Below are 204,901 nucleotides of genomic sequence, written 5' to 3'. Positions count from 1 at the left end.
ACACACTCCCGCCCGGCTCACCGCCCATCTTAGTGCATCGGGCCCCCAAGCCGGGCGCCCCCCACCGACTTCCAGACACCGGTAGGCCTCGTCCCGCGCCACCCGCTTCTCTCATTTCACGTCTTTGATGTGGTTCGTGATGCGCACGGTCGAGCAGCGGCGGCCCGCTTCGTCGGTGACGACGATCTCGTGGACCGCGAGGGTGCGACCGAGGTGGATCGGCGTGCAGACGCCGGTGACGACGCCGGAGGTCGCGGAGCGCGTGTGCGTCGCGTTGATGTCGACGCCGACCGCGAGCCGGCCCGGCCCCGCGTACAGGTTCGCCGCCATCGAGCCGAGCGACTCGCCCAGCACCACGTAGGCGCCGCCGTGCAGGAGGCCGACCGGCTGGGTGTTGCCCTCGACCGGCATCGTGGCCACGGCACGCTCGACGGAGAACTCGGTGAAGACGATCCCCATCTTCTCGGCGAGGGCCCCCATGCCGCGATTGGCAGCCCACGCGAGGCCGTCGACGGGGGAGGGGGAGTGCTCGGGCATGCGTCGCCTTCGGGGGATTCGGGGCGGGAGATCGGGTGTCGCCGGCCCTGACTAGGCTTGCAGGGTGACGGACTCCGCAAAGCCTACCCTTCTCGTCGTCGACGGCCATTCGCTGGCGTACCGGGCGTTCTACGCCCTCCCCGTCGACAACTTCTCGACGAAGGACGGCCAGCACACGAACGGGATCTACGGGTTCCTGGCGATGCTGATCAACCTGATCAAGGCAGAGAAGCCGACCCACCTCGCGGTCGCCTTCGACACCTCTCGGCAGTCCTTCCGCACCCGCGAGTACACCGAGTACAAGGCCAACCGCTCCGAGACCCCGTCCGAGTTCAAGGGGCAGATCCCGCTCCTGCAGGACTGCCTCGCGGCGATGAGCATCCAGGTGCTGCAGCAGGAAGACATCGAGGCCGACGACATCCTCGCGACGCTCGCGACGCAGGGCGCGTCGCAGGGGTTCCACGTGCTCGTGTGCTCCGGCGACCGCGACACGATCCAGCTCGTGAACGACGACGTCACGCTGCTTTATCCGAACGTGCAGGGCGTCTCGCAGCTCAAGCGCTACGACCGCGAGGCGGTCATCGAGCGCTACGGCGTGCCTCCCGAGCAGTACCCCGACATCGCCGCGCTCGTCGGCGAGACGAGCGACAACCTGCCGGGTGTGCCGAAGGTCGGAGAGAAGACCGCCGTCAAGTGGCTGGGCCAGTTCGGCTCGCTCGACGCGCTGCTCGAGGGCGCCGACTCCATCAAGGGCGTCGTCGGCGGCAACCTGCGCGAACACATCGAGGACGTGCGCCGCAACCGCCGCCTCAACCGGCTGCTCACCGACGTCGAGCTGCCTCTCGGCCCCGACGACCTCGAGGTGCAGCCCATGGACGCGCAGGCGGTGCGCGACATCTTCTCGCGCCTCGAATTCAAGACCCTCATCCCGCGCGTCGCCGAGCTCGCCGGCATTGAGCAGCAGATGGCGGCTGTCACCTCCGCCGCTGCCGAGCTCGCGCCTGTCGCGAGCGAGCTCGCACCGGCGGAGTTCGCTGCGTGGCTCGAGGGTGCCACGGGCGAACTCGGTGTGACGATCGCTGTCGAAGGCGGGCTCCCCGCCCGCATCGGGGCGGCGACGACGGATGCTGCGGCCGAGGCATCCTGGACCCCCGAGCTCGCCGCGGCCATCGGGCCGTGGCTGACCTCGGACGCCCCCAAGGTGCTGGCCGATGCGAAGCCGCAGGTGAAGGCGCTGCGACGGGCGGGTCTCCGCCTCGGCGGACTCGCGTTCGACGTGATCCTCGCCGGGTGGCTCCTGCGCCCGAGTTTCCCCGACAAGAACCTCGCTCACCTCGTCGACCGGTACCTCGACGAGAAGCTGCCCGAATCCGACCCGACCCAGCTCGTCCCCGAGACCGAGGGCGCGACGACCGGTCAGCTGTCGTGGTACCTGATGCGGGTCGCCGCGGCAGTGCGCGCCGAGCTCCCTGAGAGCGTGGCCGCCGTCCTCACCGACATCGAGCTGCCCACCCTGCACACGCTCGCCGACATGGAGCTCGCCGGCGTCGCGGTGTCGCACGAGACCCTGTCGCAGTTCTCGGGCGAGCTCGGCTCGCGCGCCGACGCCCTCGCGCAGGAGGCGTACGCCGCGATCGGTCGCGAGGTGAACCTCGGCTCGCCCAAGCAGCTGCAGGAGGTGCTGTTCGAAGAGCTGCAGCTGCCGAAGACCCGCAAGACCAAGACGGGCTACTCGACGGATGCCGCGGTCCTGGCCGATCTGCAGGAGACCAACCCGCATCCGTTCCTCGACCTGCTGCTGCAGCACCGCGAGGCGACGAAGCTGCGGCAGATCATCGAGTCGCTCGACAGCGCGATCGGCGGCGACCGCACGAGCGGCGCCGACGGCCGCATCCACACCACGTACGTGCAGACCGGCAGCCAGACCGGGCGCCTTTCGAGCACCGACCCGAACCTGCAGAACATCCCGATCCGCACGGAGGAGAGCCGCCGCATCCGGTCCGCGTTCACCGTCGGCGAGGGCTACGAGACGCTGCTGACGGCCGACTACTCGCAGATCGAGATGCGCATCATGGCGCACCTCTCCGAAGACCCGGGCCTCATCGAGGCGTTCAACTCCGGGGAAGACACGCACCGCTTCGTGGGCTCGCGCGTCTTCGGCGTCGCCCCCGAAGACGTGACCCCCGCGATGCGCACCAAGGTCAAGGCGATGTCGTACGGACTCGTCTACGGGCTCTCGGCGTTCGGCCTGTCGAAGCAGCTGCGCATCGAGCAGTCCGAGGCGAAGCAGCTCATGATGGAGTACTTCGCGCGCTTCGGCGCGGTGCGCGACTACCTGCGCTCGTCCGTCGAGCAGGCCCGCATCGACGGCTACACCGAGACGATCTTCGGCCGGCGGCGCCCGTTCCCCGATCTGGCGAGCCCCAACCGCGTACTCCGCGAGAACGCTGAGCGCGCCGCCCTCAACGCGCCGATCCAGGGCAGCGCGGCCGACATCATGAAGATCGCGCTCTTCCACATCCACGACGACTTCACCTCTCAGCAGCTCGGCTCGCGGGTGCTGCTGCAGATCCACGACGAGCTCGTGATCGAAGTGGCGCCGGGGGAGTGGGACACCGCCGAGCACATCGTGCGCACCCGCATGGGCGACGCGGCGCAGCTGTCGGTGCCCCTCGACGTGCAGATCGGCCGCGGCGACAACTGGGACGTCGCCGGTCACTGATCGGCGAACCGCCGGAAGGCGCCCCCACGGAACCGGGGTCCTTGTTTGTCGGCACCGCGTCCCATGCCTAGGCTCGATGCCATGACAGACGAAACCCGCACGCCCACGCAGATCGACAAGATCGCTGATGCGTGGGTCGACACCCTCGCCGAACTCGAGCCGACGCTCGCGACGTACATCGGTCGCTCCGAGTACAACGACCGGTTCGGCGACTACAGCCCGGCCGGCCAGGAGCGGCTGGTCGACGAGGGTCGCAAGACCCTCGCCGCGCTCGACGCCGCGACCGCCGACGACGACGTCGACGTCGTGACCAAGGAGGACCTCTCCCGCGAGATCCAGCTGGAGCTCGACCTGCACGACGCGAAGTGGCACCTCCGCGACATCAACGTGATCGCGTCGCACGCGCAGAACATCCGCTCCGCGTTCGACCTCATGCCCACCGCGACCGCGGACGACTGGTCGGTCATCGCGAAGCGCCTCGGCGCGGTGTCGGGCGCGGTCGGCGGCTACATCGAGACGCTCCGCGAGGGCATCTCGCAGGGCGTGGTGCCCGCTCGCCGGCAGGTCACCGAGGTGGCGACGCAGATCGCCCGCTACACCGCCGACAGCGGGTTCTTCGCGAGCTTCGCCGCCGACGCGGCTCCCGATGAGGGGCAGCTTCCGGCGTCGCTCGCCCGCGACCTGTCCGACAACGCCAACGCCGCGCGCGTCGCCTACGACGAGCTGGCCGCGTTCCTGACCAACGAGCTCGCCCCGGCCGCCACCGAGAAGGACGCCGTCGGCCGCGAGCTGTACGCACTGCACTCGCGGCGCTTCCTCGGCGCCACGATCGACCTCGACGAGACCTACGAGTGGGGCGTCGAGGAGCTTGCGCGCATGGTCGCCGAGCAGGAGGCGATCGCCGACGAGATCAAGGCCGGCGCCACCGTCGAAGAGGCGGTCGCGCTGCTCGAGCAGGACACCAGCCGCAAGCTCTACGGCACCGACGCGCTGCAGAAGTGGATGCAGGAGACCAGCGACCGCGCCGTCGCCGAGCTCGGCAAGACCCACTTCGACATCGCCGATCCGATCCGCAAGCTCGAGTGCATGATCGCGCCCACCAAGGAAGGCGGCATCTACTACACCGGCCCGACCGACGACTTCTCGCGTCCCGGCCGCATGTGGTGGTCGGTGCCCGAGGGCGTCGAGGACTTCGACACCTGGCGCGAGCTGACCACGGTGTATCACGAGGGCGTCCCGGGCCACCACCTCCAGATCGCGCAGGCCGTGTACAACCGCGCGCAGCTGAACACCTACCGTCGCCTGCTCGGCGGCACATCGGGTCATGCCGAGGGCTGGGCGCTGTACGCCGAGCGCCTGATGGAGCAGCTGGGCTACCTGTCCGACCCTGCCGACCGCCTGGGCATGCTCGACGGCCAGCGCATGCGCGCCGCCCGCGTCGTGCTCGACATCGGCGTGCACCTCGAGAAGCCGCGTCTGGACGGCCAGGGCACGTGGGACGCGGACTACGCGCTCGCCTTCATGCTGCGCAACGTCAACATGCCCGACGAGTTCGTGACCTTCGAGGTCAACCGCTACCTCGGGTGGCCGGGCCAGGCCCCGTCGTACAAGGTGGGCCAGCGCATCTGGGAGCAGCTGCGCGACGAGGTCGCCGAGCGCGAGGGCGACGCCTTCTCGATCAAGCAGTTCCACAAGCGCGCGCTCGACCTCGGCGGTGTCGGCCTCGACACCCTGCGGTCCGCGCTCTCGCGCTGATCACTCGCCGGGGTCGTGGCGCAGCAGCGCCACGACCTCGGCGTCGGTCGTCTGCCGGAAGTCGTCGTAGAACTGCCCCACCGCCCAGAAGTCGGCTTCACGGTTCGGGCAGACGAATTCGTCGACGGCGTCGGCCGGCGGCGCCCACTCCTCGGGGCAGACGGGCACGGCCAGCACGATCCGCGCCGGATCGCGGGCGCGCAGCGCGCGGCACGCCGCGACTGCGGTGGCGCCGGTCGCCACGCCGTCGTCGACGACGATCGCGACACGCCCCGGCAGCGCGACGGACGCCGAGCCGAAAGCATCCGTCCGCCGTGCCAGTTCGTCGCGCTCGGCCGCCTCGACGCGTGCCAGATCGCGCGGCGACATGCCCGCCCACCGCAGCGCGTCGGGCGTGACGATGCGCACGCCGTCGGCGATCGCCCCGACCGCGAACTCCTTGTGCCCTGCCGCGCCGAGCTTGCGCACGACGACGGTGCCGAGCTCGAGGCCGAGCGCCTCGGCGACCACGGCCGCGATGACGACGCCGCCTCTCGGGATGCCGAGGACCACGGCATCCGTTCCCCGCCATCGTTCGAGCTCTGCGGCGAGCTCGCGCCCGGCGGACCTGCGATCCGCGAACGGCACCATGCCACCACGCTACGCTCGCGGGGCGCGGTCGTCTCGGGAATGCCGCCGGCGCTCCACAGGTTCATGCAGATGCATAAAAGGAGAAGCACATGACCTCTGTCGACCCCGCCACGATCGAGCTCGGACTCGACACCTTCGGAGACGTGACGCGCGACGCCGCCGGCGAACTGCTCAGCGACGCGCAGACCATCCGCAACGTCGTCGAGCAGGCGGTGCTCGCCGATCGCGTCGGACTGTCGTTCTTCGGGGTGGGGGAGCACCACCGTCGCGAGTTCGCGGTGTCGAGCCCCGAGATCGTGCTCGCCGCCGCGGCGGCGCGCACCGAGCGCATCCACCTCGGGACCGCGGTCACCGTGCTCTCGAGCGACGATCCGGTGCGTGTGTTCGAGCGGTTCTCGACCCTGGACGCGGTCTCGAACGGGCGTGCCGAGGTCATCCTCGGCCGCGGATCGTTCATCGAGTCGTTCCCACTGTTCGGGTACGACTTGCGCGACTACGAGGCGCTGTTCGACGAGAAGCTCGATCTCTTCTCCCAGCTGCTGACCGAGAAGCCGGTGACATGGAGCGGGACGCTCCGCGCGTCCCTCGATGCGGCCGATGTCTTCCCGAAGACCGAGAACGGGCTGCGCGCGTGGGTGGGCGTGGGCGGCACGCCCGAGTCGGCGGTGCGCGCCGCGCGCTACGGGTACGGACTCATGCTCGCGATCATCGGCGGCCCGGCCGGGCGCTTCGCGCCTTTCGCGGAGCTGTACCGGCGGTCGCTCGACACCTTCGACCAGCCGCAGCTGCCCGTCGGAGTCCACTCGCCGGGTCACATCGCCGAGACCGACCAGCAGGCGTGGGACGAGGCGTACGAGGGCTTCGAGGCGATGAACAACTCGATCGGCCGCGAGCGCGGCTGGCCGACGTACAACCGGCTCCGCTTCCAGCACGACGTCGGCCCCGAGGGAGCCCTCTACGTCGGATCGCCCGAGACCGTCGCGCGCAAGATCGCCGCCACCGTGCAGACGCTCGGCGCCTCCCGCTTCGACATGAAGTTCTCGAACGGCACGCTCTCGCACGAGAGGATGATGCATTCCATCGAGCTCTTCGGCACCGAAGTCGTGCCTCGCGTGCGCGACATGCTGTCGTGAGCCCCGCGCGGGTCCCGGCATCCGTACCATGACGCTATGACGGATGCTGGAACCCGCGCGTCGTCGACGCTCTCGGGGCGCCTCGACTCTCTGCCGTTCACCCGCAAGCACCTGCGCGTGCTCACCGGCTCGGGGCTCGGATGGGCGCTGGACGCGATGGACGTGGGGCTCATCTCGTTCATCATCGCGGCGCTCGCTGCGCAGTGGAGCCTGACGCCGACCGAGGCGAGCTGGATCGCCTCGGTCGGGTTCGTGGGCATGGCGATCGGCGCGAGCGTCGGCGGCCTGCTGGCCGACCGCTTCGGACGTCGCCAGGTGTTCGCGCTCACGCTCCTCGTCTACGGGCTCGCGACCGGAGCCAGCGCGCTCGTCGGCGGGCTCGCCGCGCTCCTCGTGCTGCGATTCCTCGTCGGCCTCGGGCTCGGTGCCGAGCTTCCGGTCGCGAGCACGTACGTGAGCGAGTTCGCTCCGGCACGAATGCGCGGGCGCCTCATCGTGATCCTCGAGGCGTTCTGGGCCGTCGGGTGGACCCTCGCCGCGCTCATCGGGTACTTCGTGATCCCGGCCTCGGAGAACGGCTGGCGCTGGGCGTTCGCGCTGGGCGCCATCCCTGCCGCGTACGCGCTGATCGTGCGCTGGGGACTGCCCGAATCCGCGCGCTGGCTCGAGCGGCGCGGACGCTTCGGGCAGGCGGAGTCGGTCGTGCGTTCGTTCGAAGACGCCGCAGGCGCCACGGCGGTGCCCGCGTCAGGACGGCCGACCGTTCCGCCCGCGGCAGCCGTCTCGCTGGGGCAGCGGCTCGGCGCCCTGTGGTCCGCCGAGTTCCGCGTGCGCACGGCGTGCCTCTGGCTCGTGTGGTTCTGCGTCAACTTCTCGTACTACGGCGCGTTCATCTGGATCCCGTCGATCCTCGTCGCCCAGGGGTACGACCTCGTGCGGTCGTTCGGCTTCACGCTGATCATCACGCTCGCACAGCTGCCCGGGTACGCGGTGGCCGCGTGGCTCATCGAGGTGTGGGGGCGCCGCGCGACGCTGTCGGTGTTCCTCGTGGGCTCGGCGGTGTCGGCGATCTTCTTCGGCACCGCCTCCGGAGCGGGCGGGGTGATCGCGGCCGGCATGGCGCTGTCGTTCTTCAACCTCGGCGCGTGGGGCGCGCTGTACGCGGTGACCCCTGAGATGTACCCGACGTCGCTGCGCGCCACCGGCTCGGGATGGGCGGCCGGGGTCGGTCGCATCGCGTCGATCGTGGCGCCCCTGGTCGTGCCGCCGCTGCTCGTCGCCGGGGGCGCACCTGTGCTGTTCGTCGTGTTCGCGGTCTTCTTCGCGGTGGCTGCCGCGGCGGCGTGGGGGCTCGTGGACCGGCGCGGTGTCGCGCTCGACGACCGCTGAGCGTGGCAGGACGCGCGCCGCGCCGGTCGTAGGCTTGAGCTCGTGGCATCCGTTCGATACGTCGCGATCGGCGACTCCTTCACCGAGGGCGTCGGCGACGAGCTCCCTGACGGGCACGTGCGCGGCTGGGCCGATCTCGTGGCACAAGGGTGGGCGAATGCCACCGACGACCTCGTGGAGTATGCGAACCTCGCGATCCGCGGCAAGCTCGTGTGGCCGATCGTCGAGCAGCAGCTCGAACCGGCGCTGGCGCTGAAGCCGACGCATCTGTCGTTCAACGGGGGCGGCAACGACATGCTGCGCCCACGCACCAGCGTCGCGCACGTGCTCGCCGCCTTCGAGACGGTGCTGCGCCGCTGCGACGAGGAGGGCGTGCAGCTCATCGTGCTCTCGGGGGCGAACCCGACGGCCCAGCTGCCGCTGAAGCGCGTGATCCAGCGACGCGGCGATCTGCTGTCGCACGCGGTCGAGGCGCGCCTGGCGGCCCGGACCGACGTCGTCCAGGCGTACAACTGGTTCGACGAGGAGCTGGCGACGCCGCCGTACTGGTCCGAGGACCGCCTGCACATGAACGCGCGCGGACACCACCGCGTCGCCGCGCGGGTGCTGAGCTCGCTCGGCGTCGAGCCCGTGCCGGAGTGGTGGTCGCAGCCGCCCCTGCCCCCGATGGGCCCGCGTGGAGCGGCCTACTACCGCGAGCACGTCGGACCCTGGGTCAGGCGCCGGCTGACGGGGACGTCATCGGGCGACGGCCGCGAGCCGAAGTTCGGCCAGTGGACCGAGATCGCCCCGACCCTCGACTGACCCTCACTCCCCGGACGGCGCCTTCACGGTGTAGGTCAGCTCCGCGAAGGCACCGGCCTGCCGCACAGCGGTCAGCTCGAGCCGGTCGGCGCCGAGGACGCGGGGGAGGAGCGGCTTTCCCGACGGCAGCGTCGCCGGCGCGACAGAGACGCGGATCTCGTCGAGGAGACCCGCATCCGCGAACTGACCGGCGAGATCGCCGCCACCGACGATCCACACGTCGCCGTCACCCGCCGAGTCGCGGATCTCGGGCCACGCCTCGCGCACGTCACCGGAGACGAACCGCACGTCGACACCCGGCACGATCGGCTGCTCCCGGCTCGTGAACACCCACGTGGGACGTGAACCGTAATAGGCCGGCCACTTCTCGGGGTGCGCGACCAGGTCCTCGTGCTCGACGACCCACCGGTAGGTCGATGAGCCCTGGACGAGCACACCGATCCCCGACAGGAATTCCTGGAAGTCCTCGTCGCCGCCCTCTCCGCCGGGCGCGGCGAAGAGCCAGTCGAGCGAGTCGTGATCGTCGGCGATGAATCCGTTGAGTGTGGTGGCGGTGTAGAAGACGACGCGAGGCATGCCGTCACGGTAACGCGAACCTCGGACAAAGCTCTTGACACGGTATTCAACCGAGCGGTACAGTACCAATCAGTTGAACAGGAGGCGAGATGACCGATGCACTGAGCCGCACCTTCGCGGCACTCGCCGACCCGACGCGACGCGCGATGCTCGCGCGGCTGAGCGAAGGCGAGGCCACCGTGGGGGAGCTCGCCGAGCCGTTCGACATGACGTTCGCCGCCGTGTCGAAGCATCTCCGGGTCCTCGAGGGAGCGGGGCTCGTCACACGGGGCCGCAACGCGCAGTACCGCCCGGCGCGGCTCGACGCACGGCCGCTGGCTGCGGCATCCGATTGGATCGGCGGCTACGCCCAGTTCTGGGAAGACAGCCTCGGCGCCCTTGATCAGTACCTCAACGCCCTGCAGCAGCTCGGGGCGTCAAGCCCGGCACAGACGAAGACCGGCGGCACCGCCGCACCCATCGAGAAGGAGAACGACCATGACTGAGTACTTCACCGTCACGCGCACCCTGCAGGCTCCCCGCGAGCTGGTGTTCGAGACCCTCACGAAGCCGGAGCACTTCGCCGTGTGGTTCGGCACCGCCGCCGTCGAGGTGCCGCGGGACAGCCTCACGATGGACGTCCGCCCCGGCGGCGCCTTCCGTGCCGTCATGCTGCTGCCCGACGGCAACCGCATCGACTGGGCCGGCGAGTACAAGGCGGTCGAGCCGCCGTCGCACCTCGCGATGACGCTCACCGACCAGCCCGGCGACGACGCCGGACTGCCCGTCCTGTTCGACCTGGAGGAGTCCGACGGGGGCACCGTCCTCACGATCCGCCAGGACCGCAGCGACTTCTCGGACGAGCAGGTCGCCGCGACGATCGCCGGCTACAACTCGTTCATCGACGACATCGAGCGCGTGCTGGAGCGCCTGCAGACCGCCTGAGCGAACCCCGCTGTCACAGGGCGCCCGGCCGGCGCAGCGCGCTCATCGCGAGCACGCCGCCCGCCCGGGCGCTCTCGCGCGGGCCGGCACCCTCGAGCGCCGCCACGATGTAGCCCGCCGCGAAGGCGTCGCCCGCTCCGGTCGAGTCGAGCACGTCGGCCACCCGGTCGACGGGCACTTCGATCGTCTCACCGTGCACGGTGACCAGCACCGGCTCCGCGCCGCGCTTGATCACCTACACGCCGCCCGGCGCGAGCTCGAGCTCGCGCGCCGTCCGAGCCTCGTCCTCGTTCGCGAAGACCACGTCGGGACGAAGCTCCGCGAGCACGCGCCGCAGCCCTTCCTCGCCGAGCGCCCGCATCGTCGCGACGCTCGAGAGGTCGAGACTCACCCGGGCGCCCTCCGCAGCAGCCCGGGCCGCAGCATCCATCACCGCCCGCGCGGAGAGCGCCGACGCGAAGCCGTAGAGCGGCACATGCACCCAGTCGGCGCCTGCGATCCACGCGGGGTCGATGGCGTCGAGCTCGGCGGCGGCGCCGCGGTCGGTGATCATCGTGCGCTCGCCCACTGCGTCGACGAGCACGACGATCGAGCCGGTGCGGCCGTGCCGCTGCACCCTGACGTCGACGCCGGCGGCCTCGAGCTCGGCGACGAGGGCGCGCGCGAGCGTGTCGTCACCCACCCGGCCGATGAAGCGGGAGGGATGCTGCGCCCCGGCCGCCGTCGCCACGTTCGCGGCGCTGCCGCCCCGCGTGAGCCGCACCTCGGCGGGGTTGTCGGTGCCGCGCTCGAGCGTCGCACCGCCGAGGACGATGAGGTCGGCGACGAGATCGCCGATCACGACGAGCATCAGAGGTCGCCGGCCAGCGCCTGCGCGATGCGCGCGCCGAGGTCGACGTTGCCGCGGTACACGGCGACATTGACGTCGAGGCTCCGCCCGCCCGTCTCGCGCTGGAAGAAGTCGAGCAGGAACGGCGTCGTGTCGTGCCCTGAGACGCCCGCGGCGTCCGCCGCGGCGAGCGCCCGCGCGAGCACGTCGTCATGCAGCGCCGGATCGAGCTGTCGATCCGCGGCCACGGGATTGGCGACCAGCAGCGTCGACGAGATGCCCAGGGCGTCGCGTGTGCGGGCGATGGCGGCGATCTCGGCGGGGGAGTCCACCGCGTACTCGACGTCGTACCCGGAATCGCCGACGTAGAACCCGGGGTAGTCCGTCGTGCGATAGCCGACGACGGCGAGGTTCAAGGTCTCGAGGCGCTCGAGCGTCAGCGCGATGTCGAGGATCGACTTGACGCCGGCGCTCACCACCACCAGCGGCAGCCCGGCGAGGGTGGGGAGGTCGGCGGACTCGTCGAACGTCTGCGCGGCGCCCCGGTGCACCCCGCCGAGCCCGCCGGTCGAGAAGACCCGTACGCCCGCCCGCGCGGCGAGGTGCGCCGTGGCGGCGACCGTCGTGCCGGCGCTCAGCCCTTTGACCGCGGCGACGGGCACATCGCGCACACTCGCCTTCACGACGCCGTCGGCGGTGGAGAGGCGCTCGATCTCGTCGGGCGAGAGTCCGACGGTGGGCCGGCCGTCCACCAGGCCGATCGTCGCGGGCACGACACCCAGCGCCCGTACGCGAGCCTCGGCCTCGAGCGCCACCGCGAGATTGCGGGGGCGGGGCAGGCCGTGGGTGAAGATCGTGGACTCGAGGGCGAGCACGGGATCGCCCGCAGCGACCGCGTCGCGCACCTCGGGCGCGATGACGAGGGGATCGGACACGGGCATCCTTTCGACCCGGGCAGCTCATCCGGCCCGGATAGGGACACAGTATCGACCGGATGCCGCGTCCTGGGGCACGCCGACTCAGCGGCGCGGGCGGCGCGGGCGGCGCGGCGGGCGCGGCGGGTCGATTCCCATGCGGATGCGCGTGCGCCTGCGCTCGATGACGATGAACGTGCTGCCGAGCACCCAGAGCGGCACCTGGGTGAGGAACGCCAGACGGAAGGCATCGAGGTTGTAGGTCGTGGGCGTGCCGGCGCCCTGCAGATCGAGCGCGAGGCCGATGAGGAGGATCGCGACCAGCGCCGCGAGGAAGCCGCCCGCGTTCGTCACGCCGGTCGCGGTGCTGAGTCGATGCGACGGGTTGTGGGTGCGGGCGTGGTCGAACGCGATCATCGACGCGGGGCCGCCGGTCGCGAGGGCGACCGCGAGCGCGATCAGCAGCCAGAGCGGCGCGGGGCCGGGGTAGGCGATCACGGCCAGCCAGGCGACCGCCTGCACGGCGACCGTCGGGAGCACGAGGGCGCGGGACCGCAGGTGAGGGATGCGTCGCGACAGCTCCCCGATGATCGGACCGAGCACCATGCCCACGACCACGTACAGCGACATGAGGGACGCCGCCCCGGCCGTGCTAAGCCCTTCGCCGGCCGTGAGGAAGGGCATGCCCCACAGCAGCACGAACGCGGTCCCCGCGAACGGCGTCGCGAAGTGCGACCAGAACGCCAGACGCGTTCCGGGATGCGCCCACGCCGCACGGATGCCGACCCCGGTGTCGACGGCCGAGGTCACGACGCGGATCGCGCCGGTGTCGGTGTCGACCGACACATCCTCCTCGCGGTCAGCCGGGTGGTTGCGGATCAGGAGGAACACGAGGATCGCGAACAGCACGCCGAGCCCGGCGATGCTGCCGAACGTGATCGTCCAGCTCGTGGCGTGCAGCAGCGCTGCGAGCGGGATCAGCGCCACGAGCTGACCCGCCTGTCCCACGATGCCCGTGAACTGCACCATCAGCGGGCCGCGCTGCGCGGGGAACCAGGTCGCGATGAGGCGCAGCACACCCGGGAAGATCGCCGCGTCGCCCGCGCCCAGCAGCATGCGCGCGATGATCGCGACGCCGACGCTGGGGGAGAGGGCCATGGTGAGCTGCCCCACCGCCATCAGCAGCATCCCGACCGTCATGATGGGCCGTGCGCCGTAGCGGTCCAGCAGCACGCCGATCGGGATCTGCATGCCGCCGTAGACCGCCAGCTGCACGACGGCGAACAGCGACAGCGTGGCTGCGTCGGCGTCGAACCGCGCCGCGGCGTCGACGCCGACCGCGCTCAGGGACGAGCGGTTCGTGATCGCGAGGACATACCCGGCGACGCCGACCGTCCAAATCACCCAGGCGTACGCTCCCGGCCCCGTCGCACGGGGACGGGACAGACTCTGCACCATTCCACAGTAGTCACCGTGACGGATGCCTCGGCCGGGCGTTCCCGCCGGCCATCCGCGAGAAGGGTGGCCGCAGCATCCGCCTGCTGTCAACCCCCTCCCTCGCGTTCTCGGGCTCCACCAGGCTGAAATGCGGGACGATCCCGTCCCACGGGAGGGGAGGGTGCTCGCGCACCCCCGGAAAGGAGCTTCGCATGAGCATCGGCGCTGGAATCGTCCTGTTCGCGATCGGAGCCATCATCGCGTTCGCGCTCAACGTGCAGGTCGACTGGGTCAACCTCGACATGCTCGGCTACATCCTCATGGGCGCCGGCGTGGTCATCTTCCTCGTCGGTCTGGTGCTGATGATGCGCCGCCGGCGGTCGGACGTGATCACGCACACCGCTGTCGACCCCGCCTCCGACGCGCAGGTCACGCGGCGGACCACTCGCACCCCCGACGACACCGCCGGGCTGTGACGAACCCTCCGGCCGCGGGCGCTGCGGCGCCTGCGGCCGGAGTCATGCACACGGCCGTCGGGGTCTCGCGCTGAAGACGATTCAGCGGGACAATCACCCCGACGCCCCCGTCGCCAGACCCGCGGCAGGACGTCACCCGACACGTTCGTTCTCGGCGACGACGGCGCGATTCCGACCGGGCCTGCGACGCCGGAGGCTTCCTCTGGGGGTGGCCGCGATGGATGCACCCGCGACAGGTTCCGACGTCGGCGGCGAACTCGACGACCTGCGCCGGCGCGCCTACGGCCCGCATCCCGACATCGAGGATGACCCCGCGGCCCTCGCCCGCCTGATCGAGCTCGAGGCAGCGCAGCACCCGTCGCCCCGGCCCCGCGCGGTCGTGGCGGCTCCCCTCGCGGAGGTGACCCAGCCGGCGCCTGCTGCCGCCGTCATCCTCTCGGCGGAGAACCCGGCATCCTCGGCCGAGAACCCGCCGTTCCCACCCGGCGAAACGCGTCCTGCGCCGAGACGGCGATGGGCGCTCGGCGCGCTCATCGTCGGCACGGCGATCGCGCTGACCGGCGTCGTCATCGCCGGCGTCGTCGGGTTCCCGCGACCGCCGGACGCCGTCATGCGCCCGACCGGCGCCGAGCCCGACGACCAGCTGCTCACACTTCTCGCGGCGGAGGGCCAACCGCTCAGGCCGGACATCGAAGGCGCGTCCGAGATGCAGATCGACCTCTCGACGCTCCATGCGTTCGGCACCTACAGCGACATCGAAGTGTGGTCGGCGGTGAACACCTTCGGCTCGCCCTGTCTGATCGGCGTCCACCGGGCGACCGATGATGTCGTCGCGCGCCGGTGCATGCCGGCAGGCGCCGACCTGTTCATGGACATGCCCTGGGATGTCCTCCACGAGAACGCCGTACGGCGCGCCCTGCCGGAAGGCCAGGTCCTGCGCTTCTTCCTGCGACCAGACGCCGTGGACGTGCATGTGCTGGGCTCGGAGGGAGGCGCGCCATGACCGAGGCGAACGCCGGGCGCCGCACGCCCGCCCAGAAGCGAGGCGTGGTGCCGACGCGGTGGGGCCTGATCTGGATCGCCGCGGCGGTCGGACTCGCGACGGCGTACGGGATCGCCTGGCTCATGGGCCCCCATCCCGACACCACCCTGCAGCGCGAAGACGGCGTCGCGCGGTCGCCGATCACCAGCCTCCTGAACCACGCTCCCGTCGAGGTGGATCCCGCCACCCTCGAACCGTATGAGGTGTTCCGGGGGCTCCAGCCATGGACCGCCACGGACGCTCTGGGCAACCCGTGCCTCATCGTGGTCGAGCCTGCGACCAGCGGTGTGCACGGCGGCTCGTGCACCCCGCGGGAGGCCGACCTCATCGTCGATGTGGGCGCATGGCCGGCGTATCACGACAGGTTCGCCGAGGGGCTGCCGGACGGCACGGTCATCCGGTTCCAGCTCCGCGGGGATGCCATCGACGTCTCGGTGCATCGTCCGGCAGAGCCGGACGCTCGATAGGCGCTGACGGCCGGTCAGGAATCGACGGTCGCACCGATCGCCGCGCGGAACGCCTCGACGCCGCGCAGCTCGATCGGCGCGCCGAGAGCGGCGGCGTGATCGCCGCGCAGCGTCTCCCAGCGCTCGCGCGACATCGCGAAGCGGTTGTGGAGCACCGCGACCCCTTCGCGAGCGACATGGAATGCTCCGTCGGGCGCGTACCCCACCCGCCGTGACACCGCGTTCGAGGGACCGTTGTCGACGAAGGCGCCCGAGGTGGCCTCGCGCGCGCCGATTCCCTCGAACGCGAAGTGGAGCGCGAGCATGCGCATTCTCGTGCCGATGCCACGCCCTTGGTGGGCGTGCCCCAGCCACGACCCCGTCGTGACGCGACGCAGCACCGCCCACTCGTTCGCGGTGATGCCCTGAACACCGGCCACGACGCCGTCATGAAGGACGGCGAACTCGAGCGTGAATGCGTCGGGGGAGACGCGATTGCGGATGCCCCACTGGAACGCGAGAACGCTGCGGGCCACTTCATCCGGTGTGCCGCGCGACCAGGGGTGTTCGAACGGCATGGTCCCGGGATCATGGATGCCTCGTCCCGCAAGTTGCGCGATTTGCACGAGTAGTTCGTCGTCGATCCAGCGGAGTTCGAGGTCGCCGGCGCGCACCGACAGCGCGGAGGCGGGCCAGAGTCGGGCGAGCGCGTCGGTCTGGGACATGGCGGCAGTCTTCCAGACGGAGTGCGAGCAGGGCGACGCGCAGATCCGCCACGGGGAGTAGAGTGGGCAAGCGCCCACTCTAGGTGGGCGCTTGCCCATTAGGAGATCCGATGCCCACTGGCCACGCGATTCTCGGTGCTCGCGGCGTCTTGCTCGATGCGGGGCGCGGCGTCCTGGCTGCGCACGGGCCGACTGCGCTCACCAGCAGGTCGGTGACGGAGGCGTCCGGAGTTGCGAAAGGCGTGCTCCATCGCCACTTCGAGGATTTCGACTCGTACATCGCGGCGCTGGTCGCCGAGGAAGTCGCCCGCATCCGGGCGGTCGAGCCGCGCGCGGCGGCATCCGCGGTGACGGCGATCACGGACGTGATCGAGCAGACCTTCACACCGACGATGCTCGCACTCGTGAGCCTTGCGATCGGGCGAGACGGTGTGCGGCGGAGGCTGAGCGACCGCTCTCCGGGCATTCCGCTGCTCGGCGACGCGACGGCGGCGATCGCCGACATCCTCGCCGCGGGACGAGAAGTGGGCTGGGTCCGGAAGGACGCCGATGTCCCTGTGCTGGCGTTGGCGCTCGCGGGAAGCATCTATCTCCTGTCCGCGGGCACCTCGGGCGCCCTTCCGGCTCACGACGCCGTGCAGGAAGTCGTCGCGTCGATCCTCGCCGCGTCCGTCTGATCACGCGGGGGAGCGGCGCCGCGCTACTCCCGCTCGACCGACAGCCACAGCTCGCATGTCGCGGTGCTGAAGTCGGGCGAGCGGTCGAGGATCGCCACGATCGATGGCCCCGGCCGCAGGCGCCAGGGGTTGGACGGGAACCAATCGCTCGCGGTCGCCGCCCAGATCGACTGCAGAGCGGCGGGGTAGGGGCCATCTGTGCGGAAGACAGCCCACGCACCGGCCGGCACCTGGATGACGTCGAGATCTTGGGGTACGGACGCATGCTCGTGGACCGCGACACCGTGCAGGTACGTCAACTCGCCGCCTTCGGTGTAATCGGGGTCGACGTCGGCGCTCACCTGCAGCAGCCCGGCGGGCTCGGTGCTGCTGAGATCCTTGAGTCGGGCGTGCTCGGTGACGGGCAGAGCGGCGATGTGGGCCTGAATGTGCGGGTTGACTCCCTCGTGGATGAGGGGCACACGTGCGGCGTGGCCGACAAGCTGGAATGCGGGTCGGTCGGCGATACGAGTATCCATAGGTGTGTTCCCTTCGACTGTCAGGCGGAACCTGAGCTGTGGTTGTGAGCGAAGAGGGCCGCCGTCACGGCGCACGTCGGCGGGACTGACGCCGTGCACGGCCCGGAACGCGCGGCCGAACGCCTCGGTCGAGCCGTAGCCGTACCGCACGGCGATGTCGAGCATCTCGCCATCGCCGAGCAGGTCTGCTGCCGCGACGGTCATGCGCCGGCGACGGACGTACTCCGACAGCGGCATGCCCGCGAGCGACGAGAACATCCGGCGCACGTGGTACTCAGTGGTGCCGAAGCGTGCGGCGAGCCGCGCAAGGTCGATGTCTTCAGACAGGTCGGCTTCGACGAGCTCGATCACCCGGTTGAGAGTCGCGATCACGGTTCCTCCTTCGAGACCCAGCCTCGTCGGGCGCGCACCGCCGCACACGACTACCGCGGTTCGATTCGATCGTGCCGCACCGCGCTCTTGATCAGTCCCCGGAGCTGGCTGGCAGGACGTCGCGGTCCACCCTGACGGACGCGGTGTCCAGGCGCGCGTCGTTCCGGAGTTGACGGAAGACCGCTGGTTCGGCCGCCACGATCAGCGAGTCCGGGTAGAGGCGGCTGCCCCACGCCAGACGGCCATCCACGTCCCACGCGAACTCGGGGATCCGATGTCCTGCTTCCACGTCGCCCGGAACGAGGTCGGCATCGACGAACTCCTCACCGAACACCCGCGTCGTCGAATCGGTCTGCGGAGCGTCCGCGTAGCCGATCCACCGCAGGCATCGAAGCGAGATATCACCCATCGCCTCGCGTAGCGCATCCGCAGTGGCCGAATCGAGTACTCCCATGCACGAGACCAGGTCTCGAACGGCGGGCTCGTCTTCGGCGATCCGGCTCGTTGCTTCGAACCAGTCGAGCGACGCCGGGTGCTCCTCGACGTCTACGTAGCGGGACCAGCGCACGACGTCGTCGGCGCGGTTCCGGAACGGCAGATACACGCGCAACATGGGGAGTTCACGATGTGATTCGGGGACGAAGTCCCTCGCAGCGGTGTGCCATCCCGACTCGGCAAGCGCGGCGCTCCTGTGGGCCATGGGCTCCAAGGTAGTAGCTGGCCCTCCCGCTCGCTGTGGGACTCACATCGTCGGCGGGGGAGCGTGAGACCAGTTCTCGCTAGCTGGTGGGAACCGACTTGCGGCCGATGGCGAACCAGAGAATCAGTCCGAGCCACGGAAACAGCAACACGATCAGTACCCAGACCGCCTTGGCGGTTCCCGAGGCGACTCTGTTCCGGGCGATACTCACGACAGTGATGATGAACGGGATGAGCCAGATCGCGGAGAGGATGATCACGTGCCATCCATTGAGGTTTCCGAACACGCGCCTCAGTCTGGCACAAGGCACCATCGACGCCGGTCCTACGCCGCCCTGCACCAGCGAGACCGAGGGGAGCGGCCGACTCGCAGCAACTCGAACATGTCATCTCTGCTGGCAAAGCGCGTTACCCATTTCCTCACTAATGGGCTGTCGGCCGTTGATGGCCCGACTGGGAGCCCGCTATTTCGCGGAGGAGGTTTGTGATGTCGATCGGCTGGGTCGGCGGGAGGGTCACATCGCCGGGTCGTGGTTCGTACATCGCGCTCCTCAAACTTCCTTAGACGACTCGGCGAGGCCGGCGCCGGCCTCGGTGCGCCAGGTGACGCGAAGGACGTCGATGACTTCGTCGGGGGTTGCCCCGGCGGCTTCGGCTGCGGTCACAAGTTCGCGAATCTGCCGGGTGACTGCGAGGGGGAGGCGTGCTGCCGACTCGGCGACTCGCGTGCCGGCAGCGGTGCGGGTGACGACCAATCCGTCCTGCTCGAGCATCTTGTATGCCTTCGCGGCGGTACCGGGCGCGACGCCGAGGTCGCTGGCGGTCTGCCGTACGGTAGGAAGCCTCTCGTTGGCTCCCAGTTGCCCGGAGACGATGAGGCCACGGAGCTGCCGGTAGATGTCCAGCGTGGGGCTGCCGTCGTCTGCCGTCGACAGGACCGGGTGAGCGCTCATCGGCCCGCCGTCGCGGCGTCGACCCGCTCGTCGAGCTGCTCGTCCGGGGAAGGGGAAGGCCATTTCTGGCGAAGCCTGGCGGCGACGAGAAGCAAGAGTGTGAACGCGATCACCTCGAGGATGGGAGCCAGCCAGCCGGCGGCGGTTGCGAGTTCCGCATACCGCCATGCTGCTTCATACGGATCGCCCCCGTTCTGGCCTTCAATCCAGAGCTGCGTCGCCGTTCCTGCGCGGGCGATGAGCCGCCATGCGCCGGCTAGGGCCAGCAGCATCCCAGCCGTGGCCACGGCGACAGCGCCACCGGCAACTTCGGAGCGCAGTCCTCGTTCTGCTGCGACCGTCTCCGGTCGAATGAAGGGCCGTGCGGCGTTCACGCGTAGCGCGAGCGCGGTGGTGACGATCAGCGCGGCGAGGGCGATGAGGACCGGCACGCCGAATGCCCACCCGTAGTACCAGAGCCGGATCGGATCGATCTCGGCCTCGTTCGGAATCGGAATCTCGAGCCAGATGTACTGACCACGGCCGTCAGCGGCTGACGTGACGCCCGCCGCGATCGTCGTAGCGAGGAGCAGAAGAAGCACGACGCCGCAGAGGATGAGACCTCCGCGCGGCCCGAAGGTCGTCCACGTTCGCCGAGCCCCCGTCACGACCGGAGCCTCAGATGGTGCTGATCCTCGGAACGTGATCAAGGCGGCGAGGATGGCGATAGAGAGAGCGCTGGATGCGATGGGTGTGGCAAACCGCCACCACGAGACCGCATCGCCCAGATTGGTCACATAGCCGCGGATGATGTTCTCAGCCACGAAGACCACGACCACCGCGATGGCGGCGATCGCCAGGGCGCGGCGCTCGGGTGCGTACCGGTTCTTCACCGATCGTGCGGCGCCTTCGGACAACACCACGTGGGTGCTCGCACGCGACCCAACGAACGCGATGACTGCGCCAGAGACGACCACTGCAAGAAGAAGAGACGTGAGCGGCGTCGAGAACGCAGCCCCTACCCAGTCGAGCGGACTGAAATTCGCGGTCCTGAACCCATGCATAGTCTCTCCTTACGAGCTTGTGCCACAGTTCTAGCACAATTTGTATCTCCCACAAGGTACAACCTGCGGCATCCGCATCGGCGCCCGATCGATCACACTCCTGTCGGCACGCCACGCACCTCAAGCGCGCACTGCCCTCGCGCCGCCCCATCTGTGTGCAGGGGAGTGCCGATTGCGAAGTTCGCAAACGGGTACCGCGACTTCTGCTGGGGAACCCAGTTACCCGTTCTCTCACTAACGGCACTGTTCGGTGCCGTCGATGCGTACCCAGTCGACGTCGAGGATGCCCTCCTGGACGATCGCCCCGGCAGCATCAGAGACTCGGTATCCCATCAGCGCGGGGGAGTCGAGCAGTGTTGCGAGCCGATCGCGGGGCACGCGAAGTGGATCGGAAACGATGTGCAGCCGGTGAGCGCGAGGATCAGTGCGGTTGCCGCGATCGAAGCAGCGAGTCGTCGCATGGAGCCCAGTCTCGGGTCGGCCGGGCCTCACGCGAGGAGATCGTTATGAGCTTGCGACTCCGCCCACGCTCACGCCCGTCGGTTCGGACACCGCCTCGCGCCGGCTGCGGAGACGGAAAGCCACCCAGCGCGCGAACGCGGTGCACCCGCCGCAGACCGCGGCGAAGAACAGCGCGAGAAGCCGAATCGGCTCGGCGAACGACGACCAGCCGACGATCGCGAGAGCAAACGCGACCATGGCGCCCGCAACGAACCCGAGCAGGCCGAACGCGACCACGTGAACCCAGCAACGGCGAACGCTGCGCAGCGCCCACCCGAGCAGCCACGCGAAAGGCGCGCCAAGCCAAGTGAGGGCCAATGCGATGACCGCGTAAGCGACGACCGTGGCGCCGAGGAGAGGCAATGCCCCCGTGTCACGGAAAGTGTCCGGGTACCTGATGCAGCCGTATGCCGAGGAGAGCACCATGAACGTCGCCCAGACCGTCAGCGTGTAGAGCGTGACGTCAAGGAATGTGAATGGCGTCACATCTGGGGAGGTGGCGGGAGGTGCCATCGCCATCTAGCCCGTATTCTTCCTTCGAGTCCTGCGTTGCACGTTCGCAGCGCTACGGGCGCAAGACGAGAACGTCGCCGGGCTGGATTACTTTCGACCCAGAACGGTCGTTGTACGCTCCGACCGTGACGTAGTCGACGCAGAATCGCTCGCCGATGGCGATCAGCGAGTCGCCGCTCGCGACGGTGTACGTCTCGATCAGGCCGTCAGCGGTGTACCCCACCTCGCCGGACGCGTACTCAGTCACGCCCATATCGGTCAGCTCACCCGCCAGTCTCGCGCTGGGGTCGTGAGCACCATAGGGATGGATCGCTGCGTTCGTTGCACAGTCGCCTGGACCCTCCGCCGAGAACCAGGTGCCGTTACCCGCAGAGATCAGGGCTTCCCCCTTAGGGGCGACGACGTCCTCAGCCTGCGCGGCAGGTGCAGGCTGGGTGTTCTCACTCGGGCTGAACAGTGTCCATTCTGACAACGCGCTAGTGGCTGTCGCGACGGCGGGTGTGGCGACGGCGACGAGTCCGGCGACGACGAGCACGGAGATTCCAGCAGCGATCTTCGCGTCGCGGTCCATGTGGACGACCTTAGTGGACTGCGTGTTCCAAGGTCAGCGGCGCTTTCGATCACGCGTTGAAGCGTTCCAGCGATCCGAGACGCCCGCGAGCGGTCGGCCGATGAATGAGCTTGTACGCGCCTTTGCAATCGAGGTCGAGGGGAGCGGCCTATTCGCGTTAGGCGCAAAAGATGTCGAGTTCGGCTGGGGAATCGCCTGCCCCGGTTTCTGGGCAATGACGGCTCAGCAGTTCATGGGTGCTAGCTTCGCTCGCGCTTGAGGTCGATGTAGTCGCTCATGCGCGCGCCCGTCTGGGCGGCGTGCCGCGCGATGACGGCCGGGCTGTAGCCGAGCAGGTTGATGAGGGAGCGGGCATCGACGTCGTGGACCAGGTCCGGGGCGTGGCGTTGAGCGTCGATCCCTAGAACAACCAGCGGCGCTGCGATGAGCGCTATCAAGTGGAAGACATTCCCTGGTCCGCTGTTCTTTCAGGGGAGGGCGCCGAGGGGGTACCCGTTTCTGCAGTAATTGCGAATCTCGCAAACAGTGGAAGGTCGAGTTGACATAATGTGCATTATCGGCGTAGCTATAAGGCGCCCGCACGAACCCCTTCTGACCCCTTCTCGCCCCAGAAGGGGCTACGCAGAAGGGTGCCTAAAGAAGGATCACCAGCGAGGCGTCGATCGCACGAACGCGCACGGTGCCACGCGAACTGATGACCGAGTCAACCAGATGACTTTCCCTGACCGAGTTACACCGGCGTAGTTCACACGACCCAGTCGCCGTCGCGCATGAGCACCCGGCCGGCCAGCTCGTTCGACTCGCGCCACGCCTGGATCCGCGTCGGCCGCAGCACCAGGAACACGTAGCCGGCGAGGCCCCGCGGGTCCCAGTCGGCCTGTGCCGCGTACGCGGCTCCGAGCGTCGCGTCGTCGTCCACGCCGGCGGACCGCTCGAGGACGACGTCGATCATCGCGACGTCGCGCGTCGGTCCGACGGCCAGCCGTGCGACCCCGGACGCCACGATGTTGCGCGCGGTCACCGAACCGTCTTCGAGCGCGATGACGGCGCGTTCCCCGATCCAGGCGAGCGACAGCGGCACCAGGTGCGGCGCGGCCTGCGGCGACGCCGTGGCCACCCAGACGTCGGCGGCCGGAGCCGCGAGCGCCGCGAGCAAATCGGTCTTGCGGGTCACACGGTCTCGGCAGTGCGGCCTATCCCGCCCCGGTGATCCTCATGCAGCTGCTGGTGTTCACCCCGATCACGATGGCGATCCTGGATGCTGTGACCACCGCCCGCGCATCGCTCTGGCGCGCCGTGGCCCGTGTGGCGACGAACCCGATCGTGGTCGGCTCGGTGCTCGGGACACTCGTCTCGGTGCTGGGGATCGAGCTGCCGCCCGTCGTGATGCAGCCGGCGATGCTCATCGCGAACGCGTGCGTGCCGATCCTCCTGATCGCCTACGGCATCTCGCTGCACGGGCAGCGTGTGCTCGGCGCGTCGGGCCGGCGGCGCGACATCGTCCTCGCCACGACGCTCAAGCTCGTCGCGATGCCCGTAATCGCCTGTGCGGTCGCCGAGCTCGTCTTCGGCCTGTCGCCGCACGACGTGCTCATCGTGACGGTGCTCGCAGCTCTCCCCACAGCCCAGAACGTCTTCAACTACTCGCAGCGCTACGACGTCGGCGAGACGATCTCGCGCGACACCGTGTTCCTCACGACGATCGGATGCGTGCCCGTGCTGATCCTCGTGACGCTGCTGCTCGGCTGACGCGGGCTCAGCCGGTCACTGCCGCACGATCTCGTGCAGCACGCCGAGCACGAGCCGCACCTGTTCTCCCTCCCGGAGCACCGTGAAGAGCGTGTGGGTGCAGGCTCGGCACCGGACGATCGCTGCCATCTCGTCCAGTTCGACGACGGCCTCCGCCAGCGGCGAGGCGTCGCCACACCCGCCGCACACGCCGACCAGCGCGGTGACGTCCGCGCCGAACACATCCCACAGCATCCCTGCCGCGGCGTTGCCGTCGACGACGCTCTCAGCGTTCTCGGCACGCATCATGCACCTCCGAAGCGTTCGGTCCTGATCCGGGCGGCAGGATGCCCCAACCCGACGAGCGCGTCGGCGACGTGCTCGACGAACCCCGTGGGCCCGCAGACATACACGATCGGCTCGCGCCCCGGTTCCCACACCGCCGCGCGCAGCGCGTCATCGTCGATCCGCCCGACCGGTCCTGTCCAGCCGTCGGGCGCCGCGCGAGTGTACCGCCAGCTCAGCCCCACTCCCCCGTCACCGGACAGTTCCGCGAGCTCATCGCGATATATCGCGTCTTCGGCGGTGCGGACGGAGTAGAGCAGGCGGACCGATGCTGAGTCCCCCGCATCCGTCGCGGCACGCACCATCGCCATCAAAGGCACGATTCCCGACCCTCCGGCGATGAGCTGCACCGGCGCCGCTCCCCCGGCTCGCCACACGAAGTAGGCGCCGATCGGCCCCTTCACCTCGAGCTCGTCGCCGGGCCGCACGTCTTCGACGAGATACGGCGACACCTCTCCGTCGGGGATCTCGTCCACCGCGAGCTCGATCGTCTCAGCGGTGCCGTACGAGCCGAGCGAGTACGACCGCACCGCCTGGTAGCCGTCCTCGGCGGTGAGCCGGATGTCGACGTGCTGCCCCGCGTCGTTGCCCGGCCAGCCCGGTACCTGTAGCCGGAGGATGCGCGCCGAGGGCGTCGCGGGCACCGCCTCGACGACCCGCCCGGGTCGCCAGTCGCCGACCGTCACCAATACCGTTCCTCGGTCCAGGGGTCGCCATGCATGTTGTACCCGTTCTGCTCCCAGAAGCCCGGCTCGTCGTCTGCCATGAGTGTGAGCCCGCGCACCCACTTCGCGCTCTTCCAGAAGTAGAGGTGCGGCACCAGCAGCCGCGCCGGCCCACCGTGCTCGGGGTCGAGCGGCTCGCCCTCGAACTCGAACGCGACCCAGGCCTTGCCGCCGAGCAGATCCTCCATCGGCACATTGGTCGTGTAACCGCCGTACGAGTGCGCCATCGCGTACTCGGCGTCGGTCTCGACCGTGTCGATCAGCGTGTCGAGCGACACCCCGCGCCACGACGTGCCGAGCTTGGACCACCGCGTCACGCAGTGGATGTCGGTGTGGACGTCCTCGATGGGCAGCGCCATGAACTCGTCCCATGTCCACGAGACCGCCTCACCGCCCTCGGTGCGGATGCCGAAGCGCCAGTCCTCCTGCTCGATCCGCGGAGTCGGCCCCGCCGACAGCACGGGGAAGTCCTCGGTCAGGTACTGACCGGGCGGCAGCCGCGGATCGCTCTCACGGCGACGCGCTCCGAACCCTCTCGACACGACGGCCATCGACACCCTCCTCTTGCGCGCCGCCCCGGGCACGCACGCTCGCGGTAACGGTCACGCACACGCTAGCGCGGTGTGGGCCGTCCAGGCGACGGGCATCGGGCAACACACGTTCATGGTCGCTTGCATGTTCGATCTGGGGTCTAAGCTTTAGCCGCATCACGTACAGGGAACTCTCAGAAAGGCCCCTCATGTCCACTGCATCCGAAGCCGAGAAGTCGGCCGTCAACGGAATCCGCACGGCGCTCGGCGTCGGCGGCGTCCTCGCACTCATCGTCGGCATCCTGATCCTGGTCTGGCCGGGCAAGACCGCCGCCGTCGTCACCGCGATCATCGCGATCTACGCGATCGCCGCAGGCCTCGTCTACGCCGGTCTCGGGATCTTCTCGAAGACCAAAGGCGGCTGGGCTCGCGTCGGCCACATCCTGCTCGGCGTGCTGTTCATCATCGCCGGCGTCGTGGCGCTGTTCAACCTCGCGCAGACCACCGCGTGGCTCGCGCTGTTCCTCGGCATCCTCGTCGGCATCATGTGGATCGTCGAGGGCATCGTCGCGCTGTCGACGCTCGGCGACGCCGCGTCGAAGGGCTGGTCGATCTTCTTCGCGATCCTGAGCATCATCGCCGGTATCATCCTGCTCTTCTCGCCGCTGTACGTCTTCGCGCTGTGGTGGATCCTGGGCATCGCGCTGGTCGTGCTCGGTATCGTCAACATCGTCCGCGCCTTCACGTTCAAGGGCGACATCTGATCCGCGCCTGAACCGACGACGGCCCCCGGAAGCGAACGCTTCCGGGGCCGCCTCCTGTCCCGGGCGGATCAGCCGACCGGCAGGTGCCGGCTCCACCAGTCGAGCACGGCATCGAAGCGCTGCACGCGGTGCCGCGGCTGACCCGCGCGCGTGAGCTCGTGGTTCTCGCCGGGGAAGACCAGCATCTCGGCCTCGGTGCCCTGGCGCTTGAGCGCCGAGTAGTACCGCGTCGCCTGCTCGAGCGGGCACCGGAAGTCGAGCTCCGAGTGCATCACCAGCGTCGGTGTGGTGACCTGGCCGACGACGGCCATCGGGCTCTGGCGCGCGATGTCCTCCACCGCGACGCCCACGTACTCGTCGCCGAAGAACGAGCCGATGTCGCTCGTGCCCTGGAACGAGAGCGGCTCGAGGAAGCCGCGCTCCACGATCGCGCCGGCGAACCGGTGGTCGTGCGCGATGACCCACGCCGTCAGATAGCCGCCGTACGAGCCGCCCTGCACGCCGACCCGCTCGCCGTCCAGCCGGGCGTCGCCCTGGATCGCGCCCTCGAGGAAGTCGATGACGTCGGCGAAGTCGACCGTGCCCATCTGCTGACGGATGCTGCGCCCGTGCTCCCGCCCGTAGCCGGCCGAACCGCGGGGGTTCGAGTAGACGACGGCGTAGCCCGCATCCACGAGGACCTGCGTCTCGTCGAAGAGGTGCACGCCGTACGACGCGAACGGTCCTCCGTGGATCTGCAGGATCACGGGGAACGGCCCCTCGCCCTCGGGCGTCGCGACCCATCCGTGCACCGGGTAGCCGTCGCGGCCGGTGACCGTCAGCTCGCGAGGAAGGACGATTCCGGATGCCGCGGCCCGCGCCCCGAACGACGTCAGCGCCCGCCTGGCTCCGTCTTCGATGAGCACGAGCTCCCCGAACGAGTCCGGCTGGGACACCGCGGCGACCACCCGGCCACCGCCGGTCGCGTGACCGCCGACCTCGACGTCGCCTCCGAGGATCTCGGCGACCGCGCCGTCGCGGGACACCCGCACGAGGCGCACCCGGCCGCGCGCGGCGTCCTGCACGATGAAGTCGTCGCCCTCGACACGCAGGTGGCCTTCGCCGAGGTACAGCGCATCGGCGTCGGTGATCCGACGGGGGCTGCCGTCCTCGACGAGCCACAGCCCGACGCCGGGGGCGATGAAGTCCACGCCGTCGCCGACCTCGTGCGCGAGCAGGGCGATCGTGCCGTCCGCCGCGACGACCGCCTCGTAGATCGCGATCCCCGCGTCGGTTCCGAACACCTCGCGCTCGCCCGAGCCGTCGACGGCCAGAGCCACGAGGCGGTCGCGCAGATCGCGGCGGTCGGACTCGATCTCGTCGGGGACGGTGAGGATCTCACGCCCGTCGGCGGTGAAGACGACACCGCCGTGCGAGGTCGTGCCCTCGGTGAGCTGGCGCGCCTCGGCGGCGACCAGCGTCTTCTTGGGCGGGGTCTCGTCCTCAGGGCGCACGGCGGCGGCGGGCTCGTAGAACGGCTCGGCGTCGACCTCGGGCGCGGCGATCACGAAGACGTGGGCCGGGCGGTCGCCGATGTAGCCCATGCCGTTCGCGTGCCAGCGCACCCCGGTGATGTGCCGCGGCGCCTCGGCCGCAGCATCCAATCCCTCCACGCTGCCGTAGCGGCCCTTCTCGGGCACGCGGGCGACGAAGGCGATGCTCGCGCCGTCGGGAGCCCACGCGAAGTCCTCGACGCCGAGCACGGCGTCGGTCGCCTGCACCGGCTCGCCGCCGGCGGCGGCGATCACGTGCACCTGCGGCTTGCCTTTGGCGTCGCCGCGCACGAACGCGATCCGCGTGGCGTCGGGCGAGAGCTTCGGCGAGCCGTCGGCGGTGCCGCGCGTGAGGCGCCGCGGCGTGCCGTCGGGCAGGTCGACGCGCCATACCTGGCCGACGTTGCGGTTGGCCGCGATGTCGGGGCGCGAGGTCGCGAAGACGGCGAACGAGCCGTCGCCGGCGATCTCGGGACGCCCGACCGAGACGAGGGTCTCGATGTCGTTCGCCTTCATCGGATCACTCCGCCTCGAACGACGAGGTGTCGCCCACCAGGCGGGTGTTGTCGGCCGGCACCGGGTCGAGTGCCGCCTGCGCGACCTCGGCCGCGAACTCCGACACGTTGTAGAGCTTGCCGGCGTCCTCACGGCGAGCGGCGATCGCACCGGGGTTGGCGCGCTCGAGCAGCGTCGCCGTGATGGTGCCCTCGATCATGTCGCCCGACACGACGACGAACTCGACGCCGCGCTCGGTCAGCGCGGGGATGCGCTCGCGCAGGGCGTCTTCACCGGCGCGCTTGGACAGCGCAACCGGCTCGTACTCCGGCATCGTCGGGGTGGTGTGGATGAAGTGCGCCTGGTGGCTCGTGACGAACACGACGCGCGAGCCCTCGCCGAGGAGCGGGAGGGCGGTCTCGAGCACGTTCACCTGCGCGTCGCGGTTGAGCAGCAGCGCGTAGTCCTCGGCCATGCCGGACTCCATGCCGCCCGACGCGTTCAGCACCAGGATGTCGAGCGAGCCGAAGGTCTTCGCGACCTCGTCGAACATCGCCTGAACGGATGCCGCGTCCGTGAGATCTGCGCCGACCACGAGCACCTCGACGCCCAGGTCGCGCAGCTCGCCCGCGAGCTTCTCGGCGCGCGGAGCCTTGTTGCGGTAGTTGATGACGACGTTCGCTCCGGCCTGCGCGAGATAGCGAGCCGTGTCGGCGCCGATGCCGCGGGACGAGCCCGTCACGAGGGCGGTCTTGCCGCTCAGCGAGCTCTCGGGAAGCGGTGTCAGAGTCTCAGTCACGTGTAGACCCTACCTGCTAGGTTCGGACTGAGGAGGCTACCGTGGAGCTCATCGAGGTCGTCGAACAATGGGCGTGGATCGGCTGGCTGGTGCTGATCCTGATCTTCCTCGTGATCGAGATGCTGACGCTCGATTTCACGTTCCTGATGCTCAGCATCGGCGGCCTCGCCGGCCTCCTGACCGACCTGCTCGGCGCCCCGATCTGGCTCCAGGTGATCATCGCCGCCGGCGTCGCCGCGGCCCTCGTGCTGCTGCTCCGGCCGCCGCTCCTCAGACGCCTGCGTCGCGGAGAGGACCCGACGCCGTCGAACGTCGACGCCCTCATCGGCCTGGGCGGCACCGTCGTCTCGTCGATCGGCTCCCACGGCGGCCAGGTCAAGCTCGCCAACGGCGACATCTGGACCGCGCGCACCGAGTCCGGCGACCTCGAGCCCGGCGCGCGGGTGCGCGTCAGCCGCATCGAGGGAGCGACGGCCGTCGTGCGCTCCGATTCCCCCGAACCCCTGACCGCACCGGAGGACCCGCTCGCATGAACGACTTCACCTCGGCCATCCCGACGGCGATCGGGTGGATCCTCGCCGCCGCGGTCTTCATCTTCGTGCTGGTCGTCATCTTCCGGTCGATCCGGATCATCCCGCAGGCGACCGCGGGCATCGTCGAGCGCCTCGGCCGGTACCACAAGACGCTCTCCCCCGGCCTCAACCTCCTGGTCCCCTTCATCGATCGCCTGCGGCCGCTCATGGACATGCGCGAGCAGGTCGTCTCGTTCCCGCCCCAGCCCGTGATCACCGAAGACAACCTCGTCGTCTCGATCGACACCGTCGTGTACTTCCAGGTCACCGACGCCCGCGCCGCGACCTACGAGATCGCCAACTACCTCAGCGCGGTCGAGCAGCTCACCACCACCACCCTCCGCAACGTCGTCGGCGGCCTGAACCTCGAAGAGGCGCTCACGAGCCGCGACGAGATCAACGGCCAGCTGCGCGTCGTCCTCGACGAGGCCACCGGCAAGTGGGGTCTGCGCGTCTCCCGCGTCGAGCTCAAGGCGATCGACCCGCCCCACTCCATCCAGGACTCGATGGAGAAGCAGATGCGCGCCGAGCGCGACCGCCGCGCCGCGATCCTCACCGCCGAGGGCTCGAAGCAGTCGCAGATCCTCGAGGCCGAGGGCCGGCGGCAGGCCGAGATCCTCCGCGCCGAGGGCGACAAGCAGGCCGCGGTGCTGCGCGCACAGGGCGAGGCCGAGGCGATCCAGACCGTCTTCGACGCCATCCACACCGGCAACCCCGACGACAAGCTGCTGGCCTACCAGTACCTGCAGACCCTGCCGAAGATCGCCGACAGCGCCTCGAGCAAGCTCTGGATCATCCCGAGCGAGTTCACCGACGCGCTCAAGGGCCTGACGGGCTCCTTCGCGGGTGTGATGACGGATGCTGCGGCCAAGGGCCGCGCTCCCGCTGCGGGTGGCGTCGCGCCCGGCGCCGCGGGCGGCACGGCCTCCGGCGGCCCGGCGATCAGCGCCCCGCCGTCAGTCACCCCGCCCACCCCGTGACCCACCCCTGGTTCAAGGGGGTCGCGACGCCGCGCGTGCTCGCGCACCGTGGACTCGTGACGCCGGACGCTGCGCGCAGCGGCATCGTCGAGAACTCCTTCGCCGCCGTCGCCGCCGCGCACTCGGCCGGGGCCGACTACGTCGAATCGGACTGCCACCGCACGGCCGACGGGGTCGTCGTGCTGTTCCACGACGACGATCTGTCGCGCGTGACCGGCGATCCCCGCAAGATCGCCGATGTGACGGTGCGCGAGCTCGAACACCTCATGGCCGAGCGCGGCGGGCTCATCACGCTGGCCCAGGCTCTGACCTCGTTCCCGACGGTGAGGTTCAACCTCGACGTGAAGGCGACGGATGCGGCCTCCGCCGTGGGCACCGCGATCGCGCCGTTCGCCGACCGGGTGCTCGTGACGAGCTTCTCGGACGAGCGCCGACGCGCCGCGCTCGCCGCGGCGCAGGCGGTGAACGAGGCGTCGGGGCGCAGCATCCGTCCCGCGACATCCGGGGGCCGCGGCACCGTCGCACGCACGCTCGCGGCCGTGTCGACGCGGTCGGAACGGCTGGTGGCGCGGGCTTTGGCCGGTGTGGACGCACTGCAGGTACCCGAACGTCAGGGCCGCGTGCGCATCGTCACGCCGCGGCTCGTCGCGGCGGCGCACCGGCACGGCGTCGAGGTGCACGTGTGGACCGTCAACGACCCCCACGACATGGTTCGGCTGGTCGAGATGGGCGTCGACGGCATCGTCACCGACCGCTCCGACGTGGCTCTCGCAACCCTGCGATAGCACCCTTCGGTGACGGCACACACGCTCCGCTGTGCATCCACTGTGAAAGGTCGATGAACAGGGGCCCTTCGGATGATCCGCACAGGTCACTTCGTTATACCTGTACAGCGACGAGAGGACCACAAAATGGCAGACCGCAGCCTGCGCGGCATCCGACTCGGCGCCCAGAGCCTACAGAGCGAAGAGGGCGTCGTGTTCCATGAGCGTGCACAGCACATCTATTCCTGCACATCGTGTGGACGTGACACGACTTTGACCTTCGCGGCCGACGCCGAGGTCCCGCCCGCCTGGGAGTGCCGCACGTGCGGTGCCGAGGCGCTGCTGCGCGTGGGCGACGGCACCGCGACCGTCGACCACTCCGGCGACAAGACCCCCCGCAGCCACTGGGACATGCTCCTGGAGCGCCGCACCATCCCCGAGCTCGAAGAGCTGCTCGAGGAGCGCCTCGCGTACGTCCGCGCCCGTCGCGGCGCCGGCGAGGCCGTGACGGTGGACAAGCTCAGCGCCTGACCCGCGCTTCGCGCGACGCCGGCCCTACGGGGCCGGCGTTTTCGCGTGCCCGCGCGACCGCCGTCGCGCGGCGATACCGAGTCCTGCGAGCACGATGACGCTCCCCCATGCCAGGAGCGCGTTCACCCACGGCCCGACGAGGACGGCCGGCGTGAGGCCCGTCCGCAGCGGCACGTCGGTCAGCATGTGCCCGGGCTCGTCAGCCGGGAGTCCGTCGATGGTGGACCCGTCGGGCGCGATCACCTGACTCGTGCCCACCGTCGAGAGGTTGACGACGGAGCGCCCGGTCTCGATCGCGCGCAGGCGCGCGACGGCCAGCTGCTGCAGGTTCTCGTCGGTGCCCCGGAAATCGGCGTTGTTGGTCTGGAAGAGATAGATCTCGGCGCCGTCGCGCGCGCCCTCCCAGATCAGCGCGTCGTAGATGACGTCGAAGCAGATCGCGAGTCCCGCGACGGTGCCGTCGATGTCGAACACCGGCGGATTCGTTCCCGGCGTGTAGTCGCGGCCGATCATGCCGATGAGGTCGGGAGCGATCGACGCGTAGAAGTCCCGATCGGGCACGTATTCGCCGAACGGCACCGGGTTGCGCTTGTCGTAGGTCTGCTCGATGCCGGCGCCCTCGCGCCACAGGAACGACATGTTGAAGTACTCGTCGCCGCGCTTGTCGATGCGGTTGGCGACGAGCGGCGCGCCCACCTGCCTCGCCACGCGGTCGAGGGCGGCCGCGACGACGGGCGAGCTGTCGGGGTCGATGTCGACGCTCCCCTCGGGCCACAGCACCACGTCGACGTCCTCCTCACCGAACAGCGGTTCGGTGGCGTCGTACTGCGACGCGAGGATGTCGCCCGCCTGACGCTCGTCGAAATAGCCGGCGGGACCGTTGCCCTGCACACTCGCGACGCGCATCGTGCCGGCCGGCGTCGTCGACCACGCAGGCACCACGATGAGGACCGTGGCCACGAGGACGAGCACTCCGACCGGGAGGAGCGGACGGATGCTGCCTTCCCGCGCCCGTCGTGGCGACCGCACGAGCTCCACCGCCGCCGCGACGAGCGCGACGAGCAGGAACGTGAGCCCCGCGGTGCCGGTCCACGACACCACCTCGGCGAACGGCCCGTTGACCTGCGAGGTGCCGACGCGCCCCCACGGGAAGCCGCCGTAGGGGAAGCCGCCGATCACCGCCTCTTTCGCGGTCCACAGCCCGCCGACGAGCACGGAGGTGACGAGGATCCGGCCGCGGCGGGGCACCACGACGGGCACCCACCGGTACGCCAGCGAGATGAGCACCGCGCCGCCCGCGACGAACAGCGACTCGAGGAGCGACAGCGCGAGCCACGGAAGCGGCCCGACCCACTCGGCGGTGAAGTCGACGTTCAGGAGATAGAACGCGAGGCCGTACGCGAGTCCCGTGAGGAACGCGCCCCAGGCCCGGCGCCCGACGAGCGTCACGAGTGCCAGCGCCACGGAGACGAAGGCCATCGGCCACCAGGCGACCGACGGGAACGCCAGGTCGAACAGCACCCCGGCCAGCACAGCGACGGGGACCGCCGCCCAGAGCGGCAGGATCGGGCGAGGGGGCACGGGATCAGCCTAAGCGAGCAGCACGGCGATCCTTCGCCGCGTCGGCGGCGCTACACGCCGGAGTACGCGACGATGCCTCGGCGCACAGCATCCAACGCCTGACGGGACGTGGAGGCGATCGGCTGATCGGCGACGATCGACAGCTGGTCGAGCAGGTCGATCGTCTGCTTCGACCAGCGCACGAAGTCGCCGGCCGCCATGTCGGCCTCGATCAGCACGCGGTCGAGCATGCCGCCGCGCGCCCACGTGTGCATGGCCAGCGCCAGGCCCGCCGCGACCGGTTCGCTCCCGGGGAGACGGTGCTCCTGCTCGAGGTCGTCGAGCTCCTGCCACAGCGACAGTGTCGCCTCGAACGCCGGGCGGAACGCCCCGCGCGGCAGCCCCCGCTCCCCCGGGCCGCCGTCGTCGCGCCGCGGCTCGTACACGAGCGAGCAGGCGAGCGCGGCGAGGGACGCGGCATCCAGGTCCTTCCAGATGCCGCGGCGCAGCGACTCTGCGACGAGGAGGTCCCGCTCGCCGTAGATGCGGCGCATCGTGCGACCGGCGGGGGTCAGCGTCGTTGTGCCGTCGCCCTCGATCGACACGTACTCGAGCGCGCCGAGCACGTCGACGACGCGGTCGAAGATGCGCGCGACGGTGCCCGTGCGGGTCTCGATCTGGCGGCGCAGCTTGTCGACGTCCCGCTTGAGCCGCCAGTACCGTTCGGCCCACCGGGCGTGGTGCTCGCGATCGGGGCAGCCGTGGCACGGGTGCCGCTGCATCTGCTTGCGGAGGGTCGCGATCTGGCGCTGCCGCTCGTCGCGGGTGCGGCGCCCTGCGCTCACGTCCTTGCGATTGAGCTTCTCGACGTCGCTGAGCTCCCGCCGGATGCGCGAGTACTCGCCGAAGTCGCCGCGGTCGCAGGTCATCGCCTTGGCGTAGCCGGCGAGCGACTCCTCCTGCTCCTTGACCTGCCGGGCGAGCCCGACCACCGCACGGTCGGCCTGGAACTGCGCGAAGGACGATTCGAGGATCTCGCGCGCCTTGGCCCGGCCGAACTGGTCGATGAGGTTGACGGCCATGTTGTACGTCGGCCGGAAGCTCGAGTTGAGCGGGTAGGTGCGTCGTGAGGCGAGGGCGGCGACGGCCTGCGGGTCGAGGCCCTCGGTCCACTGGATGACCGCGTGCCCCTCGACGTCGATGCCGCGCCGGCCGGCACGGCCGGTGAGCTGCGTGTACTCCCCCGACGTGATGGCGACGCGCGCTTCGCCGTTGAACTTCTCGAGCTTCTCGAGCACCACGGTGCGCGCGGGCATGTTGATGCCGAGGGCGAGCGTCTCTGTGGCGAACACGACCTTCACGAGCTTGCGCTGGAAGAGCTCCTCGACGACCTCCTTGAACGCCGGCAGGAGTCCTGCGTGGTGCGAGGCCACACCGCGCTCGAGGTTCTCGCGCCACTCCCAGAACCCGAGGACCGCGAGGTCCTCCTCGAGGAGGGTGCGGGTGCGCTCCTCGATCACGGCGCGGATCTCGCGGCGCTCGTCCTGCGACGTCAGCCGCACGCCGGCGCGGCGCACCTGCTGCACGGCGGCGTCGCACCCGGCGCGGCTGAAGATGAAGAAGATCGCGGGCAGCAGGTTGGCGTGCGACAGCAGCTCGACGACGTCGGGGCGATCGAGGCGCTCGATCCGCTGCACGTTCGCGGACCGCACCGGGCGCTTCCCGCCCCGGTTCGGACGGCGACGGGATGCCTCGTACCCGGCCTGGCGCGCACTGTTCGACGCCTGCACGCGATGGTTGCGCTCGAAGTTCTGCCCCTTGAACGAGCGGATGCGCATGAGCTCCTGGTTGACCTGCGCGGTCGCGATGCCGGCGCGGTCGTCGAAGAGCGGCAGAAGATCGCCGCGCACCAGCACATGCTGCTCGAGCGGCACCGGGCGGGTCTCCGACACGATCACCTCGGTGTCGCCGCGCACGGTGTCGAGCCAGTCGCCGAACTCCTCGGCGTTCGACACCGTCGCCGACAGCGAGATGAGCCGCACGCTCGGCGCCAGGTGGATGATGACCTCCTCCCACACGGCGCCGCGGAACCGGTCGGCGAGGTAGTGCACCTCGTCCATGACCACGTACCGGAGACCGCGCAGCGCCGGAGAGTCGGCGTACAGCATGTTTCGCAGCACCTCGGTCGTCATGACCACGATGCGCGCGTTGCCGTTGATGTTGGTGTCGCCGGTGAGGAGGCCGACCTCGCCCTCGCCGTAGACCTCCTGGAGCTCGCGGAACTTCTGGTTGGAGAGCGCCTTCATCGGCGTCGTGTAGAACGCCTTGTCGCCGGGTTCGCGCATCGCCAGGTGGATCGCGAACTCGCCGACGATCGTCTTGCCCGCTCCGGTGGGGGCGGCGACCAGGACGCTCCGGCCCTCCTCGAGGGCGCGGCATCCTTCGATCTGAAACGGGTCGAGCGTGAACCGCTGCGAGGCGGCGAAGGCAGCCGTGATCGGATGCGTCCGGTCGAGGCGTGCCGAGGCGCTCGCTCGCGCGTAGCGGTCGGCGGGAGCGGCGTCGCTCACGGAAGAGGCTCCGGCGGGAGCAGGTCGACGCTGCGCTTCGCCTTGCGCCGGTCGAAGAGCATCGACACTCCGGCGGCCGCGATGAAGAGCACGATCAGGATGCCCGCCAGCATGAGCATGCTCACGACGTCGGCGGCCGGCGTGGCGAGTGCGGCGAATGCCGTCGCCACGATGACGGCGACCCGCCAGCCCTTGAGGATGCCCCGGCCCGAGATGATCCCCGCCATGTTCAGCGCCACGAGGAAGACCGGCAGCACGAACGAGACGCCGATGACGATCATCAGCTTGAACACGAAGTCGTAGTACTCGGCGGCCGCGTAGAAGTTCACCGCGCCGTCGGGGGTGAACCCGTACATCAGCTCGATGACGTGCGGCACGATCAGCAGGCCGACGTAGCAGCCGATGAAGAACAGCGGCACCGCGGTCGCGACGAATCCGACCGTGTACTTGACCTCTTTGCGCGTCAGTCCGGGCATGATGAATGCCCAGATCTGCCAGAGCCAGATCGGCGCCGACAGGAACAGGCCGATGGAGAACGCGATCCGCATGCGCAGATCGAACGCCGACGTGACGGTTCCGAAATTCAGCGCCGCGTCGCCGCGTTCCTCGGCGATGATGCGGATCGGCTCAGTGATCCAGTGGATGATCGGATCGGTGATGATGAACGCGATCACCATACCGACGATGAGCGCGATGGCGGCGATGAAGAAGCGGTTTCGCAGCTCCCGCAGATGCTGGCCCAGCGACATCCGCTTGTCGCGCTTCGGCAGCTCCGGGCCGTCGAGGGACGCGGAGCCGGTTGCGGCTACCATCCGCTACGACTTGTGATCGCGCGTGCCGTCGCTGGTGCCGGGGGTAGCAGGAGTCGTCGTGTCGGCGGCGGGCGACTCCGCGACGTTCGTCGTGGTCGATGCGTCGGCGGCCTTGTCGTCGTCCTTCATGGCCTTCATCTCGCCCTTGAACACGCGAGCGGACTGGCCCATGCTCTTGGCGAGGGCGGGCAGCTTCGCCGCGCCGAACAGCAGAAGAATGACGACGAGCAGGATGATCAGGTGCCAGCCGTTCAGATTTCCGAACATTGAGGTGCTCCGTCGTTCGCGTCAGCGGGGATGCCGCCAAGTCTAATATGCCTCGGTGCGGCCGTCTGCGGCTCTCACCGGTATTGTGCGAGTCCCGCCTCAGCCCAGTCGGCCACGGCCCGGCGTGCGGCGGCGGGTTCGAGCACCTCGACGAGGCCGCCACGGCGCGCCGCGAGGCGGCGCAGGCTCAGCTCGTCGGCGACGCGCATCGTCGCGACGGTGACGCCGTCGGCGGTCTCGAGCGTCGCGCGATCGAGGTAGTCGCCGACGAGGGGCGCGACGTCCTCTGCGAAGCGGATGCGCGCGACGACGTCGCCCGCATCGGTGTCGAACCAGTCCGGCGCCTGCTCGCCCGCGTGCGTGCTCGGGATGCCGGTGAGCTCGAGATCGCTGACGCGGTCGAGGTGGAACGTGCGCATCGCCTCGCGGAGGTGGCACCAGCCCTGCAGGTACCACTGCCCGCTCGCGATGTGCACCTTCACCGGGTCGACGGTGCGCGTGGTGGGCGCGGCGTCCGGCGCCTTGTACGTGAACGAGACGGCGACGCCACGCCGCAGCGCGTCGGACACGAGGTCGCGCACGGCGTCGACGGGCTCCGTGGCGAGGATCACCTCGGCGGGGATGCCCGAGGCGCCGCGCGCGAGCTTCGCGAGCAGGCCCGCGTAGAGCGCCGTGTCGCCGACGCCGGGGATCGACCGCGCCAGCTGAAGACCCGCGAGGAGCGCTGCGGCCTCGCGCGCCGTGAGCTTGGGCGCGCGCTCGAGACCGACGGAGTTCGTGATGACGATGACGTCGCGCTCGTCGAGGAGGTCCCAGTCGATGTCGAACAGGTCGTTCGCCATCTGCCAGTAGCCGCGGTCGCCGGGAAGGCCGATCACGGTCAGCTTCTCGACCATCGACCGCATCTGCTCGGGCTCGACGTCGAACTCGTCGGCGGCCTCCTCGAGCGAGACCTCGCCCTTGCCCATCAGGTACGGGACGAGCTGCAGCATGAGGGCCGCGCGATCGGTCGCGACGAGCTGTCGCCGGGCGCTCATGAGATCCCCCCGTGGAGGTCGCGGGTCGCCGCGAGCCGGTCGATGACGCGGTCGCGCAGGTCGGCGGGCCCGACGACGCGCACCTCGGGGCCGTACGAGGCGAGTTCGTCGGCGAAGATGTGCGCGTCGACGTACGGCACGCGGATCCCCTGCTCGGCCGGCTGCGCGCGCCGGGCGAGACGCAGCGCGGCCTCGGTACCCGGGTTCACCTCGAGCAGCGCCGAGTTGCGCGCGGCGACCTCGTCGAGGCCCGCGAGCGCGCGGTCGCCCGCTCCCTCGCGCAGCGCCGGGTCGAACGAGGCGCGCGTGGCGACGACGGGCCCGACGATGCGTGCGAGCAGGAACGTACGGTCGGCCTTCGCGTCGAGGTCGATGCCGAACACGTGCCAGCGGCCCTCGTACTCGACGAGCGCGAGCGGCTGCACCCGCCGGGTGCGCGGGGCGGCCTCCCCCGGCTTGAGGTACGGGAAGGTGACGACGCGGCTCGACTCGATCGCCTGCTGCAGCGCCGGGAACGCGGGATCGCGCAGGCTCAGCCGCGGCGAGAACCCGATGATCGGCTCGTCGACCAGGTCGCCCAGCGCGCGGATCTTGCGCAGTCCGCTGCGGGCGTCGTCCGACAGGGAGCTCTCGCTCCACACCCCGCCGGCGAGGGTCAGCAGCGCCAGCTCGGCGGGCGTGAACTCGATGTCTTCGGGGAGCTCGTACTCGGCGCTCGGCACGCGGTAGCGCGCCTCGCGGAGATCGTCGGGGTCGGCCCAGTCGCCGATCGTCTCGATCGGGACGCCCAGCCCACGCAGCGACTCCTTGTCGCGCTCGAACATCTTCTCGAGCGCGTCCTTCGACGCCCCGGCCTCGCTCTGCTCGCGATAGCCCGCGACCGAGGTGAGGATCGTGTCTTTCGTGAGCCCCTGATCGGTCGCGATGAGCGCCACCACGAGGTTCACCAGGCGCTCCTCGGGCGGGATCTTCGCAGCGGCAGTGGCAGGCACCCGCCTATCCTATGGCCGCCCGCGTCGAGGTCGTCGAACCCCCGGCTACTGCGCGGGCAGCGCGTCGAGACCGAGGATGTCGATCACGAACACCAGAGTGGAGCCGGCCGGGATGCCGCCCTGCGCCTGGTCGCCGTAGCCCTGGTCGGGCGGCACGACGACGAGGACCTGCGAGCCGACGGTCTGTCCTTCGAGCGCCTTCGCGAAGCCGGGCACGACGCCGTCGAGCGTGAGCGAGGCGGGCGCGCCGTCCCACGTCGAGTCGAAAGGCTCGTTCTCGCCCCACACCACGCCGGTGTAGTGCACGCGCACCGGCTGGTCGCCGGTGACCTTCTCGCCGTCGCCCTTCTTGAGCGTCTGGATCGTCAGGTCGGCGGGCGCCGCGCCGTCGGGGATGATGAGGCCAGGGCGCCCGTCGGGGGCGCGCACGACGCTGGGCAGCCCGAAGCCGCTGTTGAACTGGTTCTGGCCGTCGGCGGCCGCCAGGTACACCTTGCGGAGGTCGACGACCGCGATCAGCGAGTCGCCGGCGTCGAGCCCGGCCTGCTCGGCGACGCCCTCGGCGATGTCGTCCGGCGCCAGCGCGACGGCGACGCGGGAGCCCTCGGTCGCGCAGTGCAGCGCCGTCTCGAGCCCCGGGAAGTTGGCGAACTGGGTGAGGGAGCCCACCCGCGACAGATCTCCGTCGTACGGCGTCGCGGCGAGCTTCTCGCCGGTCGCGCCGCTGAAGAGGGCGACGTCGAGCACGAGGGCCTGGTCGGCGGACGTGACGGCCGTGCCGTCACCGGTCACGACGTCCTCGTAGGCCAGCTCCGGTGCCTTCACCGGCGTGTACATGTCGACGTTCGGCTCGTTCTCGACGTCTCCGGTGACGGTGATGAGGTCCATCACGTCGGGGTTCGACACCTCGGGCCGGGAGCAGTCGGATGCGGATGCGCCGGGCATCGAGCATCCGGCCAGTCCGACGGTCACCAGTCCCAGGACAACCAGGGCAACGGGGATCTTGCGCACCGGGCTAGTTTAGGCGGACTCGCCGGGCACGTCCGACCGTCCGGCCGCCTGGCGCGCGCCCTCGGCGGCGCGCTCGGCCTCGCGGACCCGCTTGCGGAGGTTCTTGTCGGTGATCTGCCGGTCGCCGACGGCGCCCGGCGTCCACAGCTCCACGTCCTCGTCGCCGTAGCTCGACTTCGACGCGCGGCGCTTGACCTCGGGCGGCACGGCACCGGGTGCGAGCCGGCGCGCCCACACCAGGAAGCCGGTGTGCGCGACCATGCGGTGATCGGGACGCACCGCGAGGCCCTCGACGTGCCAGCCGCGCACCATGGTCTCGTTCGCGTCGGGCTCGGTGAACAGACCGGTGCCGCGGATGTACTCCGCGACGCGGCTGAGCTGGGTCGCCGTCGCGACGTAGCAGACCACGACGCCGCCGGGCGTGAGCGCCTCGGCCACCGCGTCGATGCACTCCCAGGGTGCGAGCATGTCGAGCACGACACGATCGACGGATGCCTCGGCCACCGTGGCGTTCAGCTCCGTGGCGAGATCTCCCACGACGACGTCCCAGTTCGCCGGCACCTGGCCGGTGAAGGTCTCGACGTTCGCCCGCGCGACAGCGGCGAAGTCGTCGCGGCGCTCGAACGAGACGAGGCGCCCCTCGGCGCCGATCGCCCGGAGGAGCCACAGCGACAGCGCTCCGGAGCCCACGCCGGCTTCGACGACCGTGGCGCCGGGGAAGATGTCGGCCTCGGCGAGGATCTGGGCGGCGTCCTTCGGGTACACGATCGCCGCACCGCGCGGCATCGACATCACGAAGTCGCGCAGGAGCGGGCGCAGCGCCAGGTATTCGTGGCCGCCGCTGTTCGCGACGACGGAGCCGTCGGGCTGCCCGACGAGCTGCTCGTGCTTGAGCACGCCGTGATGGGTGTGCAGCTCGCCGCCCTCGCGCAGCGTGATCGTGTGCAGGCGCGCCTTGGGGCCGGTGAGCTGCACGCGGTCGCCGAGGCGGAACGGACCGCTCGGGCGGGAGCCCTCCGGTGCCAGGTTGTCGTCGGTCATCGGGTGGTCTCCTCGGCGGGGTGCGGGGCGTGGACGCTGGCGCGGTGCGCCGCGTGGAATTCTGCGATGTCTGCGGCCGTGCGGCCTTCGAGGCTCTCCCAGAGCGCGTGGGCGCCGGCTCCGGTCAGCGACACCATGAGCGGGACGCCGATCACCGACGCGCCCGAGGCGACGGCGGAGCGCAGTCCGTTGGGCGAGTCCTCGATGGCGACGGTCTCGGCGGGCGTCACGCCGAGCACCTCGCACGCCTGCAGGTACGGGTCGGGGAACGGCTTCGGCCGGGTGGCGTCGTCGCCAGCGATCACCACGTCGAACGCGTCGAAGTCGATCAGGTCGACGACCGTCTGGGCCATGCGGCGCATCGACATCGTCACGAGCCCCGTCTTGACGCCGGCCTCGCGCAGGCTCGCCAGCAGCTCGCGCGCGCCGGGCCGGAACGGCACGCCGGTCACCGACAGCTGGCGCATGACCTCCTCGGTGAGGTGGTCGATGATCGCGTCGGTGCTCATGCGCACGCCGGTGCCCTGCAGGATGCGGGCGGAGTCCTCGAGTCCGAGGCCGACCAGGCTCAGCGCCTGCTCGTGCGACCACGTCCCCCCGAAGCTCTCGATGAGGGGTGTCTCGGCCGCCATCCAGTAGGGCTCGGTGTCGACGAGGGTGCCGTCCATGTCCCACAGGACGGCGGCGAGTCGGGGCGCATTCACCGTGCAATCCTACCGAGGGGTCTCCGGCCCTCCCCGGGGGCAGGGGCCTATCCTGGAAGGAACCCGCAGCGGCTGCGGGTGGAGGGGGTCCCGTGGACGGACTGGGTCGTCGTGTTCTCGTCGCAGCGTTCGATGGCTGGAATGATGCGGGTGAAGCCGCGTCGTCGGCCATCAGCCAGCTGCGCGACGGCGGCTCGTACGAGACGGTGTTCTCGGTCGATCCCGAGCTGTACTTCGACTACCAGTACACGCGTCCGCACATCGCAGCGGACGGCGATGGACGCCGTACGCTGCGCTGGCCCGAGGCCACGCTCCTGCGCCCCGCGCAGGCGACCCGCGGGACGCAGCTGTGGCTGCTCACCGGCGTCGAGCCCGCCCGCGCGTGGCAGGCGTTCTCGTCGGAGTTCATCGACATCGCCCTCCGCGAAGACATCACGGGGTTCGTCGCGATCGGCTCGATGATGTCCGACGTGCCGCACACGCGGCCGATCTCGGTCTTCGCCGGCAGCGACAACGAGAACCTGCGCACGGCACTCGAGCTCGAGCGCAGCACGTACGAGGGTCCGGTCGGCATCCTCAGCGTCCTCGGCGACGCGGCCGAGCGCGCCGGCATCCCCACGGCGAGCCTGTGGGCGAGCGTGCCCCACTACGTCGCCGGTCACACCCCCTCGCCCAAGGCGACGCTGGCGCTCCTCGACCGGCTCGAGGACATCACCGGCGCCGCGGTCTCCCGCGGCGACCTCGCCACGGAGGCAGCGGCCTGGGAGGCTTCCATCGACGCGGCCGCGGCCGACGACGAGGAGATGACCGAGTACATCCACCAGCTCGAGCGCACGCGCGACACGTGGGACTCGCCGGAGGCCTCGGGCGACGCGATCGCCCAGGAGTTCGAACGGTACCTGCGCCGCACCGACGGCAAGCCGGGCGACGGGCCGAGCAAGCCCGGTCGCGACGACCCGCGCCGCTGAGCAGCATCCGTCCCCCTGTGTCAGGGGTTGATGACGCCCATGCTCAGCAGCACCAGCAGGAGTGAGCCGACCGCGACGCGGTAGACCACGAACGGCAGGAAGCTGTGCTTGGAGATCCAGTTCATGAAGAACGCGATCACCCCGAGCGCCACGACGAACGCGACACCGGTCGCCACCGCGGTCTCGCCCAGCGTGAACAGGCCCGGCTCGTCGAGGCTCTTCGCCAGCTGGAAGAAGCCGCTGCCGAAGACCGCGGGAATGGCGAGCAGGAACGCGTAACGGGCCGCGGCGGCGCGCTCGTAGCCCATGAACAGGCCGGCGGTGATCGTGCCGCCCGAGCGCGACACCCCGGGGATGAGGGCGAGCGACTGCGCGAACCCGTAGATCACGCCGTGGCCGACTGTCATGTCCTGGAGCTTGCGCTTCTTGGCGCCCACGTGGTCGGCGATGCCCAGCAGCACGCCGAAGAAGATCAGCATGACCGCGGTGATCCAGAGGGACCGCAGCACCGTCTCGATCTGGTCCTGGAACAGCAGGCCGAGCACCACGATCGGGATCGAGCCCACGATGATCAGCCAGCCGAGCTTCGCGTCGGGGTCGTTGCGCGGGATGCGGCCGAACAGCGACCGGAACCAGTGCCCGATGATCCGCACGATGTCACGCCAGAAGAAGACCACCACGGCCGCCTCGGTGCCGATCTGGGTGATCGCGGTGAACGCCGCCCCCGGATCCTGCGCCGACGGCAGGAACTCACCGAGGATGCGCAGGTGCGCGCTCGACGAGATGGGCAGGAACTCGGTCAGACCCTGGACGAACCCGAGGATGATCGCTTCGAGAAGCATGGGCGCCTTTCAGCCGTGCGATGACGGATGCCCGGGGGGCGAGGCATCCGTCGAGATCTCAGTAGGTGCGGAGCAGGTCCGTGAGGACGGCCTGGCCGAACACGAGGGAGTCGATCGGCACGCGCTCGTCGACGCCGTGGAACATGCCGGTGAAGTCGAGGTCGGCGGGCAGGCGCAGCGGCGCGAAGCCGTAGCCGGCGATGCCGAGCGTGGCGAGCGCCTTGTTGTCGGTGCCGCCGCCCATCAGGTACGGCACCACCGGCGCGCCCGGGTCGTGGCGTCCCAGCGCCGCGACCATCGCGTCGACGAGGTCGCCCGAGAACGGGACCTCGAGGCCGATGTCCTGGTGGACGATCTCGACCTCCACGCCGTCGCCGACGATGCGGCGGATGTCGGCGAGGGCCGCGTCCTCGGTGCCCGGGAGCACCCGCACGTCGACGAGGGCCTCGGCCCGGTCGGGGATCACATTGTGCTTGTACCCGGCCACGAGACCGGTCGGGTTGGTGGTCGTCCGCAGCGTCGAGCGGAGGAATCCGGATGCTGCGCCCGTGGCGGCTGCGACGGCATCCGGGTCGCCGGGGGCCTCGCCCGTGAGTTCGGCGAGCCGCTCGCTCATCTCGCGCGACGTGTCGGTGAGGGTGACGGGCCACGCGGTGCGGCCGAGTGCGGCGACGGCCTCGGCGAGCAGCGTCACCGCGTTGTCGTGGTGCAGCTTCGAGCCGTGCGCGGCACGACCGCGGGCGACGAGGCGGATCCAGATGAGCGCCTTCTCCCCCACCTGCAGCAGGTACGCGTGGCGGTCGCCGATCGGGATCGAGTAGCCGCCGACCTCGCTGATCGCCTCGGTGGCGCCGGTGAACCAGTCGGGGCGGTCGCGGACCACGAGCGCCGAGCCCTCGACGCCGCCGTTCTCCTCGTCGGCGAAGAACGCCAGGACCAGGTCCCGCTCGGGCTGCTCGCCGGAACGCAGGATGTCGGCGACCGATGTGAGGATCATGGCGTCCATGTCCTTCATGTCGACGGCGCCGCGGCCCCACAGCATGCCGTCTTTCACGACGCCCTCGAAGGGGTCGACGCTCCAGTCCTCGGCGATCGCCGGTACCACGTCGAGGTGGCCGTGCAGCACGAGCGCGGGCTTGTCGCGGTTGCGGCCCGGAACCCGCGCCATGACGTTGGTGCGGCGTGGGATCGGCTCGTAGAACTCGGGTGCGAGGCCCAGCGTCTCGAGATAGGCGCCGACGTACTCCGCGGCCTCGCGCTCACCGTTCGAGCGGCCGCCGCCGTGGTTCGTCGTGTCGAAGCGGATGAGATCCCGCGCGATCGAGGCGACTTCGGGAAGACCGAGATCGGGAGAAGGCATGCCGACAAACCTACCCCGACGCCGTGGCCGCCCCGTGCGGGCGGCCACGCGGCGGGTCAGGGGACGACCGTCAGCACACCCGTGATGATCAGCGTCAGCAGCGTGGTCCAGCCCACGATCGCGACGCCCTGCCAGAACAGGATCCGGGCGGTGCCGACGCCCGCACCGGCGAGCATCGTGGCGGTGAACTGGGTGGGAAGAAGCAGCGGACCCAGAAGGCTCACGCCGGGCACGCCGTAGCGCTCGAACGAGCGCTGGAACTTGACCCGTCGCGCGGCCTTGCGGTCGGACTCGTGAGGGTCGACGAGGGCGCCGGCCGCCGAGGCGTCCTCGGCCGCGATCGTGCCGTCGGCGTTGACGAGGCGACGCGCCCTGCTCCGTGCGACGACGGCGCGCCGTGCCCGGGCGCTCAGCAGGACCAGCACGGCCACGCACACGAAGTTGCCCACGATCGCGGCGATCGCGGCGACCACGGGGTTGATGCCGCCGATGATGCCGATGGTGGCGGCACCCTCGCCCTCGATGAAGGGCACCGCGCCCGCGAGGGCGACGATGAGGGGCTGGACGAGTTCGGGCACCTGGGCGACGAGGGCCTGGAACTGCTCCATGAGGTTCACGGGATACTCCTGTGGTGTGGGGCGGGCGGTGCTGGCCGGGCCCGCCGTCTTCCGGCGTGTCCCCAGTCCATCGCCTCGGACGCGCGACGGTAAGTGTCCGTCTGTCACCTCCTGACGGGCGGTTCGCACGCCCGGAGGGTGACATGTGTCATGGCCGTAGGGTGGGAGCCATGAGCCGCCCCGCAACAGCTGCCGCGGCGGTGCGCGGCCCGATCCGTCGACGGATGACGCTGTCCCGGGGCATCGCCGCGACCTGGTGGTACACCGTCGTGGGCGTGCTGTTCCTGGAGTTCATGGTCGTCTTCGCCTGGACGGTGACGCTGCTGGGCACGGGCGGCGACGCGACGCCGTCCCTGGTCGCCGGCATCGGCGGCATCGTGTGGTGGCTGTCCACGGTGCCGCTCCTGCTCGAGTACCGCCACCGCGTCGAGGGCGCTCCCCTCGCGCGCTGGTCACGGACGGTCGGATCGCTGATCGTCGCCGCCGTCTTCGGCCTCGTCATGGGGCTCGCCTCCGGACTGTGGCTGCTGGCCGTGATCCCCCTCGCGCAGTCCCTGGTGCTGCTGAACTGGCCGCCCGGGGTGCGCCTTCGCGTCGTCCTGGCAGTGACCTTGCTTCTCGGCGTGCTCTGGTTCGTCGACACCCGGGCCGCGGCCTCCGGCGGCCCCGGCTGGTGGCTGATGGGCTTCTTCATCACCACGCTGCCGCTCATGAGCGTGCTGTCGCTGTGGTGGTGGGATGTGCTCATCACCGTCGACAGGGCGCGGGCGTCCGAGGCCCGGCTGGCGGCGACCCAGGAGCGACTGCGCGTCGCAACGGATGTGCACGACCTCCAGGGGCACCACCTCCAGGTCATCGCGCTCCAGCTGGAGCTCGCGGAGCGGCTGATGCCCCGCGATCCGGATGCGGCGCTCGAACAGCTGCGCGCGGCGCGGGCGAGCGTCGACGAGGCCCGTCAGGGCACGCGGGACCTCGCGACGCGGGTGCGTTCGGTGCCGCTGCCCGACGAGCTGGCCAACGCCGCCGATCTGCTGCGCGCGGCCGGACTCGCCGTGGAGCTCGCCGTCGATCCGGATGCCGGCCGGGCGCCGGCATCCGTCCTCGCGCCGATCATCCGCGAGACGACCACCAATGTCCTGCGCCACGGCCGCGGCGGGTGGGCGCGCCTGGCGCTGGTCCGCGACGCTCAGGGGTGGCGGTACGAGATCGCCAACGACGCCGGAGCCGCAGAGCCGCGGCGCGACGCCTCGGGCCTGCAGGGCATGGCCCGACGGGTCGCCGAAGCCGGCGGCACGCTCGACGCGCACGTTCACGAGGGCGCGTTCGTCGTCGTGGTGCGGGTGCCCGCCGGCGGCGAGGCGAGTCGATGATCCGCGTCCTGCTGGCCGACGACGAGGCGATGATCCGCTCGGCGCTCGCAGCGCTCTTGCGCCTCGAGGCCGACATCGAGGTCGTCGCCGAGTGCGTGGACGGCACCGAGGCCGTCGCCGAGGCCCTGCGCCTCTCCCCCGACGTGTGCCTGCTCGACCTCGAGATGCCTGGCCTCGACGGCGTCGAGGTCGCCGCGCGCGTGACGCGCGCCACGCGGGCGCGCTGCGTGGTCGTGACCCGCCATGCGCGGCCCGGGGTGCTCCGCCGCGCGCTCGCGTCGGGCGTGTCGGGATTCCTTCCCAAGTCGCGCGGCGCCGACGAGGTGGCCGAGGTCATCCGGCGGGTGGCGGCGGGAGGACGCTACGTCGACCCTGAGGTCGCCGCCGACGCGCTGAGCGACGAGCGCTCCCCGCTCACGGACCGCGAGCTCGACGTGCTGCGCGCGGGGCGCCGCGGCGAGACGACCGGGCAGATCGCGCGAACCCTGTCGCTCGCACCGGGAACGGTGCGCAACCATGTGTCGGCCGTGCTCGGAAAGCTCTCGGTGAGCACGCGCCAGCAGGCGGTGATCCTCGCGGAGGAGCGCGGCTGGATCTGACAGCGGCCGGCCCGGACGCGCACCCGCTCGCCCTGAGGACGCTGTGGCGGGAAACAGTGAAGGCCCCCGGTTCTCCGGGGGCCTTCTGCTGTGCGCGAGGGGGGACTTGAACCCCCACGCCCTATACGGGCACTAGCACCTCAAGCTAGCGCGTCTACCTATTCCGCCACCCGCGCAGGTGGTTTTCGGTTTCGCAACCGAGGAATGACACTACCAGATCACCGGAGGTTCAACGAATCGTGCGCAGCCCGGGCGCGTCATCCCATCGAAACCCCGAAGAGCAGGCCCAGGACGTAGGTCACCGCGGCGGCGCCGAAGCCGATCGCGAGCTGGCGCAGCGCACGCTTGAGCGGCGGAGCGCCCGACAGGAGGCCGACAGCCGCGCCCGTGGACATCAGGGCGATCCCGACAAGGAGGAGCGCCAGCAGGACCGCGGTGAGGCCGGAGAGGCCGAAGATCCACGGCAGCACGGGGATGATCGCGCCCGATGCGAAGAACAGGAAGCTCGAGATGGCCGCGCCCCAGTCGCTGCCGACGACCTCGCCGTGGTCGACGACCGAGACCGGCCCCGTCTCGGCGCGGCCCTGACCCAGCGCGTGCGCGGATGCGACGACGCGACGGGCGCGTGCGGACGCCTCAGCCTCCGGCATCCCTCGGGTGCGGTAAACGAGCGCGAGCTCGTTGGCGTCGATGTCGAGGTGCGGGATCGCACCGTCGGCGAAGTCGCTCGGCTCGGTGGCGGCGAGGAGCTCGCGCTGCGAGCGGACCGACACGAACTCCCCCGCGCCCATCGACAGGGCGCCGGCGAGGAGGCCTGCAACGCCGCTGAAGAGGACGAACTGGCTCGAGACGCCGGTCGCGCCGATGCCCATGACGAGGGCGAGGTTCGACACCAGGCCGTCGTTGGCTCCGAACACCGCCGCGCGGAACGTGCCCGACAGGCGACGGCGGCCACGAGCGGCGAGCCCGCGCACGACCTCGTGGTGGATCCGCTCGTCGGCGGCCATCGTCGGGGTGGCGAACGGCTCGTCCTCGTACGGCGAGCGGGCCTCGGCGTTCTGGGCGAGCGCGAGCACGAAGATCGAGCCGAAGCGCTTGGCCATCCAGCCCAGCGTGCGGGTGCGGACGTCTGCCCGCGGCAGTCGTGCCGGCTCGGCGCCGAGCAGCTGCAACCAGTGCGCCTCATGGCGGCCCTCGGCCTCGGCGAGGGCGAGGAGGATCTCGCGCTCCTCCCCCGTGCGGCGCCCGGCGAGCTCGCGGTAGACGCGAGCCTCGGCGCGCTCGTTCACGAGGTAGCGCGCCCATCGGCGTCGATCGCGGTCGGTCGGTGCGGCGGGCGTGCTCACTCGGGCCTCCAGTCAGGGGTGAGGGGACCCGTCAACGGTAGCCACGGCGGCACGCGCCTCCGCGCGAAAACCGAGGATTGACAGCATTTCGGGCTTCCGAACGGCCCTGTCCGTCAGGAGCGCACGCGCTTGCGCAGCACGTCGATGCGGGCCTGCAGCTGCGTCACCGTCGCGTGCGACACCGCGGGCCCGCCGCAGATGCGCCGGAGCTCGGCATGCACGAGGCCGTGGGCCTCGCCCGTCTGACGGGCGTAGAGCCCGACGAGGCTGTTGAGGAGCTGCCGCTGCTCCTTGAGCGTGCGGTGCAGGGCCTGGGGCAGCGCCGGTTCCTCCTCGGGCGCCGTCGCCTCCTGCGCCTCGCGCGCGGTCCGGTGCCGCGACTGGCGCGACACGCGCGACATCAGCACGTCGTGCACCTGGTCGGGTTCAAGGAGTCCCGGAATGCCCAGGAACTCCTCCTCCTCGGGGGTTCCGGGCACGGCGAGCTGACCGAACTCCTTGCCGTCGAAGAGCACCCGGTCGAAGTGGGCGAGCGAGCCCAGCGCCTGGTACGTGAACTCCTCTTCGAGCGCGTCGGAGGCCTTGTCTTCGCGCTCGGCCGCGTCCATGAGGTCTTCTTCGGCGTTCCACTCGCCCTCGCCGTCGGAGTCGCGGTCGAGCGCGTGGTCGCGCTGGCGCTCCATCTCGTTCGCGAGCGCGAGCAGCTGCGGGACGTTCGGCAGGAACACGCTCGCGGTCTCGCCGCGGCGGCGCGCGCGCACGAAGCGCCCGATGGCCTGGGCGAAGAACAGCGGGGTCGAGGCGCTCGTCGCGTACACACCGACGGCGAGACGCGGCACGTCGACGCCCTCCGACACCATGCGCACCGCGACCATCCAGCGCGTGGTGGCCTTCGAGAACTCCTCGATGCGGCTCGACGCCTCGGCCTCGTCCGACAGCACCACGGTCGGCGCCTCGCCGGTGAGGTCCCGCAGGATCGCGGCGTAGGCGCGCGCGGCGGTCTGATCCGTCGCGATCACCAGGCCCCCGGCATCCGGAACATGCTCGCGCACCTCGGTGAGGCGGCGGTCGGCCGACCGCAGGACGGCGGGGATCCAGTCGCCTTCGGGGTCGAGCGCGGTGCGCCAGGCCTGGGACGTGATGTCCTTGGTGTTGTCCTGGCCGAGCTGCGCCTCCATCTCTTCGCCGGTCTTGGTGCGCCAGCGCATCTGCCCGGCGTAGACCATGAAGAGCACCGGCCGCACGACGCCGTCCTCGAGCGCGCGGCCGTAGCCGTACGCGTAGTCGGTGCGCGAGACGCGGATGCCCTTGGCGTCGGGGTGGTACTCGACGAACGGGATCGGCGCGGTGTCGCTGCGGAACGGCGTGCCGCTGAGCAGCAGGCGGCGGGTCGCCCGCGCATACGCCTCTCGGAGGGCATCGCCCCAGCTGAGCGCGTCGCCGCCGTGGTGCACCTCGTCGAGGATCACGAGCGTCTTCGCATCCATCGTCAGCCGCTGATGGACGGATGCCTTGACCGCGACCTGTGCGTAGGTCACGGCGACGCCGTGGTACTGGCGGGCCGGCGCGAAGTGGCGGTTGCTGAACGCCGGATCGAGGCGGATGCCCACTCGGGCGGCCGCGTCGGCCCACTGCGTCTTGAGGTGCTCGGTCGGCGCCACGACGACGATGCGGTTGATGACGCGGCGTCGCAGGAGCTCGCTCGCGAGGCGGAGGGCGAACGTCGTCTTGCCGGCGCCCGGGGTGGCCGCTGCGAGGAAGTCGCGGGGCCCACCGCCCGGCCCGTCGGGGCCGTCCAGCCCGAAGTAGAGGTCGAGAGCCTCGGCCTGCCAGGCCCGCAGGCGCTGCGCGGTTCCCCACGGCGCGCGCTGCGGGTACGTCGGCGAGAGATGCTCGGCCGCGAAGCTCCCGATGTGCGGCTCGGCGCCGTGGGGCCCGGTGGTGAGCCCCCCTTCGGCGGAAGCCTCGTGGGCATGGTTCTCGGGGAGGGCGGGGGGCGATTCGAGCATCGTTTCGTCCGTCACCGATCACACCTCCCCCGCAGACAACGAGTCACCACGATAGACGACCCGGCAGACATCCACGGCCGTGGCATCGCCGGGTGGCAGCATCCGCCGATGTCCCCCGCCGCGATAGCCTGACTGTCGGTCACGAGCCGAGGAACGGAAGACGGATGTCTACGAGAGATGATCCCCGCAGCCCCTACGTCGCGAATGCGCAGCCGCATCCGTGGCGCCGCTACGTCGCGATCGGCGACTCCTTCACGGAGGGCGTGGGCGACCCCGAGCCGTCGGCGCCGAACGGGTTCCGCGGCTGGGCCGACCGCGTCGCCGAAGTGCTGTCGGAGCAGGTCGACGACTTCGCGTACGCGAACCTCGCGATCCGCGGCCGCCTCATCGGCCAGATCGTCGACGAGCAGGTGGCGCCGGCGATCGCCCTCAAGCCCGATCTCGTGACCTTCTCGGCGGGCGGCAACGACGTCATCCGCCCGAACGCCGACCCCGACCACGTCGCGCAGCTCTTCGAGGACGCCGTCGTGCGCCTCTCGCGCGACGGCGCCACCGTCGTGGTCTTCACGGGCATCGACACGGCGTTCACGCCGGTGTTCCGCAGCATCCGCGGCAAGGTGGCGATCTACAACGAGAACATCCGCGCGATCGCCGACAAGTACGACTGCATCGTCGCCGACCAGTGGGCGCTCAAAGAGGTGCAGGACATGCGCTTCTTCGACGACGACCGCCTGCACTACAACGCGCTCGGCCACCATGAAGTGGCCCGTATGGTGCTCCGCTCGCTCAACGTGCCCAACGACCTCCAGCCCATGCAGCCCGACGCGCTGCCGATCCGCACGTGGCGCGAGGCACGCGCCGTCGACGTCATGTGGGCGCGCGAGTACCTGGTGCCGTGGGTGCTGCGGCGGCTGCGCCATCAGTCCTCCGGCGACCACGTGACCGCGAAGCGCCCCGACCCGCTGCCGGTGATCACCATCGCGCCGGGGACGAATCCCGCGGCCGCTCGCGGCGAGGAGGTCTGACTTGGCGACGCACCTGGTGACCGGTGCCGGTTCGGGCATCGGCGCGGCGCTGACCGAGCGGCTCGTCGCACGCGGCGACGAGCTCTGGCTGCTCGCGCGCGACGCCGGCCGCGCCGCGCAGCTGAGGGCCCGGTTCCCCGGCGCGCAGACGCTGGTCGGAGACCTCGCCGACCCCGCACGCCTCTCATGGGCCTTCAGCCACCAGAGCGTGCCGCCGCAGCTGGACGCGCTCATCCACGTGGCGGGCGTCGTCGAGCTCGGCCCGATCGGCGAGACGCCTGTCGCGACGTGGCAGCACCAGCTCAACGTGAACGCCGTCGCGCCCGCCGAGCTGACACGCCTGATGCTCCCCGCCCTGCGCACCGCTCGCGGACGCGTGGTGTTCGTCAACTCCGGCGCGGGCCTGCGCGTGAGCCCCGAGTGGGGCTCGTACGGGGCGAGCAAGTTCGCGGTGCGCGCCGTGGCCGACGCCCTTCGCGAAGAGGAGCGGGCTAACGGCGTGCGCGTGACCACGGTCTACCCCGGGCGCACGGCGACGCCGATGCAGGAGAAGGTGCACCAGCAGGAGGGCGCCGACTACGACGCCTCGCAGTGGATCGACCCGGGATCGGTCGCCGAGGCGATCCTCGCCGCGCTCGACCTGCCGCGCGACGCCGACCTCACCGAGCTGACGGTCCGCCCCGGCGCCTGATCACCGGCGCGGCACGGGCCCGACGACGTCAGCGCGCCCGCAGCTCCCAGATCGCGACCGCGCTCGCCGCGGCGACGTTGAGCGAGTCCACGCCGCCCGCCATGGGGATCGTGACCACCGTGTCGGCGGCCTCGAGCGCGCGGCGCGACAGCCCGTCGCCCTCGGCGCCGAGCATGAGGGCGACCCGCTCCGGCCGGCGCGCGCTGAAGTCGTCGAGCGAGACGGCGTCGTCCGACAGCGCGAGCGCCGCGAGCTCGAAGCCCGCGCCGTGCAGCACCCCGCGCGCCTCGTCCCACTCGGGCAGGCGGGTCCACGGCACCTGGAACACCGTGCCCATGCTCACCCGCACGCTGCGCCGGTACAGCGGATCGGCGCACCGCGGGCTCACGAGCACGGCGTCGGCGCCGAGCCCGGCGGCCGCGCGGAAGATCGCGCCGACGTTGGTGTGGTCGACGATGTCCTCGAGGACGACGACGAGCCGCGCGCCGGCGACGACCTCCGCGACGGACGGGAGCTCGGGCCGGTGCATCGACGCCAGTGCGCCGCGGTGCACGGCGTAGCCGGTCAGGGACTCTGCGACCTCGGGGGCGACGACGTACACGGGCACCGAGGCATCCACCAGCTCCTCGATGTCGGGCAGCCACTTCTCCTGCACCAGGACGGAGCGCGGGCGATGCCCCGCCGCGATCGCCCGCCCGATGACCTTCGCGGATTCGGCGATGTACAGGCCGCCCTCGGGCTCGATCACGCGCCGCAGCGCGACATCGGTGAGGTCGCGGTAGTCCGCGAGGCGCTCGTCGGAGGCGTCGGTGATCGGGATCGCGTGCATCGCGTCCCATCGTCGCACGGCGCTCAGGCCGGCGTGCCGACCGCCGTCCAGGCGCGGGCCGTCACCGCGAACGGGCCGTCGCCGAGCTCGTCGCGCAGTGCGGTCTCGAGGCGCGCGACGTCCTGCTGCCCGAGGGTGGCGATGTAGCGGCCCGCCGGCCCCACGCCGAGGAGGAACGGATCCCACCAGTCCGCGAAGTCGCGGAACGACACCGTGCACTCCACCACCGTCTGGGTGACGGCGGTCAGCCCCGCCCGCCGGAAGATGTCGACGAGCTGCCCCGGTGCGGCGCCGCTCAGCCCCGCCTCTCCGCGCACGCCGTCGTCGAGCCGGCGCGCGACCCGCCAGAACGTCGAGAGCGGACCGCCGTCGCCCGCGTGGTCCCACACGCAGGCCGAGACCCGCCCGCCGGGCGCCGTCACGCGGCCCATCTGCGTCACTCCCCGCACCGGGTCCGACATGAAGTGGACGACCAGCTGGGCCAGCGTCGCCCCGAACTCGCCGTCGGCGAAGGGCAGATGCTCGGCCTCCGCGACCCGGACGTCCACGCCGGGGCAGAGCTCCTCGGTCGCTTCGGCGAAGACCGGTTCAGGATCCGCGGCGCTGACCGCGGCGGGCCCACGGCGCTCGACGAGCTCGAGGGTCAGCATCCCAGGTCCGCACCCGACGTCGAGGACGCGGGCCTCTGCGGCGACGCCCTCGAGCCCCACGGCCGCGAACTCGACCGCCAGCGGCGTCGAGAACCGCCCCATGAAGCGCGCGTATTCGTCGGCGCTGACGCCCCCGAAGCTGCCCACGCGCTCATCCTGGCACGCCGTGGCGCCCCGTAACATCCCCGAAAACCACGGGGCCTACACTCGACGCGAAGGGGGTGCGCCGTGACGACGATCGCGACCGGACTGGACGCCCGGACGACGGATGCTGTGGCTCAGGCCATCGCGACGCTCTCGGGTCGCCGCATCGCGGTGCTGACGGGGGCGGGGGTGTCCACCGACTCGGGGATCCCCGACTACCGGGGTGCCGGTGCTCCGGTGCGCACCCCGATGACCGTCGAGCAGTTCCTCTCGAGCGACGCGTCGCGGCGCCGATACTGGGTCGGCAGCCACCTCGGCTGGCGGGCGTTCGCCTCGGCCGAGCCGAACCCGGGGCACCGTGCGATCGCCGAGCTCGAGGCCCGCGGTCTCGCGACCGGTGTCGTCACGCAGAACGTCGACGGACTCCACGTCCGCGCCGGCAGCCGCCGCGTCGTGGAGCTCCACGGCACGATGCGCCGCATCTTCTGCACCCACTGCGGGCAGGTCTTCGACCGGCGCGACCTCGCCCGCCGCGTCGAGGACGACAACCCGTGGATCCGCGTGCCCGAGAACGTCGCGCTCGGGCCGGACGGCGACGTCCTCCCCGAGAGCACCGAGGGCTTCCGCGTCCCGGAGTGCAGTGTGTGCGGAGGGATGCTGAAGCCCGATGTCGTCTTCTTCGGCGAGTTCATCCCCGCCGAGAAGTTCCGCGAGGCCGAGCAGCTCGTCCACACCAGCGAGGCGCTCATCGTCGCGGGGTCGTCGCTCGTCGTGAACTCCGGCATCCGGCTGCTCGAGCGCGCGCGCCGCCGCCGCCTGCCCGTGGTCATCGTGAACCGCGGCGTGACGCGCGCCGACGCCCGCGCGACGGTGAAGATCGACGCCGGCACCAGCGAGGTGCTGCGCGCGCTCGCCGACGGACTGCCCGCACTCGCCTGACCAGCTGCGTCTGGGAGGCTGCGCGGCCGGCGTCCAGATGGCGCGGGTAGGGTCGGAAGCATGACCGCCCTCACCCTGATCCGCCACGGCGAGACCGATTGGAACCGCGACCGGCGCATCCAGGGCTCGACGGACATCCCCCTGAACGACACGGGCCGGGCGCAGGCCCGCGCCACCGCGCACGTGCTGCGCGAGCGTCTCGACGGCGGCCTGCCCGTCACCGTCGTCTCGAGCGACCTCGCCCGCGCCCGCGAGACGGCGGAGATCATCGCCGCCGAGCTCGGCCTCGCGGCGCCCCGCACCTACGCGAGTCTCCGCGAGCGCGCGTACGGCGAGGCCGAGGGCGTCAGCATCGAGGAGTTCCGCAACCGCTGGGGCGACGCGTACACGGCCGAGGTGCCGGGCGCCGAGCCGTGGGGCGAGCTGCGCACCCGCGCCATCGCCGCGCTCGGCGGCGTCGTGCGCGAGCACCGCCGGGCGACCGCTCCCGCTGCCGCCTCGCTCATCGTCGTGAGCCACGGCGCGCTCATCCGCGAGGTGATGCGCCACGCGACGGCCGGCGAGCTGCCGCTCGAGGGCGAGCGACTCGCCAACGGCGCCACCCACGACTTCGTCTACGAGCGCGACCACCTGCGCCTCGTGACGTACGCGGGACTGGTCGCCTAGCCCCGGCCCTCAGGCGTCCGCGCGGGCGAGCACGCCGCGCGCGTGGCGCAGCACGGGTTCGTCCACCATGCGCCCGTCGTACGAGAACACGCCGCGCTCCGTCTCGGCAGCGTCCAGGACGGCACGCGCCCACGCCACGGTCTTCTCGTCGGGGCGGTAGGCGGCGCGGATGACGGCCACCTGGTTCGGGTGGATGCAGGCGGTTGCGCGGAAGCCGGAGGCCGCAGCATCCGCCGCCTCGATCGCCAGGCGCTTCGCGTCCTCGAAGTCGAGGTGCACCGCGTCGATCGCCGACTTGCCGCGTGCGCCGGCGGCGAGCAGCACGCGGGACCGCGCATAGCGGGCGATGTCGCGATAGCGGCCGTTGGGCTTGCGGCTCGAGGTGCCGCCGAGGCTCGCGACGAGGTCCTCGGCGCCCCACATCATGGCCACGACGTTGTCGAGCGCGGCGATGCGATCGGCCTGCGCGACGCCTTTCGCCGTCTCGCACAGGGCGACGACCTCGAAGCGCGCGTCGATGCGACGGATGCGCTTGGGAGACTCGGACTTCGCCACCATGATGCGCCGGTAGTCCGTCTGCGAGAGCGTCGCGAGGTCGGCGGTGAAGGCGTCTGTCTCGGGCGGGTTGACGCGCACGATCACGCGCGCAGGGTCGAGCTCCGACTCGATGAGGTGCCCGCGCGCTGCGGTCTTGTCGGCGGGCGCCACCGCGTCTTCGAGGTCGAGGATCACCGCGTCGGCGCGATCGAACGCCTTCTCGTACCGTTCGGGCCTGTCGGCCGGGCAGAACAGCAGCGCGGGGCCGAGGTCGAAGCTCATCGGGTCTCCTCCGGGGTCTCTGGCGCGCACCACATGAGCGCGGTCCGGGTGGCGAGCGCGACGACCTCGCCGCGCTGGTTGCGGCCCGTGTGGCGCAGGGTCACGATCCCCTGCCCCGGCCGCGAGGCGGACAAGCGCTTGTCGAGCACCTCGGTCTCGGTGGAGAGCGTGTCGCCGTGGAACAGCGGCGCGGGGAACGACACGTCGGTGAGGCCGAGCTGCGCGACGAGCGTGCCCTGGGTGATCTGCGAGACGGATGCTCCGACCATGGTCGCGAGCGTCCACATCGAGTTCATGAGGCGCTGGCCGAACGGCTGGGTCTCCGAGAACGCGGCATCCAGGTGGAGCGCCTGCGTGTTCATCGTGATGGACGAGAACAGCACGTTGTCGGCCTCGGTGGCCGTACGCCCGGGGCGGTGCAGGTACCGCGCGCCGACCTCGAGCTCGTCGTAGTAGAGCCCGCGCTGCACGATGTCGCCCACAGTGTCACGCTACCCCGAGCGCCCGCGCGATCACGAGCAGCTGCACCTCGTTCGTGCCCTCGCCGATCTCGAGGATCTTCGAGTCGCGGTAGTGCCGGGCGACCGGGTACTCGTTCATGAAGCCGTTGCCGCCGAAGATCTGGGTCGCGTCGCGGGCGTTGTCCATCGCGGCGTCGCTCGCGGTGAGCTTCGCCATCGCGGCCTCGGTCTTGAAGGGCTTGCCCGCATCGCGCAGCCGCGCCGCGTGGTGCCACGCGAGCCGCGCGACGTGCACCCGCTGCTGCATGCGCGCGAGCATGAACTGGATGCCCTGGCGCGTCGCGAGTGCGTCGCCGAACACGGTCCGCTTCCGGGCGTAGTCGACGGCCGCGTCGAGGCATCCTTCCGCCGCTCCCGTGGCGAGCGCGGCGATCGCGATGCGTCCCTCGTCGAGGATGTGGAGGAAGTTCGCGAAGCCGCGACCTTCGGCGCCGAGCAGGTTGCCGGCGGGCACGCGCACATCCTGGAAGGTGAGCGGGTGCGTGTCGGAGGCGCGCCAGCCGACCTTGTCGTAGCCGGGCTCGACGGTGAAGCCGGGCGTGCCGTGGGGCACGACGATCGTCGAGATCTCCTTGCGCCCGTCGGACTCGCCGGTGACGGCGGTGACGGTGACGAACCGCGTGATGTCGGTGCCGGAGTTGGTGATGAACTGCTTCGAGCCGTTGATGACCCACTCGTCGCCGTCCCGGCGCGCGGTGGTGCGGGTGGCGCCGGCGTCCGATCCCGCCTCCGGCTCGGTGAGCCCGAACGCGGCGAGCGCGCGGCCCGCGAGGAGGTCGGGCAGGAGCTCCTGCTTCTGCGCCTCGGTGCCGAACCGGAACACGGGCATCGCGCCCAGGCTCACGCCCGCCTCGAGGGTGATCGCGAGGGATTGGTCGACGCGGCCGAGCGCCTCGATCGCGAGGCACAGCGCGAAGTAGTCGCCGCCCTGCCCGCCGTACTCCTCGGGGAACGGCAGGCCGAACAGCCCCATCTCCCCCATCTGCGCGACGACGTCCATCGGCAGGGTGTGCGTGCGGTCGGCCTCGTACGCGACGGGCGCGACGACCTCGTCGGCGAACTGCCGCACCATGCTTGCGAGCTCGCGCTCGTCGTCGGTGAGGTCGTAGGTGTCGTAGCTGTCCATTGCTGCTCCTCGGGTGTCAGGAGGTCGTCGCGGGCGCTTCGTGGGCGTCCGCGGGGGTCGGTGAGGCGAGCGCCACGTGCGCGAGCACCTGGTCGCGGCGCACCTGGTCGCCGATGGCGACGTCGACGCGCACGACGCCGTCGTGCGGAGCGAGCACGGGGTGCTCCATCTTCATCGCCTCGACGGTGACGAGGCGGTCGCCGGCGGCGACGGTCGCGCCGTCGGCCACGTGGACGGCGACGACGGCGCCCGGCATCGGCGCGCGCAGTTCGGGATCGGATGCTGCGGCCTCGCGTTCGCGGGCCGCCAGGCGTCGCTCCATCGCGGCGCGGCGGGTCAGGGGGCGCAGGCGGTGGGTCGCGCCGTCGGCGTGCACCCACACCGCGCCGTCGGCGTCGGCCGCAGCGGCGGGGCCCGAGGTGGCCGTTGTGGCCGCATCCCCGGAGGCAGGGCGACCAGAGGAGCCACCTCCGTCGGTCGCCATCGCGTGCACCGCGCCCGCGTCGTCGAGGAATCGCTGCGCTGCGGGCACCACGGGCGCGCCCGCCCGCCACCCGGGCAGCGCTCGCCACGCCGACCCGGTGCGCGGCGATCGTGCGTTCTCGCCGAGATCGCCCGTTCCGCGAGTCGACGACACGCCATCCCGGCGAGAACGCACGATGTCGACGGCGGCGCGCAGCGCCGCCTCGCCCGGCTCGCCGGCCGCATACGCGGGCATCCGGTCGATGAGCCCGGTGTCCATGTCGCCGGTCTGCACGCCGTCGTCGGCGAGCAGCGCCCGGAGGAAACCGATGTTCGTGTCGACGCCGAGCACCACCGTCTCGGCGAGCGCCGCGTCCAGGCGTGCGAGCGCTGCCGTGCGATCGGCGCCGTGCGCGATGACCTTCGCGATCATCGGGTCGTAGTCGGCCGTGATGACGCTGCCGGTCTGGATCGCAGCATCCGTCCTCACACCCTCCGGCTGCCGCCACACCAGCACCTCCCCGGTGGCGGGGAGGAAGCCGCGCTCGGGCGACTCCGCGTACACGCGCGCCTCGATCGCGTGGCCGTCGAGGCGCACGTCGTCCTGTGAGAAGGCGAGCGGCTCCCCCGCGGCGATCCGCAGCTGCTGCTCGACGAGGTCGAAGCCGGTGACGAGCTCGGTGACCGGGTGCTCGACCTGCAGCCGCGTGTTCATCTCGATGAAGAAGAACTCGTCGGGCCGGTCCGCGGCCACGAGGAACTCGACGGTGCCTGCTCCGCGATAGTCGACGGATGCCGCGGCCGCACACGCCGCTGCGCCCAGGCGCGCCCGGGTGTCGGCGTCGACCGCCGGCGACGGCGCCTCTTCGATGACCTTCTGGTGGCGGCGCTGCAGCGTGCACTCGCGCTCGCCGAGGTGCACGACGGTGCCGTGCGCGTCCGCTAGCACCTGCACCTCGATGTGCCGCGGGCGCTCGATGAGGCGTTCGAGCAGCAGGGTGTCGTCGCCGAACGCGGCCGCCGCGACGCGGCGCGCGGTGGCGAGGGCGTCGGGCAGCTCCGCGGCGGAGCGCACCACCTGCATGCCCTTGCCGCCACCGCCTGCCGAGGGCTTCACCAGGAGCGGGAAGCCGGCGCGCTCGGCGGAGGCCGCGATCGCAGCATCCGTCATCCCCGCCGCGCTGAAGCCGGGCACCGTCGGCACCCCATACGAGGCGACGTGCTCCTTCGCGCGGATCTTGTCGCCCATCACCTCGAGCGCGCGCTCGCCGGGGCCGATGAAGACGATGCCGGCCTCGGCGCACGCGCGGGCGAACGCGACGTTCTCGGAGAGGAAGCCGTAGCCCGGGTGCACGGCCTGTGCGCCGGTGGAGACAGCCGCCGCGACGACGGCGTCGATGTCGAGGTACGACTGTGCGGCCGCGGCCGGCCCGATGCGCACGGCCGCGTCGGCCTCGCGCACGTGCGGCGCATCGGCGTCGGCGTCGCTGTACACGGCGACCGACCGGATGCCGAGGCGCCGAAGCGTGCGGATCACCCGGCGGGCGATCTCGCCGCGGTTCGCGACGAGGACGGTGTCGAAGCCCTCTGCAGGGTCGCTGAGCGGAAAGAGCATGGTCACATCCGGAAGACGCCGAAGCGCGGTTCGGGCAGCGGCGTGCGCGAGACGACATCGAGCGCGAGGCCGAGCAGGTCGCGGGTGTCGAGCGGGTCGACGACGCCGTCGTCCCACAGGCGGGCGGTCGCGTAGTACGGGTCGCCCTGCTCCTCGTACCGGGCGCGGATCGGCGCCTCGAACGCCGCCTGGTCCTCGCTCGACCACTCGTCGCCGCGCGCTTCGAGCTGGTCGCGCTTGACGGTCGAGAGCACGGACGCCGCCTGGTTGCCGCCCATCACCGAGATGCGGCTCGCCGGCCACGTCCACAGGAACCGCGGCGAATAGGCGCGGCCGCACATCGAGTAGTTGCCGGCGCCGAACGACCCGCCGATGACGACGGTGAGCTTCGGCACGCGGGTCGTGGCGACGGCCGTGACCATCTTCGCGCCGTCCTTCGCGATCCCCCCGGCCTCGGCGTCGCGTCCCACCATGAAGCCCGAGATGTTCTGCAGGAACAGCAGCGGGATCCCCCGCTGGTCGCACAGCTCGATGAAGTGGGCGCCCTTCTGCGCCGACTCGCTGAACAGGACGCCGTTGTTCGCGATGATGCCGACGGGGTGCCCATGGATGCGCGCGAACCCGGTGACGAGCGTGTCGCCGTACTCGCGCTTGAACTCGTGCAGCTCGCTGCCGTCGACGAGTCGCGCGATCACCTCGCGCACGTCGTAGGGCTGGTTGACGTCGACCGGGACGACTCCGTAGAGATCGGATGCCTCGACCGCCGGTTCTGCGGCGGGCACGACGTCCCACGCGGGCTCCGCCGGCGCCGGCAGGGTCGCGACGATGTCGCGCACGATCTCGAGCGCGTGCTCGTCGTCCTCGGCGAGGTGGTCGACGACCCCCGAGCGCCGGGCGTGCAGCTCTCCCCCGCCGAGCTCCTCGGCGGTGACGACCTCGCCGATCGCGGCCTTCACGAGCGGCGGGCCCCCGAGGAAGATCGTGCCCTGACCCCGCACGATCACCGTCTCGTCGCTCATCGCCGGCACGTAGGCGCCGCCCGCGGTGCACGAGCCGAGCACCGCGGCGATCTGCGCGATGCCGGCCGCCGACAGCCGGGCCTGGTTGAAGAAGATGCGGCCGAAGTGGTCGCGGTCGGGGAACACCTCGTCCTGCATCGGCAGGAACGCGCCGCCCGAGTCGACGAGGTAGACGCAGGGCAGCCGGTTCTCGAGCGCGATCTCCTGCGCGCGCAGGTGCTTCTTGACCGTGAGCGGATAGTACGTCCCGCCCTTGACCGTGGCGTCGTTGCACACCACCATCACGTGACGCCCGTGAACGAGCCCGATCCCCGCGATGACACCGGCAGCGGGAGCGTCGCCCTCGTAGAGTCCCTCGGCGGCGAGCGGGGCGACCTCGAGGAACGGGCTCCCCTCGTCGAGCAGGCGCGTCACGCGATCGCGCGGCAGCAGCTTGCCGCGCGCGACATGCCGTTCGCGCGACGCGACGGGTCCGCCGACGGATGCTGCGGCCAGCCGTTCGTGCAGCTTCTCGGCCAGTCCCCGCTGGGCGTCGCGCGTGCGCGCGAAGGCCTCGTCGTGCACTGCGGCGGTGCTCAGCACGCTCATCCGGATCTCCCGCGCATCATCCTCGACGTCACGATCGGATCACGTCCGTTGTCGGGACGCGATCGAATTGGTTAGTGTTCACTAACTGAGGTTCAGGTTAGCGAGCCTTAACTGGAATTACAAGCGGAGCAGCAGATGACGAACGGTGTCACCGATCGCGATCGCGCGAAGGCCGACCGGCACGCGGCAATCCTCCACGAGGCGGCCGCGCTCTTCGCCGAACGCGGCTTCAGCGGCGTCAGCCTCGAAGACATCGGCGGAGCGGTCGGGGTCAGCGGTCCCGCCCTCTACCGTCACTTCGCCAACAAGCAGGCGCTGCTCGGCGCCATCCTGGTCGAGGTGAGCGAGCGCCTCCTGGCGGGCGGGCGCACCGTGATCTCGGGCCACGACGAGGCGGCAGACCAGCTGGACGCGATCATCGCCTTCCACGTGGAGTTCGCGCTCCGCGACGCCGACGTCATCCGGGTGCAGGACCGCGACCTCGCGAGCCTCAGCGACGACGACCGCCACACCGTGCGGCGCCTGCAGCGGGAGTACGTGGAAGTGTGGATCGGCATCCTCTCCACCGTTCACCCCGAGCGCGACGAGGACGACCTCCGCGTGCGGGCGCACGCCTGCTTCGGCCTCATCAACTCGACACCGCACACCGTGAGGGCATCGCGGTCGCGTCCCGGCGAGCGGGATGTGCGCGGCATCCTCCGCGCGATGGCGCGCGCCTCGCTGACGGCCTGACGTCCGGCGAGGGCCTAGTCTGGACGGACCATGACGGGGCATGGCCAGCACGACGACGCCGGGGCGGGGCGCGTCGAGGGCACAGACACGCCTGACGGCTCCCGTGCGCCCGCGCCGGGCGATGCGAGTTCGCGGCGCGACTTCCTGAAGCTCGGCGGGGTGGCTGCCGCCGGACTCGTCGTGGGTGGTGCCGCAGGCGCCGCCGCCGGCGCGTCCATCGGGCACACGATCGGGTACCGCGAAGGGTCGGTCGACTTCGGTGCGGTGCCGCCGCGGTCGGAGCCGGGCTTCGACCACGTCGTCGTGCTGATGGGCGAGAACCGGTCGTTCGACAACCTCCTGGGCTGGCTCTACACGCCCGACACCCTGCCCGAGGGCGCCACGTTCGACGGCCTTGCGTTCGGCGACTACGCCAACACCGCGCCCTCCGGCGAGCGCGTCGCGGTCCACGCCTATTCGGGACCCACCGACGACGTCATGGCGCGGCCCGACCCGGATCCCGGTGAGGAGTTCCCGCACGTCAACACGCAGCTGTTCGGCGTGGTCGACCCCAGGGACAACGCCGCGAGCCAGGTGGGCGACATGGCGGCGCCGTTCAATGCCCCGCCGTCCGGCACCGCGCCGACGATGGAGGGCTTCCTCCACGACTACTGGAACAACCTGACGCGGCTGCGCCACGGTGCCGAGCCGACCATCGACGAGGCCTCGCACATCATGGGCGGCTTCTCGCCCGAGCAGCTCCCGGTGCTCTCGACCCTCGCGAAGGGGTTCGCGGTCTTCGACGCGTGGTTCGCTGCGGTGCCGTCGCAGACCTACTGCAACCGGTCGTTCTTCCACGCGTCGACGTCGCACGGCTTCGTCACCAACAAGCACGGCGGCGGCTACGACAAGTGGCTCGACGCGCCGCCGATGCCCACGATCTTCAACCGGCTCGAAGACGCCGGCGTCGGGTGGAAGGTCTACTTCGACGAGATGCAGCTCGTGTCGCTCACCGGGATCCTGCACGCCCCGGTGCTGGAGAAGTACTGGCGCACGGGGCACTTCGGGCATATGTCCGAGTTCTTCGAGGACGCGAAGGCCGGAAAGCTCCCGGCATACGCGTTCATCGAGCCGCGGCTGGTCTACAACCACAACGACTTCCACCCGCCGTTCGGAGCGCTCCGCGAGAGCGACGTCGACGGCTCGGTGGTGGTGGACTCGGCCGTGTCGGACGTGCGCGCCGGCGAGAAGCTCGTGGCCGACGTGTACGACGCGATCAAGCAGAGCGCGACGCCAGGCGGATCGAACGCCCTGAACACCCTGCTGCTCATCACGTTCGACGAGCACGGCGGGACGTACGACCACGTGCCTCCGCCGGCGGCCACACCGCCCGTGGCCGACGACGAGCCGGGCGAGATGGGTTTCACCTTCGATCGCCTCGGCGTGCGCGTGCCGACCATCGCGGTGTCGGCGTACACGCGGGCCGGCACCGTCGTGCACGACGAGATGCACCATGCCGCGGTCGCCGCGACGCTGGCCCGGCTGCACGGGCTGCGTCCGCTGACGCGGCGCGACGCCGGGGCGCGCGACCTGTTCTCGGTCGTGAACCTCGACACTCCGCGCGACCCGGCGACGTGGCCGGTGGTGCACCCGATGTACGTGCCGCCCAACCCCGCCGAGGACCAGCTGACCGACCTCAAGGACGGGCCGCACAAGGACAAGCCCCTCAGCCCGCCCGGACGCGGCCTGCTCGGGCTGCTGCAGGCACGGTACGCCGCGCCCGGCACCGCGGAGCCCGAGACCTACGCCGAGGCGTACGACGTGCTGCAGAAGCACGGCCTCGGGCTGTTCTACCCGAAGAAGGGCTGACCGCCGACCCCTGGATGCCGGCCGGTCAGCGACCTCCTCAGCGCAGCAGCATCGCGCGCCCGGGTTCGCGAAGGATGTCCGCGACGTCCACCAGGAACCGCGACCCCTGCTCGCCGTCGACCAGCCTGTGGTCGAACGACAGCGCGAGCGTCATCACGTCGCGCAGCGCGATCTCGCCGCGATGCTCCCACGGCTGACGCCGCACCGCGCCGAGCGCGAGGATGCCCGCCTCCCCCGGGTTGATGATCGGTGTCCCGGCGTCCACGCCGAACACGCCGACGTTGGTGATCGAGAAGGTGCCGCCCATCATGTCGGCCGGCGCCGTCTTGCCCGCGCGCGCGGTGTCGGCGAGTCCGCGGATCGCATCGGCGAGCTCCGCCAGCGTGAGCTCCTGCGCGTCACGGATGTTGGGCACCACCAGGCCACGCCCGGTCGCCGCGGCGATGCCGAGGTTGACGTAGTGGTGCTCGACGATCTCACCCGCCGCCTCGTCCCACTTCGAGTTGAGGCCGGGGTGGCGGCCCAGCGCCAGGCACACCGCCTTCGCGGCCACGGCCATGATCCCGATGCGGTGCTCCTGCAGGTCGCGGTCGCCCTTCAGCGAGGCGATGAGCTCGCTCGTCGCCGTCACGTCGACCGTCAGGAACGTCGTGACGTGCGGTGCGGTGAAGGCGCTGCGCACCATGGCGTCCGCGGTCATGCGCCGCACCCCGCGGATCGGCGTACGGGTCGTGCGCTCCCCCGGCGCACCCGGCGCCGGCATCTCGAACGTCTCGACGGGTTCGGCCGCGGCCGGAACCGCGGTCGTGGCGCCGACGCGCGTCGCGTACGCCTCGACGTCGGCGCGCGTGATGACGCCCGACGCACCGCTCGCCTCCACGAGCGCGAGGTCGATGCCCAGCTGCTTCGCGAACTGCCGCACCGGCGGTGTCGAGCGAGGCCGCTCCATCGGACGCTCCACGACGTCCGCGAACTGGATCGCGTCGTGCGGGGCCGCCTCGAGGACGGCGGTGTCGGATGCTGCGGCCACCGCGCCCGCGACACGCGCACGGCGCTGCGGGCGCCCTGCTCCCTTCGGCGCGGCGCCGTATCCCACGAGGTTGGGCTCGGACTTCGCCGGCTCGTCCGGCGCGCTCGCCGCGACCTGCGGGGCTGACACCTCGGATTCTGCGGCGGGCGCCGGGGGCGCAGCATCCACTCCTCCGATGTCGAAGGAGATCAGCACCGAGCCGACCTCGACGACGTCGCCCGCCTCGGCGTGCAGCGCCGTGATGGTGCCGGCGTACGGCGAGGGCAGCTCGACGACGGCCTTCGCCGTCTCGACCTCGGCGATCGTCTGGTTGAGGGTGACGGTGTCGCCGACCGCGACCAGCCACTGGACGAGCTCGGCCTCGGGAAGTCCCTCACCGAGATCGGGGAGGCGGAAGTCCTGCGTCATGAGTCGAGCACCCCCGAGAGGCTGTTCGGCCGGTCCATGACTCGATCGACGGCGTCGAGGATGCGGTCGAGATCGGGCAGATGGTGCTTCTCGAGCTTCGCGGGCGGGTACGGGATGTCGTGCCCGGTGACCCGCTGCGGCGCCGCCTCGAGGTAGTTGAAGCAGCGCTCCGTCACGCTCGCGATGAGCTCGGCGCCGACGCCCGCCTCGCGGGCGGCTTCGTGGGTGACCACGACGCGCCCCGTCTTGCGGACGGAGGCGGTGACCGTGCGGTAGTCCACCGGCGAGATCGAGCGTAGATCGATGACCTCGATCGAGACGCCGTCGTCCTCGGCGGCGGTCGCGGCGTCGAGGGCCGTCAGCACCTGCGAACCGTAGGTCAACAGCGTGACGTCGCTGCCCTCGCGGGCCACGCGCGCCAGACCCATCGGCGGCGCGTCCGCGAGCTGGACGTCGAGGTCGACCTCGCCCTTGGTGTGGTACAGCCGCTTCGGCTCGAAGTACACCACCGGGTCGTCGGAGGCGATCGCCTGCCGCAGCATGACGTACGCGTCCTGGGGGTTCGACACCGCGATCACGCGCAGGCCCGACGTGTGCACGAAGTACGCCTCGGGCGACTCCGAGTGGTGCTCGGCCGCACCGACGCCGCCCGCCCAGGGAATCCGGATCGTGATCGGCATCTTCACGTTGCCGCGCGTCCGGTAGTGCAGCTTCGCGACCTGGCACACGATCTGGTCGAACGCCGGGTACACGAAGCCGTCGAACTGGATCTCGACGACGGGCCGGTAGCCGCGGAACGCGAGCCCGACGGCGGTGCCCATGATGCCGGCCTCGGCGAGGGGCGTGTCGACCACGCGCTGCGCGCCGAACTGGTCGAGCAGCCCGTCGGTGATGCGGAACACACCGCCGAGCTTGCCGATGTCCTCGCCCATGACGAGGACCTTGTCGTCGTCGGCCATTGCACGACGCAGACCTTCGTTGATGGCCTTCGCCATCGTCAGCTGTGCCATCGTCACGCCCCCTCGGCCGCCGGGGCGAACCCGTCGAGGTAGGCGCCGAACCACTCGCGCTGTTCGGCGAGGCCCGCGTGGGGCTCGGCGTAGACGTTGTCGAGCACGGTGAGCGGGTCGCGGGTCTTCGCCGTCATCGCCGCTGCGCGCACGGCAGCCGCGAGAGCGTCGGCGTCGGCCTCGACGCTCGCCACGAAGGCCTCGTCGAACTCGCCGCGCGAGCGCAGCAGCGCCTCGACGCGGGTGATCGGGTCGCGGCGGCGCCACTTCTCGACCTCTTCCTTGTCGCGGTAGCGTGTCGGGTCGTCGGAGGTGGTGTGCGGGCCCATGCGGTAGGTGACCGCCTCGATGAACGCGGGACCGTTGCCCCGCCGCGCGTTGTCGAGCGCCCACCGCATCGCCGCGAGACACGCCAGCACGTCGTTGCCGTCGACCCGCATGCTCGGGATGCCGAAGCCCGGGGCCCGCCCGGCGATCGGGAACTTCGCCTGCACGGTGACGGGCTCCGAGATCGCCCACTGGTTGTTGGTGCACACGAACACCACGGGCGCGCGGAAGGAGGAGGCGAACACCATGGCCTCGTTGACGTCGCCCTGGCTGGACGCGCCGTCGCCGAAGTACGCGACCGACACCTGGTCGGTGCCGTCGCGCTGCACGCCCATCGCGTAGCCGACCGCGTGCAGCGCCTGCGCGCCGATGATGATCTGCTGCGTGGCGGTGTTGATGTCGTAGGGGTTGTAGGTCGAGTGCTCCTCGCCGCGCCACGCCAGCACGAAGTCCGCGGGCTTGCCGCCGCGGGCGTACACGACGCCGGTCTCTCGGTAGCTCGGAAATGCGAAGTCGTCGGCGCGGAGGGCACGGGCGGTGCCGATCTGGGTCGCCTCCTGGCCCTGGCACGGCGGCCAGAGGCCGAGCTGGCCCTGCCGCTGCAGGGCGACGCCCTCGGTGTCGATGCGTCGCAGCAGCACCATGTCGCGGTACAGGCCGCGCAGTGTGGCGGTGTCGACGTCGGCCACCCAGCGATCGAGCTCGGGGTCGGCGATGCGCTCGCCGTCGGGGGTCAGCAGCCGCGCGACATCCTCGATGTCGGTGGCGAGATCCGCTGTGGGTGTCAGGGTGTGCGTCATCGTCATCACTCCTCTTGCCGGTCCCCTCGTGAGGGACCGCTTGGCGTGCGCCGGCCTCTTCGCCGGCTGCTTCAACGGTACGTCCGCATCGCACCTCGCTCAAGCATTCACGGACTTCTTGAGCATGTTGACAACTGATACCGCTCGAAGGCGTGCTAACGTTTCGCACTATGAGTGCCCTCGATCACGTCGACCTGGAGCTGCTCGCAGCGCTCTCCGCCGACCCGCGCGCGACCGTCGTCGCACTCGCCGAACGACTCGGCCTCTCGCGCAACACCGTCCAGGCGCGCATGTCGCGACTGGAGAAGGCGGGGGTCTTCCTGTCGTACGAGCGAGCCATCTCGTCAGCCTCCCTCGGGTTCCCGATCGAGGCCTTCATCAGCGTCATCGTCAGGCAGGCGGACCTCCCCCGCATCGCCGTCGAGCTCGCCCGCGTGCCCGAGGTCGTGCAGGCGCACGGGCTGTCGGGACAGGTGGATCTGCTGGTGCGGGTCGCGTGCCGCGACACGCAGCACCTCTTCGACACCGACGCCCGCATCCTCGCGATCGAGGGCGTCGAGCGCACCGAGACGTCGCTCGTCATGGGCGAGGTCATCGCCCACCGGGTGACTCCCCTTATGGAGCTGGCACGACGGGAGTGATCTCGGCCACGCCGTTCGGGTCGGCCGTCGACGACGCGTCGGCGCGCACGAGCACCACGCCGACGAGGATCAGCGCCCCGCCCGCGAACTGGATGGGAGCCGGCACCTCGGCGAGGAAGATCCACGCGAACATGAGGGCGAACAGCACCTCCGACAAACCGACGAACGACGCCACACGCGAGCCGATGCGCGGGACCGCCATCACGCCCAGCGCATAGCCCAGCGTCGTCGCGATCGCGGCGACCCAGAGAAGCGGCATCCACCACGGCACTTCCACGCCCGCGAGCACCACGTCGACCGCCGGCGCCTGGAAGGGCAGGATCCCGGTGAGGCACAGCACCCCCATGACGACCGCACCCGTCAGCAGACCGCTCGCCGCGAGAGCCAGCGGCGGCAGGTCGTCGCCGGCACGCTCCGAGATCACGAAGTAGGCGCACACGCACACGGCCGCGCCCAGCGCCAGGAGTGTTCCGATCAGGTCGAACGACGCGCCCGAGATGTCGATGACCAGCACCAGTCCCACCATCGCGACGGCGGACCCCCACAGCACGAGTGCGGACGGCGCCTTGCGCGTGCGCACCCAGACCGCCGCCACGAGCATGACCGGGGCGAGGTACTGGATCAGCAGGGCCACGGCCACCGGCATCCGCTGCATCGCCGAGAAGAAGAAGAGCTGGCAGCCGAGAACCGGCATCAGGCCGAAGCCGACGATCAGCCGCCAGTGCCGCCTGAGGAAGCCGCGCTGCCTCTTGATCGCCAGGAACAGCGCGGGCGAGAGCACCAGGCCCGCCACCGCCATCCGCACGAGCAGGGCGGCACCCAGCGACCAGCCGGCCTCGAGGAGCGGCTTCACGAAGGGTCCGCTCGACGAGAACGCGAGGGCCGAGGCGACACCCATCACGAGTCCGGTGGTGCGCATCCGCGTACTCGAGGCGAACGACGCGCTCGGGGCGATGACGGGAAGGGACGCGGTCGAGGCGGTCATGGGCGGCATCCGGCTGTCAGGGGTGAAGACTGCTTACACTGGTGACAGCAGCCGAGCGGGATGTCAGGAGTCAACGTGATTTTCATTCATGACACGGAGCAGAATCTGCGGGCCGCGTCGTACCTCGTCAACACGCTGCCCGGCTACGACGACGAAGACACCCTGATCACGCTCGAGGACTTCGACGACTACCTGCGGATCAACCCCTACACGGGCACCATCCGCCGCGACGACGCGGAGCTCGCCGCCCTCCGCGCCGTGCGTCCGCGGCTGCACCAGCTGTGGGAGGTCGACCGCGACGGCGCGGTGCCGCTCGTCAACGAGATGCTGCGCGACGGCGAGGCGCTCCCCCGCCTCGTGAGCCACGACGGCTTCGACTGGCACATCCACGCCACCAGCGACGACGCCCCGCTCGCCACGCGCGTGCTCGTCGAGGCCGCCCTCGCCTTCGTCGACGTGATCCGCGCCGGCGAGTACGACCGCGTGCGCATCTGCGCCGCCGACGACTGCGACGGCGTGTACGTCGACTTCTCGAAGAACGGCTCGAAGCGCTACTGCGACACCGGCAACTGCGGCAACCGCATGAACGTCAACGCGTACCGGCGTCGGAAGGCGCGAGAAACCGCGTGATCGCGTCGGCGGCGGCCGCCGGCGTCTCGTAGTGGATCAGGTGGCCGACGTCGGGGATCTCGACCAGCTCCGCGCGCGGGAACAGCGTCGCGAGCGTGCGCTCCGCCTCGATCGGCGTGATGTCGTCCCTGACCGCGGCGACCAGCAGCGTCGGCTGCGCGATGTTCGGCGCGAAGGCGCGCACGTCGTTCGACACCGACGCGACGAAGGCGTCGTGCAGCACATCGCGGTCGGCGAAGCGCGAGAAGTACGTGTCGTGCTGATCGTGCACGAAGCGACGGATGCTGCTGTCCTTGGTCTTCGCCATCGACACGCTCATGACCCGCACGATGAGGCCGTTGCGCAGCAGCGCCTCCCCGAGCGGCTTCGGCAGCTTCGCGCCCGCCCAGTAGTAGAACACCGCGAGCCGCGTGAGGATGCCGCGGGGGCCCTCGAGCGCGGGAGCCCCGATCGGGTTCACCAGGATCACGCGCGGGGTCTCGAGGCCGCCGGCGACGGCCGACGCGACGACGATCGAGCCGAACGAGTGGCCGAGGATCACGGCGCCCGGGGCGACGGCCGCAGCGAACGCGCGGAGCCATTCGGCATACAGGTCGAGGTCGTGCGTGCGCTTGGGGATGGGCGCCGTCTCGCCGAAGCCGGGCAGGTCGGGCGAGATCACCCGCACGCCCGGCAGGTGCGCGACGACAGGCTCCAGCCCATGGTGCTCCCCACGGAAGCCGTGCACGGCGACGATCGTCGCCTGCGCGTCGGCAGGCCCGTACGCCCAGTAGGCCGTCGTGCCGCCGAGGACGGCGACCTCGCGTCGCTCGACCGGGATCTCGTCGAGGAGCGGGGCGTACGGGTTGGGCGCTGTCACCCGTCGAGTCTACGAGGACTCCCCCGGCAGCGGCTGCGCGCGGAGCGCCTCCGGCCGGATGTCGGAGGCGGCGCATACCGTGAACGGCATGAGCCGCCCGCATCCCGAACAGCTGCCGCTGTGGGATATGCCGGACTGGGTGCGCATGGTCGGCGTCTTCGACCTCGAGACCACCGGCATCGACGTCACCGCGGACCGCATCGTGACAGCCCACGTCGGATTGCTGGATGCCTCGGGGCACGTGATCCGCGCACGCGACTGGCTCGCCGACCCGGGCGTCGAGATCCCCGAGGGCGCGAGTGCGATCCACGGCATCTCGACCGCACACGCGCGCGACAACGGCCGGCCGGCAGCGGAGGTCGTCGCCGAGGTGGTCGTCGCGGTGAGCGCGCTCCTCGACGCCGGCATCCCCGTCGTCGCCTACAACGCGCCGTTCGACTTCTCACTGCTGAAGTACGAGTCGCTGCGGCACGGGATCGCGCCGATCGAGAGCCCGTCGCCGGTCATCGACCCCCTGGTGGTCGACAAGGCGTACGACCGCTGGCGCAAGGGCAAGCGCACCCTCGAGGTCGTCGCGGCCCACTACGCCGTGCGGCTGGACGCGGCGCACGAGGCGTCGGCCGACGCCGTCGCGGCCGGCCGCGTCGCCCAGGCCCTCGCCGAGCGCTTCGCGCCGTGGCTGCCCGAGACCGTGCACGAGCTGCACACCCGACAGATCGGCTGGGCGCGCGCCCAGGCCGAGAGCCTCACCGAGTACTTCGTCCGCATCGGGCGGATCGACCCCGACGACCGGCTCGACGGCCGCTGGCCGATCCGCTGAGCCTCGCCGTTCGGCGCGGCGTCCCGGAAACGCAGAAAGCCCCGCCGAAGCGGGGCCTTCCGGGGTGGCTGCTTACTTGGAGCCGCCGAAGTTCTTGAAGCGCTGGTTGAACTTCTCGACACGACCGGCCGAGTCCATGATGCGCTGCTTGCCCGTGTAGAACGGGTGCGAGGCCGACGAGATCTCGACGTCGATGACGGGGTACTCGACGCCGTCGAGCTCGATCGTCTTGTCGCTGGTCACCGTCGAGCGGGTGAGGAACGTCTCGCCCGAGCCGAGGTCACGGAACACGACGGCCTGGTAGTCCGGGTGGAGGTCAGTCTTCATGATGGTCCTTTGAGGATGGTGCCCTGGATTTTGCCAGGGCGTCAAAGTCTGGGTGCGAATGCACCAAAGAGAGATTCTACCAGCCTCCGGCGCGGACACCGAACCGGCCGGTCCGGGGCCTAGTGCGCGGCGCGGGCCGCGTAGCGGCCGCCCTCCTCGCTGAGGCGGATCGGCACGCCGAACGTGTCGGTCAGCGCCTCGGCGGTGAGGGTCTCGCGGATGGGCCCGGATGCCACGGCCTGGCCGTCGCGCAGCAGCAGCACGTGCGTGAACCCGATGGGGATCTCTTCGACGTGGTGCGTGACCATGATCATCGCGGGCGTCGTCGGCGCCTGCGCGTAGCCGCTCAGGAGGATCAGGAGCTCTTCACGGGCGCCGAGGTCGAGGCTCGCGGTCGGCTCGTCGAGGAGCAGCAGCTCGGGGTCGGTCATGACGGCGCGCGCGATCTGCACGCGCTTCTGCTCGCCGTCGCTGAGGGTGCCGAACGTGCGGTCGGCGAGGTGGTCGAGCTTCCACTCGGCGAGCACGCGCAGCGCGCGGCGCTCGTCGATGTCTTCGTAGTCCTCGCGCCAGCGGCCGAGCACCGAGTACGCCGCCGTCAGCACGACGTTGAGCACCGTCTCCTCCGGCGGCACGCGGCGCGCCATCGCCGAGGAGGCGAACCCGATCCGGGGCCGCAGCTCGAAGACGTCGGTGCGGCCGAGGCGCTCACCGAGGATGGTCACGACGCCCGACGTCGGGTGCAGCAGCGTGTCGGCCATCTGGAGCACGGTCGTCTTGCCGGCGCCGTTGGGTCCGAGGACCACCCAGCGCTCGTCGTCGTTGATCGTCCAGTTGAGGTGGTCGACGATGTTCCGGGCGTTTCGGCGGACGACGACGTCGGAGAACTCGAGCACCTGGGGCATGCTGACAGCCTATCGGCCGCCGGCGGCCACCTCCGCGTACAGGGCCGCCGTCTGATCGGCGATGCGCTGCCAGCTGAAGTCCTCGGTCGCCCGCTTCCTGCCGGCCGCGCCGTAGGCGCGCGCACGCTCCGGATCGCTCACCACCTCGGTGAGCACGCGGGCGAGATCCGACACGTACTGCTCGGGGTCTGTCGGGGTGCCCGTGCCGTCCTGGACCTGCTCGATCGGCACCAGGCGGCCGGTGACGCCGTCGAGGACGACCTCGGGGATGCCGCCTGTCGCGGTGCCGACGACGGCGGCGCCGCACGCCATGGCTTCGAGGTTCACGATGCCGAGCGGCTCGTAGACCGACGGACAGACGAAGGTCGTCGCCGCACTCAGGATCGTGCACAGCTCGTGGCGTGACAGCATCCGATCCAGCCACACCACCCCCTCGCGCGTCTCCTGCAGCCCGCGCACGAGCCCTTCGACCTCGGCCATGATCTGCGGGGTGTCGGGCGCGCCGGCGGCGAGGATCACCTGCACGTCGGCGGGGAGGCGCTCGGCGGCGCGGAGGAAGTACGGCAGGCCCTTCTGCCGGGTGATGCGGCCGACGAAGACCACCGACGGCTTCGCCGGGTCGATCCCGAGCTCCGCCAGGAGGGCCGGGTCCTCGACGGGATGCCACGCCTCGACGTCGATGCCGTTGTAGATGACGCGCACGCGCTCGGGGTCCAGCGACGGGTAGCTGCGCAGGATGTCTTCCCGCATGCCGTTGCTCACCGCGACGATGGCCGCGGCGCCCTCGTACGCCGACTTCTCGATCCAGCTCGACACGGCGTAGCCGCCGCCGAGCTGCTCAGCCTTCCAGGGACGCAGGGGCTCGAGGCTGTGGGCGGTGACGATGTGCGGGATCCCGTGAAGGAGCGCCGCGAGGTGCCCGGCGAAGTTCGCGTACCAGGTGTGGCTGTGCACGACGTCGGCGCCGGCGACGTCCGTCACGATCTCGAGATCCGTGCCGAGCGTCTGCACCGCGGCGTTGGCGCCGGCGAGCTCCCCCGGCACCGAGTACGACGTCGTGCCCTCCTCGTCGCGCGCCGCGCCGAAGGCGCGCACCCGGACGTCGATGCTCGCGCGGAGCGCCTTGACGAGCTCCGTCACGTGCACACCGGCACCGCCGTAGATCTCCGGCGGGTACTCCTTGGTGACGATGTCGACTCGCATGTGTCGAACGCTAGTACACGGGCCGGAACGCGTCATAGTGTGGGTCGCATGCCAGCTGCACCCAAGGTCTTCGGAATCATCCTCGCCGGCGGCGAAGGGAAGCGGCTGATGCCGTTGACCGCGGATCGCGCCAAGCCCGCCGTCCCGTTCGGAGGCCAGTACCGGCTCATCGACTTCGCGATCTCGAACCTGATCAACTCGGGTCTGAGACAGGTCGTGGTGCTGACGCAGTACAAGTCCCACAGTCTCGACCGTCACATCTCGCAGACGTGGCGGATGTCGGCGCTCCTCGACTCCTACGTGACGTCCGTCCCCGCGCAGCAGCGCCTCGGCAAGCGGTGGTTCTCGGGCTCGGCCGACGCGATCCTGCAGAGCCTCAACCTCATCAACGACGAGCAGCCCGACATCGTCGTCGTGATCGGCGCCGATCACGTCTACCGCATGGACTTCCGGCAGATGCTCGCCGCCCACATCGAATCCGGTGCGCGGGCCACGGTCGCCGGCATCCGTCAGCCGATCTCGCTGGCGAACCAGTTCGGCGTCATCGACGTCGACCCCGAGGATCCGGTGCGCATCCGCGAGTTCCTCGAGAAGCCGCAGAACGCGGTCGGCCTCGCCGACGCGCCGAACCAGGTGCTCGCCTCGATGGGCAACTACATCTTCGACACCGACGCGCTCATCGAGGCCGTCGAGTCCGACGGCGAGCTGCCGACGTCGAACCACGACATGGGCGGCGACATCATCCCCTACTTCGTGGACCGCGGCGAGGCCGGCGTCTACGACATGAACCGCAACGACGTGCCGGGGTCGACCGACCGCGACCGCTACTACTGGCGCGACGTCGGAACCATCGACTCGTTCTTCGACGCGCACCGCGACCTCATCTCGACGCTGCCGGTGTTCAACCTGTACAACATGGACTGGCCGATCCACTCGCAGGCGGTCAACTCCCCGCCCGCGAAGTTCGTGCGCGACTCGGTCGGCCGCATCGGCAACGCGATCGACTCGATCGTCTCGCTCGGGTCGGTCCTCTCGGGTACGCACCTCGAGCGCAGCGTCGTCGGGCCGTGGACGCTCGCCGGGGGCGGCTCGACGATCACCGACTCGGTGCTCTTCGACCACGTGCACGTCGGCGCGGGCGCGCGGGTCCACCGGGCGATCCTCGACAAGAACGTCGTCCTCGAGGACGGCGCGACCGTGGGCGTCGACCGCGACAAGGACCTCGCGCGCGGCTTCACGATCACCGACAGCGGCATCACCGTCGTCGGCAAGGGCTTCCGCGTCGAGCGCTGACACACGGCCGGGGGCGGTCTCCGGGTGCGGCTAGCGTGGGAGCATGCCCGCAGCTCCCGCCCGCTTCCTCGTCGTGCTCGACGCCGACTCCACGCTCATCCGCAACGAGGTCATCGAGCTCATCGCCGATGAGGCGGGGCGCGGCGCCGAGGTCGCCGCGGCGACGGAGGCCGCGATGCGGGGCGAGGTCGACTTCGCGACGAGCCTTCGTTCGCGCGTCGAGGCCCTCGAGGGCGTGCCGGTGGCCGCGTTCGCGCGCGTGCTCGCGCGCATCGAGCCGACGCAGGGCGTACGCGAGCTCATCTCCGCCGTGCACGAGCGCGGCGGCGCGGTGGGGGTCGTGTCGGGCGGGTTCCACGAGATCCTCGACACGGTGGCTCCCGACCTCGGCGTCGACGTCTGGCGCGCCAACCGGCTCGCGACGGCCGACGGCGTGCTGAGCGGCACGGTCGACGGCGGGATCGTGGATGCCGCGGGCAAGGCGTCCGCCCTCCGCGAATGGGCCGACGAGCGAGGCGTTCCCCTCACCCGCACTCTCGCCATCGGCGACGGTGCGAACGACCTCGAGATGATGGCGGTGGCGGGACTCGGCGTCGCCTTCAACGCGAAGCCCGCCGTGCGCGAGCGCGCCGACGTCGTCGTCGGCCCCGTCGATCTCGCCGAGGTCATCGCGCTGCTGCCGTGACTTCCGGATGTCCGACGCCCTGGCTAGCGTCGGACCTATGCACATCGTTCTCGTTCCCGGCCTGTGGCTCGACGCGTCCTCCTGGGGCGAGGTGACTCCGGCGCTCGAAGCGGCCGGGCACCGTACCCACCCGCTGACGATGCCGGGGGTCGGTGCACCGGCCACCGAGAGCCGCGACATCGGCATGGCCGAGTGGGTAGACGCGACAGTGGCGGTGATCGACCGGCTGGACGGCGAGATCGCGCTGGTCGGTCACTCCGGTGGTGGCAACGTCGTCTACGGTGCCCTCGACGCACGCCCTGATCGCATCGCGCACATCGTCTTCCTCGACACCTTCCCGCAGGGGGACGGCGGCTCGATCTCCGAGCTCCCGGTCGTCGACGGGGTGGTGCCCTTCCCCGGGTGGGAGTTCTTCGACGACGAAGAGGTCGGCGATCTCGATCCGCAGACGCGGGCCGACGCCGCGGCGCGCACCGCCTCGGTGCCCGAGCGCATCCCCACCGATCCGCTGCGGCTCGCCGACGACAGACGGCGCTCGGTTCCCATGACCATGATCACCGGCACCATGCCCGAGGCGCAGATCCGTCAGATCATCGCTGCCGCACCGGACTGGGCTGCCGAACTCGTGGCCGTCGAGGACCTCCGGATCATCCAGCTCAACAGCGAGGGTGAGCCCACGGGCCACTGGCCCCAGTTCTCGCAGCCGGGCGCCGTCGCCGAGGCGATCCTGCGGGCGATCGGCTGACCCGCCGAGGTGACGCCTGCGGGTCAGTGCCCCATGCCGAGGCCGCCGTCGACGGGGATCACGGCGCCCGAGATGTAGGCGGCGTCGTCCGACGAGATCCAGGTGACGACGCCCGCCACCTCGTCGGGCGAGGCGAAGCGCCCGGCGGGGATGTTCTTCTTGTACTCGGCCTGCGTGTCGTCAGAGAGTTCGGCCGTCATGTCGGTCTCGATGAAGCCGGGCGCCACGACGTTCGCCGTGATGCCGCGGGCGCCGAGCTCGCGCGTGAGCGAACGGGCGAAGCCGACGAGCGCGCTCTTCGAGGCGGCGTAGTTGATCTGCCCGGCGGAGCCGTAGAGCCCCACCACGCTCGAGATCAGCACGACGCGACCCCAGCGCGCGCGCAGCATGCCCTTGGAGGCGCGCTTGACGACGCGGAACGCGCCGCCGAGGTTGGTGGAGACGACGCTGTCGAAGTCGTCTTCGGTCATGCGCAGCAGCAGGGTGTCCTTGGTGATGCCGGCGTTGGCGACGACGATCTCGACCGGGCCAAGGGTGTTCTCGACCTCGGTGAACGCCGCGTCGACGGCCGCAGCATCCGTCACATCCGCACGCACCGTGAGCGTGCCTTCGGGACCCTCGCCGGAGCGTGCGGTGACGGCGACCTTGTAGCCCTCGGCGACGAAGCGCTCCGCGATGGCGCGGCCGATGCCGCGGTTTCCGCCGGTGACGAGGACGACGCGATCGGTGGACATGGTGGCACTCCCGGGGTTGTGGCGGATCCGCACCAGCCTACCGGCGCGGCCACGATCGGCTCGTCTGTTTGACACCCCCCTGCGCCGCTGGGAGCCTGGTCCCAGACATCGAAGAAAGGCCGCCCGTGAGCGACAACACCCCGCAGAACCCCGCACCGGAGCCGGGCGCGTACCCGCCGCCCGCCCAGGGCGCGTATCCCCCGCCGGCTTACGGCGCACCCGCCGCCCCGCCCGCGTACGACAACGCTCCCGCGTACGGCGCGCCGCCCGCCTACGGCGCCGCCCCGGCGTACGGTGCGGCTCCCGGCTACGGCTACGGCGCACCCGCGAAGACCAACACCCTCGCGATCGTGTCGCTCATCGCGTCGATCTCGAGCTTCGTGATCCTCCCGTTCATCGGCTCGGTCGTGGGCGTGATCACCGGCCACATGTCGCTCAACCAGCTCAAGACGAGCGGCGAGCAGGGACGCGGCATGGCGCTCGCGGGCACCATCGTCGGGTGGGTCGGCCTGGGCCTGTCGATCCTCGGCATCATCGCGGCGATCCTGTTCTTCTCGCTGTTCGTGGCGGCCTACCAGTCGTACGGCTCGTACTCCTGAATCGCGTCGCCCCGGGACCCGTTCCCGGGGCCGATCGCGCGGTGCAACCGGCGTACCCTGGAAGTACCGTGAAGAGTTCGAGCCACGCCCCGTCGGCGACATCCCTGCCGCGTTCCCCGCGCGACGATGTCGACGCGCGCTCGACGCGGTATCTGATCACGATGGGCATCCGCGTCGCGTGCTTCATCCTCATGGTGGTCATCACTCCGTACGGCTGGTACACGTGGCTCTTCGGCGCCGCGGCGATCTTCCTGCCGTACATCGCCGTCGTCTCGGCGAACGTCGGGCAGGAGGCGCGACGCAACCGCCGCGAAGACCCGGAGCCCGCTCTTCCGGCCACGCCGTCGACCGCGGCCGCGAGCGACACGCAGGTGATCCGCATCGAAGAGACGCGGGCACTCGCCGGCGAAGAGGCGCGGAGCGACGAGGCGCAGCCCGGTGAGGCGCGGCCCGGCGACGAACTGCCGCGCACCGACGACGAGGCGGACCCCACCGCATGAGCGACGCCCGACCCGCGCAGGTCGCCGACGCGGTCTGCTCGCGCGCAGGATGCCGCGCCGCGGCGCAGTGGCGCATCGACTGGCGCAATCCCCGCATCCACGCGGAGGATCGCCGCAAGACCTGGGTCGCGTGCGACGAGCACGTCGGCTATCTCCGCGAATTCCTCGCCGCCCGGGACTTCCCGGTGTCGGTCGCTCCCCTCGCCCCCACGGAGGCCGCCCGATGAGCCCCCGCGCCGTCAGCATGCAGAACCTGCCCCGCGCGGGCAGATGGGCGATCTACGTCGCCCTCGCGGTGGTCTTCGCCATCGCGTGCGCGTTCCTGTCGAACTGGCAGTTCACCCGCAATCAGGAGCGATCGGGGCAGCTCGCGCTCGTCGACGCGAACTACGACGCGACGCCGGTGCCGCTCGCCGACCTCATCCCCGCCGACGGCACGTTCTCACCCGAGGACGAATGGCACCCGGTGGTCCTCACGGGCACCTATCTGGCGGACGAGCAACTCCTGGTGCGCAATCGGCCGCACGGCGGGACGTCCGCGTTCGAGGTGCTGGTCCCCTTCCGCCTCGACGACGGCCGCGTGTTGCTGGTCGACCGCGGCTGGGTCGCTCCGGGCAGGGACCAGCCCGACCCCGACGCGATCCCCGCTCCCCCGTCCGGCGAGGCGACCGTGATCGTGCGCCTGCGCCCCGGCGAGCCGCTGCCGTCGTCGGGCCGCTCGGCTCCCGAGGGCCAGGTGCCCACGATCAACCTCGGTCTCGTCGCCGACTCGGTGCCGGCCGCCACGGGCGACGCGCTCGAGCAGAGCGCCTACGGCGTCATGATGTCGGAGGACCCGGCGCCCGAGGCGGCGCCGGCCGGGCTCGAGCCGCCGTCGGACGACCCCGGTCCCCACCTCTCGTACGCCATCCAGTGGATCCTGTTCGCCGTGATGGGCTTCGTCTTCATCGGCTACGTCATCCGCACCGAGCGCCGTCATCGCCGCGAGGACGCCGAGGACGCGCGGGCGGAGGACGGCGGAACGGATGCTGCGGCCCCCGCACCGTCGGCGCCGCGCCGCCGACGCGACCGCGACGCCGAAGACGAAGACGCGCTGCTCGACGCCGCCGGGCGCTGACGCGGACTCGTCCGGGCGCTGTCCCGGAGCCGACGTCTGCTTACGCGAGCGCGACGAGGTCCGCGTAGTCGCGACCCCAGATGTCTTCGACGCCGTCGGGGAGGATGAGCACGCGCTCGGGGTTGAGCGCGTGCACGGCGCCCTCGTCGTGCGAGACCAGCACCACGGCGCCCTCGTAGTGCGCGAGCGCGCCGAGGATCTCTTCGCGCGAGGCGGGGTCGAGGTTGTTCGTGGGCTCGTCGAGCAGCAGCATGTTCGCCGACGACACCACCAGGGTCGCAAGCGACAGGCGCGTCTTCTCGCCGCCCGAGAGCACGCCGGCCGGCTTGAGCACGTCGTCGCCCGTGAACAGGAACGACCCGAGCACCTTGCGCGCCTCGGTCGCCGTGATGTCGGGCGCCGCCGACATCATGTTCTCGAGCACCGAGCGCGAGACGTCGAGGTTCTCGTGCTCCTGGGCGTAGTAGCCGATCTTGAGGCCGTGCCCGGGCTCGAGCTGCCCGGTGTCAGGCTGGTCGACGCCCGCGAGGATACGCAGCAGCGTCGTCTTGCCGGCACCGTTGAGGCCGAGGATGACGACCTTCGAGCCGCGGTCGATCGCGAGGTCGACGTCGGTGAAGATCTCGAGCGAGCCGTACGACTTCGACAGCCCGGACGCCATGAGCGGCGTCTTGCCGCAGGGGGCGGGCTTCGGGAAGCGCAGCTTCGCGACGCGCTCCTCCTGGCGCACCTCGTCGAGGCCGGCCAGCATCTTCTCGGCGCGCGCCACCATCTGGTGCGCGGCCGCGGCCTTCGACGCCTTCGCCCCGAACCGGGCGGCCTGCTGCTGCAGCACGGTCGCCTTCTTCTCGACGTTGGCGCGCTCCTTCTTGCGGCGCTCCTCGTCGGCCACCCGCTGGCGCAGGTAGTTCTTCCAGTTCATGTTGTAGACGTCGATGACCTGGCGGTTCGCGTCGAGGTAGAACACGCGGTTCACGGTCTCGCCGACGAGCTCGACGTCGTGCGAGATCACGATCAGCCCGCCCTTGTAGCCCTTGAGGAACTCGCGCAGCCACACGACGCTGTCGGCGTCGAGGTGGTTGGTGGGCTCGTCGAGGATCATCGTCTGCGCGTCCGAGAACAGGATGCGCGCGAGCTCGATGCGGCGGCGCTGACCGCCCGACAGCGTCTTGAGCGGCTGGTCGAGGATGCGGTCCGGCAGCGACAGGTTGTGCGCGATCGACGCCGCCTCGGCCTCGGCCGCGTAGCCGCCGAGCGCCTCGAAGCGCTCCGTCAGGTTGGCGTACTTGCGCATCGCCTTCGCGGCGACGGCCTCGTCGCCGTCGGCCATCGCGAGGGAGGCCTCGTGCATGCCGATCGCGAGCGTGCCCAGCCCGCGGGCGTCGAGGATGCGCGTGCGTGCCAGCATCTCGGGGTCGCCGGAGCGCGGGTCCTGCGGCAGATACCCGAGCTCGCCGGAGCGCTCGACCTTGCCGTCGGCGGGGATGAGGTCGCCGGCGAGCACTTTGGTCAGCGTCGTCTTTCCGGCGCCGTTGCGGCCGACGAGGCCGATCTTGTCGCCGTCCGACACGCGGAAGGAGACGTCCGACATGAGCACGCGGGCGCCCACGCGGATCTCGAGGTCGTGCACGGCGAGCACAGCGGAAGTCCGATCCGTCGATGGAGATGGGGAGGTGGCCGAACGGCCAGCCTCCCAGTATACGGGGCACCCCTGGACCGGCTTCGACCGAATACCTCCGCAGAGGGAGCCGGATCGATACCGCAGAGGGATGCTGCGACCCGTACCGGGTGCATACCGTTCCGGGGTGGATCTTCTCTCCGACCTCGTCCTGCAGGTTGTCTCGTCGCCGTGGCTGTACCTCGCGATGTTCGCCGTGGCGCTCATCGACGGGTTCTTCCCGCCGGTGCCGAGCGAGAGCGTGCTCGTCGCCGCGGCGGCGGTGGCAGCATCCACCGGCCGTCCCGATCTGGTCGCGCTGGGCCTCGTCGCCGCCGCGGGCGCCGCGGTCGGCGACAACATCGCGTTCGCCATCGGCAGGCGAACGGGGACCACCCGGTTCGCGTGGATGCGGCGGCCGCGCGTCGCAGGATCGTTCGCGTGGGCCGGAGCGGCTCTCGACCGGCGGGGCGCCGGACTCATCCTCGGCGCGCGGTTCATCCCGGTGGGCCGGGTCGCGGTCAACCTCTCGGCCGGCGCGCTCGCCTACCCGTGGCGGCGGTTCGCGCTGCTCAGCGTCGCCGCCGGGCTGTGCTGGGCGGCCTACAGCATCGCGATCGGACTGCTCGCGGGCGCCTGGCTGAAGGACCAGCCACTGCTCAGCGCCGGCATCGGCATCGTGTTCGCGGTGGGTCTCGGGCTGCTGGTCGACAGGCTCGTCACCGCGCGCGCCCGCCGGGTCGCCGCCTCCGTCTGAACCATGACGACTGACAGGATGACATCGTGAGCGACACCTCCTCGCCCCTGGCGACCGCATCGCGGTCCCGTCGCCGGCCGACTGCGGCGACGATCATGTTCGGTGCGCTGGCGCTCGCGGCCGTGGTGCTCTTCTCCGTCCTGGTGCCCCTGCACATCACGCTCTACCACCAGCCGGCGCCGTTCGCGTTCCTGTTCGGTGCGATGCTGTGCGCCTCCCCGGTCCTGGCCGTGCGCTTCCCCCGCTGGTCGATCGTCCTTGCCACCGTGGCGGCCGTCGCGTTGCCGCTGCCCGGCGGCCAGCCCGCTGCCCTCTGGCCGTGGCCGTGGTCAGTGCCGGCGATGCTCGCCTTCATCCTCTTCATCGGCGTGCTCGCGATCATGCACGGCTGGCGGTTCGCCCTGGCGGCCTGGCTGCTCGGCATCGGCGGGACGCTCGCCGTCGTCCTCGCGCTGGCCGCCGCCGTGCCCGTCGTCGCGGGGATCGTGAATCTCGTCATCGTCACCTCGGTGTCGGGGGCGGCTCTGCTCGTCGCGGTGCTCGTGGCCAGCCGGCTGCGGGTGGGGGCAGAGCTCACCCGCGAGCGCGAGCTCAGTGCCCTCGAGCAATCGCGGCGCGTCCTCGTCGAGGAGCGCACGCGCATCGCGCGCGAGCTGCACGACGTCGTCGCGCACGGCATGTCGCTCATCCAGGTGCAGGCGTCGACCGCGCGGTACCGCGTAGCCGGGCTCTCGGACGAAGCTGTGCGCGAGTTCGACGAGATCGCGCAGACGGCACGCGAGGGCCTCACCGAGATGCGACGACTGCTCGGAGTGCTCCGCACCGACGACCAGCAGGCCGCCCTCGCCCCGCAGCAGGGCCTCGGCGACATCCCGGATCTCGTCGAGGCGCTGCGGCGCGCCGGCGCCACGATCGACGCCGCGCTCGCCCCGGTGCCGGAGACGGTGCCGACCGCGGTCGACATCGCGGCCTTCCGCATCACGCAGGAGGCGCTGAGCAACGCGGTGCGGCACGCCCCGCACGCGCGGATCGAGCTCTCGACCGAGACGGATGCTGCGACCCTGCGCCTCGTCGTGCACAACGCCGCGACGGGCGACGCCGCCGACCCCGGCTCTTCCACCCCGCACGGGCACGGTCTGCTCGGCATGCGCGAGCGCGCTGCGCTCGTCGGCGGCCGCGTCAGCGCGGGGCCCGATCCCGACGGAGGATGGACCGTGCGCGCGGCGCTGCCCCTCGCCCCGCTCCCACCCGACCCGATGCCCGGAGGCGCCCCGTGACCATCAGTGTTCTCATCGCGGACGACCAGGCGATGGTGCGGGCGGGCTTCGCCGCCCTCCTCGATGCGCAGGACGACGTGCGCGTCGTCGGCCAGGCCGCGGACGGGAAAGAGGCGGTGACGCTGTCGGCGCGCCTCGACCCCGACGTGGTGCTGATGGACGTGCGCATGCCGGAGCTGGACGGCATCGCCGCGGCGCGGCGCATCCTCGGTCCGGACTACCCGGCCGCCCACGTGCCGCGGATCCTGATGCTCACGACGTTCGACATCGACGACTACGTGTACGACGCGCTCGAGGCGGGTGCCAGCGGGTTCCTGCTGAAGGACGCCCTTCCTGAGGACCTCGTCCACGCCGTGCGCGTCGTCGCCGCCGGTGACGCGCTCCTCGCCCCGAGTGTGACCAGGCGCATGATCGAGCACTTCGCCGCGCGCCGGCCCCGGAGCGGGCGTGCCGCCGCGTCGCTCGGCGAGCTCACCGAGCGCGAGCGCGAGGTGCTCACGCTGATCGGTCGAGGCCGCGCGAACGCCGAGATCGCCGCAGAGCTGTTCATCTCGGAGCAGACGGTGAAGACACACGTCGGCAAGGTGCTGGCGAAGCTCGGCGCCCGCGACCGCGTGCACGCCGTCATCTTCGCCTACGACGCCGGGCTGGTCGAACCGGCTCCCTGATCCCTCTGCGGGGTGACGCCGCAACGGCACCGCGGAGCGATGCGGGCGCGCACACCGCCTTCTTAGCCTTCCGGGGACGCACCCCGAGGAGGCCTCATGACCATCGTCCGCACCATCGCGACGGCTCCGTCCCCGACCGCCACGCCAGGCAGAGATCGCGCGATCGACCTCGTCCGCGCCTGTTGCATCGCCGGCGTGGTCATCCTCCACGCGATGATGGTCGGCGTCGCGGTGACCGACGGCGCTCCGTCTTTCGTGAACGCGAGCGACGGCACGGCGTGGATCGTGCCGCTCAGCTGGCTGCTGCAGGTGATGCCGCTGTTCTTCGTGATCGGCGGCTTCTCGGGCGCGACCGCCTTCCGCCGCGCGCGGCGGCGCGGCCAGGACGGCATCGACTTCGTCGCCGGGAGGATCCATCGCCTGCTGCTGCCCGCCGTGGTGACGATCGCCACCGTGGGTGCGCTGCTCGCCGCGCTCGCCGCCGCGGGCACCCCGCCGGACCTCGTCGCGCTCGCCGGCTTCCGCTTCGCGCAGCCGCTGTGGTTCCTCGGCGTGTTCCTCGTCTGCCAGGCGCTGCTGCCGGCACTCCTGCGGCTGCACGAACGCGCCCCCGCGCGCACCATCGCGGCCCTCGCCGCGGCGGCGGTCGCGGTCGACGCGATGCGGATCGGCACCGGCATCGACGCGCTCGGCTTCCTGAACCTCGCGTTCGTGTGGCTCACGCTGCAGCAGCTGGGCTTCTTCCTGGCCGACGGAACGATCGACGCGCTCTCACAACACACCCGCATCTTCGGCGCCGCCGCGGCGATCGCGGCACTCGCGACCTCGTTCATCGCAGGCGTCCACTCGCCGGACCTCGTCGCGAACATCAATCCGCCCACGACGGCGCTGCTGCTGGTCGGCATCGCCCACACGGTGCTGTTCTCGCTCCTGCGCGGCCGGCTCGCGCGGTTCGCCGCCCGCCCGGTGCCCGCACGGCTCATCGACGCCGTCACGCCGCGCGCGATGACCGTCTACCTGTGGCACATGCCGGTGCTCCTCGTCCTCGCCGGGCTGACCGCGGCCGGAACGTTGGTCACCGCGCTGCCCCTCCCCGCGATCGACGGCACCGCGTGGTGGCTCTCGCGTCCTGCCTGGCTGGCGCTCGCGCTCGCGGCGACGGCGTTCGTCGCGTGGCCGCTCGCCCGCATCGAGGCGATCCCGTCGCCACGGGGCACGCGCTCCCCCGGGCGGCTCGCCCTCGCGACGACGGCCGGCACCGCGGCCGTCGCACTGCTCCTGGTCGCCGGCACGAGCGTCCTCACCGCGGCGGTGGCGGTCGCGCTCCTCGCCGGTGCGCTCCGGCTCGCGCGCGCCCCGCACGCCCCGGCTCGTAGAAGCCGGACAGCGGATCCGTCCATCATTGGTGGATAGCGTCCAGAAAGGTGCACATCCCCCGCCCTAGGCTGAGAGCCATGTCAACCATTGCCGCTGCACCGTCGCGTCGCGTGCTCGCCGACGTCATCGCCCGCCCGTCCTCGCGCGCCCGCGCGTTCGCCCTCGACGCCGGTCTCGTCATCGCCGGCGCCACGATCGTCGCGCTCCTCGCCCAGGTCGAGATCCCGCTCTGGCCCGTGCCGATCACGGGGCAGACGCTGGGCGTCATCGTCGTCGGCGCCGCACTCGGCGCGTGGCGCGGTGCCGCGGCGCTCACGACCTACATGCTCGTCGGCCTCGCGGGCCTGCCCGTCTTCGCCGGCTTCACGGGCACCGTCGCCGCGATCGGCAAGCCCAGCTTCGGGTTCGTCATCGGCTTCATCTTCTCGGCGTTCGTCGCCGGCTGGTTCGCCGAGCGCGCCTGGGACCGCCGTCCCGCACTCGCGTTCCTCGGCTTCGCCGCCGCCAGCGCCGTGCCGTTCCTGTTCGGCATCCCGTACATGGCGTTCATCCTCAACTTCGTGATGGGTCTGGGCCTCTCGTTCGGTGAGATCCTCGGGGTCGGCCTCCTGCCGTTCATCGTCGGCGGCCTCATCAAGGCGGCGCTGGCCGCCGCGATCATCCCCGGTGCGTGGGCGCTCGTCCGCAAGGCGGACCAGACCAAGAACTGACATGGATGCCTCGGCCCGAGGCATCCGTCCAGCGAAAGCCCCCGGCTGCACGGCCGGGGGCTTCCGCGTCCACGCTGTCGTGACGCAACGGATTCGCAATCTGAGAAACGGCTGGGTAAGGTGGGCCTTACCCCGCCCTCGCTAAGGGCATCCTTACCTAACAACTTTCCGGAGGATTCCGTGCGCCTCAACCGCCCCGCCGCCGCCACCGCGATGCTCGCCGTCGCCGCGATCGCCCTCGCCGGATGCGCGAGCGCGACCGCCGACAACACCGACGACACCGCCGCCGCGGGTTCGGGTGCCGGCTTCCCGGTCACGATCGAGCACGCGTACGGCGAGACGGTCATCGAGTCCAAGCCCGAGCGCGTCGCGACCGTCGCGTGGTCGAACCAGGAGGTGCCGATCGCGCTGGGCGTCGTGCCCGTCGGCATGGCCGAGGTCACGTGGGGCGACGACGACGGTGACGGCGTGCTGCCCTGGGTCGAGGACAAGCTCGAAGAGCTCGGCGCCGAGACCCCGGTCCTCTTCGACGAGACCGACGGCATCGACTTCGAGGCCGTCGCCGACACGCAGCCCGACGTCATCCTCGCCGCCTACTCCGGCCTCACGCAGGAGGAGTACGACACCCTGTCGAAGATCGCGCCCGTGGTGGCGTACCCCGAGGTCGCGTGGGGCACGTCGTACGAGGACATGATCCGTCTCAACTCGCAGGCGCTCGGCCTCGCTGAGGAAGGTGACGCCCTCATCGAGGAGCTGCACGGCGAGGTCGACGCGGCGCTCGCGAACTACCCCGAGCTCGCAGACTCACGCGTGCTCTTCTCCTACATCGACCCGTCGGACTTCAGCCAGGTCGGCTTCTACACCAGCCTCGACACGCGCCCCGGCTTCCTCGAGGGCCTCGGCTTCCCGGTGCCGGCCGTCGTCGAGGAGGAGTCGGACGGCGAGCAGTTCTACACCACCGTGAGCGCCGAGCAGGCCGACCGCTTCGCCGACGTCGACGTGTTCGTCACCTACGGAGACGCGAGCGGCTCGATCATCGCGCAGCTGCAGGCCGACCCGCTCCTGTCGCAGATCCCGGCGATCGCCGAGGGCCGCATCGCGATCCTCGAGGAGGCGACCCCGCTCGCCGCCTCGGCCAACCCGTCGCCCCTGTCCATCGGCTGGGGCGTGGACGAGTACTTCGCGCTGCTCAACGACGCCCTCACGACCGACTGACCGAGGCCAGGAGCTCGACCGGGTGACTGTCACCGAGACGCATACACCGCTGCCGGATGCCGCAACCCTGCGGCGCCCGGCAGCGGTGCGACTCGCATGGCTCGCGGTGTCGTTCGCGGTGCTCGCGATGCTCTGCATCGCGAGCGTGGCGTTCGGCGTCCGCGACGTCGCGCTGAGCGACATCCTCGCCGGCCTCGGCGGCGACACCAGCGGGGTCGCGCAGGCCGCCGTGGTGGCCCGGGTTCCCCGCACCGTGCTCGCGATCCTCGTCGGCGCCGCGCTGGCGATGTCGGGCGCGGCCATGCAGGCGGTGACCCGCAACCCGCTGGCAGACCCCGGCATCCTCGGAATCTCGGGCGGCGCCGCGCTCGCGGTCGTCATCGGCATCGCGTTCTTCGGCATGTCGGACCCCTATGCGTTCATCGCGGCCTCGATCATCGGCGCTGGCGGCGCCGCCGTGTTCGTCTACACGGTCGGCTCCCTCGGCCGGGGCGGCGCGACGCCGCTCAAGCTGGCCCTCGCGGGTGCCGCGACCTCGGCCGCCTTCATGTCGCTCGTGAGCGCGGTGCTCCTCCCCCGCGTCGATCTGCTCGAGACCTTCCGGTTCTGGCAGATCGGCGGGGTCGGCGGCGCGACCTGGGATCGCATCGCGACGATCCTCCCGGTCCTCGCGGTCGGCGCGGTGATCACCCTCGTCTGCGCACGCGGCATGAACTCGCTCGCGCTCGGCGACGATGTCGCGACCGGCCTCGGCGAGCACGTCCTCCGTACCCGGCTCATCGCGTCGGCGGGCGCCGTCATCCTGTGCGGTGCGGCCGTGGCGATCGCGGGTCCGATCGCCTTCGTGGGCCTGATCATCCCGCACCTCTGCCGCCTGCTCGTCGGCACAGACCATCGCTGGCTGCTCCCGTTCTCGGCGGTCGCCGGAGCGGTGCTGCTCGTCGCCGCGGACATCGTCGGGCGTGTCATCGCGCGCCCGGACGAGATCGAGGTCGGCATCCTCACGGCGCTCATCGGCGCTCCGTTCTTCATCTGGATCGTCCGCAGGCAGAAGGTGCGAGAGCTGTGAGCACCGACACCATGCTCCGTCCCACCGCGCAGGCGGTCGTCGCCGGACGACGGCGCCGCAGCCGTCGGCGGGTCCTCGTGACCGCGGCCCTCGCCATCGGCGTCGTGCTGGTCTTCGTCGCGTCGCTCATGATCGGGCAGACGTTCTACGGCCTCGACGAGGTCGGCCGTGTGATCCTCGGTCAGACCGTGCCGGGCGCCTCGTTCACCGTCGGCGAGCTGCGCCTGCCACGCGCGGTCCTCGCGATCCTCGCGGGATTCGCGTTCGGCATCGCAGGCGTGACGTTCCAGACGATGCTGCGCAACCCGCTCGCGTCGCCCGACATCATCGGCATCACCGCCGGGGCGAGCGCGGCGGCGGTGTTCGGCATCGTCATCCTGTCGCTCAGCGAGACCGCGGTGTCCGTGCTCGCCGTCGTGGGCGGCCTCGCGACCGCCCTCGCCATCTACCTGCTCTCGAACAAGGGCGGATTCGCCGGCACGCGCCTGATCCTCATCGGCATCGGCGTCGCCGCCATGCTCGACGCGGCGGTCACATACGTGCTCTCGAAAGCGCCCGCCTACGACCTGCAGGCGGCGATGCGCTGGCTCACCGGGAGCCTGAACGGGGCGACCTGGTCCACGGTGCTCCCTCTCGCGATCGCGAGCGTCGTGCTCGTGCCGGCGCTGCTGGCCAAGGGTCGTGACCTGAACGTCCTGCGCCTCGGCGACGACGCGGCCGCGAGCCTCGGCATCCGTCTTCAGGGCACCCGGGTGGTGGTGATCGTCGCGGCGGTCGCGCTGCTCGCGTTCGCGACAGCCGCCACCGGCCCGATCGCGTTCGTCGCGTTCATGGCCGGCCCCATCGCGGCGCGCATCGTCGGCCCTGGCGGCTCGCTGCTGCTGCCGTCCGCCCTCGTCGGCGCGCTCCTGGTGCAGCTGTCGGACCTCTTGGGACAGTTCGCATTCGACAGCCGCTATCCGGTCGGGGTCGTCACCGGCGTGCTCGGCGCCCCCTTCCTCATCTACCTCCTCATCAGGACGAACCGCTCCGGAGGCTCACTATGACCGAATCCCACAGCCTGTCGGCGGAGCGCCTGACGCTGTCGTACGGTGACCGCACGATCGTCGAGGGTCTCGATCTCGTGATCCCGCCCGGTCGCATCACCGCGATCGTGGGCGCGAACGGGTGCGGCAAGTCGACCCTCCTGCGCGCGCTCGCGCGTCTCATCTCGCCGCGTGACGGCCAGGTCATCCTGGACGGCAAGGCCCTGCACGGCCGCGCGACGAAGGAGATCGCGCGCACCCTGGGGCTCCTCCCCCAGAGCCCGATCGCCCCGGAGGGAATTGCCGTCGCCGACCTCGTCGGTCGCGGGCGGCACCCGCACCAGAAGCTGCTGGCACGCTGGAGCTCGCACGACTACGAGGTCGTCGCTCAGGCTCTCGCCGCCACGGGCATCGAGGAGCTCGCCGACCGCTCGGTCGACGAGCTGTCGGGCGGACAGCGCCAGCGCGCGTGGATCGCGATGGCACTCGCGCAGGAGACCGACATCCTGCTGCTCGACGAGCCCACCACCTTCCTCGACGTCGCGCACCAGGTCGAGGTGCTCGACCTCCTCACCGACCTCAACCGCGACCGCGGCACGACGATCGTGATGGTCCTGCATGACATGAACCTCGCCGCCCGGTACGCCGACCACCTCTTCGCGCTGCGCGCAGGCCGCGTCGTCGCGAGCGGCGCACCCCGCGACGTCATGACCGGCGAACTCATCCGCGAGGTCTTCGACCTCGACGCTCTGGTCGTACCCGATCCCGTGTCGGGCTCGCCCATCGTCCTCCCCCGCGGCCGGCACCACGTGTCGCCCCGCGTCTCCGCCGCCGCTGCCCCGCCCGCCGCGGCCCCCACTCCCCTGCCGACAGGAGCCTGACGATGACCGACACCGACGTGCCCTCCCGCTTCTTTCGTGCGCGCGTGACGGCCATCGCCGATGTCACGCCCAGCTTCCGCCGCTTCACCTTCGGCGGCGACGACCTCGCCGACTACGGCGACCCCGGCCTCGACCAGCGCATCAAGATCGTGTTCCCCACGCGCACACTCGGCCTCGACGCGATGCCCCTCGGCGACGACTGGTACACGCAGTGGCGCGAGCTGCCCGAGGAGCAGCGCCTGCCATTCCGCACCTACACGACGCGTTACGTGCGCAACCACCTCAGCGAGGTCGACGTCGACATGGTCTCGCATGACGTGATCGGCCCCGCCTCCGACTGGATCGATCGCGCGCAGGTGGGCGACGAGGTGCTCATCTTCGCGCCGACCACCGCCCACAGCGGCGTGAGCTTCGGCATCGACTTCGTGCCGCCTGCCCGCGTCGACTCGATCCTGCTCGCCGGCGACGAGACCGCGGCGCCTGCGATCGCCGCGATCCTCGAGCAGCTCCCCCGCGACGCCAGCGGAGTGGTCGCGGTCGAGCTGCCGCACGCCGACGACGCCGCCTACTTCCCGCAGCATCCCGGGTTCGAGTACCGCATCGGCGCGCGCGCGGACGGCGAGCGTCACGCGCACCTCGTGGAGTCGGTGACGGATGCCGCGGCCCGACTGGTTCCCGCGGGCGCCGGCGCGGACGTCGAGGAGGTCGACATCGACACCGACATCCTGTGGGAGGTGCCGCGCACTGCCAAGGGCGGGGCGGCGCTGAAGAGCGCGCGCCTCTATGCGTGGCTCGCCGGCGAGGCCGGTGCGATCAAGGCCCTGCGCCGCCACCTCGTCACCGAGCGCGGCGTCGACCGCCGCGCCGTCGCGTTCATGGGCTACTGGCGTCTGGGCCGAGCGGAGAACTGAGCCCCGCCGGCTCAGCCTCGTCGCGTCGCCTCGTGCGCGTGACCGAGCCTCAGGCCCGGCACCAGCGCGCCGAGCGCGAGCACCACGGCGATCGCGAACACCGCAGGGAAGCCGGCATCCGTCCCCACCAGTGCGGTGAAGACGAGACCCATGACCGCGATCGACGACGCCGAGCCGACGGCGTCCGAGATCGACAGCGCCGACGAATTGAACCCCTGGTTCTGCGGGGTCGAGTACGCCAGTGTCAGCACGGTCAGGCGCGGGTACATGAGCCCCATGCCGCCGCCCGCGAGACCCCACCCCGCGATGAGCACCGCGGCCGGCAGCGCGAGCAGCGCGGTCGCCGCCCCGATGACGAGCGCGGTCACGAGCAGCGCGGTTCCGATGAGGGTGATGCGGGTGTTGCCCAGCCGATCGCCGACACGCCCCTGCACGTCGGCGGCGACCGCCCACGCGAGCGCGGCGGCGGTGAGCCCGAGCCCGGCCCACGTCGGCGAGAACCCATAGCCGTCGATCAGCAGGTACGGGACGTAGATCTCTGCGCCGAACAGCGCTCCCGCGATGAGGCCGCGCATGAGCACGACGCTCGGCAGGCCCCGGGCGGCCACGAGCGTTCCGCGCGGCAGCAGCGGTCGTGAGGCCAGCGCGATGACGAGGACGGATGCTGCCACCGCCGCCCACGCCCACGGCCCGAGTTCGCCCGCGAGACTCAGCCCGAGGGCGCCGACGGCCACCGCGACCGCGCACGCGAGGCGAGGTGCGATCCGGCCGGTCGCGGGTTCGTCGGTGCCGAGCGGCAGACCGTGGAGACGGGCGACCACCATCGCGAAGGCGACGACCGTGAGCACCGCGACCCCGAGGAACACCCAGCGCCAGTGCAGGAACTCGGTCACCGCACCGGCGAGGAAGGGCCCGATGAGGGAGGGGACGACCCACGCCGCCGAGAAGGCCGCGAAGACGCGCCCGTGCATCGCGCCGGGATACACCCGTGCGACCACGACGTAGAGGGCCACCGTCTGACCGCCGGTGCCGAGACCCTGCACCAGGCGTCCGGCGACCAGAGCCGGCATCGTCAGCGCCAGTCCCGCGATGAGGAGGCCGACGACGAACAGCGCGACCGCGGTGCTGAGCGGGGCCAGCACACCGCCGCGGTCGCACCAGGCGCCGACCGCGACCATGCCGATGACGCTCGTCGCGAGGGTTCCCGCGAAGGCCACGGCGTAGAGACGCTCGCCGTCGAGATCCGCGCTCACGACCGGCATCACCGTCGTGACGGCGAGCGACTGCATCGCCGCCAGGAAGATGAGCGCGACGGCGCCGACCGTCACCCACAGGAAGCGGCCCTGCCAGACCCCGGTGGCCGGGGCGGAGCCGGGCTCGGCGGTCACGAGCGCGCCAGGGCGCCGACGCGCTCCACCGCCTCGCGGAGCAGGTCGGGGTCGCAGCCGAAGTTGATGCGCACGAAGCCCTTGCCCTCGGCGCCGAACAGCGGCCCGTGGTGCAGCGCCACCTTCGCGTCGCGCAGCACCTTGACGGCCGGGTTGTCACCCCAGCCGTAGGCGGAGAGGTCGACCCACGCGAGGAACCCGGCGTCGGGCGGAAGGTAGCGCGCCTCCGGCAGCTGCTCGGCGAGCAGTTCGGCCAGCAGCAGCCGGTTGGCGTCGAGGGCCGCGAGCAGGCTCGCCAGCCACTCGTCGCTGTCGGCGGAGTAGGCGGCGACGTTCGACAGCGCCCCGAACAGGCCGGTGCGCCATTCCACCTCCCACGGCAGGGAGCGCAGCACCTTGGCCTGGGCGTCGCCGCCCGCGATCATCACCGCGCACTTGAGGCCGGCGAGGTTGAACGTCTTGCTCGCGCTCGTGACGGCGTAGCCGACGCGCCCCGCGGCCGGCGACGCCGTGAGGAACGGCGTGAACGGCTTCGTGGCGTAGGTGAGCGGGCCGTGGATCTCGTCGCTGACGACAGTCGCGCCGAAGCGCTCCGCGATGTCGGCGAGGGCCGCGAGCGTGTCGGGCGCGTGCACCGTGCCGGTGGGGTTGTGGGGGTTGCACAGCAGGACCGACCGCGCCCCCGCTGCGAGGGCGGCTTCGACGCCCGCGAGATCGATATCCCACCCGGCACCGGTCGCGAGGAGCGGCACGCGCTCCACGACCCCGCCCGCCTCCTCCACGGTGTCGTAGAACGGCGGGTACACCGGCGGCATCACGACCACGCGGTCGCCGGGATCGATCACCCGGCGCAGGATCTCGACGACGCCCATCATCACGTCGCCGGTCCAGAAGACGTGCGAGGGGTCCACGGTCCAGCCCCAGCGGCGATCGGCGAAGCCGGCGAACGCCTCCCGCACACCCGGCTCGGGCGGGGTGTAGCCCGTGTCGCCGAGCTGCACAGCACGCGTCAGCACCTCGGTGATCGCCGGTGCCAGCGCGTAGTCCGTCTCGGCGACGAAGAACGGCAGGACGTCCTCCCCGTACTTGCGCCACTTCGTGCTCGTGCGCTGACGCAGCTCGTCGATGGGCAGGGCTCGAAGGGGGGTGACGCTCACCCCTCGACCCTACCGATCCGGCGGCGCGGCGCCGCCGAGTGAGTCACCGTGTGAAGGTGCCGAGGTCGTGCTGATCGAAGTACTCGAGCACGAGCGTGCCGCCGTCGAACGTCGCCGTGGAGATCGACCCCGGCGGCGCGTTCTCGCTGAACGGGCGGAAGACGAACTCGTCGCCCGACCAGTGTTCGAGCGCCCACCGGCCGGTGGGCCCGAGCGAGAGCTGGAGCTCGTCGCCGACCAGCGCGACGGTGGCAGGACCGAAGTAGTCGTTGCCGTACTCCCCCGTGTAGGCCTCGAGGGCCTGCGCCGGATCGGGATCCGTCGGCGCCGTCTCGCCGACGAGCGAGCCGAAGGGCGCCGACTCCCCCGCGAAGACCTGCATGAACAGCGGCAGCCAGTCACGGCGTTCGGCGCCGTACTGCGCGATGTCGAGGAAGCGCGCGGCGATGCCCTCGGGCACGCCGTTGGCGGACGCGTTCGACAGCACGACGATGCCGAGACCCGCGCCCGGCAGCAGCTTGAACACGGTGCCCGTGCCCAGGAGGAACGCCCCGGAGTGGTTGACGTCGACCAGTCCCCCGGCCGTCGTTCCGACGTTGAATCCGTACCCGTAGTAGCCGGCCCGCGCCCCGAGCGAGGTCGGCGGCGATCCCACGATCTGCGGCGACATGGCGGGAAGGAGCGAGGACGCCTCGATGAAGGGCTCCCCGTCGTGCTCGCCGCTCGCCAGCAGCATCGACAGCCACGTCGTGAGGTCGGTGACGCTCGAGCTGACGCCGCCCGCCGGGGACTGCTGGTCGGGCTGGCGCTGATCCGGTGTGACGACCCACTCGCCGTCCAGCTGCATGTGTCCGAGCGCGCGGTTGTCGCGCGACTCGAGCTCGGCGTACCGGGAGCTCGTCGACGTCATGCCGAGCGGCTCGTAGACCAGCCGGTCCGACAGGTCTGCCCAATCCTCGCCGGCCGCGGTCGCGACCGCCTCACCGGCCGCCGTGATGTCGAAGTTGCCGTACGCGTAAGTGGCACGCCACGGCGCGAGCGGGATCAGACCCAGCCGCTCGAGGATCGTCGCGCGGTCGAAGCCGATCTCCTCGAGCTCATCGCCCGCGTGCTTGTAGAGCCCCGACCGGTGCGCATACATGTCGGCGATCGTCACGTGCGAGCCGACGTACGGGTCCGACAGGGTGAAGCCGTCCAGGTGCTCGGCCAGCGGGGTGTCCCACGAGACGTAGCCCTCGTCGACGGCGCGCGCGACGACGCTCGCGCCGATCGACTTCGACACCGACGCGAGCGGGAACACCGTGTCGGCGTCGACGGCGTCGCCGCTGTCGAGGTCGCGCACGCCGAAGCCGTCGGCGTACAGCACCTCGCCCTGATACACCACGCCGACGGCGATCCCGGGTGTGCCCGAGGCATCCATCGCCGTCTCCACCGAGGCAGCCAGGTCGTCGACCGCCGCGTCGACCTGGGCGCGCGTGACCGTCGCCAGCGCGTCAGCGCCCGGGTCCGGGTTCACCGTCGGCGCGGGGTTCGGCGTCGGCGCGGAGGAGGCCTCCGCGAAGGTGCAACCCGTCACCGCCGCAACGATCAGGCCGGCAGCGCCGACCGCGGACACGACACGTCTCAGCTTCCCCGGCATAGGCCGAGTGTGGCACACGCCCGCCCGCCCGCGTCAACGACCCGAAGGCGTCGCGCAGGTGTCAGATCGCGAAGCCGAGGGCGCGCATCATGTCGCGCCCGTCGTCGGTGATGCGCTCCGGACCCCACGGCGGCATCCACACCCAGTTGATGCGGAACCGCTCGACGATGTCGTCGAGGGCCTGAGCCGTCTGCTCCTCGAGCACGTCGGTGAGCGGGCAGCCCGCCGACGTGAGGGTCATGTGGATGACCAGCGCGTCGTTCTCGTCGTCCCACGCGAGGTCGTAGATGAGGCCGAGGTCGACGACGTTGATCCCGAGCTCGGGGTCCATCACGTCCTTGAGAGCCTCGGTCACCTCGTCGTACTTCTCAGGGGTGAGCGTCGCCGTCATAGCGTCGATCCTACGCTTCGCTGGCGACGGGGGCCTCGGCCGACTCCTCTTCGCCCGCGGGCAGGAAGCGGTCGTAGCCCTCGTCCTCGAGGCGATCGGCGAGCTCGGGGCCGCCCTCCTCGACGATGCGCCCGTTCACCATCACGTGCACGTAGTCGGGGTGGATGTAGCGGAGGATGCGCGTGTAGTGCGTGATGAGCAGCACGCCGAGGTCGGTCTCCGCCTTGGCGCGGTTGACGCCCTCCGAGACGATCTTCAGCGCATCGACGTCGAGGCCGGAGTCGGTCTCGTCGAGCACGGCGATCTGCGGCTTGAGCAGCTCGAGCTGGAGGATCTCGTGGCGCTTCTTCTCGCCGCCCGAGAAGCCCTCGTTGACGTTGCGCGACGCGAACTTCGGGTCCATGCGGAGGTTCTTCATCGACGCCTTGACGTCCTTCGTCCACGTGCGGATCGAGGGCGCCTCGCCGTCGATCGCCGTCTTCGCGGTGCGCAGGAAGTTGGTGACGGTGACGCCCGGGATCTCGACCGGGTACTGCATCGCGAGGAACAGGCCCGCGCGCGCACGCTCGTCGACCGACATCTCGAGGACGTCCTCGCCGTCGAGCGTGATCGAGCCGCTCGTCACGTTGTACTTGGGGTGGCCGGCGATCGTGTACGCGAGCGTCGACTTGCCCGAGCCGTTGGGGCCCATGATCGCGTGGGTCTCACCCGTGCGGATCGTGAGCGTCAGACCATTGAGGATCGGCGTGGTGCCGGCATCCGTCTCGACCGTCACGTGGAGGTCGCGGATCTCGAGAACAGACATTCTTCAGTACCTTCTTCAGTTCACTTCGAGCTTGACGGTCGCGTCGATGAGCACGTCATCGCCGTCGACGGTGACCGCGAAGACCGGGACCGGCTCGTACGCGGGGAGATTGAGGGGCTTGCCGGTGCGCAGCGAGAACGCCGAGCCGTGGGCCCAGCACTCCAGCGTCTCACCGTCGACGAAACCCTCCGACAGCGAGATGTCGCCGTGCGTGCAGACGTCGCCGATCGCGTGGACCTCGCCGTTGGAGTCGAGCACGACGGCGATCGCGACGCCGTCCACCTCGACCCGGGTGGCCTCGTCCTGGACGAGGTCGCTGAGGGCGCACACGCGCTGAGCGGTCACAGGCCGGCCTCCTTGGCGAGTTCTTCCTCGATCGCGGCGAACAGCTCCGCCTCGAGGTCTTCGACACCGATCTTCTGCACGATCTCGGCGAGGAAGCCGAGCACGACCAGGCGTCGCGCCTCGTCCTCGGGGATGCCGCGCGCCTGCAGGTAGAAGAGCTGCTCGTCGTCGAATCGACCCGTCGCGCTCGCGTGGCCGGCGCCGCGGATGTCGCCCGTCTCGATCTCGAGGTTCGGGATCGACTCGGCGCGCGCGCCCTCGGTGAGGACGAGGTTGCGGTTGGCCTCGTACGAGTCGGTGCCGACGGCATCCGGTCCGATGAGGACGTCGCCGATCCAGGCCGTGCGGGCGGCGGCGCCCTGCAGGGCGCTCTTGTACAGCACGTCGCCGGAGGTCTCGGCGCCCTTGTGGTGCAGGTACACCTGGCTCTCGAGGTGCTGCCCCGAGTCGGAGTAGCTGAGGCCGTAGAGCTCGGCGCGCGAACCGGTGCCGGCGAGCTCGACACTCGGGTTCACCCGCACGACGCCGCCGCCGAAGCTGACGACGACGTGGCGGAGGGTCGCATCCCGGTCGACGCGGGCCTGGTGGGACGAGACGTGCACGGCGTCGTCGTCCCAGCGCTGCACGGTGACCAGCTCGAGGTGGGCGCCCTCGCGGACGATGATCTCGACGTTCTGCGCGTGGTGCGCGGTGCCGGTGTGGCGGAAGACCACCGTCGCATGGGAGTTCGCCTGCGCCTCGATCACGACGTGGGCGTGCGCGAGACCGGCGGTGCCCTTCAGCGACACGACGATCGGCTCGGAGAACTCCGCGCCGGCCGGGATGCGCAGCAGCGGCGCCTCGGTCTCCTGCTTCCACGCGATCGCGCTGGGCAGGTCTTCGGGCTGGAAGACCTCGCCGCGGGGCGCGGCGCCCACGAGCAGGCGCTCCTGGACGAGCGCCTCGGGGCCTGCGACGTCGACCTCGATGACGCCGTGGGGTCCGGGCTCATCGGTGAACAGGGGTTTCAGCTGGGCGATCGGCGTGTGCTTCCAGTTGACCTCGCGGCCCGTGGGCACGTCGAAGGCGGTCGGGTCGAACGACCAGGGTCGCTCGGAGCGGGTCTGCACGGGCACGAAAGCACCGGCGCCATCGGTGTGGCCCTTCGCGCCGGGAACGGTGGGGGCCGAGGTGACGGGGCTCATCTAGCCGACGGATCCTTCCATGCCCATCTCGATGAGCTTGTTGAGTTCGAGCGCGTACTCCATGGGCAGCTCCCGCGCGATCGGCTCGATGAAGCCGCGCACGATCATGGCCATGGCCTCGTCTTCGGGCATGCCGCGGCTCATCAGGTAGAAGAGCTGCTCCTCGCTGACCTTCGAGACCGTGGCCTCGTGGCCGAGCTGCACATCGTCGACGCGGATGTCGATGGCTGGGTACGTGTCGGAGCGCGAGATCGTGTCGACCAGCAGCGCGTCGCAGCGCACGGTGTTGGCGCTGTGGTGCGCGTTGGCGTCGACGCGGACCTCGCCGCGGTAGCCGGCGCGGCCGCCGCCGCGGGCGATCGACTTCGAGACGATCGACGACTGCGTGTACGGCGCCATGTGGATCATCTTCGCGCCGGCGTCCTGGTGCTGACCGGGGCCCGCGAAGGCGACCGAGAGGGTCTCGCCCTTGGCGTGCTCGCCCATCAGGAAGATGGACGGGTACTTCATCGTGACCTTCGACCCGATGTTGCCGTCGATCCACTCCATCGTCGCGCCCTCGTGCGCGACGGCGCGCTTGGTGACGAGGTTGTAGACGTTGTTCGACCAGTTCTGGATCGTCGTGTAGCGCACGCGGGCGTTCTTCTTCACGATGATCTCGACGACGGCCGAGTGCAGCGAGTCGCTCTTGTAGATCGGGGCGGTGCAGCCCTCGATGTAGTGCACGTACGAGCCCTCGTCGGCGATGATGAGGGTCCGCTCGAACTGGCCCATGTTCTCGGTGTTGATGCGGAAGTAGGCCTGCAGCGGGATCTCGACGTGAACGCCCGGCGGCACGTAGACGAACGAGCCGCCCGACCACACCGCCGTGTTGAGCGCGGCGAACTTGTTGTCGCCCGCGGGGATCACGGTGCCGAAATACTCCTCGAAGAACTCGGGGTGCTCGCGGAGGGCGGTGTCGGTGTCCATGAAGATGACACCCTGCTCCTCCAGGTCCTCGCGGATCTGGTGGTACACGACCTCGGACTCGTACTGGGCGGCCACACCGGCGACGAGGCGCTGACGCTCCGCCTCGGGGATGCCGAGCTTCTCGTACGTGTTGCGGATGTCTTCGGGCAGCTCCTCCCAGGAGCCCGCCTGCTTCTCCGTCGACCGCACGAAGTACTTGATGTTGTCGAAGTCGATCTCGCTGAGATCCGCGCCCCACGTGGGCATCGGCTTGCGCTCGAAGAGCTGCAGGCCCTTGAGGCGGGTCTTGAGCATCCACTCCGGCTCGGCCTTCAGAGCCGAGATGTCGCGGACCACGAGGTCGCTCAGGCCGCGCCTGGCGCTCGCTCCCGCGGCGTCGGCATCGTGCCAGCCGAACTCGTAGACGCCCAGGCCTTCCAGCTCAGGGCGATCGATCAGCACATCAGACATCGTCACGTTCTCCTCCGGGCCCTGGCGGTGTCATCCGTCCCGGCATCCGTGTTCTCCGGTGGAGATACCGGAGGGGGGATGCCGCTTCTCGGGCCCTCTCAAGCGGCGCCGATCATCGCGCCTAGACTGTCAGTGGTGCGCGGCGCTGCAAGTGCGTGCGCAACCGACCCCTCGATTCTACAGGCTCCACCCCGCCGCGGACGCGCCCCGTTCGTCACGCGCAGCACGTGGAGCCTCTGCCAGGAGGCACCCCCAGCATGTCCGCGCCGCAGTCCACGACCACCGCCCCGGGAATCTGGCAGCGCTTCTGGCGGTGGCTCCCCGACCGCGTCGACGGCCGGATCCGCGTGTTCGCGTGGCTGTCGTTCATCGCCGAGGTGACGATCATCGCGACCGGCGGTGCGGTGCGCCTCACCGGCTCGGGCCTCGGCTGCCCCACCTGGCCCCTCTGCACCCCGGAGTCGCTCGTGCCGATCCCCGAGATGGGCATCCACGGCATCATCGAGTTCGGCAACCGCACGCTGACCGGCCTCGTGGGCATCCTCGCGGCGATCGTCCTCGTGCTGGTCCTGAAGATCCGCACGGAGCGGCGCGACCTCTACGTGCTCGCGGTCATCGTGCTCGGCGGCGTCGGCGCGCAGGCGATCGTCGGCGGCATCACCGTCCTCACCGGCCTCAACCCCTTCATCGTCGGCTTCCACTACGTCTCGTCCCTGGCGCTGGTGTGCGTCACCGCCGCGTTCCTGGTGCGGATGTCGCAGCCCGCCGGGCCCCGCACGCTCGTGGTGCCGCGCTGGCACGCGATCCTCGCGCACGTCACGACGCTCGCGATGGCGCTCACGATCGCGTTCGGCGTGCTGACCACCGGAGCCGGGCCGCACTCGGGCGACGCCGCGGCCGGCCGCAACGGCTTCAACGCCGAGCTGCTCGAGCACGTCCACGCGTGGCCGGGCTACGCGCTGTTCGCCCTCACTGTGGCGCTGGTCGTGGCGGGCTGGCGCGTCCGCGCGGCCGCCCCGCTGCTGTTCCGCTGGACCCTCATCCTGCTCGCCGTCGAGTTCGTGCAGATCGCGGTGGGCCTGTACCAGGCGCGCAACGGCCTGCCCGAGCTCGCGGTGGGCGTGCACATGGTGCTCGCGGCGCTCGCTGCGGCGACGATGACGGTCGTCATCCTCCGCCTGAAGGCGCCGGCGGCCGAGGTCGCGCACAGCTGATCCATAGCAACCCGATTGGCGCCGCACGGACTGGTTTGCCATGGTGGGATGCCGCGACCACCGGGGTCGCGCATCCCGAGGAGTGATCGACACATGTCCACCCGTCCCCGTCTCACCCGCAGCATCCCGTTCTGGGGCCTCGTCGCCGTCTCCGCGGCGACGATCGCCGGCGGCTGGTACATCACCACCGACAAGCTCGGCACGATGACCACGACGCTGACCGACGGCAGCGCGACCGGCGTCGACGTCTACGTCGGCCAGTCGATCGCCCAGCTCGGCTCGATCCTCATCGGCGCCGGCGTCATCGGCATCCTGCTGGCGCTCGGCGTCGCCGCCCTCTCGACGCTCCGCCCGCACCCGCCGGTCGAGGTCGTCGAGCCCATCGACTGGAGCTCCGAGGCCGAGACCGCCCTCGAGGCGCCCGAGGCCCCGAAGGCGACGACCGACGCCGCGCCCGCGGCGGCTGAGGAGCCGGCCGACGCCGAGGCCGAGGCTGGGCCCACGCGCCCGGAGGCTCCGCGCGACGCGTCAGCGGCGCGTGGAGAAGGCGTGGGGACCGTCGCCGCTCGCTGACGAAGCGCGCACGACGCGAGAGGCCGCCCGGTTCGCCGGGCGGCCTCTCGCGTATCCCCGTCGTGCGGCACCACGAAGTCGGAGATCGCCACAGAACCGGTGCGCAGACACCGGCGCGCACCGACTCCGTGTTGATCTCCGACTTCGTGGCGCGCGTGGAGGGGCCGCACCACGGCCGGGCGCGCGACGTCACGACGCGCGATGCAGGCCCTGCGCGATCGCCTGCATGATCGTCGCCTGCACGAAGGGCCAGTCCGAGAGCAGCTGGTGATACCCGAAGCGGAACACCGTGTAGCCGCTCAGCCGAAGAACGGCATCGTGGGCGATGTCCGCCTCGCGCTGGGGCCCGACATGGTGCCCACCGTCGATCTGCACGACGAGCCGGTCTCCGATGAGGTGGTCGACGGGGTGCCCCAGGATCCAGATCTGCGCCAGGATCCGCACTCCGAGCCATCGCAGCCTGGTGGCGAAGATCGTCTCGAGGCCCGAGTCGGCGAACGCCTGCGCCTCTTCCCGTATCGCACGCGCCGCGGCGGGCAGCGGCAGCCGATCCAGCTGCGCACGGTCGACCAGGTCCTGCCGCAGTGCCGACTCCCAGATCGCGAGCGCCTCCTCCCGCGGCCGGCACGCCGCGACGAGGGCGAGCACGTTCTCGATCGGGTCCACCAGCGCGTCGGGATGCCGCGGCACGAGCGGTTCGGCCCAATGGACGGCTGCCGTTCCCGCTCTCCCGCCGCGCGCGTGCGGCTTGACCGCGACGTGCGGCCGGTCCTCGGTGAGGACCCACAGCCCCGCGCGCCGAGCCGCAGAGACGCACGTCAGGACCGCGCCACCCCGGGCCGCGGCGACCAGCTCGGCGTCGGCATCCGGAACAGCGACCCAGTCCCGTGCCACCCGCCGGAGCGCCCCCTGCTGGATCGCGAGCCGCAGGTAGTGACGCGAATACCCCTCACGCTGGAGGGTGGTCGCACGCGCGATGCCACCGTGCAGCCGTACGGAGCGCACGATCTCGCGCGCGCTGCGCGCCACCCGTTCGGCGGCTCGTGCGCTGCGGTCGTTCACCACGCCAGCATGACCCCCGCTGCGGACGCGATGCGGGCGTCCGGTCAGAGCTGTGGGCAACCCGGGCCGAGCGACCCGTGTGGAGGAACCTGTCCCCCACCACAGAGTCGGAGATCAGCGGGAGGTCGGATGTACCAGGCGCAGCTCGCCCGCGTCGGTGTCGATCTCCGACTCTGTGGTGCCGGCGAAAGTGGGACGGGCCCGACCCGAGGTCAGAACGGGAGCAGCGGGTCGACCGCGATCGCAACGAACAGCAGCGTGAGGTACGTGATCGAGGCGTGGAACACGCGCATCGGGCGCGGCTCGGTGCCGCGCACGGCGCGGTTGTAGAGCACGTGCGACTCGTAGATGAACCAACCGCCGAAGACCAGCGACGACACCGTGTAGACGAGGCCCATGTCGGCGACGGGGATCAGCAGCAGCGAGCACACGACGGTGGCCCACGCGTACAGGATCACCTGGAGGCCCACCTGCGAGCCGGCGCGCGTCGCGCCGAGCATGGGCACGTCGACGTTCTCGTACTGGTCCTTGTACTTCATCGAGAGCGGCCAGTAGTGCGGCGGCGTCCAGAGGAACACGAGCGTGAACAGGATGACGGGCGGCCACGCGAGCGAGCCGGTCACCGCGGTCCAGCCGATCAGCACCGGGAAGCAGCCTGCGATGCCGCCCCAGACGATGTTCTGCTCGGTGCGGCGCTTGAGGATCATCGTGTAGATCACGACGTAGAAGAAGATGGCGGCGGCCGACAGCGTCGCCGCCAGCCAGTTCGTGGTGAGCCACAGCCACACGGTCGAGAACACCGCGAGCGACCACGCGAAGATCAGCGCGCCGCGCGGCGAGACCTCGCCGGTGACGAGAGGACGGTTCACCGTGCGCTGCATGTGCGCGTCGATGTCGCGGTCGAGGTACATGTTGAACGCGGCGGCGGAGCCGGCGCTCGCGGTGCCGCCGATGACGGTCGCGACGACCAGCCACACATCAGGGAAGCCGCCCTGCGCGAGGATCATGACCGGCACGGTCGTGACCAGCAGCAGCTCGAGCACGCGCGGCTTCATCAGCGCGATGTACGCGCGGACGGTGCGGCCGAAGCTCTGCGGAGCCCGGCGGGATCCGTCGACGGATGCCTCGGTCCCGGCCGTTTTCGTGCTGTCCATGGCCCCCGCAATCGCTGCCTGCAGAATCCCCCCAAGTCTAGGGCATCGGCGTGTCGCACCCCGCCCGCGGGCGGGCACCGGCACACGGGCCGTTTCGGCGACGCCGCCGAAACGGAGGGATCACATCGGGTGGTCCCGCGGCGTGAGCAGAACGTGACTCCCGCGACACCGCGATGTCACCGGCGGCGACCCGGGCTTCGCAAGACTCTGTCACATAGACGGCTCGCATGGCCTGGGCGGTATGCCCCTTCGCTATGCTGAGAGACACGCGCGCCCGTCGCCGATTCCCCCTTCTCCATCCGGACAAGGGCCGCGAGCCGGCCACATTCTTGGGCGCACTCCACAGAAAGGCGGCCCGGTGTCGGAACTGCGTTGGGATGAGATCGATCGGCGCGCGGTGGACACCGCCCGCGTCCTGGCAGCGGACGCGGTGGAGAAGGTGGGCAACGGCCACCCGGGCACCGCGATGAGCCTGGCGCCGGCGGCGTACCTGCTGTACCAGCGTGTGCTGCGCCACGATCCCACGGACACCCATTGGGTCGGACGCGACCGGTTCATCCTGTCGGCCGGCCACTCGTCGCTCACCCAGTACGTGCAGCTGTACCTGGGTGGATTCGGGCTCGAGCTCGACGACCTCAAGGCGCTGCGCACCTGGGGCTCGCTGACCCCGGGTCACCCCGAGTACGGCCACACCAAGGGCGTCGAGATCACCACGGGCCCGCTGGGCCAGGGCCTCGCCTCGGCGGTCGGCTTCGCGTACGCGGCCCGTTACGAGCGCGGCCTGTTCGATCCGGACGCCGCCGCGGGCACCTCGCCGTTCGACCACTACACCTATGTGATCGCCGGCGACGGCGATCTGCAGGAGGGCGTCACCTCCGAGGCGTCGAGCCTTGCCGGCCACCAGGAGCTCGGCAACCTGATCGCGATCTACGACTCGAACCAGATCTCCATCGAGGACGACACGAACGTGGCGTTCACCGAGGATGTCGCCAAGCGCTACGAGGCGTACGGCTGGCACGTGCAGGTCGTGGACTGGAAGAAGACCGGCGAGTACGTCGAGGACGTCGCCGAGCTCTACGGCGCGCTCGAGGCCGCGAAGGGCGAGACGGCCAAGCCGTCGCTCATCATCCTGCGCACCATCATCGGCTGGCCGTCGCCGGGCAAGCAGAACACCGGCAAGATCCACGGCTCCGCGCTCGGCGGCGACGAGCTCGCCGCGACGAAGAAGGTCCTCGGCTTCGACCCCGAGCAGAACTTCGTCGTCGCCGACGACGTCATCGCCCACACGCGTGCGCTGAAGGGCCGCGCCGCCGAGGAGCGCGCCGTCTGGCAGACCTCGTTTGACGCCTGGGCGGCGGCGAACCCGGAGCGCAAGGCGCTGTTCGACCGTCTCGAGGCCGGCGATCTGCCCGAGGACGTGGCATCCGCTCTCCCCTCGTTCGAAGCCGGCAAGGACGTCTCGACGCGCGCCGCGTCGGGCACGGTCATCAACGCGCTGGCCGCCGTGCTGCCCGAGCTGTGGGGCGGCTCGGCCGACCTCGCCGAGTCGAACCTCACCACGATCAAGGACGCGAAGTCGTTCATCCCGGCCGAGTGGTCGACCCACGAGTGGTCGGGCGACCCGTACGGCCGCGTGCTGCACTTCGGCATCCGCGAGCACGCCATGGGCGCGATCGTCAACGGCATCAAGCTGCACGGCCCGACCCGTCCGTTCGGCGGCACGTTCCTCATCTTCAGCGACTACATGCGCCCGTCGGTGCGTCTGGCCGCGCTGATGGACATCCCGTCGATCTTCGTGTGGACGCACGACTCCGTCGCGCTCGGCGAGGACGGCCCGACTCACCAGCCGGTCGAGCAGCTCGCGACGCTGCGCGCCATCCCGAACTTCACCGTGGTGCGCCCCGCTGACGCGAACGAGACCTCGGCCGCGTGGCTCGAGATCGTCCGCCGTCAGGGCGGTCCCTCGGGCATCGCGCTGACCCGCCAGAACATCCCGGTGTTCGCGCGCGGTGAGGGCGAGGCCGAAGGCGACGTGTTCGCGTCGACCGACGGCGTCGCCAAGGGCGCGTACATCCTCGCCGAGGCGCCGAACGGCACCCCCGACGTGATCCTCATCGCGACCGGCTCCGAGGTGCAGCTGGCGGTCGCCGCCCGCGAGACCCTCGTCGCCGAGGGCGTCAACGCCCGCGTCGTGTCGGCCCCGTCGCTGGAGTGGTTCGACGAGCAGGACGCCGCGTACCGCGAGAAGGTGCTGCCCGCCGCCGTCAAGGCGCGCGTGTCGGTCGAGGCCGGCTCCGCGCTGACGTGGCGCGGCATCGTCGGCGACGCCGGCCGCTCGGTCGCCATCGACCACTTCGGTGCGTCGGCCGACTACAAGACCCTGTTCCAGAAGTTCGGCATCACCGCCGAGCACGTCGTCGAGGCCGCCCGCGAGTCCCTCGCGGCCGCGGCAGCACTCGAACTCGCAACGGCGAAGTAAGCACGAGGAGAAGGCAGAATGAGCACCCCCACTGAGAAGCTGGTCGCCGAAGGCGTGAGCATCTGGCTCGACGACCTGTCGCGCGAGCGCATCACCTCGGGCAACCTGACCGAGCTCATCTCGACCCGCAACGTCTCGGGCGTCACGACGAACCCGACGATCTTCCAGGGCGCGATCGGCGGCGGCGGACACGCGTACGCCGACCAGATCGGCGAGCTCGCGAAGGCGGGCGCTTCGGTCGACGACGCGATCTTCGCGGCGACCACCGACGACGTGCGCGACGCGGCCGACATCTTCCGTCCCGTCTACGACGCCACGAACGGTGTGGACGGCCGCGTGTCGATCGAGGTCTCCCCCGACCTCGCCCACGACACCGACGCGACCATCGCGCAGGCCAAGGAGCTGTGGGCGAAGGTCGACCGCCCCAACGTCCACATCAAGATCCCCGCGACGAAGGCCGGCCTTCCGGCCATCACCGCGGTGCTCGCCGAGGGCATCTCGGTCAACGTCACGCTGATCTTCAGCCTGGAGCGCTACGCCGAGGTCATCGAGGCGTTCCTCGCGGGCATCGAGCAGGCGAAGGCCAACGGCCACGACATCTCCGAGATCCACTCCGTCGCGTCGTTCTTCGTCTCGCGCGTGGACACCGAGGTCGACAAGCGTCTCGCCGCCATCGGCACCGACGAGGCCGAGGGCCTGAAGTCGCTCGCCGGCGTCGCGAACGCGCGCCTCGCGTACGAGCTGTTCGAGAAGGAGTTCGCGACCGACCGCGCCAAGGCGCTGACGGCGGCCGGGGCCAACGCCCAGCGTCCGCTGTGGGCCTCGACCGGCGTCAAGGACCCGAACCTCCCCGACACGCTGTACGTCACCGAGCTCGTCGCCCCCGGCACCGTCAACACGATGCCGGAGAAGACCCTCGAGGCCACCTTCGACCACGGCCAGATCGCGGGCGACACGGTGACCGGCACCTACGAGGCCGCGCACAAGGTCTTCGCCGACCTCGCCGCCGTCGGCGTCGACTTCGCCGACGTCACGCAGGTGCTCGAGGACGAGGGCGTGAGCAAGTTCATCGCCTCCTGGCACGACCTGCAGGGCACCGTGAAGACGGCGCTCGAGGACGCACTCCAGGCCACCCGATGAGCTTCGACATCCACCTGTCGGGGCACGTCAAGTCCGTCGTCGAGGCGACGCTGCCCGGGCTCGTCGCGCGCCTGGTGGCGTCGGGGATCACCGGCGGCGACTCGTCGCTGTGGGGTCCCGAGGCGGAGGACGAGGCATCCCGTCGGCTCGGGTGGACCGAGGCCGTCAGCGTCTCGCGCCCGCTCGTGCCCGAGATCCTGGCGCTGCGCGAGCGTCTGCACGCGCGCAACGTGACCCGGATCGTGCTCGCGGGCATGGGCGGCTCGTCGCTCGCGCCCGAGGTGATCGCGCAGACGGCCGGAGTGCCGCTCACGATCCTCGACTCGACCGCGCCCGGCCAGGTGCTCGCCGCGATCGACGGCGACGCGCAGGCCGGCGACCTCACGCGCACCGCGCTCGTGGTGTCGTCGAAGTCGGGATCGACCGTAGAGACGGATTCGGCCAAGCGCGCGTTCGAGGCGGCGTTCCGCGACCTCGGGATCGACCCGGCCGAGCGGATCATCGTCGTGACCGACCCGGGCTCGCCGCTGGAGCAGGAAGCTCGCGCCGACGGGTACACGGTGTTCAACGCCGACCCGACGGTGGGTGGCCGCTACTCGGCGCTGACCGCGTTCGGCCTCGTGCCGGCGGGTCTCGCGGGCGCCGACATCTCGGAGCTCCTCGACGAGGCCGAGGCGTCGCTGCTCGAGGTCTCGATCGACAGCCCCGACAACCCCGCGCTCGTGCTCGCGGCGGCGATCGCCGGAGGCGAGCCCCGTAAGGACAAGCTCGGCCTCATCACCGACGGCACGCACATCGTCGGCCTGCTGGACTGGATCGAGCAGCTCGTCGCCGAGTCGACGGGCAAGGAGGGCACCGGCATCCTGCCCGTCGTCCTCCTCCCGGTCTCCCCCGAGCTCGACGCGAAGCCCGCAGATCTCCAGATCGTGCGCTTCGTCGACGAGGCCAAGAAGTTCCACCTGTTCGAGCACCACGAGGGCGAGATCCTCGTGAGCGGCTCTCTGGGTGCGCAGTTCGTGGTGTGGGAGTACGCGACGGCGATCGCGGGGCGGATGCTCGGCATCAACCCGTTCGACCAGCCCGACGTCGAGTCCGCCAAGGTCGCGGCGCGGGGCCTGCTCGATGCGCGTCCCGAGCCCACCGCCCCGTCGTTCGCCGTGGAGGGCGTCGAGGTGCGCGTCTCGGACCCCGAGCTCGCCGCGTCCGGAACGGTCGCCGGTGTGCTCGACGCCCTGTGGGCGCGCCTTCCCGAGGACGGCTACGTCGCGATCCAGGCGTACGTCAACCGCCTCGAGCTGGGCCAGCTCTCTGGCCTGCGCGAGCTCGTCGCCGCGGACTCCGGGCGCCCGGCCACGTTCGGCTGGGGACCGCGGTTCCTGCACTCGACGGGCCAGTTCCACAAGGGTGGACCCGCCAACGGGGTGTTCCTGCAGATCCTCGAGCAGACCGACGTCGACCTCGAGATCCCCGGCCGGCCGTTCACGTTCGGCCAGCTGATCCAGGCGCAGGCCGCGGGCGACGCGGCCGTGCTCGCCGAAGGCCACGGCCGTCCCGTCGTGACCCTGACCCTCACCGACCCCCAGATCGAAGTGCTCTCGCTCTTCGAAGCGGCACAGTAGGAGTTCGATCCCCACATGACCGTCGAGATCTCGCGCGGGCACAACCCGCTGCGCGACCCCGAAGACCGTCGCCTCAACCGCATCGCCGGCCCGAGTGCGCTCGTCATCTTCGGCGTCACGGGAGACCTCTCCCGCAAGAAGCTCATGCCCGCCGTCTACGACCTCGCCAACCGAGGGCTGCTGCCTCCGGGCTTCGCGCTCGTCGGCTTCGCGCGGCGCGACTGGGAGGACCAGGACTTCGCCAAGGTCGTCTACGACGCGGTGCGCCAGCACGCGCGCACCGAGTTCCGCGACGAGACGTGGCAGCAGCTGCTCCAGGGCATCCGCTTCGTCTCGGGCGAATTCGACGACCCGGACGCCTTCCGCCGTCTGAAAGACACCGTCGACAAGCTCGACACCGAGCGCGGCACGATGGGCAATCACGCGTACTACCTGTCGATCCCGCCGAAGGCGTTCCCCCTCGTGGCGGAGCAGCTGAAGTCGTCGGGCCTCGTCGACGACACCGCCGATCAGCCCGACCGCTGGCGCCGCGTGGTCATCGAGAAGCCGTTCGGTCACGACCAGGAGTCGGCACGGGCACTCAACGACGTGCTGCGCTCGGCGTTCCCGACGGACTCGATCTTCCGCATCGACCACTACCTCGGCAAGGAGACGGTCCAGAACATCCTGGCGCTGCGCTTCGCGAACGAGCTGTACGAGCCGATCTGGAACCGCAACTACGTCGACCACGTGCAGATCACGATGGCCGAGGACATCGGCGTGGGCGGCCGTGCCGGCTACTACGACGGTGTCGGCGCCGCGCGCGACGTCATCCAGAACCACCTGCTGCAGCTCATGGCGCTCACCGCGATGGAGGAGCCCATCTCGTTCGACGCGAAGGACCTCCGCGCCGAGAAGGAGAAGGTGCTCGCCGCCGTCACCCTCCCGGCCGACCTCGCACGTTCGACCGCGCGCGGCCAGTACGCCGGCGGCTGGCAGGGCGGCGAGAAGGTGCTCGGCTTCCTCGAGGAAGACGGCATGAACCCGCAGTCCACGACCGAGACCTACGCCGCCGTCACGCTCGAGGTGAACACGCGCCGCTGGGCCGGCGTGCCGTTCTACCTGCGCACCGGCAAGCGCCTCGGCCGTCGCGTCACCGAGATCGCCGTGGTGTTCAAGCGCGCCCCCGAGCTGCTGTTCTCGCGCAGCCAGACCTCGGGCCAGGGCCAGAACGCCCTCGTGATCCGCGTCCAGCCCGACGAGGGCGTGACGATCCGCTTCGGCTCCAAGGTGCCCGGCGCCGGCGCCCAGGTGCGCGACGTCACGATGGACTTCGGCTACGGCCACGCGTTCACCGAGGCGAGCCCCGAAGCCTACGAGCGCCTCATCCTCGACGTGCTCCTCGGCGACCCGCCGCTGTTCCCGCGGCATGAAGAGGTCGAGCTCTCGTGGAAGATCCTCGACCCGATCGAGAAGTTCTGGGATGCCCAGGGCGGACCGGTCGAACAGTACTCGCCCGGGTCGTGGGGCCCGGATTCCGCGGACGAGATGCTCGCCCGCGATGGTCGCACCTGGAGGCGCCCGTGATCGTCGACCTTCCCGACACCACCGTCAGCAAGATCTCCCGTGCGCTCGTCAACGTGCGCGAGGAGGGTGGGGCGGTCGCGCTCGGCCGCGTGCTGACGCTCGTCATCCTGACCCGCGAAGGCGCCGTCGAAGAGGTGATCGAGGCAGCGAACGACGCGTCCCGCGAGCACCCGATGCGCGTCATCGTGCTCATGATCCCCGACAGCGGCGACGGCGACTCCCGTCTCGACGCGCAGATCCGTGTCGGCGGCGACGCCGGTGCGAGCGAGGTCGTCACGCTCCGCGCGTTCGGCGACGCCGGCCGCTCGAACCTCGAGAGCCTCGTCACCGGGCTCCTGCTCCCGGACGCGCCCGTGGTGGTGTGGTGGCCCAACCGGACCCCCGACCACATCTCGAAGACGTCGATCGGCCGCATCGCCCAGCGACGGATCACGGATGCTGCGACCAAGTCGGATCCGTCGGCCTGGGTCGCCGACCTCGGCGACCAGTACGCGCCGGGCGACACCGACCTCGCCTGGACGCGCCTGACGCGCTGGCGCGAGCAGCTGGCGGCGATCCTCGACCAGCCGCCGTACGAGCCGGTCGTGGGCGTCCGCGTGCGCGGGGCGTCGGATTCGCCGTCCACCGCGCTCCTCGCCGCCTGGCTGCGGCTCACCCTGGATGTGCCGGTCGACTGGGCGTATCTCGACGCCGAGGAGTGGCCGCACGGCATCAAGTCCGTCGCCCTCGTGCGCCCGAGCGGCGAGGTGCTCCTCGAGCGCCCGACGCCCGGCGTCGCGATCCTCACGCAGCCGGGACAGCCGACGCACGACCTCGCATTCCCCCGCCGGACGCTGCGGGAATGCCTCGCAGAGGAGCTTCGTCGGCTCGACCCGGACGTCCTGTATGGTCGAGTCATCACCGAGGGCTGGGAGCTGCTCGACCCTCCGGTGACGAAGGAGACGCAGGCCTGATGAGCGGTGCGCGGGTGACGGACAGGACGCAGGATGCCTGAGGGCTGGGCCGAGAAACGCGTCATCATCAGTCCCGATCCCGTCGCCCTCGCCGAGTCGGTCGCGCCTCGCTTCCTGCGTCGCGTCGCCGCGCGCGTCGACGAGGGCAAGCTCGCCCACGTCGCGCTGACCGGTGGCTGGATGGCCGCCGCGGTGCTCGGCGCCGCGGCGCGCGCTCCCCGTGCGCAGAGCATCGACTGGTCACGCGTGCACTTCTGGTGGTGCGACGAGCGCTTCGTCCCCGCCGGTCACGCCGACCGCAACGACCGCCAAGCGCGTGAGGCGTTCCTCGACGGGCTCGACATCCCGGCCGAGAACATCCACGCCGCGCTCGGAAGCGGCGACGGCGTCGACCTCGATGCCGCGGCCGCCGCCTACGCCGAAGATCTGGCGCGCTTCCCGGGCAGGGAGGGCGCGTGGCCGTCGTTCGACGTCTGCTTCCTGGGCGTCGGACCGGACGGGCACATCGCGTCGCTGTTCCCCGATCACCCCGAGATCCAGATCACGGACCGTTCGGTGGTTCCGGTGCGCGACGCCCCCAAGCCGCCGTCCGAGCGCATCACCATGACGCGCCCGGTGATCAACAGCTCGAAGCGCGTCTGGCTGGTCCTCGCCGGTCCCGACAAGGCGGCCGCCCTCGGACTCGCCCTCGCCGGCGCGAGCTACGCGAGCGTGCCCGCCGCCGGCGCGAAGGGCCGCAAGCGCACGACGTTCTTCGTCGACCAGGCCGCCGCGGCCCAGGTGCCGCCGGACCTCATCGACCGGGAGTACTGACCCGCCTCGGCGGACGACCCCCGGACATACGAGAAGAGCGGATGCTGCAGCATCCGCTCTTCTCGTATGTCTCTGGTACGACTCAGTCCTGGCCGCGCCGCTCGCGCAGCTGCTTGAGGGCGTCGTCGAGGAGGTTCTCGGCCTCTTCCTCGGTGCGGCGCTCCTTCACGTACGCGAGGTGTGTCTTGTACGGCTCGGTCTTCGCGACGGCGGGAGGGTTCTCCTTGTCGCGGCCGGCCGGCAGACCCGAGTGGGGCGAGTCGATCGTGTCGGGGATCTCTTCTTCGGGGATGCCCGCCGCGAAGTAGCGGACGGTCTCGTTGCCGAGGGCGTCCCAGTACGAGACGGCCACGCGCTCGGCGTGGAAGCCGTGGTCCTGCTCGCCCATCGGACCGGCACCGACGCGGGTGCCGCGGATCGCGTTGCCTCCGGTGGCCATCAGAGGGCCTGGAACTTCGTGATCAGGCCGAGCGCGACGATCGAGGCGAACCACACCAGGGCGAGGACCACCGTGAATCGGTTGAGGTTGCGCTCAGCGAGGCCCGAGGAGCCGAGGGCCGACGTCATGCCGCCGCCGAACATGTCGGACAGCCCGCCGCCGCGCCCCTTGTGGAGCAGGATGAGGAGAGTCAGCAGGAGACTCGTGATGCCGAGAAGCACCTGCAGGACGAACTCGAGGATCTGCACAGTCGTTGAAGCCTTTCGCTGCGATCGTTCGCCGATCGCACAAGGGTCAAGTATACGTGTAGGCCGGCGGGCGGCGAGGAAACCTCGCCGCCCGCCGGTCGCGGGGTCAGACCCCGACGTGCTTCTGGTAGCGGATGATCGCGGCGAACTCGTCGACGACGAGGCTCGCACCGCCGACCAGGGCGCCGTCGACGTCGGGCTCGCGCATGAAGCTCGCGATGTTGCCCGACTTGACCGATCCGCCGTAGAGGATGCGCGTGCGGGCAGCGGCGTCCTTTCCGAGCTTGTCGGCGATGACCTCGCGCAGCGCGACGCACACCTCCTGCGCCTGCTCGGGCGACGCGACCTGTCCGGTGCCGATGGCCCAGACGGGCTCGTAGGCGACGACGAAGTCGGCGTCTGCCGGCACGCCCTCCAGCGCCGCCTGCAGCTGCGCGACCGAGACCGCGGTCGGCCCCGACTCCTCGCGCTGCGCCAGCGTCTCGCCGACGCAGATGACCGGCACGAGGCCGTGCTTCAGCGCGGCCTTGACCTTGGAGCCCACGACCTCGTCCGTCTCGTCGTGGTACTGCCGACGCTCGGAGTGGCCGATGATGACGTAGGTCGCGTCGAGCTTCGCCAGGAAGGCGCCCGAGATCTCGCCGGTGTATGCGCCGGAGTCGTGCGCCGACAGGTCCTGCGCGCCGAGGGCGAACGGGATCTTGTCGGCGTCGAGCAGCGTCTGCACGGTGCGCAGGTCGGTGAAGGGCGGGAACACCGCGACCTCGACCGAGCCGTCCTCGTGCTTGGCGTCCTTGAGCGTCCAGTGGAGCTTCTGCACGAACGCGACCGCCTGCAGGTGGTCGAGGTTCATCTTCCAGTTGCCCGCGATGAGCGGGGTGCGGCCTGCTACTGCCATCCGAGGACCTCCAGTCCGGGGAGCTTCTTGCCCTCGAGGAACTCGAGGCTGGCGCCGCCGCCGGTCGAGATGTGACCGAAGGCGTCGTCGGCGAATCCGAGCTGTCGCACCGCCGCGGCCGAGTCGCCGCCGCCGACGACCGACAGGCCGTCGACCTCGGTGAGCGCCTGCGCGACCGCCTTCGTGCCGGCGGCGAACGGCGCGAGCTCGAACACGCCCATGGGGCCGTTCCAGAACACGGTCTTCGAGTCGCGCACGAGCGCGGCGAAGCGCTCGGCCGTCTCGGGACCGATGTCGAGCCCGAGACCGGATGCCCCGAACGCGGTGTCTTCGATGCCGTCGGCGCCGGTCACCACGTGCTCGGCGTCGGCGCCGAACTTCGAGGCCACGACGACGTCGGTCGGGAGCACGAGCTCGACGCCCGACTCCTCGGCGCGCCGCATGTACTCGCGCACGGTGTCGAGCTGGTCGGCCTCGAGGAGGCTCGAGCCGACCTTGTGGCCCTGGGCCGCGAGGAAGGTGAACAGCATGCCGCCGCCGACCAGCAGACGGTCGACGCGCGGAAGCAGGTGGTCGATGACGCCCAGCTTGTCGCTGACCTTCGAGCCGCCGAGCACGACCGTGTACGGGCGCTCGGGGTTCTCGGTCAGGCGGTCGAGGACATCGACCTCCTTCTCGATGAGGAAGCCGGCGGCCGACGGCAGCAGCTCGGCGAGGTCGTAGACCGACGCCTGCTTGCGGTGCACGACGCCGAAGCCGTCCGAGACGAGCACATCGCCGAGGGACGCGAGCTCCTCAGCGAACGCGCGACGGGTCGCGTCGTCCTTGGCGGTCTCGCCCGGGTTGAACCGCAGGTTCTCGATGATCGCGACGTCGCCGTCCTCGAGGGCGGCGACGGCTTCGCGAGCCGACTCCCCCACCGTGTCGCGCGCGAACGCGACCGGCTTGCCGAGGAGCTCCGAGAGTCGCTGGGCGACCGGCTCGAGGCTGTACTTCGCATCGGGAGCGCCGTCGGGGCGCCCGAGGTGCGAGCAGACGATGACGCGGGCGCCCTGGTTGATCAGGGCGTTGAGCGTGGGAAGCGTGGCCCGTACACGGCCATCGTCCGTGATGACCGCGTCCTTCAGGGGGACGTTGAGGTCAGCACGGACGATGACACGCTTGCCGGCCAGCGAACCCAGCGTGCTGAGGGTGCGCAGAGCCATGGGGATCAGAGCTTCGAGGCGACGATCTCGGTGAGGTCCACGAGGCGGTTCGAGTAGCCCCACTCGTTGTCGTACCAGCCGACGACCTTGACCTGGTTGCCGATCACACGCGTGAGGCCGGCGTCGAAGATGCAGGAGTGCGCGTCGGTGACGATGTCGCTCGAGACGATCTCGTCCTCGGTGTACTTGAGGATGCCCTTGAGGGGACCCTCCGCAGCAGCCTTGTAGGCGGCCTTGATCTCGTCGACGGTTACCTCGCGCTCGAGCTCGACCGTGAGGTCGGTCGCCGAGCCGGTGGGGACCGGCACGCGGAGGGCGAAGCCGTCGAGCTTGCCCTTGAGCTCGGGCAGCACGAGGCCGATGGCCTTGGCGGCGCCGGTCGACGTCGGGACGATGTTGAGCGCGGCGGCGCGGGCGCGACGCAGGTCGCTGTGCGGGCCGTCCTGCAGGTTCTGGTCGGCGGTGTACGCGTGCACCGTCGTCATGAGGCCCTTGACGATGCCGAACTCGTCGTTCAGCACCTTGGCGAGCGGCGCGAGGCAGTTCGTCGTGCACGACGCGTTCGAGATGATGTGCTGCGTCTCGGGGTCGTAGGTCTCTTCGTTCGCACCGATGACGAACGTGCCGTCCTCGCCGTTGGCGGGGGCCGAGATCAGGACCTTCTTGGCGCCGCCCGCGATGTGCTTGCCGGCGTCGACGGCCTTGGTGAAGCGGCCGGTCGACTCGATGACGATGTCGACGCCGAGCTCGCCCCAGGGCAGGTTCGCGGGGTCGCGCTCTTCGAAGACCTTGATGGTCTTGTCGCCGACCGTGATCGAGTCCTCGGTGTACGAGACCTCCTGGTCGAGGCGACCGAGGATCGAGTCGTACTTGAGCAGGTGAGCCAGGGTCTTGTTGTCGGTGAGGTCGTTCACCGCCACGATGTCGAGGTCCGCGCCCTGCGCGAGAGCCGCGCGGAGGTAGTTGCGTCCGATTCGGCCGAAGCCGTTGATGCCGATCTTGACAGTCACGGAGTTTCTCCTGAGATGTGTCGTGCGCGAGTGCGCGGTTGTTGCGATGCGAACGAGGACAACGGCGTCCCGGCGGGCTGCCCCGCCGGGACGGCCGCGCCTACTAGGACAGTACCAGCAGGCCCGAGGTCTTCTGGCGGGCGGCGTCGAGGCGCTGCGCGACGTTCTGCCAGTTCGCGATGTTCCAGACCGCCTTGACGTAGTCGGCCTTGACGTTGAGGTAGTCGAGGTAGAAGGCGTGCTCCCACATGTCGAGCTGGAAGATCGGGATGGTGCCCTGCGCGGTGTTGCCCTGCTGGTCGAACAGCTGCTGGATGATGAGCTGCTCGCCGATCGGGTCCCAGCTGAGGACGGCCCAGCCCGAGCCCTGGATGCCGTTGGCCGCGGCGGTGAAGTGCGCCTGGAACTTGTCGAAACCGCCGAAGAACTCGTCGATGGCGGCCTTCAGCTCACCCTCGGGCTCCCCGCCGCCCTCGGGCGACAGGTTGGTCCAGAAGATCGAGTGGTTCACGTGACCGCCGAGGTGGAACGCGAGGTCCTTCTCGAGCTTGTTCACGTTCGCCAGGTTGCCGGTCTCGCGCGCCTCGGCCAGCTGCTCCAGCGCGGTGTTCGCGCCGGTCACGTACGCCTGGTGGTGCTTGCTGTGGTGCAGCTCCATGATCTTGCCGCTGATGTGCGGCTCGAGGGCGGCGTAGTCGTAAGGGAGGTCGGGCAAGGTGTACTTCGCCATGTTCTCTTCTTCCTGTCGGCGCGCGCCGAATTCCCCGGCGCAGCAAGGGTGACGTCTTCATCCTAGTGAGCGCCGACACCCCTGCGGCGGGGTTGCTTCGGAACGTGACGTGTGGAAGACGGATGCTGCGGCCCGCAGCATCCGTGAGGGTTCTCAGTCCTCGATACCGGCGGGGACAGCCGATTCGGTTCCCGGCAGCCCCTCGGTCTCGGCCTTCTTGTCGGCCATCGCGAGGAGGCGGCGGATGCGCCCGGCGACGGCGTCCTTGGTGAGCGGCGGGTCGGCGTGGTGGCCGAGCTCGTCGAGGCTCGCGTCGCGGTGCGCGAGGCGGAGGTCGCCGGCCTGGCGGAGGTGGTCGGGCACCTCGTCGCCGAGGATCTCGAGCGCACGCTCGACCCGGGCGCACGCGGCGACGGCCGCCTGCGCCGAGCGGCGCAGGTTGGCGTCGTCGAAGTTCACGAGCCGGTTGACGCCGGCGCGCACCTCGCGGCGCTGACGCATCTGGTCCCACTCGGCGGCGGCGCGGACGGCGCCCATCGCGGCGAGGGCGGCGCGGATGGCCTCGCCTTCGCGCACGACGACGCGCGGGATGCCGCGCACCTCACGCGCCTTGCCGGCGATCCCGAGGCGGTGTGCGGCGCCGACGAGTGCCATCGCGGCCTCCGACGACGGGCAGGTGATCTCGAGCGCGGCCGAGCGGCCGGGGTCGCTGAGCGTGCCGGCGGCGAGGAACGCACCGCGCCAGATGGCGGCGAGGTCGCCGCGCGACCCGGTGGTGAGCTTGTTGGGCAGGCCGCGGACCGGGCGACGCCGCTGGTCGAGCAGGCCGGTCTGGCGGGCGAGCGTCTCGCCGCCCTCGATCACGCGGACGGCGTAGTGGCTGCCCGTGCGCGCTCCCGAACCCTGCACGTGGACGAGCTCGGGCCGCACGCCGTAGAGCTCGACGAGGTCACGGGCGGTGCGACGCGCGAGGATGTCGGAGTCCAGCTCGGCCTCGACCGCGACGCGGTTGGCGATCGAGTGCAGGCCGCCCGAGAATCGCAGCAGGGACGTGAGCTCGGCCACCCGCGCCGTAGGGCGCGGGTCTCGCACGGTGATCAGCTCGGCCTTCACGTCAGCGGTCAGCGACACGGGTCTCCTTCAGAAGTCTTGCGGGAACGACCGTCAAGCCTACCCGGCCCCTCCGGCCGGGCGTCGCCGTCACTCGCGACCGAGGTCGCGATGCGTCACGCGCACCGCGACGCCGGGCACGCTCGCGAGGCGCTCGGCGAGCTCGCGCGCCATCACGACCGAGCGGTGCTTGCCGCCGGTGCAGCCGATCGCGATGACCGAATGGCTCTTGTTCTCGCGCTGATAGCCCTCGAGCACCGGCCGCAGCGCCGCGCTGTACGCGTCGAGGAACTCCTTCGCGCCCTCCTGGCCGAGCACGTACTCGCGGACCTCTTCGTCCTCGCCCGTGAACGGGCGGAGCCGCTCGTCCCAGAACGGGTTCGGGAGGAAGCGCATGTCGGCCACGATGTCGGCGTCCGGCGGGAGGCCGTACTTGAACCCGAAGCTCTGCAGCGTCAGCGTGTGCCGCGCCGCGCCTTCCTCGCTGAAGAGGTCGGCGACCTCGGTGGCGAGCTGGTGGATGTTGTACGCCGACGTGTCGATGGTGACGTCGGCGCTCTCACGGGCAGCAGCGAGGCGCGCGCGCTCGCGGCGGATGCCGTCGAGGATCGTGCCGTCGCCCTGGAGCGGATGAGGGCGCCGCACCGCCTCGAACCGGCGCACGAGCACCTCGTCCGAGGCATCCAGGAACAGCAGCCGGATCTGACGGCGCTCGCGGAGCGCGCGCATCGCCTCGGGCAGATCGGAGAAGAGGTCGCGCCCGCGCACGTCGACCACGACGGCCACGCGGGGCAGCACTCCCCCGGCGAGCTCGGTGAGGTCGAGCAGGGGCTTGAGCATCTGCGGAGGGAGGTTGTCGACGACATACCAGTCGAGATCCTCCAGCGCGTTCGCCGCGGTGGACCGGCCGGCGCCGGACATCCCCGTGACGATCAGCACTTCTCCGACGTCCTGACGCGTCGCCTCGCCCATGACCACCCCCGTCCCGACAAGCCTAGTCATACCGGGCGGTCGTTCGCGGGCGCGACCGGCGCTATGGCGCGTCGGAGAGGGCGGCCGCGGGCTCGGCGAGGTGGGTGTGGATGGCCGACGCGAGCTTCGGTCCGACGCCGGGGAGCTCGGCGATCTCTTCGGGCGTCGCCTTCTTGAGCGCCGACACCGAGCCGAAGTGTCGCAGCAGCGCCTTGATGCGGGCGTCGCCGAGGCCCGGCACCTCCGCCAGCACACTCTGGATGTCACGACGGCGGCGCTTGCGCTGGTGCGTGATCGCGAAGCGATGGGCCTCGTCGCGCAGTCGCTGGAGCAGGTACAGCGCCTCCGAGGTGCGGGGCAGGATCACCGGGTACTCCTCCCCCGGCAGCCACACCTCCTCGAGCCGCTTGGCGATGCCGCAGAGGGCGATCTCCTCGTGACCGACGTCGCGGAGCGCCCGCGCCGCGGCCTCCACCTGGGGCTGTCCGCCGTCGACGACCAGCAGCTGCGGCCGGTACGCGAAGCGCGGGCGACGCCGCTCCGTCACGACCTCGCCGTCGGCGGTGGGGTCGGGCGAAGCATCCGGTTCGTTCTCTTCCGGGCGATCGAGGTACGCGAGCCGGCGCGTGAGCACCTGGTACAGGGAGTCGGTGTCGTCGGTGGTCTCGGCAACGCCGAAGCTGCGGTACTGGTCCTTGCGGGGCAGGCCGTCCTCGAAGACGACCATCGACGCCACGACGTTCGTGCCGCTCAGGTGCGACACGTCGAAGCACTCGATGCGCAGCGGCGCCTCGGCGAGGTCGAGGGCCTCCTGAAGGTCGGTGAGAGCCTGGCTGCGCGCGACGTAGTCGCTGGTGCGCCGCGTCTTGTGGAGCATGAGCGCCTGCTGCGCGTTGAGCGTGGCGGTGCGCATGAGGTCGGCTTTGCGGCCGCGCTGCGCGATCTGGATCGTCACGGACTTGCCGCGGCGCCCGCGCAGCCACTCCTCGAGGTCGGCGGCGTCGTCGGGCATCGCCGGCACGAGCACCTGCTTCGGGATGTCGGCGCCCGCGGCGTTGCCGTAGGTGCGCTGCAGCACCTGGTCGACGAGCTCGCCGCCGGTGATGTCGAGCTCCTTCTCGATCGTGGTCGCGCGCACGCCGCGTACGCGGCCGCCGCGGATCACGAAGTGCTGCACGGTTGCCGCCAGCTCGTCCTCGGCGATGCCGAAGAGGTCGGCGTCGGTGTCGGAGGCCAGCACGAGCGCGCTGCGGTTCAGCACCGCGTCGATCGACTGCAGCCGGTCGCGGTACACGGCGGCCGCCTCGTAGTCCATGGCCGCCGACGCTTCGCGCATGCGCGCGGTGAGCTCCCTCGTGAAGCGCTGATCGCCGCCCGACATGAAGGCGATGAAGTCGTCGACGATCGCGCGGTGCTCCTCGATCGTGACCTTCATCGAGCACGGCCCGCCGCAGCGCCCGATCTGCCCCGGGAAGCACGGCCGCCCTGTCGCCATCGCCTTCTTGTACGACGAGTCGCTGCAGGTGCGGATCGGGAACACCCGGATCATCAGGTCGATCGTGTCGTGAACCGCCCACACCTTCGGGTACGGACCGAAGTACTTCGCTCCCGGGATGCGGCGGTTACGGGTCACGATGACGCGAGGCGCCTCGTCGGCGAGCGTGATCGCCATGAACGGGTACGACTTGTCGTCCTTGTAGCGGACGTTGAACGGCGGGTCGAACTCCTTGATCCACTGGTACTCGAGCTGCAGCGAATCGACGTCGGTCGCGACGACCGTCCATTCCACCGATGCCGCGGTCGTCACCATGCGCCGCGTGCGCTCGTGGAGCGTGTGCAGCGGCGCGAAGTAGTTCGACAGGCGCGCGCGCAGGTTCTTCGCCTTGCCGACGTAGAGCACGCGCCCGTCGCGGTCGCGGAACCGGTAGACCCCGGGATTCGTCGGGATCTCGCCCGGCTTCGGCTTGTACGGGACGGTGGGAGCGGAGCGCGCCATGCGGCTCAGCCGGCCTTGCGGGCCTCGACGAGCTCGGTGACCGCGTGCGTCGGGGCGCGCAGCCCCAGCACTTCGGCGAGGAACGCGCCGGTGTGGCTGCCGTCGGCGCGCGCGACCTGCTCGGGCGTGCCCGTCGCGATCACCTGGCCGCCGCCCGAGCCGCCCTCGGGACCGAGATCGATCACCCAGTCGGAAGACTTGATGACGTCGAGGTTGTGCTCGATCACGATGACCGTGTTGCCCTTGTCGACGAGTCCGTTGAGCACCTCGAGGAGCTTGCGCACATCCTCGAAGTGCAGACCCGTCGTCGGCTCGTCGAGCACGTAGATCGACCGGCCGTTCGTGCGTCGCTGCAGCTCGGTGGCGAGCTTGACGCGCTGCGCCTCGCCGCCCGAGAGCGTCGTGGCCGACTGCCCGAGCCGGACATAGCCGAGACCGACGTCGACGAGCGTCTTGAGGTAGCGGTGGATGGCCTGGATCGGCTCGAAGAACTCGGCGGCCTCGGCGATCGGCATCTCGAGGACCTCGGCGATGTTCTTGCCCTTGTAGTGCACCGCCAGGGTGTCGCGGTTGTACCGCTTGCCGTGGCAGACCTCGCAGTCGACGTACACGTCGGGCAGGAAGTTCATCTCGATCTTGATCGTGCCGTCGCCCGAGCACGCCTCGCACCGGCCGCCCTTGACGTTGAAGCTGAAGCGGCCCGGCTGGTAGCCGCGCACCTTCGCCTCGGGGGTCTCGCTGAAGAGCGTCCGGATGCGGTCGAAGACGCCGGTGTAGGTGGCCGGGTTCGACCGCGGCGTGCGACCGATCGGCGCCTGGTCGACGTGCACGACCTTGTCGAGGTTGTCGAGGCCGGTCACGCGCGTGTGCTTGCCCGCGACCCGGCGCGCGCCGTTGAGACGCGTCGCGAGGACCTGGTACAGGATGCCGTTGACCAGCGAGGACTTGCCGGAGCCGCTGACGCCGGTGACGGCGGTGAGGACGCCGAGCGGGAAGTCGACGGTGACGTTCTTGAGGTTGTTCTCGCGCGCGCCGACGACCGTCACCTGACGCTTCTTGTCGATCTTGCGGCGTTTCTTCGGCGTCGGGATGGAGCGTCGCCCGGAGAGGTATTCGCCGGTGATGGAGTCGGGGTCCTCGAGGAGCTCGCCGATGGGTCCGGAGTGCACGACCTCGCCGCCGTTGACGCCGGCGCCGGGGCCGATGTCGACGACCCAGTCCGCCGCGTGGATCGTCTCTTCGTCGTGCTCGACGACGATGAGCGTGTTGCCGAGGTCGCGCAGCGCCACGAGGGTCTCGATGAGACGGCGGTTGTCGCGCTGATGGAGGCCGATCGACGGCTCGTCCAGCACGTACAGTACGCCGGTGAGGCCGGAGCCGATCTGGGTCGCGAGCCGGATGCGCTGGGCCTCGCCGCCCGACAGGGTGGCGGCGGCGCGGCTCAGGCTCAGGTAGTCGAGGCCGACGCGTATCAGGAAGTCCAGCCGGAGGCGGATCTCGCGCAGCACCTGCGCGGCGATCGTCGCCTCGCGGTCGGTGAGCGTCAGCTTCGCGAAGTACTCGCGCGCCTCGCCGAGGCTCAGGCGCGAGGCATCCGCGATGGAATGCCCGTGCACCTGGACCGCCAGCACCTCGGGCTTGAGACGGGCGCCGTCGCACACCGGGCAGGGCACCTCGCGGAGGTACTCCGACCAGCGCTGGCGCTGCGTGTCGGACTCAGCCTGCGTGTACTGGCGCTCGATGTAGGGCACGACGCCCTCGAAGCCCGACGAGTACCGCATCTCACGGCCGTAGCGGTTCTTCCACTTGACCGTGACCTTGTAGTTCTCGCCACGCAGCACAGCCTCGCGCACCTCGGACGGCAGCCGCTTCCACGGGGTGTCGAGCGAGAAGGCGAGGTCGTTCGCGAGCCCCTCGAGCAGGCGCTCGTAGTACTGGAAGAGCCCCTTGCCCTGCGTCGTCCACGGGATGAGGACGCCCTCGCGGATCGAGAGGTCTTCGTCGCCCAGCATGAGCTCGACGTCGACCGACATGCGGGTGCCGAGACCCGAGCACGCCGGGCACGCGCCGAACGGCGCGTTGAAGGAGAAGGTGCGCGGCTCGATCTCGGTCAGCTGCAGCGGATGACCGTTCGGGCACGCGAGCTTCTCGGAGAAGGACTGCCACGCGGCATCGCCCTCCTCATCGACGAAGTTGACCTGCACCACGCCGCTCGCGAGCGACAGCGCGGTCTCGACCGAGTCGGTCACGCGATCCAGGATGCCGGGGGCCGCGACGAGACGGTCGACGACGACCGCGATGTCGTGCTTGTAGCTCTTCTTGAGCGCCGGCGGCTCAGCCAGCTGGATCAGCTCGCCGTCGACGATGGCACGGGCGTAGCCCTTCGCGCCGAGCTCCTTGAAGAGGTCGACGAATTCGCCCTTCTTCTGCGTCACGACGGGTGCCACGATCTGGTAGCGCGTGCGCTCGGGCAGCTCCATGAGCTGGTCGGCGATCTGCTGCACCGTCTGGCGCTGGATGACCTCGCCGCACTGGGGACAGTGCGGCACGCCGATGCGCGCCCACAGCAGACGCATGTAGTCGTGGATCTCGGTGATCGTGCCGACCGTCGACCGCGGGTTGCGGTTGGTGGACTTCTGGTCGATCGAGACGGCGGGGCTCAGCCCCTCGATGAAATCGACGTCGGGGCGGTCGACCTGCCCCAGGAACTGCCGGGCGTAGGCGCTCAGCGACTCGACGTACCGGCGCTGGCCCTCGGCGAAGATCGTGTCGAACGCGAGACTCGACTTGCCCGAGCCCGACAGGCCGGTGAAGACGACGAGCGAATCGCGCGGGATGTCGAGGTCGACATCCTTGAGATTGTGCACGCGGGCACCGCGGACGCTGAGCTTTCCGCTGGTACCGCCGACGGCGTTTCCGGGCATGTTCGCGGGCAGGGCGACAGGGACGATGGGCACCCGACAAGTCTAGGTGGGGCCTCCGACATGGGGGCTGGGAGCCGTTCGCCGTCGGCGAAGACGCGGCCCTCCTCCCCCGCGCGCAGCGCTTCAGCGGGCGCCGGCGAACGGCTGCAGCGCGTCGCGGAGGGCCAGGAGCGCGGCGGCATCGGTCCCGACGCTCGCCATCACCTTGCCCGGCACCTCGAGCGCCCGCGCGCGCAGGCGCGCACCCGCTTCCGTCAGCCGGACGTCGAGCACCCGCTCGTCGTCGTCGCGGCGCGACCGGGTGACGAGTTCCTGCGCCTCGAGCCGCTTCACGAGCGGCGACAGCGTCGCGGGCTCGAGCGCCAGCTCGGCGGCGAGCTCGCGCAGCGACCGCGGCGACCGCTCCCACAGCGCGAGCATCACGAGGTACTGCGGGTGCGTGAGGCCCAGCGGCTCGAGGATCGGCCGGTACAGGCCGACGACGTTGCGCGCCGCGGTCACCAGCGCGAAGCAGACCTGGTTGTCGAGCTTGAGCAGGTCGTCCGGGTTGAGCTGGGAATCCGTCACCCGCTGATCCTATCGCGCACTAATCGTTAGTACACTAATGACCATGCCAGACACGGATGCCTCCACCCCCGACCGTCGTCCGCTCCGCGAGCGCGTGCGCGAAGCCGGCGGCTGGTACGCGTTCCTCAACGCGAACCTCATCCGTGTCGCCGGCCCCGCCGCCGTCGGGCCCTACGAGACGACTCCCCCGCCGAGTGTCGAGGAACGGGCCGAGCGCGCGTGTCCGCTGTGCGGCGCGCCGATCACGCAGCACACGTTCGACCGCTCGGGGCCGAAGCCCCTCATGCACTGCCCCTGAGCCCTGATCCCGGGCCACGCGCGTCACGCGTGGCCGGCGCGCTCCATCGCCCGCAGTTCCTTCTTGAGGTCCTGCACTTCGTCGCGCAGCCGCGCGGCGAGCTCGAACTTCAGCTCCCCGGCCGCCGCGAGCATCTGCTGGCTCAGGTCGGCGATGGTCGCCTCGAGCTGCTCGGCCCCTTCCGCCGCGATGCCCTCGCGCCGCAGCTGCGGTGTCGGGCTCTTGCCGACGCCGGACTTGGTCTTCGCCGCAGCCTTGCCCCGCAGCATCCGATCCGTGTCGGAGGCCTCGCGGGCCAGCACCTCGGTGATGTCGGCGATGCGCTTGCGGAGCGCCTGCGGCTCGATGCCGTTGGCGGTGTTGTAGGCGATCTGCTTCTCGCGGCGCCGGTCGGTCTCTTCGATCGCCTTGGCCATCGAGTCGGTCACCGTGTCGGCGTACATGTGCACCTGACCCGAGACGTTGCGCGCCGCGCGGCCGATCGTCTGGATGAGCGAGGTGCCGCTGCGAAGGAACCCCTCTTTGTCGGCGTCGAGGATCGACACCAGCGAGACCTCGGGGAGGTCGAGGCCCTCGCGCAGCAGGTTGATGCCCACCAGCACGTCGTAGACGCCGGCCCGCAGCTCGCTCAGGAGCTCGACGCGGCGGAGCGTGTCGACGTCGGAGTGCAGGTAGCGAACGCGCACGCCGTGCTCGCCGAGGAAGTCGGTGAGCTCTTCGGCCATCTTCTTCGTCAGCGTCGTCACGAGCACGCGCTCGTCGCGCTCGACGCGGAGGCGGATCTCTTCGAGCAGGTCGTCGATCTGGCCCTTCGACGGCTTCACGACGATCTCGGGGTCGACCAGGCCCGTCGGGCGGATGATCTGCTCGACCACGCCGTCGGCGATGCCCATCTCGTACCGACCGGGCGTCGCCGACAGGTACACCGTCTGGCCCACCCGGTCCTTGAACTCGTCCCACCGCAGCGGCCGGTTGTCGAGCGCGCTCGGCAGCCGGAACCCGTGCTCGACGAGCGTGCGCTTGCGCGAGGCATCCCCCTCGTACATCGCCCCGATCTGCGGGACGGTGACGTGCGACTCGTCGATCACCATGAGGAAGTCGTCGGGGAAGAAATCGAGCAGCGTGTGCGGCGGCTCGCCCGGCGCGCGCCCGTCCATGTGGCGCGAGTAGTTCTCGATGCCCGAGCAGAAGCCGAGCTGCTGCAGCATCTCGAGGTCGAAGGTCGTGCGCATGCGCAGACGCTGCGCCTCGAGCAGCTTGTTCTGCGACTCGAGCTCTCTCAGCCGCTCGCCGAGCTCGTCTTCGATGGTGCCGATCGCGCGCTGCACCGTCTCGGTGCCCGCGACGTAGTGCGACGCCGGGAAGATCGGCACGCTGTCGAGCCGCTGCACCACGTCGCCGGTGAGCGGGTGCAGCATGTACAGCGCCTCGATCTCGTCGCCGAACATCTCGATGCGGATCGCGTACTCCTCGTAGACCGGGATGATCTCGATGGTGTCGCCGCGCACGCGGAAGTTGCCCCGTGAGAAGTCGACGTCGTTGCGGTTGTACTGCATCGCGATGAACTTGCGGATGAGCGCGTCGCGGTCGTAGACCTCGCCCACCTGCAGTGCCACCATCGCGCGCAGGTACTCGTCGGGCGCACCGAGGCCGTAGATGCACGACACGGTGCTCACCACGATCACGTCCCGGCGGCTGAGCAGCGAGTTCGTCGTCGAGTGGCGCAGCCGCTCGACCTCGGCGTTGACCGACGAGTCCTTCTCGATGAAGGTATCGGTCTGCGGGACGTACGCCTCGGGCTGGTAGTAGTCGTAGTAGCTGACGAAGTACTCGACCGCGTTGTGCGGCATGAGCTCGCGGAACTCGTTCGCCAGCTGCGCGGCCAGGGTCTTGTTGTGCGCGAGCACGAGAGTGGGGCGCTGGACGGCTTCGACGAGCCAGGCGGTGGTCGCCGACTTGCCGGTACCGGTCGCGCCCAGCAGCACGACGTCGGTCTCGCCGGCGTTGATGCGCGCCGCCAGCTGCGCGATCGCCTGGGGCTGGTCACCCGACGGCTCGTATTCGCTCACGACCTCGAACGGCCGCACGGATCGTGTGGTCTGCACCCATCCAGGGTAGGCGCGGCCTCCGACATCGGGGCGGAGTTCGCGATGAGCGGATGCTGCGACCCGCCGCCGCGTCCGGATCAGCCGCCGAAGCCGCCCCCGCCGTCGAAGCCGCCGCCGAAGCCCCCGCCGTCGAAGCCGCCACCGCCGCCGCCGTCGAACCCGCCTCCGTCGAAGCCCCCGCCGCCGTCGAAGCCGCCCGAGGCGGGATCGTAGGTGTCGCCGATCCAGGCGGGGCCGTCGCCGAGCTGCAGCGATCCGGCCCCCACGGTGTAGTACGCCGTCACCGAGCTCGCCACCAGGAACTGGTTCGCCACGAGCGCCATCACGCCGACGTTCAGGAGCATCGCCCGCGGGTCCACGCCGTCGCGGGCGTCACGATCCTCGAGCCCGACCGCCGTGCGGGCGGGATCCGTCGAGGCCTCGGTCGCGGCATCCGCTCCCCCGGCAACGGCGCGGCGCGTCCTGTGCTCCTCGGCGCGCCGCACCAGCCGCGCGATCACCGAGGGGTCGTCGGCCGCCGCGTCGCGCTCCGAGTCGGCGAGGAAGGGCCGCAGCTGCTCGAACATCTCGCGCCGGCGCTCGGGCGGGAGGTCCTGGAAGGCCGAGGCGTGCGCGCTCTCGATCACCGACGCGGGCAGGGTGTTGAGGAGGTAGACGTAGCGCGCGATGCGCTCCTCCTCCGTCGTCGCACCGTACGGCGTCCTGCGCCGGCGGAACCTCGAGAACAGGGCCATCGGAACCTCCTCGATCCGCCTCCAGGTTACGGGCGCACGGCCCGGCGCGCGATGTGCTCGTCGAGCGCCGTCCAGAGTTCGTCGACCTGGCGCTCGGTGCTGTCGAGCGAGCCCGCGGTGTCGATCACGACATCGGCGATCGCCAGGCGTACGTCGTCGGGCACCTGCGACGCGAGGCGGGCTGCGGCATCCGTCTCGGTCATGCCGCGCAGTTCGACGAGGCGGCGCAGGCGGATGTCCTCGGGTGCGTGCGCCACGATGATCAACTGCCAGGGGGCGTCCGCACGCGCCTCGACGAGCAGCGGAACGTCGTAGACGACGACGGCAGCGGGATCGGCCTCGAACGCCTCCTCGATGCGCCGCGTCGATTCCTCCCGCACCGCGGGGTGGACGATCGCGTTGAGCTGTGCGACGGCCGCGTCGTCGCCGAACACGCGGCTGCCGAGGGCGGCGCGATCGAGCGAACCGTCGGGACGCAGCATCCGTTCCCCGAAGGTCTCGGCGATCGCCGCCAGCACCGGCGAGCCGGGCTGCTGCACCTCGCGGACCAGCTGATCGGCGTCGACGATCACGGCACCGTGATCGGCGAGGCGGCGGGCGATCGTGGACTTTCCGGAGGCGATGCCTCCGGTGAGGGCGACGAGCGGCATGGTTCGAGCATGCCACGCCACGCCCGCCGGACGCGCGCCGCCGGCACCCTCCGGCGCCCGCAAGCCCTGCGCGGTTCCTGAGGTGGGCCTGAGCGGGTGTTGAGGCACCGGAGGTAGCCTCGGGTCACCCGAAGGACAGATCCACCCGTGTAGCACTGGGGAGGGCGGAAGATGAGCGTCGGACGCGACATCGTGGCGACCGACGCGACACCGCCCCGCTGCACCAGCCCGATCGTCCTGAGGTACGGACAGGCCGCACGCGTGGGGACGACGGCGGTCGCGTTCCGTGCACGGAGGACGCGCGCAGGGCGGGACATGGGGATATCTCCCGCCCTACGCGCGGCCCGCCGGACCGGCGAGGTGACGGGCACACGCGAGCGAAGCTCCACGGCCCGCCCCGCATACGGTCGCCTGCCGTGATCGACGGCCTGCCGCACCCGTTCCGCAGCGCGTTCTGGGATATCATGACCGACGTCCAGGGTCCGTCGACAGCACCGGATCCGGAGGGTGCATCGGTGGAAGAATCGCGCGTCGCGGTCGTCATAGAGGACGAGGAAGACATCCGTTCTCTCCTGTCGACCGTGCTCGCCCAGGCGGGCTTCGAGGTGCACGGCGCCGCCAACGGCGCGGACGGCGTCGAACTGGTGCGCGAACATCGGCCTCTGGTGACGACGCTCGACGTCAACATGCCCGGCATGGACGGCTTCGAGACCGCCAAGCGCATCCGGGCCATCAGCTCGACCTACATCGTCATGCTGAGCGCCCGCACGGAGGAGATCGATGCTCTGCAGGGCCTCGAGGCGGGGGCCGACGACTACGTCGCCAAGCCCTTCCGTCCGCGCGAGCTGCGCGCCCGCATCGACGCCATGCTGCGCAGACCGCGGCACGTGGCCCCGGCGGAGCCCGACTCCACGGGTGAGGAAGGCCTGACCGACGGCGTCTGGCTCGAGCACCACGGACTGCGCCTGAACGCTTCCACCCACCTCGTCACCGTCGACGAGCAGGACGTCGAGCTCACGCGCAGCGAGTTCGACATCCTCGCGGACCTGCTCGTCGCGGGCCGGCGTGTGCGCGCGAAGTCGGATCTCGCCCTGATGCTCCGCGGCGACCAGTACGCCGTCACCGACTTCGTGTCCGACAGCGACGCGCGCGCGATCGAGGTGCACATGGCGAACCTCCGGCGCAAGCTCGGCGAGTCGCCTGCGCAGCCGCGGTGGATCGAGACCGTGCGCGGCGTCGGCTACCGTCTCACTGCCTGACGCGCGCGCTGCGCGGGCGGACGGATGCCGCTACTCGCCCTCGTCGACGAGCACCGAGGTCTCCACGTTCGCGGCCGCACGACTCGCCGCCTCGCGGGCGACGCGGATGAGCTCGGCCGGGTCGTAGCCCGCCGTCTCGCTCAGCGCGACGCCGACGCCCACCACAGGGATCACTCCCCCGCCGACCTTGCCGAGGTCGTCGAAGAGACCCCGGTAGATCGCGCCCGCCTGCCGGCGCGCGTCCTGCGGCGAGGCGACCGCGAGACCGACGACGAGCCCGGTGTGGCCGTCCTGGCCGACGACGGCGTTCGTCGGCGTGTGGTGGCGCACGCCGGTGCGCCAGGTCGCTGCCACTGCGCCCGCGACGTCGCTGCCGAAGGCGGTGGAGATCTGGTCGAGGTCGTCGAGGCGGACGGCCGTCACCGCGATCGGCTCGAAGCGCCGCTCAGCGCGCCGGCACATCCCCTCGAGCACGACGGCGAACGACGACTCGCTCAGGATGCCCTGATCCTCATCGACGGCCTGGGCCTCGCGCAGATAGCCGCGCATCGGCGCGCGGCTCGCCCGCAGCACCGAGGTCACGACCACCGCGACGATCGTCAGCGTCACGGTGAGGTAGCTCGTGCTGATCGTCCCGAAGGCGGTCTGGAACAGGGCGCTGTCGGGGCCAGAGGTCACGAAGGCGGTGGTGCGCGACACGTAGTACAGCGACTGGAACCCGAGCACCGCGCCGAGCACCCACGACGTGCGCGACTCCCGCATGTCGCCGCGGAGGCACTCCACCGCCCCCGCGCCCGCGAAGAACAGCAGCGGCACGAACATCCACAGCGCGCCGGCCCAGTCGCCGCCCGTGTCGCCCTCGATCACGACAGCGGTCGCGGCCGCGGCGACCGCGACGGCCACGAGGATCGACGACCAGCGCATGTCGCGCCCGTTGAAACGGCGGCAGCCCAGCCACATGCAGCCGGTGCCCGCGACGAACGCGGCGTTGCCGACGGCGATCGCCCACCACGCGCCGTCCTCCGTCTGGGCCCAGATCGTGTAGGCGAGGGTGGTGAGCATCGCGGCGAGGAACGCGATCGACCAGATGCGCCCCGCGCCCTCGTCCCGGCGCAGCAGGGTCTCGAGGATGAACAGCACGCCGCTGACGTTGACCACCAGCGCGGTCATGATGAGCACGCTCGCCAGATCGAGGGTCATCCTTCTTCTCCTTCCGGGCCGATCGCGGGCAGCTTCACGATGAACGTCGAGCCGACGCCCGCCGCGCTGTGCAGGGCGAGCTCGCCGCCGTGGGCGCGCACGATGTCGCGGGTGATCGCAAGCCCCAGGCCGGTGCCCGACCGGCGTTCGCCGCCCGCCTTGTAGTACCGCTGGAAGAGGCGCGAACGGTCGGCCTCCGAGATGCCGACGCCGGTGTCGCGCACCAGGATCCAGCTCGACGTGCCGTCGGTCGTCGTGCCGACGAACACCGTGCCGCCGTCCTTGTTGTAGGCGATCGCGTTCGACACCAGGTTGTCGACGACCTGCCGCAGGCGCAGCGGATCGGCCCACGCGACCGCGGGTTCCAGCCCCGTCTCGTCGATGGTGATCGCTCGGGCGGCGGCACGCGGCAGGGCGTCGGCGGCCGCGGCGCGCACCAGGTCGCGCGCGTCGAGGAGCTGCGGGGCGAGGGACGCCTCGACCGACGACGGCGACGAGCTGGATGCCGCGAGGATGTCGGCGACGATGCGCAGCAGGCGCTCGGCGTTGCGCTCGGCGACGTCGAGGCTGGCCCGCACCGCGTCGGGGGTGTCGGGATCCTCGATCGCGAGGTCGAGGTAGCCCAGGATCGAGGTGAGCGGTGTGCGCAGCTCGTGCGACACCGAGGCGACGAGGTCGTCGCGCGCGCGGAGCGCGGTGAGCTCGGCCGTCACATCCCTCGAGACGACCACCGCGCCGGCGTCGGCGCCGTCGGGGTCGGTGAGGCGCCGCGCCGTGATGGTGAGCGCGCGGCGCGGGCCGGACTCGGGGCCGAACCAGACGACCTGGTCGTCGAACGCCTCGCCTCGGCGCGCACGCTCGAGCGGGTGCTCGTCGGGCGGCAGCGGCGAGGTGCCGTCGTCGCGGAACGCGGGCACCTCGGTGCCGTCGTGGTCGGGCTCGACGCCCTGCAGCAGCGTGCCGTGGGCCTCGTTGGTGACGGCCACGCGGCCGCTCGTGCCCATGCGCACGACGCCGAAGTCGACGGCGTCCAGCACCTCTGTGACGACCTGCTCCTGGCGTCTCGTGCGTGCGAGCACGCTCGCGAGCAGCTGCGACTGCTTCGCCAGGAGCATGCGCTGCGCGTCCGACCGTCGGGCGTTGAGATGGCTGGTGGCCGCGACGGCGATGATCACGAGCGGCAGCAGGAAGGTCCGGTACGTGACCTCCGCGGCGCTGATCGCCGTGAGCACGCTGACGATGCCGGCGATCGCGACGATCACGCCGAACAGGCCGAGCAGCCCGAACCCCCCGGCGAGCCAGGTCGCGGGGAAGATCCACAGCAGCCCGAGCGCCGTGTCGGGAGCGGCGATCTGCATGAGAGTGATCGCGACGATGTCGATCGCGGGGACGACCGCGACCCACCCGTACGGCAGGCGGTTCCACGGCACCACCAGCGTGGCGGCGGTCACCGCGACCACGATGACGACCCCGAGGAAGAACAGCGCCGGCTCGCCGCCGAACGGCCCGATCGCCACGAGCACGCCGAGCACGAACACCACCGCGGCCAGCAGCAGCTGGTTCAGCGTCGCGGTGCGGCCGCGCGTGCGGTCGGCGCCGTCAGGCGCGGTCCCGCCCGTGCGGGAGCGCACCGCGGGCCCACCCGGCTCGCCCGGTGTCGCGGCGGTCATACCGTGACGGTAACGGATGCTGCGCCCCCAGCGGGAGACGGCGCGCTCGCCGCTCGTCGGCCCAGCGTCTCAGCCGCGCGCCGCGAGCGCCTCGCTGCGCCATCGTGCGTGCTGCTGCCACGGGTCGTCGATTCCGGCGGCGAGGACGGCGATGTGCGCGGCGAGGGCGTCGGAGCGGCGGAACCACTCCGTGCCGGGGTAGCGGTCGGCCGCGAACTGCACGTGCCGCCGCTGCTCGAGCGCCCGCCCGCCGCGCTCGAACGCCAGCAGTTCGTCGTGCCAGATGGCGCCGAACCGCTGCCGCGGGTTCGCGCTCGTCCCGATCTTCACGCGGTCGTCGTAGCGCAGGTAGTAGACGACGTCGACGCGGGGCGGAGCCAGGTCGTCGTCGGGGAGGTCGCCGTAGCGCCACTCGCACACGGCGCACAGCCACCCCGACGGATAGCGGAAGCCGAGCCGCGATCCGCACAGCCGGCACGGCGACGGCAGGGCGTCCGTCACTCCGTACCGGGCGTCCGCCCACTCCCCCGCCACCGCGAGATGCGCCGCGCACAGCGCGACCGGAGCGTCCGCGGGCACGGGGCCGCGGCATCCGTCATCGTCCACCAGGCATCGCGCGGAAGGGGCGTTCTCAGGCACGCGGCGACGATACCGCCTGCCTCCGACGTCGCCACGGGCACGCGAAAGGCCGCCACCCCGCCGAAGCGGTGGTGACGGCCTTTCGAACCAGACGGTTCAGCGAACCGGGCGGCTCAGCTCAGGATCAGCGACCCGAGAGCTTCTCGCGCAGGGCCGCGAGGGCCTCGTCGTCAGCCAGCGTGCCCGCGGGGCCGCTGTCGGACGAGTACGAGGACGCGCCGGTCTCGACCGGAGCGGCAGCCTCGGCCTCGAGGGCCTTGATGACGGCAGCCTTGTGGGCCTCCCAGCGAGCGTGGGCCGCAGCGTACTCCTGCTCCCACTTCTCGCGCTGCTCGTCGAAGCCTTCGAGCCACGCGTTCGTCTCGGGGTCGAAGCCCTCCGGGTACTTGTACTCGCCGTGCTCGTCGTACTCGGTGACCATGCCGTACAGCGCCGGGTCGAACTCCGTGCCGTGCGGGTCGACCGACTCGTTCGCCTGCTTGAGCGAGAGCGAGATGCGGCGACGCTCGAGGTCGATGTCGATGATCTTGACGAAGACCTCTTCGCCGACCGACACGACCTGCTCGGCGAGCTCGACGTGCTTGCCCGACAGCTCCGAGATGTGCACGAGGCCCTCGATGCCGTCCGCGACGCGCACGAACGCACCGAACGGAACGAGCTTGGTGACCTTGCCCGGCGCGACCTGACCGATCGCGTGCGTGCGGGCGAAGACCTGCCACGGGTCCTCCTGCGTCGCCTTGAGCGACAGCGAGACGCGCTCGCGGTCGAGGTCGACCTCGAGGATCTCGACGGTGACCTCCTGGCCGACCTCGACGACCTCGGACGCGTGCTCGATGTGCTTCCACGAGAGCTCCGAGACGTGGACGAGACCGTCGACGCCACCGAGGTCGACGAACGCACCGAAGTTGACGATCGACGAGACCGTGCCCTTGCGGACCTGACCCTTGTGGAGGTTGTTGAGGAACGTGGTGCGCGACTCGGACTGCGTCTGCTCGAGCAGGGCGCGGCGCGAGAGCACGACGTTGTTGCGGTTCTTGTCGAGCTCGAGGATCTTCGCCTCGATCTCCTGGCCGAGGTACGGCGTGAGGTCGCGGACGCGGCGGAGCTCGATGAGCGATGCGGGCAGGAAGCCACGCAGGCCGATGTCGACGATCAGACCACCCTTGACGACCTCGATCACGGAGCCGGTGACCACACCGTCGTTCTCCTTGATCTTCTCGACGTCGCCCCACGCACGCTCGTACTGTGCGCGCTTCTTCGAGAGGATGAGGCGGCCTTCCTTGTCCTCCTTCTGGAGAACGAGGGCTTCGACCTCGTCGCCGACCTTGACGACCTCGTTGGGGTCGACGTCGTGCTTGATGGAAAGCTCACGCGAGGGGATGACGCCCTCGGTCTTGTAACCGACGTCGAGGAGGACCTCGTCGCGGTCGATCTTCACCACGGTGCCCTCGATGAGGTCGCCGTCGTTGAAGAACTTCAGGGTCTTCTCGACCGCGGCCAGGAAGTCCTCGGCAGATCCGATGTCGTTGATCGCGACCTGCTTGGTGGCCGGGGCGGTCGTTGCGGTAGTCATGTAGTGGGTTGTCCTTGTTGGGGTTGGGTGTCGGGCCCCGGTCTTCAGCGGCTTCCGACGCACGAGGGCGAACGGATGCCTCGAACCGAGGCGAAGCGGATTTTCCAGCGATGTCACCCGAGCCCTTGCGGGAAACCGGTCACCGGCGCGAACCGGTACCTCAGGCGTGGCGAAACAGCCACACGAGTGACACTCCAGGGTACCAGAACGGGCGGGTCGCCTGGGATGTTCCCGATCGGGCCGAAATGCCGCCTTCTCCGGGGCGCCGGCATCCGCCCGGCGTCAGCGCGGAAGCTCGATCGGGGCCGTGTTGGTGCGGTCCGGATCGAAGGGCACCGGCGCGGGCGCGGCCTCTCCGCGCAGCTGCGCCAGCCGCTCGTCCTCGCGCCGCTGCGCGTCGGCGAGCCAGTCCCACCCCGACGCCGAGGAGCCGCGCCGCACGTCAGGAACGGGTGCAGTCGGATTGCGGTCGTCCTCGACCGGGACGACGGTGATGGATGCTGCGGCCTCCGGCTGCGGCGGTGCCACCGGCGCGAAGGGCGCCCCCGCGAACGGGTCCATCCCGGCGCGCCCGGCGGCGCCGCGCAGGCCCGCCTGCTGGATCACGCGCTGGATCGTCAGTCCGCGCTGGTCGGGATCGCCGACGTACTTGATCTCGCGGAGGCCCTGCTCCTGCGCGGCGGACTCGAAGACGAAGTGGCCATAGCCGAAGATCCGGCCGACGAGCGGCTTGTAGACCGAGATGTCGAGGATGCGCGCGAGCGGCATGGTCGCGATGCGCTGCGACAGGATGCCGTGCACGCGGAAGACGCGCATGTTGGTGATGACGAAGCGGTCGGTGTGCTGCTCGAAGACCCGCCAGATCGCGTGGAACGTCACCGCGGCGCCGAGGAGCGCGGGCACCCACCAGGCCTGCGCCGGGACGAAGAAGGTGAGCAGCAGCACCACGATGCCGGCGAACAGCTCGAGCACCGCCGAGACCGTGGCGGCCCAGTGCTTGCGGACCTCGTCGACGACGTGCTCTCCCTGATCCGCGATCAGGTGCTTCTCGATCCGCGGATCGAACATGCTCAGCCCTGGGCGAGCGCCGTCAGGAAGTCGACGACGGCGACCCCGGCGCCCCATACGGCGCCGACGGCGCCCTGCACCGCGTTCGCCGCGTCCTGCGGCCGGGTGATGAGGTAGAACGCCGCGAACGCGATGACGAGCACCACGATGATGCGCTTGATCAGCTTCACGGTTCCGGGTTCCCTTCGACTTCTGCTGTTCTACCGTACGGAGTCCCCGGCGCGCGCAGGCACGCGGGCGCGTCGCGAATCGCGGAGAGGTGCTCCCGCGCGTCGCGAATCGCGCTCAGGGCCGCAGCAGCACCTTCGTCGCGCGGCGCTCGTCCATGGCAGCGTACGCCTCGGCGGCGTCCTCGAGCGGGAGCTCGAGGTCGAACACGCGGCCGGGTCGGATCGCGCGCGAGCGCACATCGGGCAGGAGTTCCTCGATGTAGCCGCGCACGGGGGCGACGCCGCCGTTGACCCCGACGTTGCGGTTGAACATCGGACGCACCGGCAGCTCGGGCCCGCCGTTGGGCGCGCCGACGTAGCCGACCATGCCGCCGGGGCGCGTCGAGCGCAGCGCCTGGTCCATCGACTCCTTCGTTCCGACGCACTCGAGCACGCGGTCGGCGCCGATGCCGCCGGTCAGGGCACGCACCGCCTCGACGCCCGCGTCGCCGCGCTCCTCGACGATGTGGGTGGCGCCGAACTCGCGCGCGAGGGCCTGCCGCTCGGGGTGTCGCGACATCGCGATGATCGTGGTGGCGCCGAGTCGCTTCGACGCGATGATCGCGCACAGCCCGACGGCGCCGTCGCCGACCACCGCAACCGCGTCGCCCGGCCCGACGCCCGCCGAGACCGCGGCGTGGTGGCCGGTGCCCATGACGTCGCTGAGCGTGAGCAGGCCGGGGATCTCGGCGTCCGAGACGGGTCCGGGAACGACGGCTAGCGTGCCGTCGGCGAGCGGGACGCGCACGCGCTCCCCCTGACCGCCGTCGGCGAAGCCGCCGAAGCGGTCGGCGCTCCCCCACCAGCCCCCGCTGAGGCACGACGTGCTGACGCCGTTGCGGCAGTTCGCGCACGTGCCGTCGCAGACGTAGAACGGGGCGATCACGAAGTCGCCGGGTCGCACGATCTCGACCTCGGCGCCCACCTCTTCGACGACGCCGACGAACTCGTGGCCGATGCGGTGCGCCTCGCGCGTGGGCGTGACGCCGCGGTACGGCCAGAGGTCGGAGCCGCACACGCAGGCGGCCACGACGCGCACGATGGCGTCGGCGCCGGTGGACAGCACAGGGTCGGGCACGGTCTCGACGCGGATGTCACGGGCGGCGTGGATGACGGTGGCGCGCATGACACGAGCCTAGAGCGGCGACCGTCCGCGCACACCCGCTGGCACGATGGATCCATGTGGATCGGGTGGATCGAGTTCGACCTGCTGCTCGGCGACGTCCGCTCGCTCAAAGAGAAGCGGAGCGTCCTGCGCCCTCTCGTCGCCGAGCTGAGCCGGCGCACCGAGGCGGCCGCCGCCGAGGTCGGCGAGCACGACCTGCACCGACGCGCGAAGATCGGCGTCGGCGTCGTGGCCTCGGGCTCGTCGCACGTGCGCGACGTGCTCGACCACGCCGAGCGCCTGGTCGCCGATCACCCCGAGGTGACCTTGCTGTCGGCGCGCCGCGGACTCCACTCCAGCGAGGACTGACTCAGCCGGCGATCGCGTGGCCGATGACCTCGTCGCCGCCGCCGAAGCGGATGGTCCGGCCGATCGTGGTGTCGTCGGCGATGGTCGCCGCGATCACCGCGGCGACGTCGGCGCGGGGCACGTCGCCGGAGCCCTCAGGGTCGAGGGCGATGCGGCCGGTGGGCGGATCGAGCGTGAGCGTGCCGGGTGCGAGGATCGTCCAGTCGAGCGCGCTCCCAGCGAGGTGCGCGTCGGCAGCCCACTTCGCGTCTGCGTAGGGGAAGAACGAGGCGTCGGACGCGATGCCGTGGTCGGCCCGGGAGCCCACCCACGACACCATCACGTAGCGCAGCACCTCGGCGGCCGCTGCTGCGTCCATCGAGCGGATCGCCGCGTCGCGGTCGACCGCGTACGTGCGCGACGGGTTGCCGCCACCGGCCCCGGCGGACCACACCACGACGTCGTTGCCGGCGACGATGTTGGTGAGCTGCTCGGCGTCGAGCGCCTCGACGTCCGCGACGAGCGGCTGCGCGCCGGTCGCGGCGACCTCCGCCTCGTGGTCGGCGTTGCGGATCACCGCGGTCACGGTGTGCCCCTGCGCCACGAGCAGCGGCTCGGCGAGCAGCGCGACCCTGCCGTGGCCGCCGAAGATCAGGATGCGGGCCATGGTTCCCCCTTCGTCGTGCGCCCCACGCTACGCCGCGGGCGCGGGGTCGCGCATCACGCGACGAGCGCGGCGACGCCCGCGATGACGGATGCCGCGGCCAGCGTCAGCGCGATCGCGATGAGCACCGTGTGCACGACGAGGAAGCGGGTGGGCTTGCCCTGGGCGTCGTGTGCCCGCGGGTCCTTCGCGACCCGGCGGTAGAACGTCGGCCACACGAGGACGTTGAAGGCGGCGTTGAGGAACAGCAGTACGGCGAGCAGCGTCACACGTTCGAGCCTAAGCGGCGACCGCGACCGGCTCGGCGGCGATCGCGCGGACGGCGTCGCGGCCGGCGCGGTTGGCGCCCACCGTCGACTGCGACGGGCCGTAGCCGATGAGGAACAGCCGAGGCTCGTCGATCGAGCGGCCGTTCTCGACGCGGAACCCTCCCTCGGGCGTGCGCAGGCGCAGCGGCGCGAGGTGATCGAGAGCGGGCCGGAAGCCGGTCGCCCAGAGGATGACGTCGGCGCGCTCGAACGTGCCGTCGGGCATGCGGACGCCGTCCTCCTCGATCGACGCGAACATCGGATGGCGCACGAGCACGCCGCGCGCCTCGGCCGCGCGCGCCCACGGCGTCCAGTGCATGCCGGTTACCGAGATGACGCTGCCGGGCGGAAGGCCCCGGCGCACGCGGTCCTCGACGCCGGCGATGGCGGCGACCCTGGCCGGGATGTCGAAGTCGTCCTCGACCCATTGCGGCTCGCGGCGCGTCACCCAGAACGTGTCGGCGACGTGCGAGATCTCGTCGAGCAGCTGCACCGCCGAGATGCCGGCACCGACGATGACGACCCGCCGGCCGCGGAACTCGTCCGCGGAGACGAAGTCGCCGACGTGCAGCTGCCGCCCGCGGAAGCGCTCCTGCCCCGGGTAGCGCGGCCAGAACGGGCGCGTCCACGTGCCCGTCGCGTTGATCACGTACCGCGCGGCCCACGTGCCCCGGTCGGTCTCGACCACCAGCTGGCCGCGCGGGTCCTCGTCGGCGCGGCGCACAGCCTTGACCTGCACGGGCCGGAGCACGTCGAGAGCGAACCGCTCCTCGTACTGGGCGAAATACGCGGGAAGGATGTCGCGGCTCGCCGCCGTGGGATCCGCCGGCGGCACGGCGAACCCCGGCAGCTCGTGGATGCCGTTGACCGTCGCCATGCGCAGCGACGGCCAGCGGTGCTGCCACGCTCCCCCGGGCTCGGGGTTCGCGTCGACCACGAGGAAAGTCCGATCCGCGGCGCCCGCGCGCCCGAGCGGGACGTATCCGCGGCGCTGCAGGTGGTACGCGGCCGAGAGCCCCGCCTGCCCGGCGCCGATCACGACGACGTCGACGGGTGCGGGCTCCATGTCCGGCACAACGACGATCGGCCCGCGGGGATTCCCGCGGGCCGATCGGACGCGCGCGCGTCAGTTCAGCGCGCGCGTGGATGCGGGGATGACGCCGTCCGCGTAGAGCTCGGCGGCGACGTCCTGCAGCGCCGTCAGCGCGACGCGCTGCGTGGTGGGGCCGTACGAGATGCGGGCGACGCCGAGCGCCTCGTACTCGGCCGCCGTCAGCGCGCCGGGCAGGCCGATGACGCTGATCTTGCGCTCGCCGATGCCCTCGACCAGCTGCCGTGTGACGTCGGCGTTCAGGATGCCGGGCACGAACACGATGTCCGCGCCGGCCGCGAGATACGCGCGGCCGCGTTCGATCGCGTCGGCGATCGACTCCTCGAGCGGGCGCTGGCCGGCACGCACGAACGCGTCGGTGCGCGCGTTCAGCACGAACGGCACGCCCTCCGCGGCACCGGCCGCGACGATCGCCTCGACGTTGGCGACGGCCTCGGCGAGCGGCACCAGGCGGTCCTCGACGTTGGCGCCGACGACGCCCACGCCGATGGCGCGGCGCGCCGTCTCGCCGGCGTCGCCGTATCCGGCGTCGAGGTCGGCGCTCACCGGCAGGTCGCCCACGGCCTCGACGATGCGCCCGACCATGTCGAGCGTGGTCTCGAGCGGGATCTGCCCGTCGGGGTAGCCGAAGCTCGCGGCGATGGAGTGGCCCGCCGTCGCGATCGCGCGGGTCTCGGGAAGGGCGGCGACGGTGCGGGCCGACACGGCGTCCCACACGTTGACGACGCGAAGGATCTCGGGGGCGGCGTGCAGTCGGGCGAGGGTCTGAGCTTTCTCTGCCTGAGTGGTCATGTCTGCCACGCTATCGGCGGTCGGCTCCTCGGCGACCGGTCAGGTCGGATCGATGTGGCCGTCGAGGTACCACCAGCGATCCCCCTGCCGCACGAAGCGGCTGCGCTCGTGGAGCACGCCGCGGTCGCGGCCATGGCGCCACGCGGCGCGGAACTCGACGACACCCCGCGTGTCGTCCTCGGTGCCCTCCTCGGTGTCGACGATCTCGAGCGCTGTCCAGCGCTGTGCGGCATCGAGCGTCAGCTCCGCGGGACGCGTGCCCGGATGCCACGTGCCGCTGAGATACAGCGCGTCGCCGACCACGAACGCCGTGTACCGCGAGCGCATCAGGCGCTCGGCCGTCGACGCCGGGGTTCCGCGCAGCGCGGGGGCGCAGCATCCATCGAAGCGATCACCGCTGCCGCACGGGCAGGGATCCGCGTCCGCGACGCGCGGGAAGCCGTCCGGGGCGGCTCGGGATGCCGCGGCGCCGAACGACACGTCAGACGCCCGCCTTCTCGGCGCACGACACGCAGCGCGTCGCGAAGGGACGGGCGCGAAGACGGGCGATCGGGATGCTGCGGCCGCAGTCGACGCAGACGCCGTAGGTGCCGTCCTCCCAGCGCTTGACGGCCTCGTCGATCTCGGCGATCTCGCGGTGCGCGGCCTCTTCGAGGGCGACCGCGCGGGACCACTCGCCCGACAGCGTCACGCCCTCGGGATCGTGCTCGTCATCGGCGACGTCGGCGCCGCGGTCGGCGCGCAGCTCCTCGAGGGTCTCGTCCATCGCGGCCACGCGCGCGGTGGCCGCGTCGTGCAGCTCGTCGAGGAGCGCCCGCAGCTCTGCCCTGCTCGCGGCGGAGGTCATCGCATGAGACTACGCCCGGACGCCCCGTCGGGGCCGCAGCCGTGCCGGATCAGCCCGAGACCTCCACCGTGAAGGTGACGTCCTGGATGCCGCCGTCCTCGTTCGACAGCACCACCTTCGTCGTGCCGGGGGCGACACCCTCGACGCCCGGGTTGTAGGTCGTGCCACCGTCCACGCGCCCCGCGGTGAACGTCGCGACCGACGGATCGGAGACCTCGCCCTCGTAGCTGTCGACGGCGAGAGCGCCGGTGCCGATGTTCAGCACCTGCCCCACCGCGAGCTCGACGGTCTCGCCCTGGAGGTCGCCGACGTCCCGGGTGACCGGAGCGATGACCGGCTGCGACGTGGTGCAGCCCGTGAGCGCGGCGAGCGACGCGACGAGTGCGAGCGTGACGACCGGTCCGGCGATGCGCATGGCGTCATGATGACAGCCCAGCGCCTGCACGGCCAGTGCGCGGCCGGCGTGCAGTCGGGCGATAGGGATCTCCCAGGTCGGATTGGGAACCTGGAGCCATCGCGGGGAGGCGGGAATCCCGGTCCCCTTCTCCGCGAAACCCTGCAGGCGACCAGTCGCCGGGGACCGCCCCTCGTGCCCGACACGTCGCCGGGCACGAGGGGCGGTCTCACCGACCCGCCCGGAGCCGGCGATCTGCGACACCCCCCGGACGCGATCGCCGGCTTCTTCGCCGGCGTTGTGGATAACTCCGTCGGCGGTGCGGCACCGGCGGCTAGCGTGAAGGCGTGAGGACTCGGGTGACGGCGGCCGCGCTCAGCGGGCTGCTCGTGCTCGCGCTCGCCGGGTGCACCACGCCGGGGCCGGCGGAGCCGACGCCGACGTCTGGATTCTCGAGCGAGGAAGAGGCGTTCACGGCGGCCGAGGAAACCTACCGGGCATACGTGGATGCACTCAACCAAGTGGATCTGAGCGACCCGGAGACGTTCGAGGCTGTGTACGGCTGGACGACCGGGGAGGCGAACGCCAACGAGCGGAAGTCGCTCTCCCAACTGCACGCGGACGGATGGGTCGTCGCAGGCGACACGACCGTCACGGGATTTCATCCCGGCGCAGTTACGGGGGGAATCGTTGACGCGGTTGTCTGCAGCGACGTCAGTGATGTGCAGGTGACCGACGCGACCGGGCAGTCAGTCGTTCCCGACAACCGCCCAAGCCAGTATGCGTTGCAGGTAACGTTCGTCGAGTCGTCAACGCCGACAGGGCTGAGCGTCCGCACCAGTGATGCTGTCGAGGACCCTCGGTGCAACTCCTAGCCGCTTCATTAGTTGTGCTCGCCGTCATTGGCCAGGTGCACAGCGCGCCGAGCTCCAACTGTTCGGGTTCGAGCGCGTGGACTTATTGCGACGTCGACAACAGCGGCTCAGATGTCACCGTGGGCGCGGGTGAGTCTCAGCCTGGCAAGCCCGGTGACACAGACTCCCGCCCGAATTCAGGCACCAGTCCCCAACCCGAAGCCACCGTCGAGCCCGAAGACTGCGGTCCGCTCAACCGCTGCGAGAACTACGTCGTCGCGGGCCCGCCCGACGTGACGCTCGCCGATCTCGCGTCCTTCCGGCCCGCGCAGCCGACGCTGAGCGGCGAGCCGGCCGGGTTCGGCGTGGTCGGCATGCCGACGAACCTGCTGGCCTCGGCGTCCGAGCAGCGCATCCCCGGCACGGTGCTCGGCTGGGACGTGACCGTGCGCTTCGCGCCGGTCGCGTACGTGTTCGACCACGGCGACGGCACCACGACCCGCGCGGCCACCGGGGGCGCCTCGTGGTCGCGCCTCGGCCAGGGGCAGTTCACTCCGACGGCGACCAGCCACGCGTACCAGGCCCGCGGGACGTATCCGGTCTCGGTGACGGTCGAGTACGAGGCATCCGTCGATTTCGGAAGCGGCACGTGGCGGCCGGTGCCCGGCGTGGTCAGGGCGCAGGCAGCGGGCTACGGCGTGCGGGTCGTCGAGGTGCGCACCGCGCTCGTCGACCGCACCTGCGTCGAGGATCCGGCCGGCCCCGGCTGCTGAACCCCGCCCGAGAGCGAACGGCGTGCGCGTTTCGCCGCCCGCACGACCGCGCGCAGCGGCACTCCCACGGCGTACGCCACGGCGCCCGAGGCGGACGTGTCGCTGGAGCCGAGAGCGACCTTGCGCTCCCAGGCGTCGCGCAGCGCGCCGCCGCGGCGCGCCGGCGCGGCCCGTGCCGGAAGCCGCCCCGCCGACCGCTGCGCGAGCAGTGCCTCGACATGCCCGGTCCAGTCGTCGGCCTCGGGAGCGTGGAAGTAGTTCTCGTCGAGCCACTCGGGATCCGGGTGCCGGAACCGGCGCGCGACGACGTCCTCCTCGCTCGCGAGCAGATCGGCGTCCGCGAGCGTCTCGTTGATGAGGCGCGCCGAGACGCCGAAGCTGTCGAGCGCGATGACGGGGATGCCGCGGGCGATCGCCTCGATCGCCGCCGTGGAGCTGACGGTGACGAGTCCCTCGGCGGTGTCGAGCGCGGCGCCCATGGATCCGGTCGAGGTCACGAGGTTGGCCGGCAGCGGCCCGAGCGAGGCGAGCAGCTCGGGGTAGCCGTCGACCTCGGCGTGGGTCTGGTGCTCGCCCGACGCAGCGCGCAGCTTCACCACCACGCGCCGCGACGGGTCCGCTTCGGCGGCTCGCACGAGCATGCGCGCGACCCGCAGCCGGTCCTCGCGCTCGGCGGGGACCTTCGCCTGCGTCGCGAAGACGAGGTCGGTGCCGTCGGCGTCCGGACGGCCCCCGCCGCCTGCCGTGACCGCGCCGCGCGCGAACGGCAGCGTCGCGAGGGCGTAGCGGTGCGCGTAGCCAGTGCGCACCGACAGCGCGCCGAACTCCCGCACCTCGCGGCGCGAGTGCACGACGAACAGGTCGGACTGCAGCCGGTACACGACGGCCTTGCGCGTCGCGGGGATCGAGATGCCCGGAAGGCCCGTCACCACGACCGGTCGCGGATCCTGCGCGGCGAGGTCGCGCGCGAGCACGCGCACCAGGGGTCCGCGGGCGCCGATCACGACGGCATCCGCCTGCAGCTCGGCGAGTCGGGCAGCGAGGCCTGCGTAAGACACCCGCTCCACGCGCTCACGCGGCAGCCCGCTCCCGGCGAGAGCCGAGGCGAGTTGGGAATCGCTGACCACGAGCGGGGTGTCGAGCACCAGGAGCGCAGCATCCCATCGCTCTCCGACACCCCCGAGGAGGGCGGCCGCCCACTTCACGTAGGAGTCGGTGTCGGCGATCGCGACGACCCGGGGCCGCTCGCCCTCTGCCCTGCGGGGGCTCACGCGGGGACGCGGCGCAGCTTCGCCATGGGGGCGAGCTCGCCCGGGTAGACGCGCTTCACGCCGTCGCCGAGAGCCGCCTCGATGACACGGATGTCGCGCACCAGGTGCTGCAGACCCGCGGGCTCGAGCGACGCGGCGTGGTCGGAGCCCCACATCGTGCGGTCAAGGGTGATGTGGCGCTCCACCGCGACGGCGCCGAGGGCGACCGCGGCGAGCGAGATCTGCAGGCCGCGCTCGTGGCCCGAGTAGCCGACAGGCACGCCCGGGAAGCGGTCGCGCAGCGCCGGGATCATGCGGAGGTTGGCCTCTTCCGGCTCCATCGGGTACGTCGACGTGGCGTGCATGAGCACGAGGTTGTCGGTGCCGAGGATGGCGATGGCGGCCTCGATCTGCTCGATCGTCGACATGCCGGTCGAGAGGATGACCGGCTTGCCCGTGGCGCGGAGCGCCTCGAGCAGCTCGACGTCGGTGAGCGAGGCGGAGGCCACCTTGTGCGCGACGACGCCGAGGTCCTCGAGGAAGGCGACGCTCGGCACGTCCCACGGCGACGCGAACCACTCGAGTCCGCGCAGCAGCGCGTGGTCCGAGATCTCTATGTACTGCTCGCGGTCGAACTCGACGCGGCGACGGTAGTCGAGGTACGTCATGCGGCCCCACGGGGTGTCGCGCGGCATGTCGCGCATGTGCTCGGGCGTCGCGATCTCGGGCGTGCGCTTCTGGAACTTGACCGCGTCCGCGCCGGCGTCGGCCGCCACGTCGATGAGCCGCTTGGCGAGGTCGACGTCGCCGTTGTGGTTGAGCCCGATCTCGGCGATGACGTACGCGGGGCGTCCGCCCCCGACGACGCGGGATCCGATGGTGACGGTCATGAGGCCTCCAGTGGTGCTGTGGGATGTGCAGAGGTGTGAGAGGTGGCGACGACGGCGTCCCGGCCGTTCAGCACGCGCTCGGCGAGATCGCGCACGGCGCCGGCGCCGCCGGAGTGGTCGAGCACGACGCGCGCAGTCGAGAGGACGAGGGGGTGCGCATCGGGCACCGCGACGGGCCAGCCGACGATCTCGAGGCAGCCGAGGTCGTTGACGTCGTTGCCGAGATACGCGATGCGCGAGAGCGGGATGCCGCGCTCCCCCGCCCACTCGCGCAGCACCGCCGCCTTGTCGGCCGCGGCCTGTCGCACGTCGACGCCGAGCTTGCGGGCACGGGCCGCCACGACGGGGTTCGCCTCGGTCGAGAGGATGAGGAACGGGATGCCGGCGGCTCGCAGCATCCCGACCCCCATGCCGTCCGATCGGCTCACGGTGACGGACTCGACGCCGTTCTGGTCGACGTGCACGGTGTCGTCGGTGTGCACGCCGTCGAAGTCGGTCACGACCGCGTCGACGGGGATCGAACCCGCGCGGGCGCCGAATGCGTCGCGGTCGACGAGGGGCGCGAGCGCGCGAGCGAGCTCCAGCTCGTCGAGCGTGTCGATCTCGATCGCGGTCCGCGGGGCGACCTCGGCGATGCCCACGCTGCCGAAGAAGCGGTGGTTCGCGGCCCGGAAGCCCGCGGCACGCATGACGTAGAAGGCGCCGGTCTCGAGGTAGTGCGGTTCGCGGTCCTGCCGGCGCGGGCGCACGTCGATCTCGTGGTTGACCGGCTCGGCCGCACTGCCGATGCCCTTCTCCCACAGGAATCCGTAAGTCTCGACGGCCGAGAAGACGCTGTCTCGTCGTCGCGAGCGCACCAGCTGCACGGCGGCGGTCAGCGCGTCGACGTCGATGAACGGCGAGGTCGCCTGCAGGAACACGAGGACGCCCGCGTCGACCTTGCGCGCTTCGAGCGTCTCGAGGGCGTGCACGAGCGCGCTCTCGCTGCTCGCGAGATCGCCGGCGAGGTCAGCAGGCCTCTCGACGACCTCCGCGCCCCATTCGGCGGCGACGGCGGCGATGTCGACGTCGTCGGTGGTGACGACGACGCGGTCGACCGCCGGGCAGCGTCGTGCCGCCTCCACGGCGCGCGCCACGAGCGGCACGCCGCCGACGCGCTGCAGGTTCTTGCGCGGGATGCCCTTCGAGCCGCCGCGCGCGGGGATGATGGCGACGACCTCGCTCATGCCGTCGCCTTCCCGGCCGAGCGCCGTGCGCGGCCCGTGTGCACGGCCGCCCCGGTGCCCGCGAGCACGAGCGGGAGCGTCGTCGTGGTGCTCGACGGCAGCGTGTGCACGTCGAGGGGACCCCGCGCGCCGGCGAGCACGAGCTCGACGGGCAGCCCGGTCTGGTGGATGCGCAGCTCCGGCACCGTCGCGACGGCGTCCAGCTGCTCCGCGGTCTCGCGCCGGTGCGGGAGATACACCGCGCCGCCGGCCGCGGCATCCCGCACCCACCGGACGTAGTCGAGCAGCAGCATCCGTCCGTCCACCGGCAGCGCGCTGCCGAGCACGACGCGACGGCCGAGCTCGGGGGCGGCCGGCGCGCTCCGTCGGGTCCAGGAGAAGTCGTGGCGACGGATGCCGAATCCCTGGTCCGCGAGGGCGTCGAGGCGGTCGGCGCCGAGGTCGAACGCGGTGAACATCGCCGCGCGGCGCGCGGTCGCGCGGCGATGCACGAGCTCGGCGGCGAACGGGGCGGCGACGGTGGTGAGTCCGCGCTCGTCGATGTTCGGGCGCGCGTAGGGGCGGCGGCCGAGGAGCGTGTCGGCGTACGCGATCGCATGGGCGCCGTCATCGAGGAAGGTGATGCGGTGGGGACGCAGCACCGCGGCCGCGAGGCGGAACTGGCCCGAGAAGCCGTCGCCGACCAGCCAGTGGCCGTGGCGGGCGAGCAGGTTCCACGGGATGCCGAGGTACGGCTCGAGCGCGCCGAAACGCGCACCACGCGACAGCAGCTCGTCGGCGGTGGCCGAGATCTGCGGCGTCAGCCGGCCCGCGACGGGGACGGCCGCGTGGTGGGCGGCTGCCCATTCCGCGGCGCCCACGAGCTGCAGCGGCGACTCGACCCACGCCAGCACATCCTCGCGACCCATGGGGCGCCTCCTCCCGGCCGGGCCTCAGGATCGGGCTCGGCGCTGTCTCCCCACGGTGGGCGCCGGACGTGAACGCGACGGGTCCTCGCGGGCGACCGGCGCCGGTCCGGCAGGTGAACGGCGGGTAGCGAAGCGTCGCGTCGGGGGCGCGTGCCAGGATGAACGCGTGACCGACCGCCTGATGCTGCTCGATTCCGCGTCCCTCTACTTCCGCGCGTTCTACGGGGTGCCCGACACCGTGCGCGCACCGGACGGGACGCCGGTGAACGCCGTCCGCGGATTCCTCGACATCATCACGCGTCTGGTCACCACCTACCGGCCGACGCATCTCGTCGCGTGCTGGGACGACGACTGGCGCCCGCAGTGGCGCGTCGACCTCATCCCGACGTACAAGACGCATCGCGTCGCCGAGGTCGTCGCCGGCGGGCCCGACGTCGAAGAGGTGCCCGACCCGCTCGAGGTGCAGGTGCCCGTGATCCGCGAGGTGCTCGACACGCTCGGCATCCGGATCGTCGGCGCCACGGCCCACGAGGCCGACGACGTGATCGGCACCCTCGCGTCCACCTCGGCCATGCCCGTCGACATCGTCACCGGCGACCGCGACCTCTTCCAGCTCGTCGACGACGAGCGCGACGTCCGCGTCGTCTACACCGCGCGCGGCATGAGCAACCTCGAGGTGCTCACCGACGCGTCGGTGGTCGCCAAGTACGGCGTGCTGCCGTCGCAGTACGCCGACTTCACCACCCTCCGCGGCGACTCGTCCGACGGCCTGCCGGGAGTCGCCGGCATCGGCGAGAAGACCGCCGCGGGCCTGCTCGCCACCCACGGCGACCTCGCCGGCATCGTCGCGGCGGCCGAGCTCGGCGAGGGCATGTCCGCGGGCGTGCGCACCAAGGTGCTGGCCGGTCTCCCCTACCTCGCCGTGGCGCCCCAGGTGGTGGCCGTCGTCCGCGACCTCCCGCTCGACGTGCCCGACCCGCGGCTTCGTCCCCTCACCGACGACGCGAGAACGGATGCTGCGTCCCTCGCCGAGCGGTGGGCGCTGGGCGCGTCGATGACCCGCATCGTCGACGCCCTCGACGCGGTCTGATCCGCAGGCTCAGGCGCCGCGCGCGCGGCCGGTCCACTCCCGGAGCTTCGCCAGCGGCCACGTCGTGACGATGCGCTCGGCCGGCACGCCGATGCGCTCGGCCCGCTCGGCGCCGTAGTCGAGCAGCGAGAGCTGGCCGGGCGCATGCGCGTCCGAATCGATGGAGAAGAGGCATCCGATCTCCAGCGCGAGCGCCATGAGCTCGTCGGGCGGATCCTGCCGCTCGGGCCGGGAGTTGATCTCGACGGCGACACCGTGGGCCTCGCAGGCCTCGAACACGGCGCGCGCGTCGAAGGTCGAGGGCGGGCGCGTCCCGCGCGAACCCTCGACGAGACGACCCGTGACGTGCCCCAGCACGTCGATGTGCGGGTCGGACACCGCCGCGACCAGCCGGCGGGTCATCGGCCCGCGCTCCATGCGCAGCTTCGAATGGGCTGACGCGACCACGACGTCGAGCTCGGCGAGCAGCTCGGGCTCCTGGTCGAGCGCGCCGTCCTCGAGGATGTCGACCTCGATGCCCGACAAGAGGGTGAATCCGTCGCCGCTCATGCCCGCGACGACCTCGAGCTGCGCCCGCAGGCGTTCGGGCGACAGGCCGTTCGCGACGCGCAGCCGCGGCGAGTGGTCGGTCAGGGCGAGGTACTCGTGGCCGAGGGCCCGGGCCGCGTCGACCATCAGGTCGATCGAGGTGAGCCCGTCGGACCACTCGCTGTGGGAGTGGAGGTCGCCGCGCAGCAGCGGCCGCAGCGTCGAGGCGCGCTGCACGCCGGCGCGCTCGCGAAGATCGACGAGGTAGCCGGGTACCTCGCCGGTCAGCGCCTGCTGGATCACCGCGAGCGTGGAGTCGCCGATCCCTTTGCGGCGACGCAGAGCCGCGGTGTCCCGCAGCTCTGCGTCGCTCAGGCCCTCGATCGCGTCGGCTGCCGCACGGAACGCCTTCGACTTGTAGCGTGACGAGCGCTCACGCTCCAGGAGCGTGGCGATCTCGGTGAGCGCGTCGTGGGGGTTCACAGGGGAAGAGGCCCGCGGATCAGACGACGTTGGACCGCCGGATCACCACCGGCACGTCGGCGAGGCGATGGATCGCCCATCCGAACATGATCGCCAGCACTCCCATGCCCGCCGCGAAGAGCGCGACGCCGTAGGCGACGATCGAGGTGAACAGCGACGCACGCAGGAACGACGCCTGCATCACGGTCGTGCGCACCGGGTCGTCCTGGTCGAGCTCGGCGTACGTCTTGCCCCCCGACGCCGCCAGCGCGTGCGTGTTGATGATGTCGGCCTGCACGTAGGCGGTGAAGGGGCCGGTGACCTGCTGGCCCTGGAACGCCGCGGCGTCGTCGGGGATGGTGATGTTCTCGGCCGTGAGCTGCGTCGTCACGCCGATCCACGCGATGATGCCGACGACGATCAGCAGCACGCCGCCGATGATCCCCAGGATGCCGACCGCCTTGACCAGGCCGACCTTCTTCTCGGGGGGCTCGATCACGTCGGTGGTGCTGCGGGGCTCTTCCTCGCTCATGCGTCCTCCTCGGATGCGGGTCGTTGAGCCACACGCTAGCGGCGACGACCGACGTCGCGGAAGAGAGCGCGCCGGAGAAAACCGGCGCTCGGCACGACTCAGGAGGCGAGTGCCTGGGTGGCCTCGACCCAGCGGTCCAGCGTGGCCGCAGCGGCCCCGCTGTCGATCGCGGCCGCCGCGTCGTCGCGCGCCTCCGCGAGGCGCTCGAGGATGGGCCGCTGCACCTGGGCGGCATCGCGGAACAGCCGGTAGGCGACCATGCCGGCCGCCGCGTTCAGGAGCACGATGTCGCGCACCGGTCCCTCTTCGCCGCCGAGCACGCGACGTACGACGGCTGCGTTGTGGGCGGGGTCGCCGCCGAGGAGGTCGTCGATGTCGGCCAGCGGGATCCCGAGGTCGCGCGGGTCGAGGTCGTGCTCGTGGATGTCGCCGCGGCTGACCTCCCAGAGTCGGCTGTGCCCGGTCGTCGTGAGTTCGTCCAGGCCGTCGTCGCCGCGGAACACCAGGGCGGTCGCGCCGCGCGTGCGGAAGACGCCGGTGATGAGCGGCACCCGGTCGAGGTGGGCGACGCCGACCGCGTTCGCCTCGGCGCGCGCGGGGTTGCACAGCGGCCCGAGGAAGTTGAAGACGGTGGGCACGCCCAGTTCGCTGCGCGTCGCGGCGGCGTTCTTGAAGCCGGGGTGGAACGCGCCCGCGAACGCGAAGGTGATGCCCGCACGCGAGAGCGTCTCTGCCACCGCCTCCGGCGACAGCGCGAGGTCGACCCCCAGCGCGCCCAGCACATCGGACGACCCCGACGACGAGCTGGCCGCCTTGTTGCCGTGCTTGACGACGGGGATCCCGGATGCTGCGGCCACGAGCGCCGACATCGTCGAGACGTTGACGGTGCCGAAGCGGTCGCCGCCCGTGCCCACGATGTCGAGCACCGCGGCGTCGACGGGAAGCGGCAGCGCGGCCTCGAGGATGGCGTCGCGGAAGCCGACGATCTCGTCGACGGTCTCGCCCTTGGAGCGCAGCGCGACCAGGAAACCGGCCAGCTGCGAGGGGGTGGCGCTGCCCGACATGATCTGGCGCATCGCCCACGTCGACTCCGAGACGCTGAGGTCGCGCCGCTCGAGCAGCGTGGTGAGGATTCCCGGCCAGGTGTACAGCTCCGCCATAACCGAGAAGCCTAGCCGGGCTCGGGAATCGGAACCGTTTCGTGACACGGCGTCCTGTCAGCGGCGATTCTGCGTCTTCACCATGGGTTCACGGCAGAGTCGCAGGGTCCTTTTAGGCTCCCCTAAGTTCCAGACCAGGCCAAGACATGCCCTCCGATGCGAAACTCGCGGCTCCAGATCGGCCATAATGGGGAGCGTGACGACCTCCACAGCGACCTACTCCCAGGCCATGCGGTCCGTCAAGCGGCCGGATCCGGTCGCTGTCGGAACCATCGTGTGGCTCGGCAGCGAGGTGATGTTCTTCGCCGGCCTCTTCGCGATCTACTTCACCCTGCGCAACACCTCGCCCGAACTGTGGGCGCAGGAGACGCAGCTGCTGAACATCCCGTACGCGACCGTCAACACGATCATCCTCGTGCTGTCCTCGGTCACGTGCCAGATGGGCGTGTTCGCCGCAGAGCGCTTCCAGCCCTACTCCACGAAGAAGCGCGGCTGGCTCGGCTGGGGCATGGTCGAGTGGTTCTGGCTGACCTTCGCCCTCGGCGCGATCTTCGTGTCGGGCCAGGTGTGGGAGTACGCCCAGCTCGTCGCAGAGGGCATGCCGATCACCGCGAACTCGTACGCGTCGGCCTTCTACCTCACCACCGGCTTCCACGCCCTCCACGTGACGGGTGGCCTCATCGCCTTCCTGCTCGTCATCGGGCGCGCGTACGCCGTCAAGAACTTCGGGCGCAAAGAGATGACGTCCTCGATCGTCGTGTCGTACTACTGGCACTTCGTCGACGTCGTCTGGATCGCCCTCTTCCTCGTCATCTACTTCCTCAAGTGAGAGCGGAGCTGTAACCCGAAATGGCACGAGAGACCACGCGCCGCTCGAAAGGCCGCCGCAGCCCCTGGGCCGCCGCCGCGCTCATCGGCATCGGCCTGCTCATCACGGGCGGTGTCTACGCCGGCGCCTCCGCGGCGATGGCGGCCACGACGCCCGAGACCGTCACCAACTCCGCGCTCACCGTCGAAGACGGCAAGAAGCTGTTCCAGGCCAACTGCGCCACGTGCCACGGCCTCGACGTGCAGGGCACCGAGGACGGCCCGTCGCTCTACGGCGTCGGCGAGCTCGCGGTGCACTTCCAGATGAGCACCGGCCGCATGCCGCTGCAGATGCAGGGCCCGCAGGCTCCGCAGAAGCCCGCGCAGTTCACCGAGGAGCAGATCACCGCGATCGGCGCCTACATCCAGTCGATCGCGCCCGGTCCGACCTACCCGAAGGACGAGCTCCTCGACGGTGGCGGCAGCGCATCCGAGGGTGGCGAGCTCTTCCGCATCAACTGCGCGATGTGCCACAACGTCGCCGGTGCAGGCGGTGCGCTCACCGAGGGCAAGTACGCCCCCGCCCTGCACACCACGACTCCGCTCAACATGTACGCGGCCATGGTGACGGGCCCGCAGAACATGCCGGTGTTCAACGACATGACGCTGACCACCGAAGAGAAGCGCGACATCATCACCTACCTGCTCTACCTGCAGGACAACGAGTCTGCGGGCGGATTCTCGCTCGGCTCGCTCGGCCCCGTCTCCGAGGGCCTCTTCATCTGGATCTTCGGCATCGGCTCGCTGATCGCCATCACCGTGTGGATCACGGCGAAGTCCAACTGATCGACGTACGACACACGTAACACTTGACGAGGAGCAGCATGGCCCACGAGGACGACCCGCTAGAGCACGAGAGGGCTTCCTGGAAGCCCTCCCCCGGGCTCGCCGTCGCGGTCACCGACCCGGTGAGCAACCCTGGCCTCCCTCCGCACCGCGAGCGGGTGACCGACAAGGACCCGGCCGCCATGCAGCGCGCGGTCCGGGGGATCTACACGCTCTTCTACCTGTCGATCGCCGGCAGCATCTGGGCCATCGCCGCCTACATGCTGTTCCCGATCGAGAGCGGGCGGATCGTCGACATCCGCAACAACAACCTCTTCATCGGACTGGGCATCGCGCTCGCGCTGCTCGCCATCGGCGTCGGGGCCATCCACTGGTCCAAGGCCGTCATGTCCGACAAGGAGTTCGTCGAGCCCCGCCACGCCACGCGCGGCCGCGACACGACGCGTGAGGCCGCCATCCAGGCGTTCGCCGACGCCGATGCCGACTCGGGCTTCGGCCGTCGCGCGATGGTCCGCAACTCGCTGATCGCCGCCCTCGTGGCCTCGGTCGTGCCCGGTGTGGTCCTGTTCCGCGGTCTCGCGCCGTTCAACTCGCCGGAGAAGCCGCACGCCGGCGACCCGGTGTACCTGCTCGAGCACACCATGTGGAAGAAGGGCATGCGCCTGGCGCACGACCCGTCGGGCGAGCCCATCAAGGCCGCCGACCTCACGCTCGGCTCCGCGGTGCACGTGATCCCCGAAGCCCTCGCCGACGTCTCGCACAGCGAGGGATACCTCGACGAGAAGGCCAAGGCGATCGTCCTCCTCATCCGCATGCTCCCCGAGCAGCTGACGGAGTCCGAGGACCGCAAGGAGTGGTCGTACAACGGCATCGTCGCGTACTCCAAGGTGTGCACGCACGTCGGCTGCCCGGTCGCGCTGTATGAGCAGCAGACCCACCACCTGCTGTGCCCGTGCCACCAGTCGCAGTTCGATGTGACCGACCACGCGAAGGTCATCTTCGGCCCGGCGGCCCGCCCGCTGCCGCAGCTGCCCATCACCGTCGACGACGAGGGCTATCTGATCGCCCGCAGCGACTTCCTCGAACCCGTCGGCCCGAGCTTCTGGGAGCGTCATTGAGCACCTCAACCGTCACTGAGCAGCCTTCGGCTCCTGTGGCTCCCGTTTCACGGAACGGTGATCGTCCGCTCGGCGGGCGTTTCATCGGCGCCACGGCGAACTACATCGACGAGCGCACGAGCCTCTCGGGCTTCGTCAAGGAGCTCGGCCGCAAGATCTTCCCCGACCACTGGTCGTTCATGCTGGGCGAGATCGCCATGTGGGCGTTCGTCGTCGTGCTCCTCTCGGGCACGTTCCTGACGTTCTTCTTCCAGGCGTCCATGGTCGAGACCCACTACAACGGCGCGTACCTGCCGATGCGAGGCATCGAGATGTCGGCCGCCATGGCATCGACGCTCGAGATCTCGTTCGACCTGCGCGGCGGTCTGCTGGTCCGCCAGATGCACCACTGGGCCGCACTCGTGTTCGTCGCCGGTATCGGCGTCCACATGCTGCGCGTGTTCTTCACCGGCGCGTTCCGCAAGCCGCGTGAGCTCAACTGGGTCATCGGCTTCATCCTCTTCATCCTCGCGATGGCTGAAGGCTTCACGGGCTACTCGCTCCCCGACGACGTCCTGTCGGGCAACGGCCTCCGCATCATCGACGGCATGGTCAAGGGCATCCCGATCATCGGAACCTGGACCTCGTTCCTGCTGTTCGGCGGACAGTTCCCGGGTGACGCGATCGTCGGCCGCCTCTACACGCTGCACATCCTGCTGCTGCCCGCTATCCTCGTCGGCCTGCTCGTCGTCCACCTCATGCTGATGGTGATCAACAAGCACACCCAGTTCGCCGGCGCCGGCCGCACGAACAGCGTCGTGGTCGGCTACCCGATGATGCCGGTCTACATGTCGAAGATGGGCGGCTTCCTGTTCATCACGTTCGGCGTGATCGTGCTCATCGCATCGCTGTTCACGATCAACCCGATCTGGAACTACGGACCGTACGACCCGTCCCCCGTCTCCGCCGGCACCCAGCCCGACTGGTACATCGGCTTCGCGGACGGCGCGCTGCGTCTGGTCCCGCCGGGCTGGGAGTTCGTGTTCCTCAACCGCACGTGGTCGTTCAACATCATCGTTCCGCTCGTGGTGCTCGGTCTGTTCATCGTGCTCGTCCTGATCTACCCGTTCATCGAGTCGTGGGTCACCGGCGACAAGCGTGAGCACCACATCGCTCAGCGTCCGCGCAACGCGGCGACGCGCACCGCGATCGGCGCCGCCGGCGTCACGTTCTACGCGGTCCTGTGGGCCGCTGCCGCCTCCGACATCATCGCCACGCACTTCTGGCTGACGATGGAGGGCGTGATCCACACTCTCCAGGCGCTGCTGATCGTGGGACCGGTGATCGCGTACTTCGTCACCAAGCGCATCTGCATCGCGCTGCAGAAGAAGGACCGCGAGATCGCGCTGCACGGCTACGAGTCGGGCCGCATCGTCCGTCTCCCCGGCGGCGAGTACATCGAGGTGCACCAGCCCGTCGACGACTACGAGCGCTTCAAGCTGGCCTACTACGAGACCTACGAGCCGCTCGTGGTGCGCCCGAACGCCAAGGGTCAGATCCCGTGGCACGAGAACCTCCGCGCATCGATCTCGCGCTGGTTCTTCGAGGACCGCCTCACCGCAGTGACCCAGTCCGAGCTCGATGCGGCGCTGGCCCACCAGCACCACGACCTCGACCACATCGCGGCCGAGGAGGACCTCGAGATCCAGGCGGCTCACGAGCGCGCCGGTGTTCCGGACGCCCCGCACAAGCCGCTCGACGACGGGAAGCACGGCGAGGTGCCGGTGCGCCCCTCGAACGTGATCGTGCCCGAGCCCGAGCCCGGCACGAAGGCTCCGCGCAACCGCGAGAAGGAGTCCGACCAGTAGGTCGAAGAACTTCGCACGACGGATGCCCCGTCACGATCTTCCGGATCGTGACGGGGCATTCGCCATCTGTGGCTGGGGCGCGGCTCCCCTCCCCCGGTTCGGCAGGATTCGGGCGACGTCTGACTGCGCATCCGGCGTCGACCGGACGGCCACGGCCTTAGCGTGGACGTATGACAGACGCGCTCTCGTACTTCTCCGCCAAACTCTCCCTCGAGACCGACTCCTCGGACGTGTACGCCGCCCAGAAGGCCGGTGAGCAGTTCGTCCTCGTCGACGTGCGGGGTGACGAGGCGTGGGCGCAGGGGCGCATCAGCGGTGCGATCCATATGCCGTACCGCGAGATCGCCGGACGCGCGCCGAGCGAGATCGACCCGTCGACCGCCGTCGTCGTCTACTGCTGGAGCCCGGGATGCAACGCCGGCGCGAAGGGAGCGATCGAGTTCGCGAAGCTGGGCTACGCCGTCAAGGAGATGATCGGCGGCTACGAGTACTGGGTGCGCGAAGGCCAGCCGACCGAGAACGACGAGGGCCCGCTCCCCCGCGTGTTCGACGACCAGGTGATGGTCGTCCGCGCCCCGGTCGCCGGCTGAGGCGTCTGCTCAGGCCGACTCCAGGCCTTCCATGAACCGCTCGGCGGCCGCCCCGTAGAACGACGTCGAGGTGCGCATCTCGACGGGCTCGACCTCGTCGAGCACGTCGCACACCACGACGGTGACGTTGTCGCGGCAGCCGGCCTCGAGCGCCACCGCGACGCACGCCTCCACCGCCGTGCCCGCGTGCGGGAACTCCAGGAGGAGCGCGCGGATCTCGTCATCGGGCACGTAGTCGGTGAGACCGTCGCTGCACAGCAGCCATCTGTCGCCGGCCTGCGCGTCGTAGGCGGTCACCGTGGCGGCATCGCGTTCGGCGCCGCTGAGTGACGCGGTGATGATGTTCCGGCGCGGGTGGGACGCAGCATCCGTGATCGATACGATTCCCCGGTCCACCAGCGCCTGCACGAGGGAATCATCCCTGCTCGCCTGCGCGAGCTCGTCGCCCCGCAGACGGTACGCACGCGAGTCGCCGGTGTGCGCGAGAAGGAGGCCGCCGTCGCGGGCCGCGAACAGCCCCGTGAACGTCGTCGCCATGCCGCTCAGCGAGGGGTCGCGCTCCACGTGGGCGCGCAGATCCCAGTTGGCGGACCGGACGGCGTCGGCGAGCTGATCCGGCTCGAGGCCGTCCAGACGGCCCGCCGCCAGCCGGTGGATGAGCGCAGCCGAGGCGAGGTCGCCCGCGGGTCCTCCCCCGACGCCGTCGGCCACGGCGGCGCCCCAGGAGGCCGTGAAGGCGGCGTCCTGATTGGTCGCTCGGTGCGGGCCGATGTCGGAGCAGGCGGCCGCACGCAGAAGCGCACGGGGGCCCGTCACAGACGGGTCCTCGTGCGCTTCACGCGATGCGGCATGCGGGCCGGCAGAGAGCCGGATCAGCGGGCGAAGTAGCCGCGGTAGTACTCGTAGACCCAGCCGACGATCGCGACGACGAACACCCCGATGCCGATGGGCATGAGCCAGGCGCCGACCGCCAGGCCGATCATGCCGAGCGCCGCCGAGAAGGCGAGGACGATCGGCCACCACGACCACGGGCTGAACTCGCCGAGCTCAGGGTCGCCGTCGTCGATGTCGGACGTGAGGACGTCCTCGGGCAGCTCGCCACCCTGGGCGTTGTGCACCCGGCCGATGTAGAACGCGATGAGCGCGCCCATCAGGGCGGTGAACAGCAGCGCCACACTGCCGACCCACTCGATGGCGTGATACCACGGCACGGTGGGGTGGGCGATGATGTTCCACCCGGTGTAGACGATCGCGACGATCAGGAAGAAGACGGCCAGCAGCCACCAGAGTCCGGTGTTGGTGCGCACCTTACTTCACCTCTCCATCGGCAAGGTCGGAGACCGGGGCTTCGGGGGCGTCCTTCGCAGGACCGACGCCGACCGGGATGCCCGCCTCGGGGTGGTTCAGGTCGAACGCGGGCCGCTCGCTGCGGATGCGCGGGATCGACGTGAAGTTGTGACGCGGCGGCGGGCAGGAGGTCGCCCACTCGAGCGATGCGCCGTAGCCCCACGGGTCGTTGACGGTGACCTTCGGCGCCTTGCGCGACGTGATCCACACGTTGAACAGGAACGGGATCATCGAGGCGCCGAGGATGATGGCGCCGATCGTCGACACCTGGTTCTGCCAGGTCCAGCCGTCGGCCTCGGAGTAGTCCGCGTAGCGGCGGACCATGCCGTCGACGCCCAGCCAGTGCTGGATGAGGAACGTCATGTGGAAGCCGATGAACAGCATCCAGAAGTGGACGTAGCCGAGACGCTCGTTGAGCATGCGCCCGGTCCACTTCGGCCACCAGAAGTAGAAGCCGGCGAACATCGCGAACACGACGGTGCCGAAGACGACGTAGTGGAAGTGCGCCACGACGAAGTACGAGTCCGACAGGGCGAAGTCCAGCGGCGGCGAGGCCAGGATCACGCCGGTGAGACCACCGAACACGAACGACACCAGGAAGCCGAGGGCGAAGACCATGGGCGTCTCGAACGTCACCGAGCCTCGCCAGAGCGTTCCGATCCAGTTGAAGATCTTCACGCCCGTGGGCACCGCGATGAGCATCGTCATGAGCGCGAAGAACGGCAGCAGGACGGCGCCGGTGACGTACATGTGGTGCGCCCACACGGCCACCGACAGCGCGGCGATCGCGATCGTGGCGTACACGAGCGTCTTGTAACCGAAGATCGGCTTGCGGCTGAACACCGGGAAGATCTCCGACACGATGCCGAAGAACGGCAGCGCGATGATGTAGACCTCGGGGTGGCCGAAGAACCAGAACAGGTGCTGCCACAGGAGCACGCCGCCGTTGGCCGGGTCGTAGATGTGGGCGCCGAGCACGCGGTCTGCCGCGGCGGCGAGGATGGCGGCGGCGAGCACGGGGAACGCCATCAGCACCAGGATGCTGGTGATCAGCGTATTCCAGGAGAAGATCGGCATGCGCCACATGGTCATGCCGGGCGCGCGCATCGTGATGATCGTCGTGATGAAGTTCACCGCACCGAGGATCGTTCCGAAACCGCTCATACCGAGGCCGAGCATCCAGAGGTTGCCGCCGGCGCCGGGCGAGAAGCTCGCATTGGCGAGCGGCTGATACGCGAACCATCCGAACGACGCCGCACCCTGCGGGGTGAGGAAGCCGGCGACGGCGATGGTCGAGCCGAAGAGGAACAGCCAGAAGGCGAAGGCGTTCAGACGCGGGAACGCGACGTCAGGCGCACCGATCTGCAGCGGCAGGATCGCGTTCGCGAAGCCGGCGAAGAGCGGCGTCGCGAACATCAGCAGCATGATCGTGCCGTGCATCGTGAACAGCTGGTTGTACTGCTCCTTGGTCGGGATGATCTGCATCCCGGGCTCGAAGAGCTCCGCACGGATGATCAGCGCCATCACTCCACCCAGGAGGAAGAAGATGACGGAGGAGATCAGGTACAGGTAGCCGATCGTCTTGTGGTCGGTGGAAGTGATCCACTTGACGATGATGTTGCCCTTCTGCTCGACGCGCGATGCGCTGAGCAGGGCCGCCTGCCGAGGCGGCAGGGTCGTCGGACGCCCCTGGGACGTCTCCTGCAGAGGGAGCGTCGTCGCCATCAGTGGTCCACCTCTTCCACGTTCTCATCGATGGAGGCGCCCGTTCCGGGCGCGTTCTGAAGTCGGTCGTATGCGTCGTTGATGTCGCCGGTCTGGCCCTCTTCGCGCAGCGAGGCGAGGTAGTCCTCGTACTCGGCCGCGCTCACGACCTTGACGTTGAACAGCATCATCGAGTGGTACTCGCCGCAGAGCTCGGCGCACTTGCCGGCGTACTCGCCCTCGCGGGTCGGCGTGAAGGACCAGAAGTTGTCCTTGCCGATGTACATGTCCTTCTTGTAGAGGAAGTCGATGATCCAGAAGGAGTGGATGACATCACGCGACTGGAGCTTGATCTGGACCTTCTGGTCGACCGGCAGCACCAGCGTCGGAAGCTCCGAGATGACGTCGCCGCGCTCGTCGGTCTGCGCCTGGACGCCCATGGTCCACACGGTCTCGTCGTCGGTCTCGCCGTCGTACTGGAAGTCCCACGACCACTGCTTGCCGATCGCGGTGATCGACACGTCCGCGTCGTCGCCGTACTGCGTCTCGAGGATCGCCTGGTCACGCGCGGTGAAGGCGAAGAAGCCGACCACGAGGATGAGCGGGACGATCGTGTAGAAGATCTCGATCGGCATGTTGTAGCGCAGCTGGACGGGAAGTCCCATCTGGCCCTTGCGACGCCGGTAGGCGATCGCCGCCCAACCCATCAGGCCCCAGGTGATGACACCGACGACCAGCAGCACGATCCACGAGTTGACCCAAAGACCCGCGACCATGTCGACGTGGTTGGTGGCCGGCTGGCCGTCTTCGGTGAACCCGGGGAGGAAGCCGTGCAGCTCGGTCGGGGTGCATCCGGCGAGGACTGCAGCCGCTGCGATCCCGAGAGGGAGAACGGCCCAGCGGATACGGCGTTTCGAAGGCACGGTGCACCTTTCCGATCACGAACAGGACTCTCGCCAGTCTAGGGCAACCGCCCAGGCGATTCAGGCCATCCGCTCAGGTTGAATCGTGTCGCAGGAACGGAAAAAGGCGGGCCCGGGCGCTAATCGGAGCGCACCGGACCCGCCGGAAAAGTATCGGATCGTTAGCGATCAGTGGAAGCTGTCGCCGCACGCGCACGACCCGGCCGCGTTCGGATTGTCGATCGTGAAGCCCTGCTCCGAGATCGTGTCCTTGAAGTCGATCGTGGCGCCGTCGAGGTACGGGACGCTCATGTCGTCGACGATGACCTCGACGCCGTCGAAGTCGACCGTCTTGTCACCGTCGAGGTAGCGCTCGTCGAAGTAGAGCTGGTAGATCAGGCCGCTGCACCCGCCGGGCTGCACGGCCACGCGCAGACGCAGGTCGTCGCGTCCCTCCTGCTCGAGCAGGTTCTTGACCTTGCCGGCGGCGGCGTCGGTCAGCAGCACACCATGCTCGCGGGCGGTCTGCTCGGTCGTCAGTGCGGTGTCGGTCATGGCACTCCTCCGGAAGGGCCGCCCCGGATCGATCGTCCACTCAGGCGGCGGGATGCGACGATTCTACGCGTGCGCGCTGGCAGAAGGCTCCGGGACCGGCGCGTTCGCGCCGATCCCGGGCCGCGGCCTCACGCGTCCGACGTGCGGGCGTCGAGCTTCTCGAGCAGCAGGGCTTCGGACAGCACCGCGTTGCGGAACGTCTCGAGGTGCAGCGACTCGTTCGGGCTGTGGGCCTTCGCATGCGGGTCCTCGACGCCGGTCACCAGGATCTGCGCACCGGGGAACTCGCGCACGAGGTCCGCGATGAACGGGATCGACCCGCCCACGCCGATGTCGACGGACTCGACACCGTAGCCTTCGTGCAGCGCCTCGCGGGCGGCCGCGACGGCCCATCCCGAGGTGTCGACCAGGAAGGCGTCGCCGTAGTCCTGGTCGCTGAAGGTGAGCTCCGCCCCGAACGGCGCGTGCGCGCGCAGGTGCGCCTCGATGGCAGCGTAGGCCTCGCGCGCGGGCTGGCCGGGCGCGACGCGGGCGCTGATGACGACCGAGATCGCGGGGCTCAGCGTGTTCGAGGCGTTCACGACGCTCGGGGCGTCGATGCCCGTCACCGTGACCGACGGCTTGTTCCAGATGCGGCTGAGGATCGTGCCACGGCCGACCGGCGAGACACCGGCAGGCAGCCCGGCCTCGTCGCGCAGCGTCTCTTCGCTGTACTCCGGGGTCGCAGCATCCCGTTCCGCGAGTCCCGCCACCGCGACGGCGCCGTCCTCGTCCCACAGCGTCGCCAGGAGCTTGACGGTCGCCATCATGGCGTCGGGCACCGCTCCCCCGAACATGCCGGAGTGCGAGGCGTGCGCGAGCGTGCGCACGCGGAGCGTGAAGCGCGTGTTGCCGCGCAGTGACACCGTGAGCGCAGGGGTCTTGGCGTCCCAGTTGCCCGAGTCGGCGACGACGATCACATCGGCGCGGAGCGCGTCGGCGTTGTCGGAGAGGAACTGCGCGAAGGACCGCGAGCCCGCCTCCTCCTCCCCCTCGAAGAAGAGTGCGACGCCGAGGTCGAAGTCGTCGCCGATGCCTTCCTTGAGCGCGCGCAGCGCGGCGAGGTGCGCCATCACGCCGGCCTTGTCGTCGGCGGCGCCGCGGCCGTACAGCCGTCCGCCGCGCACGGTGGGCTCGAACGCCGGCGACTCCCAGAGCGACTCGTCGCCGACCGGCTGCACGTCGTGGTGGGCGTAGAGCAGGATCGTCGGGCGCCCGTTGCGCGCGGCGCGGGTGGCGAGCACGGCGGGGTTGCCCTGCTCCCCCGTCTCGGGGATCACCGCGGTGCGGATCTCGACCGTGTCGAACAGCCCGGTCTCGCGCACCAGCCCGGCGACCGCCTCGGCGCTGCGCCGCACCTCGGCCGGGTCGAACCCGGGGAACGCGACGGACGGGATCCGCACGAGATTGCCGAGATCGGCGAGGGCGGAAGGGATGCCGGAAGCCGCGGCTTCGCGCACAGCATCCTGTCGGGAGAGGTCAGTGGTCATGCGGGTAATCTTAAGTGCACCCCTTCTGACGCACTCCGAGGATCTTCCGTGGCCAAGAACACCGACCCCGTGCCGAACGACGCCCCTTCCGAGGGCACCGTCTTGAACGGCACGCCTGCCGGCAAGGGCCGCGCAACCCCCTCGCGCGCCGAGCAGGAGGCCGCGCGCAAGCGTCCCCTCGTGCCCGACACGAAGGAGGCGAAGGCCCGCGCCAAGGCAGACCTCGCCACGCAGCGCGAGAAGGCTCGCATCGGCATGGCCAACGGCGACCAGCGCTACCTCCCGGCGCGCGACCAGGGTCCGCAGCGCAAGTTCGTGCGCGACTGGGTCGACGCCGGCTGGCACCTCGGCGAGGCGGTCATGCCCGCGATGGTGCTCGTCATCCTCGCGACGTTCCTGCCCATCGCGGCGCTGCAGTACTACGCGTTCGTGGGCCTGTGGATCTTCATCTTCTTCGTCATCGGCGACATGGTCCTCACGTCGATCAGCGTCAAGCGCGCCGTCAAGAAGAAGTTCGGCGAGACCAAGATGGAGAAGGGCCTCGGCTGGTACGCGGCGATGCGCACCGTCCAGATGCGCTTCCTCCGTCTTCCGAAGCCGCAGGTCAAGCGCGGCCAGAAGCCGGCCTGAGCTTCACCAGCCCCCGGTTGATCTGCCGCGCCCACAGCGGGCCGCGGTAGAGGAACGCCGTGTAGCCCTGCACGAGGGTGGCTCCGGCATCCAGCCGCTCCTGCACGTCGGCGGCCGTCTCGACGCCGCCGACAGAGATCACCGCGAACTCGGCGGGCACCGTCTCGCGCAGCAGCCGCAGCACCTCGAGCGACCGCGCCTTGAGCGGTGCGCCCGACAGCCCGCCGTCGCCGGCGGCGGCCACGGTCGCCGGGTCGGTGGAAAGACCCTCGCGCGAGATCGTGGTGTTCGTCGCGATGATGCCCGACAACCCGGCGTCGACCGCGAGCTGCGCGATCGCCACGACCTCGTCGTCGGGGAGGTCGGGCGCGATCTTCACGAGCAGCGGCGTGCGCCCCGCGGCGTCGCGCACGGCCTCGAGCAGCGGGCGCAGCGTCTCGACCGCCTGCAGTCCGCGCAGGCCCGGGGTGTTCGGCGACGACACGTTCACCACGAGGTAGTCGGCGAGCGGAGCGAGCAGCGTCGCGCTGCGGACGTAGTCGGCGGTCGCGTCGGCGACGTCGACGACGCGGCTCTTGCCGATGTTGACGCCCAGCACCGTGCGCCGCGAGCGCTTGCGGAGCGTGCGCAGGCGCAGGGCGGCGGCCTCGGCGCCGTGGTTGTTGAAGCCCATGCGGTTCACCACGGCGCGATCCGGGATGAGGCGGAACAGCCGCGGGCGCGGGTTGCCGTCCTGCGGGATGGCGGTGACCGTTCCGACCTCGACGTGACCGAAACCGAGGGCGTGCAGCCCCGATGCGCCCTTCACGTCCTTGTCGAAGCCGGCCGCGACGCCGAACGGCGACTCGAAGGTCAGCCCGAGCGCCGTGGTCGTGAGAGCCGGTGCGGGCCGGGTGAGCGCACGCGTGGCCCACGAGAACGGCGGGACCCCCAGCATCCGGATCACGACCATCGCCGAATGGTGAGCGGACTCGGGGTCCATGCGCGACAGGACTGTGCGGAAGAGGAGGGGATACATCCCTCCTAGGCTATCCGGTCACTCCGTGGCGGCTGCCGCGCTCTCGTCACGAACAGGCGTGCGGCCGTGGTCAGCGCGCAGCTGGTCGATCGCGGACTCGAAGTCCTCGAGCGAGTCGAAGGCCTGGTAGACGCTCGCGAAGCGGAGGTAGGCGACCTCGTCGAGGTCGCGCAGCGGTCCGAGGATCGCGAGGCCGATCTCGTTCGCGTCGAGCTGCGACGCACCCGTCTGGCGGATGCTCTCCTCGACGGTCTGCGCGAGCAGCGCGAGGTCGGCATCGGTCACCGGCCGCCCCTGGCACGCCTTGCGCACGCCCGACATGACCTTCTCGCGGCTGAACGGCTCCATCACGCCGGAGCGCTTGATGACGTTCAGGCTCGCGGTCTCGATGGTCGTGAACCGTCCGCCGCACTGGGGGCACTGACGACGGCGACGGATGCTGAGACCGTCGTCGCTGGTGCGCGAATCGATGACGCGCGAATCGGCGTGACGGCAGAACGGGCAGTGCATGGCAGAGACAGCCTACGCCGGGATTCCGGGCTCAGTCCTCGAAGCGGGCCGTGATGGCCTCGCCGTGGGCGGGGAGCGCCTCTGCCTCGGCCAGCGTCACGATGGCGTCGTGGACGGCGGAGAGCGCGGCGCGGTCGTACTCGATCACCTGCTGGGGACGCAGGAACGTCGCGGCCGACAGGCCGGACGAATAGCGGGCCTGTCCCCCGGTCGGCAGCACGTGGTTGCTGCCGGCGAGGTAGTCCCCCAGGCTCACCGGCGAGTCGGCGCCCACGAACACGGCGCCGGCGTGGACGAAGTCCTCGGCGCGCGGGTCGGTGAGGTGCAGCTCGAGGTGCTCGGGCGCGTAGGCGTTGCTGAACGCGGTCGCCGCGGCGAGGTCGTCGACCAGCACGATCGCGGACTGCGGCCCGGCGAGGGCCGCGGCGACCCGCTCGGCGTGCCGGGTCGCGGCCGCGCGCGGGCCGATGGCCTCGAGCACGTCGGTCGCGAGCTGCTGCGACGTCGTGACGAGCACCGCGGAGGCCTGCTCGTCGTGCTCAGCCTGGCTGATGAGGTCGACGGCGACCAGGCGCGCATCGGCGCTGTCGTCGGCGACCACGAGGATCTCGGTCGCACCGGCCTCGGCGTCCGTCCCGACGAGACCCGCCACGGCGCGCTTGGCGGCCGCGACGAAGTTGTTGCCTGGACCGGTGACGACGTCGACCGGCTCGAGGCCGAGCGACGCGACGCCGTGGGCGAGCGCGCCGATCGCGCCGGCGCCGCCCATCGCGTACACCTCGGTCACGCCGAGGAGCTTCGCGGCGCCGAGGATCACCGGGTGCACACGGCCGCCGAACTCGCGCTGCGGCGGCGAGGCCAGCGCGATCTCGGACACGCCGGCGACCTGCGCCGGCACGACGTTCATGACGACGCTCGACGGGTACACGGCCTTGCCGCCGGGAACGTACAGGCCGACGCGGCGCACCGGCTGCCACCGCTGCGTCACCCGCGCGCCGGGACCGAGCTCGGTGACCGTCGGGGCGGGTACTTGGGCGGCGGATGCTGCGCGCACGCGCTCGATCGCCTGCTCGAGCGCCGCCCGCACCGCGGGATCGAGCGCCGCGAGCGCCTCGTCGAGGTGGGCGGCGGGAACGCGGATGTCGTGGTCCGCCACCCCGTCGAACCTCTGGGCCTGCTCGCGGAGCGCGGCTTCGCCGCGCGTCGCGACGTCATCCACGATCTGCGCCGCGGTGGCGAGGGCCTCTTCGCGTGCCGCCTCGGCACGCGGAACGGTCGCGAGGAGTTCGGCGGGCGAGAGCGCGCGCCCGCGCAGGTCGATCGTCCGGAGCATCCGTCTACGGTACCGCGCGTGGTGCCGGCGTCAGCCGCGCGTGACGCCGGAGACGTCGTGCAGGTACCCGATGCGGCCGTCCTCGTGGCGCACCACGAAGACCTCGCCGCGGTCCTCGATGACGAGCGCCCAGGCGCTGGGGCCGATGCGGAACACAGGGATGCCGATCTCGTCCACGATGTCGCGCTCTTCGGGCACGAGCGCCCAGAAGGCCTGGTGCTGCGGCGCGGTGGCGGCAGCGGGCTCGACCGTCGACGTCGGGTTCTCGACGTGCTCGAAGGACTCGCGGGCCTGCGCCGGCTCGTTGGCGGCCGCCGGAGCGGGCTCCTCGGCCGGAGCCGACTCCTCGGCCCGGGCAGCCTGTTCGTCGACGGGGATCACGGTGGTCGCGAACTCGTCGCCGGCGGGGGCTGCCGGCGGCTCGGGCGTCGCGGTCTCGCCTGCGGCCGCGGCAGCGCCGGCCGTGGCGTACGGCGTGTACTCGGGCTCCGCCTCGGGCTCGGGCTCGGGGCGCACGTAGGCGGGACGGGGCGACACGCGCCGCACCGGACGGGCGCTGCGGTGCGCCGGAACCTCGGGACGACCGCGGAAGTCCTGGGCGAACGGCGCGATGAACGGTGCGCCGACCGTGAGCACGACGCCGCCGAGCATGAGGAAGAACTCCACCCACACAACCCACGAGGCGAGGAAACCCTGCCCGATCGAGAGCCGGACGAACGAGTTCCACAGGATCGACAGCCACAGCACGGTCGCGACCGAGAAGGCCACCGACGCGAACTGGTCGATGCCGAGCGACCCGACGCGGCGGATGCCCTGCGGCGACAGGCGGCGCAGGGCGATGAGGAACACCGCGACGGTGGGCACGCCGATCGTGAGGACCCAGTCGATGCCGCTGGTCCAGACGGAGGGCGAAACGTCGAACACGGAGATCGGGAAGAACGACACGACGAACGCGACGATCCAGGTGCCCACGAGGGCGACCTCGCGGATGGAGAAGGGCCCGACACCGTACTGCGGCGGCTCTTCGGTGGCGACCGCCTCGTCGATGCTGGCGTCCTGCTTGTCGTCCGTCACGATCGTCCTTTCCGGCGAGCTCCCGAGGCTCGCGTCGACCCGATATTACCCACGGCGTATGAGACCCCGATGAGACCGCGCGCTGTGCGCGGAAATGTGGAGGTGCGCGCCTCCGCTGACGTCATCCGAGGCATTGCGGCCCGAGGAGACCCTTGAGTTCGCCGTACAGATCCGGCGTGATCCGCACGGTGTGCGGCACCTCGAACACCTTCGCCACGCTGCCGCTGTGAAGCTTGAGCGACACCTCGGTGTCGCCGGCATGGCGGGTCAGGGTCTGCAGGAGCTCGCCGACGAGGGCCTCGCTGGCGCGGCGCTCAGGCATGAGCAGCACCAGGGCGCTGGACTCGTCCAGGTTGCCGAGGTCCGGTGAGAACGCCGATTGCGCGTGCAGGTTCATGCCGTCGTCGCGTCGCGACACGCGTCCGCGCACGACGAGGATCGAGTCCGCCTGCAGCATGTGCTGGAACTCGGTATAGGTCTTGCCCATGAACATGACCGTGATCTCGCCGTCGAAGTCCTCGACGGTGATCATGCCGTAGGGATTGCCGCTCTGCTTGGCCACGCGGTGCTGGACGCTCGTGACCAGGCCCGCGATCGTGACCTGGTCGCCGTCTCCCACGTCCTCCGAGGCCAGCAGGTCGTGGATGCTCGTGGAGGCGTGCTTCGCGAGCGGGATCTCGAGGCCCGCCAGCGGGTGATCCGAGACGTAGAGGCCGAGCATCTCGCGCTCGAACGCGAGCTTGTCCTTCTTGGTCCACTCGGGCCGTTCGGGCACCTTGGCCGCCTGCTGCGGCTCGTCGTCGCCCCACAGGGAGTCGAAGTCGAAGCCGACCTCGCCGTTGGCCTCGCGGCGCTTGTCGAGCACGGCGGCCTCGGTCGCGTCCTCGTGGATCTCCATGAGCGCGCGCCGCGTCGACCCCATCGTGTCGAACGCGCCGGCCTTGATCAGCGACTCCACGGTGCGCTTGTTCGCGACGTGGACCGGCACCTTGGAGAGGAAGTCGTGGAAGCTCGAGTAGGTCGCATCGGCGCGGGCGGCGACGATGCCGTCGACAACGTTCGCCCCGACGTTGCGCACGGCGCCGAGGCCGAAGCGGATGTCTTCGCCGACGGCCGCGAAGTACCGGATCGACTGCCCGACGTCGGGCGGCAGCACCTTGATGCCCATGCGACGGCACTCGTTGAGGTACACCGCCATCTTGTCTTTCGAGTCGCCCACGCTGGTGAGGAGAGCGGCCATGTACTCGGCGGGATAGTGCGCCTTGAGGTACGCGGTCCAGTACGACACCAGGCCGTACGCGGCCGAGTGCGCCTTGTTGAAGGCGTAGTCCGAGAACGGAAGCAGGATGTCCCACAGTGCCTGGATCGCCGCGTCGCCGAAGCCGCGCTCCTTCATGCCGCCGGCGAAGCCCTCGTACTGCTTGTCGAGTTCGGACTTCTTCTTCTTGCCCATCGCCCGGCGCAGGATGTCTGCTTGACCGAGCGAGAACCCGGCGACCTTCTGCGCGATGGCCATGACCTGCTCCTGATAGATGATCAGGCCGTAGCTGATGTCGAGGATGTCCTTCAGCGGCTCCTCGAGCTCCGGATGGATCGGTGTCACCGGCTGCAGACCGTTCTTGCGCAGCGCGTAGTTCGTGTGCGAGTTCGCGCCCATCGGACCGGGACGATACAGCGCGATGACGGCCGACACGTCTTCGAAGTTGTCGGGCTTCATGAGCCGCAGGAGCGAGCGCATCGGCCCGCCGTCGAGCTGGAACACGCCGAGCGTGTCGCCGCGGGTCAGCAGGTCGTAGGCGGGGCGGTCGTCGAGCGCGAGATGCTCGAGGTCGAGTTCCTCACCTCGGTTGAGGCGGATGTTGTCGAGCGCGTCGGAGATGATCGTGAGGTTGCGAAGCCCCAGGAAGTCCATCTTGATGAGGCCGAGGGTCTCGCACGACGGGTAGTCGAACTGCGTGACGATCTGGCCGTCCTGCTCGCGCCGCATGATGGGGATGATGTCGAGCAGCGGCTCGGACGACATGATCACGCCGGCGGCGTGCACACCCCACTGCCGCTTGAGGCCCTCGAGCCCGAGCGCGCGGTCGAACACCGTCTTCGCCTCGGGGTCGGTCTCGATGAGCGTGCGGAACTCGACGGCCTCCTTGTACCGGGGGTGCTGCGGGTCGAACATGCCGTCGAGCGGCATGTCCTTGCCCATGACGGGCGGCGGCATCGCCTTGGTGAGCCGCTCCCCCATGCTGAACGGGAAGCCGAGCACGCGGCCCGCGTCCTTCAGGGCCTGCTTGGACTTGATGGTGCCGTACGTGACGATCTGCGCGACGCGCTCGGATCCGTACTTCGCGGTGACGTAGTCGATGACCTCGCCGCGACGACGATCGTCGAAGTCGACGTCGAAGTCGGGCATCGAGACGCGGTCGGGGTTGAGGAACCGCTCGAAGATGAGTCCGTGCTCGAGCGGGTCGAGGTCGGTGATCTTCATCGCGTAGGCGACCATCGATCCGGCACCCGATCCGCGGCCGGGACCGACGCGGATGCCGTGGTCCTTCGCCCAGTTGATGAAGTCGGCGACCACCAGGAAGTAGCCGGGGAAGCCCATCTGCAGGATGATGCCGGTCTCGTACTCGGCCTGCTTGCGCACCTTGTCGGGGATGCCGCCCGGGTAGCGGTAGTGCAGACCCCGCTCGACCTCTTTGATCAGCCAGCTGTCTTCGGTCTCGCCGTCGGGCACCGGGAAGCGCGGCATGTAGTTCGCCGAAGTGTTGAACTCGACCTTGCAGCGCTCCGCGATGAGCAGCGTGTTGTCGCACGCCTCGGGGTGATCGCGGAAGAGCTGCCGCATCTCCTGCGCGGTCTTGATGTAATAGCCGTCGCCGTCGAACTTGAAGCGGTTCGGGTCGTCGAGGGTCGAACCCGACTGCACGCACAGCAGCGCCGCGTGCGCGTCGGCCTCGTGCTGGTGCGTGTAGTGCGAGTCGTTGGTGGCGACCAGCGGGATGTCGAGGTCTTTCGCGAGCCGCAGCAGATCGGTCATGACGCGGCGCTCGATCGAGAGACCGTGATCCATGATCTCGGCGAAGTAGTTCTCTTTGCCGAAGATGTCCTGGAAGTCGGCGGCCGCCGCGCGCGCAGCGTCGTACTGCCCCAGCCGCAGTCGCGTCTGCACCTCGCCCGACGGGCACCCGGTCGTCGCGATGAGCCCCTTGCCATAGGTCTGCAGCAGCTCACGGTCCATGCGGGCCTTGAAGTAGTAGCCCTCCATGCTGGCAAGCGAGCTCAGCCGGAAGAGGTTGTGCATGCCCTCGGTCGTCTCGCTCCACAGCGTGGTGTGCGTGTACGCACCGGAGCCCGAGACGTCGTCGCTCTTCTGCTCGGGCGATCCCCACTGCACGCGCGACTTGTCGCTGCGGTGCGTGCCCGGCGTGACGTACGCCTCGAGCCCGATGATCGGGTTGACGCCGACGGCCTGAGCGGCCCGGTAGAACTCGAAGGCGGCGAACGTGTTGCCGTGGTCGGTGACGGCGATCGCCGGCATGCCGTAGTCGGCCGCCGCCTGCGTCATCGCCCCGATCTTGGCCGCTCCGTCGAGCATCGAGTACTCGCTGTGCACGTGCAGATGGACGAAGGAATCGGATGCCACCACTCGAGTCTAGGTTCGGCCGCCGACACCGACGGCGGCATCCATCGTGAGTCGCGGACTCCCGCCGCGAGGTCCCTTCACCCTCGACTCGAGGATGAAGGTGCTGCGCTCAGAACTCCTCGTCGAGGGCGTACTGGCGCTGCCACGACTCGGGGCGGTCGATGCCCAGGCCGTACAGGTAGCGGATCAGCTGGCCGTGGTGCTGGGTCTCGTGTTCGAGCAGGGCGAGCGCATAGGTGAAGGATGCCTCGTCCCCGGCGTCGAGCCCCGCGATCCAGTCGTCGACGTCGGACGACGTCTGCGCGAACGCCGCGCGCAGGGCCGCGGCATCCGTCGTCTGGTGCGCCGTGACGGGACTCGTGAAGCCCTGCCACTGGCCCGCCCGTGCAGCACGCGGATAGCTCTCGCGCGCCCCGAGCACGCACCACAGCTGGTGGCCGACGGTGTCGGACGGAAGGTCGGCGAGGTGCGAGCCCAGCTGGTCGGCCGAGACCGCGTCGACGAAGTCGAGATAGAGGGTGTTGGAGCGCGAGAGGCGACGGCGCAGGAGTTCGTTCACGCGTCCACGCTAGAGCTCGCGCCGCATGAGCACGCGAGGAAATCCCGACAGCACCGACTCGGTGTCGGCCGCCTTCACGAACCCCGCGCTCTCGAACAGACGCCGGGTGCCCACGTAGGCCATCGTCAGGTCGACCTTCTCGCCGCCGTTGTCGACCGGGTAGCCCTCGAGCACCGGCGCGCCTTGATCGCGCGCGAAGTCGACCGCGCCGTCGATGAGCGCGTGCATGACGCCCTTCTTGCGGTGCCCGGGCCGCACGCGGAAGCACCACAGCGACCAGACGTCCTGCTCGTCGACGTGCGGGATCTTGCGGAACGTCGCGAAATGGGTGCGCGTGCGCGGCGCGACGGCCGCCCACCCCACGACGTCGTCGCCGTCGTAGGCGAGCACCCCGATCGGTCCCTCTTCGTCGATGAGCCGGCGCACCCGCTCCCCGCGCTCCGGCCCCTTGAGCGCGAGGTGCTCCTTCGACGGGATGCGGTAGCTCAGGCAGAAGCAGACGTTGGACGCCGGATTCTTCGGACCCACCATGGTCGCGACGTCTTCGAACACCGTCGCCGGTCGCACCTCGATCGCCATGACGACACTCTGCCCGCAGCATCCGACATCGTCCAGGCGGTCACGATCGCGCGGCGGCGCGCCGCATAGGGTGTGAGCATGCCCACCCCGGACTTCATCCTCGAGCTGCGCGAGAAGATCGGCACCCACCCGCTCTCGCTCGCCGGCGTGACCGCGGTCGTGGTGCGCGACGGCGAGATCCTGCTCGGCCGCCGCAGCGACAACGGCTGGCTCACGCCGATCACGGGGATCGTCGACCCCGGCGAGGAGCCCGCGGACGCCGCCGTGCGCGAGACGCTCGAAGAAGCCGGCGTCGTGTGCCGCGTCGAGCACCTCGCGTGGGTGCACCAGATCCCGCGCGTCACGTACGCGAACGGCGACCAGACCGACTACCTCGATCTCACCTTCCGGTGCACCTGGGTGTCGGGCGACCCGTACCCGGTCGACGGCGAGATGACCGAGGTCGGCTGGTTCGACCTCGCAGAGCTACCCGGCGAGATCGACGCAGACTTGCGGCGCCGCATCGACGCGGCTCTCGCCGGCGACGGCCCGGCCCGCTTCGAGGGCGGGCGCTGAGTTCGAACCGCGACCGAGCCCGGGGCTCAGTCCCCGCGCAGCACGTCGAGCGCGTGCGCGAGGTCGGCCGGGTAGTCCGAGGTGAAGGTGGCCCAGTCCCCCGTCGCGGGGTGCGCGAACGAGAGCTCGTGCGCGTGCAGCCACTGGCGCGTGAGACCGAGTCGCGCCGACATCGTCGGGTCGGCGCCGTAGAGCGGATCGCCGACGCACGGGTGCCGGTGCGCAGCCATGTGCACGCGGATCTGGTGGGTGCGGCCCGTCTCGAGGTGGATCTCGAGCAGCGACGCACCGGGGAACGCTTCGAGCGTCTCGTAATGCGTGACGGAGTCCTTGCCGTCGGGGGTCACTGCGAACTTCCACGAGTGGGACGGGTGCCGCCCGATGGGTGCGTCGATCGTGCCGGCGAGCGGGTCGGGGTGGCCCTGCACGACGGCGTGGTAGATCTTCTCGACCTCGCGCTCCTTGAAGGCGCGCTTGAGCGCGACGTAGGCGCTCTCGGTCTTGGCGACGACCATGAGGCCGCTCGTGCCCACGTCGAGGCGGTGCACGACGCCCTGGCGCTCGGCGGCGCCGGTCGTCGCGATGCGGTAGCCCCCCGCCGCGAGGGCGCCGAGCACGGTCGGGCCCTCCCAGCCGAGGGACGGATGCGCAGCGACGCCGGAGGGCTTGTCGACCACCACGATGTCGTCGTCGTCGTAGACGATGCCGAGATCGGGAACCGCCACGGGCACGACCCGGGGCTCCTCCTTCGGCGCCCACGACACGTCGAGCCACGCGCCGCCGCGGAGCTTGTCGGACTTCGCGAGCGTGCGCCCGTCCATCGTCACGCCGCCGGCTTCGGCGACCTCCGCCGCGAACGTGCGGGAGAAGCCGAGCATCTTGGCGAGGGCCGCGTCGACGCGCGCGCCGTCGAGGCCGTCGGGGACGGGAAGGCTCCGGGAGTCCACGTCAGAGCTGGGCGCCCGACTCGGGCCGCTTCGGGTCGTGGCCCGCGTCGTGCTCGGCCTCGTACTCCTCCGCCTCGCGCTCGGCCTCAGCCTCGACTGCGCGCTGCTCGGCGTCGCTGAGCGGCGGCAGCCCGCGCTCGGCGGCGGGGATGCCGGCATCCGGGTCGGCGACGGGGAACTCGTTGCCGAAGCCCTCCACGGTGCCGCCCGAGGCGAACTGGTCGCCCTCGGCCCCGAGGAGCGTCTCGTCGTCCGCGCGCGCGTTCTCGGCGTCGGTCTCGTCCTTGCGGCCGTGGTCGCGCGTACCGTCCATGTGAACCCCCACGAGTACCAAGAGTGCGATCGCGATCATGTCGCACACGATGAAGATGTCGGCGACGTTGTAGATCGCCGGGGACATGCCGGGGAAGAACCACATCCACGGCGTGTTGATGAAGTCGACGACGTGCCCCACGCCGAAGCCGGGATCGCGGAGCAGCCGGTCGGTGAGGTTGCCCAGGACGCCGCCGAGGAGGAGCCCGAGGGCGACCGCCCACAGGCGCGAGCGCACCCGCGTCGCGGCGAGCCACGCGATGACGACGGCGACCGCGGCCAGCGCGATCGTGAAGATCCAGGTGACCTCCTCGCCGAGCGAGAAGGCGGCGCCGGGGTTGCGCGTCAAGTAGAAGCTCAGGAAGTCCCCGAGGACCTCGACCGGCTCCTGGTAGGGCAGGTTCTCGAGCGCGAGGTACTTCGCCAACTGGTCGGCGGCCAGCACCAGCACCGCGAGAACCGCGATGATGGTGCCGGCCGCCGCCTGACGAAGGGGAGGTCGGCGCGACAAGGCCTAGAGGCCCAGCGCGGAGACCGGCTGTGCGCCGGACGCCGTCGCCGTGGTCTCGAGGTCGCGCAGCTTGCCCTCGATGTAGCTGCGCAGCTGAGCGCGGTAGTCGCGCTCGAAGTTGCGGAGCTCGGAGATGCGGCCCTCGAGGGTCGTGCGCTCGCGCTCGAGCTTCGAGAGCTCTTCGCGACCGCGGGTCTCGGCCTCGGACACGATCGACGCGGCCTGCGACTTGGCGTCGGAGATGAGCTGGTCGCGCTGCGCGATGCCCTCGGCGACGTGCTCGTCGTGCAGGCGCTGGGCCAGCTCGATGATGCCGGCGCTTGCGGCGGGGCCGGTGCCACCGGTGGGGGCGGCCTCGACGACCGGCGCCGGAGCGGGCGCGGGAGCAGCAGCAGCGGGCGCAGCGGCACCCGACTCGTACGCCGCCAGCTTGGCCTTCAGCTCCTCGTTCTCGGTGAGGGCCTTGCGCCACTCCACGACGATCTCGTCGAGGAAGTCGTCCACCTCATCCGGGTCGAAACCCTCCTTGAAGCGGACGTGCTGGAACTGCTTGGTGACGACGTCATCGGGGGACAATGCCATGGTGATTCCTCTTTCGAGCGTCTGGTCGCTGGCCGATGTCGGGGCGACCGCCGGGTGGCGGCCGTTCGTATCAGCAAAGCATAGTCATCGGTTCTGAGAGTGTCGAAGCCGGGGACCGGGTCGGAGTGAGCGGATTCAGCCCGCGATCGTGCGGGTGATGCTGAGCAGGATGAAGCACAGCAGCATCGTCAGCGCGAACCCGAAGTCGATCGCGATGGCACCCACGCGCAGCGGCGGGATGAAGCGGCGGAACAGCCGGATCGGCGGGTCGGTGACGGTGTAGACGATCTCCGCGGCGACGAGGCCGGCGCCCCGCGGACGCCACTCCCGGTTGAAGAACGGGATCCAGTCGAGGACCAGCCGCGAGAGCAACACGAAGACATAGAGCAGCAGCGCGAGGTTGAGGATCGCTGCGATGAGTTGGACGACTGCCACGTAGCCAGATTACGGCTGCGCGAACGGAACCGAGTCCGGATCCGCCTGCGCGACCGCTCCGTCGCCCGACACGGCGACGTTCTCGGGCGAGAGCAGGAACACCTTGCTGGTGACCCGCTCGATGCGTCCGTAGAGGCCGAGCGAGAGGCCGCTCGCGAAGTCGATCAGGCGTCGCGCGTCGGCGTCGCTCATCTGCGAGAGGTTGATGATGACGGGGATGCCGTCACGGAAGTTCTCGGCGATGACCTGGGCATCGCGGTACTGCTTGGGGTGCACCGTGAGGATCTCGTTGATCGCGGCGGGCGTCGGCTGACGCACGACCGCGGGACGGTGGATCGGCGTCACCGGCGCTGCCGGCTTGTCGACCACCTTCTCGGAGGTGCGAGCACGCGGCTGGGGCGCCGGCTCGTCGTAGACATCTTCCTCGTCCGCGAGTCCGAGGTACACCATGGTCTTCTTGAGCGGGTTCGACATCTGATCCTCCGTAGTGCTCATCTGTTCCGAGGTTAACCGCGTTCTGGCCTGGGTCCGGTGATTGCCGAACCGATGCGTAGGTGTGTCGCGCCGGCCGAGATGGCCTCGGCGAAGTCCGCCGTCATGCCCGCGGAGATCCACGCGGCGTCCGGCACGACCGAGCGCACGACGGCCGAGAGGCCGTTCAGACGCGCGAACGCGGGCGCGGGCGGCTCGTCCAGCGGCGCGACCGCCATAACCCCGCGCACGCGCAGCGAGGGCAGCGCCGCGGTGTGGGCGGCGAGGGCTTCGAGGTCTTCCGGCGCCACACCGCCCCGCCCCGGGTCGTCGGTGAGATTCACCTGCAGCAGCACGTCGAGCACCGCGTCGTCCGGCTCGGCGGCCGCGTGGAGCGCGTCGGCGAGTCGGGTGCGGTCGAGCGAATGGACGACGGATGCTGCGGCCCTGACCGCGCGCGCCTTGTTGGTCTGCGCCTGCCCGATGAAATGCCACCGCAGGCCGTCGAGGTCTCCGACCTCGACGGCCTTGCGGCTGAACTCCTGCTGGCGGTTCTCCCCCACGTCGCGCACGCCGAGGCCGTACAGCTCCTCGACGAGGGGCGCCGGGTGGAACTTGGTCACGACGATGCGGGTGAGCTCGGCCGGATCGCGGCGCGCTGCGTGCGCAGCATCCGCGATCCGCTCATCGATCGCCGCGAGACGATCGGCGAGGCCGGCCACTTACTTGAGGAAGTCGGGGATGTCGAGGTCGTCGTCACCGAAGGCGGTGTCGTACGACGACTCGGTGACCGCGCCGACCGTCACCGGCACCGCGACCGGCGGCGTCTCGACGACGTCGCGGTCCTTCGCGGCCTCGTCGGCCGGCGTGACGGGCAGCGCGGGGGCCGAGACGACGCGGGCCGCCGTGATCGGCTCGATGCGCGCCTGCGGCTCGCCGCCGTCGAACCCGGCCGCGATCACCGTGACGCGCACCTCGTCGCCGAGGGTGTCGTCGATGACCGTGCCGAAGATGATGTTGGCCTCGGGGTGCGCGGCCTCCTTGACGAGCTGCGCCGCATCGTTGATCTCGAAGATGCCGAGGTTCGAGCCGCCCTGGATCGACAGCAGCACGCCGTGCGCGCCTTCGATCGAGGCCTCGAGCAGGGGCGATTCGACGGCGAGCTCGGCGGCCTTGATGGCGCGATCCGCCCCCCGCGCCGAGCCGATGCCCATGAGGGCCGACCCCGCTCCCTGCATGACCGACTTGACGTCGGCGAAGTCGAGGTTGATGAGACCGGGCGTGGTGATGAGGTCCGTGATGCCCTGCACACCGGCGAGGAGCACCTGGTCGGCCGTGGCGAACGCCTCGATCATCGAGATGCCGCGGTCGCTGATCTCGAGCAGGCGGTCGTTCGGCACCACGATGAGGGTGTCGACCTCTTCCTTCAGGCGCGCGACGCCCGACTCGGCCTGCTGCTGGCGCCGGCGACCCTCGAAGGAGAAGGGCTTCGTCACGACACCGATCGTGAGTGCTCCTATTGACTTCGCGATCTTCGCCACCACCGGAGCACCGCCGGTGCCGGTGCCGCCGCCCTCGCCCGCGGTGACGAAGACCATGTCGGCGCCGCGCAGCGCCTCTTCGATCTCTTCCGCGTGGTCCTCCGCGGCGCGGCGACCCACCTCGGGGTCGGCGCCGGCGCCGAGACCGCGGGTCAGCTCGCGGCCGACGTCGAGCTTGACGTCGGCGTCGCTCATGAGCAGCGCCTGGGCATCGGTGTTGATGGCGATGAACTCGACGCCCCGCAGGCCGAGCTCGATCATGCGGTTGACCGCGTTCACTCCGCCGCCGCCGACGCCGACCACCTTGATGACGGCGAGGTAGTTCTGGTTCTGGCTCATGCCGGCCTCCGTAGCCCTGGACCTGTCTAAACCTTCAACCTCTAGTAGAGGTATAAAGAATTGCCCGGTATGCAATTCCTTTGATCACGAAAGTAGGCCGATGCTGCGCGCGCGCTCGGACCGATTCGGCGTGTCGCGGCATCTGGTACTCGAAGTCGCGTCGGAGGCCCCGAAGGTCAGCGGACGACGACGGCGTCCGGTGACGAGACGTCGTACGAGAACACGTCGGCGGGCGGCCGCGCCGCCATGATCTGCTGCAGTGCGACGGCCTTCCTCGCCGAGCTCTCGGCGCTCCCCCACACCACCTGCGTGTTGGTACCGCCGAGCTCGAGCGTCACGTCGTCCGGAGTGGAGGCGGTGACTCCCGTCACCTGCGCACGGATCGCATCGGGGAGCGACCGCATCACCTGGCCGGCCGCAGCGAACGCGTCGGAGTCCACGCCCCCGGTGATGTTCAGCACCGGCGTGCCGGCGCCCGGCGTCGCCGTCGTCGACAGCGCGACCCCCGCCGCATCGACGAGGGTGTAGCCGGCGCGCGTCTCGATCAGGCCGATCGGCGTGCGCTCCACGATCCGCACCACCAGCTCATGCGGCGGACGCGCCTCGAGCGCGTAGGTCTCGATCAGCGGGTACGCGACGAGCGCCGCCTTCACGGCGCTCTCGTCGACGAGCGGCAGCGGCGTGCCGAGCTGCCCCGACAGGGCGCCGGCGATGTCGGCCTCGGCGAGCTGCCGGGCGCCCACCACGGTGATCTTCTCCACCCCGAACAGCGGGCTGTACGCGGCGCCGAGGGTGCCGAGGGCGAGGAGGACGATGGATGCTGCGGCCCCGACCCACACCAGCCGCCGGCGTCGCTGGCGCACGGTGAAGCGACGGATCTCGGCGCGCAGCGCCCTGCGCCGGGCACGAGCGGCCTTCCAAACGTCGCGGAAGCCCACGTCCGCAGCATCCGCTCCCTCGTCCGGTTCCGTGGCGACGGGACGGGGCTTCGCGTCGGGCAGCGGCGTCGGCGACGCGAGCGGGATGACAGGGGCCGTGGGATTCTCGTCGAACGTCGGCTCGACGCGCTCATGCTCCGGCGCCGAGGACTCGACGGGCTCGTCGCGGGCGGGGCGCGCTGCGCGCGCCGGCGCGGCCTTCTGCGCCGTGTCGCGCGGGGCGACCGGCGACTGCGGCAACGGCGACGGGCGGCGCATGCGGCGGTTACGCTCCCGCGCCCTCGCGGCCGAGCGCCTCGAGCACCTGCGGGATGATCAGGTACACGTTGCCGCAGCCGAGCGTGATGACGTAGTCGCCGTCGCGGGCGACGGAGGCCGTGTAGTCGGCGGCCTCCTGCCAGTCGGGCACGTAGTGCACGTGCGACGGGTCGGCGAAGGCGTCGCTCACGAGCTCGCCGGTCACGCCGGGCACCGGGTCCTCCCGGGCGCCGTAGACATCGAGCATGACGGTGTGGTCGGCGTAGGTCTCGAGCACCTCGGCGAACTCGCGGTACATCTCCTGCGTGCGCGAGTAGGTGTGCGGCTGCTGGATCGCGATGAGGCGGCCGTCGCCGACGACCGAGCGCGCGGCCGCGAGGGCGGCGGCGACCTCGGTCGGGTGGTGGGCGTAGTCGTCGAAGACGCTGACGCCGCGCTCGACGCCGTGCAGCTCGAAGCGGCGGACGGTGCCGGCGAAGCCCTCGACCGCGCGGACGGCGGGCTCGAGGTCGTGGCCGAGCGTCAGCAGCACGGCGACCGCGCCGGCGGCGTTGATCGCGTTGTGGGCGCCGGGAACCGGCAGCTGCGCGTCGACGGTGACACCATCGTGCGTCAGGCGGAACGAGACGGGTCCGTCGGTCACGATGTCGGTCACGCGCACTGTCGCGTCCGCGGCCTCGCCGAAGGTGACGACGTGCGGGTGGGTGACCTGCGCGGCCACGAGCTTCGCACCCGCGTCGTCGGACGAGATGACGACAGCCTCGCGCGCCTCGTTCGCGAACCGGGCGAACGCGGCATAGAACGCGTCGCGCGTGCCCCAGTGGTCGAGGTGGTCGGGGTCGACGTTCGTGATGAGCGCGATCGACGTGTCGTACAGCAGGAAGGTGCCGTCGGACTCGTCGGCCTCGATCACGAAGAGCTCGTCCGAGCCGCTGCCGCTCGAGACGCCGAGCTGCGCGATGACGCCGCCGTTGACGAAGGTCGGCTGCACGCCGAGGTCGCGGAGGGCGGTGACGATCATGCCCGTCGACGTGGTCTTGCCGTGCGCGCCCGCGACAGAGACCAGCCGGCGCCCGCCGATCAGCCAGTACAGCGCCTGCGACCGGTGGATGACGTGCAGGCCGCGCTCCTTGGCGAGCACGAACTCGGGGTTCTCGGGCCAGATCGCGCCCGTGTGCACGACGGTGTCGACGTCGTCGGCGAGGTTCGCGGCGTCGTGCCCGACGTGGACGGTCGCGCCGAGCTCGGCGAGCTCACGCAGCGCCTTGCTGTCGGCGCGGTCCGAGCCCGAGACGCGGATCCCGCGCTCGAGATACATGCGGGCGAGGCCCGACATGCCGGATCCGCCGATTCCGATGAAGTGGGCGGCGGTGATGTCGTCGGGAATGGGAAGACTGAGATCGGGTCTGATCATGACCGGTCAAGTCTAAGTTGGGCGACGGATGCTGCGCCCCTCGGCACGCCCGCAGGCATGGGGTGGCGGCATCCGTTCTGTATTGACACATTGGTACAGACGGCGGCACAATCGAGGCATGCCGATGGAGTTCGAGGTGCCGTTCGCTGCGTTCAACATGGTCGTCCTCACCGTCGTGGCAGTGATCCCCGTCGTCGTGCTGTGCGTCGCGCGCCGCGACTCGTGGGGCACCGCGATGGTCTACCGCATGTCGATGCGGGCGAAGCTGCCGATCGAATCGTGGGACATGTGGCGCAGCATCCGCGACAGATCGCGCGTGCTCGTCCGTGCGAACATGTGGGGACTTCTGGTGAGCGTCATCCTGTTCGCGGCGCTGCTGATCTGGACCCCGATCGGGTCGTCGCCGTTCGCGTTGTGGATCCTGACGCTGACCCTCGTGATCGGCATTCTCGGCGTCACCTCGGCGATCGTCGGCGTACGCGAGCGCCTCTTCTCCCCCGCGCCTGCCGCCGTGCGCATCGCACGACCCTCCGCGCTGCGGACGCGCGACTATCTGCCGGGATGGGCGGTGCAGCTCCCGCTGTGGCTCATCGGGGCGGCCGCCCTGGGCTGCACCGCCCTGACGATCGCGTGGGTCGACGGCGCGATCGCTGCCGCCACAGCCGCCATGGCGTCCGTCGCGCTCGCGTTCGCCGCACTGGCGCTCGTCGCGTGCCGCGTCGCCGAGCGGCGCGTGCTCGCGCAGCCTCAGCCCGCGACGAACACCCTCGAGCTCGCCTGGGACGACCTCTTCCGCCGCGACGCGCTCGGTGCCCTGCGCATGAGTGTGGCCATGGCGGCGTGGCCGGCGGTGGGCGTCGCGGGGAGTGCGCTGTTCCTTGTGGCGCTCGGCCACACCGCACCCGACGCGGCGCGCGTGCTCACGACGTTCCCCTGGTTCGGCATCCCGTGCATCCAGGTCGCCTACACGCTCCTCTCGGGACGACTGCCCTCGAAGCTGTACCCGGAGTATCTTCGCGTTGCATCCGAACCCGCGCCCGCTTCGGCAGGAGGAGCTCCCGCATGATCGTCATCGACCCGTCCTCCCCCGTCCCTCCGTTCGAGCAGCTGCGCACAGGGCTCGTCGACGCGGTCGCCTCCGGCGAGCTGGCCGCCGGCGCGCGACTGCCCACCGTGCGGCGCCTGGCCGAAGACCTCGGCATCGCACCCGGCACGGTCGCCCGCGCGTACCGCGAGCTCGAGGCATCCGGAATCATCGAGACCCGCGGCCGCAACGGCACGTTCGTCGCGTTCGACGCCGACCCCGCGCGTCAGCAGCTGCAGCGCGCCGCCGTCGCGTTCGCCGCGCAGGTGCGGGACCTCCACCTCGACGCCGAGGAAGCCCTCGCCGTCGTCACCGCGGCGCTGCGCGCGCCCGGTGCCCCTGCGGGCGCCTGATCACAGCCGCGTGCTCGTGCACTCCCCCAGCTGGATCATCGACAGCGCGTCGGGGCAGTCGTCGAGCCACCAGCCCTCGCCGTAGCGGTCCTTCGTCATGTCGGTGTAGATCTCCCACCCACCGCCGGGAAGCACACGGTAATACGCGGTGAACGGGTCGCCCTCGACAGTCGGCCGGGTCACGGCCAGCTCCGCACCGGCGGTCGTGGCCTCCTCGAGGCAGGCGATGTCACCCGACGACACCTCTTCGCCCTGACCGAGCTCGACGGTGCCGCACGAGGGCAACTCGGCACGCTCGAGGAAGGCGCGCGGCGTCGGCCCGCCCCTCGGCTCGCCGGGGCCGGCAACGCAGCCGCTCAGAGCGAGCACCGCCATGCCCAGCAGCAGCGCGGCGACAGCTGGCCGTGTCCTCACCACCATCAGTCCCCGATCCCCAGAGCGGTCGTGATTCCGATCGTGTCAGGTCCGCAGCGCGTCGTCGATCATCGCGACGACGTTCTCGGTTCCTGTACGGGTGCCGACGGATGCTGCGGCCTCCGTCATCGCCGCGCGCCGCGTCTCGTCGGCCAGGAGCGGCACGACCTCGGTGCGTACGCGGTCGCCCGTGAACTCAGCATCCGGAATCAGGATCGCGGCCCCCGCGCGGACAGCTGAGGAGGCATTCAGCGCCTGCTCGCCGTTGCCCACGGCGTACGGCACGTAGGCCGTGGGGATGCCCAGGGCGCTGATCTCGCTCACGGTGGCCGAGCCCGCGCGCGACACGATGAAGTCGGCGAGGGCGAACGCGAGGTCCATGCGGTCGACGTAGCGGCGCACGACGTAGCCGGGCGCGCCGGGGTCGGCGAGCTCGGAACGCTCGCCGGTGGCGTGCAGCAGCTGCCACCCGGCGTCGAGGACCGCACGCCAGCCCTCGCCGTGCCCCTCGCCGAAGGCGGCGTTGAGGCGCTGCGCGCCGAGCGAGCCGCCGAACACGAGCAGCACGGGTTTCGCCGGGTCGAGGCCGAAGTGCTCTGCAGCCTCGGCCCGGAGCGCGTCGCGGTCGAGCGCCACGATCTCGCGGCGCAGCGGCATGCCGACGACCTTCGAGCGCTTGAGGGGTGTGCCTTCGAACGCGACGCCGACGCCGGCCGCGCGACGGGCGCCGAGCACGTTCGCGAGTCCGGGGCGGGCGTTCGCCTCGTGGACGATGAACGGCACGTTCTCGCGCCGGGCCGCGACATAGGCGGGAGCCGACGCGTAGCCGCCGAAGCCGACGAGCACGTCGACGCCCCGCTCGGCGATGTGCGCCCGCACCTGCGCGATCGCGCGCGGGAAGCGCGCCGGGAAGGCGGCCGCCGCCTTGTTCGGGCGCCGAGGGAACGGCACCTTGTCGACGAAGAGCAGCTCGTAGCCCCGCTCGGGCACGAGCCGCGCCTCGAGCCCCTCGCGGGTGCCGAGGACGAGCACCTCGGCCTCGGGGTCACGGGCGCGCAGTGCGTCGGCGACAGCCAGGAGCGGGTTGACGTGTCCGGCGGTGCCGCCGCCGGCAAGGAGGTACGTCGTCACTCCCCGAGCCTACCTGGACGGGTGGGTTCCGGTTCGGGGCGCGATCTGTCCGTCGGGGCGCAGAAGCTCCGCCCCAAGGGTGGGATCGCGCCCCAGACGGCTGGGCGCGGTGCGCCGCGGCGCGGGGCTCGACCCTGAGGTCAGCGGACTGCGCGGAGCTTCGCGCGCTCGCGCGCGGCGCGCGCCGACGCGATCGCGGCCTCGCGGCGCGCGACCGATGCCGGGAGGGACCGGGCGAACGCGAGCAGCACGCCGCAGGCGAGCAGCACCGAGAGGAGCGAGGTGCCGCCCTGTGACATGAACGGCAGCGGAACGCCGAGCACCGGGAACACCCGCAGCACGACGCCGATGTTGATGAGCGCCTGGCCGACGATCCACACCGTGATGCCGCCGGCCGCGATGCGCACGAACGGGTCGTCGGTCTTGCGGATGACGTGGAACGCGCCCACCGCGAAGAGGGCGAACAGCGCCAGCACGACCGCGCAGCCGATGAGGCCGAGCTCTTCGCCGACGATCGCGAAGATGTAGTCGTTCGCGGCGGCGGGCAGCCAGTCGTACTTCTCGCGCGAGTTGCCGAGACCCAGCCCGAAGATGCCGCCGCTCGCGAGACCCCAGATGCCGTGCAGTGGCTGGTAGCAGTCGTTGAAGTAGTCGGCGAGGCAGTTCGGGTTCAGGAAGCTCATGAACCGGCGCATGCGGTCGGGACTCGTCACTGCGAGGAACGCCACGGCTCCGGCGGCGAGGATCGCGGGGAGCACGAAGATGCGCAGCTTGACGCCTGAGAAGAACAGGGCCCCGAGCACGATGAGCACGAGGATCATCGCCGTGCCGAGGTCGTCGCCGGCGAGCACCGTCGCGATCGCGAGGCCCGCGACCGGCACGAGCGGGATGAACACGTGCTGCCACTTGGTCAGCAGCGTGCGCTTGCGGAACAGCACGAACGCGACCCACAGCGCGAGGCCGAGCTTCAGGAACTCCGACGGCTGCGCCTGGAAGCCGCCGATGATGATCCAGTTGCGGTTTCCGTCGGCCCCGTGGCCGAGGGGCGTGAAGACCAGGAGCTGGAAGGCGACGCCGAAGATGAGCGCGGGCCACGCGACCTTCTTCCAGAAGGTCACCGGCAGCCGGCTCGCGATGAACATCAGCGGGACGCCGATGATCGCGAAGACCACCTGCTTGAGCACCATCTCCCACGGCGCTTCACCGGCGGCCGTCGCCGTAGCGGACGTCGCGGAGAGCACCATGACGAGCCCGAAGACCGTCAGCAGCAGCGTCGTCGACGCGATGAGCAGGAACTCGCTGGGCACCGGCGCGAACACGCGGCCGAGCGAGACCCTGGCGGCGAGTCCCCGTCGGGCGGGCTTGTCAGCCTCGGTCGGAGTCGTCGTCGATACGGGGCGCGTCGTCCGGGCCCGAGGCGGCTGCGTCGTGGTCACCCGGGTCCCCCGTTCCGATCCGTTCCCTCACCGCCGCCGCGAATCTGCGGCCACGGTCCGCGTATGACGCGAACTGGTCGAAGGACGCCGCGGCGGGAGCGAGCAGAACCACGTCCCCGTCACGCGCCACCCCTGCCGCCAGTTCGACGACCTGCGCCATGACCTCTTCAGTCTCGACGGCCTCGACCTCGAACACGGGCACCGCCGGCGCGTGTCGCTCGAAAGCGGCGAGCACCTCGGCGCGGTCGATGCCGATCACGATGGCGGCCTTCGCCGCGGCGCCGCGGCTCGCGACGAGCGCCGAGATGTCGACGCCCTTGAGGAGTCCTCCGACGACCCATACGGCGCCCGGGTAGGCCGTGAGCGACGAGGCCGCCGCGTGGGGGTTCGTGGCCTTCGAGTCGTCGACCCACGTGATGCCTCGGTGGCGGGCGACGACCTCGATGCGATGCGGGTCGAGGCGGAAGCCGCGCAGTGTGTCGCGGACCGCGGCGGGCTCGACGCCCAGCGATCGCGCCAGCGCCGCGGCCGCGAGGATGTTCGCGACGATGTGGGGAGCTGCGAGCCCGAGCGACGCGAGCTCCTCGACCGTGGTCAGCTCGAGCGCGCTCTTGTGGCGGTCCTCGAGGAACGCCCGGTCGACGACGATGCCCTCGACGACGCCCAGGTCGCTGGGGCCGGGCACACCGAGGTCGAACCCGATGGCACGCGCGCCCTCGACGACCTCGGCGTCTTCGACCATCGCCTGGGTCGCGGCATCCGCCTTGTTGTAGACACACGCGACGCGCGTGTTGTCGTAGACGTGCGCCTTGGCGTCGCGGTACGCCTCGAACGAGCCGTGCCACTCGAGGTGGTCGTCGGCGAGGTTGAGGCACACGGCCGCGTACGGCGAGACGGGGTCGGGCGAGTCCTGCAGGCCGAGGTACCAGAGCTGGTGGCTCGACAGCTCGACCACGAGCGCGTCGAACCCGGACGGATCGCGCACCGCGTCGAGCACGGGCGTGCCGATGTTGCCGACGGGCGCGGCGCGCAGGCCGCCCGCGACGAGCATCGTGGCCGTCAGGCGCGTGGTCGTGGTCTTGCCGTTGGTGCCGGTGATGAGAACCCAGTCCGCGGGCGTGCCGTCGGCCCGCACCACCTTGTCGCGCACGCGCCAGGCGAGCTCGACGTCTCCCCACAGCGCGATGTCGTTCTCCCGCGCCCACGAGATGAGCGGATGCTGCGGCGCGAAGCCGGGCGAGGCCACGACGACCTCGGGTGCGAAATCGACAAGCTCGGCGGGAACGGACTGCAAGGAGCCGGTCCAGAGGCGCGCGCCGATGACGGGGAGCAGCCGCGCGTACTCCTCGTCGGCCCCCTCGGTCACGACGAGCACGTCGGCGCCGAGCTCGGCGAGTGTGTCGGCGACGGAGAAGCCGGTGACCGAGAGGCCGAGCACGGCGACCCGCAGGCCCTTCCAGTCGGCGTTCCAGCTGGTGAGGGTGCGCAGGCGTTCCGAGGTCATGTGCGAGAGAGCCATTCGACGTAGAAGAATCCGACGCCCGATACGGCCAGGAGGCCCGCGATGATCCACATGCGCACGACGATCGTGACCTCCGACCAGCCCCGCATCTCGAGGTGGTGGTGGAACGGGCTCATGAGGAACAGGCGTTTACCGCGCGAGAGCTTGAAGTACAGGCGCTGCAGGATCACCGAGCCGGGCCCGATGATGAAGACGCCGGCGACGAGCACTGCGAGCAGCTCCGTACGGGTGAGGATCGCCATCGCGGCGATCACGCCGCCGATCGACATCGAGCCGACGTCGCCCATGAAGACCTTCGCCTTGGGCGCGTTCCACCAGAGGAACCCGACGAGCGCGCCGACGAAGGAGGCCGAGATGATCGCGAGGTCGAACGGGTCGCGCGTCGGGTAGCAGGCGGCCTTCGCCGCGGCAGAAAGGCTGTCGCCTCCCCAGCACGCCTGGTTGAACTGCCAGAAGGCGATGAGGCTGTAGGCGCCGGTGACGAAGATCGCGGCGCCGGTCGCGAGGCCGTCGAGGCCGTCGGTCACGTTGACGCTGTTCGAGAACGCGACGCCGATGAACGTGATCCAGACGAGGTAGAGGATCCACCCGATGATGAGACCGAGCGTCATGAAGCCGAGCACCGGCACGTCGCGGAAGACCGAGATGTAGGGCGACGCGGGCGTCTGGTCGAACTGGTTCGGGAAGTTCAGCGCCACGATGCCGAAGGGCACCGTCACGATGACCTGGCCGACGATCTTGCGCCAGCCGCTCAGGCCCATGAACTTCTGCTGGCGCACCTTCATGTAGTCGTCGATGAAGCCGACGGCGCCGAGGCCGACCATCATCCAGATCACGAGCAGACCCGAGACCGTCGGCGGGTTGTTGCCGACGTAGCAGCCGACCAGGTAGCCGACGATCGTGCCGACGATGAAGATCGTGCCGCCCATCGTGGGCGTGCCGCGCTTGGTCTGGTGGTTGGGGTTGCGGATGTCTTCCGGCGTCCGGATCACCTGACCCCAGCCCCATTTGCGGAACAGCCGCAGGAACACCGGGGTGAGGAAGAGGGTGAATGCCAGCGAGATCGCCGCTGCAGTAAGGAGTGATCTCACGAGAACGATTCTCCCAGACGATCGCCGAGGAACCGGAGCCCGGCCGAGTTCGACGACTTCACCAGCACGCGGTCGCCGTCGCGCAGCTCGCCCTCGAGGTAGGCGAACGCCTCGTCGGCGGTGGAGAAGAACACGGCCTCGTTGTCCCACGAGCCCTGCGCGACGGCCTCGAGGTACATGCGCCGCGCCGCGTCGCCGACGACGACGATGCGCTGGATGCCGAGCCGCACGGCCAGCAGTCCGACCCTGTCGTGCTCCTCCTCGGCGTACTCGCCGAGCTCGCTCATCGCGCCGAGCACGGCGACGGTGCGCTCGCCGGGGCCGGTGATCTGCGCGAGGGTGCGCAGCGCGGCGGACATCGAGTCGGGGCTCGCGTTGTACGCGTCGTTGATGATGCGCACGCGGTCCGATCCGAGCGGCTGCATGCGCCACCGTTCGGCGATCTCGACGGTCTCGAGGCGCGCGACGGCGTCGGCGAGCGAGACGCCGAGCGTCGTCGCTGCGGCGATCGCGGCCAGCGCGTTCATGACGTGGTGCTCGCCCAGCACGCGGAGGCGGAGCGGCAGCGAGATGCCGTCGGCGGTCACGGTGAAGGAGGTTCCGGATGCCGTCACCACGACGTCGTCGGCGCGCACGTCAGTGGCGGCGGGGCCGCGGCCGAACCAGCGCACGCTCGCCCTCTGCTCTGCGGCGATCGGTGCCATCGCGGCGACGCGCGCGTCGTCGGCGTTGAGCACCGCCACTCCCCCGGCGCTCAGCGCGCGGACGAGCTCGGATTTCGCGTGGAAGGTCGCCTCGATGCCGCCGAAGCCGCCCGCGTGGGCCATGCCCACCATGAGCACGACGCCCACATCGGGGTCGACGAGTCCCGCGAGGCGCGCGATCTCGCCGGGCGCGCTCGCGCCGAACTCGCTCACGAGGTACTTCGTGGTGTCGGTGACGCGCAGCATCGTCAGCGGCGCTCCGACCTCGTTGTTGAACGACGCCTTGGGCGAGACGGTCTCGCCCTCGCCCTCGAGGATGCGGGCGAGGAGGTTCTTCGTCGTCGTCTTGCCGTTCGACCCGGTGATGCCGACGACGCGGAGGGGCGCAGCATCCCGAACCGTCTTCACGACCTCGCGCGCGAGCGCCGCGATCGCCTCGACGACGTCGGGCACGACGATCTGGGTGACGGATGCCTCGACCCGCCGCTCGACGAGGGCGAGGGCTGCGCCGTTCTCGACCGCAGCATCGACGAACAGGTGTCCGTCGGTCTCTTCGCCTGGCTTGGCGACGAAGACGCCGCCCGGCTCGATGAGGCGGGAGTCGGTGTCGACCGCTCCCGACACGACGGTGTCGAGGGTGTCGCCGTTGTCGAGGTGGACCTCGCCCGAAACGGCATGGGCGATCTGGGCGATGTTGAGCGCGATCATGTGGGGAACTCCGGAAGCTCGGGTCACTGCCCGAACTTGGGCAGCAGCTCCGGCGACGTCGTCGAGGGCATGACGCGATAGGTCTTCAGGACCTGGGTCATGGCCTTCTGGAACGCGGTCGCGTTGGCCGCAGACGATGTTACCTTCGTCGGCTCGTCGAGGGTGACGACGACCACGTACTGGGGGTCGTCGGCCGGGGCGAAGCCGACCATCGTCGTGTAGTAGACGCCGGCCTTGTATCCGCCGTTGACCAGGTCGGCCTTCTCGCCCGTACCCGTCTTGCCGCCGACGCGGTACCCCGGGATCGCGACCGTCTTGGCGTACGGCGCCTGCAGGAACACGTTCTCGAGCATCTCGCGCATCTCGGCGGAGGTGCCCTCGCTGATCACGCGCTCGGGCGCGGCGAGCTCGGGCTCGACGACCGTGCCGTCGGGCTTCGTGCACGACTCGATGATCTGCAGCGGCATCTTGACGCCGTCGTTGACGATCGCGCCGTAGGCACGCGCGAGCTCGGGCATCGTGGTCGTGACGCCCTGGCCGAACGAGGTGTTGAGGGTGGTCTGCGCGCCCCATTCGGCGGCGGGGTAGATGAGGCCCGACTGCTCGGCCGGGTAGCCCGACGCGGTGCCCTCGCCGATCCCGAAGCGCTGGAAGTAGTCGTAGCGCGTCTGCTTGTCGACCTTCTGGCTGAACTTCGAGATGCCGACGTTCGACGAGTCGATGAGCACACCGGTGAGCGTGTAGGTGTTGGCCGGGTGCTGGAACGAGTCGCGCACGCGCGCGCCGTCGGCGAAGTCCTCGAGGCCCGACGCCACGACGGTCGAGTTCGGGGTCTGTCCGCCCGCGTCGATGACGGTCGCGGCGGTGAGGCCCTTGAACGTCGAACCGGGCTCGAACCAGTGCGTGAAGATGCTGCTCGTGCGGTCCTCGACCTCGGCGGAGGCGTAGTCGTTGGGGTCGACGGTCGGGTACTCGGCCGCCGCGCGCACCTTGCCGGTCTTCACCTCGTAGACCAGGATCGCCCCTCGCTGCGCGGCCATCGTCTGCGTCTGCTCGGCGATGAGCTGCTGCATGTACCACTGCAGATCGCGGTCGACGGTGAGCTGCAGCGTGCCGCCGTCCGTGGCGGGGGTCTCGCGCTCGGTGCCGGGGATGACGACGCCGTCCTTGCCCTTCTCGTACGTGCGCTTGCCGTCCGTCGCGGCGAGGCACGCGTTCTGCGCCTGCTCGAGGCTCTCGAGCGGCGTGCCGTCCGAGCCGACGAAGCCGATGAGGTTGCCGGCGACGGCGCCGTCGGGGTACGTGCGCGCGGGGTGGGAGACACACGCGATGTACGGCACCTTGAGGTCGACCAGGGCGCGGAACTGCTCCGTCGACAGGCCCTTCTTCAGCACCGCGTACTGCGAGTTCGCGTCCTCGGCGAGAGCCGTCCCGACGATCGCCCTGACCTCTTCGGGCGTCTGCCCGGTGATCACGGCAACGTCGTCCGACACCTCCGCCCACAGCCGGTATTGCGACTTCTCCTCGAGCACCTGTTCATCGATCTGGGTGATGAGCAGCGGCGACAGCTGGCAGTCATAGCGGAGGATGCTGCCCGCCAGCGTCTGCCCGTTCGTGTCGACGATGGCGCCACGTGTGCCGTAGAGCTGCTGCTCGCCGGCGAACGCGACGTCGAGCGAGTCCTTGATGTGGTCGTCGGCGTTCACGACCTGGATGTCGACGAGCCGGACGATGAACCCCGCGAGCACCGCGAGGACGACGGCCAGGGCCACGACGGTTCGGCGGCGGGGACTTCTCGTGCTGCGTGTCGTCATCTGCGTCTCGTGCTCCGCGCCTCGTGCAGTGGGGCGCCTCGATCGGTTCTCGGCTCGGCGTCGTCGTCTCAGTGTGTGCTCGGGGTGGGCAATCCGTCCGTGAGGGGCGGCGGAGTGTTGCCGACTCCGCTGTCGGGCGTCTCGGCGACCTCGACCGGCAGCCCGTCGATGGTGGCGTCCGGGACGGTGACCAGCGGCGTGTTCGTGATGAGCGCGTTCGGGACCGATCCGCGCCCGATGGCGTCGACCGACGAGGTTCCCAGCGCGACCTCGGACGGCCCGAGGATCGCGCCGTCACTGAGCCGCAGGTAGCTCGGCGCCTCGTTGATCACCATGCCGAGCGCCGCCGCGTTCGCCGCCAGGTACTGCGGCGAGCTGAGTCCGGCGACGTCGTCGTAGAGGATCTGCTTCTGGTACGTGAGGTCGCGCTGCTCCTTCGCCAGGGCGGCGATCTCGTACGTGCCCTGCGTCGTCATGATCGACAGCGACATCTGAGCGGCGGCGATGAGGAAGGCCCCGAGCACCGCGACCACGCCGTAGAAGAGCTTCGGGCGACGCCGGCGAGCCGGCGCGTCGAGCACCCGCAGGCGCCGGCGCGGGGCATCCGTCCTCTCCGGGGCGACAGCCCGGCCGAAGCGGGCGGCGGTCGTGGCGTTCGCGATCGTGCTCATGCGGCACCCTCCGCGTGCTCGGGCCTCAGTCGCTCAGCGGCGCGGAGGCGCACGGGCGTCGCGCGCGGGTTGACCGCGCGCTCTTCCTCGGTGGCGAGCTCGGCACCTTTGACGAGCAGTCGGAACTTGGGGGCGTGCTCGGGCAGTTCGACCGGCAGGCCCCTCGGCGCGGTCGAGGCCGAGGCATCCGCGAACGTCCGCTTCACGAGGCGGTCCTCGAGGGACTGGTACGACAGCACGACGATGCGGCCGCCGACCGGGAGGATGCCGAGCGCCGACGGCACCGCGCGCTCGAGGACGGAGAGCTCGCGGTTGACCTCGATGCGCAGCGCCTGGAACACGCGCTTGGCCGGGTGGCCGGTGCGCTGCACCGCCGCGGGCGTCGCCGCCTGCAGGATCTCGACGAGCCGCCCCGAGCGCTCGATCGGCGCCTCGGTGCGGGCGGCGATGATCGCGCGGGCGTAGCGGCCGGCGAGCTTCTCCTCGCCGTAGCGCTCGAAGATGCGGCGGAGGTCGCCCTCGCCGTAGGTCGCGAGGATGTCGGCGGCCGTCGTGCCTGCGGACTGGTCCATGCGCATGTCGAGCGGCGCGTCCTGCGCGTAGGCGAAGCCGCGGTCTGCGACGTCGAGCTGGAGCGACGAGACCCCCAGATCGAACAGGATGCCGTCGGCCGCCGCGAAACCGCTGGAGGCCACGGCATCCGCGATCCCGTCGTAGACGGTGTGCACGAGGTGCACGCGGTCTCCGAACGGCGCGAGGCGCTCCCCCGCGATGCGGAGGGCGTCGGTGTCGCGGTCCAGGCCCACGAGCTGCAGCTTCGGGAAGCGCTGCAGGAACGCCTCGGAGTGCCCGCCCATGCCGAGCGTCGCGTCGACGAAGACGGCGCCGTCGCGCTCGAGCGCGGGGGCGAGCAGCTCGATGCAGCGCTCCAGCATGACGGGTGTGTGAATGTCGCGAAGGTTCATGATCGTCTCCGGTCCCGGTCCCCAGACCCTGATCCCCATCCGCTCCGACCTGGCACCGGGGAAGTGGCGTCAGGGCACGAGCAGCTGGGAGTCACGGTCGAGGGCTCAGAACAGGCCCGGAATCACCTCCTGCTCCAGCTCGGCGTAGCTCTCTTCGTTGGCCTCGGCGTAGGTGTTCCACGCCGTGGCGTCCCAGATCTCGGCATGAGCGCCCACGCCGGTGACGACGAGGTCGCGCTCCAAGCCGGCGTATGCGCGCAGCGGAGGGGGGATCGTGATGCGGTTCTGACTGTCGGGCTTCTCGGCACTCGCGCCCGAGAGGAACATGCGCAGGAAGTCGCGCGCCTGCTTGTTCGCCAGAGGCGCCTCACGGATGCGGTCGTGCACCCGTTCGAACTCCTTCTCGCTGAACACGTACAGGCAGCGGTCCTGTCCGCGCGTCACGACGACACCCCCACCAAGGTCGTCGCGGAACTTCGCCGGGAGGATGACACGTCCTTTGTCATCGAGCTTGGGTGTGTGCGTGCCCAAAAGCATCGGTACATCACACCCCCTTCGTCCGGCCCCCCGGGTTGTGCCACCACTTTACTCCACTCTCCTCCACTTCGCTATCAATTTGTGATCTGATCCTCCCCTCCTCCCCCGCGCAGGGCGGTACGCGTCCCGTGCGAGGGCAACAAAAAAGCACCGACCCGAAGGTCGGTGCTTCTGTGCCGGTTCAGGCGGCGGGGACGCTCAGCGCTCCCCTTGCCTCTTGTCCCAGCGATCGTTCATGCGATCCATGAACGAAGAGCTGTTCTGGGGTTTGGCGGGTCGGTCGGGTTCGACGCTCACCTTGCCGGGACCGCGGCCCGGCGTGACGGCGAGGAGGACACCACCCAGCATCACGACGAATCCGATGACCCCGACGACGATCAGCTGCTGGGAGACCCCGACGATGAGACCGCCGAGCCCCAGCAGCACGAGGATCGTGCCGTAGACGATGTTGCGATAACTCAGAGTGCGTCCGCCGCGGGGCGCGCTGACGACATCCGCGTCGTTGCGCATGAGATGGCGTTCCATCTCGTCCAGCAGGCGCTGCTCCTGTTCGGAGAGTGGCATGCATCCCCCTCTGTACTTCGGTGGCTCGATTGTACGCGTGCCGTTCCTCACTAGGCTAGGCCCGTGTCCGCCCCTGTTGAGCCGATCGAAGCCATTTCCCAGCGAGTGGACATGTTCATCTCGGTTCAACGGGCGAGCGTGGCCGACGCCGGATCCGAGGCGGCGCGATTCGTCGAGGCCGGAGCGGACGCCGTCACCGGCGGAAAGCGCCTTCGCGGCCGCTTCCTCATCTCCGGGTGGAGGGCAGTGGAGGAAGCCTCGGGCCCCACGGGCGCCGCACCCGCTCCCGTCATCGCCGCTGCCGCTGCGCTCGAGGTGTTCCATGCCGCCGCGCTCGTCCACGACGACATCATCGACAACTCCGATACGCGCCGCGGCCGCCCGTCGGCGCACCGCGCCCTCGAGGCCGGGCACCGCGGCTCGGGCTGGCTCGGCGACGCCGACGCCTTCGGCCGCTCCGCCGCGATCCTCCTCGGCGACCTGCTGGTGGCCTGGAGCGACGACCTCCTCGAGGAGGGGCTCGCCGAGACCTCGGCCGAGCGTGCCGCTGCCGCGCGGAGCCAGTACGCCCTCATGCGCCGCGAAGTCACCCTCGGCCAGTTCCTCGACGTGGCCGAGGAGTCGGCCTTCGCCAGCGAGCCCGACGACCGGCACGCCGAACGGGCGCTGCGCGTCGCATCCTTCAAATCCGCGCGGTACAGCGTGCAGCAGCCGCTCGCGATCGGTGCGGCGCTGGCGGGGGCGGATGCTGCGCAGGCGGCGGCGCTGGCCGCGTTCGGGCATCCGCTCGGCATGGCGTTCCAGCTGCGCGACGACGTGCTCGGCGTGTTCGGCGACGAGGCCGCGACGGGCAAGCCGTCCGGCGACGACCTCCGCGAGGGCAAGCGCACCGTGCTGATCGCGTATGCGCGCGAGGCGCTCGCACCCACCGCGCGGCGGATCATGGACGAGCTCGTCGGCGACCCCGACCTCGACGCGTCGCAGATCGCGTCGCTGCAGCAGACGATCGTCGACACCGGCGCGCTCGAGCGTGTCGAGCGGCTCATCGCCGACTACGCGCACGAGGCCGATCGCGCCTTGTCGGGAGCACGCCTGGGCAACGCGGCCGTCGGCGAGCTGCGCGATCTCGCGCGCGCCGCGACCGTGCGTACGACCTGAGCGCCGGCGATCCGTCAGGCCAGGGTGCGGGCGATCCGCCGGACCTCGCTCTTGCGGCCGGCGAGGAGCGACTCGATCGGGGCGTGCCCCAGCGACTCCTCCGGCGTCAGCAGCCAGTCGATCGCCTCGTCGTCAGAGAAGCCGGCGTCGTGCAGCACGAACACGGTCCCCCGCAGCGACGGCAGCGGGTGCCCGTCGACCACGAAGACCGACGGCACCTTGAGCACGCCGTCGCGCTTCGAGCCCACGAGGTAGTTCTCGTCGAGGAGGCGCCGTACCCGGCCGAGCGATTCGCCGAGCACCTCCACGAGGTCGGGCAGGGCGAGCCAGTCGGTCTCGAAGCGCGGGGCTGCGTCAGAGGTCACGAAAGCAACTATCTCAGATCGCGTCGGGCACTCGTCCACCCGACTTCAGCCACACGAGTAACAGAAACCTCTCTGATTAACACCCGTTGACAGCAATAAACATCCGTGACACGGTTCTCGGAGTCGACTGAGGGGGGAATCTCGTGCGACGGATCTGGAGTTCCAAGAATCGTGTCCATGTGCCCGTGGCCGTGGCCGGGTCGATCGCGCTGACGCTGTCAGCGGTCCCCGCGCACGCTGCGACGACGGATGCTGCGCCCCTGAGCGTGCCGCGCACGTTCGGCGCCACCGCGGTCAGCGTGCCACGCGTCACGGCTCTGCCCGCGGTCCGCGTGGCAGCCCAGACCGCGCCCGCCACGTACACCGTGCAGCGGGGCGACACGGTGAGCCGCATCGCGGCGCAGTTCGGACTGCGCACCGACGACGTGCTCGCCCTCAACGGCCTGCACCGGTCCTCGACGATCTACCCGGGCCAGGTCCTCACGCTCACCGGCACCGCGGCCGCCGCTCCTGCGCCGGCACCCGCCGCCCCTGCGCCGGCCCCGTCGGCCGGCGGCACCTACACGGTCCAAGCCGGTGACACGATCAGCGCGATCGCCCGGCGCCACGGCACGACGACGAATGCGGTGCTGGCAGCGAACGGGCTGGGGTGGTCGTCGATCATCTACCCCGGGCAGATCATCACTGTTCCCGGGGCGGCCGGGGCCGCAGCATCCACTCCCGCTCCGGCGCCTGCCCCCGCACCCGCCCCTGCTCCCGCGCCGGACGTCTCGGCAGGCGGTTCGCACACGATCGCCGCGGGCGAGACGATCAGCGCGATCGCGCAGCGCTACGGCGTCACGGCGAATGCGGTGCTCTCGGCCAACGGGCTCGGATGGTCGTCGATCATCTACCCGGGGCAGACGATCAAGATCCCGGGCTCGGCACCGTCGATCCCGGGGCTCACCGCGGAGCAGACCGCCAATGCCCAGCTCATCGTGCGCATCGGCCGCGACCTCGGCGTCTCGAGCCACGGCATCGCCATCGCGCTCGGCACCGCGATGCAGGAATCGTCGCTGCGCAACGTGACGTACGGCGACCGCGACTCGCTCGGGCTGTTCCAGCAGCGCCCGAGCTACGGCTGGGGCACGGCCGCCGAGGTTCAGGATGCCGAGCGTGCGACGCGCGTCTTCTTCGGCGGTCCCGGCGACCCCAACGGTGCGCGCACGCGCGGACTGCTCGACATCCAGGGTTGGGAGGGCTTGAGCTTCACCCAGGCCGCCCAGGCCGTGCAGATCTCGGCATACCCCGACGCGTATGCGAAGTGGGAGGCATCCGCCCACTCCTGGCTCGCCGCGATCGGCTGACGTCACATTGCGGTCTCGGCAGGTGCGCCGTTCCGCGGGCTCGCAGGTGCGGCTCCGTAGAATCTCAGGGTGAGCACGAGTCAGCAGACGGACCCGCTGATCGGCCGTCTCGTGGACGGCCGGTACCGGGTGCGTGCTCGCATCGCCCGTGGTGGCATGGCCACGGTGTACGTCGCCACCGATCTGCGCCTCGAGCGCCGGGTCGCGCTCAAGGTCATGCACTCGCATCTGAGCGACGACACGGTCTTCCAGAGCCGGTTCATCCAGGAGGCCCGCGCGGCTGCCCGGCTCGCCGATCCGCACGTGGTCAACGTGTTCGATCAGGGCCAGGACGGCGACATGGCGTACCTGGTGATGGAGTACCTCCCCGGCATCACGCTGCGCGAACTGCTGCGCGAGCAGCGCCGGCTGACCGTGCCGCAGGCGATCTCGATCCTCGACGCCGTGCTGTCGGGCCTCGCCGCCGCTCACAAGGCCGGCATCGTGCACCGCGACGTCAAGCCCGAGAACGTGCTCCTCGCCGAGGACGGCCGCATCAAGATCGGCGACTTCGGCCTCGCCCGCGCGACGACCGCGAACACGGCATCGGGCGCGCAGCTGCTCGGCACGATCGCGTACCTCGCCCCCGAGCTCGTCACGCGCGGCACCGCCGACGCGCGCAGCGACATCTACGCCATCGGCATCATGCTGTATGAGATGCTCACCGGCGAGCAGCCCTACAAGGGCGAGCAGCCGATGCAGATCGCCTTCCAGCACGCGACCGACTCGGTGCCACGGCCGAGCGTGAAGAATCCGGGGGTGCCCGAGCCGCTCGACGAGCTCGTGCTGTGGGCCACCGAGAAGTCGCCCGACGAGCGCCCGGTCGACGCGCGCGAGATGCTGCAGCGACTGCACGACATCGAGCGCGAACTCGGCATCTCCCCCGTCGTCGCCCGCACCGGTCCGATCGGCATCGTGCGCGACGACATGACTTCGACCGGCGAGCTGACGGCCGTGCTCCCGAGCGCGGCGACCGGCCCCGTCGCGACGATGGCCGAGGTCGACAACGCCGGGCGCCTGCGCCGCGCCACCCAGCGCCGGCGCTCGCGCGGCGCGTGGCTCGTGGCGCTGGTGGTGGTGCTCGCAGCGCTCGCCGGCGGCCTCGGCTGGTGGTTCGGCTCGGGTCCCGGCTCGATGGTGGCCGTCGCCGACGTCACCGGCCTGTCGTGGGACGACGCCGCCGCACAGCTCCAGGAGGACTCGCTCGTCGCCGTGCAGCAGGGCGCGAACAGCCTCGACGTCGCCGCAGGTCTGGTGATCCGCAGCGACCCCGGCAGCGGCACCCGGGTCGACAAGGGCTCCGAGGTGAACGTCTACGTCTCGCTCGGCCCCGCCGAGGCGACCTTCCCCGCGTTCGCCGGCATGCCGGAGGCCGACGCGCGCGCCGCCCTTCAGGCGCAATCGGTGTCGGTGCCCGACGAGAGCACCAAGTTCTTCACGGATGCCGCCGCCGAGACCGTGGTCGGCGTCGTCATCCGCCCCGCCGGCGCGCCCGACGACGGCTCGCAGGACGTCGCCTGCCTCGACGGCTGCACCGTGCACCAGGGCGACACGGCGTATCTGCAGGCCTCGCTCGGCCCGATCCCGGACGTCGCGGGCGAGAGCGAGGGCAAGGCGCGCAGCACCCTCGAGGGCCTCGGCCTCGTCGTCGCCGACAGTCAGACCGAGTCCAGCGACTCGGTGAAGGCCGACCGCGTCATCCGCATGATCGGCAAGGAGGACGGCAGCCCGCTCGCCCCCGGAGACACCGTGACCCTCGTCGTCTCGACCGGCCCCGCGCTGTTCGAGGTCCCCGACTTCGAGGGCATGACGCTCGCCGAGGCCCGCCAGGCCGCCTCGAACGCCGGCTTCAGCATCGACTACGACTCCCGCTGGGACGCCTTCCCCGACCCCTTCACCAAGGTCGAGTCGCAGAAGCCCGACGCCGGCGACATGGAACCCAAGGGCACCGTCATCTCGCTGCGCATCGCCGCCGCCCTCTGACCCGCGGCGTACCGGCCCATCGCGACGAGACCTCACAACCGCACCGTCCCGCGCGGTGCCCCGGTGCTATCGTGCGCTCTCGCGGCTGAGGAAGCGACCCACGCGGGCAGCGAGAGCGGAGCAGTCGGGGTCGACGTCGTCGGCGCCGATCAGGAAGACCTCGTATCCGGCGTCTTGGAAGAGCTGCACGCGCTCCAGGTCGCTCAACCAGCGCGTGCGAGAGCTGCGGTGCTCGTCGCCCTGGTACTCGATCAACAGCTTGTGCTTCCTATAGCCCAGGTCGGCGTGCAGCACCCCCTTCGAGGTCTCGATCGCCAGCTGCACCTCGGGTTCGGGCAGTCCGTGTGCGACCAGCCCGAGGCGGGTGCGAGTCGTAGGGAGAGTCCACGGGGAACCGTGCGTCCGCGAGCGCACGGCGGAGTGCGGCAGTGCCGCGCCCGCGACCGCGACGGGCAATCGCCCTCGCGAGGTCGCCGACGGTGCACAGAGGCTCGGCACGAGTGCCGTCGGGTTGTCGCTTGCCGGTCAGCAGGTAGTCGGACGCGGCCACGAGCCACTCGTGCGCGATCAACTCTCCCCCGAACACCGCGCCGCGCTGGGCGAGCTGGCACCAGACATCCGCCGGCGAGACCACGGGAAGCAGATCGAACATCTCCCGGTTCACGGCGTCTTCGGCGGTCACCCACCCGACCACTCCGGCGTGCCGCAGCGCGATTCGCGAGTTCACCGACAGCACGTGCAGCCCCTCGGCAGGCGAGTAGAACGGCCCGAGCGGGATACCCCAGATGCGCGCGGCCGTCCTATGGCTGAACCAGTGGCCCGGACCCAACGCGGGGATCAGCCGCTCGCAACGCGCCATGATGTCGTCGTCGGTGGCGGAATCGGCCGCGATGTGGATCCCGTGGTGCGGACTCACGACGTCTGCGCCACGCAGGCGTCCGCGGTCGACACCGTGAGCGCGGGCGTCCGCGGTCGTGAAGGCGAACCCGGTCAACTCGGCGGGGAGTTCTCGACGGGGCATCCCCCGATCTTGGCCCGTCGGCGTCCGCAGGCCCCGCGGTTATCCACAGCCACGCGCGAAACCGCACAACAGCACCATGACAGGGCAGCACGCGGTGCTATCGCGCGTTCTCGCGAAAAGAGTGCGACCCGCGCGACCCCGGGGAGTGTGCGGGCGACGGCGGCGGGAACGGGACCGACTCCGGATCCAGGATGCTGCGGGCCGACGAATCCACCCCCACATGCCCATCGCGGCGAGACCTCACGACAGCACCGTCCCGCCGCCGAGGGCGGTGCTATCTCGCCGTCTCGTCAACGAAGGGTGCCGCGGAACCATCCCGCGCTGGCGCGGCAGCAGCAGGCGCTGGGACAGACGGACAGAGAAGATCCCGGATGCCTCGGCTCGAGGCATCCGGGATCTTCTTCGTGTCAGGGGTGAGAGGTCAGCGCTTCTCGAGCTCCTCGGCGACGAGGAACGCCAGCTCGAGGGACTGCATGTGGTTGAGGCGCGGGTCGCACAGCGACTCGTAGCGGGTCGCGAGGGTGGCCTCGTCGATCTGCTCGGAGCCGCCGAGGCACTCGGTGACGTCGTCGCCGGTGAGCTCGACGTGGATGCCGCCGGGGAACGTGCCGACGGCGCGGTGCGCCTCGAAGAAGCCGCGCACCTCGTCGACGACGTCGTCGAAGCGACGTGTCTTGTAGCCGGTCGGCGTGGTGATGCCGTTGCCGTGCATCGGGTCGGTGACCCACAGCGGGGTCGCGCCCGAGTCGCGCACGGCCTCGAGGAGCGGCGGCAGCGCGTCGCGGATCTTGCCGGCGCCCATGCGCGTGATGAACGTCAGGCGGCCGGGCTCGCGGTGCGGGTCGAGCTTGTCGATGAGCTCGAGCGCCGTCTCGGGGGACGTCGTCGGGCCGAGCTTCACGCCGATGGGGTTGCGGATCTTCGAGAAGTAGTCGACGTGGGCGCCGTCGAGGTCGCGCGTGCGCTCGCCGATCCACAGGAAGTGCGCCGACGTGTTGTACGGCGTGTTCGTGCGCGAGTCGATGCGGGTCATGGGGCGCTCGTAGTCCATGAGCAGGCCCTCGTGGCCGGTGTAGAACTCGACGCGCTTGAGCTCGTCGAAGTCGGCGCCGGCGGCCTCCATGAACTTGATGGCACGGTCGATCTCGGTCGCGAGGCGCTCGTACTGCTGGTTCGCCGGGTTCTGCGCGAAGCCCTTGTTCCAGGAGTGCACCTCGCGGAGGTCGGCGAAGCCGCCCTGCGTGAACGCGCGGATCAGATTGATGGTCGACGCGGCGGTGTGGTAGCCCTTGAGCAGCCGGTTCGGGTCGGCCTTGCGCGACGCCTCGGTGAAGTCGTACCCGTTGACGATGTCGCCGCGGTACGCCGGCAGCGTGACGTCGCCGCGGGTCTCGGTGTCGCTCGAGCGGGGCTTGGCGAACTGGCCCGCCATGCGGCCCATCTTGACGACGGGCATCGACGCGCCGTACGTGAGCACGACCGCCATCTGCAGCACCGTCTTGATGCGGTTGCGGATCTGCTCGGCGGTGGCACCGGCGAAGGTCTCGGCGCAGTCGCCGCCCTGGAGCAGGAACGCGTTGCCGAAGGCGGCACGCGCGAGGCGGTCGCGGAGGTTGTCGACCTCGCCCGCGAAGACGAGGGGCGGCAGGGTCGCCAGTTCAGCGGATGCCTCGGCCACCGCGTCCGCGTCATACCACAGCGGCTGCTGCTTGATGGGCAGGGTCCGCCAATGGTCGAGTGCGTCGAGGTGCTGGAGCATCCCCCGATTCTAGCCGTGGCGCGGAAGGCTCCGGCGCCGCATGACGACAGGCCGCGCGGCGTTCAGCGGGCCTTCGTCTTGAGCCGATCCTTGACGGTCGACGCGTAGACGTCTTCGTACTCCTGCTCCCCCAGCCGCTGCAGCGCGACCATGATCTCGTCCGTGATCGAGCGCAGGATGTAACGGTCGCCCTCCATCCCCTCGAAGCGGGAGAAGTCGAGGGGCTCGCCGACCACGATGCCGACCCGCACGATCCGCGGGACGGTGGTGCCGATCGGCATCATCGTGTCGGTGTCGACCATCACCACGGGCACGACCGGCACGTGCGCCTCGAGCGCCATGCGCGCGATGCCGGTGCGGCCGCGGTAGAGCTTGCCGTCGGGGCTGCGCGTGCCCTCGGGATAGATGCCGAGAAGATCCCCGCGACCCAGCACCTGAAGACCCGTGTTGAGGGATGCCTCGGACGCCTTGCCGCCGGAACGGTCGATGGGGAGCTGGCCGGTGCCCTTGAAGAACATGCGCGTCGCCCAGCCCTTGAGGCCCTTGCCGGTGAAGTAGTCGCTCTTGGCGAGGAACGCGACCGGCCGGTCGAGCATGAGCGGCAGGAAGATCGAGTCCACGAAAGAGAGGTGATTGCTCGCGAGGATCGCGGCGCCTTCGGCGGGGACGTTGCGACGGCCGACGATCCACGGGCGCCAGATCGCCTTGACGATCGGTCCGATGACCACGTATTTCATCAGCCAGTAGAACATCGCGCTACGCCTCTGTCCCCGCGAGGTCGGCGGCGCCGATCAGGCCCGCGTCGTTGACGAGCTTCGCGATCTTGAACGTCGCGACCGGGCGGTCGCCGTAGCCGGGCAGCGACTTCTCGTACGCGAGGCGCATCGGCTCGAGGAGGGCGTCGCCGAGCTGCGCGACCCCGCCGCCGATGACGAAGAGCTCGGGGTCGAGCACGGCCTGGAAGCCGCCGCACGCCTCGCCGAGCGCTGTCGCGACGCGGCGCAGCGCCTCTGCGGCGCCGGGGTCGCCCGCGAGCACGAGGCGCGAGACGGCGGGGCCGCTGATCTTGCCGTTCTCGGCGCGGAGGGCCGCCAGCGCGGCGCCGATGCCGCCGGCGTCGGCGATGTCGTTGGCCTCACGCTGCAGCGCGCGTCCGGATGCATACTGCTCGAGGCATCCCTTCTGTCCGCAGCCGCACAGGATGCCGTCGCGGATGAAGCGGGTGTGGCCGAGCTCGGCCGCGATGCCGTGACCGCCGCGGAAGAGAGCGCCGTCGAGGACGATCGCACCTCCCACGCCGGTGCCCATCGTGAGCATGACCATGTGGTCGACCCCGCGGCCGGCGCCGAAGCGGAACTCGGCCCATCCCGCGGCGTTCGCGTCGTTCTCGATGGTGACCGGCAGGCCGATGCCCTCTTCGAGCGTCGCCTTCAGCGGCTCGTTGTGCCAGGCGATGTTGGGGGCGTGGATGACGGTCGCGCGATCGCGGTCGATGAAGCCGGCGGCCGCGACGCCGACGGCGGCGACCTCGTGCGCGCCGCGGAAGTAGCGGGCCATGTCGACCACGGCCTGGGCGAGCGCTGCGGTGTCGGTGGGCGTGTCGACGCGGAGCTGTTCGACGATGGCGCCGTCGGAGTCGACGACCCCGCCCGCGATCTTGGTTCCGCCGATGTCGATGCCGACCTTGAGCACGATCTCCCTCTCCGGCCGCCGCACGCACGACAGCGCCTTGAAGTCTATCCAGGCCGTGCTGTCCACATCCCCCGGCGAGTCGGATGTGACACCTGATTAGACTCGGATGAGATCCACCCGAGATTCAGTCGTCCGGTACCGAAGGAGCTGCCGTGGTCCAATTCGAAGTCCCCGCTATCGTCCCCGCCGACCCGCAGGCGAACATCACCGACCTCCTGGTCGAGCGCGTCAAGAAGACGCCGAACCTCGCGCTGTTCGCCGTGCCCGAAGGAGACGGCTGGCGCGACATCACCGCCGCCGAGTTCCAGAAGCAGGTCATCGCGCTGGCCAAGGGCTTCGTCGCCGGCGGCATCGAGCCCGGCGACAAGATCGGCTTCATCGCCCGCACCACCTACGAGTGGACGCTCGTCGACTTCGCGCTGTTCTATGCCGGCGCGGTCATGGTGCCGATCTACGAGACCAGCTCGAGCGCGCAGATCGCGTGGAACCTCACCGACTCGGGCGCGATCGCGATCATCACCGAGCTGCCCGACCACAGCGCGCGCCTCGCCGAAGCCCGCCCCGAGCTTCCGCTCATCCGCTCCGCGTGGGAGATGCACAGTGGCGACCTCGACAAGCTCGTCGCCGATGGCGCGACCGTCACCGACGAAGAGATCGAGCGGCGTCGCAACATCGCGAACGGCGCCGACATCGCCACCCTCATCTACACCTCGGGCTCCACCGGCCGGCCGAAGGGCTGCGTGCTGACGCACAGCAACTTCGTCGAGCTGACGCGCAACGCCTCGCGGTCCAACCAGGAGGTGTTCGAGACCCCGGGCGCCTCGACGCTGCTGTTCATCACGACTGCCCACGTGTTCGCGCGGTTCATCTCCATCCTCAACATCCAGGCCGGCGTGAAGACGGGTCACCAACCCGACACGAAGCAGCTGCTGCCCGCACTCGGATCCTTCAAGCCCACGTTCCTCCTGGCCGTGCCGCGCGTGTTCGAGAAGGTCTACAACTCGGCCGAGCAGAAGGCCGAGGCCGGCGGCAAGGGCAAGATCTTCCGCGCCGCCGCGCACACCGCGATCGAGCACTCCCGCCTTCAGCAGGAGGGCAAGAAGATCCCGCTCGGCACCAAGATCAAGTTCGCGCTGTTCGACCGTCTCGTGTACAGCAAGCTGCGCACGGCGATGGGCGGCCGCGTGTCGTACGCCGTGTCGGGCTCCGCTCCCCTGGGCCCGCGCCTCGGCCACTTCTTTCACAGCCTCGGCGTCACGATCCTCGAGGGCTATGGCCTCACCGAGACGACGGCGCCGGCGACCGTCAACCAGGCGCGCAAGTCCAAGATCGGCACGGTTGGACCGGTGATCCCGGGCGTCGGCATCCGTCTCGCCGAGGACGGCGAGGTGCAGGTGCGCGGCATCAACGTGTTCAAGGAGTACTGGCGCAACCCCGAGGCGACGGCTGCCACGTTCGACGGGGACTGGTTCAAGACCGGCGACATCGGCTCGTTCGACTCGGAGGGCTTCCTCACGATCACGGGCCGCAAGAAGGAGATCATCGTCACCGCGGGCGGCAAGAACGTCGCCCCCGCGGCGCTCGAGGACCCGATCCGCGCCAACCCGATCGTCGGGCAGGTCGTGGTCGTCGGCGACCAGAAGCCGTTCATCGCGGCGCTGGTGACCCTCGACCCCGAGATGCTGCCGGCCTGGCTGTCGAACAACAGCCTGCCGACCGACATGTCGCTCGCCGACGCCGCGAAGAACGACGCCGTGCGCGCCGAGGTGCAGCGCGCCATCGACATCGCGAACAAGAACGTCTCGCGCGCCGAGTCGATCCGCAAGTTCACCATTCTGCCCACCGAGTGGACCGAGGGCAGCGGACACCTCACCCCGAAGATGAGCATCAAGCGCAACGTCATCCTCGAGGACTTCGCCGGCGACGTCGAAGAGATCTACTCCGTGCCCGTCAACACGACGAACGTCTCGCTCAGCTGATCCGGGACGAAGAGAAGAGGGGGGGGGGGGGCGCCCCGCCACCGCGCGTGAAGGTGGGGGTGAGAAACAAACGGGGAGGGGGGTGTAGCGCCAAGCCGGGAGACCGCCCCCCGGGGGGGGGAGGGGGAG

Annotated in this window: 208 protein-coding genes, 1 tRNA gene and 2 pseudogenes; 73 read left to right on the top strand and 138 right to left on the bottom strand. The window is 70.7% G+C overall.

Annotated features, from left to right (window positions below):
• Nucleotides 1–111 precede the first annotated feature (111 nt).
• Nucleotides 112–537: a hotdog fold thioesterase gene (locus tag ACFC1I_RS02205; protein ID WP_376006241.1), complete on the bottom strand. Its 426-nt coding sequence runs from the start codon at nt 535–537 to the stop codon at nt 112–114.
• Nucleotides 538–601: 64 nt separating this feature from the next.
• Between ACFC1I_RS02205 and polA the strand changes: the two genes are divergently transcribed.
• Both polA and ACFC1I_RS02195 read left to right on the top strand, forming a co-directional pair.
• Nucleotides 602–3,259, top strand: a complete 2,658-nt coding sequence (gene polA / locus ACFC1I_RS02200) for a DNA polymerase I (protein WP_376006240.1) — start codon at nt 602–604, stop codon at nt 3,257–3,259.
• Between the two features lie 81 nt (nt 3,260–3,340).
• Nucleotides 3,341–5,014, top strand: a complete 1,674-nt coding sequence (locus ACFC1I_RS02195; protein WP_376006239.1) for a DUF885 domain-containing protein — start codon at nt 3,341–3,343, stop codon at nt 5,012–5,014.
• Here ACFC1I_RS02195 and ACFC1I_RS02190 read toward each other — a convergent pair whose 3' ends face one another.
• On the bottom strand, nt 5,015–5,644 hold the full coding sequence (locus ACFC1I_RS02190) for a phosphoribosyltransferase (RefSeq protein ID WP_376006238.1): 630 nt from the start codon (nt 5,642–5,644) through the stop codon (nt 5,015–5,017).
• A gap of 89 nt (nt 5,645–5,733) precedes the next feature.
• On the opposite strand from ACFC1I_RS02190, the gene ACFC1I_RS02185 reads away from it, so the two are divergent.
• From ACFC1I_RS02185 to ACFC1I_RS02175, 3 genes are read left to right on the top strand one after another with little or no spacing between them, the layout of a single operon-like run.
• A complete protein-coding gene (locus ACFC1I_RS02185; RefSeq protein ID WP_376006237.1) occupies nt 5,734–6,777 on the top strand; it encodes an LLM class flavin-dependent oxidoreductase in 1,044 nt (347 codons plus the stop codon).
• A 36-nt stretch (nt 6,778–6,813) separates the two neighbouring features.
• A complete protein-coding gene (locus ACFC1I_RS02180) occupies nt 6,814–8,166 on the top strand; it encodes an MFS transporter (protein ID WP_376006236.1) in 1,353 nt (450 codons plus the stop codon).
• Nucleotides 8,167–8,208: 42 nt separating this feature from the next.
• Nucleotides 8,209–8,970, top strand: coding sequence for an SGNH/GDSL hydrolase family protein (locus tag ACFC1I_RS02175; RefSeq protein WP_376006235.1), 762 nt, complete (start codon nt 8,209–8,211; stop codon nt 8,968–8,970).
• Nucleotides 8,971–8,973: 3 nt separating this feature from the next.
• On the opposite strand, the gene ACFC1I_RS02170 is transcribed toward ACFC1I_RS02175, so the two are convergent.
• Nucleotides 8,974–9,546, bottom strand: a complete 573-nt coding sequence (locus ACFC1I_RS02170) for a dihydrofolate reductase family protein (RefSeq protein ID WP_376006234.1) — start codon at nt 9,544–9,546, stop codon at nt 8,974–8,976.
• A gap of 89 nt (nt 9,547–9,635) precedes the next feature.
• Here ACFC1I_RS02170 and ACFC1I_RS02165 point away from each other — a divergent pair, with 89 nt between their 5' ends.
• Together ACFC1I_RS02165 and ACFC1I_RS02160 are read left to right on the top strand one after the other, a co-directional pair.
• On the top strand, nt 9,636–10,031 hold the full coding sequence (locus tag ACFC1I_RS02165) for an ArsR/SmtB family transcription factor (protein WP_376006233.1): 396 nt from the start codon (nt 9,636–9,638) through the stop codon (nt 10,029–10,031).
• Nucleotides 10,024–10,470 (top strand): SRPBCC domain-containing protein, encoded by a 447-nt coding sequence (locus ACFC1I_RS02160; RefSeq protein WP_376006232.1) that lies wholly within the window; start codon nt 10,024–10,026, stop codon nt 10,468–10,470. The genes ACFC1I_RS02165 and ACFC1I_RS02160 overlap by 8 nt, the downstream gene beginning before the upstream one ends.
• Before the next feature lie 13 nt (nt 10,471–10,483).
• Here ACFC1I_RS02160 and ACFC1I_RS02155 read toward each other — a convergent pair.
• The 3 genes and pseudogenes from ACFC1I_RS02155 to ACFC1I_RS02145 form a co-directional block, all read right to left on the bottom strand.
• A pseudogene (locus ACFC1I_RS02155) lies at nt 10,484–11,320 on the bottom strand (carbohydrate kinase family protein).
• Nucleotides 11,320–12,240: a pseudouridine-5'-phosphate glycosidase gene (locus tag ACFC1I_RS02150; RefSeq protein ID WP_376006231.1), complete on the bottom strand. Its 921-nt coding sequence runs from the start codon at nt 12,238–12,240 to the stop codon at nt 11,320–11,322. Before ACFC1I_RS02150 ends, ACFC1I_RS02155 begins: the two are co-directional and overlap by 1 nt.
• Before the next feature lie 78 nt (nt 12,241–12,318).
• Entirely contained in the window at nt 12,319–13,671 is a 1,353-nt protein-coding gene (locus tag ACFC1I_RS02145; RefSeq protein WP_376006230.1) for a nitrate/nitrite transporter, read from the bottom strand.
• 191 nt (nt 13,672–13,862) lie between these two features.
• Between ACFC1I_RS02145 and ACFC1I_RS02140 the strand changes: the two genes are divergently transcribed.
• The 3 genes from ACFC1I_RS02140 to ACFC1I_RS02130 all read left to right on the top strand — a co-directional run bounded on the left by ACFC1I_RS02140 (nt 13,863) and on the right by ACFC1I_RS02130 (nt 15,635).
• A complete protein-coding gene (locus tag ACFC1I_RS02140; RefSeq protein WP_376006229.1) occupies nt 13,863–14,126 on the top strand; it encodes a DUF6458 family protein in 264 nt (87 codons plus the stop codon).
• Nucleotides 14,127–14,343: 217 nt separating this feature from the next.
• Complete coding sequence (locus ACFC1I_RS02135; RefSeq protein WP_376006228.1) at nt 14,344–15,129, top strand: hypothetical protein; 786 nt, start codon at nt 14,344–14,346, stop codon at nt 15,127–15,129.
• Nucleotides 15,126–15,635, top strand: coding sequence for a hypothetical protein (locus ACFC1I_RS02130; protein WP_376006227.1), 510 nt, complete (start codon nt 15,126–15,128; stop codon nt 15,633–15,635). The genes ACFC1I_RS02135 and ACFC1I_RS02130 overlap by 4 nt, the downstream gene beginning before the upstream one ends.
• Before the next feature lie 14 nt (nt 15,636–15,649).
• Here ACFC1I_RS02130 and ACFC1I_RS02125 read toward each other — a convergent pair whose 3' ends face one another.
• Entirely contained in the window at nt 15,650–16,339 is a 690-nt protein-coding gene (locus ACFC1I_RS02125; RefSeq protein WP_376006226.1) for a GNAT family N-acetyltransferase, read from the bottom strand.
• Nucleotides 16,340–16,449: 110 nt separating this feature from the next.
• On the opposite strand from ACFC1I_RS02125, the gene ACFC1I_RS02120 reads away from it, so the two are divergent.
• Nucleotides 16,450–17,016: a TetR/AcrR family transcriptional regulator gene (locus ACFC1I_RS02120; protein ID WP_376006225.1), complete on the top strand. Its 567-nt coding sequence runs from the start codon at nt 16,450–16,452 to the stop codon at nt 17,014–17,016.
• Between the two features lie 23 nt (nt 17,017–17,039).
• On the opposite strand, the gene ACFC1I_RS02115 is transcribed toward ACFC1I_RS02120, so the two are convergent.
• The 10 genes from ACFC1I_RS02115 to ACFC1I_RS02070 form a co-directional block, all read right to left on the bottom strand.
• Nucleotides 17,040–17,906 carry a GyrI-like domain-containing protein gene (locus ACFC1I_RS02115; protein ID WP_376006224.1) on the bottom strand — a complete coding sequence of 289 codons (867 nt, stop codon included), beginning with the start codon at nt 17,904–17,906 and terminating at the stop codon, nt 17,040–17,042.
• Between the two features lie 91 nt (nt 17,907–17,997).
• Nucleotides 17,998–18,606, bottom strand: a complete 609-nt coding sequence (locus ACFC1I_RS02110; RefSeq protein ID WP_376006223.1) for a hypothetical protein — start codon at nt 18,604–18,606, stop codon at nt 17,998–18,000.
• 79 nt (nt 18,607–18,685) lie between these two features.
• A complete protein-coding gene (locus ACFC1I_RS02105) occupies nt 18,686–18,865 on the bottom strand; it encodes a PLDc N-terminal domain-containing protein (protein WP_376006222.1) in 180 nt (59 codons plus the stop codon).
• A gap of 291 nt (nt 18,866–19,156) precedes the next feature.
• Nucleotides 19,157–19,558 carry a GntR family transcriptional regulator gene (locus tag ACFC1I_RS02100; protein ID WP_376006221.1) on the bottom strand — a complete coding sequence of 134 codons (402 nt, stop codon included), beginning with the start codon at nt 19,556–19,558 and terminating at the stop codon, nt 19,157–19,159.
• Entirely contained in the window at nt 19,555–20,601 is a 1,047-nt protein-coding gene (locus ACFC1I_RS02095) for a hypothetical protein (RefSeq protein ID WP_376006220.1), read from the bottom strand. Before ACFC1I_RS02095 ends, ACFC1I_RS02100 begins: the two co-directional genes overlap by 4 nt.
• Before the next feature lie 234 nt (nt 20,602–20,835).
• Nucleotides 20,836–20,979 carry a hypothetical protein gene (locus tag ACFC1I_RS02090; protein WP_376006219.1) on the bottom strand — a complete coding sequence of 48 codons (144 nt, stop codon included), beginning with the start codon at nt 20,977–20,979 and terminating at the stop codon, nt 20,836–20,838.
• Between the two features lie 126 nt (nt 20,980–21,105).
• On the bottom strand, nt 21,106–21,621 hold the full coding sequence (locus tag ACFC1I_RS02085) for a hypothetical protein (RefSeq protein WP_376006218.1): 516 nt from the start codon (nt 21,619–21,621) through the stop codon (nt 21,106–21,108).
• A gap of 46 nt (nt 21,622–21,667) precedes the next feature.
• Nucleotides 21,668–22,186: a LysM domain-containing protein gene (locus ACFC1I_RS02080; RefSeq protein WP_376006217.1), complete on the bottom strand. Its 519-nt coding sequence runs from the start codon at nt 22,184–22,186 to the stop codon at nt 21,668–21,670.
• A gap of 239 nt (nt 22,187–22,425) precedes the next feature.
• Nucleotides 22,426–22,623, bottom strand: a complete 198-nt coding sequence (locus tag ACFC1I_RS02075) for a hypothetical protein (protein ID WP_376006216.1) — start codon at nt 22,621–22,623, stop codon at nt 22,426–22,428.
• A gap of 308 nt (nt 22,624–22,931) precedes the next feature.
• A complete protein-coding gene (locus tag ACFC1I_RS02070) occupies nt 22,932–23,360 on the bottom strand; it encodes a pyridoxamine 5'-phosphate oxidase family protein (RefSeq protein WP_376006215.1) in 429 nt (142 codons plus the stop codon).
• 41 nt (nt 23,361–23,401) lie between these two features.
• On the opposite strand from ACFC1I_RS02070, the gene ACFC1I_RS02065 reads away from it, so the two are divergent.
• Nucleotides 23,402–23,935 (top strand): AEC family transporter, encoded by a 534-nt coding sequence (locus ACFC1I_RS02065; protein WP_376006759.1) that lies wholly within the window; start codon nt 23,402–23,404, stop codon nt 23,933–23,935.
• Between the two features lie 15 nt (nt 23,936–23,950).
• Here ACFC1I_RS02065 and ACFC1I_RS02060 read toward each other — a convergent pair whose 3' ends face one another.
• The 3 genes from ACFC1I_RS02060 to ACFC1I_RS02050 are packed head-to-tail and all read right to left on the bottom strand — an operon-like array spanning nt 23,951 to nt 25,535.
• Complete coding sequence (locus tag ACFC1I_RS02060; protein WP_376006214.1) at nt 23,951–24,220, bottom strand: DUF6510 family protein; 270 nt, start codon at nt 24,218–24,220, stop codon at nt 23,951–23,953.
• On the bottom strand, nt 24,220–24,945 hold the full coding sequence (locus ACFC1I_RS02055; RefSeq protein ID WP_376006213.1) for a ferredoxin reductase: 726 nt from the start codon (nt 24,943–24,945) through the stop codon (nt 24,220–24,222). The genes ACFC1I_RS02060 and ACFC1I_RS02055 overlap by 1 nt, the downstream gene beginning before the upstream one ends.
• Nucleotides 24,942–25,535, bottom strand: coding sequence for a sulfite oxidase-like oxidoreductase (locus ACFC1I_RS02050; protein WP_376006212.1), 594 nt, complete (start codon nt 25,533–25,535; stop codon nt 24,942–24,944). The genes ACFC1I_RS02055 and ACFC1I_RS02050 overlap by 4 nt, the downstream gene beginning before the upstream one ends.
• A 188-nt stretch (nt 25,536–25,723) precedes the next feature.
• Between ACFC1I_RS02050 and ACFC1I_RS02045 the strand changes: the two genes are divergently transcribed.
• On the top strand, nt 25,724–26,278 hold the full coding sequence (locus tag ACFC1I_RS02045; protein WP_376006211.1) for an HdeD family acid-resistance protein: 555 nt from the start codon (nt 25,724–25,726) through the stop codon (nt 26,276–26,278).
• A 68-nt stretch (nt 26,279–26,346) separates the two neighbouring features.
• Here the strand turns inward: ACFC1I_RS02045 and ACFC1I_RS02040 are convergent, their stop codons facing one another.
• Both ACFC1I_RS02040 and ACFC1I_RS02035 read right to left on the bottom strand, forming a co-directional pair.
• Nucleotides 26,347–28,326, bottom strand: a complete 1,980-nt coding sequence (locus ACFC1I_RS02040; RefSeq protein WP_376006210.1) for a prolyl oligopeptidase family serine peptidase — start codon at nt 28,324–28,326, stop codon at nt 26,347–26,349.
• A 4-nt stretch (nt 28,327–28,330) separates the two neighbouring features.
• Complete coding sequence (locus ACFC1I_RS02035) at nt 28,331–29,104, bottom strand: SDR family oxidoreductase (protein ID WP_376006209.1); 774 nt, start codon at nt 29,102–29,104, stop codon at nt 28,331–28,333.
• A 41-nt stretch (nt 29,105–29,145) separates the two neighbouring features.
• Here ACFC1I_RS02035 and ACFC1I_RS02030 point away from each other — a divergent pair, with 41 nt between their 5' ends.
• The 4 genes from ACFC1I_RS02030 (at nt 29,146) to ACFC1I_RS02015 (ending at nt 31,951) form a co-directional block, all read left to right on the top strand.
• Nucleotides 29,146–29,637, top strand: a complete 492-nt coding sequence (locus tag ACFC1I_RS02030) for an NfeD family protein (RefSeq protein WP_376006208.1) — start codon at nt 29,146–29,148, stop codon at nt 29,635–29,637.
• Nucleotides 29,634–30,656 (top strand): SPFH domain-containing protein, encoded by a 1,023-nt coding sequence (locus ACFC1I_RS02025; RefSeq protein WP_376006207.1) that lies wholly within the window; start codon nt 29,634–29,636, stop codon nt 30,654–30,656. The genes ACFC1I_RS02030 and ACFC1I_RS02025 overlap by 4 nt, the downstream gene beginning before the upstream one ends.
• Nucleotides 30,653–31,441 carry a glycerophosphodiester phosphodiesterase family protein gene (locus tag ACFC1I_RS02020; RefSeq protein WP_376006206.1) on the top strand — a complete coding sequence of 263 codons (789 nt, stop codon included), beginning with the start codon at nt 30,653–30,655 and terminating at the stop codon, nt 31,439–31,441. The genes ACFC1I_RS02025 and ACFC1I_RS02020 overlap by 4 nt, the downstream gene beginning before the upstream one ends.
• Before the next feature lie 126 nt (nt 31,442–31,567).
• Nucleotides 31,568–31,951, top strand: a complete 384-nt coding sequence (locus ACFC1I_RS02015) for an RNA polymerase-binding protein RbpA (RefSeq protein WP_045302382.1) — start codon at nt 31,568–31,570, stop codon at nt 31,949–31,951.
• A gap of 24 nt (nt 31,952–31,975) precedes the next feature.
• Here the strand turns inward: ACFC1I_RS02015 and lnt are convergent, their stop codons facing one another.
• The 9 genes from lnt to ACFC1I_RS01970 all read right to left on the bottom strand — a co-directional run bounded on the left by lnt (nt 31,976) and on the right by ACFC1I_RS01970 (nt 41,945).
• Nucleotides 31,976–33,532 (bottom strand): apolipoprotein N-acyltransferase, encoded by a 1,557-nt coding sequence (lnt, locus tag ACFC1I_RS02010; protein WP_376006205.1) that lies wholly within the window; start codon nt 33,530–33,532, stop codon nt 31,976–31,978.
• A gap of 50 nt (nt 33,533–33,582) precedes the next feature.
• Nucleotides 33,583–36,081, bottom strand: a complete 2,499-nt coding sequence (locus ACFC1I_RS02005; protein WP_376006204.1) for a DEAD/DEAH box helicase — start codon at nt 36,079–36,081, stop codon at nt 33,583–33,585.
• Nucleotides 36,078–36,830, bottom strand: a complete 753-nt coding sequence (gene tatC, locus ACFC1I_RS02000) for a twin-arginine translocase subunit TatC (RefSeq protein WP_376006758.1) — start codon at nt 36,828–36,830, stop codon at nt 36,078–36,080. Before tatC ends, ACFC1I_RS02005 begins: the two co-directional genes overlap by 4 nt.
• 66 nt (nt 36,831–36,896) lie before the next feature.
• On the bottom strand, nt 36,897–37,160 hold the full coding sequence (tatA, locus tag ACFC1I_RS01995) for a Sec-independent protein translocase subunit TatA (RefSeq protein ID WP_376006203.1): 264 nt from the start codon (nt 37,158–37,160) through the stop codon (nt 36,897–36,899).
• 74 nt (nt 37,161–37,234) lie between these two features.
• Nucleotides 37,235–38,197: a helix-turn-helix transcriptional regulator gene (locus ACFC1I_RS01990; protein WP_376006202.1), complete on the bottom strand. Its 963-nt coding sequence runs from the start codon at nt 38,195–38,197 to the stop codon at nt 37,235–37,237.
• Nucleotides 38,194–39,189 (bottom strand): helix-turn-helix transcriptional regulator, encoded by a 996-nt coding sequence (locus ACFC1I_RS01985; protein ID WP_376006201.1) that lies wholly within the window; start codon nt 39,187–39,189, stop codon nt 38,194–38,196. The genes ACFC1I_RS01990 and ACFC1I_RS01985 overlap by 4 nt, the downstream gene beginning before the upstream one ends.
• A 45-nt stretch (nt 39,190–39,234) precedes the next feature.
• Nucleotides 39,235–40,200, bottom strand: coding sequence for an FKBP-type peptidyl-prolyl cis-trans isomerase (locus tag ACFC1I_RS01980; RefSeq protein ID WP_376006200.1), 966 nt, complete (start codon nt 40,198–40,200; stop codon nt 39,235–39,237).
• Nucleotides 40,201–40,209: 9 nt separating this feature from the next.
• Complete coding sequence (locus ACFC1I_RS01975; RefSeq protein WP_376006199.1) at nt 40,210–41,241, bottom strand: tRNA (adenine-N1)-methyltransferase; 1,032 nt, start codon at nt 41,239–41,241, stop codon at nt 40,210–40,212.
• Nucleotides 41,238–41,945 (bottom strand): HAD family hydrolase, encoded by a 708-nt coding sequence (locus tag ACFC1I_RS01970; protein ID WP_376006198.1) that lies wholly within the window; start codon nt 41,943–41,945, stop codon nt 41,238–41,240. The genes ACFC1I_RS01975 and ACFC1I_RS01970 overlap by 4 nt, the downstream gene beginning before the upstream one ends.
• A 92-nt stretch (nt 41,946–42,037) precedes the next feature.
• On the opposite strand from ACFC1I_RS01970, the gene ACFC1I_RS01965 reads away from it, so the two are divergent.
• Nucleotides 42,038–42,913, top strand: a complete 876-nt coding sequence (locus ACFC1I_RS01965; protein WP_376006197.1) for a PAC2 family protein — start codon at nt 42,038–42,040, stop codon at nt 42,911–42,913.
• 20 nt (nt 42,914–42,933) lie between these two features.
• Here the strand turns inward: ACFC1I_RS01965 and ACFC1I_RS01960 are convergent, their stop codons facing one another.
• From ACFC1I_RS01960 to ACFC1I_RS01950, 3 genes are read right to left on the bottom strand one after another with little or no spacing between them, the layout of a single operon-like run.
• Nucleotides 42,934–43,755 carry an undecaprenyl-diphosphate phosphatase gene (locus ACFC1I_RS01960; protein ID WP_376006196.1) on the bottom strand — a complete coding sequence of 274 codons (822 nt, stop codon included), beginning with the start codon at nt 43,753–43,755 and terminating at the stop codon, nt 42,934–42,936.
• 58 nt (nt 43,756–43,813) lie between these two features.
• Nucleotides 43,814–45,115: a M20/M25/M40 family metallo-hydrolase gene (locus ACFC1I_RS01955; protein ID WP_376006195.1), complete on the bottom strand. Its 1,302-nt coding sequence runs from the start codon at nt 45,113–45,115 to the stop codon at nt 43,814–43,816.
• Nucleotides 45,116–45,171: 56 nt separating this feature from the next.
• The gene (locus ACFC1I_RS01950; protein WP_376006194.1) at nt 45,172–45,732 is read right to left on the bottom strand and encodes a small multidrug efflux protein; all 561 of its coding nucleotides are present in this window, start codon (nt 45,730–45,732) and stop codon (nt 45,172–45,174) included.
• 170 nt (nt 45,733–45,902) lie between these two features.
• On the opposite strand from ACFC1I_RS01950, the gene ACFC1I_RS01945 reads away from it, so the two are divergent.
• Both ACFC1I_RS01945 and ACFC1I_RS01940 read left to right on the top strand, forming a co-directional pair.
• Nucleotides 45,903–47,102 carry a sensor histidine kinase gene (locus ACFC1I_RS01945; protein ID WP_376006193.1) on the top strand — a complete coding sequence of 400 codons (1,200 nt, stop codon included), beginning with the start codon at nt 45,903–45,905 and terminating at the stop codon, nt 47,100–47,102.
• Nucleotides 47,099–47,701 carry a response regulator gene (locus ACFC1I_RS01940; RefSeq protein ID WP_376006192.1) on the top strand — a complete coding sequence of 201 codons (603 nt, stop codon included), beginning with the start codon at nt 47,099–47,101 and terminating at the stop codon, nt 47,699–47,701. The genes ACFC1I_RS01945 and ACFC1I_RS01940 overlap by 4 nt, the downstream gene beginning before the upstream one ends.
• A gap of 91 nt (nt 47,702–47,792) precedes the next feature.
• Here ACFC1I_RS01940 and ACFC1I_RS01935 read toward each other — a convergent pair.
• The 3 genes from ACFC1I_RS01935 to ACFC1I_RS01925 form a co-directional block, all read right to left on the bottom strand.
• Nucleotides 47,793–47,877: transfer RNA gene (locus tag ACFC1I_RS01935), tRNA-Leu, on the bottom strand.
• Between the two features lie 81 nt (nt 47,878–47,958).
• Nucleotides 47,959–49,047, bottom strand: a complete 1,089-nt coding sequence (locus ACFC1I_RS01930; protein WP_376006191.1) for a VIT1/CCC1 family protein — start codon at nt 49,045–49,047, stop codon at nt 47,959–47,961.
• A gap of 113 nt (nt 49,048–49,160) precedes the next feature.
• A complete protein-coding gene (locus tag ACFC1I_RS01925) occupies nt 49,161–51,056 on the bottom strand; it encodes a DEAD/DEAH box helicase (RefSeq protein WP_376006757.1) in 1,896 nt (631 codons plus the stop codon).
• A 164-nt stretch (nt 51,057–51,220) separates the two neighbouring features.
• Here ACFC1I_RS01925 and ACFC1I_RS01920 point away from each other — a divergent pair, with 164 nt between their 5' ends.
• Entirely contained in the window at nt 51,221–52,081 is an 861-nt protein-coding gene (locus ACFC1I_RS01920) for an SGNH/GDSL hydrolase family protein (RefSeq protein ID WP_376006190.1), read from the top strand.
• A 1-nt stretch (nt 52,082) separates the two neighbouring features.
• Nucleotides 52,083–52,772 carry an SDR family oxidoreductase gene (locus tag ACFC1I_RS01915; protein WP_376006189.1) on the top strand — a complete coding sequence of 230 codons (690 nt, stop codon included), beginning with the start codon at nt 52,083–52,085 and terminating at the stop codon, nt 52,770–52,772.
• 28 nt (nt 52,773–52,800) lie between these two features.
• On the opposite strand, the gene ACFC1I_RS01910 is transcribed toward ACFC1I_RS01915, so the two are convergent.
• Together ACFC1I_RS01910 and ACFC1I_RS01905 are read right to left on the bottom strand one after the other, a co-directional pair.
• The gene (locus ACFC1I_RS01910; RefSeq protein ID WP_376006188.1) at nt 52,801–53,601 is read right to left on the bottom strand and encodes a TrmH family RNA methyltransferase; all 801 of its coding nucleotides are present in this window, start codon (nt 53,599–53,601) and stop codon (nt 52,801–52,803) included.
• A gap of 23 nt (nt 53,602–53,624) precedes the next feature.
• Nucleotides 53,625–54,398, bottom strand: coding sequence for a class I SAM-dependent methyltransferase (locus ACFC1I_RS01905; RefSeq protein WP_376006187.1), 774 nt, complete (start codon nt 54,396–54,398; stop codon nt 53,625–53,627).
• 81 nt (nt 54,399–54,479) lie between these two features.
• Here ACFC1I_RS01905 and ACFC1I_RS01900 point away from each other — a divergent pair, with 81 nt between their 5' ends.
• A complete protein-coding gene (locus tag ACFC1I_RS01900; protein WP_376006186.1) occupies nt 54,480–55,334 on the top strand; it encodes a Sir2 family NAD-dependent protein deacetylase in 855 nt (284 codons plus the stop codon).
• Nucleotides 55,335–55,394: 60 nt separating this feature from the next.
• Entirely contained in the window at nt 55,395–56,000 is a 606-nt protein-coding gene (locus tag ACFC1I_RS01895) for a histidine phosphatase family protein (RefSeq protein WP_376006185.1), read from the top strand.
• A gap of 9 nt (nt 56,001–56,009) precedes the next feature.
• On the opposite strand, the gene ACFC1I_RS01890 is transcribed toward ACFC1I_RS01895, so the two are convergent.
• From ACFC1I_RS01890 to ACFC1I_RS01870, 5 genes are read right to left on the bottom strand one after another with little or no spacing between them, the layout of a single operon-like run.
• A complete protein-coding gene (locus ACFC1I_RS01890; RefSeq protein WP_376006184.1) occupies nt 56,010–56,819 on the bottom strand; it encodes an HpcH/HpaI aldolase/citrate lyase family protein in 810 nt (269 codons plus the stop codon).
• On the bottom strand, nt 56,816–57,301 hold the full coding sequence (locus tag ACFC1I_RS01885; RefSeq protein ID WP_376006183.1) for a MaoC family dehydratase: 486 nt from the start codon (nt 57,299–57,301) through the stop codon (nt 56,816–56,818). The genes ACFC1I_RS01890 and ACFC1I_RS01885 overlap by 4 nt, the downstream gene beginning before the upstream one ends.
• A 4-nt stretch (nt 57,302–57,305) precedes the next feature.
• The gene (locus ACFC1I_RS01880; protein WP_376006182.1) at nt 57,306–58,466 is read right to left on the bottom strand and encodes an acyl-CoA dehydrogenase family protein; all 1,161 of its coding nucleotides are present in this window, start codon (nt 58,464–58,466) and stop codon (nt 57,306–57,308) included.
• 16 nt (nt 58,467–58,482) lie between these two features.
• A complete protein-coding gene (locus tag ACFC1I_RS01875; protein WP_376006181.1) occupies nt 58,483–60,543 on the bottom strand; it encodes an acetyl/propionyl/methylcrotonyl-CoA carboxylase subunit alpha in 2,061 nt (686 codons plus the stop codon).
• 2 nt (nt 60,544–60,545) lie between these two features.
• The gene (locus ACFC1I_RS01870) at nt 60,546–62,150 is read right to left on the bottom strand and encodes a carboxyl transferase domain-containing protein (protein ID WP_376006180.1); all 1,605 of its coding nucleotides are present in this window, start codon (nt 62,148–62,150) and stop codon (nt 60,546–60,548) included.
• 135 nt (nt 62,151–62,285) lie between these two features.
• On the opposite strand from ACFC1I_RS01870, the gene ACFC1I_RS01865 reads away from it, so the two are divergent.
• The gene (locus ACFC1I_RS01865; protein WP_376006179.1) at nt 62,286–62,882 is read left to right on the top strand and encodes a TetR/AcrR family transcriptional regulator; all 597 of its coding nucleotides are present in this window, start codon (nt 62,286–62,288) and stop codon (nt 62,880–62,882) included.
• A 30-nt stretch (nt 62,883–62,912) separates the two neighbouring features.
• Nucleotides 62,913–64,730 (top strand): alkaline phosphatase family protein, encoded by a 1,818-nt coding sequence (locus ACFC1I_RS01860; protein ID WP_376006178.1) that lies wholly within the window; start codon nt 62,913–62,915, stop codon nt 64,728–64,730.
• Between the two features lie 37 nt (nt 64,731–64,767).
• Here the strand turns inward: ACFC1I_RS01860 and ACFC1I_RS01855 are convergent, their stop codons facing one another.
• Genes ACFC1I_RS01855 through pdhA form a run of 3 tightly spaced genes read right to left on the bottom strand, consistent with a single transcriptional unit; the run spans nt 64,768 to nt 68,311 of the window.
• Complete coding sequence (locus ACFC1I_RS01855; RefSeq protein WP_376006177.1) at nt 64,768–66,168, bottom strand: dihydrolipoamide acetyltransferase family protein; 1,401 nt, start codon at nt 66,166–66,168, stop codon at nt 64,768–64,770.
• Nucleotides 66,165–67,178 carry an alpha-ketoacid dehydrogenase subunit beta gene (locus ACFC1I_RS01850; RefSeq protein WP_376006176.1) on the bottom strand — a complete coding sequence of 338 codons (1,014 nt, stop codon included), beginning with the start codon at nt 67,176–67,178 and terminating at the stop codon, nt 66,165–66,167. The genes ACFC1I_RS01855 and ACFC1I_RS01850 overlap by 4 nt, the downstream gene beginning before the upstream one ends.
• A gap of 2 nt (nt 67,179–67,180) precedes the next feature.
• On the bottom strand, nt 67,181–68,311 hold the full coding sequence (gene pdhA / locus ACFC1I_RS01845; RefSeq protein WP_376006175.1) for a pyruvate dehydrogenase (acetyl-transferring) E1 component subunit alpha: 1,131 nt from the start codon (nt 68,309–68,311) through the stop codon (nt 67,181–67,183).
• Nucleotides 68,312–68,475: 164 nt separating this feature from the next.
• Between pdhA and ACFC1I_RS01840 the strand changes: the two genes are divergently transcribed.
• Entirely contained in the window at nt 68,476–68,946 is a 471-nt protein-coding gene (locus tag ACFC1I_RS01840; protein ID WP_376006174.1) for an Lrp/AsnC family transcriptional regulator, read from the top strand.
• Here ACFC1I_RS01840 and ACFC1I_RS01835 read toward each other — a convergent pair.
• Nucleotides 68,921–69,931 carry a DMT family transporter gene (locus ACFC1I_RS01835; RefSeq protein ID WP_376006173.1) on the bottom strand — a complete coding sequence of 337 codons (1,011 nt, stop codon included), beginning with the start codon at nt 69,929–69,931 and terminating at the stop codon, nt 68,921–68,923. The genes ACFC1I_RS01840 and ACFC1I_RS01835 overlap by 26 nt on opposite strands.
• Before the next feature lie 75 nt (nt 69,932–70,006).
• Here ACFC1I_RS01835 and ACFC1I_RS01830 point away from each other — a divergent pair, with 75 nt between their 5' ends.
• Nucleotides 70,007–70,561, top strand: a complete 555-nt coding sequence (locus tag ACFC1I_RS01830) for a CGNR zinc finger domain-containing protein (protein WP_376006172.1) — start codon at nt 70,007–70,009, stop codon at nt 70,559–70,561.
• Here ACFC1I_RS01830 and ACFC1I_RS01825 read toward each other — a convergent pair.
• Nucleotides 70,521–71,420, bottom strand: coding sequence for an alpha/beta fold hydrolase (locus ACFC1I_RS01825; RefSeq protein WP_376006171.1), 900 nt, complete (start codon nt 71,418–71,420; stop codon nt 70,521–70,523). The genes ACFC1I_RS01830 and ACFC1I_RS01825 overlap by 41 nt on opposite strands.
• A gap of 88 nt (nt 71,421–71,508) precedes the next feature.
• Here ACFC1I_RS01825 and ACFC1I_RS01820 point away from each other — a divergent pair, with 88 nt between their 5' ends.
• Entirely contained in the window at nt 71,509–72,240 is a 732-nt protein-coding gene (locus ACFC1I_RS01820) for an exonuclease domain-containing protein (RefSeq protein WP_376006170.1), read from the top strand.
• 72 nt (nt 72,241–72,312) lie between these two features.
• Here ACFC1I_RS01820 and ACFC1I_RS01815 read toward each other — a convergent pair whose 3' ends face one another.
• The 3 genes from ACFC1I_RS01815 to glgA all read right to left on the bottom strand — a co-directional run bounded on the left by ACFC1I_RS01815 (nt 72,313) and on the right by glgA (nt 74,675).
• The gene (locus ACFC1I_RS01815; protein WP_045302322.1) at nt 72,313–72,567 is read right to left on the bottom strand and encodes a type B 50S ribosomal protein L31; all 255 of its coding nucleotides are present in this window, start codon (nt 72,565–72,567) and stop codon (nt 72,313–72,315) included.
• A 119-nt stretch (nt 72,568–72,686) separates the two neighbouring features.
• The gene (locus ACFC1I_RS01810) at nt 72,687–73,472 is read right to left on the bottom strand and encodes an ABC transporter ATP-binding protein (protein ID WP_376006169.1); all 786 of its coding nucleotides are present in this window, start codon (nt 73,470–73,472) and stop codon (nt 72,687–72,689) included.
• 9 nt (nt 73,473–73,481) lie between these two features.
• Complete coding sequence (glgA, locus tag ACFC1I_RS01805) at nt 73,482–74,675, bottom strand: glycogen synthase (protein WP_376006168.1); 1,194 nt, start codon at nt 74,673–74,675, stop codon at nt 73,482–73,484.
• 48 nt (nt 74,676–74,723) lie between these two features.
• Between glgA and ACFC1I_RS01800 the strand changes: the two genes are divergently transcribed.
• Genes ACFC1I_RS01800 through ACFC1I_RS01790 form a run of 3 tightly spaced genes read left to right on the top strand, consistent with a single transcriptional unit; the run spans nt 74,724 to nt 77,398 of the window.
• A complete protein-coding gene (locus ACFC1I_RS01800) occupies nt 74,724–75,968 on the top strand; it encodes a glucose-1-phosphate adenylyltransferase (protein WP_376006167.1) in 1,245 nt (414 codons plus the stop codon).
• Nucleotides 75,969–76,011: 43 nt separating this feature from the next.
• Complete coding sequence (gene serB, locus ACFC1I_RS01795; protein WP_376006166.1) at nt 76,012–76,653, top strand: phosphoserine phosphatase SerB; 642 nt, start codon at nt 76,012–76,014, stop codon at nt 76,651–76,653.
• 37 nt (nt 76,654–76,690) lie between these two features.
• Nucleotides 76,691–77,398 carry an alpha/beta fold hydrolase gene (locus tag ACFC1I_RS01790; RefSeq protein ID WP_376006165.1) on the top strand — a complete coding sequence of 236 codons (708 nt, stop codon included), beginning with the start codon at nt 76,691–76,693 and terminating at the stop codon, nt 77,396–77,398.
• 23 nt (nt 77,399–77,421) lie between these two features.
• Here the strand turns inward: ACFC1I_RS01790 and fabG are convergent, their stop codons facing one another.
• Nucleotides 77,422–78,132 carry a 3-oxoacyl-ACP reductase FabG gene (gene fabG, locus ACFC1I_RS01785; RefSeq protein ID WP_376006164.1) on the bottom strand — a complete coding sequence of 237 codons (711 nt, stop codon included), beginning with the start codon at nt 78,130–78,132 and terminating at the stop codon, nt 77,422–77,424.
• A 125-nt stretch (nt 78,133–78,257) separates the two neighbouring features.
• On the opposite strand from fabG, the gene ACFC1I_RS01780 reads away from it, so the two are divergent.
• The 4 genes from ACFC1I_RS01780 (at nt 78,258) to ACFC1I_RS01765 (ending at nt 80,348) form a co-directional block, all read left to right on the top strand.
• Nucleotides 78,258–78,731, top strand: coding sequence for a DUF4190 domain-containing protein (locus ACFC1I_RS01780; protein ID WP_376006163.1), 474 nt, complete (start codon nt 78,258–78,260; stop codon nt 78,729–78,731).
• A 68-nt stretch (nt 78,732–78,799) separates the two neighbouring features.
• Nucleotides 78,800–79,231, top strand: coding sequence for a DUF3099 domain-containing protein (locus ACFC1I_RS01775; protein ID WP_376006162.1), 432 nt, complete (start codon nt 78,800–78,802; stop codon nt 79,229–79,231).
• Entirely contained in the window at nt 79,228–79,458 is a 231-nt protein-coding gene (locus tag ACFC1I_RS01770) for a hypothetical protein (RefSeq protein ID WP_376006161.1), read from the top strand. The genes ACFC1I_RS01775 and ACFC1I_RS01770 overlap by 4 nt, the downstream gene beginning before the upstream one ends.
• Entirely contained in the window at nt 79,455–80,348 is an 894-nt protein-coding gene (locus ACFC1I_RS01765; protein ID WP_376006160.1) for an SURF1 family protein, read from the top strand. Before ACFC1I_RS01770 ends, ACFC1I_RS01765 begins: the two co-directional genes overlap by 4 nt.
• Nucleotides 80,349–80,388: 40 nt before the next feature.
• On the opposite strand, the gene abc-f is transcribed toward ACFC1I_RS01765, so the two are convergent.
• Nucleotides 80,389–81,987 (bottom strand): ribosomal protection-like ABC-F family protein, encoded by a 1,599-nt coding sequence (gene abc-f / locus ACFC1I_RS01760; protein WP_376006159.1) that lies wholly within the window; start codon nt 81,985–81,987, stop codon nt 80,389–80,391.
• Between the two features lie 166 nt (nt 81,988–82,153).
• Between abc-f and ACFC1I_RS01755 the strand changes: the two genes are divergently transcribed.
• The 10 genes from ACFC1I_RS01755 to ACFC1I_RS01710 all read left to right on the top strand — a co-directional run bounded on the left by ACFC1I_RS01755 (nt 82,154) and on the right by ACFC1I_RS01710 (nt 91,895).
• Nucleotides 82,154–82,762 (top strand): DedA family protein, encoded by a 609-nt coding sequence (locus ACFC1I_RS01755; protein WP_376006158.1) that lies wholly within the window; start codon nt 82,154–82,156, stop codon nt 82,760–82,762.
• Nucleotides 82,763–82,788: 26 nt separating this feature from the next.
• Nucleotides 82,789–84,039, top strand: a complete 1,251-nt coding sequence (locus ACFC1I_RS01750) for a histidine kinase (RefSeq protein ID WP_376006157.1) — start codon at nt 82,789–82,791, stop codon at nt 84,037–84,039.
• Nucleotides 84,036–84,707 (top strand): response regulator, encoded by a 672-nt coding sequence (locus ACFC1I_RS01745; RefSeq protein WP_376006156.1) that lies wholly within the window; start codon nt 84,036–84,038, stop codon nt 84,705–84,707. Before ACFC1I_RS01750 ends, ACFC1I_RS01745 begins: the two co-directional genes overlap by 4 nt.
• Nucleotides 84,708–84,803: 96 nt before the next feature.
• Nucleotides 84,804–86,120, top strand: coding sequence for an acyltransferase (locus tag ACFC1I_RS01740; RefSeq protein WP_376006155.1), 1,317 nt, complete (start codon nt 84,804–84,806; stop codon nt 86,118–86,120).
• Between the two features lie 41 nt (nt 86,121–86,161).
• A complete protein-coding gene (locus tag ACFC1I_RS01735) occupies nt 86,162–86,794 on the top strand; it encodes a biotin transporter BioY (RefSeq protein WP_376006154.1) in 633 nt (210 codons plus the stop codon).
• A 180-nt stretch (nt 86,795–86,974) separates the two neighbouring features.
• The gene (locus tag ACFC1I_RS01730; RefSeq protein WP_376006153.1) at nt 86,975–88,009 is read left to right on the top strand and encodes an iron-siderophore ABC transporter substrate-binding protein; all 1,035 of its coding nucleotides are present in this window, start codon (nt 86,975–86,977) and stop codon (nt 88,007–88,009) included.
• A 22-nt stretch (nt 88,010–88,031) separates the two neighbouring features.
• On the top strand, nt 88,032–89,078 hold the full coding sequence (locus tag ACFC1I_RS01725; RefSeq protein WP_376006152.1) for a FecCD family ABC transporter permease: 1,047 nt from the start codon (nt 88,032–88,034) through the stop codon (nt 89,076–89,078).
• An 11-nt stretch (nt 89,079–89,089) separates the two neighbouring features.
• Entirely contained in the window at nt 89,090–90,124 is a 1,035-nt protein-coding gene (locus ACFC1I_RS01720) for a FecCD family ABC transporter permease (protein WP_376006756.1), read from the top strand.
• On the top strand, nt 90,121–90,984 hold the full coding sequence (locus tag ACFC1I_RS01715; protein ID WP_376006151.1) for an ABC transporter ATP-binding protein: 864 nt from the start codon (nt 90,121–90,123) through the stop codon (nt 90,982–90,984). The genes ACFC1I_RS01720 and ACFC1I_RS01715 overlap by 4 nt, the downstream gene beginning before the upstream one ends.
• Before the next feature lie 2 nt (nt 90,985–90,986).
• A complete protein-coding gene (locus ACFC1I_RS01710; RefSeq protein WP_376006150.1) occupies nt 90,987–91,895 on the top strand; it encodes a siderophore-interacting protein in 909 nt (302 codons plus the stop codon).
• Nucleotides 91,896–91,906: 11 nt separating this feature from the next.
• On the opposite strand, the gene ACFC1I_RS01705 is transcribed toward ACFC1I_RS01710, so the two are convergent.
• The 8 genes from ACFC1I_RS01705 to sufB all read right to left on the bottom strand — a co-directional run bounded on the left by ACFC1I_RS01705 (nt 91,907) and on the right by sufB (nt 100,223).
• Nucleotides 91,907–93,283 (bottom strand): MFS transporter, encoded by a 1,377-nt coding sequence (locus ACFC1I_RS01705; RefSeq protein WP_376006149.1) that lies wholly within the window; start codon nt 93,281–93,283, stop codon nt 91,907–91,909.
• Nucleotides 93,280–94,440 carry a MalY/PatB family protein gene (locus ACFC1I_RS01700; protein ID WP_376006148.1) on the bottom strand — a complete coding sequence of 387 codons (1,161 nt, stop codon included), beginning with the start codon at nt 94,438–94,440 and terminating at the stop codon, nt 93,280–93,282. The genes ACFC1I_RS01705 and ACFC1I_RS01700 overlap by 4 nt, the downstream gene beginning before the upstream one ends.
• A gap of 43 nt (nt 94,441–94,483) precedes the next feature.
• The gene (locus tag ACFC1I_RS01695; RefSeq protein ID WP_376006147.1) at nt 94,484–96,055 is read right to left on the bottom strand and encodes a serine hydrolase; all 1,572 of its coding nucleotides are present in this window, start codon (nt 96,053–96,055) and stop codon (nt 94,484–94,486) included.
• A gap of 85 nt (nt 96,056–96,140) precedes the next feature.
• Nucleotides 96,141–96,470, bottom strand: coding sequence for a metal-sulfur cluster assembly factor (locus ACFC1I_RS01690; protein WP_045298811.1), 330 nt, complete (start codon nt 96,468–96,470; stop codon nt 96,141–96,143).
• Between the two features lie 10 nt (nt 96,471–96,480).
• Nucleotides 96,481–97,275, bottom strand: a complete 795-nt coding sequence (sufC, locus tag ACFC1I_RS01685; RefSeq protein ID WP_376006146.1) for a Fe-S cluster assembly ATPase SufC — start codon at nt 97,273–97,275, stop codon at nt 96,481–96,483.
• 15 nt (nt 97,276–97,290) lie between these two features.
• The gene (locus tag ACFC1I_RS01680; protein WP_376006144.1) at nt 97,291–97,620 is read right to left on the bottom strand and encodes a non-heme iron oxygenase ferredoxin subunit; all 330 of its coding nucleotides are present in this window, start codon (nt 97,618–97,620) and stop codon (nt 97,291–97,293) included.
• Entirely contained in the window at nt 97,617–98,804 is a 1,188-nt protein-coding gene (gene sufD / locus ACFC1I_RS01675; protein WP_376006142.1) for a Fe-S cluster assembly protein SufD, read from the bottom strand. The genes ACFC1I_RS01680 and sufD overlap by 4 nt, the downstream gene beginning before the upstream one ends.
• The gene (gene sufB, locus ACFC1I_RS01670) at nt 98,805–100,223 is read right to left on the bottom strand and encodes a Fe-S cluster assembly protein SufB (RefSeq protein WP_376006140.1); all 1,419 of its coding nucleotides are present in this window, start codon (nt 100,221–100,223) and stop codon (nt 98,805–98,807) included.
• A gap of 257 nt (nt 100,224–100,480) precedes the next feature.
• Between sufB and ACFC1I_RS01665 the strand changes: the two genes are divergently transcribed.
• On the top strand, nt 100,481–101,437 hold the full coding sequence (locus tag ACFC1I_RS01665; protein ID WP_376006138.1) for a heme A synthase: 957 nt from the start codon (nt 100,481–100,483) through the stop codon (nt 101,435–101,437).
• A gap of 93 nt (nt 101,438–101,530) precedes the next feature.
• Complete coding sequence (locus ACFC1I_RS01660) at nt 101,531–102,010, top strand: dinucleotide-utilizing enzyme (protein WP_376006136.1); 480 nt, start codon at nt 101,531–101,533, stop codon at nt 102,008–102,010.
• 189 nt (nt 102,011–102,199) lie between these two features.
• On the opposite strand, the gene ACFC1I_RS01655 is transcribed toward ACFC1I_RS01660, so the two are convergent.
• Nucleotides 102,200–103,072, bottom strand: a complete 873-nt coding sequence (locus ACFC1I_RS01655; RefSeq protein WP_376006135.1) for a DUF559 domain-containing protein — start codon at nt 103,070–103,072, stop codon at nt 102,200–102,202.
• A gap of 212 nt (nt 103,073–103,284) precedes the next feature.
• On the bottom strand, nt 103,285–104,226 hold the full coding sequence (locus ACFC1I_RS01650) for a heme o synthase (RefSeq protein WP_376006133.1): 942 nt from the start codon (nt 104,224–104,226) through the stop codon (nt 103,285–103,287).
• A 358-nt stretch (nt 104,227–104,584) separates the two neighbouring features.
• On the opposite strand from ACFC1I_RS01650, the gene tkt reads away from it, so the two are divergent.
• The 6 genes from tkt to pgl are packed head-to-tail and all read left to right on the top strand — an operon-like array spanning nt 104,585 to nt 112,796.
• Nucleotides 104,585–106,705: a transketolase gene (gene tkt, locus ACFC1I_RS01645; protein WP_376006131.1), complete on the top strand. Its 2,121-nt coding sequence runs from the start codon at nt 104,585–104,587 to the stop codon at nt 106,703–106,705.
• An 18-nt stretch (nt 106,706–106,723) separates the two neighbouring features.
• The gene (gene tal / locus ACFC1I_RS01640) at nt 106,724–107,845 is read left to right on the top strand and encodes a transaldolase (RefSeq protein ID WP_376006129.1); all 1,122 of its coding nucleotides are present in this window, start codon (nt 106,724–106,726) and stop codon (nt 107,843–107,845) included.
• Entirely contained in the window at nt 107,842–109,464 is a 1,623-nt protein-coding gene (locus ACFC1I_RS01635; RefSeq protein ID WP_376006127.1) for a glucose-6-phosphate isomerase, read from the top strand. The genes tal and ACFC1I_RS01635 overlap by 4 nt, the downstream gene beginning before the upstream one ends.
• 15 nt (nt 109,465–109,479) lie before the next feature.
• Nucleotides 109,480–111,030 carry a glucose-6-phosphate dehydrogenase gene (gene zwf / locus ACFC1I_RS01630; RefSeq protein ID WP_376006126.1) on the top strand — a complete coding sequence of 517 codons (1,551 nt, stop codon included), beginning with the start codon at nt 109,480–109,482 and terminating at the stop codon, nt 111,028–111,030.
• Complete coding sequence (locus ACFC1I_RS01625; protein WP_376006124.1) at nt 111,027–111,983, top strand: glucose-6-phosphate dehydrogenase assembly protein OpcA; 957 nt, start codon at nt 111,027–111,029, stop codon at nt 111,981–111,983. The genes zwf and ACFC1I_RS01625 overlap by 4 nt, the downstream gene beginning before the upstream one ends.
• A 33-nt stretch (nt 111,984–112,016) precedes the next feature.
• Nucleotides 112,017–112,796, top strand: a complete 780-nt coding sequence (gene pgl, locus ACFC1I_RS01620; protein WP_376006122.1) for a 6-phosphogluconolactonase — start codon at nt 112,017–112,019, stop codon at nt 112,794–112,796.
• Nucleotides 112,797–112,878: 82 nt separating this feature from the next.
• On the opposite strand, the gene ACFC1I_RS01615 is transcribed toward pgl, so the two are convergent.
• The 11 genes from ACFC1I_RS01615 to ACFC1I_RS01565 all read right to left on the bottom strand — a co-directional run bounded on the left by ACFC1I_RS01615 (nt 112,879) and on the right by ACFC1I_RS01565 (nt 124,895).
• On the bottom strand, nt 112,879–113,235 hold the full coding sequence (locus tag ACFC1I_RS01615) for an RNA polymerase-binding protein RbpA (RefSeq protein ID WP_376006120.1): 357 nt from the start codon (nt 113,233–113,235) through the stop codon (nt 112,879–112,881).
• Nucleotides 113,235–113,483 (bottom strand): preprotein translocase subunit SecG, encoded by a 249-nt coding sequence (gene secG / locus ACFC1I_RS01610; RefSeq protein ID WP_045298839.1) that lies wholly within the window; start codon nt 113,481–113,483, stop codon nt 113,235–113,237. Before secG ends, ACFC1I_RS01615 begins: the two co-directional genes overlap by 1 nt.
• Nucleotides 113,484–113,589: 106 nt before the next feature.
• The gene (gene tpiA, locus ACFC1I_RS01605; protein ID WP_376006118.1) at nt 113,590–114,381 is read right to left on the bottom strand and encodes a triose-phosphate isomerase; all 792 of its coding nucleotides are present in this window, start codon (nt 114,379–114,381) and stop codon (nt 113,590–113,592) included.
• Nucleotides 114,372–115,586: a phosphoglycerate kinase gene (locus tag ACFC1I_RS01600; protein ID WP_376006116.1), complete on the bottom strand. Its 1,215-nt coding sequence runs from the start codon at nt 115,584–115,586 to the stop codon at nt 114,372–114,374. The genes tpiA and ACFC1I_RS01600 overlap by 10 nt, the downstream gene beginning before the upstream one ends.
• Before the next feature lie 5 nt (nt 115,587–115,591).
• Nucleotides 115,592–116,596: a type I glyceraldehyde-3-phosphate dehydrogenase gene (gene gap / locus ACFC1I_RS01595; RefSeq protein ID WP_376006114.1), complete on the bottom strand. Its 1,005-nt coding sequence runs from the start codon at nt 116,594–116,596 to the stop codon at nt 115,592–115,594.
• A gap of 103 nt (nt 116,597–116,699) precedes the next feature.
• Complete coding sequence (locus ACFC1I_RS01590; RefSeq protein ID WP_376006112.1) at nt 116,700–117,326, bottom strand: superoxide dismutase; 627 nt, start codon at nt 117,324–117,326, stop codon at nt 116,700–116,702.
• Nucleotides 117,327–117,479: 153 nt separating this feature from the next.
• Nucleotides 117,480–118,457: a DNA-binding protein WhiA gene (gene whiA / locus ACFC1I_RS01585; RefSeq protein WP_376006110.1), complete on the bottom strand. Its 978-nt coding sequence runs from the start codon at nt 118,455–118,457 to the stop codon at nt 117,480–117,482.
• Nucleotides 118,458–118,526: 69 nt separating this feature from the next.
• Entirely contained in the window at nt 118,527–119,438 is a 912-nt protein-coding gene (gene rapZ / locus ACFC1I_RS01580; protein WP_376006108.1) for an RNase adapter RapZ, read from the bottom strand.
• A 31-nt stretch (nt 119,439–119,469) separates the two neighbouring features.
• Nucleotides 119,470–121,404 carry an excinuclease ABC subunit UvrC gene (gene uvrC, locus ACFC1I_RS01575; protein WP_376006106.1) on the bottom strand — a complete coding sequence of 645 codons (1,935 nt, stop codon included), beginning with the start codon at nt 121,402–121,404 and terminating at the stop codon, nt 119,470–119,472.
• Between the two features lie 5 nt (nt 121,405–121,409).
• Nucleotides 121,410–124,361, bottom strand: a complete 2,952-nt coding sequence (uvrA, locus tag ACFC1I_RS01570; protein ID WP_376006104.1) for an excinuclease ABC subunit UvrA — start codon at nt 124,359–124,361, stop codon at nt 121,410–121,412.
• Nucleotides 124,362–124,451: 90 nt separating this feature from the next.
• Entirely contained in the window at nt 124,452–124,895 is a 444-nt protein-coding gene (locus tag ACFC1I_RS01565; RefSeq protein WP_376006102.1) for a MarR family winged helix-turn-helix transcriptional regulator, read from the bottom strand.
• 43 nt (nt 124,896–124,938) lie between these two features.
• On the opposite strand from ACFC1I_RS01565, the gene ACFC1I_RS01560 reads away from it, so the two are divergent.
• The gene (locus ACFC1I_RS01560; protein WP_376006100.1) at nt 124,939–125,193 is read left to right on the top strand and encodes a hypothetical protein; all 255 of its coding nucleotides are present in this window, start codon (nt 124,939–124,941) and stop codon (nt 125,191–125,193) included.
• Nucleotides 125,194–125,216: 23 nt separating this feature from the next.
• On the opposite strand, the gene uvrB is transcribed toward ACFC1I_RS01560, so the two are convergent.
• The 3 genes from uvrB to coaE form a co-directional block, all read right to left on the bottom strand.
• Entirely contained in the window at nt 125,217–127,298 is a 2,082-nt protein-coding gene (uvrB, locus tag ACFC1I_RS01555) for an excinuclease ABC subunit UvrB (RefSeq protein WP_376006098.1), read from the bottom strand.
• Between the two features lie 80 nt (nt 127,299–127,378).
• A complete protein-coding gene (locus tag ACFC1I_RS01550) occupies nt 127,379–128,035 on the bottom strand; it encodes a hypothetical protein (RefSeq protein WP_376006096.1) in 657 nt (218 codons plus the stop codon).
• Between the two features lie 26 nt (nt 128,036–128,061).
• Nucleotides 128,062–128,685 (bottom strand): dephospho-CoA kinase, encoded by a 624-nt coding sequence (gene coaE / locus ACFC1I_RS01545; RefSeq protein WP_376006094.1) that lies wholly within the window; start codon nt 128,683–128,685, stop codon nt 128,062–128,064.
• Between the two features lie 515 nt (nt 128,686–129,200).
• Between coaE and ACFC1I_RS01540 the strand changes: the two genes are divergently transcribed.
• The gene (locus ACFC1I_RS01540; protein ID WP_376006092.1) at nt 129,201–129,944 is read left to right on the top strand and encodes a response regulator transcription factor; all 744 of its coding nucleotides are present in this window, start codon (nt 129,201–129,203) and stop codon (nt 129,942–129,944) included.
• Nucleotides 129,945–129,974: 30 nt separating this feature from the next.
• Here the strand turns inward: ACFC1I_RS01540 and ACFC1I_RS01535 are convergent, their stop codons facing one another.
• The 7 genes from ACFC1I_RS01535 to ACFC1I_RS01505 all read right to left on the bottom strand — a co-directional run bounded on the left by ACFC1I_RS01535 (nt 129,975) and on the right by ACFC1I_RS01505 (nt 137,429).
• Nucleotides 129,975–131,144 (bottom strand): hypothetical protein, encoded by a 1,170-nt coding sequence (locus tag ACFC1I_RS01535; RefSeq protein ID WP_376006090.1) that lies wholly within the window; start codon nt 131,142–131,144, stop codon nt 129,975–129,977.
• Nucleotides 131,141–132,814 carry a sensor histidine kinase gene (locus ACFC1I_RS01530; RefSeq protein WP_376006088.1) on the bottom strand — a complete coding sequence of 558 codons (1,674 nt, stop codon included), beginning with the start codon at nt 132,812–132,814 and terminating at the stop codon, nt 131,141–131,143. The genes ACFC1I_RS01535 and ACFC1I_RS01530 overlap by 4 nt, the downstream gene beginning before the upstream one ends.
• A gap of 69 nt (nt 132,815–132,883) precedes the next feature.
• Nucleotides 132,884–133,453 carry a GIY-YIG nuclease family protein gene (locus ACFC1I_RS01525; protein WP_376006086.1) on the bottom strand — a complete coding sequence of 190 codons (570 nt, stop codon included), beginning with the start codon at nt 133,451–133,453 and terminating at the stop codon, nt 132,884–132,886.
• 124 nt (nt 133,454–133,577) lie between these two features.
• Complete coding sequence (gene rpsA / locus ACFC1I_RS01520; protein ID WP_045298874.1) at nt 133,578–135,026, bottom strand: 30S ribosomal protein S1; 1,449 nt, start codon at nt 135,024–135,026, stop codon at nt 133,578–133,580.
• 282 nt (nt 135,027–135,308) lie between these two features.
• Nucleotides 135,309–136,094 (bottom strand): PH domain-containing protein, encoded by a 786-nt coding sequence (locus ACFC1I_RS01515; RefSeq protein WP_376006083.1) that lies wholly within the window; start codon nt 136,092–136,094, stop codon nt 135,309–135,311.
• 2 nt (nt 136,095–136,096) lie between these two features.
• Nucleotides 136,097–136,264, bottom strand: coding sequence for a hypothetical protein (locus ACFC1I_RS01510; protein WP_376006081.1), 168 nt, complete (start codon nt 136,262–136,264; stop codon nt 136,097–136,099).
• Between the two features lie 115 nt (nt 136,265–136,379).
• A complete protein-coding gene (locus ACFC1I_RS01505) occupies nt 136,380–137,429 on the bottom strand; it encodes a zinc-dependent alcohol dehydrogenase family protein (protein WP_376006079.1) in 1,050 nt (349 codons plus the stop codon).
• 54 nt (nt 137,430–137,483) lie between these two features.
• On the opposite strand from ACFC1I_RS01505, the gene ACFC1I_RS01500 reads away from it, so the two are divergent.
• Nucleotides 137,484–137,777 (top strand): DUF503 domain-containing protein, encoded by a 294-nt coding sequence (locus ACFC1I_RS01500; protein ID WP_376006078.1) that lies wholly within the window; start codon nt 137,484–137,486, stop codon nt 137,775–137,777.
• A 1-nt stretch (nt 137,778) separates the two neighbouring features.
• Here ACFC1I_RS01500 and ACFC1I_RS01495 read toward each other — a convergent pair whose 3' ends face one another.
• Genes ACFC1I_RS01495 through ACFC1I_RS01465 form a run of 7 tightly spaced genes read right to left on the bottom strand, consistent with a single transcriptional unit; the run spans nt 137,779 to nt 141,893 of the window.
• Complete coding sequence (locus tag ACFC1I_RS01495; RefSeq protein ID WP_376006076.1) at nt 137,779–138,423, bottom strand: SDR family oxidoreductase; 645 nt, start codon at nt 138,421–138,423, stop codon at nt 137,779–137,781.
• A gap of 53 nt (nt 138,424–138,476) precedes the next feature.
• Nucleotides 138,477–138,689: an SCO4848 family membrane protein gene (locus ACFC1I_RS01490; RefSeq protein ID WP_376006075.1), complete on the bottom strand. Its 213-nt coding sequence runs from the start codon at nt 138,687–138,689 to the stop codon at nt 138,477–138,479.
• Between the two features lie 10 nt (nt 138,690–138,699).
• On the bottom strand, nt 138,700–139,794 hold the full coding sequence (locus ACFC1I_RS01485) for an NAD(P)-binding domain-containing protein (RefSeq protein WP_376006074.1): 1,095 nt from the start codon (nt 139,792–139,794) through the stop codon (nt 138,700–138,702).
• 60 nt (nt 139,795–139,854) lie between these two features.
• Nucleotides 139,855–140,631 carry an isocitrate lyase/phosphoenolpyruvate mutase family protein gene (locus tag ACFC1I_RS01480; RefSeq protein WP_376006073.1) on the bottom strand — a complete coding sequence of 259 codons (777 nt, stop codon included), beginning with the start codon at nt 140,629–140,631 and terminating at the stop codon, nt 139,855–139,857.
• A gap of 39 nt (nt 140,632–140,670) precedes the next feature.
• Nucleotides 140,671–141,111 carry a YchJ family protein gene (locus ACFC1I_RS01475; protein ID WP_376006071.1) on the bottom strand — a complete coding sequence of 147 codons (441 nt, stop codon included), beginning with the start codon at nt 141,109–141,111 and terminating at the stop codon, nt 140,671–140,673.
• Between the two features lies 1 nt (nt 141,112).
• Entirely contained in the window at nt 141,113–141,478 is a 366-nt protein-coding gene (locus ACFC1I_RS01470) for a TraR/DksA family transcriptional regulator (protein ID WP_376006069.1), read from the bottom strand.
• A 49-nt stretch (nt 141,479–141,527) separates the two neighbouring features.
• Nucleotides 141,528–141,893 (bottom strand): hypothetical protein, encoded by a 366-nt coding sequence (locus tag ACFC1I_RS01465; RefSeq protein ID WP_376006067.1) that lies wholly within the window; start codon nt 141,891–141,893, stop codon nt 141,528–141,530.
• Nucleotides 141,894–142,219: 326 nt separating this feature from the next.
• Between ACFC1I_RS01465 and ACFC1I_RS01460 the strand changes: the two genes are divergently transcribed.
• Both ACFC1I_RS01460 and ACFC1I_RS01455 read left to right on the top strand, forming a co-directional pair.
• A complete protein-coding gene (locus ACFC1I_RS01460) occupies nt 142,220–142,747 on the top strand; it encodes a hypothetical protein (protein ID WP_376006065.1) in 528 nt (175 codons plus the stop codon).
• Nucleotides 142,748–142,866: 119 nt separating this feature from the next.
• Nucleotides 142,867–143,499 (top strand): hypothetical protein, encoded by a 633-nt coding sequence (locus tag ACFC1I_RS01455; RefSeq protein WP_376006063.1) that lies wholly within the window; start codon nt 142,867–142,869, stop codon nt 143,497–143,499.
• Here the strand turns inward: ACFC1I_RS01455 and ACFC1I_RS01450 are convergent.
• From ACFC1I_RS01450 to ACFC1I_RS01435, 4 genes are read right to left on the bottom strand one after another with little or no spacing between them, the layout of a single operon-like run.
• Nucleotides 143,418–144,770 carry a DUF6716 putative glycosyltransferase gene (locus ACFC1I_RS01450; RefSeq protein ID WP_376006061.1) on the bottom strand — a complete coding sequence of 451 codons (1,353 nt, stop codon included), beginning with the start codon at nt 144,768–144,770 and terminating at the stop codon, nt 143,418–143,420. The genes ACFC1I_RS01455 and ACFC1I_RS01450 overlap by 82 nt on opposite strands.
• Nucleotides 144,767–145,639: an N-acetylneuraminate synthase family protein gene (locus ACFC1I_RS01445; RefSeq protein ID WP_376006060.1), complete on the bottom strand. Its 873-nt coding sequence runs from the start codon at nt 145,637–145,639 to the stop codon at nt 144,767–144,769. Before ACFC1I_RS01445 ends, ACFC1I_RS01450 begins: the two co-directional genes overlap by 4 nt.
• Nucleotides 145,636–146,865, bottom strand: a complete 1,230-nt coding sequence (locus tag ACFC1I_RS01440) for a cytidylyltransferase domain-containing protein (protein WP_376006058.1) — start codon at nt 146,863–146,865, stop codon at nt 145,636–145,638. Before ACFC1I_RS01440 ends, ACFC1I_RS01445 begins: the two co-directional genes overlap by 4 nt.
• Nucleotides 146,862–147,773 (bottom strand): hypothetical protein, encoded by a 912-nt coding sequence (locus ACFC1I_RS01435; RefSeq protein ID WP_376006056.1) that lies wholly within the window; start codon nt 147,771–147,773, stop codon nt 146,862–146,864. The genes ACFC1I_RS01440 and ACFC1I_RS01435 overlap by 4 nt, the downstream gene beginning before the upstream one ends.
• A gap of 166 nt (nt 147,774–147,939) precedes the next feature.
• On the opposite strand from ACFC1I_RS01435, the gene ACFC1I_RS01430 reads away from it, so the two are divergent.
• Complete coding sequence (locus ACFC1I_RS01430) at nt 147,940–148,863, top strand: 5'-3' exonuclease H3TH domain-containing protein (protein ID WP_376006054.1); 924 nt, start codon at nt 147,940–147,942, stop codon at nt 148,861–148,863.
• 9 nt (nt 148,864–148,872) lie between these two features.
• On the opposite strand, the gene ACFC1I_RS01425 is transcribed toward ACFC1I_RS01430, so the two are convergent.
• The 3 genes from ACFC1I_RS01425 to trpD all read right to left on the bottom strand — a co-directional run bounded on the left by ACFC1I_RS01425 (nt 148,873) and on the right by trpD (nt 151,545).
• The gene (locus tag ACFC1I_RS01425) at nt 148,873–149,874 is read right to left on the bottom strand and encodes a PHP domain-containing protein (protein WP_376006052.1); all 1,002 of its coding nucleotides are present in this window, start codon (nt 149,872–149,874) and stop codon (nt 148,873–148,875) included.
• Nucleotides 149,875–149,893: 19 nt separating this feature from the next.
• Nucleotides 149,894–150,385, bottom strand: a complete 492-nt coding sequence (locus ACFC1I_RS01420; protein WP_376006050.1) for an aromatic ring-opening dioxygenase LigA — start codon at nt 150,383–150,385, stop codon at nt 149,894–149,896.
• A 98-nt stretch (nt 150,386–150,483) separates the two neighbouring features.
• Entirely contained in the window at nt 150,484–151,545 is a 1,062-nt protein-coding gene (trpD, locus tag ACFC1I_RS01415) for an anthranilate phosphoribosyltransferase (protein WP_376006048.1), read from the bottom strand.
• Nucleotides 151,546–151,732: 187 nt separating this feature from the next.
• Between trpD and ACFC1I_RS01410 the strand changes: the two genes are divergently transcribed.
• The 5 genes from ACFC1I_RS01410 (at nt 151,733) to ACFC1I_RS01390 (ending at nt 156,753) form a co-directional block, all read left to right on the top strand.
• Nucleotides 151,733–152,374 carry a heme-copper oxidase subunit III gene (locus ACFC1I_RS01410; protein ID WP_376006047.1) on the top strand — a complete coding sequence of 214 codons (642 nt, stop codon included), beginning with the start codon at nt 151,733–151,735 and terminating at the stop codon, nt 152,372–152,374.
• Nucleotides 152,375–152,394: 20 nt separating this feature from the next.
• Nucleotides 152,395–153,198 carry a c-type cytochrome gene (locus ACFC1I_RS01405; protein ID WP_376006045.1) on the top strand — a complete coding sequence of 268 codons (804 nt, stop codon included), beginning with the start codon at nt 152,395–152,397 and terminating at the stop codon, nt 153,196–153,198.
• Nucleotides 153,199–153,236: 38 nt separating this feature from the next.
• Nucleotides 153,237–154,316: a Rieske 2Fe-2S domain-containing protein gene (locus tag ACFC1I_RS01400; protein ID WP_376006044.1), complete on the top strand. Its 1,080-nt coding sequence runs from the start codon at nt 153,237–153,239 to the stop codon at nt 154,314–154,316.
• A gap of 35 nt (nt 154,317–154,351) precedes the next feature.
• A complete protein-coding gene (locus tag ACFC1I_RS01395) occupies nt 154,352–156,163 on the top strand; it encodes a cytochrome bc complex cytochrome b subunit (RefSeq protein ID WP_376006043.1) in 1,812 nt (603 codons plus the stop codon).
• A 170-nt stretch (nt 156,164–156,333) separates the two neighbouring features.
• On the top strand, nt 156,334–156,753 hold the full coding sequence (locus tag ACFC1I_RS01390) for a rhodanese-like domain-containing protein (RefSeq protein ID WP_376006041.1): 420 nt from the start codon (nt 156,334–156,336) through the stop codon (nt 156,751–156,753).
• Nucleotides 156,754–156,762: 9 nt separating this feature from the next.
• On the opposite strand, the gene ACFC1I_RS01385 is transcribed toward ACFC1I_RS01390, so the two are convergent.
• From ACFC1I_RS01385 to ACFC1I_RS01360, 6 genes are all read right to left on the bottom strand, one after another.
• A complete protein-coding gene (locus ACFC1I_RS01385) occupies nt 156,763–157,569 on the bottom strand; it encodes a PP2C family protein-serine/threonine phosphatase (RefSeq protein WP_376006040.1) in 807 nt (268 codons plus the stop codon).
• 56 nt (nt 157,570–157,625) lie between these two features.
• The gene (locus tag ACFC1I_RS01380; RefSeq protein WP_376006039.1) at nt 157,626–158,060 is read right to left on the bottom strand and encodes a cytochrome c oxidase subunit 4; all 435 of its coding nucleotides are present in this window, start codon (nt 158,058–158,060) and stop codon (nt 157,626–157,628) included.
• Between the two features lies 1 nt (nt 158,061).
• Nucleotides 158,062–159,825 carry a cytochrome c oxidase subunit I gene (gene ctaD / locus ACFC1I_RS01375; protein WP_376006038.1) on the bottom strand — a complete coding sequence of 588 codons (1,764 nt, stop codon included), beginning with the start codon at nt 159,823–159,825 and terminating at the stop codon, nt 158,062–158,064.
• Nucleotides 159,825–160,727: a cytochrome c oxidase subunit II gene (coxB, locus tag ACFC1I_RS01370; RefSeq protein WP_376006036.1), complete on the bottom strand. Its 903-nt coding sequence runs from the start codon at nt 160,725–160,727 to the stop codon at nt 159,825–159,827. Before coxB ends, ctaD begins: the two co-directional genes overlap by 1 nt.
• Nucleotides 160,728–160,895: 168 nt before the next feature.
• The gene (gene erpA, locus ACFC1I_RS01365) at nt 160,896–161,261 is read right to left on the bottom strand and encodes an iron-sulfur cluster insertion protein ErpA (RefSeq protein WP_045298933.1); all 366 of its coding nucleotides are present in this window, start codon (nt 161,259–161,261) and stop codon (nt 160,896–160,898) included.
• Between the two features lie 128 nt (nt 161,262–161,389).
• A complete protein-coding gene (locus ACFC1I_RS01360; protein WP_376006035.1) occupies nt 161,390–162,790 on the bottom strand; it encodes a dipeptidase in 1,401 nt (466 codons plus the stop codon).
• Between the two features lie 48 nt (nt 162,791–162,838).
• Between ACFC1I_RS01360 and ACFC1I_RS01355 the strand changes: the two genes are divergently transcribed.
• Nucleotides 162,839–163,420 (top strand): DUF3043 domain-containing protein, encoded by a 582-nt coding sequence (locus ACFC1I_RS01355; RefSeq protein WP_376006033.1) that lies wholly within the window; start codon nt 162,839–162,841, stop codon nt 163,418–163,420.
• On the opposite strand, the gene ACFC1I_RS01350 is transcribed toward ACFC1I_RS01355, so the two are convergent.
• The 7 genes from ACFC1I_RS01350 to ACFC1I_RS01320 form a co-directional block, all read right to left on the bottom strand.
• Nucleotides 163,395–164,438 carry a quinone-dependent dihydroorotate dehydrogenase gene (locus ACFC1I_RS01350; protein WP_376006031.1) on the bottom strand — a complete coding sequence of 348 codons (1,044 nt, stop codon included), beginning with the start codon at nt 164,436–164,438 and terminating at the stop codon, nt 163,395–163,397. The genes ACFC1I_RS01355 and ACFC1I_RS01350 overlap by 26 nt on opposite strands.
• A gap of 18 nt (nt 164,439–164,456) precedes the next feature.
• Nucleotides 164,457–164,948, bottom strand: coding sequence for a transcriptional regulator NrdR (nrdR, locus tag ACFC1I_RS01345; protein WP_376006029.1), 492 nt, complete (start codon nt 164,946–164,948; stop codon nt 164,457–164,459).
• 31 nt (nt 164,949–164,979) lie between these two features.
• Entirely contained in the window at nt 164,980–166,281 is a 1,302-nt protein-coding gene (gene hisD, locus ACFC1I_RS01340; RefSeq protein WP_376006028.1) for a histidinol dehydrogenase, read from the bottom strand.
• Nucleotides 166,282–166,311: 30 nt separating this feature from the next.
• Complete coding sequence (locus ACFC1I_RS01335; RefSeq protein WP_376006026.1) at nt 166,312–167,355, bottom strand: hypothetical protein; 1,044 nt, start codon at nt 167,353–167,355, stop codon at nt 166,312–166,314.
• A 121-nt stretch (nt 167,356–167,476) separates the two neighbouring features.
• Nucleotides 167,477–170,947: a DNA polymerase III subunit alpha gene (dnaE, locus tag ACFC1I_RS01330; protein WP_376006755.1), complete on the bottom strand. Its 3,471-nt coding sequence runs from the start codon at nt 170,945–170,947 to the stop codon at nt 167,477–167,479.
• A 157-nt stretch (nt 170,948–171,104) separates the two neighbouring features.
• Entirely contained in the window at nt 171,105–171,554 is a 450-nt protein-coding gene (locus ACFC1I_RS01325) for a hypothetical protein (RefSeq protein ID WP_376006025.1), read from the bottom strand.
• A gap of 9 nt (nt 171,555–171,563) precedes the next feature.
• Nucleotides 171,564–172,133, bottom strand: coding sequence for a GNAT family N-acetyltransferase (locus ACFC1I_RS01320; protein WP_376006023.1), 570 nt, complete (start codon nt 172,131–172,133; stop codon nt 171,564–171,566).
• Between the two features lie 78 nt (nt 172,134–172,211).
• Between ACFC1I_RS01320 and ACFC1I_RS01315 the strand changes: the two genes are divergently transcribed.
• Nucleotides 172,212–172,688: an NUDIX domain-containing protein gene (locus ACFC1I_RS01315; protein WP_376006021.1), complete on the top strand. Its 477-nt coding sequence runs from the start codon at nt 172,212–172,214 to the stop codon at nt 172,686–172,688.
• 26 nt (nt 172,689–172,714) lie between these two features.
• On the opposite strand, the gene ACFC1I_RS01310 is transcribed toward ACFC1I_RS01315, so the two are convergent.
• The 9 genes and pseudogenes from ACFC1I_RS01310 to murC all read right to left on the bottom strand — a co-directional run bounded on the left by ACFC1I_RS01310 (nt 172,715) and on the right by murC (nt 180,436).
• Nucleotides 172,715–173,635 (bottom strand): RluA family pseudouridine synthase, encoded by a 921-nt coding sequence (locus ACFC1I_RS01310; RefSeq protein WP_376006019.1) that lies wholly within the window; start codon nt 173,633–173,635, stop codon nt 172,715–172,717.
• Between the two features lie 241 nt (nt 173,636–173,876).
• Nucleotides 173,877–174,458, bottom strand: a pseudogene (lspA, locus tag ACFC1I_RS01305) (signal peptidase II); the annotation flags it as partial.
• A 3-nt stretch (nt 174,459–174,461) separates the two neighbouring features.
• Nucleotides 174,462–175,040, bottom strand: coding sequence for a DivIVA domain-containing protein (locus ACFC1I_RS01300; protein ID WP_376006017.1), 579 nt, complete (start codon nt 175,038–175,040; stop codon nt 174,462–174,464).
• A 135-nt stretch (nt 175,041–175,175) separates the two neighbouring features.
• Nucleotides 175,176–175,475: a YggT family protein gene (locus ACFC1I_RS01295; RefSeq protein WP_376006016.1), complete on the bottom strand. Its 300-nt coding sequence runs from the start codon at nt 175,473–175,475 to the stop codon at nt 175,176–175,178.
• Nucleotides 175,476–175,484: 9 nt separating this feature from the next.
• Nucleotides 175,485–175,949, bottom strand: coding sequence for a cell division protein SepF (locus ACFC1I_RS01290; RefSeq protein ID WP_376006754.1), 465 nt, complete (start codon nt 175,947–175,949; stop codon nt 175,485–175,487).
• A 32-nt stretch (nt 175,950–175,981) separates the two neighbouring features.
• Entirely contained in the window at nt 175,982–176,668 is a 687-nt protein-coding gene (locus ACFC1I_RS01285) for a YggS family pyridoxal phosphate-dependent enzyme (protein WP_376006014.1), read from the bottom strand.
• Nucleotides 176,669–177,826, bottom strand: a complete 1,158-nt coding sequence (ftsZ, locus tag ACFC1I_RS01280; protein ID WP_376006012.1) for a cell division protein FtsZ — start codon at nt 177,824–177,826, stop codon at nt 176,669–176,671.
• A 176-nt stretch (nt 177,827–178,002) separates the two neighbouring features.
• Nucleotides 178,003–179,022, bottom strand: a complete 1,020-nt coding sequence (locus tag ACFC1I_RS01275) for an FtsQ-type POTRA domain-containing protein (RefSeq protein WP_376006010.1) — start codon at nt 179,020–179,022, stop codon at nt 178,003–178,005.
• 7 nt (nt 179,023–179,029) lie between these two features.
• Nucleotides 179,030–180,436 (bottom strand): UDP-N-acetylmuramate--L-alanine ligase, encoded by a 1,407-nt coding sequence (murC, locus tag ACFC1I_RS01270; RefSeq protein ID WP_376006008.1) that lies wholly within the window; start codon nt 180,434–180,436, stop codon nt 179,030–179,032.
• A gap of 118 nt (nt 180,437–180,554) precedes the next feature.
• On the opposite strand from murC, the gene ACFC1I_RS01265 reads away from it, so the two are divergent.
• Nucleotides 180,555–181,502 (top strand): hypothetical protein, encoded by a 948-nt coding sequence (locus tag ACFC1I_RS01265; protein WP_376006006.1) that lies wholly within the window; start codon nt 180,555–180,557, stop codon nt 181,500–181,502.
• The gene (locus tag ACFC1I_RS01260; protein ID WP_376006004.1) at nt 181,499–181,873 is read left to right on the top strand and encodes a GntR family transcriptional regulator; all 375 of its coding nucleotides are present in this window, start codon (nt 181,499–181,501) and stop codon (nt 181,871–181,873) included. Before ACFC1I_RS01265 ends, ACFC1I_RS01260 begins: the two co-directional genes overlap by 4 nt.
• Here ACFC1I_RS01260 and ACFC1I_RS01255 read toward each other — a convergent pair whose 3' ends face one another.
• The 11 genes from ACFC1I_RS01255 to ACFC1I_RS01205 form a co-directional block, all read right to left on the bottom strand.
• Entirely contained in the window at nt 181,874–182,293 is a 420-nt protein-coding gene (locus ACFC1I_RS01255) for a hypothetical protein (protein ID WP_376006002.1), read from the bottom strand. It abuts the gene before it with no gap.
• Nucleotides 182,294–182,332: 39 nt separating this feature from the next.
• Nucleotides 182,333–183,418, bottom strand: a complete 1,086-nt coding sequence (locus ACFC1I_RS01250) for a glycosyltransferase (protein ID WP_376006001.1) — start codon at nt 183,416–183,418, stop codon at nt 182,333–182,335.
• Between the two features lie 140 nt (nt 183,419–183,558).
• On the bottom strand, nt 183,559–184,854 hold the full coding sequence (gene ftsW, locus ACFC1I_RS01245) for a putative lipid II flippase FtsW (RefSeq protein ID WP_376006000.1): 1,296 nt from the start codon (nt 184,852–184,854) through the stop codon (nt 183,559–183,561).
• Nucleotides 184,784–186,358, bottom strand: a complete 1,575-nt coding sequence (gene murD, locus ACFC1I_RS01240; protein WP_376006753.1) for a UDP-N-acetylmuramoyl-L-alanine--D-glutamate ligase — start codon at nt 186,356–186,358, stop codon at nt 184,784–184,786. The genes ftsW and murD overlap by 71 nt, the downstream gene beginning before the upstream one ends.
• The gene (mraY, locus tag ACFC1I_RS01235) at nt 186,355–187,467 is read right to left on the bottom strand and encodes a phospho-N-acetylmuramoyl-pentapeptide-transferase (RefSeq protein ID WP_376005998.1); all 1,113 of its coding nucleotides are present in this window, start codon (nt 187,465–187,467) and stop codon (nt 186,355–186,357) included. The genes murD and mraY overlap by 4 nt, the downstream gene beginning before the upstream one ends.
• Nucleotides 187,464–188,879, bottom strand: coding sequence for a UDP-N-acetylmuramoyl-tripeptide--D-alanyl-D-alanine ligase (murF, locus tag ACFC1I_RS01230; protein WP_376005996.1), 1,416 nt, complete (start codon nt 188,877–188,879; stop codon nt 187,464–187,466). Before murF ends, mraY begins: the two co-directional genes overlap by 4 nt.
• A 23-nt stretch (nt 188,880–188,902) precedes the next feature.
• The gene (locus ACFC1I_RS01225) at nt 188,903–190,693 is read right to left on the bottom strand and encodes a peptidoglycan D,D-transpeptidase FtsI family protein (protein WP_376005995.1); all 1,791 of its coding nucleotides are present in this window, start codon (nt 190,691–190,693) and stop codon (nt 188,903–188,905) included.
• A 68-nt stretch (nt 190,694–190,761) separates the two neighbouring features.
• Nucleotides 190,762–191,364: a hypothetical protein gene (locus ACFC1I_RS01220; RefSeq protein WP_376005994.1), complete on the bottom strand. Its 603-nt coding sequence runs from the start codon at nt 191,362–191,364 to the stop codon at nt 190,762–190,764.
• Nucleotides 191,361–192,329 (bottom strand): 16S rRNA (cytosine(1402)-N(4))-methyltransferase RsmH, encoded by a 969-nt coding sequence (gene rsmH, locus ACFC1I_RS01215; protein ID WP_376005992.1) that lies wholly within the window; start codon nt 192,327–192,329, stop codon nt 191,361–191,363. Before rsmH ends, ACFC1I_RS01220 begins: the two co-directional genes overlap by 4 nt.
• Nucleotides 192,330–192,434: 105 nt before the next feature.
• Nucleotides 192,435–192,866, bottom strand: coding sequence for a division/cell wall cluster transcriptional repressor MraZ (gene mraZ, locus ACFC1I_RS01210; protein WP_056367092.1), 432 nt, complete (start codon nt 192,864–192,866; stop codon nt 192,435–192,437).
• 198 nt (nt 192,867–193,064) lie between these two features.
• A complete protein-coding gene (locus ACFC1I_RS01205; protein ID WP_376005990.1) occupies nt 193,065–193,430 on the bottom strand; it encodes a DUF3040 domain-containing protein in 366 nt (121 codons plus the stop codon).
• A 111-nt stretch (nt 193,431–193,541) separates the two neighbouring features.
• On the opposite strand from ACFC1I_RS01205, the gene ACFC1I_RS01200 reads away from it, so the two are divergent.
• On the top strand, nt 193,542–194,588 hold the full coding sequence (locus tag ACFC1I_RS01200) for a polyprenyl synthetase family protein (protein WP_376005989.1): 1,047 nt from the start codon (nt 193,542–193,544) through the stop codon (nt 194,586–194,588).
• Between the two features lie 14 nt (nt 194,589–194,602).
• On the opposite strand, the gene ACFC1I_RS01195 is transcribed toward ACFC1I_RS01200, so the two are convergent.
• The gene (locus tag ACFC1I_RS01195; protein ID WP_376005987.1) at nt 194,603–194,953 is read right to left on the bottom strand and encodes an Rv2175c family DNA-binding protein; all 351 of its coding nucleotides are present in this window, start codon (nt 194,951–194,953) and stop codon (nt 194,603–194,605) included.
• A 179-nt stretch (nt 194,954–195,132) separates the two neighbouring features.
• Between ACFC1I_RS01195 and ACFC1I_RS01190 the strand changes: the two genes are divergently transcribed.
• Together ACFC1I_RS01190 and pknB are read left to right on the top strand one after the other, a co-directional pair.
• Nucleotides 195,133–196,299: a LysM peptidoglycan-binding domain-containing protein gene (locus ACFC1I_RS01190; protein WP_376005985.1), complete on the top strand. Its 1,167-nt coding sequence runs from the start codon at nt 195,133–195,135 to the stop codon at nt 196,297–196,299.
• A 69-nt stretch (nt 196,300–196,368) separates the two neighbouring features.
• Complete coding sequence (gene pknB, locus ACFC1I_RS01185; RefSeq protein ID WP_376005983.1) at nt 196,369–198,321, top strand: Stk1 family PASTA domain-containing Ser/Thr kinase; 1,953 nt, start codon at nt 196,369–196,371, stop codon at nt 198,319–198,321.
• Nucleotides 198,322–198,387: 66 nt separating this feature from the next.
• Here pknB and ACFC1I_RS01180 read toward each other — a convergent pair whose 3' ends face one another.
• The 5 genes from ACFC1I_RS01180 to ACFC1I_RS01160 all read right to left on the bottom strand — a co-directional run bounded on the left by ACFC1I_RS01180 (nt 198,388) and on the right by ACFC1I_RS01160 (nt 202,793).
• A complete protein-coding gene (locus ACFC1I_RS01180; protein ID WP_376005981.1) occupies nt 198,388–198,576 on the bottom strand; it encodes a hypothetical protein in 189 nt (62 codons plus the stop codon).
• A 13-nt stretch (nt 198,577–198,589) separates the two neighbouring features.
• Entirely contained in the window at nt 198,590–199,342 is a 753-nt protein-coding gene (locus ACFC1I_RS01175) for a hypothetical protein (RefSeq protein ID WP_376005980.1), read from the bottom strand.
• 421 nt (nt 199,343–199,763) lie between these two features.
• The gene (locus ACFC1I_RS01170) at nt 199,764–201,101 is read right to left on the bottom strand and encodes a class II 3-deoxy-7-phosphoheptulonate synthase (RefSeq protein WP_376005978.1); all 1,338 of its coding nucleotides are present in this window, start codon (nt 201,099–201,101) and stop codon (nt 199,764–199,766) included.
• A 62-nt stretch (nt 201,102–201,163) separates the two neighbouring features.
• The gene (locus tag ACFC1I_RS01165) at nt 201,164–201,853 is read right to left on the bottom strand and encodes a lysophospholipid acyltransferase family protein (RefSeq protein WP_376005977.1); all 690 of its coding nucleotides are present in this window, start codon (nt 201,851–201,853) and stop codon (nt 201,164–201,166) included.
• A 4-nt stretch (nt 201,854–201,857) separates the two neighbouring features.
• A complete protein-coding gene (locus tag ACFC1I_RS01160; protein ID WP_376006752.1) occupies nt 201,858–202,793 on the bottom strand; it encodes an ROK family glucokinase in 936 nt (311 codons plus the stop codon).
• 152 nt (nt 202,794–202,945) lie between these two features.
• Here ACFC1I_RS01160 and ACFC1I_RS01155 point away from each other — a divergent pair, with 152 nt between their 5' ends.
• On the top strand, nt 202,946–204,772 hold the full coding sequence (locus ACFC1I_RS01155; RefSeq protein WP_376005975.1) for an AMP-dependent synthetase/ligase: 1,827 nt from the start codon (nt 202,946–202,948) through the stop codon (nt 204,770–204,772).
• Nucleotides 204,773–204,901 lie beyond the last annotated feature (129 nt).

The sequence above is a fragment of the Microbacterium sp. NPDC056044 genome, assembly GCF_042267145.1.
Lineage (GTDB): Bacteria > Actinomycetota > Actinomycetes > Actinomycetales > Microbacteriaceae > Microbacterium.
The sequence above is the reverse complement of the archived record's forward strand: the minus strand, read 5'-3'. Positions and strand labels throughout refer to the sequence as shown.

Coding starts and splice junctions, on each gene's coding strand:
- ACFC1I_RS02205 (WP_376006241.1), bottom strand. CDS start 537: ATGCCCGAGCACTCCCCCTCCCCCGTCGACGGCCTCGCGTGGGCTGCC.
- ACFC1I_RS02195 (WP_376006239.1), top strand. CDS start 3,341: ATGACAGACGAAACCCGCACGCCCACGCAGATCGACAAGATCGCTGAT.
- ACFC1I_RS02190 (WP_376006238.1), bottom strand. CDS start 5,644: ATGGTGCCGTTCGCGGATCGCAGGTCCGCCGGGCGCGAGCTCGCCGCA.
- ACFC1I_RS02185 (WP_376006237.1), top strand. CDS start 5,734: ATGACCTCTGTCGACCCCGCCACGATCGAGCTCGGACTCGACACCTTC.
- ACFC1I_RS02180 (WP_376006236.1), top strand. CDS start 6,814: ATGACGGATGCTGGAACCCGCGCGTCGTCGACGCTCTCGGGGCGCCTC.
- ACFC1I_RS02170 (WP_376006234.1), bottom strand. CDS start 9,546: ATGCCTCGCGTCGTCTTCTACACCGCCACCACACTCAACGGATTCATC.
- ACFC1I_RS02165 (WP_376006233.1), top strand. CDS start 9,636: ATGACCGATGCACTGAGCCGCACCTTCGCGGCACTCGCCGACCCGACG.
- ACFC1I_RS02160 (WP_376006232.1), top strand. CDS start 10,024: ATGACTGAGTACTTCACCGTCACGCGCACCCTGCAGGCTCCCCGCGAG.
- ACFC1I_RS02150 (WP_376006231.1), bottom strand. CDS start 12,240: ATGCCCGTGTCCGATCCCCTCGTCATCGCGCCCGAGGTGCGCGACGCG.
- ACFC1I_RS02145 (WP_376006230.1), bottom strand. CDS start 13,671: ATGGTGCAGAGTCTGTCCCGTCCCCGTGCGACGGGGCCGGGAGCGTAC.
- ACFC1I_RS02140 (WP_376006229.1), top strand. CDS start 13,863: ATGAGCATCGGCGCTGGAATCGTCCTGTTCGCGATCGGAGCCATCATC.
- ACFC1I_RS02135 (WP_376006228.1), top strand. CDS start 14,344: ATGGATGCACCCGCGACAGGTTCCGACGTCGGCGGCGAACTCGACGAC.
- ACFC1I_RS02130 (WP_376006227.1), top strand. CDS start 15,126: ATGACCGAGGCGAACGCCGGGCGCCGCACGCCCGCCCAGAAGCGAGGC.
- ACFC1I_RS02125 (WP_376006226.1), bottom strand. CDS start 16,339: ATGTCCCAGACCGACGCGCTCGCCCGACTCTGGCCCGCCTCCGCGCTG.
- ACFC1I_RS02120 (WP_376006225.1), top strand. CDS start 16,450: ATGCCCACTGGCCACGCGATTCTCGGTGCTCGCGGCGTCTTGCTCGAT.
- ACFC1I_RS02110 (WP_376006223.1), bottom strand. CDS start 18,606: ATGGCCCACAGGAGCGCCGCGCTTGCCGAGTCGGGATGGCACACCGCT.
- ACFC1I_RS02100 (WP_376006221.1), bottom strand. CDS start 19,558: ATGAGCGCTCACCCGGTCCTGTCGACGGCAGACGACGGCAGCCCCACG.
- ACFC1I_RS02095 (WP_376006220.1), bottom strand. CDS start 20,601: ATGCATGGGTTCAGGACCGCGAATTTCAGTCCGCTCGACTGGGTAGGG.
- ACFC1I_RS02085 (WP_376006218.1), bottom strand. CDS start 21,621: ATGGCGATGGCACCTCCCGCCACCTCCCCAGATGTGACGCCATTCACA.
- ACFC1I_RS02080 (WP_376006217.1), bottom strand. CDS start 22,186: ATGGACCGCGACGCGAAGATCGCTGCTGGAATCTCCGTGCTCGTCGTC.
- ACFC1I_RS02065 (WP_376006759.1), top strand. CDS start 23,402: ATGCAGCTGCTGGTGTTCACCCCGATCACGATGGCGATCCTGGATGCT.
- ACFC1I_RS02060 (WP_376006214.1), bottom strand. CDS start 24,220: ATGCGTGCCGAGAACGCTGAGAGCGTCGTCGACGGCAACGCCGCGGCA.
- ACFC1I_RS02050 (WP_376006212.1), bottom strand. CDS start 25,535: ATGGCCGTCGTGTCGAGAGGGTTCGGAGCGCGTCGCCGTGAGAGCGAT.
- ACFC1I_RS02045 (WP_376006211.1), top strand. CDS start 25,724: ATGTCCACTGCATCCGAAGCCGAGAAGTCGGCCGTCAACGGAATCCGC.
- ACFC1I_RS02040 (WP_376006210.1), bottom strand. CDS start 28,326: ATGAAGGCGAACGACATCGAGACCCTCGTCTCGGTCGGGCGTCCCGAG.
- ACFC1I_RS02025 (WP_376006207.1), top strand. CDS start 29,634: ATGAACGACTTCACCTCGGCCATCCCGACGGCGATCGGGTGGATCCTC.
- ACFC1I_RS02015 (WP_045302382.1), top strand. CDS start 31,568: ATGGCAGACCGCAGCCTGCGCGGCATCCGACTCGGCGCCCAGAGCCTA.
- tatC (WP_376006758.1), bottom strand. CDS start 36,830: ATGTCGCTGGGCCAGCATCTGCGGGAGCTGCGAAACCGCTTCTTCATC.
- tatA (WP_376006203.1), bottom strand. CDS start 37,160: ATGTTCGGAAATCTGAACGGCTGGCACCTGATCATCCTGCTCGTCGTC.
- ACFC1I_RS01990 (WP_376006202.1), bottom strand. CDS start 38,197: ATGAGCGCCCGGCGACAGCTCGTCGCGACCGATCGCGCGGCCCTCATG.
- ACFC1I_RS01975 (WP_376006199.1), bottom strand. CDS start 41,241: ATGACCGACGACAACCTGGCACCGGAGGGCTCCCGCCCGAGCGGTCCG.
- ACFC1I_RS01960 (WP_376006196.1), bottom strand. CDS start 43,755: ATGCTTCTCGAAGCGATCATCCTCGGGTTCGTCCAGGGTCTGACCGAG.
- ACFC1I_RS01955 (WP_376006195.1), bottom strand. CDS start 45,115: ATGCCTTCTCCCGATCTCGGTCTTCCCGAAGTCGCCTCGATCGCGCGG.
- ACFC1I_RS01945 (WP_376006193.1), top strand. CDS start 45,903: ATGAGCCGCCCCGCAACAGCTGCCGCGGCGGTGCGCGGCCCGATCCGT.
- ACFC1I_RS01940 (WP_376006192.1), top strand. CDS start 47,099: ATGATCCGCGTCCTGCTGGCCGACGACGAGGCGATGATCCGCTCGGCG.
- ACFC1I_RS01925 (WP_376006757.1), bottom strand. CDS start 51,056: ATGCTCGAATCGCCCCCCGCCCTCCCCGAGAACCATGCCCACGAGGCT.
- ACFC1I_RS01920 (WP_376006190.1), top strand. CDS start 51,221: ATGTCTACGAGAGATGATCCCCGCAGCCCCTACGTCGCGAATGCGCAG.
- ACFC1I_RS01910 (WP_376006188.1), bottom strand. CDS start 53,601: ATGCACGCGATCCCGATCACCGACGCCTCCGACGAGCGCCTCGCGGAC.
- ACFC1I_RS01895 (WP_376006185.1), top strand. CDS start 55,395: ATGACCGCCCTCACCCTGATCCGCCACGGCGAGACCGATTGGAACCGC.
- ACFC1I_RS01890 (WP_376006184.1), bottom strand. CDS start 56,819: ATGAGCTTCGACCTCGGCCCCGCGCTGCTGTTCTGCCCGGCCGACAGG.
- ACFC1I_RS01880 (WP_376006182.1), bottom strand. CDS start 58,466: ATGGACAGCTACGACACCTACGACCTCACCGACGACGAGCGCGAGCTC.
- ACFC1I_RS01875 (WP_376006181.1), bottom strand. CDS start 60,543: ATGCTCTTTCCGCTCAGCGACCCTGCAGAGGGCTTCGACACCGTCCTC.
- ACFC1I_RS01870 (WP_376006180.1), bottom strand. CDS start 62,150: ATGAGCGTGCTGAGCACCGCCGCAGTGCACGACGAGGCCTTCGCGCGC.
- ACFC1I_RS01865 (WP_376006179.1), top strand. CDS start 62,286: ATGACGAACGGTGTCACCGATCGCGATCGCGCGAAGGCCGACCGGCAC.
- ACFC1I_RS01860 (WP_376006178.1), top strand. CDS start 62,913: ATGACGGGGCATGGCCAGCACGACGACGCCGGGGCGGGGCGCGTCGAG.
- ACFC1I_RS01855 (WP_376006177.1), bottom strand. CDS start 66,168: ATGACGCAGGACTTCCGCCTCCCCGATCTCGGTGAGGGACTTCCCGAG.
- ACFC1I_RS01850 (WP_376006176.1), bottom strand. CDS start 67,178: ATGGCACAGCTGACGATGGCGAAGGCCATCAACGAAGGTCTGCGTCGT.
- pdhA (WP_376006175.1), bottom strand. CDS start 68,311: ATGACGATGACGCACACCCTGACACCCACAGCGGATCTCGCCACCGAC.
- ACFC1I_RS01840 (WP_376006174.1), top strand. CDS start 68,476: ATGAGTGCCCTCGATCACGTCGACCTGGAGCTGCTCGCAGCGCTCTCC.
- ACFC1I_RS01835 (WP_376006173.1), bottom strand. CDS start 69,931: ATGACCGCCTCGACCGCGTCCCTTCCCGTCATCGCCCCGAGCGCGTCG.
- ACFC1I_RS01820 (WP_376006170.1), top strand. CDS start 71,509: ATGAGCCGCCCGCATCCCGAACAGCTGCCGCTGTGGGATATGCCGGAC.
- ACFC1I_RS01815 (WP_045302322.1), bottom strand. CDS start 72,567: ATGAAGACTGACCTCCACCCGGACTACCAGGCCGTCGTGTTCCGTGAC.
- ACFC1I_RS01810 (WP_376006169.1), bottom strand. CDS start 73,472: ATGCCCCAGGTGCTCGAGTTCTCCGACGTCGTCGTCCGCCGAAACGCC.
- glgA (WP_376006168.1), bottom strand. CDS start 74,675: ATGCGAGTCGACATCGTCACCAAGGAGTACCCGCCGGAGATCTACGGC.
- ACFC1I_RS01800 (WP_376006167.1), top strand. CDS start 74,724: ATGCCAGCTGCACCCAAGGTCTTCGGAATCATCCTCGCCGGCGGCGAA.
- serB (WP_376006166.1), top strand. CDS start 76,012: ATGCCCGCAGCTCCCGCCCGCTTCCTCGTCGTGCTCGACGCCGACTCC.
- ACFC1I_RS01790 (WP_376006165.1), top strand. CDS start 76,691: ATGCACATCGTTCTCGTTCCCGGCCTGTGGCTCGACGCGTCCTCCTGG.
- fabG (WP_376006164.1), bottom strand. CDS start 78,132: ATGTCCACCGATCGCGTCGTCCTCGTCACCGGCGGAAACCGCGGCATC.
- ACFC1I_RS01770 (WP_376006161.1), top strand. CDS start 79,228: ATGAGCGACGCCCGACCCGCGCAGGTCGCCGACGCGGTCTGCTCGCGC.
- ACFC1I_RS01765 (WP_376006160.1), top strand. CDS start 79,455: ATGAGCCCCCGCGCCGTCAGCATGCAGAACCTGCCCCGCGCGGGCAGA.
- ACFC1I_RS01740 (WP_376006155.1), top strand. CDS start 84,804: ATGACCATCGTCCGCACCATCGCGACGGCTCCGTCCCCGACCGCCACG.
- ACFC1I_RS01735 (WP_376006154.1), top strand. CDS start 86,162: ATGTCAACCATTGCCGCTGCACCGTCGCGTCGCGTGCTCGCCGACGTC.
- ACFC1I_RS01720 (WP_376006756.1), top strand. CDS start 89,090: ATGCTCCGTCCCACCGCGCAGGCGGTCGTCGCCGGACGACGGCGCCGC.
- ACFC1I_RS01715 (WP_376006151.1), top strand. CDS start 90,121: ATGACCGAATCCCACAGCCTGTCGGCGGAGCGCCTGACGCTGTCGTAC.
- ACFC1I_RS01710 (WP_376006150.1), top strand. CDS start 90,987: ATGACCGACACCGACGTGCCCTCCCGCTTCTTTCGTGCGCGCGTGACG.
- ACFC1I_RS01690 (WP_045298811.1), bottom strand. CDS start 96,470: ATGACGGCGACGCTCACCCCTGAGAAGTACGACGAGGTGACCGAGGCT.
- sufC (WP_376006146.1), bottom strand. CDS start 97,275: ATGTCTGTTCTCGAGATCCGCGACCTCCACGTGACGGTCGAGACGGAT.
- sufD (WP_376006142.1), bottom strand. CDS start 98,804: ATGAGCCCCGTCACCTCGGCCCCCACCGTTCCCGGCGCGAAGGGCCAC.
- sufB (WP_376006140.1), bottom strand. CDS start 100,223: ATGTCTGATGTGCTGATCGATCGCCCTGAGCTGGAAGGCCTGGGCGTC.
- ACFC1I_RS01665 (WP_376006138.1), top strand. CDS start 100,481: ATGTCCGCGCCGCAGTCCACGACCACCGCCCCGGGAATCTGGCAGCGC.
- ACFC1I_RS01660 (WP_376006136.1), top strand. CDS start 101,531: ATGTCCACCCGTCCCCGTCTCACCCGCAGCATCCCGTTCTGGGGCCTC.
- ACFC1I_RS01650 (WP_376006133.1), bottom strand. CDS start 104,226: ATGGACAGCACGAAAACGGCCGGGACCGAGGCATCCGTCGACGGATCC.
- tal (WP_376006129.1), top strand. CDS start 106,724: ATGAGCACCCCCACTGAGAAGCTGGTCGCCGAAGGCGTGAGCATCTGG.
- ACFC1I_RS01635 (WP_376006127.1), top strand. CDS start 107,842: ATGAGCTTCGACATCCACCTGTCGGGGCACGTCAAGTCCGTCGTCGAG.
- zwf (WP_376006126.1), top strand. CDS start 109,480: ATGACCGTCGAGATCTCGCGCGGGCACAACCCGCTGCGCGACCCCGAA.
- pgl (WP_376006122.1), top strand. CDS start 112,017: ATGCCTGAGGGCTGGGCCGAGAAACGCGTCATCATCAGTCCCGATCCC.
- ACFC1I_RS01615 (WP_376006120.1), bottom strand. CDS start 113,235: ATGGCCACCGGAGGCAACGCGATCCGCGGCACCCGCGTCGGTGCCGGT.
- tpiA (WP_376006118.1), bottom strand. CDS start 114,381: ATGGCAGTAGCAGGCCGCACCCCGCTCATCGCGGGCAACTGGAAGATG.
- ACFC1I_RS01600 (WP_376006116.1), bottom strand. CDS start 115,586: ATGGCTCTGCGCACCCTCAGCACGCTGGGTTCGCTGGCCGGCAAGCGT.
- ACFC1I_RS01590 (WP_376006112.1), bottom strand. CDS start 117,326: ATGGCGAAGTACACCTTGCCCGACCTCCCTTACGACTACGCCGCCCTC.
- rapZ (WP_376006108.1), bottom strand. CDS start 119,438: ATGACTAGGCTTGTCGGGACGGGGGTGGTCATGGGCGAGGCGACGCGT.
- uvrC (WP_376006106.1), bottom strand. CDS start 121,404: ATGGCGCGCTCCGCTCCCACCGTCCCGTACAAGCCGAAGCCGGGCGAG.
- ACFC1I_RS01560 (WP_376006100.1), top strand. CDS start 124,939: ATGCCAGACACGGATGCCTCCACCCCCGACCGTCGTCCGCTCCGCGAG.
- ACFC1I_RS01550 (WP_376006096.1), bottom strand. CDS start 128,035: ATGGCCCTGTTCTCGAGGTTCCGCCGGCGCAGGACGCCGTACGGTGCG.
- coaE (WP_376006094.1), bottom strand. CDS start 128,685: ATGCCGCTCGTCGCCCTCACCGGAGGCATCGCCTCCGGAAAGTCCACG.
- ACFC1I_RS01535 (WP_376006090.1), bottom strand. CDS start 131,144: ATGACCCTCGATCTGGCGAGCGTGCTCATCATGACCGCGCTGGTGGTC.
- ACFC1I_RS01530 (WP_376006088.1), bottom strand. CDS start 132,814: ATGACCGCCGCGACACCGGGCGAGCCGGGTGGGCCCGCGGTGCGCTCC.
- rpsA (WP_045298874.1), bottom strand. CDS start 135,026: ATGACTACCGCAACGACCGCCCCGGCCACCAAGCAGGTCGCGATCAAC.
- ACFC1I_RS01515 (WP_376006083.1), bottom strand. CDS start 136,094: ATGTTCGATCCGCGGATCGAGAAGCACCTGATCGCGGATCAGGGAGAG.
- ACFC1I_RS01505 (WP_376006079.1), bottom strand. CDS start 137,429: ATGCGCGCCACCGTCATCCACGCCGCCCGTGACATCCGCGTCGAGACC.
- ACFC1I_RS01500 (WP_376006078.1), top strand. CDS start 137,484: ATGTGGATCGGGTGGATCGAGTTCGACCTGCTGCTCGGCGACGTCCGC.
- ACFC1I_RS01495 (WP_376006076.1), bottom strand. CDS start 138,423: ATGGCCCGCATCCTGATCTTCGGCGGCCACGGCAGGGTCGCGCTGCTC.
- ACFC1I_RS01485 (WP_376006074.1), bottom strand. CDS start 139,794: ATGGAGCCCGCACCCGTCGACGTCGTCGTGATCGGCGCCGGGCAGGCG.
- ACFC1I_RS01480 (WP_376006073.1), bottom strand. CDS start 140,631: ATGACCACTCAGGCAGAGAAAGCTCAGACCCTCGCCCGACTGCACGCC.
- ACFC1I_RS01470 (WP_376006069.1), bottom strand. CDS start 141,478: ATGACCTCCGCCGCGAGCAGGGCAGAGCTGCGGGCGCTCCTCGACGAG.
- ACFC1I_RS01465 (WP_376006067.1), bottom strand. CDS start 141,893: ATGCGCATCGCCGGACCGGTCGTCACGCTCGCACTCGTCGCGTCGCTC.
- ACFC1I_RS01445 (WP_376006060.1), bottom strand. CDS start 145,639: ATGACCGTCACCATCGGATCCCGCGTCGTCGGGGGCGGACGCCCCGCG.
- ACFC1I_RS01440 (WP_376006058.1), bottom strand. CDS start 146,865: ATGAGCGAGGTCGTCGCCATCATCCCCGCGCGCGGCGGCTCGAAGGGC.
- ACFC1I_RS01435 (WP_376006056.1), bottom strand. CDS start 147,773: ATGGGTCGCGAGGATGTGCTGGCGTGGGTCGAGTCGCCGCTGCAGCTC.
- ACFC1I_RS01420 (WP_376006050.1), bottom strand. CDS start 150,385: ATGAGCGAGGAAGAGCCCCGCAGCACCACCGACGTGATCGAGCCCCCC.
- trpD (WP_376006048.1), bottom strand. CDS start 151,545: ATGGCGGAGCTGTACACCTGGCCGGGAATCCTCACCACGCTGCTCGAG.
- ACFC1I_RS01410 (WP_376006047.1), top strand. CDS start 151,733: ATGGGGAGCGTGACGACCTCCACAGCGACCTACTCCCAGGCCATGCGG.
- ACFC1I_RS01405 (WP_376006045.1), top strand. CDS start 152,395: ATGGCACGAGAGACCACGCGCCGCTCGAAAGGCCGCCGCAGCCCCTGG.
- ACFC1I_RS01400 (WP_376006044.1), top strand. CDS start 153,237: ATGGCCCACGAGGACGACCCGCTAGAGCACGAGAGGGCTTCCTGGAAG.
- ACFC1I_RS01390 (WP_376006041.1), top strand. CDS start 156,334: ATGACAGACGCGCTCTCGTACTTCTCCGCCAAACTCTCCCTCGAGACC.
- ctaD (WP_376006038.1), bottom strand. CDS start 159,825: ATGGCGACGACGCTCCCTCTGCAGGAGACGTCCCAGGGGCGTCCGACG.
- erpA (WP_045298933.1), bottom strand. CDS start 161,261: ATGACCGACACCGCACTGACGACCGAGCAGACCGCCCGCGAGCATGGT.
- ACFC1I_RS01360 (WP_376006035.1), bottom strand. CDS start 162,790: ATGACCACTGACCTCTCCCGACAGGATGCTGTGCGCGAAGCCGCGGCT.
- ACFC1I_RS01350 (WP_376006031.1), bottom strand. CDS start 164,438: ATGTATCCCCTCCTCTTCCGCACAGTCCTGTCGCGCATGGACCCCGAG.
- nrdR (WP_376006029.1), bottom strand. CDS start 164,948: ATGCACTGCCCGTTCTGCCGTCACGCCGATTCGCGCGTCATCGATTCG.
- hisD (WP_376006028.1), bottom strand. CDS start 166,281: ATGCTCCGGACGATCGACCTGCGCGGGCGCGCGCTCTCGCCCGCCGAA.
- dnaE (WP_376006755.1), bottom strand. CDS start 170,947: ATGCTCGACGGAGCGGCCAAGATCGGGGCGATGACGCAGGCGGCGGCC.
- ACFC1I_RS01320 (WP_376006023.1), bottom strand. CDS start 172,133: ATGGCGATCGAGGTGCGACCGGCGACGGTGTTCGAAGACGTCGCGACC.
- ACFC1I_RS01315 (WP_376006021.1), top strand. CDS start 172,212: ATGCCCACCCCGGACTTCATCCTCGAGCTGCGCGAGAAGATCGGCACC.
- ACFC1I_RS01300 (WP_376006017.1), bottom strand. CDS start 175,040: ATGGCATTGTCCCCCGATGACGTCGTCACCAAGCAGTTCCAGCACGTC.
- ACFC1I_RS01290 (WP_376006754.1), bottom strand. CDS start 175,949: ATGTCGAACCCGCTCAAGAAGACCATGGTGTACCTCGGACTCGCGGAC.
- ftsZ (WP_376006012.1), bottom strand. CDS start 177,826: ATGAGCCAGAACCAGAACTACCTCGCCGTCATCAAGGTGGTCGGCGTC.
- ACFC1I_RS01275 (WP_376006010.1), bottom strand. CDS start 179,022: ATGCGCCGCCCGTCGCCGTTGCCGCAGTCGCCGGTCGCCCCGCGCGAC.
- murC (WP_376006008.1), bottom strand. CDS start 180,436: ATGATCAGACCCGATCTCAGTCTTCCCATTCCCGACGACATCACCGCC.
- ACFC1I_RS01265 (WP_376006006.1), top strand. CDS start 180,555: ATGCCGATGGAGTTCGAGGTGCCGTTCGCTGCGTTCAACATGGTCGTC.
- ACFC1I_RS01260 (WP_376006004.1), top strand. CDS start 181,499: ATGATCGTCATCGACCCGTCCTCCCCCGTCCCTCCGTTCGAGCAGCTG.
- ACFC1I_RS01255 (WP_376006002.1), bottom strand. CDS start 182,293: ATGGTGGTGAGGACACGGCCAGCTGTCGCCGCGCTGCTGCTGGGCATG.
- murD (WP_376006753.1), bottom strand. CDS start 186,358: ATGACCTCGGAACGCCTGCGCACCCTCACCAGCTGGAACGCCGACTGG.
- murF (WP_376005996.1), bottom strand. CDS start 188,879: ATGATCGCGCTCAACATCGCCCAGATCGCCCATGCCGTTTCGGGCGAG.
- ACFC1I_RS01225 (WP_376005995.1), bottom strand. CDS start 190,693: ATGACGACACGCAGCACGAGAAGTCCCCGCCGCCGAACCGTCGTGGCC.
- ACFC1I_RS01220 (WP_376005994.1), bottom strand. CDS start 191,364: ATGAGCACGATCGCGAACGCCACGACCGCCGCCCGCTTCGGCCGGGCT.
- rsmH (WP_376005992.1), bottom strand. CDS start 192,329: ATGAACCTTCGCGACATTCACACACCCGTCATGCTGGAGCGCTGCATC.
- mraZ (WP_056367092.1), bottom strand. CDS start 192,866: ATGCTTTTGGGCACGCACACACCCAAGCTCGATGACAAAGGACGTGTC.
- ACFC1I_RS01205 (WP_376005990.1), bottom strand. CDS start 193,430: ATGCCACTCTCCGAACAGGAGCAGCGCCTGCTGGACGAGATGGAACGC.
- ACFC1I_RS01200 (WP_376005989.1), top strand. CDS start 193,542: ATGTTCATCTCGGTTCAACGGGCGAGCGTGGCCGACGCCGGATCCGAG.
- ACFC1I_RS01175 (WP_376005980.1), bottom strand. CDS start 199,342: ATGCCCCGTCGAGAACTCCCCGCCGAGTTGACCGGGTTCGCCTTCACG.
- ACFC1I_RS01170 (WP_376005978.1), bottom strand. CDS start 201,101: ATGCTCCAGCACCTCGACGCACTCGACCATTGGCGGACCCTGCCCATC.
- ACFC1I_RS01165 (WP_376005977.1), bottom strand. CDS start 201,853: ATGTTCTACTGGCTGATGAAATACGTGGTCATCGGACCGATCGTCAAG.